A 230,686-nucleotide genomic window follows, 5' to 3' on the forward strand; every position below is an offset into this window, starting at 1 on the left:
ACCACAAAAGGCCTAGCCTCTGGGGCATCTAAATAGGTCATGCGGTGAAAAAAGTCCAACCTGAAGAATTTAAAGATGTTCTCGATCCAACTATCTAGCTCACAAGATAAATCTAGAAGACTAAAAACTTTTACCAAAACTTACTCCTGCCCAATAAGGATTAAAAGACCAATTTCCTCCTGTTCTTGGCGGTAAGTCAATAATTGGTGTATAACCCACTCTAAAAAAGAATCCCCCTTCCGGCTTTTGGTACCTGTATCCGACTCTAAGAGGAATGAAGGCGTTAATAACCACTTTATTGATTGTTTCAAATGTTTCCGAGTCAAAATCAAAGCTTGTGTTTAAATAAGAAGTGAATCCCATACCCAATTCCAGATGATGATTTGACTTGCCAACCAATGCAGATATCTCCAATGGCAAAGCAGGGAGCCAACTAGTCTTCGAGTCTATATTTCTATTAGGCCACATAGAAAAACCAGCACTGGCATTCAATTTTAGCTTCCCTTTTTGATGAAAAATCTTGCTGTAGTTGATTGCATATCTTCCAGAACTTCCGCCAACTTCAAGGTAAACAGCATTTTTTGCAGTATAGGTTTCGGATTTGGTTTGAGCTTTTGCACAAATGGAAATAGAAAGGGTAAGGACTAAAACTGTAACAAAAATTTTTTCAAAAGAATTATTCATTCCATGGAATTTAAAAATGATACAAACTTAGAATGCCATCCAGTTTAGAAAGAATTTAGATTGCAATAAGTCGTCAAAACTAATAGTTTTTTTTTTAAAAAGAAGATTTATCACAAAATAATCTGCGCACTTACTTTCACCACAAAAGGCCTAGCCTCTGGCGCATCCAAATAGGTCATGCGATGGAAAAAGTCAACCCGGAAGAATTTAAAGATATTTTCAATTCCATATCCTAACTCCAAATAAGGCTTAGTAGGATCTAATCTTCCAAAACTTTCTAAAGGATTTCCTGCAGGATCTAAGCTCGGAACATTCAATACATTTTCATTTCTAACTGATCCAAAAAGTAAATTTCCATTGGCTACTGCTCTCCATTTTAGTTTTTTCATCAATGGAATTCTGTTCAATAAAAATCCCTCAAAAGAATGTCTATATCTTAAGCTGACATATTGATCTGAGGCAAACTCATTGAAATTCATGGTATTGAAAGCAGCTGTAGTGTAAAAAAGCGTTTCGTTGCCTAAGTGGTTTTTCAATATCGGATAAGGAACTTCTCCAAAGACTTTGCCTGCATCCACTTCATATCTGGAAACCCCAAAAAGTCCCATGTTTAGCCTTTGGTACAGATAAAAACTCAACTTATGATAATCTATGTCTCCACCTAGCCACTGAAGACCTTTTGCATAGTTCACTTCAAAAATTGGCCATTTAGAAGGTCCAAATGAAACCCGCTCATTGTCATTGATAATGATTATTTCGTCCCTTCCATAGCGAAGTCCAACTCTAGCTTCTGTAGTCTCAAACCTACTTCTTAACTCTCTATTCTGCTGCTCCAAAAAGTAAAAGTTAAACAATGGATCAAACGCTGCAATCTGAAGACCCCCTTTCAGCAAAAAGCCTTTGAAAAATTCCCGCTGGAAATTTAGCTGCTGTGTTGTGCTGATAAAAGGCCTCCTCAATGTCCCAAATCTACTGGCAGCTAAGAAAATACTATTTCCAGCTAAGGACTCCATTTCCAAACCCACTTGATCGATTTCTTTCGTGGATTTGAATTGAAGGGTAGTCCAATGTTGCCTATCCAATATCCGGGTTACAAATGCTGAATATTTAAAGCGTTCATCTTTAAACCCATACGCTAAGTAGGCTTGAATCAACCATTTATTGCTGAATGAATAATTGGTCCGCATCCCAAAGCCAGCCCGAAATCCTTCTACATTATTATAATTTCCAAATTCAGTCCAAGGGCCCAAATCCACTTTTCCTACTGGAAGAAACCCAGTTGCAAAAAACTTTAAACCTTCTGAATAAAATCGAATAATGGGGATCTTCTTCAGTGTATCCACCATCTGAAGAATGGCTATTTCCTCCGAACTCAAAGGGTCTACCCTATTTTTTTTCCAAAAATCTTCTCCGGCATTCCCGAAATCAGGTCTCAATTCAACAGCATTGTTGAAAAAGGAAGTGGGTAAAGGTTCTTGGAGAATAACTGAATCCGTAGCCGTGTAAAACTTTGCAAGAAGCCCGGCGGTATTGGGGCTTACTTGCCCAATTTTTATTTGAATTCTACTTTTAGATGGAATCAAGGGACCTTTGGAAGTAGGCTCTAATTCCTGCTGAATCTTGATTCTTTCAATAAAATTTAGGTTCGCGGACTTGGGAACAGTCAAATCAACTTGCTTAAGCGCATAGGTCTCCTTATTGATCCAGATGGTGCCACTAAAAGCCAAGTCTTGCTCTCTTCTGGGATAAACTTGCAACCTATAGCAGCTATCTTTTCCCACTAAGACCGAATCTAGCAAATCATAATCATAGAAAACTTTCCACCCATCAGCTATGGGTGAAATGAACTCTTTATCCAGAATGTTCAACCAATTTTTATAGAAGTTATATTCCTGAAAGACAGAGCCTGTAATTTGAGAAGTAGTAGAGCCATCCGTGATACCGACTCCGGTGACTTTGGACTTTTCGACGATCTCTTTCTTCAGTTCAGGATTATTTCGATAATAAAATTTGGAAATGGTCTCAGAGAAAAAAACAGGCAGGATTTTTTCTCCCTCATCGTTGGTCAATTGCCGTATGCTGTCCAAAACAGCAGTTACTTTCTGGACTGTTTTTCTCTGGGTAAACCTGTCCGAAACCTGATCAATATCAATCTCTATTTTTGTATAGTTCTTGGTTTCGTATGCCTCAAGACTTCTTTTATCAAATACTTTTCTTTTATCAACCGCCCTTCTGATGATCTCAAACGCCGGATTTTCACCAGCCTCAAATACAAAAGCTTCCAATTCAAAGTCAGATGGTCTGAGTTGGAAATTAATGGTTTGATTAGCTGAAGATCCAATTTTTTTGGTTTGGGTGATATATCCCAAATAGCTTACCCGAACGCTATCTGCCTTTCCCGAAAAGCTCAATTCATAATTTCCTTCGAAATCAGTATTCATTCCCTTTCCTGTTCCCAGTACCAAAACTGAAGCAAATGGAATAGGATCACCTGTTTCTGCATCAGTCACTTTGCCCTTGATTGACACTTGGGCGTAAGAAAAACTCAGGGAAAAGAATAAAAATGTGAGAGAAAACAGTCGCTTCATTTAGAAATTCCGCATGGAAATATTAGCACAGTTGCAAATATAATTTCATTCCGCTGGCTTAAAGTCCAATCTGAGATAAAATTTCCGAATTGAATAAAGACTAGGCCAGCATCATTCAATTTTGATTCTTGATCTAATATATTTGGGCTTTCAAAGAATAATCTATGGTTTACGATATTGCGATTGTCGGAGGTGGAATTGTCGGATTGGCTACAGGGCTTAAACTTATCAAATCAAAGCCTGAGCTGAAAATCGTTATTCTCGAAAAAGAAGAGCAGCTAGCAAAGCATCAAACCGGAAATAATTCCGGAGTAATTCACTCTGGACTCTACTATAAACCAGGATCTTTAAAAGCCATCAACTGTATCAACGGATACCATGAATTGGTGAGCTTTTGCCAGGAGGAAAAAATCCCTTATGAAATAACCGGAAAAGTGGTTGTCGCTACCCGGGAGGAGCAAAAGCCATTATTGGAGAATCTTTGGAAAAGAGGTTTGGAAAATGGCTTGACCGGTACACGCAAAATCAGTTTGGATGAATTGAAAGAATACGAACCACATTGTGCCGGAGTGGCGGCTATTCATGTCCCGCAAACCGGAATAGTAGATTATTACCAGGTTGCTTTAGCTTATGGGAGAAAATTCATGCAGCTCGGGGGAAGTATTTTATTGAAACATAAAGTATTGAAAATAAGCACTTCAAATAACATCAATACAATTGAAACTTCAATAAAATCCATAGAATCTAAGTTGGTCATCAACTGTGCAGGCTTATATTCAGATAAAATTGCCAGAATGAATAACGATGAGGCAGATGATGTAAAAATCATTCCTTTCAGAGGTGAATATTACAAGCTAAAAAAAGAAAAGGAATACCTGGTCAAGAATTTAATTTACCCCGTTCCAGATCCAAACTTCCCATTTTTGGGGGTGCATTTTACTAGAATGATGAAAGGTGGCGTGGAAGCAGGTCCCAATGCAGTTTTGGCTTTTAAAAGAGAGGGCTATAAAAAGTCTCAGATTAATTTTTCAGAATTAGTGGAAACTTTAGCTTGGCCTGGATTCCAAAAAGTTGCTGCAAAATATTGGAAAACCGGTTTTGGAGAATTATACCGCTCATTTTCCAAAGCTGCCTTCACGAAAGCACTACAGGAATTGATACCGGAAATTCAGGAATCAGATTTGGTAGATGGCGGAGCAGGTGTGAGAGCTCAAGCTTGTGATCGAAGTGGTGGATTGTTGGATGATTTTGCTATCAGAGAGAGTGCAACAATCATCAATGTATTAAATGCCCCATCTCCAGCTGCCACCAGTTCCCTATCCATTGGAGGTACTGTAGCCTCTATGGCTCTCAAGCGCTTTGAATAATCAAACCTGAGTGTTGACAGTATCAGGGAAATATCTATTGGCTAGCTTTATCATTTCATCACCTTTGACCAAGTCATGAACACTCAGTTCAGAAGTATGATAGTGCCCTGAAGCTCCCAATAATTCCATTACAGCGTGAACTGTGTTTTTATGGAAATTGTAAACGCGCTCAGCTTTATCTGGAACCACCAAACCTTTTACCAAACCTCTCCTTTGAGTTGCCACTCCAGTTGGGCAATCGTTGGTATTACACCTTAAAGCTTGAATACAACCCAAGCTAAACATAAAACCTCTGGCTGAATTACATATATCGGCTCCCAAAGCAATATTTTTTAAAATCGAAAAAGCACTTAATGCTTTTCCTGATGCAATTATGGTAATCTTATCTCTGAGATTGAATTTTTCCAATGCAGCTCTCACAAAGATCAAAGCTGGCTCCAGCGGTAAACCTACACTGTCTGAAAATTCTAAAGGAGCAGCACCAGTTCCTCCTTCTGCTCCATCTATTGTGATAAAATCAGGTAAACATTCCTGACTGATCATCTCCTTGCAGATTTCTATAAATTCTTCTGTGCGACCAATGCAAAGTTTAATTCCGACCGGTTTACCGCCTGATAACTCTCTCAATTGTTGTACAAAAGCTATCATTCCTTTAGGACCGGAAAATGCCTTGTGAGATGGAGGGGATAATACAGTTGTACCCGGTTCAAGTCCTCTGATTTTAGCAATTTCAGGAGTGTTTTTAATGCCTGGCAATACACCTCCATGCCCGGGTTTTGCGCCTTGGGATATTTTCAACTCTATTAATTTCACTTCAGGTAACTGAGCTTTTTCTTTAAAGCTTTCAGGGTCAAAATTTCCATCCTTATCCCTGCATCCAAAGTAACCAGTTCCTATTTGCCAGCATAAATCTCCTCCTGACAAATGATAACTGGAAATCCCTCCTTCTCCCGTATTATGATAGAAATTACCTTTTTGAGCTCCTAGATTTAAAGCTTTGATAGCGTTGGAACTAAGAGAGCCAAAACTCATTGCTGAAATATTAAAAATCGAAGCTGAATATGGTTGAGCGCAAGAATGAGTACCGATCGTGACGCGAAGATCTTCCTCTTTGGGACTTACCGCGTATATACTGTGTCTTAAAGCTATATAGTCTTCTCCATGAATATCTTTTTGAGTTCCAAATGGATGTGTGTCATTGACTCCTTTGGCTCTTCTATAAGCCAAGGCTCTTAAATTTCTAGAAAATGGTCTTCCATCGGTATTGCTTTCAATGAAATATTGCTGGATTTCGGGGCTGATTGATTCTAAAATGTATCTAAAATGTCCGACAACGGGGAAATTCCGAAGGATCGCATGTTTCTTTTGAATAGAATCATAAATACCCAATGCAGTCAAAGAGCCCAAAACAATCAGGAAAAAATATCCGAAGCTAAATTCCCGAAGTTCAGAGAACCACATAAGAAATAAAGTGAGGAGAAAAATGAGGAGAATAGATAAAAAGAAAAGCTTCCGCATTCCAAAGGTGGGTTTGATGGAATACTAATATAGTAAAGCTAAATCAGTTTCCTTTAAGCGAGCAAAAATTCTAAAAATCGATATTCTGCCCAAGTAAATTCGTCGCCTTTTAGGGTAAATCCTGTGTGCCCACCCCTCTTAGGCATTTCTAAAATAATCTCTTTCTTCTTCCTTGCTAACTCTATCGGGTAACAAGCCTGACCCAACAAAGGATCATTGAGAGCATTGATAATCAATGTAGGAATATGAATATCCTGCATCCAATTATCAGCACTGACTGATTGATAAAAGTCTTCTGCATTTTTAAACCCATGCAATTTGGCCGTAAAATGGGTGTCAAAGGTGTCAAAGTCTTTGACTTTACCCAAGAGCTCCAAGTCGATCAATTCCGGATACTGGGTTGCCTTAAGCATCATCTTTTTTTTGAGTTTACCCAAAAACCGATTTTTGTAAAAACTATTAGAAGGGTATTTTAAAGTGGCTGCACTTGATGGCAAATTACAGGGCGTGGAATATACCGCAGCTTTTACAATTTCTGATGGGATATGTTTACCTTTTTCGCCTAGGTATTTTAAGGTTTGAGCCCCTCCCATACTGATTCCACAGAGATATATTTCCTTATAATTTTCTGTATTTCTAGTATGTTCGATTACCGTATCCAAATCATAGCTCGCTCCATGATGATAAAGGATAGGTTGCAGATTCATTTCTCCACCACAGCTTCTATTGTTCCAGGCTAGAACATCCACATGATGTTGATTAAATAATTTTGCCAAACCCATTGCATAATGCCTATAGGAATCTCCTTCCAAGCCATGAGAAATAATCAAAAGCTTATCACTTCCAACCTTCGACCAATCAAGATTTAAAAAATCATCATCAGGAGTATGAATCTTTTCTCTTTCATAGGTTAGCTCTTTGATTTTTCGAAATAAACTCGGGACTATAGTTTCGAAATGACCATTGATTAAATAACTGGGACCCTGGTAGGAAGAGGAATCAATAATTGGCATATCCTAAAAATGGAGAATGGGATTGAATTTTAAATACAGCAGAGTGTTGAAACCCTCTGAACAGAAATCAATTTCAAAAAAAATACTTTTTGATCAATTATTTAAGAGTTTGGCTGTTTCTTCGATAGCTGTATCCAGTTTTTCCTGAAGTAAATGGAAATGTCCTCCGAATGCCTGATTAAAGCCCTCGGATTCTAAAATATCTTTTCCTTCTTGCAGGATAATTGATAAATCTTCAAACTCAAACATACCTAAGGTAGGTTTGACCTTATGTCTGATTTGTTGGATTTTAACTTCGTCTTTTTCATGAAAACCTTCAGCATATTTGGTTTTCAACTCAAGGAGTCCTGCATGGATAGCAGTGGTTAATTCCATTCTAAATTCCTCATCACCTTCGGCCATTTCTAGGATCCGTTGGTTCAGTTCAGGATAAGCTAAACTCATATCGCGCTATTGATAATAGTTTTTCCTGCCAGAAAACCCGTCGACCATGCAGCCTGAAAATTAAAACCTCCAGTAATACCGTCCACGTTAAGTACTTCTCCAGCAAAGTATAAATTTGGGTGAAACTTACTTGCCATTGTTTCAGGATCCACCTCATTCAATTGAACACCTCCTGCAGTTACGAATTCTTCCTTGAAAGTGGTTTTACCTTTGACAGACAAAATATAGCAAAAAAGATGCTGAACCAATTTATTAATTTGCTTTTTGCCCAAGTTTCCGTAGATCTGTTCCTCTTCAATAAGGGATTTTTCAAGAATATGCTCCCATAATCTGCCTGGAATGTCAAAAAGTGGGTAATTTTTAACTTTTCTGGATGAATGCGCTTGGATATAATTTCTTATCTGATTTTGATAATCCTCTTCACCAAAATCCTGATTCCAGTTAATTATCGCTTTTGCCTGATATTCTTTTTCATGAAGCCAAGCTGCTCCAAAGGCTGAAAGCTTTAAAACTGCCGGACCACTCACTCCCCAATGAGTGATCAAAACCGGACCTTGATAGGAAAGTTTGGTACCCTCCAACCTCACATAGGCATTCGGTAATGATAAACCCATTAATTCACGAATGGATTCTTGTGGAGTATTGAAAGTGAAAAGGGAAGGTATAGGTGATGCAATAGTGTGCTTAAGACCCTTTAAAAATTGATAACCTTCAGTTTTAGGATGACCTCCACTACAAATTACCACTTTATCAAATTGCCGGGAGCCGGAATCAAAATGAAGAGTCCAGGTATTCCCATTGGCCTCCATACGCTTTAGATTCATTCCAGTTTCGATTCGAATATTTTTCGCTTTGGCTTCTTTCAGTAAAGCTTCAATTATAGAAGAAGATTGATCACTAACAGGAAAAACCCTACCATCTGATTCAATTTTTAACTGAACACCTCGGGACTCAAACCACTGAAAAGTATCTTCCTGCTTGAAATGCCTAAAAACCTTTTTTAAGAACTTTTCTCCTCTTGGGTAATTCTTTACCAACTTGGCTATTTCCATAGGACGGTGAGTGACATTGCATCTTCCTCCACCGGATATTTTTACTTTGGAAAGTAGCTTTGGAGTTTTCTCAAAAATGAATACTTCATTGTGAGGTGAAGCAGCATGAATCGCAGCAAAGAACCCGGCTGCCCCTCCCCCAATAATTGCAGTTTTCACTTTAATTTATTGATTTGTAGAAAGTTAAATACTTTATCTTTTACGGGTAAATGAACCTAAAATACCACGCGTCAATTCTCGGAAAATAGTTCTTCCCAATTGCCTAACCATGGTATTTTTACTCAACTCCTCGATTAGAGATTCGTCTTCTTTGGTACGACTTGCTGTTTTGGATCTTGAAGATGGACCAGGCAAAACAGCTTTTTCCTGTTCTTTTTCAATTTGGTTCATCTTCTTTTCCAGCAACTCAAATGCACTTTCTCTGTCTATATCTTCATTGTATTTTGAGGTCAAAGAAGATTTATTAACCAAATCATCTATTTCTGAATTGGTTAAAATGTCCATTCTTGAAATTGGCGCTCTGACAAGGGTATGAGCCAAAGGTGTAGGAATACCTTTTTCATTCAAAGCAGTAATTAAGGCTTCTCCTATCCCCATGGAGGTCAATACTTTGGAAGTATCATAAAACGGAGAGTCAGGGTAATTTTCAGCAGTTTTAGTGATGGCTTTCCTGTCCTTTGCTGTAAAGGCTCTTAAAGCATGCTGGACCTTTAAACCTAATTGTCCTAGGACAGAATCTGGAACGTCTGTAGGGGTTTGCGTACAAAAATACACCCCAACACCTTTTGAACGAATCAACTTGATAATTGCTTCAATCTTCTCTAAAAGATCTTTGGAAGCAGTAGAAAAAACTAAGTGTGCTTCGTCTATAAACAAACAAAGCTTAGGTTGATCAGCATCTCCTTGCTCTGGAAAGGTTTCATAAATCTCAGAAAGAATGCTGAGCATGAAGGTAGAAAAGAGTTTGGGCGTAGATTGGATATCAGTCAATCGAATCACAGAAATGACACCTTTTCCATTTTTAGTTCTTACGAAGTCTTCCACGTCAAAGGATTTCTCTCCGAAAAACCTTTCAGCACCCTGTTGCTCAAGTTCTATAATCTTTCGCATGATGGTATTCACCGATGCTGAGGATACACTTCCAAATTCCTTTGTGATAGCTTCTTTGCCCTCATTAACGATAAACTGAAGCACCCTTTTCAGATCTTTCAAATCTACCAACGGAAGATGATGTGTATCACAATATCTAAATACCAAAGAGATAACTCCTCCCTGCGTATCATTCAAATCCAAAATTTGAGAAATCAGGATGGGACCAAATTCAGAAACTGTAGCCTTTAATTTGACACCTTTCTCCTTAGAGATAGACATTAATTCTACGGGTAAGCCCATCGGCTCATAGTCTACCCCTATTTTTTGAGATCTTTTTAAGATGAAGTCTGAAGCTTCTCCAGGTTGAGCCAAGCCAGATAAATCTCCCTTCAAATCCATCAAAACCGATGGAACACCTTTTAATGAGAGCTGTTCTGCAATTACCTGAAGAGTTTTGGTTTTACCTGTTCCTGTGGCACCTGCTATCAAGCCGTGTCTGTTCATGGTTTTAAGAGGCACCTTGATTTGGGCTCCTGAAACTGCCTCTCCATTTAGGATACCAGTTCCCATGATGATATAGTCTTTTTTATAAACCTGACCTTCAGCCAGATGGGAGATAAACTTTTCTTCTTGACTCATCTTCTTTACTGATTTGAATGACAAACTACAAAAAAAACCTTGATGCAGGTCGCAAAAAGGTTTTTTTGAAATTAGATAAAAGGGAAACTTAATGAGTTACAACAGGATCCAATGCTTTTGCTTGGGCTACAAAATCCTCTACTCTGGATAATGCAGGAATAGCTCTTGTGAGTTTCTTTTCAGCATTGGTTTTTACCAAAGCAGCATGAAGATTTTCTGCATTACGATTTCTTAATTCTTTTACAGTATCAACTCCGGCTGCTTTGAGTAATTCTGCAAATTGACTGGCAATGCCATTGATTCTGAAAAGATCTGCCATATTGACCCAATCCAAAATTTTTCCTTCATCTATACCCGAAGCATCTGCAATTTTCTTTCTTCCAGATTTAGAAGCTCCATGTTGTAGCAAGCCTTCTACTGTTTTTACTCCAGCTTTTGCTAGTTTTTCCTTGAATACAGGTCCGATACCTTCAATAGCATCAATTGATTTTGCCATGTTATTAGTGTTTAGGTTAAAATGTTTCTTGACTCTAGCTTTTTAATCAGGTGATTAAACAAAACTATTATCCTAAAATAAAGACAATTTTTATCTTCCAAAATCCATTTTAAAGAATGTTTTAAAAAAACTCCATTTACAAACATTAACTTTCGTCTTCAAAAGCAAGTTTGTAACCTTGAAATTAAAATTGATTCAACCCGTGTTTTCAAAATATCTGCCACTATTCATCGGTATTTTCTTCCTAATTTCTTTTGCCTCTATAGCTCAGGGAGTTCCCAATCTTGGTCAGACTGACCGTTGGATGAAAGGTGCCCTAGCTGCCATGGAAAGACAGGATTATACCACTGCCAATTCCATATTCAGAAACCTGATCGACTCAGGATTACCCTTACCGGAAGAAATGCCCTATTATTTTGCAGAGACACTTTATCAGTTAGGTCAATATGATAATAGCTCCAACTTTTTGAATAAATATTTAGAAATTAATGGTTTCAGGGGAGCTAATTATCAAGGAGCACAAGAATTACAGAAAAAGCTGGAAGGGCCGCTCAAAGATATCATTCAATGTCAGCTCTGTGATAGAAAGGGCTATAGACTTGAACCCTGTTCAAACTGTGGAGGAAAGCAGAAATTAGAACAAAGTTGTACCTATTGTCGAGGCAAAGGTATTGTAGGATGCAGTAAGTGTGCAGCTACTGGAATGATTACAAAAAGGAATATTTTCAATATAGTTGAATACTTCGAATGCGACCGATGCGGAGGTGATGGAAGGTTGACTTGTCCCAACTGTCAAGGAAGCCTCAAAGAAATCAGTGAATGTAAAGTATGTGGAGGCACAGGAAGTTTGTCTACTGAACTCATTTGCAATCATCAAAAAATCGAGCATAAACATTAAAAAAAATCCCGCACGAAGCGGGATTTTTTAATTACAGTACTTTTCTAAAGCTTCTTTAGCTCCTGGATATTCCAAGCCATTTGCTAGCTGAAAATCTTCACAGCCTCCTCTTTTTTTATTGGTAGCTACTTTAAGCATTCCTCTATTAAAATAAGCCTGTGCAAAATCTTTGTCAAGCTTAATCGCATTATTATAGGCCTTCATCGCGTCTAGGGTATTTCCCAACTGATGAAGAGCTCTACCCTTCATAAAAGAAGCTGCTGCAGGAGCTCCTGAGATTTCTTCTGCCCTATTTGCAAAAAGCAAGGACTTAGAATACTCTTTGTTGAGATAATGGATATTGGCAATGCTTAAAAGAATCTGAAAGTTGTTAGGATCGATTTGCATCGCTTTTTCAAAATCATTCAATGCAGAATCATATTGGCCCTGCTCTTCAAATGCCCTTCCCCTGTTATAAAGGGAAGTAACATCATTAGGATTAAATTTCAGGGTTTCTGAATATTCGCCTACAGCTTCTTCATATTTACCCTTGTTGAAATAAGCATCCCCTTTGTTTTGCTTTGAATTAGAACAAGCCAGAAATGTTGCACTTAATAGTACAACACACCCGGCTCGGAGTAACATTTTCATAATAGTTGGTTTAGACTGCTACGTTATTTTCTCTCAATGCATCATTCAGTGAGGTTTTCAAATCCGTAGAAGCTTTTCTTTGACCGATGATCAATGCACAAGGAACTTGGAAAGTACCAGCACTGAATTCTTTGCTGATTGATCCTGGAATAACCACCGAACGAGGTGGAACATAACCTTTATATTCTTTAGGCTCAGAACCCGTCACATCAATGATTTTTGAGCTGGCTGTCAAAGTCACACCGGCACCGATTACCGCTTCTTTTCCTATTCTCACTCCTTCTACGATGATCGCTCTAGAGCCAACAAAAGCTCCATCCTCTACAATTACCGGAGCTGCCTGAACAGGTTCTAGCACACCTCCGATACCTACACCGCCACTTAAATGAACATTTTTGCCGATTTGAGCACAAGAACCGACAGTTGCCCAGGTATCAACCATCGTGCCACTGTCCACAAAGGCACCGATATTAACATAACTTGGCATCATGACCACTCCGCTTGCTAGATGTGCACCATATCGAGCTACAGCATGAGGAACTACACGAACACCTTGCTTGGCATAATTGGTCTTAAGCGCCATTTTATCATGAAATTCAAAAGGCCCAACTTCAATAGTTTGCATTTTCTGAATTGGAAAATACAGGATTACTGCCTTCTTCACCCAGTCATTTACCTTCCATGAACCATCTTCCTGTGGTTCAGCTACACGAATTTGACCCGCGTCCAAATCGGCGATGATAGTTTTGATGGCGATTTCGGTATCTTTTTCCTTAAGATATTCTCTTTTTTCCCAAGCTCTTTCGATGATTTCTCTGAGTTCCATTAAATTGTTTAGTTTCGTTTATGCATGTTGAATCGGCCTATAAGACTCCTGTACTGATCGCTTCAAGCTTAAAACCTATACAGGATACAAGAGCTTTTGCGAAGCTTGGCCTTTCGCTGCGTGAAACAAATAAATACAGGCTAAACTTCATAGGCTTTTCCTCTAAAAGACCTTTAAAATCCAGTGATGTTAGATATTTTTATTCTATCAGCGATATAAAATCTTTTTGGCAGAGAGCCTTTTTGCCGATCCGATTTCTATACCTAACCATCAAAACAAGGCCAAAAGTTCTCATTTGTTGTACTTGGGAATATTTATTGCCCGCTACACTCCTCAAATTTTTCCTGAGATATAGCTTGATTTATGATGTTCAGGAAAATTATCTAGCCAATCAAAATCTTCCTAATTCAAGAAGTTCTTTGGCTAAAAGCCTCTCAAAAACAGTCATTTTTTTATCAGAAAGATTGGCCTCCGTCGATTATTATCTCTTGGCTGAATCTTGCTATGCTATAGAAATGCCGAAAAAGAAACCAGCGCTAATACTCCCTAATTTATTTCAGGGAAAGATCAGAAAAACAAAGCCATTTAAGGTCGATGAAAAACCAGAGATCCATCTCTTAGTTACTGGTACCCTTAGCCCTGCATTTGGTACCTTAGACGCCTTAAAATGGGTTGATATACTTATCCAAGACTTCCCACAAATTAAGCTTCATGTTATCGGGCATTGCACAATTGAGAAATTCGGGGAAGAGCTGACTGATTTTGTTATAAACAAATCCTACATCAATCTTGAAATTTCCAGGCAACCTATAGCTCATGAGCAAATCATTGAAGCTATGGAACTGGCCGACTTTGTACTCTTACCTTATAAACAAAGCCCTGAAATAGCTCCCAAAATGCCGACTAAACTGTATGAATGTGCCGGTTTAGGGAAAGCAGTTTTACATAGTCCTAATCCCAATTGGGAGAACTTTTTGTCTCAATTTGGAGGAGGTAAATCAATTGACTTTTTAGACTTATTAAATGCTAGATCTTCTTTCAAGGTAGCATTATCCAATTATTACTTTCAAGGAGAAATCCCATCAGAAATCCATTGGGATACGGTTAAGCCTGATTTCCAGAGATTAATCCAATCTCTCTCTTAGTACAATTCCCTACCCCGGGGATAAGTGGAAAACTTATCCACCAATCAACTCCTTTTTACACTCGATTTTCATAAATGGAAACTCATTTCCAAAGTACCCTATTGAGGTTATTTTATGAAATGTATATTTTTAAAATATTGATATAAAGCATTTTAACCCATTTTTTAGATAGTATTAATTTATATTTTAGCCTAGACTAAAATCCAAATCACAATAAAAATGAGCTTATCCACAGGCGATTTAGACGGTTTCAAATTATATTTTAGCTATATCTAAAAATATTTTTATCTTTGTCTTATTAAATTCCAGACGATGAACTTGACCACAGCTGAAGAGAATTATTTAAAAGCCATTTACCATCTCTCCGATGGTGGAAAAAAATCTGTATCAACCAATGATGTTGCTGGTGAAATGAATACCAAGCCGGCCTCTGTCTCTGATATGCTCCGTAAGCTTGGAGAGAAAGAAGTGATTGAGTACCGAAAATATTACGGGGTCAATATTACCGATGAAGGAAAAAAGAGAGCCTTACAAACTATCCGGAAACACAGACTGTGGGAAGTTTTTTTGGTTGAGAAACTCAACTTTGCTTGGGATGAAGTTCATGAGGTCGCAGAAGAACTTGAACACATACAGTCTCCCCTACTGATCCAAAGGCTGGATGCATTTCTTAATTATCCGAAATTTGATCCTCACGGTGATCCAATACCGGATGAATTTGGGGATGTCAGAGCAAGACCTAGAATTCCATTGAATGAAATGGAGCTCAATCAATCCGGTCAAATCGTGGCGGTGAAAGATAGTTCTGCTGCCTTCTTAAGATATCTTGATAAGGTTGGCGCTTACATCGGGGCCAGAATCAAAGTCCTGGACAAGGTTGAGTTTGATGGTTCTTTGGAAATATTGGTAGATCAAAAGAAAAATATCTTTATGTCCAAGGATGTGGCTGGTAACATTTTGGTCCTTCAGTCATGATCAGATTTTATTCGATTCTAATTTGTGTTCTTTTACTTTCATCTTGCAAGTTTCGTGAAAGTGAGGAAAATGGATTACCGGTGATTGTAACCACCACTTCCATTTTAGCAGATGGGATTAAAAATCTTGTTGGGAAAAATGCTCAGGTAATCGCTTTAATGCCGGCCGGAGTTGACCCACATTTGTATAAAGCCTCAGTGAGAGACTTGGATCTTTTGCAGGATGCAGATTTAGTCATTTACCATGGATTGTATTTGGAAGGTAAAATGACGGAGATATTTGAGAAACTAGCCTTCAGCAAAAACTTGATCAATGTCTCAGAAAAGGTTCCAGATGAATTATTGATTAGATCAGGGCCTGAAGCTCATAGTGTAGATCCACATATTTGGTTCGATGTTTCCCTTTGGAAAATGGCTATGCAATTCGCTTCTGAAGAAATTATCGTATGGAAACCGGAATGGAAAAGCACCATTGAATCAAATTCAAAACAGTATTTTCAGGAATTAGATCAGCTACATCAAGAAGTCATAGATAAAGCCCAACTCTTGAATCAGAGTCAGCAAGCATTAATTACAGCACATGATGCATTTGCCTATTTCGGAAAAGCTTATTCAATTGAAGTAAAAGGTTTGCAGGGACTATCCACCTTAAGCGAACCGGGTCTTAGAGATCTAACTGGGCTCGTTCAATTTATTGTAGATAGAAATATCAAAGCAGTATTTGCAGAGCAAACCATTTCTCCAAAGGCTATTAAAGCTGTAGTGGCGGGATGTGAAAATGCAGGCCATCCTATCCAATTAGCCGGACCATTATACACTGACAGTCTGGATGGTCCTGAAACTCCGGCCGGAACTTACATAGGTATGTTTCGCTCCAATATTGAAACCATATTCAAAAGCCTATTGCCATGATCCAACAAGTAGAAAACCCCATTTTGGAAATTCATGATCTCACGGTGAGTTATGATCAATCGCCTGTATTATGGAACGTGGATTTAAGCTTGCCTGAAGGAAAGTTGATTGGAATCTTAGGGCCTAATGGAGCTGGTAAATCAACCTTGATCAAGGCTATTATGGGTTTGGTTCAGGCTAGTGGAGGCTATGTTAAAATTTTCAATAAGGATTTAGAGCAAGTAAGAAACCGGATCAGCTATGTGCCCCAACGGGAATCTGTAGATTGGAATTTCCCGGCTTCTGTTTTGGATGTAGTGCTGATGGGTACTTATGGGAAATTGGGGCTATTCAAAAGGCCTGGAAAAAAAGAAAAAGAGCTTGCTCATAGTTGTCTAGAAAAGGTAGGAATGAGTGCCTTCGCCTCTCGTCAAATTTCCGAACTATCAGGAGGACAACAGCAAAGAGTCTTTATTGCAAGAGCTTTAGCACAGGAAGCTGATTTGTATTTGATGGATGAGCCTTTTGCAGGAGTCGATATGGCGACTGAAACAGCGATTTTCCAGTTACTGCAGGAAATGAGCAAGGAAGGAAAAACAATCGTGGTGGTGCATCATGATATACATTCGGCAATGAGTTACTTCGAATGGATCATCATGCTCAACCTACACTTAGTAGCCTCTGGCCCGAAGCAAGAGGTAGTTAGTGAGGAACTACTTAGAAAAACATACGGAGGAAAGTTAAACCTTCTCACCAAAGTAACTGACCTCATTCGTAAGAAAGAATTCAATCCACTTAAAAACTGATATGGAGGATTTTCTCTATTTCTTTTCATTCCAAGACTCTTCCATCCTATTTATAGTGATGGGGATTACCTTATTGGGTATAGGGTCTGCCTATGTGGGTACTTTCAGTTTTTTGGATAATAAGGCCCTTCTCGGGGATGCCATCTCTCATGCAGTATTGCCAGGTATTTGTTTGGGATTCATTTTAGCAGGTGAAAAAAATCCTTTTTACATAGTTGGAGGAGCCATTTTCTCCGGAGCACTTGCTACATTTTTGAGTTCATGGCTAAAGGAAAACACCAAACTGAGTGAGGATTCTATCATAGCTGTAATCTTATCTGTTTTTTTCGGTTTTGGCATTGTGCTTTTGACCATGATCCAAAAGACAGGAAATCCAGAAATGGCCGGATTAAATCAGTTTATTTTCGGTAACGCCATTGGAATATTGGAAGAAGACCTTTGGGTTTATGGCTCACTTTCTTTGTTGATTATTCTAACGCTCAGTTTACTGCTAAAAGAATTCAGTCTTCTGGTTTTCAATGCTGAATATGGAAAAGCAATCGGCTTTCCAATGAAGGGAATTCGTGTTGTCTTCAACATTTTAATGATCCTTTCAGTGGTCATCGGCATTCAGGCGATTGGAGTTGTCTTAATGGCAGCCTTATTGATCACCCCTGGAGCAGCAGCTAGGTTTTGGACAGATAGGCTCGGAACGCTTTTGATTTTGGCGGCTCTCTTTGCAATCATATCTGGAATAGTCGGAACCTACATTTCGTTTATCATCCCCCAAATGCCAACCGGTCCTTGGGTTGTGGTCAGCTTATCAACCCTAGCTTTGATTTCTTTTCTTTTCGCTCCAAAAAAGGGAGTTCTATTCCGTTTCATTTCCCGCCAATCTTATTTAAAAAAGACGCATAAGGAGCATGTGCTTAAGAGTCTTTATAAGGCAATGGAAGAACAAAAATCCGGGCTTCAAATCCAAGAACTTCTTTCAATGTATCCAGTACATAAAACTGAAACTTTGAAATCAATTAAAACTCTATATAAAACCAATCAAATAACTGTTAAAGAAGGTTTTATAGAATTAAATGAAAGCGGAAAGAAAGAAGCAAAAAGGATTGTAAGACTACATAGATTATGGGAATTGTATTTGAACGAATACATGAATATCGCCCCTGATCACGTACATGATTCTGCTGAAAAATTAGAACATTTGATCACTCCTGAATTAGAGGAGCTTTTAGATAACAGATTGAATTATCCTATGCTAGATCCTCATCAGGAAAATATCCCAAGAGACCATGATGACCATTGATACAAATGCTTTTCTGATCATTTTCACAGCATCTTTGATTGCGATTTCATGTGGACTTTTGGGAGTGTTTATGATGCTTCGCAAAATGTCTATGACAGGAGATGCTATTTCACATGCGGTATTGCCTGGAATTGTCATTGGCTTTTTTATTTCTGGTACGCAAAGGGGCATAGAAGTCATTATAGGTGCAGGTTTGTTGGGGATATTAGCTACCCTCATCATTGATTGGTTGAGAAAAAAAGCCAAAGTTCAATTGGACGCTTCTATTGGTATCACCTTCACCTTATTATTCGCTATAGGAATAATCCTAATCAATATGCTTGCCTACAAGGTAGATTTGGATCAGGAATGTGTGCTTTATGGTGAAATCGCCTATTTGCCAATTGATCTGTGGATTACCAAATCTGGTTTTAGCATGGGACCTAGAATTACATGGCTCGCTATCTTAAACCTACTGCTGGTAATCACTTTTATCTGGCTTTTATTCAAAGAGTTAAAGCTTACAAGTTTTGATGAAAGCTTCGGGATCGTTTTAGGAATTCCTGCAGGTGCCATCAATTTAGCTTTAATGTCCATGGTTTCGTATACAACAGTTAGCAGCTTTGAGGCAGTTGGTGCGATTTTGGTAGTAGCTTTACTTGTAGTGCCTCCAGCCACTGCTTTCCTTTGGACCAAGCAAATCAAGTCATTGATCAAATTGACGATAGGTATTGGAATCGGAATTTCAGTGATCGGATATTACCTCGCCTTTTGGTTGGATTCTTCGATTGCTGGTATGATGGTTAGCGTTGCAGGTTTCGTTTTCTTGACTTCAGCTGTTTTAACAAGCAAAAAGTCTAAATTTAAATTCGGAACTCAATCTAAGGAGGAGGCGTTTAGTTCCTGAATTGCAGCTTATGAAAAAATTATTTCTTCTTTTCTTCCTTTTCACTTTCACTCATTTGGTTTTTGCCCAGCAAGAAATCCAGTGGATGAAATTTGAGGATGCCATCGCGGCCAATGAGAAAAACCCCAAGATGCTACTGGTAGATGTCTACACAGATTGGTGTGGCTGGTGCAAGAAAATGGATAAGGAAACCTTTAAAGACCCTAAAGTGGTAGAATATATCAACGCGAAATTTTATGCCGTAAAATTAAATGCCGAGGATACGAAGAGGACCTTTACTTTTGGAGGCAGAGAATTCAATGAAGCAGAAATGGCTGCAGCGATGAGGGTTCGCTCCTATCCTAATTTTGTGATAATAGAACCGACTTTACAAAATATAGCCCAACTTCCAGGTTATAGACAGCCGGAACAATTTTTAGCGGGCCTGAATGAATTAATAGAAAAAGCCTTTAGACCTAAACCATGAGCTTTTCACTCTCCGAGCGAAATGACACTATTATTGCTTTGGCCACATCTCAGGGTGTCGGTGCCATTGCAGTTATCCGACTTTCAGGACCAGATTCTATCAGATTAGTGAATGAGGTTTTTCAGGGAAAAAATCTTGAAAAGCAAGAATCACATACCATCCATTTTGGAACAATCCGTGATGGTGACAAGATCATAGATGAAGTTCTCGTATCGCTTTTTATAGCTCCCAAATCATTTACTAAGGAAAATGTGGTTGAAATATCAACTCACGGTTCCTCCTATATCATCAATCAGGTAATCCGCCTTTTCATGAAAAAAGGTGTTCGCCCGGCAAAGCCTGGAGAATTCACTCAAAGAGCTTTTCTGAATGGGCAATTTGACTTGGCTCAAGCAGAAGCCGTTGCGGATTTGATACACTCTGACTCTGAAGCTTCCCATCAGGCTGCATTGAATCAAATGAGAGGTGGATTTTCTTCTGAGATTCAGGAATTGAGATCCAAACTCATTCACTTTGCTTCTATGATTGAGTTGGAGCTTGATTTTACCGAGGAAGACGTAGAATTTGCCAGCAGAGATGACTTGAGAGACTTAGTAGAGAAGTTATTGAGAGTGGTAGAAGAGCTAATTCTCAGCTTTGACCTCGGGAATGTTATCAAAAACGGGGTTCCAACCGTCATAGCAGGAAAACCTAATGCAGGAAAGTCTACCCTACTTAATGCCTTGCTCAATGAGGAAAAAGCAATTGTATCAGATATTGCCGGAACTACTAGGGATTTTATCGAAGATGAAATAAATATTGGCGGGGTAATCTTTCGATTCATAGATACAGCTGGCTTAAGAGAAACCACAGACACGATTGAAGCAATTGGTGTAAGCCGAACTCAGGAGAAAATGAAAACGGCTTCTATGATTTTATACCTTTTTGATTTGGGTGATACAGACTTAGTAGAGATCAATCGGGATGTCAATAAGCTGGAAAATCTGGGAGTTCCTTTCGTGAAAGTAGCCAATAAGGTAGATAAGGCTAATAATCAATTGATCAGTGAATTAAAAGAAAAGCATCCGGACAGCATTTTTATCTCAGCGGGTCAAAAAGAAAATTTAGAAGGCCTTAAGGCTAAAATTTTGGAGTTGGTCAATTTGGATAAATTCAAAACCGGAAATACCGTGGTGACCAATATTCGGCATTATGATTCATTGACTAAAACCAGGGAATCGCTGTTAGATGTTCTAAGAGGCTTGGATCAGGAAGTGACCAATGACTTTTTGGCAATGGACATCAGGAGGTCCCTGCATTATCTTGGAGAAATCACCGGTGAGATCACAACCGATGATTTATTGGCGAATATCTTCTCCAAATTCTGTATCGGTAAATAAATTTTAAAAGATGATTTATGGCGAACCTGCCTGTCGGACAGACAGGTATCTTTTCCAAATTTTGTATCGGTAAATAAATTATCTTAGACACCAATAGGCATACATTTTTTTCAAAAATAATTACCCTTGCATTTTTAGTCAAAAATTATGCATCTTGTAAGTAGTTTTTTCAAGATGATAGTTGAATGCCTGAACAAATACTTAAACCCAAGCAATCTCTTAATAAGGCCTTTTTAAAAGTAAAACCCAATCGATCTGCGATTGAGAGTTTTAAAACTAACCTTCTTCAATTGGTCGACCGAATCAATGAATCCGAATCAGAAGAGTTTCATAAGAACTTGGTCATTGATTTCTTAAAGAAAACCTATTACGATCCTTCCCACTACATCAATACCAAAGGGCGAAATGACCTAGTTATCCACACAGGAGAAAAAGCTAAATCGAGTGTTGGTGTAATCATCGAAACAAAAAAACCGACGAATAAATCGGAAATGTTGAGCAGAGAAAATATCAACAGTAAAGCACTTCAGGAGCTGGTTTTATATTACCTCAGAGAACGGATCACTCAAAAAAATCTTGAAGTCAAACATCTTTTGGTAACAAATATTCATGAATGGTTTATTTTCGATGCGCAGATTTTTGATAGACATTTTGCTCAAAACAAAGGGTTAGTCAAGCAATTTGAGGATTTTGAATCAGGAAGACTCGCTGAAATCAAAACCGACTTTTTTTATAAAAACATCGCTGAACCGGCTATTGAAAAAGTAAAGGATCAAATTACCTTCACCCATTTTGATATCCGAGATTATAACAAGCCACTGCGCAATCAGGACAAAAAAGATGACTCGAAATTAATCGCATTATTTAAGCTGCTTTCTCCGGAACACTTGCTTAAACTACCTTTTGCTAATGACAGCAACAGTCTAGACAAGCGCTTCTATTCAGAATTGCTACATATCATTGGACTTACAGAAACGAAGCAAGGAGGCAAAAAACTGATCGAGCGAAGTGCAAAGGGAAAGCGTAACTCAGGCAGTATCCTAGAGGATGCCATCATTCAATTAGATTCCCTCGATAAAATTAGTCAGCTGGATAAGCCTAGTCACTATGGTAATTCCTTAGAAGAACGCTTATTCAATGTAGGCTTGGAATTAAGCATCACTTGGATCAATCGGATTCTTTTTCTGAAACTATTAGAAGCCCAACTCATCAGCTACAATAAGGGAGATAAATCCTTTGCTTTCCTTAATAAAAAGAATATCCATGATTGGGATGATCTCAATTCGCTTTTCTTTCAGGTTCTTGCTAAAAAAACTGAAGATAGAAATGAAGATGTGAAGGAAATTTTTGCCAAGGTCCCCTACCTGAATTCTTCCCTATTCGAACCAACTTTTTTGGAGCAAAAGACCATCATGGTCAATTTTCTAAAGAATGAAAAAACCATTCCGGTGATTTCATCTACAGTTCTGAAGGATGTTCATGGAAAAAAGCTGAATGGCGAACTCACGACTTTGGAATACTTATTCCGCTTTCTGGATGCTTATGATTTTGCCAGTGAAGGTTCAGAAGAAATTCAGGAGGATAATAAAACCCTGATCAATGCTTCTGTTTTAGGCTTGATATTCGAGAAAATCAATGGTTATAAAGACGGATCTTTCTTTACTCCTGGCTTTATCACCATGTATATGTGCCGGGAAACGATCCGAAAGGCAGTCATTCAGAAGTTTAAGGAAGCCAAGGGATGGGAAGTGGAAAATCTGGAGCAACTCTATGACAAAATCGACGATAGAAATGAGGCAAACGAACTCGTCAACTCTCTAAAAATATGTGATCCTGCAGTAGGATCCGGTCACTTTTTGGTTTCAGCACTCAATGAAATCATTGCGGTCAAAAATGACCTTAAAATCTTGCAGGATAGATCTGGCAAAAGACTTAAAGAATATCAGGTAGAAGTAGTCAATGATGAACTGATCGTCACCGATGAAGATGGAGAACTTTTTGAATACCACCCCAACAACAAAGAATCCCAGCGAATTCAGGAAACACTATTTCACGAAAAGCAGACAATAATTGAGAACTGTCTTTTTGGGGTAGATATCAATCCCAACTCGGTTAAAATCTGCCGACTACGACTTTGGATTGAATTGTTAAAAAGTGCCTATTATAAAGATCCAATTACCCTAACTGGCAATAGCTCTCCTGTCTGTTATGCTGATTCTGATGAAGTGCGTGATGAATACAGAGACCTTCGAGGTTCTGAAAACCTCAAAGGACAGCGGGAACTGGAAACTTTACCCAATATCGATATCAATATCAAATGCGGAAATTCATTGGTTTCAAGATTTGGATTAGAGGAAGATCTCAGTCAGGCATTGAAGAAAAGTAAATTTTCTATCGATGCATATCGAATCGCAGTGGATCGCTATCGAAATGCAGAGAGCAAGGAAGAGAAGCGGGAGATGGAAAACCTGATCAATGCGATCAAATCCGATTTCCGATCTGAAATAGCCAATAACGATCCTAAGGTTAAGCGGAAAGCCAAACTGGGCGGTGAACTCTATAACCTGACCATGCAGACAGGGCTTTTCGAAGAGTCAGCCAAAGAGAAAAAAGCTCGCCTCGCTAAAATCGATAAAGTCAGCAAGGAACTGGAAAAACTGGAAACAGAAATCGAAGAAATCAAAGCCAACCAGATTTTTGAAAATGCTTTTGAATGGCGATTTGAATTTCCTGAAGTACTAAATGTTGAAGGGGATTTTGTGGGTTTTGATGTGGTAATCGGGAATCCGCCTTATATCCGGCAGGAAGAATTTTCTAGCCTTAAACCGTATTTGCAGGGAAGATATCAAACTTATGCGGGGACAGCAGATCTCTATGTCTATTTTGTGGAATTGAGCATGAACTTGCTCAAGGACACAGGCAATTTTGTCTTTATCATTCCTAATAAATGGATGCGGGCTGGTTACGGTAAAGCCATGCGAAACTATGTCAAAGGCTTTTCAATTCAGGAAATTTTGGATTTTGGTGATTTACAGGTTTTTGAAGAAGCGACTACTTACCCACTTATAATTGGACTTGAAAAAAACATTCCTATTGACAAGTTTACCGCTGTAAATCTGGAAACATTGGATTTTCCCCTAGGAATGGAAAGTTACCTAGCTGAAAACAGAATAGAAGTTTTAGAGGAAGGGCTTGCTGATGACGGATGGACACTGACAGATAGTAAGGCTCAAAAACTTATATCGAAACTTAAATCACAGGGAGTACCGCTTTCTGAGTATGTAGATGGAAAGATTTTTCGAGGAGTACTTACAGGCCTAAATGAAGCCTTTGTGATAGATCAAGAAACCAAAGACCGTCTGATGGCGGAGGATCCCAAAAGTGAAGAAATCATTAAGCCATTCTTGGCGGGAAGGGATATCAAGCGGTATCAGCAGCCGAAAAGTGATAAGTTTTTGATTTTCACGAGACGTGGAATTGAAATTGAAAACTATCCTGCCATCCTCTCCTATCTCGAAGGCTTCCGCAAAAGCTTGGAGCCCAAACCAAAAGATTTCAAGGGAACCAACTGGCCAGGCCGAAAACCCGGAAGCTACAAATGGTATGAAATTCAGGATGCTGTGGATTACTATGAAGAGTTTGAGAAGGAGAAGATCATTTATCCAAATATTTGTAAACGTCCAGAATTTGCATTTGATGATTCATCAAAATATACGAATCAGAAATGCTTTATTATTTCCCACTTTGATTTTGGCTTCTTAGGAATCTTAAATAGCAAAATTACCTATTTCTTGTTTGAACAGATCCTGCCAAAATTGAGAGGAGGCTTTTTGGAGCCTAGTTATTTGTACTTCAAAGATTTCCCCATACTTAAAGATGAAACTGGAAGAATAGATTTACTAGTAGAACAAATCCTTGAAGCAAAAAAGCAAAATCCAACATCTGACACCTCGACTCTCGAAGCTGAAATTGACCAATTGGTTTATGAGCTTTATGGGTTGAGTGAGGATGAGATTGGGATAGTGGAAGGGAGGAAAGTATGACGTTACAGGAAATTCACGATAGATTCTCAGATTATATTTTTAAAGTAGAAAAAGAGGGTCATGTTATGGTAACAAACCATGACTACACTTTATTTGAAGAAAATCAATTTGGTAAAAAGGAATTTAAATTCAAAGTTGCAACTGCATTCAATATATTTAAATTATACAAACAAGTAGCTATAATATTTAATGATTTTGGCGAAAGAGAACTTTTTCAAATACCAGAGATATTAACAAGGTATTTGAATAAAGAAGAATATAAAAATATGATAATAGAAGTAAAAGACCCAATTGATCCTTCAAGATCATATAGTGGAAAAAACTTGCTTTTTACTGGACGGATATACATAGAATGTAATAGAATAACATCTAAACGTGAAATATTATACAAACATATTGACAACTTAAATTTCACTTATAACAATACTCCCTTATATTTTTCAATTAGAACTACTGAAGATTATGAAAAAATGGATAAAACAAGTTTAAAGAACATATTTCTTTGTCATGATTTCAATGATAAAGAAATTGTTTCAAAAGTAAACGCAGAATTATCGAGAAGGATGTTCAATGTTTGGTTTGATAAATTTTCCATTAAACCTGGTGATTCGATATATGAAAAAATATCAGAAGGTTTAAATCAATGCGATAACGGATTACTTTTTATAAGTAAATCATTTCTGAAAAACGAAGGCTGGGTCAGATTCGAGCTTCAATCACTTGTTAACAAACAAGTTTACGAAAAAAAGAAAGTAATTATTCCAATTTGGTTAGATATAGACTTGGATGATTTAAAAGAATACCCTTGGCTTAGAGATAAACTTGCTATTAAATATTCTGAAAATGTAAAAGAATTTGTAATGGAAATTGAAAAAGGATTAATATAGAAATCATGAAAAAATTTAAAAATAAACAAACTCAAGACAAATTCTTAAAATGGATTAAAAATTATCCAGAAAGTTATCATGGTTTTGATATGGATCGATTTTATGACTTTGTTTTATCTTTAAAACTAAATGGAGAATGGATTACTGAAGATGAACTTCATTCTGCTTTCAAAGAGGAAAAGAAATGGGAAGAAGATTTTAGAAATAAAATAGTTAGTGATTATTACCACAAGCTACTCGATTTAGGAAACTTTATTGATTTCATTATAGAAAAAAACTTAATTAAGAAAAGTCTATAAAATTATTTAATGAAAGCCAACGAACTCCAAATAGTCAAATTTTTAAAATCTCCTGATGTACAATTTGTTATTCCCATCTACCAAAGGAATTACGATTGGACCATTACGGAATGTCGGGAATTGCTCAAAGATATAATCCAGGTTGCCGATGAAGGTCGGGTCTCACACTTTATCGGTAGCATCGTCTTTATCCATGACGGCGTTTACAGTACAAGCAATGAAGTAAAAGAATTGGTGATCATCGATGGGCAACAGCGATTGACTACTATCAATATATTGATTGCAGCTCTATATCGCTTTGCCAAAGAGAATCTGCCATCCCAAGAATCGGAGCGACTTTACAATATGTTTTTGGTCAATCAATATGTCCAAAAAGAAGCTTACAAGCTTAAACTGAAACAAACAGATCGAAATGCGATTGCTTTCAAAGCCATTCTACTTGGTAATGAAAAGTCAATCACTGAGTACACCAATGTCAAAGAGAATTATACCTTTTTCCGATCTGAGATTAACGCCGAAACTTTCCCAGTCATTCTAGAGGGGTTGAACCGATTGATATTTGTGGAAATTTCACTGGAAAGAGGCAAAGACGATCCACAGCGGATCTTTGAAAGCTTGAACTCTACAGGGCTAGATCTTTCTCAGTCTGATCTGATTCGAAATTTCATTTTGATGGATCTTCCTCCTGCTGATCAAGACAAAATCTTTGAAACCATTTGGAGCCCGATTGAGGAAAACGCTAAGGACCTCTCTAAAAGAACCTCTTTGGTTTCCGATTTTATTCGAGATTACCTGACGCTGCGAAACAAGAAAATTCCAAATAAGAACAAGGTTTATCAAGAATTCAAGATTCTCTTTCAGGAGAAGGATGAAGCGGGTTTTAATCAGGAATTGGAGGATATCAAGTCACTTTCTTTTCACTACAAAAAACTTGTCAATCCCACAACAGTCAAAGATAAACAGGTTCGGAAAGAACTGGAATATATCAATCGACTGGAAATCAACGTGGCCTACCCTTTCCTTCTGCAGGTATTTGAAGATTTGGAAAATGGATTAATCGAAACCTCAGATTTGGTTTCGATACTTAAACTAATACAAAGCTTTGCCTGGAGAAGATTTATTGTAGGCTTACCAACCAATTCCCTGAATAAAGTCTTTATGACTTTGTATTCTGAAATCGACACCGAAGAATATGTGGAGTCAATTGAAAAGGCGTTGATGAAAAAAGGAGGAAACTCCAAATTCCCGACCAACGAGGAAATCAGGTTAGCTTTGAAGGATAAGGATCTCTACAATATCCAACCTAAAAACCGATCCTACTTTTTTGAATTGCTGGAAAACCATAATAACAAAGAATATGTCGATACCTCGAATGAGGCAATTACCATAGAGCATATTTTTCCAAAAACGCCTACGGAAGAATGGAAAAAACAACTTTCCAGAGAACAGTTTTCTGAATTCAAAGACAAGTATTTGAATACCATTGCCAACCTTACGCTTTCCGGAAATAACGGAGCACTTAGCAACCGATCCTTTCTTGAAAAGAAAACTATGAATCAAGATGGCAACGAGCAAGGATATATCCACAGCAGACTTTGGCTAAACTCTTACCTTCAAAAAATCGAAGAATGGACGATTCCACACCTCGAGGAGCGGTTTGAAATTATTTACGATCGGTTTCTTAAAATCTGGAAGCTCCCGGAAGTTTTGGTCTTTGAGGAACAAGATGATAAGGAACTGAATATTTTTGACGCAGAAAAGCCTACTTTCAAAAAGCTGGAATATTTCATTTTTGAGAATAATAAAGTCGAGGAAGAAGCAATCGCACAGATGTACTTTTATGTTTTGCGCGCTCTTTTCAGAAAAAATTCTGAAGTAATGGTCAGTGGACAAACCATTTTGAAAATCAGCAGAAATCAATCTGATTTCAGAGAGGCGAAAGAACTGGAAAATGGTTGGTATTTCGAATCAAACATTGACAGCAATTCCAAATTCAGTATTCTTAAAAAACTGCTCTCGCTTTATGAAATGGAGGAAGAGTTGATAATAAAGTACCAAACTGGTCCAGTTAACAATGGTGAACCAAGTAAAGCCAATTTACATCGTAAGTTTTGGCAACAGCTTTTACCACTTCTCCAGGAGAAAAAGATTTTTGAAAACATAAGTTCATCAAAAGATCAATGGCTAAGCTGCGGAACTGGAATCCCTGGACTACAATACACTTTAGCAAATACACGAACTTGCTGCCGAATTGAATTAGGAATAGTAACATCGAGTAAGGATTTGAATAAATCTTATTTCAAGAAACTCTTTTCTAACAAAGAAGCTATTGAGAATGCATTTGGTAACACAATCGAATGGCAGGAGCTAGTAGATAAAAAGATGTGCAGAATAAAAGCTGAGCTAGAATGTGTTGATTTTAACAGCCAAGACGACTGGAACACTAGGAATGAATATTTTGTAGAAATACTGCCCAATTTCAAAAATGCTTTTGATCCATTTTTGAAGGAACTGAAATAAGAATGCCCCGCATGCTCCCAATCTCCTTAATCATCCTCGGCGGAATTTTATTGATTTCCGGAATTGTACTTTTGGTTAAATCAAAGTCAATAAAGAACGAGTCGCTGACTCAAGCCATTGCCGCGGTGAAAGCAGACGGTATTTTGACTCCAAAGGAAGAAAAGTTAATTCTTGAGATCGCTAAAATTGAAGGAAAAGATGGAAATGCTACTATCGCTAAGATCCGTAGAGATTTGGAAGAATCGGAAGAGGATTCTGAGACGGAATTAATTGATGTCAACCAAAAAGCAGGATTGGATTTCGAGAAGTTTGTGGTTCAGAAGTTTGACAAGAAATATTTCAAAATCCGAAATTGGGCAGGTGACAAGTTTGTGGACGGCCGATATGCTGATACCACCACTCAGCCAGATATCCAACTATCGCTGATTCTTCGTGGTCAGTCCTACCCTCTTGCTGTAGAATGCAAATGGAGATCTGAACCCAATGGTAACTTCATCCGGTTTGCCAAAGATGGACAATTGGAGCGATATAAAGCATTTGCCCAACAAGAAAACTACCCGGTTTTTATTGCTTTGGGAATAGGCGGTAAGCCATCCAGTCCAGCGGAATTGTATATTTTACCCATTCAAGAGCTGAAAAAGCCTATTCTACACAAGGCAGGATTAGGAAAGTATCGGAAAAAAATTGATTCTGATTTCTTTTTTGACCAAGAGTCAAATAATTTGAGATAGGTAAACTTTGGATTTGGAAGAGTATATAAATCAAAATAATGAACTAAAATGTAAACCTGTAGGTTGACACTATGAAGATTGTTAGTATATTTGAGCGTTCAAAGGACTGTCTTTATGCTGTAAAGTATGATGAGAGTGAGTTGGACGCATTAGAATTACTTCAAAGGTTCTGGGATGATCCAGAAGAATTACGAAAGTTTTTCAAAAAATTTCAGAAGGATTATGAAAACTATTATGGGAAAGCAAAAATCAGTTCCATCGTTGAGAAAGCAATTGAGGATGCAGACACATTATTTGAAACCTTATTCGAATTGGCTGAAGATGAATCAGGAAAACATCTGAGCGAATTTTTTAAACCTTTACACAATAAAGAAGCTGGAAAATCTTACGAACTACAACTGCTAAAAGCTTATGGAACGCTCAGTAATTCATTTTTGCGCGTTTACGCTATACGGTATGGCACATCTTATGTAATTACAGGTGGGGCAATCAAGTTGACTGATCAGATGAAGGATCGGAAGCACACGAAAGTTGAGCTGTATAAACTCAATTTGGTAAGAGATTATCTCAAAGAGAATGGTGAAGATGGGGAGTTCGTTTACTTAGACATTTAAGACAATGAGCATTACGGAAGAGAAAATAAAAAAATTAGCATCAGAAAATCCAACTTCCAATTGGAAGGAAAAAGTTGCCTTTAGAAAAGAAAACAAGGCTTGGCTCAAAAAGTCCTCAAGAATAGCTTTGCGAGTTTTGGATGCTTTGGATGAAAAGCGCTGGAACCAAACTGACTTGGCAAAAGAACTAGGGGTAACTCGACAGCAGGTAAGCAAATTGGTAAAGGGACAGAATGATTTCAAGCTTTCAACCATAACTCAGTTAGAAAAAGCATTGGGAATTCAGTTACAAGCAATCTTGGCTGATGGTGAATTTGTAATGTCAGAAGAAATGATTCAGGAAAGAGTGAATCAAGGTGTTACTGATTATCATAGAAAATGGATGATGACTCAGCAATATTTTGCATTAAAAAATCAAAAATCAGATCCTCAAACTGTGATGGCTGTTGAGTCTACCACCGAGGATGAATATGCTTTAGCAGGATGAAAGCAAAATTTTCACCATTACAATTATTGGATTTCAAGCTTTTGGAATCACATTATGAATTTATCATTCCTAAGGATGATGAGTTAGATCCCAAAGAGTTATTTGGTGCTTACCATGTCGAAATAGATTTTGATATGAGCCCAATAGATGAAAATGGAGAAGTTCAGCTGGTTACCTTGATAGAGGTTAATTTAGGAGGAGAAAGTATAGATGCTGGCTATAAGATTATGGTAGAAGGTGGCGGAACATTCAAACTCAATGAAACAGAAGAAATTGCTGAAGGCTTAAAAAACAACCTCTTGAAGTTTTCGACTTTGAATATGATGATCAATAACCTTCGTAATATCATCTATCAAATAACAAATCTCGGCCCTATGGGCGGGTATCTCCTACCTCCGATTGACATCACTAAACTGCTAAATGATAAGGCTGAAGAACAGGAGTCAGAATAAACCTTTTTTAATTAAAAATTAAATTTCTTAAAAACTGTCAAGAAATTCTTGACAGTTCAGTCAATTGGCCATCGAAATTTACCCAATTTGAAAAAGCTCAAGCAAAGAAAATATGGTAAGTGTCAAGTTTGCGGATATTCAGATTATATTTTTATCAATTAGATACACTTTCTATATCGGAAAGTAAGTCATCCACGTAAAATCACATTTACTCACCTTTTTTGGTCGTGTATTTCAAAATACAATATTTGGACTTAGTATTCTGAAATATGCTTTGTGCATTGTAAATCGATTTTTTTCGAAATAAAATTTTGATAATCCTTTTCAATATCCTAGTTTTCAATGTTTTATGTGAGTTTTTGGAAGAAGATAATTCTTCCTTTCACCCACGGTTTCTTTCATAAAACTGACAAACTCTATGAAAATTGGAATACTAGGCGGCACCTCGCTAGCCAAAACTTTAGGAAAAAAATACATTGAAGCAGGTATCAATGTTGTATTTGGAGTCCGCTCCGATTTTGAGGTTGAAGATGAGGAATGGAAGGTCCTCAATAAATTCCATCACAGAATTTGCCCTTATGAATCAGCTATTATACAGGCAGAAATCATTTTGATCTGCTCTGAAAACGGATACCTTCCAGAAATTTGGTGTGCATTAAAAAATTCAGATACTGAGGATAAAATCATCATTGATTGTACAAATGCCTCCTTTATCAAGAAACTCTCCAATTCTCATACATCTCTTTTAAAGAAAGCAGCTCCCAAGGCTCACTTATTCAAAGCCTTTAACAATCTTGGCGTGGAGTACCCTTTAAATGATGAAATGGGAATAGTCAAAGAAACCTATTACTGTGGAGATGATGTTCCGGAAAAAATCAGAGTTAAAAGACTGATAGAACTCATTGGTTTTAAAGCAATTGATGCAGGAAAAATGTCCAATGCATTTCTTTTGGAAGCCTTTTATCACCTATCCAAAGAAATCACCTGGAATAAAAATGAAAGAAATAACTACCATTTTAAACTAGTCTCCTTTTAGATGTCACCTATTTACTAAAATCTTCTATTTTCCGATTTTTCTAATATTTAAGGCAATTAGCGACACGCTTTTTGCCTTAAATTTTATAGTTTCGAATCAACATCTTTAAAAACCCAATTTTGATAAACCCCTTTGGTGGTTTTGCTTACCGAATGAAAAAATTCAACAAGAAAATCCTCGTAATCGATATAGGTGGTTCCAATGTGAAAATTCTAGCAACGGGACAGCCTGAACGTATCAAAATTCCATCTGGAGCAGAGTTTACTCCTGAACAAATGATTCCCTTAGTCAGAGAACATGCCGCAAATTGGAAATATGATGTAATAACGATAGGTTTTCCCGGAGTAGTAAAGCATAATAAAATTGTCAATGAACCTGTAAATATGGGTTCGGGTTGGGCTGGTTTTGACTTTCAAGAGGCTTTCGGCTGTCCATTGAAAATAATCAATGACGCAGCAATGCAAGCATTGGGAAGTTTCGAAGGAAAGAAACTCCTCTTCTTGGGCCTTGGAACGGGACTCGGCACGGCTATGGTTTTAAACAAAACTATCATCCCTATCGAAGGCGGCCATTTGCCTTATAAAAAGACCACTTTTGAAAGTTATATAGGCAAGCCATATCTCTTCAAGAATGGACAAAAAAGATGGGAAAAACACGTTCACAAGGCTGTTGAAATCTTCTCAGATGCCTTCCAACCAGAGGACATTGTATTGGGGGGAGGAAATTCCAAGCTTCTCAATGAAGTCCCTGAAGGTTGTCGCCTAGGAACTAACCAAAATGCCTTTAAGGGAGGCTTTAGAATCTGGGAGGAAGATTTCTTTATTTAATATTTCGAAGAGGCTGTCTCATTATTAGCTCTAGTGTCTGCCTGAGTCTTAAATATTCTTCGAACATACAAAAAAGATGATGACAGGTTCGTCCAAAATGGATTCGTTTCTCGTCCTTTCGCAAATGATATCTATTCCTTTTAGAAAAAATTTTTTTAGTTAGGGCGCGGTGGGCTGACGCAGCAGCGGGCCAGCGTCCGGCCAAGTGCGGTTGGAGCTTTGCTGCGTCTTGAATTTTTGGTTCTTTTGCTTCAAGGCAAAAGAACGATGAGAAAAAAGAAAATGCATAATAGAAGAAAAAGGATTTTAAGTTAGCTAAAGCTTACTTTCCATAACAAAGGATTAAATTCCGAAATAAGTGAAATTTCGGAATTTAATTTTAACTGTCATTGGGAGCAGAGTCGAAGACCGTATTTACCGTTGTGGCCTACATTTCGATCCCGTTCAATTGTCGGGACTCTCAATTTGACAATTTGCACTTTTGAGACAGCCTCTTCTTTATTTTTCTAATTCCTCCAGCTCCTTGGCTTTTCTTTTCTCTAATCGCTTAAAATAACCCCGCAACAGAAAGTTATGCTTCAGAGCTTCCATATTCTGGTTAAAGCTTTCAGTGCTACTTTCTATATTTTGAATTGTATTCAATAGAGATTCCCTTACCAAGGTATCATTCAACAAAGCTCCAGCAGCTCCTTTTCCTTCTTGAATTTCATTCAAAATAGTTCTTGCCTCCAAAAGTACCCTTTCGGCTTCTTCCCCGGTTTTTAATATTTGATCGATTGATTTTGAAAAATTTGCGCTTAAAACTGTATCAGTGAACACTTGATCGACTAGGCCCTCGCCTTCTTCTAATGTTCTCAGTAGCCTGTTTCCTGCTTGGGCCATCTCAGTGGCTTTTCTACCAGCTAAGCGGAATTCATCTACTGCCAAATTGATATTTTCCACCAACATTGTATCCCTCAACAGGCTCCAAATAGCCTGACTTTTATTCAATTTGTTAGTAATATCCGCAAGATTGACAAGGGTCTTTTGAAGGTAATCTCCACTCATATCAAGCTTTTTAAGCATATCTTCAGTGCCTACCTGTTCCATGGCAAAAAGTACATCTCCTTCTTCAATTGGGCCTGCTTCCCCATCTTGTGGAACAATGTGCAGAATTTTATTCCCCATCAATCCATCGGTAGAAATGATGGTAGCCGCATTTTTCTTAATGTGCTCCTGCATTTTTCTTTTAATCAAAAGGCTAACTTCTATGGTTGAATCGTTAGCCATATCGATTGATTTGACTGTGCCTACATCCATACCCTGAAACCTCACATTATTTCCAGGAACTAAGCCATTGACATTTTCCACCACTGTCAACAAGGTGATTGAAGTGCCGAAAATATTTTGGTTTTTGCCTATCATATAGAGCGCAAAAACCAAGAATAGCACTCCTGCAATGACTAGCGCGCCTAATTTGGTGTGTTCTATTTTCTTTTTTCTTTTCATAATCAGTCAAAGAATTCCTTGATCTTTGGATCTTCGGATTTCCTTAAATTTTCGTAAGTATCCTCTGCGTACCTTGTTCCCTCGATGAGCATAATTACTCGATTGGAAGTCATTTTGATACAATTCAAATCATGAGAAATGATCAGGGCCGCAGATTTATATTTTTTCTGAACACTCAGCATCAAATTACTGATTTCACGAGAAGTAATCGGGTCTAGCCCGGTTGTAGGTTCATCGTACATAATTACCTTGGGTCTGAGAATTAAAGCCCTAGCCAGAGCAATTCGCTTTCTCATTCCACCTGAAAGTTCGGCTGGCATCATATCTATGGTATGAGATAACCCAACATCTTCCAATGCCTCTTTTACAGCAGCATCAGCACCTTTTTTTCTTTCTTCTTTACTCCAATGTCTCCTTAGAGGAAATTCCAGGTTTTCCCTGATTGTCATGGAATCATACAATGCATTGCTTTGGAAAAGAAATCCTACCTCAGCCCGAAGACTGTCTAATTCATCCGAATTTAACAGCTGAATATCCTTTCCTAGCACTATCATTTCCCCTGAATCAACTTCCATGAGGCTGATGATGCACTTAATTAAAACTGACTTTCCGGAACCTGATTTTCCAAGAATTGCGAGATTTTCTCCGGCGTTGATAGCCATGTTGAAATTGCGGAGAACATGACTATCACCGAATGATTTATTGAGATCTTTTATTTGAATCACTGGTTCCATCTTGTTAACTGAATTAAGTAAGTCCCAACAAATCAGTGACTTGAACAGCAATCAAATCCAAAACAAATACAACCAAAGAAGCTACAATCACTGCAGTTGTAGCAGATTGGCCTACCCCTTCGGTTCCCTTTTTAGAATTATATCCTTTGTAACAGCCTATGATTCCAATGGCAAATCCAAAGAAAAAGGTCTTGATCAAGGATGGAATTAGATCCCCAAAACTCAAAGCTTCGAAGGCCTGATGCCAAAATAAATTCCAGCTTATATGTCCTCTAATGTTAACCCCAAGATATCCTCCACAAAGCCCAATGGCTATTCCAACACTGGAAAGAATAGGTACCATCACTGTGGAAGCAAGTACTCTGGTTACCACGAGATATTTAAAGGGATTTGTCCCGGAAACTTCCATGGCATCAATCTGCTCCGTAACTCGCATGGAACCCAGTTCAGCGCCCATTCCAGAGCCAATTTTCCCAGCGCAAATCAAGGCCGTAATGACAGGTGAAATTTCGCGAACAAGAGATACAGAGACCATGGAAGGTAAAAGAGTTTCAGCTCCAAACTCTACCAAAGTAGGCCTAGATTGAATCGTGAGCACCAAACCCATGATAAACGCGGTAATTCCAACCAGGGTCAATGTTTTATAACCAACCCAAAAACATTGGTTTATAAACTCCTCCCATTCTTGTTTGGGCTTGGTTACAGTTTGAAAAAAGCGTGCCGTGAACTGGGCAATTTCACCCACTTCCCTAAAAAATGCATTATCAATTTGCTTCAGTAGTTTCACAGTTCCCACCTTCAGTCCTTCTCCAATTTGGCGAAAATCTGACTAAGATCAATACAATGATCTCAAGTGAAAGCATGATCTTTATCATATTTGCAAATAAAACCCTAAACACGGAAGTCTCTGATTTTGAGAGTTTATTGAGCAAGAAAATCTATTGAACTCAATTCAATAACCGTCTCAGGTATTGCCCGTAGCCGCTTTTTCCCAATTTATCAGCAGCTTTTAAAAGCTCTTCTTTGCCGATAAACCCTTGTCTATAGGCAATCTCTTCAATACATCCGATTTTTAATCCCTGACGTTCTTCAATAACTTCCACAAATTGCGCAGCTTGAAGTAGAGATTGATGGGTCCCTGTATCCAACCAGGCCGTTCCCCTATTCAAGATGGCTACTTGAAGAGCTCCCATTTTGAGGTATTCATTATTGATATCAGTGATCTCCAACTCCCCTCTTGGGCTAGGTTTGATGTTTTTGGCAATTTCAACCACTTTGTTATCATAAAAGTATAGGCCAGGTACCGCAAATTTCGATTTAGGCTTTGCTGGTTTTTCTTCTATACTGATGGCTTTGTTATTTTCATCAAATTCCACCACTCCATATCTTTCCGGATCATTGACATGATAGGCAAAAACAACACCTCCATCAGGATTGGTATTTTCCTGTAAAGTTTTATGCAAGCCCGAGCCATAAAATATATTATCCCCCAGAATCAAGGCCACTTTTTCATTTCCAATAAACACCTCACCAATGATAAATGCCTGCGCTAATCCATCTGGAGAAGGCTGAACTGCATATTCAAATCGGCAACCTACCTGAGAACCATCACCCAATAATTTTTGGAAAGCCTCGGAATCATCAGGAGTGGTGATAATTAAGATTTCCCGGATACCGGCCATCATCAGAACTGACAAAGGATAGTAGATCATGGGTTTATCATAAACAGGCATCAGCTGCTTACTCACAGAGATTGTCAAAGGATAAAGTCGAGTTCCTGACCCACCGGCCAAAATAATTCCTTTCATAGCTACAAATTATTTTCAAATAGGTTGAAATCAAGCTTTTGGAAAAAGAGCACTTCAATTTGATTTTCCTCGAAACAGATTTCAGTTTATGAATTATGACAAATAAAAAACCTTCTGATCAAGAAGGATTATTGGAAATACAAACTAGATTGAGGCATAAAGCTACAATTAGCTGTTCTGATAATAAAATTATCAATGAAAATCCTGCTGATTTCTTTAGGTACTCGAGGCGATATTGAACCATTTCTCGCTTTAGCTGAGGTTTTCTCGAAAAGAAATATCGAGGTTACCTGCCTTTTTCCAGAGCAGTTCAAATCAGAGGTTCAAGAACTTGGTTATAAATTTTTAGCATTTGATCGAAGGTTTCTTGAACTAATCGAAAGCCCAACTGGCAAAGACTTAATGGGCGGTGGAAAATCTGCTTGGTCTCAGCTAAAAAACTACTTTAAGCTTGCCAAAGAATCCATCTCGCTCCAAAAAACATTATTGAATCAACAGAAAACCAGTCTAGCCCAAGTAGCTCCAGATCTGGTTTTTTTCCATCCCAAAGCACTCTATTATTATCTCATAGCGCGCTTAGATCCTAAAAAATATATCTTGGTCTCTCCTATTCCATGTATTGTTCATCCCTCAGATGAATATCCTCATATGGGTTTAGCAAAATGGAATATCCCTAAACGATTTATTAGAAAATCATACAATTGGGTTAATCAAGCCAGGTTTTTTGTCATGAAGCTCACCATGAAAAATGAGCTGAAAGAATTGGGATTATCAAAATTGACTACGGGTCAGCTTCGCGAATTTGAGCTCAAGGAGTTAAAAACATTTTATGCTTTATCTCCAACCTTATTTCCAAGACCCGATGATTGGCCAGATTCTGCTCAAATAGTTGGCTATTTCAAAAGAAATCAAAAATCCGTTTATCAAGCAGATTCAAGGTTGTTGGAATGGCTAGCAAAATACCCAAAACCAGTTTTTCTGACATTTGGCTCAATGACCAACCCTAAACCTGAATTTTTTACTCAACAATTTATAGAAGCTCTTGTCAAACTTAAAATTCCAGCAATCATCAATTGTTCATGGGGAGGTTTGACCGAGCTTACAGATACACCGGATTCCATATTTTTTGTCAACCATATTCCTTATGATTGGATCTTTCCAAAAATGTATGGGGTCATTCATCATGGTGGATCAGGTACTACCCACCAATCCGCCATCAATGCTTGTGTACAATTGATCATCCCGCACATCATGGATCAATTTTTTTGGAACAAGGTCATTCAAAGCAAAGGATTAGGGCCTTTAGGAATCTCAATTCATCAATTTTCTCAACAAAAACTGGAAGAAAGGCTCTTGGATTTCTACCAAAATCAAAATTACAAGTTGAATGCTAAGCATGTTGCTGAAAAAATGAAAAATGAGGCAAATGAGAATAATTTGATAGATTTGGCCTTTCCAAAATGACTTTTCTAAATGAAAATCCATCCCTTAATCCCGAGTATTCTCTTGGCAGTCAGTATACAATCTTGCGACTTCAGTGCTCCCATTACATTTGAGCCTTCCAGCTTGTCACAATATGAGCCTGAATATCATTTTATTCCTCCATTTGGATGGATGAATGATCCCAATGGCATGGTATATCAAAATGGTACCTATCATCTATTTTATCAATATTATCCAGATAGTACTGTTTGGGGTCCTATGCACTGGGGACATGCGACTTCAGCTGATCTGCTCTCTTGGAAGGACGAGGGAATAGCTCTCTATCCTGATAGTTTGGGATATATTTTCTCAGGTAGTGCGATGTTAGACGAATCAAACAGCTCAGGATTTGGAACTGAGTCAAACCCTCCCTTGGTAGCAATCTTTACCTACCATGATATGGAAAAAGAAAAAGCGGGGGAATTAGAGTATCAGTCTCAAGGGATTGCCTACTCTTTGGACAATGGAAAAACTTGGACTAAATACCAAGGAAATCCTGTGCTTCCTAATCAGGGAATTAAGGATTTTAGAGACCCAAAAGTTAGTAGAATTCAAGATTCAGCAGGCAATTGGAAGTGGTTGATGACTTTGGCTGTTTTGGACAGAATCCAATTTTTTGAGTCAAGTGATTTGAAATCCTGGACGCTTTTAAGTGAATTTGGTCAAAGCCTAGGAGCACATGGAGGAGTTTGGGAATGCCCGGATTTAATCCCTATGAAAACCCCCTCAGGTGAAAAAAAGTACGTGCTTTTGGTGAGTATCAATCCTGGCGGGCCACAACAGGGTTCTGCAACTCAATATTTTATCGGAGATTTCAAAAATGGAGAATTCATTCCAGATGATGAATTGATTCGTTGGCTGGATTATGGGCCTGACAATTATGCCGGGGTTACCTGGTCAAATGTCCCTTCAGAAAGAAAAGATCCTTTATTTATAGGTTGGATGAGTAATTGGCTATATGCTCAGGTCGTTCCAACAGAAAAATGGAGATCCTCTATGACTATCCCCCGAGAGTTGAATTTATTTCAGGTTGGAGACAAGCTTTTGGTTCAATCACAACCGGCAAAAGAACTAGAGTCCTTAAGGAAAAAAACTTACTCTATTTCCTCCTCGGAATCTGCCCTTCCTTCAGTAGCAACAGAGATAACAGCTGAGATCGAAAATCCTGAATCATTCAGCCTAACCTTAAGCAATGAATTAGGAGAAAAAGTAGTGATAAACCAAGAAATGGGGTTGATTAATATAGATCGCAGTAATTCAGGAAAAGTGAATTTCCATCCGGATTTTGCAAAGACTTTTTCGGCGCCAATGAGTTGGGAAGCCAAGTCAATTAGGATTTTTATAGATGCGCATTCTATTGAGCTATTTATCAATAATGGGGAAATTGCAATGACTACCTTGGTATTTCCTAACTCTCCTTGGAAAAATGTGGAAGGCATCCAAGGGTTGGAAAATGTTAAAATATATGATTTGAAAAAATAAGTTGGCTTAGCTATTGCAGATGCGATATTTATTGTTGAACATTTGCGAAGTATTCTAAGATATATGAACAAAAGGCTTGCAGCGTCTATGATTTTCCTGAGTTGGATTTTCGGGCTGTTAGCCTTTTTTCAGTTCCAACCAGTACAAGCTGAATCCTCTAATTCAAAGCAAGAGATTTATGCTTATCCCCTTTCGGATTCCAATTTCGATAACTCTTTAGCTCAATCAGTTCAAGTTGAAGTGCCTAGCTTCAAAGTTGACTGGAAGCTTTATGGAAAATTGAATGCTTCAGGAGTTTATATTCAAGTCAAATCCCTGCTTTCTTCTCCGTCCGAGAAAGGACTTCCAGAAAAAAGCAGCCCCCTATTTGACGTCAAAAAAACCTTTCTGCATTTTTTCTACACTTGGTAGTAGATTCTGAATAATCGCCCTTTTTACAAATTCAGAATTTACAAAACCAAAAAAATCATGATCGACATAGATCCAGTGACACTTATTGTGTCCGCAATTTGCATGGGTGCATTTATAGCTCCTCTTGCCTACCAAAATTTTAAAGTGAAGTCATCAGAAAGTCTTCTTCAAAAGAGCTTTCTTGAGATGGCTCAGCAAAACGGAATCCAGCCTGAAATTCAGGAAAGATGGAGAAATCATTACCAATTAGGCTTGGACCCTAAATCCAAAAAACTCATTTATCATAGATACGGCGCCTATCCAAGCCAAAGTATCATTGACTTATCTGGGATTTCAAAAGTCACCTTGGATGAAAAAAACCACATGGTTCAGGTGAAAAAGGAAAAGCGGGTTATCATCGATTACCTAGCACTTCAATTTCACTATAAGGATCCCAATCATCCAACAAAATCCTTGGAAATCTACGATGGGGAGTTGTTTTCAGACTTGGCTGGCGAAAGAGTATTAGCTGGTAACTGGAAAACCCTATTGGAAAAAACAATTCATTCATAATTCAATTCGGGAGGGGGATTCCCCTCCCTATTTTACGATTAATGGCTAAAGCAATTGATTCTTGGGGGTCCAGAACCGGACTGATACTTGCCATGGCAGGAAATGCAGTAGGTTTGGGTAATTTCCTGCGATTTCCCGTTCAGGCAGTACAAAATGGAGGCGGTGCCTTTATTATTCCTTACTTGGTTTGTTTTTTCCTGATGGGTATTCCACTCCTGTTCGTGGAATGGTCTATAGGAAGATTTGGGGGAAAATCCGGTAATCACAGTACACCCTACATCTTGGACTCCATGAGTTCCAAACCAATATGGAAGTACATTGGAGTTTTTGGAATCTTCACCAATATCGCTGTTGTAGCCTATTACACCTACATAGAATCCTGGACCTTTATGTATGTAATCCATACAGTTATTGGTTCATTTACTGATTTGACCAAAGAACAAATCAATGATTTCTTTCTGCTGTATGTCAATTTGGAAGGTTCTGATTTCGGAATTCCCCTGCTCCCACTGTGGATTTACCTTTTAGTATTGGGAATCAACGTGTATATTCTTTCAACTGGTTTGGGTGGGATTGAGAAGGTGGCTAAGATAGGAATGCCTCTTTTAATTGCATTTGGGGCTATACTAGCATTTAAAGGTTGGACCATGGGAAGTAACTATGCAAGTGATGCCTTTCCGGATGCCAATGCATGGGATGGAATCAATTTCTTGTGGACACCTCAATACGGCAGCCTTTTGGATCCAAAGGTTTGGATGGCAGCAGCTGGTCAGATATTCTTCACATTATCGGTCGGAATGGGGTCCATTCAGTGCTACGCTTCTTACCTGAAAGCAAATGAAGATATCGCTCTTAACTCGGTTACTGCTGGGTTTACCAATGAATTTGTCGAAGTAGTTTTAGGAAGTGCTATCGTAATTCCTATTGCAGCAGGTTTCTTAGGTTTGGATTGGGTTTTGGAAAATGCAGGCTTTGGCATGGCATTTCAAACTATGCCTTACTTATTTCAGCAATGGGGTGAATTATTTGGAGTTTTAGCTGGGCTTTGTTGGTTTGGCTTATTGTTCTTTGCAGGAATTACCTCTTCCCTAGCCATGGGTACACCTTGGATGGGCTTTATGCAAGATGAGTTTGGATGGAGTAAGGTAAAAGGAGCTTTATCTTTTGGAATCATGGTCATGATAATGGGAATTCCTACCGTACTATTTTATAAATATGGTTATTTCGACGAATTCGATTACTGGGCCGGAACAGTCAGTTTGGTAGTATTTGCCTTACTGGAAACCATTTTGTTTGTATGGGTCTTTGGAATGGATAAGGGATGGAAAGAACTAACCACAGGTGCGGATATCAAAATTCCGACTGTCTACAAGTTTATCATGAAGTTTATTACTCCTGCTTTACTTTTGATTGTGTTTGTAGGGGCCTTATTTACACCGGAAAACAATGATTGGTCTACCGCACTTCAAAATCTTTTTTCAGGAAATTCATGGAATCTTGATCCTAGCTCAATTATCAGTAAGCTTTCTCATGAAAACTTGGATATAGAACTACAAGCTCATCCTGAAAACCAAGCAGAAATTGAAAAAATCAAGCTATTCTCTAATACAGCGAGAATGCAGTTAGTTCTTTTATTCTTAACAATCATTGGATTTGTCTATGTTTCTCACCGTAAAAGATTAAAAAAATGAATACTGAAGCACTAATTCTAGCCATTCTGACCCAGGGAAGTATTCTTTTTGTGACAGGATTTTGCTTTTATCTGATACTAAAAAAACCTAATAGTAAATAAGTCAAATTCAAAATTTACTTTGGTTGCTAGCTGAATTTTCAGTTCTTTTTGGTAATATGATATTCGTATTACCAAATTGATTTTTCCATGTCTGAGAAGCAACTCAAAAAGGAATATTCCAATGGAGAGGTAACCATCACTTGGGAGCCCCATAAATGTATCCATTCTGCCAACTGTGTGAATGGCTTACCTTCAGTTTTTGACAATACCAAAAAACCCTGGATAGATCCCGAAGGATCTAGTACAGAAAAAATTGTGGAACAAGTTCAAAAGTGTCCCTCGGGTGCTCTGGGTTACTATTTTGAAAATGAATCTTCCAAAGAAAATGTGGAAGTAGACAAAGAGCAAATTGTCGAAGTCATGAGAGACGGTCCACTGATGGTGTATGGAAATATGACCGTCAAAATGGCGGATGGGACCACCAAAAAACAACATAAAGTCTCGGCTTTTTGCAGGTGTGGCGGAAGTCAGAATAAACCATTTTGTGACGGAACGCATAAGAAAATTGATTTCAAAGGCTGAGGAAATCCATGCGAAAGGTATTAATTATTTTTGCTCATCCTAAATTTGAACACTCAGATGTTAACTTTCAGTTAATCAATGCAGTAAAGGATCTTGAAAATGTCACAATCAGGGATTTGTACGAGTTATATCCTGACTTTAACATCAACATTCAAGAAGAGCAAGAAATACTGTTTGAAAATGAAGTGGTAATCTTCCAACACCCTTTTTATTGGTATTCCTGCCCTCCCTTGTTGAAGCAATGGATTGACCTTGTATTAGAGTTTGGATGGGCTTATGGACCAGGTGGTGTTTATTTGAAAAATAAATATTTACTGAACGCCATCACATCCGGAGGATCTCAGGAAGTGTATAGTCATGAGGGTAGAAACAGGTTTACGCTAGAGGAGTTTTTGAGACCATTTGAGCAAACTGCCTATTTATGTTGGATGCGATATTTGCCCCCTTTCCACATAGGAGGTACACATCAAATCCAAGTCGATGAATTGCAGAGGAAGGCAAGAGCCTATAGAGAGCTTGTGCTACAATTAAGAGATGAGAAAGAAATAAGCATTCCTTATTTACAAAAAACCTAGGCTATGAATGGATTTTTGATCAATGCTATCATTTTTATCGTAGCTGCCATAATCTGCGTTCCTATTGCTAAAAGATTGGGAATGGGCTCAGTCTTGGGCTATCTGATCGCAGGGATTTTAATTGGCCCCTACTTATTGGGCTTTATTGAAGATGGAAATCAAGGTCAGGACATCATGCATACCACCGAGTTTGGGGTAGTGATGATGCTATTTTTGATTGGGTTAGAGTTGGAACCCAAAAACCTATGGAAAATGAAAGACCTGATTCTAAAAGTCGGTCTTTCACAAGTATTAATCACTGCGGCCCTAATTTTTGGAATCTCGATCCTGATTGGCGTCAATTGGCGTGTTGGTTTGGCAGTTGGACTTTCTATGGCACTTTCATCCACTGCTATTGTTTTGCAGTCTTTGAAAGAAAAACATCAAATGGACAGTAATTCTGGGAGGATGTCTTTTGGTGTTTTGCTCATGCAAGACATTGCAGTTATCCCAATTTTAGCCGTATTGCCCTTATTGGTAGTGGCAGGAGCCGAAAAGAGCGCAGACTCGGGGCATGGAGGATTCTTGGAACATCAACCGGGCTGGGTTCAAACCTTGATGATTTTTGCCGCTATAGGTTTAGTGATTCTGATGGGAAGATATGGCTTTGGCCCTATTCTAAACTGGGTATCCAAAACCAAGCTTCGGGAATTATTTACAGCATCTGCATTGCTCATTGTTGTGGGAATTGCATTTTTGATGGAGTTAGTAGGGCTTTCTCCTGCACTCGGAACATTCCTGGCAGGTGTAATCTTAGCCAATTCACCTTATAAACATGCATTAGAATCTGATTTAGACCCTTTTAAAGGATTACTATTGGGATTATTCTTTATGGCTGTGGGAGCAACTATCAATTTTGAATTGATTTCAAGTAATGCCTCAGTCATTATTTCCTTGACTTTGGGTGTGATGCTGTTGAAAGCTTTAGTGCTTTTGGTCATTGGAAAAGTGAGAGGTTTGAGTATTCCTGAAAATCTCAGCTTTGCGTTTGGATTGGCTCAAGTTTCCGAGTTTTCTTTCGTAACCTATGCATTTGCCTTGCAATTGGGGATTTTTGCAGCTTCTACATCTGATTTTTTGATAGCGGTTACAGCATTGACCATGACCCTGACGCCCATTGTGATGTTAGTGATTGATAAATTAATCATTCCTAAGCTTCGGGAAAAAGAAAGTAAAAATGAACGGGAAGCCGATACCTTCTCTGAAAAAAATAAGGTCATCCTTGTAGGATTTGCTCATTTCGGATCAACACTCGGAAGATTTCTTAGGGCAAATGGCATAGAAGCCACTGTTTTGGATTTTAATCCTGATCAAGTGGACTTGTTGAGAAAAATGGGCTTTAAGGTATTTTATGGAGATGCTACAAGACTAGATCTTCTTCATTCAGCAGGTGCAGAAGAAGCGCAAATTCTGATTTCAGCGATTAATTCCAGTGAAACCAACAGGAAGTTGGTGGAGCTTTGTCAGGAACATTTTCCTCATTTGGAAGTCATGATTCGGGCTAAAAACAGAAATGATGCTTATGAAATGATGGAAATGGGCGTTGAACATATCTATAGAGAGCATTTGGATACTTCCATTCGAATGGGTGAAGATGTCTTAAAAAAGCTAGGGTTTAGAGCTCATACCATACATCGCTTGGCAAGCCAATTCCGAAAATACGATGAAGATGCCTTGAAAGTATTATTCCAGTATAAAAATGACCGGGAAGAATACATATCCAAAGTAAAAAAGCAAATCGAGCAACAGGAACTTTTATTATCAGGCGAATTGAGCAAAAAATTCTCCTTGAATGATCAGGCCTGGGATAGCGAACCGATGAAAAATAGATGATAAAAATAAATTAAATCATTTTCTAGATTAAAGTTACTAATTAATTGATTTTTAATCTTTTATAAATATATAACGATCGAATCATAGTATTTATCTATCGTCTGATAAGGAAGCATTTTTTTTTGTCCTTTTCTTAAAAAAATTTAAAGCTTTGAATTTAAAGTAAACTATTTCTAGTCGAAATTGATTTATTACAATGATCTAATAATAAGATTATTGAGTTTTCACCGTTCGAAGTAGCATATGAATAAGTTGCTACGTCATGTGTGAAAATCGCCTGACGATCATTTCTTAGATTTTTCAGATCTACATATAAGAACTAATGAACCAACAATTTAAAATTCTAAAAAAAGCTGCGGAGGTATTTCATTCTTATGGCATCAGTCTCCATGGCCCTAGAAAGAATGATCATTTCATTCAAAAGCTAAACATGGACCCCATTTTTATTAATGGGTTGATTTTTGAATTGGAATATCAGCTTCAAGTTTACATTCAGGAAGAAAAACTGAGAACTGCATGTACTCCTAAAGAATTGATTCGGCTATTTTTGGAAATACCACAAGAAAACTAAAAGGCTTCGGCCTGTTTTTTTATTTCAATTTATACTAAATCCACTTTTTAATCGTGAATAAATCAGCCCTGATAAGTATTCTGATTCATGCCTAAATATTTTCTTCTCTCCTGTTGCTTTTACCTTTCCTTGATTTCTACTTTCGCTCAAAGCTGGTCCTCAGCAGATTACTCAAAATTTGATTGGAAATCATTTTACAAACTATCAACCGCTCATCAAGAGCTAAATCTTTCCGATATAGATTACCCTTTATTACATGCAGCTATTTTTTATGTGAGCAATGAATTTAGGGAGAGAAATCGCTTGAAGCCTTTTATTTACTCAGATAGAATAGAAAGACTTTCTGCCGATCATGCAGCGGATATGGTGAAGTATAATTTCTATGGCCATTTTAGTAAAATAAGAAATAAGCGGACATTGAGGGACAGATTTCAGATTGTTGGATTAAATCCATCAGGAATTGCAGAGAATATCAGTAGCACGGCTGCTATCCAATATGAATATGGAAGAAAAGTAAATCGGCCACAAAGTCCCGGAATCTTCACATATATGTCCAACAAAAGAGAAGTAATTCCCAATCATACTTACCTGAGTTATGCCAAAGCTATTGTGCAACTTTGGATGGACTCTCCCGGACATCGAGCTAATATTTTAAATCCAGGATTTATATACATGGCAGCAGGATCAGCGGTTTATCCCGAAAGGAGTTTTTACAATATGCCTTACTTCATGAACGTGCAATGCTTTAGCGGGCGCTAGGCATAGATACGCCAAATGTCGTATGGCGTTTATATTAGGAAAGAATGAGCTTTGAATACACATTTAAACTTTCAAGCTATGAAATTCAAAGCCTTATCTTTTATCATCCTAGTAGCAGGATTATCGTTTTTTTCTTCCTGCGACGGAGACTCAGAAAATCCATTAGAACAACAGCAAAGCAATCCTGTACCTCAACCGGGTGATGCGGACGGAGTAATGGCAGCTATCAAAGCAAAATCCAATACCCCTTCAGGCACTCCCTCTGTTCCTGGTATGCCTGATATTTTATTGGATGTTGCATCCGCTAACTTTTACAGTACTTCGGGAGGCAGCTCTTTGGTGAATGTTGGCGAGGTCATGTTGAACGATTTCAAACTTCAAAATATCAGCGGAAATACTTATATCAATAATTTCACAGATATCACTTTGGGAATAAATTCAGGCCAAGCCAATGGCTGGAAAGTGGCTGGAGCAAATGGTTTTGATGGCTTTACTCACACGACCGCCAAGGTAATGCCGGGGGTGGTAAAGTTTGCGAGTAATCAAAGCGAAACAATTAGTATCTCTAGCTCAGTCACACTTTCCATCCAATCAGTTCCTTCAGGAGTTGACAACATACTTTGGGTGATTTCAGATGGCAGTAAGGTTGTTACCAAAGAAAGCAGGGCTACTTCAATTACCTTTTCCACTTCAGAATTATCAGGCATGAAAACCACCGGCCAAGGAATCATTCAAGTAGCTGCTTATAATAGTGAAAGCAGAACCATAGGAGGTAAAAAAATCTACTTCATCAACGAAACTGTTGACAGCAAGTTTGTTACCTTAAATTAAGTACTCAAAAGACCTGTCGGGGCAATAAGTCCCGGCAGGTCTTTAAACAGCCACTTTTTTCCAATTCCCCTTTTTAAATAAAAACCATGAAACCACAGCATGGAAGGAATGCGCGAATGCAATGGCAATAAAAATCCCCAAATATTCTAATCCCATCGGGAAAGCCAAGAACCAGGCTAAGGGAATTTCCAAAAACCAGAGCACTCCAATATTGATATATGCGGGAGTTTTGGTGTCACCAGCTCCATTGAAAGCTTGAGTTAATACCATCCCAACTGCAAAAAACACATAACCCAGAACAATCACCCATAAGCCTTGTGCTGCTATGCTTTGAACTTCCGGTATATCCGTAAAAAGGCCTGCCAGTTCCTTTGAAAAAATTAAATAGATTCCAGTCACTGAGGCCATAAATATTACGCAATATCGAGTTGTCAACCATACTGCTTGTTCAGCTCTTCCAATTTCTTTGGCACCTAAATTTTGACCTACTAAAGTAGCTGCTGCTCCGGAAAGTCCCCATGCAGGTAAGATGGTAAAAATCAATACTCTCATGGCTATGGTATACCCTGCCAAGGCCGTTGACCCAAATTCAGCATTCATCCTGGTCAAAGCCAACCAAGATACTGAGTCAATCAAAAATTGACCCATCCCTCCTGCTGCGATATCCAGAATTTTTCGAATAGTCTTCCATTTGATTTTAATATTTCTGGAAAGAATGTGTAGCCTGTGTTTCCCGTTGAAGAGGTGATATAATTGGTAAAGCACGCCAAAACTTCTTCCCATAGTGGTCGCTATTGCAGCTCCTTCAAGTCCTAACCCATCCCATGAACCAATTCCAAAAATAAATAAGGGATCCAGGATGATATTAAAACCATTGGCAATCCACAAAGATCTCATGGCATGGTGAGCTTGTCCAGCACCACGAAAAGCTCCATTGATCAAGAATAAAAGCATGATGGCACTATTTCCGATAAAAATTATTCGGGCATAATTGGCTCCAGTCCGAATGACTTCTTCTTCAGCTCCCATGAGCATCAGTACTTCTTTGGCAAAGATCCAGCCCAGAATCCCCAAAATCAAAGAAATCATGACTCCAACAACCAGTAATTGAAACGCTGCGTCCCCTGCTTTTTCATACTCCTTCTCTCCAAATCTCCGTGAAATAAGTGCTGTGGCAGCCATGCTGATTCCAAACCCAACAGCATAAACCAAAACGATAACAGACTCAGTCAATCCAACTGTTGCAATGGCACTTTCACCGAGTTTGGCCACAAAAAAGATATCCACTACCGCAAACAAGGACTCCATCATCATTTCCAATATCATCGGAATAGCTAGAACCATTATTGCGGTTTTGAGAGGCAAAACGGTAAAATCTTGCTCTTTACCCAAAATTGCGTCTTTGATCAACTGAAAATTCATGGAAATTTGCCTCGAGAAATTGAAAGAAAAGCAAAAATAGAGGATTCAATTCAAAGCAGATTCATGTTAGGACATCTTCAATTGAATTTTCAAAAATTTAGACTTCACTTCTTTATGGAGAAAACAAAGTATTTTTGTTTGAAAATGAACTGAACATTCAATGCATCAGTTTATTTGTCACTTGTAATCGAATGGACCTTGAATCCATTAATTGATGCAGCTATGAATAAAAAACCAAGAGTAGTCGTCGGCTTATCCGGAGGTGTGGATAGTTCAGTGGCGGCCTACCTGCTGCTAGAGCAGGGTTATGAAGTCATCGGCATGTTTATGAAAAACTGGCACGATGAATCAGTCACCATCTCCAATGAATGTCCTTGGATGGAAGATTCCACAGACGCAATGCTTGTTGCTGAAAAGTTAGGAATCCCATTTCAAGCCATTGACCTCAGCGAAGAATATCGGGAAAGAATTGTGGATTACATGTTTGCCGAATACGAAGCAGGCCGAACTCCCAATCCGGACATCCTTTGTAACCGAGAGATCAAGTTTGACATTTTCTTAAAAGCAGCTCAAAAACTGAAAGCAGACTTCGTTGCTACTGGACATTATTGTCAAAAAGGAAGTGTTGAAGTTGATGGAAAACCTGTTTATCAACTATTGGCAGGTGCAGATCCCAATAAAGATCAAAGTTATTTTCTTTGTCAGCTTTCTCAGGAGCAGTTAGCAAAGGCATTATTCCCGATAGGACATCTTCAAAAGTCAGAAGTTAGGGCCATCGCTAAAAATTTGGATCTTATCACAGCCGAAAAGAAAGACTCTCAAGGCTTATGCTTTATCGGTAAAGTGAGACTTCCTGAATTTCTTCAGCAACAATTGAAACCCAAAAAAGGAAAAATCATTCAAATCCCTGATAATCTAGCGGTATTCAATCGTTTAAAAATTCCTGCAGGAGTAACATTGGAGGATTTAGATACTGATGAATTGGATGCTTTAGCCCTTCCTGTTCACTATCAGGCTAACCAGGGAAAAGTCTTGGGAGAGCATAATGGAGCTCATTATTTCACTGTTGGGCAAAGAAAAGGCTTGCAAGTAGGCGGAACCGGCAAACCCTTATTTGTAATCGCCACAGATACTAAAGAGAATAATATCTATACAGGATTAGGCGATGATCATCCAGGATTATTGAGAAATGCACTTTTCGTTAAAGAAAAGGATATTCACTGGATTAGGGAAGATCTTGTATTGACCCCGGGTCAATCAGCAAAATATCAAGCAAGGATCAGGTACAGACAGCCTTTGACAGAAGCAACCTTGATAAGAAGAGAGAAAGGACTTTATGTCATTTTTGATCAAGCTCAGAAAGGGATAGCTTCAGGACAATTTGTTGCCTGGTACAATGCGGATGAATGTATTGGTTCAGGTACAATTTTCTAACTTCACGGCCGGTTTTATAGCCGGTTTTTTTTATGCATTTAGAAATAATTTTAGAGGACGATGACATCATCGCAATCAATAAACTATCTGGGCTTTTGGTTCATAGAACGGCATTAGCCGCGTCCGAGAAAAAAGAATTTGCAGTACAAATCTTAAGAGATCAAATCGGTCAAAGAGTTTATCCGGCCCATAGACTGGACCGACCTACCAGCGGCATCTTATTATTTTCAAAAAAAGAAGAAGTATTGCCTTTGCTAAAAAAGCAATTTGAAAATAAGACAGTTCATAAATCTTACCTCGCTATAGTTAGAGGTATTCCGGCTGAAAAGACTTTTACGGTTGATCAAGGCTTGAAAAACGAAAGATCAGGCAAGATTCAGGATGCTGTAACCCATTTTCAAGTCTTAGATAGCTCGGAAATTCCTTATGACACTACTGGACGATATCCAACCAGTAGATATTCTTTACTTTTAGCCAAACCAGAAACAGGTAGAACCCATCAGATACGAAGGCACCTAGCCCATAAAAGGCATTATATTTTAGGAGATAAAAAGCATGGAAACAATAAACAAAACAGCTTTTTTGAAAAGCAGTTTGGGCTTCAAAATTTATTGCTTCATGCACACAAGCTTGAGTTCAATCACCCAATCAGCAATGAAAAAATTACTCTGAAAGCTGAAATACCTGTACACTTTCGAACTATTTTGAAAGATTTGAATCTGAGTGATCAAGTATTGTAGCATTCTCAGATATCTTTTCTCCGATTTCCCTTATTTTGGAAGAATAAAATTACACCCTATGAATAAAAAACTCTTGGGATTTGGTTTAGCATTACTGCTGGCCAATCCTCTTTTTTCCCAAAAAGTAGCTATTGAAAAAGCATTTAATAATCAATCTGCATTAGAGGATTTCAGGTATTTAGCTTCAGATGAGTTAATGGGGCGAGATCCTGTAAGGCCGGAGATTGAACTTGCCTATAACTACATTGCTTCAGAACTTAAAAAAGCAGGAGCAAAAATGATCCCTGGGGCTAATGGCTATTTCCAGAATATTCCATTTAGAATGTCTTCTCCTCCAAGTACCGGACAGATCAAATTGGGCAAGAATACATTTGAACAAGGTAAAGATTTATTGGTCCTAGACGGGAAGTCCATTTCTGGATCCTATGAATTGGTTGATGTCGGTTTTGGTCTTGAAGAGGATTTTCAAGGAAAAGATTTAAAAGGAAAAATAGCAGTTTCCAATGTTGGCGCGCCTGATAGATTAGGTCCTGCTGATTTATTCGCCTTGGGTAGAGAAAAAACTGCCAGAGCTCAAGAAAGTGGTGCAATTGCCTTAATTGAGAGATTTAATGTACCGAGCGTACCATGGCAACTGGTTTCCAATTTCCTAAATAGACCAACTCTGGGAGTAGATCAAGGCGAAAGCTCTGAGCTCACCTATATCTGGATAAAAGACATGGACAATGGAGTTCGTTCAGCTATGGCAGATCAGAGCATCTCTAAAGCTGACTTGATGATATCTGGTAAAACCAATAAAAATATTGACGGGAAAAATGTTGTAGCTTGGATTGAAGGTACAGATCCTCAATTAAAAAATGAATATGTATTGCTTTCCGCACATTATGACCATGTGGGTGTAGGAAGACCTGATGCTGAAGGTGATTCAATTTATAATGGAGCAAGAGACAATGCTGTTGGAACCGTAGCAGTAATGAATGCCGCAAGATTCTTTGCAAAAAATCCTCCAAAACGGTCCATTCTCCTAGCCCTTTGGACAGCTGAGGAAAAAGGCCTGCTCGGTTCTGCTTATTTTGCAGAAAATCCATTAATCCCACTTAATCAGGTGATTTTCAATCTGAATATTGACAACGGAGGTTATAATGATACTTCAGTCATCACTGTAATTGGTCTAGGGAGAACTACAGGAGATGATCAAATTTCAAAAGCAGTCAGTGAATTTGGATTAAAAGCAATACCTGATCCTGCTCCAGAGCAAGGACTTTATGACCGTTCCGATAATGTGAACTTTGCCAGAAAGGGTATCCCCGCTCCTACCTTCTCTTTGGGTTTTCAAGCCTTTGATGATGAAATTCAAAAGTACTATCACAAGCCTGGAGATCATGTGGAGAATTTTGATTTGGATTATGCCATCAAGTATTGGAAGTCCTACATTTTGGCGGCACAGCTAATTGCCAATGATTCTTCTAAGCCAGTTTGGGTGGCTGGTGATAAATATGAAAAAGCGGGAAAAGATCTTTACGGAAATTGATTCTAATGATATTGATTTAAAAACTGATTCATAAAAAAGCCCGAATTCAAATTGAATTCGGGCTTTTTCTTGTCCCCGTACGAAGTAGTCTTTTTAACCCGAAATATGCAGTAGACTTCTTATTACGAGTCCAAACCGCTTCAAAATCAATCGCTTTGCTGTATTTAGCTCAATCACCGTAGCAGTGCTATGCTTCATTCGCTAAATACTTGATTTTATTGCGGTTTGACCTCTCACTACAGATTCTAATGCATAATCCGGGTTTAATTTTAAAATAACATGCCTGCGATTGTGGCAGTCATCAAACATGCAAGTGAAGCTGCCATTAGAGATTTCAACCCTAACCGGCTTAAATTTCCTTGCTGGTTTGGAGCAATGATAGAAATACCTCCCAATTGAATGGCTATTGAACTAAAGTTGGAAAAGCCACAAAGGGCATAAGTAGCAATGACAATTGATTTAGAGGAAAGAGAACCCATTTCCTTCATTTCTGAGAGAGAAAGATAAGCCACGAATTCATTGATCACTGTTTTTTGTCCAAGCAAACTTCCCACCTGCAAGGTATCAGACCATTCCACACCTATCACCCAAGCAAAAACCCGGAAGATCTGGCCAAAGATATATTCCAGAGAAAACCCTTGAAACTGTCCACCAGTTGAGCTTGCCACGAAGGAATTCAGACCTGTATATTCTCCAAGTAATCCAGTCAGTAAATAGTTGACTGCTGCAATCACGGCAATAAAAGCCAATAGCATGGCACCTACATTCAGAGCGAGTTTTAATCCCTCCGATGCTCCAATAGACATGGCATCTATCAAATTGACTCCCATACTTTCCTCATTCACTTCCAATTTATCTTGAACCAACTCCTTTTCTGTTTCAGGAATAAAGATCTTGGATAACACTATGGCTGCAGGCGCATTCATGATACTTGCTCCTAAAAGATAAGCAGCAAACTTACTTTGCTCTTCTAAGCTATCTCCTCCTAAGAAGGCTACATAACCTGCCAAAACCCCTCCGGCAATAGTTGCCATACCTCCTGTCATCAAGCACATTAGCTCAGATTTACTCATATGAGGAATAAAAGGTCTGACTAGTAATGGAGCCTCTGTTTGTCCCAGGAAAATATTTCCGGCAGCTGACAGACTCTCGGGACCCGAAAGCCTCATAGTGCGGGCCATCACCCAAGCAATGCCGAATACAATTTTTTGGAGAATTCCTAAATAATAAAGCCCTGCTGATACAGTAGAAAAGAATATGATGGTAGGAAGTACTTTGAATGCAAAAATAAACCCGAAGCTATCTCCTGCTAGATCACCGAAAATGAATCTTGCCCCATCTTCCGAGAAACTAAGAAACTTTACGAAACCTTCCGAAAGCAAGGCAAAGCCACTAGCAACGATTGGTACTTTGGTAATCAAAAAACCAAAAATCAACTGCAGGATGATACCTATACCGACTAACCTCCAGTCTATTTTCTTCTTATTATTTGAAAAAATAAAGGCCACCAATACAATGACCAATAGTCCGAAGACTCCTCTGATGTAATCCATGCGATCTAATTATCAAATCAAGGGCTAAAAATAGGTAAGTCAGAGGCAAGAAAAAAGTCCTGATTTCTCAGGACTTTCAATTTGCTTAATTTCTTTTATTTATTTCATCCCTGATTCTGGCTGCTTTTTCATAATCTTCATTATTAATAGCTTTTTCTAGCATCTGATTCAACTTATCCAAACTAAAATCCTTCAACGAAGGCTCTTTTTTGGAGGTGAATTTTTGGGTTGGTTTTTTTTGCGGAGAACTGCTTTCCTTTTCCTCAACTTCAAAATGCTCCACTGCGCCTTCAGACATGGCCTTTTCACTACAGTAAATAGGGCTTCCAAATCGAATAGCAATAGCAATGGCATCTGATGGTCGGGCATCAATTTCGGCGTCTATCAAGTCACTTTTACACTGAATTTTGGCATAAAATACGCCTTCCTTCATGTCTGTTATGACTATTCTATCAATGTCAAAATTAAAACCATGAGCAAAAGACTTGAAAAGATCATGAGTCATTGGCCTGTTGGGAATGATTTTTTCAATTTCCAAGGCTATGGCCTGAGCTTCAAACATACCAATCACGATAGGAAGCCTTCTTATACCACCTACCTCTCCCAAGACCAGGGTAAAGGAGCCTGATTGGGAATGATTGGACGAAAGGCCCAAAATCTCAAGTTCTATGAGTTTCTCCACAAAAATTTAAAGTTCTGCTTTAAGTGCTTCGTTTAATTTAGGAACGACCTCAAATGCATCTCCAACTATCCCATAATCCGCAGCTTTAAAGAAAGGAGCTTCTGGATCTTTATTGATAACTACAATACACTTGGAGGAATTTACTCCTGCAAGATGTTGAATCGCTCCTGAAATTCCTATTGCAACGTATAAAGAAGGTGCAACTTTTACTCCTGTTTGCCCTACGTGCTCATGGTGAGGTCTCCAACCAATATCAGAAACTGGCTTAGAACATCCTGTAGCAGCACCAAGCGTTTTAGCTAAATCTTCAATCATACCCCAGTTTTCAGGACCTTTCATTCCTCTTCCACCGGAAACTACGATGTCAGCTTCAGGAAGTAATACCTCACCTGTAGCTCTTTCAGTAGCAGTAATCTTGGAACCAAAATCAGAATCCGGAATATTCACTTCCAAAGATTCAACAGCCGCATCTGCTCCATCAATTTTAAGGTCAATGGCATTTTTCTTAATAGCTAAAATTTTGTTTGCAGTAGTTAAGCTAGTTTCAGCAAATGCCTTACCTGTATAAATACTTCTTTTAACTATATAACCGGAATCTGTATTTGGCAATTCTACTACATTAGAAACTAATCCTGCATTGACCTTAATGGCCAATCTGGCAGCAACAGCGTCTCCTAATGATGATTTCGCCAAAACCACGGTTTTAGACCCTGTTTTCTCAAATGCCTGGGCCACAGCAGTAGCATGAGCCTGAATCACCCCTGCATCCAATCTGCTATCCGATGCATGAAGTACTTTGGTTGCACCTGCTTTCCCCACTGAAGCCAATTCAGCCTGATCGACTGAACCTAATGCCACAGCGATTACTTCCCCTTCTCCTGTTTTAGCAGCTAAGGCACTTGCAAATGAAACAGCCTCAAGACTAGTTTTTTTGATTTTACCTTCTGCCTGCTCTATATATACTAATACTGACATAATTTACTGATTTAATGTAAGTTAAAAATAATTACTTAAAGTACCTTGGCATCGTTTTTCAACAATTTCACCAACTCGGCTACATTGTCTTTGTCAACCAATTTTACAGCACCTTTAGCAGGTGGTAATTGATACTTTTGAGTTTCGGCCTGAGTTTCTTCAGTCACTGGATCCACCACATTCAATGGTTTTGTTCTCGCTGACATGATTCCTCTCATATTAGGGATTTTCCATTCTGCAATTGGCTCCTGACATCCTGCAATGAGTGGCAATTGAGCTTCAAGCATTTCTTTCCCACCCTCAATTTCTCTAGCCATTTTTACAGTGGTTCCTTCCACATCTAATTTCATGACAGGAGAGAAAGAAGGCATTCCCAAAAGCTCTCCTACCATACCGTGAACCATTCCACCATTGAAATCGATTGATTCTCTACCCATCAAAATCAGGTCATATCCACCTTCTTTTGCATAATGAGCGATTTGTTTGGCTACAAAAAAGGAGTCTTTTGGATTTGAATTGACACGAATGGCATCATCGGCACCAATTGCCAAAGCCTTTCTCAAAGTTGGCTCAGTTTCAGCCTCCCCTACATTCAATACTGTTAACTTACCTCCGGTTTGATCTCTTAATTCAACCGCTCGCGCTAAAGCATAGTCATCATAGGGTCCGATGATGAACTGAACTCCTGTGGTGTCAAACTTGGTATTATCGGCAGTAAACTGAATCTTTGAAGTCGTATCCGGCACATGAGTGATACAAACAAGAATCTTCATTGGTTTAGGATTAGATTATTTTAGATTTATTTGCCGTGAAAATAACAGTCAGACCTTAATTAAAAAAACAATTCATGCCCTATTTAGACAGGAAAAGCCTTTTAAAACAATATATTTCCGAAGAACCTAAAAATCCCTTCAATTGGTATGCATTGGCCTTGGAGATTCAGGAAAATGAGCCAGAAGAAGCAAAATTGATTTTTGAAAAATTATTGCAAGAATTTCCAGACTATTTACCTACCTATTACCAAGCAGCTTTTCTTTTCGATTCGCTTGGTATGCTAGATCAGGCTAAAAAAACTTTTGAAGGAGGTATAAATTTGGCAACAAGCCTCCAGGATCAAAAGGCTATCAAAGAGCTAAAAAATGCTTACCAAAATTTCTTGTTCGAAAATGATTTGGATGAGGAGATTTAAAAAATTTGAAGCAGGGAAAGATTTTTTAAAATTTAAAAAAACATACCAACACTGACTAAAATCATATTTCCAAATTTGTATTAATAACTTATCAATCAGATATTTATGCAAAGCAATCTGATGGTACAATGGCTGTTTCTCATGAGAAAATATACGACTACTTTTTTCCCTTCTTGAAAGAGTCAGGAAAAAAATATCGAAAGACAAGTTTGGTCAAAGCCAAATTAGCCGAACCAGGTCAAGAAGTAATTACAAAGACTTCAGATGGAGTTGAAATTAAATGCAAAGCAACTAAAGGAGATTTATTGATTGAAAATCAAACAAGCACCGGAGAAGTTTACTTGATGAAAGGGGATAAATTTGAGAAGCGTTATCAAATGAAACAAGCCCTAGATAAGGGCTGGGCTGTATACCAGTCCAATTTTCCAATAGAGGCTATCCAACTCGAAACCAAGCATTTAACTGATTTAGGGATAGATTCTGAATTTGAATTTGAAACTCCATGGCAAGACACTATGAAAGCCCTCATAGGTGATTTCATAGTTCTCTCCAGTGATGATTCTGGCTTTTATAGAATTGCTCAAAAGGAGTTCTTGGAGACCTACAAGGAGGTTTAAGGCTTTAACACAATTTTTCCCATTTGCTTACCGGCCTTCATCCGATCAAAAGCTTCGACTGCTTTTTCAAAAGAGAAAACTTGGTCTACAATTGGTTCAATGGATTTTTCATTTACAAATGCCAACATTTGCTCAAAATCCTGATCTGAACCCATGGTACTACCCATGATTTTCAGTTGATTCCAAAAAATCCTTCTGGCTTCCAGTTTTCCGGGATTTCCCAAAGTCGCACCATAAAAAACTATTCTCCCTCCAGGATTAGCCACTTTAATCAGATCATTCAAACTATCGCCAGCGGCACCATCAATGATTAAATCAAATCCACCAGCCTGTTCTAAGGCCTGATCAGTCCAGTTTTCATTTTTGTAATTGAAACCTGCCTTTACGCCTAAACCCAAAGCTTTTTGAATCTTATCCTCACTGCTACTACTCACATGAACCTCTGCTTGAAGACCTATTGCAAACTGTGCCGCAAACTGTGCTACGCCTCCTCCAAAACCAGTAATCAACACTTTTTCACCAGGTTGGCAGTTCCCTTGATAAGTCAATGCCCTAAAGGCTGTTAATCCTGCCAAAGGCAAGGCCGCAGCTGACTCAAAAGTCAAGTGAGAAGGCTTTAGATGTACTCTATCTGCCGGTACGAGCAATTCTTCGGCAAGTGCTCCATTCCCGGGCATTCCCAAAATTTGAAAGTCTTTGGATTGAACTTTTTGATTTTGACCCCAGTTCAATGCGGGATTAATGATCACCTCCTGCCCTACTTCAAGACCCGAAACACCAGCTCCCAATTCCGAAATAACTCCGGCTCCGTCAGAACCTAAGACTACTCCGTTTTTTAAATTAGGATAAAGTCCTTGTCTGCACCATTCATCCCGATGATTCAAAGCAGCTGCCTTAATCTGGATTTTTACCTCTCCTGGTCTAGGACTAAGGGAATTAAGACTTTTTAATTCAATTTTATTCTCTAATTCTCTATTGAGTACAATTCCTTTCATTATTAAAAATCAGTGGGTTTAGAATCCTTATTCAGCAAATCGTCAATATCATCATTTGCTTTACTCTGAAGCTTGATGGTTCTACCCGAATCAAATTCTCCCGCTCCTGTTGATTGAGAAGAGAATTTATTACCATACATCGGTTCTGCCGGCATATGCCCAGGATCAAAATTTCCAAAATTCTCTAAGTCTGTGAACTTGGTGTATTTACCGATGAATCTGAGTTTCACTGTATCCAAAGAACCATTTCTGTGCTTGGCAATAATTACCTCGCCTACTCCTTGGGTTGACATTCCTTCATCTTCAGTGATGCCATAATATTCCGGTCGGTAAAGGAACATAACCATATCCGCATCCTGCTCGATAGCTCCAGATTCCCTCAAATCTGATAGTTGAGGGCGTTTATCTCCTCCTCGTGTTTCCACGGCTCTTGACAACTGAGAAAGGGCAATTACCGGAATAGCGAGCTCTTTAGCGATCTTCTTCAAGGCTCGGGAAATACTCGCAATTTCCTGTTCACGGTTTCCGCCATTTCCGCCTCCTTTGGAGTCACCTGACATCAATTGCAAATAATCGATTACAATCATTTGAATGTCATGTTGCGCTTTCAGCTTTCGGCATTTTGCTCTTAATTCCAAGATGGAAAGAGCCGGAGTGTCGTCAACAAATAAGGGAGCTTTCGAGAGCTTGGCCGTTTTATGAACCAACTGAGCCCATTCATGCTCTGCTAAGGATCCTTTTTTGATTTTTTCAGAGTCCAATTCAGCTTCTGAAGATATCAGACGATTTACTAATTGAACAGATGACATTTCCAGAGAGAAAATGGCTACCGGACGACTATGGTCTACTGCAGCATTTCTTAGAACAGATAGAACGAAAGCCGTTTTACCCATTGCAGGACGAGCTGCGATAATTACCAAATCAGATTTTTGCCATCCTGAAGTAACTCTGTCTAATGCTGTAAATCCGGAGGGAACCCCCGTCAAACCATCTTTTTGATGTTTCTTAGACTCCATTTCAGCGATTGCTTCCCGCATGATAGACTTCATATCCGAATAGTTTTTTCGGATATTTTTCTCAGAAATTTCGAAAAGCGATTGCTCCATTTTATCCAGCAATTCAAAGACGTCGGTGGTATCTTCGAAAGCATCTTTTTGGATCTCTGAAGCTATACTGATCAGTTCACGCTTGATAGCCTGCTCAGTAATAATCCTCGCATGGTATTCAATATTGGCAGCTGAGGCTACTTTTGAGGTTAATTCTGTCACATAAAATGCACCTCCTGCTATTTCCAGAGCACCATTTTTTCTCAATTGAGACGTGACAGTCAATAAATCGATCGGCTGAGAATCGGTGAATAGGTCCAAAATCGCCTGAAAAATAACCTTATGAGCATCCTTGTAAAAAGATTCAACTTTCAGGATGTCAATCACATTGGTTAAGGCATCCTTTTCCAACATCAAGGCTCCCAAAACAGCTTCTTCCAAATCCACAGCCTGAGGAGGTACTTTTCCCAGGTTATTTGGATTATCGAAACTTGGCTTTTTTCGGGTGATTCTAGGGTTATTCGGCTTTTCGGTCATAGAACAAATGTATTCGCTTTAGTTCAAGAGTTTTGAACAAGTTTTCCAATACTTATCAACAAAAATCAATCCGTTTGAAAATCAGCGCTCTTTAAAATGAACACCATTTCTATATCCCCGGAACATACTGCAGAGCAAGGCCCAGGAAAAATGCCAAAGCATTTCGGAAAGTGGGATATTAAAGATTCGAAAACCTAAAATAGGTTCATTCAGCATCCCATAAGTATCCCAGAAATGAGGAAATAATAATTTGAAATTGATCAAATAAATCAAAAATGAAATCCCCAAAGTGGCAAAAGCGGAAATGATGGATATCCTTATCAAATCTGGTCTTTGAGTCCAAATATATACGGATAGACAAAAGAAGGTCAGAAAGGTCACATAGCCTGAATGAATTCCAAGTCCAATGCTGAAAAAGGTTAAACTGGAGCAACCGAGAACAAAAAGGATAAATAAGTCCCGGTTTTTAGGTGGGCTAAATTTTTCCGTATCTACTTCTCTCTTGGTAAAGGCTGAATGTATATAACCTCCAACTCCAAATAGGGCAAAACCAATGATGAAGTCTTCTATGCTCGCTATCCCTTCACCCATGAGTGTTGGAGGTCTCCAATAATCCCTGAAATACCAAACTTCAGCGATCACCCCCATGATTCCGCCGATAAACCCAACTTGAACCATCCCTCTTTTCCAGGGACTTTTCCAATAAACGAATGCCCATGCAAGCATAAATAGCAATGACATTGACAAATAGGCAAATCGGTCCTCGAGCATTTTCACAATCTTATTGAGGCGCGAAATTAACCAAAAACTTAATAGCTCAAAAAAATCATTGATGCATTAACTTTATAAAGCTTTTCCCTTCAAAATCCTTTAAGTTTGAATTTTTAACACTAAACCAACAGCATGAAGAACTATCATTTTATAGCCATTGGAGGAGCTGTAATGCACAATTTGGCTTTAGCTCTTGTAAAGAAGGGATACCAAGTAACGGGTTCAGATGATGAAATTTATGAGCCTTCCAAAAGCAGATTGGCGAAGGCCGGGATATTACCCCAAAAATATGGTTGGTTCCCTGAAAAAATTCATTCTGGCCTAGATGGAATCATTCTAGGAATGCATGCCAGAATAGATAACCCTGAATTGGTTAAGGCGAAAGAATTGGGCATTCCAGTTTTTTCTTTCCCTGAGTTTATATACAATCAGAGCAAAGATAAAAAACGGGTAGTGATCGCTGGGTCTCACGGCAAAACCTCTATCACTTCCATCATCTTGCATGTTCTCAAGGATCAGGGAGTAGAATTTGATTATTTGGTCGGCGCACAAATTGAGGGTTTCGACCTAATGGTTCAACTCTCTAATGCTCCAATAATCATCATTGAAGGCGATGAATATCTTACCTCACCTTTGGATAGAAGACCAAAGTTTTTCCATTACAAGCATGACATCGCCTTGCTTTCTGGTATTGCTTGGGATCATTTCAATGTCTTCCCAGATTTTGAAGAATATAAAGACCAGTTTAAACAACTCATTAATCTCACTCCGGCAGATGGTGAATTGATCTATTGTATTGCTGATCCATTGGTCAATGAAGCAGTAGAAAGCAGTTCAATTCTGGGAAAGAAAACTCCATACGCTGCGCATCCAGCTAAAATTGAGCTGGGAAAAACCTATTTAGAGACCTTGGGAGGACCTGTTCCTGTTCAGATTTTCGGTGAGCACAATCTTCAAAATCTCCATGGTGCAAAAAAGGTATGCGAGTCATTAGGAATCAGTGAGCTGCAGTTTTATCAATCCATTCCTCTCTTCAAAGGAGCAGCAAAAAGAATGGAATTAGTCAAAGAGAAAGAAGACAGAGCCATGTACAGAGATTTTGCTCATGCTCCATCCAAATTAAAAGCAACTGCCAGCGCAGTAAAGAATCAATTTCCTGATAGAAAATTAGTTGCTGTTCAGGAATTACACACCTATTCTTCTTTAAATCAGGACTTTTTACCGAATTATGCTCATACAATGGATACAGCTGATGAGGCAATTATCTATTTAAATCCACATGCGGTAGCCCTCAAAAAGCTGAAGTTGATGGATGAAGAAACCCTGAGAAATGGATTTAAAAGGCAGGATTTACGATTATTTACCGATAGTCAGGAGTTAAAATCGTACCTTTTGAGTCTTGATTATAAGAATACCAACCTGCTTTTGATGAGTTCGGGAAATTATGACAACATGGACTTGGAAGGAATCAAGGCAAAATTTGATTAAAATGAATTTAAACTTAAAAAACTCAATTGCTTTTTTTGATCTGGAAGCTACGGGAACCAATGTAGGAACCGATCGCATCGTTGAAATCTCAATTGTAAAAGTACACCCCAACGGTGGCCAGGATATTTACACTAAAATTGTTAATCCAGGAATTCCAATTCCTCTAGAATCTTCTCTCATTCATGGGATTTATGACAAAGATGTCAAAGGGGAACCTTCTTTTAAGGAATTAGCCAAAGACATACATCAGTTTATAGGACATTCAGACTTAGCCGGCTTTAACGTTCTAAAGTATGACATTCCTTTATTGGTGGAAGAGTTTCTAAGAGCAGGTATAGATTTCGATTTGGATAAAAGAAATCTATTGGATGCGCAGAAGATTTTTCACCTGATGGAAAAGCGTAACCTGACTGCTGCTTATAAATTCTATTGTGGAAGAAAGCTGGAAAATGCGCATAGTGCGGAGGCAGATACACTTGCTACCCTAGACGTATTCCGAGCTCAAGTAGAGAGATATGCCGGTGAAGAAGTAGAAGATTTACAGGGAAATAAACTGGGAGTCTTTGAAAACGACATGAAAAAAATTCACGACTTAGTGAATGAAAAAATGGTAGATCTGGCTGGAAGATTTATTTTTAATTCGGAAGGTGTTGAAATATTCAATTTCGGAAAGCACAAAGGCAAAACGATTGAGCAAGTGTTAAAAGAAGAGCCTGGCTATTATGATTGGATGATGCGAGGAGATTTTCCATTAGATACCAAGCGAAAACTTACTCAGGTGAAATTGAGGGGTTTTGGTGCAAAATAAGAATCAAAAAAGGTAGTGAGTTCCAAAGATGAAAACTCACTACCTTTTTTTATCTATTTATTATAGTACTCCAAGGCTTTAGGCATATTCGCGTTTAATCGCTCTATTCTCCTATCTGGCCCAGGGTGAGTAGATAGAAATTCTGGTGGAGCTTCTCCCCCTGCAGCTGCCATTCTTTCCCAGAATACCGGAGCCTCTCTTGGATCATATCCCGCCATTGCCATGAATATCAAGCCCAATTCATCTGCTTCCAATTCATGCTTTCTGGAGAATTTCAGCATTCCCAATTGACTTCCTATACCTACTGATTGTAGAAAAATCTGTTGCATCAAAGTAGGGTTCTGTCCCATGGCAGCAGAAAACACACTTAATCCCAAATTGGCAACCATCGCATTGGACATACGCTCCCGAGCATGAGAAGCTACAGCATGAGCCACTTCATGGCCCATTACTACGGCAATTCCCAATTCGTCTTGAGTGATTGGTAAAATCCCTGTGTAGTAAGCTACTTTTCCACCAGGCATACACCAAGCATTCACTTGATCAGATTCGATCAGATTGAATTCCCATTCAAAATCATTAACCAATTCTTGATATCCTTCTTGAATCAAAAAGGCCTCTACAGCTTTAGCGACTCTATTTCCAACCTTCACTATCAACTGACCATCCTTGGTATTTGTAAGGAGCTTGCTCTCCTTTTTAACTTGTTCGTATTGTTCATTAACCAAAGGCATAATTTCTTCATGAGAAACCGCAGCCAATTGCCTTCTGCCCGTAATTGGTACTTTGGCACAGGAGTAGACAAAGAACCCTAAAAGAAAAATGACTAGTAGTTTTTTCATAAGTATTAGTTTAAGCTTTACAATAAAATTCAAAAAGGATACCAAGGTTTAAATCAATGGTAAAAATTAGTACTTTAAGTGAAAATTTACATCATGGAAACTGTGAGTACTGCTGCTAATCTACACAAAGAGGCTTTGGAATACCAAAGAAAAATGACCAACCCGATCATCTTTTGGTTTGCAATGTTGGTCAAACTGCCTTCAGCTGTTTTTTGGAGATTAAAAATCAAGACATTGACAGTTGAAAAATGTGAAGTTACTATTCCTTTTTTCTGGAGAAGTCAGAATCCTTTTCGATCCATTTATTTTGCAGCCTTGGCTGGAGCAGCTGAACTAAGTACAGGTGCATTATGTCAATTAGCCCTTGCTGGGAAAGGTAAATTCAGCATGCTGGTAGTGGATTTTCGAGCTGAATACAGTAAAAAAGCAGATACCAAGATCACTTTTTCCTGTGATCAGGGATTGGAGTTGTTTGATTTGATTGAAAAAATGACTGTAGGCGATACCAATCAACTCACCATGATCTCCAAAGGTAAAAACAAAAATGGAAATGAGGTTGCTAGGTTTTATGTCACTTGGTCTTTCAAGCGAAAAGCCTAATAAGAAAGCATAGACTCCAACTCAAAAAATTCAAAAAGGCTTCTTTGCACCCGATCTTTGGACCAATCCAAAAATTCATGTGCTTGATGAAATTGATTGAATTTGATAATCATTTGATCCCATGAAGCCGAATCCAAATCATACTTGATTTTCAATTCCTGCTTAATTGAATCAGATTCAATAATCTCATAATACCCTGCCCTTCTAGCATGCCATATTTTTTTTCGCTCATATTCCCTAGCCAAACGCGCCTTTTTGGTAAAATATGAAATTGGTCCACTGATGGTAATTCCACCATTTGGATCATCGCTTTTCGTTCCCACGAGAACCTCACCTTTTCTAGATGGCAATTCTTCTTCATTTTCATCTCTCAATACCAATCTCCCATCTTTGAAGCGATAGGAATAAGGCTTCTCCCTTACTTCAAAAGTCGGCAGAAAACGGGCTTTATCCTGTAACTCAATCAAGAAATAGCGCTCAGCCGAAAGCACCTTTTTTTGACTGATAAATCCGGGAAAACTTATTAATATAGAATCACCTGGAAATGCCTTTACTGAGAAGTAACCTCTTGAATTTGACAGTGAGTTATCGTCTTTACCGATGAGCTCAACTTTCACTCCCTCTAAATAGGCCTTATCATTGCTATCCAGAATATTTCCAGAATAGGTGATTTGAGCGCTTGCTGAAAAGCTTAGCAACAGAAAGACAAGAAGGGATAAAATTCTCACCTTGAAAAGTAAATAGGTCCTCTCGATTTCTGAAAAATTGAGGGTTAAAAGTCCTTAATCCTTACTTAATTTCCAATAACATGTCTGTTCCTAAAAACTCCGGGGTTTCCGTTCTGTACCAAGATCTGTTGGTTGGAATTTTCAAGCCATTGTGTTCAGTAAGTCCTTCCAAATAAATGATTTCCCCTTTTTTTGTTGTCTCATCCTGATAGAATTTATAAGCTTCCATGGCATAAGTTTGAGGGTCTAGGTAGAAATACCAAACGTCCTTTTCATAAGGAACCCTCACTACCAGATAAGATTTACCATTCAATTCTTCTTGCGTAACCTTATCATCGATTTGTTTTCCAGGGTCTTGCAATTTCATAGGTAATCCCCATAGATAAGTATAATAGTTTCTCATACGGAAAGCTCTTTCAGCTTCAATTTCTCCTTCAAATACCTGAATTGAATCATTCCAAACCAAATAATGAAGCCCTTCTATTCGGTAAACCATTTTGGATAAGTTATTCTCGAAGGATACTTCATAAAACCTGGAGTCTCTTCCTGCAGGAAGGCTATCCTGAATCACTAAAGTGCTCTTAAAATTTTTCCATTGATCCTTCGGATCATGAAACTCAATACTTTTCTTAATCAATTCATTTCCAGTTAATTCCATATTACTCTTTGTGCTACAAGAAAAAATAGAAATGATAAATATGAATGAGAATAAAAACCGCATGACCTTTTTTTTACTAATCTACTTATTTTGGTGAGATGAATCAGCTTTTGACCAGAATAGCACCAACTCCAAGTGGGTATTTGCATTTAGGAAATGCCTATTCTTTTTTAGTCACGAAGGCAATCGCTGAGAAATTTGGAGCAAAAATCCTCTTGAGAATTGATGACTTGGATAGAGATCGATTCAGAGAAGAATACGTTCAGGATATTTTTGATTGCTTGGACTTTCTGGGAATCAATATTGATCAAGGGCCTAGGAACTTGCAAGATTTTCATCAAGAATGGTCACAAATTCACCGATTTGGGCTTTATGAGCAAGCATTGGAAAAATTGAGAGTGGACAAAAAGGTCTTTGCATGCACTTGTTCCAGAAAGAAAATCAGCCAATTAGATTCCTCCGGTTATTATTTGGGACATTGCCTGGATCGAAAAATACCTTTACAAAGACCTGAAGTAGCCTGGCGACTGGATACTTTAGACGCTGATCTGATCAAATTAAAAGACATTCATGATCGCATGCATTTCGAGGTGATTCCAGAAGATGTAGCCTTCTTTGTTGTTAGAAAAAAAGACCGACTTCCCTCCTACCAATTAACTTCTTTAATTGATGACATCCATTTTGGAGTTAATCTGATTGTTAGGGGAAAAGACTTGTATTCGTCCAGTATCGCTCAAACTTATCTAGCAGAGCAGTTGAATCTAGCCGCTTTTCAAGAGAGTCGATTTTTTCATCATGAGTTAATGAAAGGACCCAAAAAGAAAAAGCTTTCTAAAACCGATGGGGCTACATCTATCAAACAGCTTAGAAAGGATGGAAAGTCACTCAATCAGGTAATAGAAATGATTGGGGACTATCTGGGTAAACCTTTTCAAAATTACGATGACATCAAAAAAACAATCTCCTGAACGTCATCAACATCCAGGAGATTGAATTCTTAGAAGCCAAAAAAAGACTTTAGGATATCCCGATTAGATCAATCATGTAAGTAATATTCCTTTGATGAAGCGAGGCCAATGCACCTGAACTTATTGGTGGAAACTTACACTTTTTCGATTTTCACTTATCCTTCAGCCTTTTTTCAATTATTTATATTTGGCAGGCATATTTGGGGCTACCATAGATTTTTGAATGAATTGGCGGATATCTTCATTGGAAGTAGCCAAATCCTCAGCTCTCAAGTACATCATATGTCCAGATCTATAGCCTTTAAAGGAGAGTCTATCTGACATCTTGCCATTAGGGTCTATATGCCAAAGGCTATATTTTGCATTAAAGAAATCAGTACCGCCATCAAAATATCCGGATTGAACCATCACGTGCAAATAAGGATTTTGACGCATTGCCTGGCCTAGATCATAGCCCGTATTTTCATTAGATCTGTCCCAAGGGTGAACAGGCCCGAAAAGATTATAAGTAAGGTCTGATTTGAAACCCAATACGTTTCTTGCATAAATATTAAATGCAGGTGCAAAAGCATGATTCCAGCTAGTCAAGGCAGGATCAAAATCGTAGCGATCCCCAGCTTCCATTCTGTCAAAACCCTTATATCTACTGTCTAATCTACCAACAGTCATTCCTTCTTCTCTCAATAGTTCTTTCCAGAAGAAGCTGGTTGGAACCATCAAATTATGGTCAAGAATTACTTCTTTATTCAAACCTGAATAACGGGACATTTGTGTGGCAATTGCATCTCTTTCTTGTGCAGAAAGACTTCCTCCTTTCACCATAGCAGGAAGTACTTTTTCAATGGTGTATTTTTCTACTTCCGGTAAAATCTCATCTAAATCCTTGCTCTGAAGATCAGCAGGAAGCTGACCATGATACCAAGCGGTTGCTGCATAATAAGGCAGATAGTTAGCCATTTTCACTGGCCCTCCTCTGTCAATCCCCATATCAGTAGGTGAAACAAGGATCACCCCATTAAAATACATCCAATGAGCATTTTGTAATTGAGAAACCAAGCCAGCTACACGTGTGGTACCATAGCTCTCTCCTATTAAATACTTGGGAGAAGCCCATCTATTTTGTCTAGTCACAAAAGTATTTACCCAATCAGCTAAATACTTGATGTCAGAGTTGATTCCAAAAAAGGTAGATCTTGGAGTCTCAGAGTTCAAAATACGGGAATATCCTGTATTAACCGGGTCTACATAGACTATGTCGGCTACATCCAAGATCGAATGAGGATTGGATCTTGTACCATAAGGTTGCACTGGATAACCCTCATCATCAATATTCAATAATACAGGCCCTGTATAAGCCAAATGCATCCAAATAGAAGCTGAGCCTGGACCACCGTTGAAAGAGATCACCAAAGGGCGGGTTGCTTTGTTGGTGACATCAGTTCGCTCGTAATAGGTGTAAAACAAGGAAGCTATAGGCTCTCCATTATCGTCCCATACAGGCTGAGTACCCGCAGTGGATTTATATGGCACCCTTTTTCCTTTGATGGTGACTTCATGTGTTTTTTCTACAGAGGTTTCAACAGGCAGTTTGCGTGACTCCTGAGCCATCGTCAGGGAATAGCAAAGCATGAATGCCAATGAAAGGTAAATTTTTCTCATGAGTTTAGTGATTTAGATAGAAATCTAAGAGGAATGATAAAATATAGCAGATGCTTTTACACCAGTGGGCTATCCTTTACTTTCACTTACCAATTTAGCGATAACTACAGCTGGATATAAAATCCCAACTGTGCTCAAAAACACAGAAAGCATTTTAGACATGATATTCACAGGATACAAATCTCCAAACCCCACTGTGGTGAGGGATACCAAACTGAAATAAATATACTGAGCATAATCATCATCCAACCCTTGCAGATCCAGTTCACCTGAAATACTATTCCCTACTGTCAGATGGATAATTTCAAAAACAAAAGCCCCTAGTAAGGCCACACACAAATACACATTAATTGCACCAATGACTCTATAAACATTAATCTCCCTATCCCTAAATAAGAGCCTGATGTTCAGAAATATAAATATGGACATATTCAGTATACCTACAATTCTTTCTGTAAGGTAAAACTGAACTGGCAGGTCCGAAAACCTGAGAATCCTAAGTGTTAGTTGTGTGAAGAATAATAAGGCCGTAAAAATTATGAGGTATCTTTGAGTGGATGACCAAATCCCGGTAAAGAATAAAAAAAGAAATACCAAGTTCACGAATATCATCTCCACATGACCATATTCAATTAATATAGGGAGAATGAAAATGGTAAACAGTAGAATCAGCAAAAGCAAGCCAAAACTACCGTCAGTCAACCAATATTCGGTAAAATTGGTAAATACTCTTCTAAGTGTCCTTTTTTTAAAATCTTTTACTTCCTGAAAACTTTCTTTCATTACACTTCAATAAATCCCTGAAGAACAGCGACTGCTTTTCCTCTTAATATTACTCGATCATCGTGTTTTTCCAAAAATAATTTTCCACCTCTTTTACTAGCCTGATATGCTTTCAACTGCATCTTACCAGTTTTTTGATACCAAAAATCCATCAAAGCGCAGTGTGCAAAGCCAGTGACAGGATCCTCAGGTACTCCCACGTTGGGTCCAAAAAACCTGGAAACAATGTCAAAGTCTTCATTCCCTGCGGCGGTAATGATAAAGCCTTCTTCGCTGTGAGCTGCAATTTCCATAAAATCAGGCTTAAGTCTTTTTACAGCCTCTGCTGACTCCAGTTCAAAAATCCAATTCTTTCTTAATTGTGCAGCGGATATGATCTTTTCTCCAAATAATTCACTTTTAAAATGTGGATGCAGATCTTCAAAAGTTGGGATCAAAGGAAAATTCATTTCCAATCCATCCTCATTTCCTATTACTCTCAATTCACCACTTAAAGTGTGAAAATGAATCGTTTCTCCTGCCTCGGCCCAACCTTTTTGAAGCATCCAAAATGAAGATGCCAATGTAGCGTGCCCACATAGATCAATTTCCAAAGTAGGAGTAAACCAGCGTAGGGAAAAATGATTGGGGTTATCTGTTCGCTGCACGAAGGCAGTTTCACTCAGATTCATCTCCATCGCTATGGACTGCATCAACTCTTTTTCTAATGGTTCATCCAGCAAGCATACACCCGCTGGATTGCCTGAAAAAGCCTTTTCAGTAAATGCGTCTACAACAGCTATCTCTAATCTCATCAGTATCTTTCTTTTAGAATATTCAAATGGTGAATGAAATGTCCAGGAATAATCCAAAACAAGGCTCTCGGAGTGATGGTGTTTCCATTCGCTTCGCCTCTAAAATCCAAGACATCTTCACGAAGTGTTTGAACCAAAGTCATCAAGGCTCTTCTTTGAGCTTCAAAGTCTTTGATTAGTAAGTCAGCTTGAACCGAACCAAAGCGGGCATTCAATACATAAGGATCCTGATCAAAACCCGGTAAAGCTGATTTTTCACCTCTCGCAAAACACAATGCCCGAAAAGTCATAATTCTTTCTGTATCTATAACATGACCCAGGACTTCTTTGGGTGACCATTTTCCACTTTGGTAAGGATGGTCAGACCAATTTTCACGTTTGGATGCAAATAAGCTTTTCAAGTCCTCAATTTGACTTTCCACCAACTCGCAAAAAGGAGTTTCGGGAACCAAGTCAATATAAGTCGAATAATAAGCAGGGTATTCGCCTTTGTTAGGAAGTAAGAAGGTGTTCATGTAAAATTATGCTGTTATTTTAAAGTCTGAGGGTAAATTTAGGCTTAAGCAATTAATCAACCTTACCATGCGTAAAATTTTATACACCCTACTGTTGGGGATTTTTTCCCAGCAGATCATTGCACAAACATTAATCATCCGAAATCCTGAAATAGACCAAATGGTACAGGAAATTTCTGCGGATACTTTGGAGTCCTATGTGAGAAAACTAGCTTCATTTAACTCCAGACACACATTAAATACCGATGCTGTAAATGGAATGCCTGCTGCTCAGAACTGGGTACTTTCTAAATTTAATCAATTTGCCAAAAACTCATCAGGTAGAATGAGTGCAGAAATCGAGCGTTTTACAATTCCTGCTGATGGAAGAAGAATAGAAAAGGACTCCCCTGCTGCTAATGTGGTGGCTACAATAAAAGGCACAGATCCAAACGATAACAGGATATTTATCATCTCCGCCCATATGGATTCACGAAATAAAAATGTGATGGATCCCGATAATCAGGCTCCTGGAGCCAATGATGATGGAAGCGGTACTGCGGCTGTGATTGAATTGGCAAGAATCATGGCTTCACATTCTTTTCCTACCACCATCAAATTTGTGGCATTTACAGGGGAAGAGCAAGGTCTTAAGGGTGCAACCTACATGTCGGATAAAGCCAAAGAAGAAGGTTGGAATATCGCTGCAGTACTCAATAATGATATTGTAGGGAATAGTGAATCATCCGGAACATTGATCAAAGACAATCTCAAAATGAGAGTTTTTTCAGAAACTATTCCGGTGGCTGAAACTGAAAGAGAAGCTTCCATCAGAAGATATACTGGTTCGGATAATGACTCTGACTCCAGACTTCTAGCAAGATATATCAAGGAGCTTGGTGAAAGATATGTGGACCAATTTGAAGTTAAATTGATTTACAGAGCCGATAGATTCTTAAGAGGTGGAGATCAGACAGCTTTTGCCAGAAACGGTTTTACCGCTGTTAGAATGTCGGAAATGAATGAAAACTTCTACTATCAGCATGAAAATGTCCGTGTTGAAGATGGTATACAATATGGTGATTTGCCTGAGTTTATGGATTTTGAATATTTAAGAAAGGTTTCAGGAGTTAATTTAGCGTCCTTAGCAACCTTGGCCCATTCAGCCGGAAAACCAGAAAATGTGAGAATTGATGTGAGAGGATTGAGTAACCATTCCATCTTATTATGGGAAGCTCCGAAAGTTGGAAAAGTTAAGGGTTACTATGTCTTGATGCGTGAAACCTCCTCCCCCGTTTGGGAAAAGAAATTTTTCACTACAGACACAAATTTAACCTTACCATACTCCAAGGATAATTATTTCTTCGCTGTACAGTCTGTTTCCGAATACGGTGCTGAAGGATTACCTGTATTTCCATCTCCTTTGACCAGATAAAGGGGAAATTGAAATGCGATATAGAACCTATTTAATTAAATCAATTCTAAATTTCTTGTAAAAAAGCAATTTTGGAACCTTGGTTCCTAGAAATGGTTAATTTGGTATAAATAACATCGCTATGAAACAAAAGGAAATAGTCACATTGCAGCGTTCCTTGCTGCACGACACAGAAGCATTACTGAACAAGCAGATTGAGATGGAGGGTAAATCCTCTGCCTACTATCTATCAATGGCATCTTGGTGTCATATGATGGGTTACGAGAATGCTGCAAAGTATCTTTATACCCATGCTGATGAAGAAAGATTGCACATGATGAAAATCTTTCAATATGTGAATGAGGCAGGAGGACATGCTATCCAACCCGAGATTACTGGAATCAGAAATCATTTCAATTCCTTGAGAGAAATCTTCGAATTGATTTTGGAACATGAAATCAAAGTGACCAAATCTATCAATTCGATTGTAGATCATGCCTTTTCTGCTAAAGACTTCGCCACTTTCAGCTTTATGCAATGGTACGTAACTGAGCAAAGAGAAGAAGAAACCATGTCCAGAAGAGCATTAGAGCTATTCGATATTATTGGAGAGGAAGGAATTGGTTTGTGGACCATTGATCAAGAACTGGGAAAACTTCACGCAGCAGCGCATGCGGGTGAGTAATTAATCACTGATAAAAAGATAAAAGCGACCCAATGGTCGCTTTTTTTTTATTAAGCAAGGCATATTTAAAAGCCATATTTAATTTTAAATAAATACATAAGACTAATAAACCCCTAGTAAAACATTGTTTCTTCGCTTTTTAAGCCAATATTTTTAATAAAATTCATTTTTTTAGAAGGTTCAAAATATAGCTCTAGTAAAAACAAATAATCTTAAATATCAACTTTAGAACCATTTGCATTTTTTGCCAAAATAGCCAGTCATTGTACTTAATTTCTGTTTCACGAAGGACTAAATGAGAGATAATTTTCATAAAAAAAATTATGAATACTTATCTCAAAGCTCCCAAAGCAATATCCATAGGCCCATGCCTTATCATTGGATTTTTGATTGTCTTTTCAATTTCAGGTATTGGTTTCTTGTTATCGGAAAACCAATTTTTAAGCAATAGTCTCTTATTTTCTTCAGGTTGGTTTTTCTGGACTTTTTTTGAATACTCAGTTCACAGATTCTTTATGCACGAATTGATTGTTCCGCAAGCAAAAAAGGATATCATCAATCACCGCTATCATCATAGAAATCCTCAGGATATCAAAATCAATCTAAAGCACAGACTTTTCATACTCCTAATTATTTCAATAGTAGCATTTTTCGCTTTTCAAATAGGTGGATTTATGATGAATCTACTGGGATTCCTAGTTGGACTATCTAATTACACTTTTCTGCACTACCTACTACACAGGCCAATTGGAGGTGTACTATTACCTAGAGTTCAAAGAAATCACATACTCCACCATTCTATTCGTCCAAATCACGGCTTTAGTTTTAGTACTGTCCTATGGGATTGGCTCTTCAACACTTTACCTCCCAAATCTGACATAGTCACAAAAAAAATGATGGAATTCTACTTCCAAGATTTACAAACCATAAAACAAAACCCATAATCCTATGAAAACTCTAAATCAAATCTCAAAAAAATTATTTGCAGCTGTCAGCTTGCCACTAATTTCAATCTCATGTGTACCTGTATTTTCCGATCTTCAGAGTGCAAGAACTTTAGGAAAAGGACAAGTAGAAGCGACTCCGTATTACACCATAACAGGATTAAATAATGAAGATAAAGGAGCTTCTCATTTTGGTGGAAATATCGGAGTGGGTCTAAGTGATAAAATAGATATCAGAGCGAAATATGAATCAAATTGGTTGAATGAAGAAGAAAATACCGCCGTCACAATTTTGGGAATCGGCCCTAAATTTTCCCTAATCCCTGATAGATTGGCATTTTTCCTTCCAGCAGGTGCCATGCTTCAAGAAGGTGAACTGGATTTTTGGCAAATTCATCCAACAGTTTTTTTCACTCAACCTATTGTAAAGGATCGTTTAGAATTTACCGTTGCGCCCAAATATCTGTTAAACATTTGCGAGGACTGTTCTGGAAATTTTGCCACAAACTTTGGTTTGTCAGCTAGTAAAGATTTCAAAAAATATGCTTGGCGGGCAGAGTATGGTAGAATCATTAGTAATGGTTCAGTTGGACAGTTCTCTTTAGGGTTTTCATTCTTTTTAATCCCAAAAAACCAAATTCCATGATGTACAGATAATCCTCCATTTTTCAATAAATGGAGGATCTTTTTTAAAAAGCTCTTTGCAGAATATTATTTTATTTTTAGCTAAATTCATAAAATCTAAATAATCTATCATGATTATTTAAAAAGATTATTTCAATGAATGATCCAAATCAACCTAATTTCACTCAAGTTTTATTTTTTCAAAACTTGAAGAACTCAATCCCCTCCTATTCCTCTTTGGTGGATGAAGTGGCGGAAGTTCTAAATGTCAGCATTGATAGTGCTTACAGAAGAATTAGAGGTGAAAAACTGCTGGACTTTGAAGAGATATACTTACTGTGTAAAAAATACAATGTCTCTATTGATAAACTGATCAGCTCTCAATCCAATACAATCGTATTCCAGGGTAAGCAAAATAATTTTGGAGAAGAAAATTTCCATTCCTGGATGGTAGATGTGTTGGCGCAATTAGAGATGGTGAATTCATTCAAAGAAAAGCATATTTACTTTTTACTTAAGGATATGCCTCCTTGGTACCATTACTATCATTCCGAATTGGCTTCATTCAAGTTTTTCTTCTGGCAAAAGTCCATCCTTTTTAATGAGAATTTTAAAAATCAACAGTTTTCTCTGGATCGAATTGATAACACGGAATATTCTGATTTGACTCAGAGAATACTAAAAACATATAATAAAATCCCTACTACTGAAATATGGAATTTAGAGGGAATTAATACTACTTTAAGACAGATAGATTTGTATCATGATATGGGAGTAATTCCCTCTTCAAAGGACACTTTGAAGCTTTATCAGTGCGTGCTTGAAGTAATAGATCATTTATCTAAAATGGCAGAATATGGGAAGAAATTCCTGCCAGGACAGCTACCCAGTTCTGAGAATTCTGATTACAACTTTTTAGTCAATGAATTTGTATTAGGCGACAATACGTTTTTTGTCCAACTCGACGATATAAAAATTACCTATCTGAATTACAGCGTTATATTTTTTATTGGAACTTCTGATCCATTATTTAATGAAGGTATGTTCAGAAACCTTGAAAACCTGATTAAAAAATCCACTCAAATAAGCCAAGTTGGGGAAAAGGAAAGGCACCAATTTTTCAATAAACTCCGAAAAAAAGTCACAAATAGAATGGATCAATTAAATGTCAAGTGAAAATAAAAATCATTTGTTTTACCACTTGCTTAATTCTCATTATTTTACACGTCCAATCAAACACACGATTATATTCTTTTCAATCATTTGAATGAATGTACTCCAAGAAGCTTTACTTTATCAAAGCAATACGATTTGGAGTTGATATCTATTTGAAATAGGCCTTCTTCTACTTTCACAATCCTCGGAATAATTGCTGCTTTAAAAGTGGATTAAAATTCAAGTTTTTGAAAAAGTGATAATTAAAAAGAAATTCAATTCTCTAGAATTATGAAGATTTATAAAGCACTATCTAGTGTTTTCCTAATTAAACTCATTCTTTTAAGTAATTCTTGCTCGACGAGAAATACTGAAATAAGCGGTATAGATCAAGAAACAATCTTAAACCAATCTGTAGCACCCGAAAACACACCAGATGGAATGGTTTGGGTTCCTGGCGGAAAATTCACCATGGGTACCAATGATGCAGATGCTTATGATGCTGAAAAACCAGCAGTTCAAATCGAAGTACAAAGTTTTTGGATGGATGAGCACGAAGTCACTAATCAGGAATTTCAGAAGTTTACAAATGAAACTGGCTACCTAACTGTAGCCGAAAGACCAATTGATTGGGAGGAGCTGAAAAAGCAACTTCCCCCAGGAACCCCAAAACCGGATGACTCTGTCTTAGTGCCCGGTTCAATGGTTTTCACCCCTCCTCCCTTTCCTGTACCGCTTCAAGATATTTCCCTTTGGTGGAGCTGGGTCAATGGAGCCAACTGGCAACATCCGGAAGGGCCAGATAGCAATCTTGAAGGCAGAGAAAATCATCCTGTAGTTCATATCGCATATGAAGATGCAGTAGCTTTTGCTGAATGGGCTGGAAAAAGACTACCTACAGAAGTGGAATGGGAATTTGCGGCTAGAGGAGGAATCAATGGGAAGCGATTCGCTTGGGGTGATGAATTAATGCCCAATGGGCAATATTTAGCCAATACATTCCAAGGAAGCTTCCCCAATGAAAATTTAGGAAAGGACGGTTTCATAGGCACTTCACCTGTAAAATCCTTTGCTCCAAATGGCTTTGGCCTTTACGATATGATCGGGAATGTGTGGGAACTAACCAGTGACTGGTATGATGCACTCAAGTTTGCCAGAATTGCAGGAAAAGCACCCAAACTAGATGCCGGAATGAACCCGTGTTATAATCCAGACAATCCCTTTGCACAAGAAAGAGTGATTAAAGGGGGCTCTTTTTTATGTGCAGAAAATTATTGTGTCAACTACAGGCCCTCAGCAAGACAAGGTCAGGCTTTTGATTCAGGCACATCCAATGTTGGATTTAGATTGGTCAAAGATGTGGATACTAAAACTCTTAGTATGAATTAAACTTACATTCCAAAAATTAATAAAAGCTCCTTATTTTAGAGGAGCTTTCTTTTTTATGAAAAAACTATCCATAAGCCTGATTTTAACGGTTTTGTTCGCATCCCAAGCCTTTGCTCAATTAAAACCTGGTTTTGAAGCTGAAGAATACTTGCAAATTCTGGGTGTTTTTACCCATGGGCTACCAGACAGCACGAAAGTAGGTATACCTTCCCCAAAGGATTTTGAAAAATTATATGATTCACCCGTGGTAGGACTCGAAAACAAATGGAGTCTTTGGATCCAAGAGTCTGAGAAAATTGCTGTAATAGCTATTAGAGGAACAGTTCAGAGTCCTACGAGTTGGCTGGCAAACTTCTACGCTGCAATGATCCCTGCATCTGGATCCATGAAAATACGAGATGATTACACCTTCAAATATGATTTTGCGAAAAATCCCAAAGCCGCGGTTCATGTAGGTTGGACTTTTGCAACTGCAGCTTTGTCCGAAACAATGACACCCAAAATAGATTCACTGATTGCCAATGGATATCAAGACTTTATAATAGCAGGCCATTCTCAAGGTGGTGCCATAGCATATTTGGTTAGCGCAATGCTCAATGTTAAAAACCAATCAGGGAGTTGGCCCTCAAAAATTAGAGTTAAAACTTACTGCTCTGCCGCCCCTAAACCGGGTAATTTATACTTCGCCTATGATTATGAGTACATGAATCAAGGCGGTTGGGCCTTTAATGTTGTCAATGCTTCAGACTGGGTGCCTGAAGTTCCTTTTTCAGTCCAGACAGTTGATGATTTCAACAGCACAAATCCCTTCTCCGATGTTTCAGGAATCATCAAGGCCCAGAAATTTCCAAGAAACCTAATTTTCAAGAAGGTTTACAAGAAACTGGATAAGCCAACCAAAAAATCCACGAAAAATTTCCAAAAATTTCTTGGGAAGTATGCAGGAAAGCAGGTATTGAAACTATTCCCTGATTATGAATCTCCCGCTTTTTTCCCAAGCAATCACTTCGTGCGAGTAGGTAATTTCATTGTGCTTTTACCTGATGAGGAGTACAAAATTAAGTACCCTGATGAAGAAGGGAGAATTTTTAAACATCATATGTTTAACCCATATTATTTTCTTTTCAAAAAACAGTATTTGGATTAAGGATTCGGATATCCCCTTAAGATTCTTTGAATGTATTTGCCAACAATGTCAAATTCCAAATTGACAAAATCCCCTATTTCTAATTGATGGAAATTTGTGTGCTCGTAGGTATAAGGGATAATTGCAACTGAAAATCTTCCTGGTCCTGAATTAAAGCATGTCAGACTAGTTCCATTGATAGTGATGGATCCTTTTTCAACAGTCACATTGCCCGTTGCAGGGTCAAATTCTAAATCAAAAACCCAAGAACCATCTTGATCTTTGATATTTTTCACTACTCCGGTTTGATCCACATGACCTTGAACTATATGCCCATCAAACCTTCCATTAGCCGGCATACATCTTTCTAAATTCACCTTTTTACCCACCTTCCAAGCAGCTAGATTGGTTTTTTGAATAGTTTCATCAATCGCCGTTACCCTGTAAGCTTTGGGGTCTGTTCTTACTACAGTTAAACATACCCCATCATGAGCGACCGATTGATCAATTTTTAATTCAGAACAAATTTCTGACTCTAAGTCAAAATGAACATTTGAACCTTCTTTGGTAATATTTTGAATGACTCCGAATGATTCGATGATTCCTGTAAACATATATTTTCTTTGAACTGGCTTTCAGTGAATAAGCAATTTTTGCCTCTTGAGGTTTCAAATTAAGCCAAAATATCCTTTAACTTCGACTGAAACTCCATATTCAATGCCACTGCTTAAATTAGAAGATACTTACCTCCACAAAGGAAAAAGAAAAGCACTTGTAGCTGAACTCAAAAAGAAAGGAATACAAAGTCAACGTGTTTTGGAAGCAATCAACACCTTACCTCGGCATTTTTTCTTTGACTCTGCCTTGATATCTCATGCCTATGAAGACAAAGCTTTTCCAATTGGTGAAGGTCAAACAATCTCACAACCTTATACAGTAGCCTTTCAAACAGAACTGTTGGATATTCAGCAAGGCGATAAAGTTTTAGAAATAGGTACTGGTTCGGGTTACCAAGCAAGCATCCTGCATCTTTTAGGGGCAGAAGTTTATACTATTGAGTATCAAAAAAAGCTTTTTGAGGGCACCCAGAAATTTTTGAAAAGACTTGGAATAGAAATGAACCTGTTTTATGGAGATGGTACAGGAGGTCTTCCTCAATTCGCCCCTTACGATAAGATTATCGTGACTGCTGGAGCACCGGTAGTACCTGAAGCTCTAACCCAACAATTGAAGGTTGGAGGAGTTTTAGTCATTCCTGTTGGGGATAGAAGTAAACAAGCTATGGTAAAAATCACCAAGAAGGCAGGAGGAAAATTAGAAAGGGAAGAATTTGATTACTTCGCTTTTGTACCCTTATTGGGAAAAGATGGATGGAAATAGAATTACGGAGTTTTTCAGAATAATATTTTGAAAATATAATTTCATATCATGCTTTAAAAAATTTAATTTTTATTTTTGTTGAAATTAAAGATTATGGCTAAGAAAAAATTTGCAAGGGAATCAGCTACCATTATGACAGAAATGGTGCTACCTAATGACACAAATACACTGAATAATCTCATGGGGGGAAGACTGATGCATTGGATGGATGTGGTTGCAGCCATCGCTGCTCAGAAGCATTCCAACCGAATCGTAGTCACAGCTTCAGCTGATAGCATTTCATTCAAGCAGCCCATTAAACTTGGCAATGTGGTCACATTGGAATCCAAAGTAACCCGGGCTTTCAATTCCTCAATGGAGGTTTATATTGAAGTGACTGCCGAAGATATCCCAGCTAGCACAAAAATAACTACGCATAGAGCTTTCTTTACATTTGTTGCGGTAGACCAAAACGGGAAACCCATAGAAGTGCCTGAGGTAGTACCTGAGACAGCAGAAGAAGAGGAACTTTTCGAAGGAGCATTGAGGAGAAGACAATTGAGATTGGTATTGGCAAAAAGAATGAAACCTGAAGATGCAGTGGAGTTGAAATCCATATTCAATCTAGACATAACAAAATAATGATCAGGGAAGGCACAAAGTCTTCCCTTTTTTTGGCTTAAGGGGATTTTTTGAGCAATTTTCAGACATGGAAAATTTATCACTGGGTGAATTAAAATACATACTTCAAGAACCGATTTATCTTTTCGAGGAAGATCAATCTGAATTGAAAAATCAGGTTTCAGAGAATAAATCAGAGCTTGTCAAGAAAAATGAGGTATCCCCTACTCCTCATGAAGAACCAATCAAATCTGATGAATTAAAGCCTGAGACTGAAGAGATTGAAATAGAACCTATTAAAGTTCGTGGCAAGTTTGAAAAAGGGATTCTGATTTTACATGAGGAGGCAGCGCTCAGTGATGCTGTGATGGATATGCTTGTGAAAATGATACAGGCAGTAGGGCATAGTATGAGCGAAGTTGGATTAGTAAGTTCAGAAGAACTTCATGGAAAAAGTCTAGAAGAATTTCAGGCTATCAATGCGCATATTGTGCTAAAGTTTGGCAAAATCAAATACCCAATCAATGCGCTTCCAATCCACGACTATCAAATTCACACAGAGGAGGAAACAGAGTATTTGTTCGCAGACTCTCTCACAGCCATTTCAGAAGATAAAAATTTAAAAGTTAAGACCTGGAATGCTTTGAAACTTCTCTTTAATATTTCCAAATGAAAAAATTAACTCCAGAGCAAAGCCTGTGGGCCAAACGATTTAAATGGATCAGTTTGATTGAAGGAATATCTTTTTTGGTGCTCTTATTTATTGCTATGCCATTGAAATACATGATGGATATGCCTCAGGCCGTAACAGTCGTAGGCTGGATTCATGGACTTCTTTTCATTATTTATATCTACACCGTTTTCCCTACAGCTTCAAAGCTAAAATGGAATTTCAGCCGAACTCTATTTGCCTTGATAGCTTCTGTATTACCATTTGGCCCATTTATATTTGACAGAAATCTGAAGAAAAGCCAACAAGTTGATTTTTGAAATGGCATTGATCAGCAAGAAGAAAAAAGTATACAAAATCAGCTCCGAGTTGAGGAGCTACCTCTTGGAATATTCAAGAGAGGTGGATATTCCTATTCATTATCATGAGCTATTGAGATATACTGATTCGATTGCTTTATACGATTCAAAGGAACAGGACACATTTTGGGAGACAGTATTTTATGATCAATCAGATCGAGAATAGATCCATTTAAATGTCAAAAAGATCTATGCTATCCTGAAAGCCGGAGGAGATATGTCTGTGATGGATCACCTGTATGTAGACAGAATTGATCTCTGTATCTATGGAAACACGCAGCCATTTCGGGTAAGGATAGTGAATCGGATCAATGATAATTTTGACTATTTCTATATCAAAAATGCAGACGCCTCCAGAGTATATGGATTGGAACTAGAGCATTTACTTTCTCCCAATAGAATCAGTTACCTTGTTCATCAAAACACCTTAATTGAAGAACATATAGCAGGTATTCCAGGGGATAAATTTATGCGTCTGCATATGGCAGATCCACATCTGAACCCTATTCGACTCGCCAAAGAGTTCGTCAAATTCAATGAACGTTGCTTTGTAAGACTTTTAGGAGATATGCACTCCTCTAATTTTGTCATTGATGTCACACCTGATTTCGAAGAGACGCATTATAGAATCAGAGCGATTGATTTCGATCAGCAAACCTATGAAGGTAAAAAGTCCATCTATTTGCCTCAATATTTCAAGGAAAACAATGTCTTAATTCAATTGGGAATGAAATACATCACTCCTGAATCCATGAGACAGTATCAACGAGAAGAAAGAGCCTTGATCGCCACAAGATTGAAGTCTTCCTATCATGAAATCGAAGGAATTTTAAACGCTATGGAAAAGGATCATATTGCTCCTTTGCAGAATGTGGATAGCCTTAGAAAAGAATTGGCAAGACATTATAAGAACCAAAAGTTCATGTCTTGCCAAAATATGGGACAAATACTTAAAGTAAGTCTAGAGCAGTTACTCAAATAGCATTACCACTTTTTCAATTGCTCATAAACCAAGTGCAAGGGAAATCCCATTACATTGAAGTAAGACCCTTCAATACTTGCTACTCCTATAAATCCAATCCATTCCTGGATTCCATAAGCTCCCGCTTTGTCGAAAGGCTTATATTCTCGGATATAATGCCAAATCTCTTCTTCTTCCAAAAATCGAAAGGTAACTTTTGTTTCATCTTCAAGAGTAATCCTCTTGTTTTTATCCTTGATTGTAACAGCTGTCATCACAGTATGCGTAGCACCGGATAAACTTTTGATCATGTCGAAAGCCTGTTGTTCTGAATTGGGTTTGCCTAGAACATGGCCCTTTTCGATGACAACAGTATCAGAAGTGATGAGGATTTCATTTTCTTTAAGTTCCTCAGGATAAGATTCTGATTTCAACCTAGAGAGATAAGCCGCCACGTATTCCGCAGGAATATCTGCAGGGATGGTCTCATCCACAGGGTTGACTTTAATCTCAAATTCCAACTCTAACCCTTTAAGAAGCTCTTGTCTTCTCGGAGAGTTAGATGCTAAGATGAGCTTTTTGTCCTTCAGTTTTTTCAAAAAAGGCGTCATATTCATAGTCAAATTCGTCTTGATCAATACTCGCAAAAATCAATCCTCCGAGAGCTTTAGGATAAAAATAAGTAGATTTCTGCGGCATCATTTCTCCGGATTTACAAACCTCCAATACTTGCTCCATCTCTAATTCTCTGGTAATTAGAGCGAAGGTTGCTTTTCCGGATCTTACTTCTCTGATACAACGCGCAAAATTTCTTTCGTAGGCAATTTTGGGTGATTTTCTTTGTTCTTCTGAAGGGATTCCTAAAATCTGGTTAAACAGGACTTCGTGCAAAGCTACTAGGTCCAAGTTTTTCAAAGCAGGCGCTAAGTTCAAATTTAAATTTTCAAACTTCTCTTCCTTTAACTCCAAAAAGTAGGACTCCTCTCCTATGACCAAACCATAAGTATGGGATTTATGAAAAGCATAATTACCTAATTCATCCGGATCTGGGAATTTTTTGACTAGAAACCAATCCTCCAACTTATTCATTAATGTGGATTGTTCGATTTCCATATCATAAAAAAGCCGATGAGTGGGAAGAATTTTCAGATCATTTGCTAATGCATTGGTTAAATACATCAAATGATAATCATGAGCCTTCCACTTCTTATCCTGAAATTCACCATTCATCGAATTGCGATAAGAAATAGCTCCTTCTAAGCGATGGTGGCCATCTGCTAATATGATTTGCTTTTTTTGAATCAGATTCAAAAACTTTTGAATGACTTCTGCATCGTGGATTACAGCTAAAACTTCCCTTACTCCCTGATAATCTTCCAATTCATACAATGGGGACTCAATAGCTGCATCCATGTATTTCTCCAATTGGAATTCCTCGTCCTCATACAATCCATGAGTGGGACTTGCCTGGATTTTAGATGCCTTCAAAAGATCTACTCTATCATTTACTGCAGAGACTATCGTGTTCTCATGCCTTAGAATTTGTTTTTCATCCCAATTATAGGCTTTAATCTGAGCTATAAACCCTTTTCTACATCGCTCATCATGCTCTCTCGGGAGCCTGAAATATTGATAATAGACATAAATTCCGGGAAGCATGTCCTGTGAGATAATCCCCTCCTTTTTCCATTCTAGAACAGTATTCTTCACTCTTTCTATAGGCTCGGGACCTTTCGGTACAGAAAGGTGTATACTATTTAAAGGATTTTGGTAAAGTTGTTCTCTCTGCTTTTCAGAAACCACATCAAAAAGTGGGGCAGTAAGTTCTTCCAACTTGGAGCTAAACTTCTCAGCATACCTCCAAGCTCTTAATGGTAGTATTTCAGCCATATTATTTTAATCTATTCCTCCACATGCTAGTTGATTGGGAAGGGTTAGACTCGGTAGTTTTGTTTGTTGATTTTGATTTTTGAGCATTGAAAAATTCGACTGCCAAAGCAGCCAACATTTCTTCTTCTACAGGAGAGAGCTTCTGATCCAAAACTTCAGGAGTAAAGTACCTTTCCACGAATTTGGTATCGAAATTTCCACTGACGAAGGCCTCATGCTCTAAAGCAAAACGACAAAAATCCAATGTGGTTTGAATTCCAGTGATCTCATAATCCTTAATTGCCCTCAACATTCTGTCTATTGCAGCCTCTCTAGATTCTGCATACGTGATTAGTTTGGCAATCATTGGATCATAATAAATTGGAATATCCATACCTTCTTCAAACCCATCATCCACACGAATTCCAGGTCCTTGAGGTCTTCTATAGGTAATTAATTTTCCAATATCCGGTAAAAAGTTGTTTCTCGGATCTTCGGCATAAACACGAACCTCCAGTGAATGTCCGTTGATTTTTAAATCCTCTTGAACAAAGTTCAATTTTTTCCCTTCAGCCACCCAGATTTGCTCTTTTACCAAATCCTTTCCTGTAATCATCTCTGTCACAGGATGCTCTACCTGAAGGCGGGTATTCATCTCAAGGAAATAAAAGTTCAATTTATCGTCCACAATGAATTCCACTGTTCCGGCACCATAATAATTACATGCCTTAGCTACTCCCACAGCTGCCTCTCCCATGGCTTTTCTCATTTCTGGAGTCACTACGGCTGAAGGCGCTTCTTCAATTACTTTTTGGTGTCTTCTCTGAATAGAACACTCTCTTTCAAATAGATAAACAATATTTCCATGCTGATCGCCCAAAATTTGAATTTCTATATGTCGTGGAGAAGTGATGAATTTTTCAATAAATACAGCCCCATCTCCAAAAGCAGATTGTGCCTCAGAAACAGCCCTTTGCATCTGCTCCTCAAATTCCGCTTCAGATTCTACAATCCGCATTCCCTTTCCTCCTCCTCCTGCGCTCGCCTTGATCAGGATTGGATATCCGATTTCTTGAGCCTTCGATTTAGCAGCCGCAATATCTGAAATGGCCTCTTCTGTCCCCGGAACCAATGGAATATCATACTTAGAAACCGCCTGCTTAGCTGCCAATTTACTTCCCATAACCTCAATAGATTCAGGGGAAGGCCCTACAAAAATGATCCCTGCATCACTGACTTTTTGGGAAAAACCCGCATTTTCTGATAAAAACCCATATCCAGGATGAATGGCATCTACTCCTAATTCTTTACATGCTTCAATTATTTTATCTGCCAATAAATAAGACTGATTAGAAGGTGGCGGTCCTAAGCAAATAGCCTCATCAGCAAATTTGACATGGGGGGATAATCTATCGGCTTCTGAATAAACTGCAACGGTTTTAATTCCCATTTCCTTTGCTGAGCGCATAATTCTAAGGGCAATTTCCCCTCTATTGGCTACCAGCAATTTTTTAATACTTGACATGATCTCTAATCTAATTTGGGTATTGTACAAAGTCAAAAGCGAATTAAGGAAATTATTTTGAGGAATGTTAAGAAAGCAGCAGTATGACAAGGGATTTTTGCTTGGTAGGCATTTAAGTTTTATCTTTGGCGGATTTTGAATGAATAAATCATTGCAAAATCTTTATCACTTAAATTCAATAAGCTTTGGATCTATTTGCAAAACTACACACCAATCTGGGCCCGCTGGGCAAACACTCTCAGTTTTCAGATGGCTATTACATGTTCCCTAAATTAGAGGGCGAGATTGCTCCCCGTATGAAATTTCAGGGAAGAGAAGTATTGACTTGGTCTCTGAATAATTATTTGGGTCTGGCCAATCATCTTGAAGTAAGGAAAACTGATGCTGATGCAGCAGCCAAATGGGGTGCAGCATACCCAATGGGAGCTAGAATGATGTCAGGCCAAACCTCACTGCATGAAAAATTAGAGGATGAATTGGCTGAATTCGTAGGCAAAGAGAAAGCCTACTTACTGAATTATGGCTATCAAGGCATCATGTCTGTAATTGATGCTCTATTGGACAGAAAAGATGTTGTCGTATACGACTCGGAATGTCACGCTTGTATTATTGATGCATTGAGAATGCACATGGGAAAAAGATATGTTTTCCCTCATAATGATATTGAAAACTGCGAAAAGCAGTTGGAAAGAGCGACCAAACTTGCCGCTGAAACAGGTGGAGGTATCCTTGTGATTACGGAAGGTGTATTCGGTATGACAGGTGATCAGGGAAAACTCAAAGAAATCTGCGAACTCAAAAAGAAATTTGAATTCCGTTTATTGGTTGACGATGCTCATGGTTTCGGAACTATGGGACAAACCGGTGCCGGAACTCATGAAGAGCAGGGAGTCATCGAAGAGGTAGACCTTTATTTCTCCACATTCGCAAAATCTATGGCATCTATTGGTGCTTTCATTGCAGGAGAAGAAAAAGTAATTCACTATTTGAGGTTCAATATGAGATCTCAAATCTTTGCAAAGTCTTTGCCTATGCTTTTGGTAGAAGGTGCTTTGAAGCGTTTGGAGCTTCTTAAAACCCAACCAGAATTGAAGGCAAATCTTTGGAAAGTAGTCAATGCATTGAGAAGTGGGCTACATGAAAACGGTTTTAGCACAGGAAAATCAAATTCTCCAGTTACCCCAGTGGTCTTGAACGGAACAGTAGGAGAAGCTGCAGCTCTTTCTTATGACCTGAGAGAAAATTATAACATCTTCTGTTCAGTAGTGATTTATCCAGTAGTACCTAAAGGCATGATTATCTTGCGTTTAATCCCTACTGCTGTTCACACTTTGGATGATGTAAAAGAGACTGTTCAGGCCTTTGCAGCTGTAAAGGACAAGCTTACTAGCGGTCAATACAGAAATTCTGAGATAGCAGTTTCCTTCGGAGAATAAAAAAAAATTCAAAAAAAATGCCCTCAGGATTGAAATAGCAAGTATTTGGGCTATATTGGATTCAAATAAACTTATCATCAACCTAAAAAACACACTTTTACTATGAGCAGATTTAGTGAAGTTAAAGATCTTGTAATGGGCCTTGAAGGCGATTTCGAAAAATTCTACGAGAAAGGTAATCAAGCAGCCGGAACCCGAGTAAGAAAAGGGATGCAAGATTTGAAAAACTTGGCACAGGACATCCGTAAGGAAGTTCAAGACAAGAAAAACGCCGGTTGATCCGTAAAAAATAAAAGGTGGCCCAAAAGCCACCTTTTTTTAACTGGATTATAATAAAGTGGAGCCTTAAAACTCCACTTTATTGTTTTCAGGCATTACATCAGCCATTCTTTTACTTGGATCAATCTCAATGGATTGAATATCCTCCAATTTTCTATCCAATACGATAGTCTTTTCTAAATTGACCCAAGGCCAATCTTCTGTATACACTCTGGTTGGCATGCCTTCTTCATTAGCTTTTTCACCTCTCATGATCACCAAAGGCATATAAATTTGCTCCTGAGCACCATCCTTATATGTAACCACTATATCAAGAGGCATTGGCATTAAACCAATTCTTTGGAAAGTAACTGCAGTTTGATCTCCTCTGGCTTCTACAGGACCTACAGCATAGTCGATGGTCTTTGTCGTGTAAACAAAATATTCCTTATACCAATCCAATTCGATACCGCTTTCCTTCTCCATAATTCTGATCAAATCATTGGCATTGGGATGCTTGAATTTCCAAGTATTGAAATATCTCAACAAACCTCGATCTCTTACTTCTTTACCAATTACATAACCTAATTGCTCCATAAATACTGCACCTTTCGAATAAGCCGCAGAACCGTATGCCCTATTGGTATGATAATGGTCTGAATGCGTAGACATGGGCTCTTCCAAGCCTGATTTCGCTAAACTGATGTAGCCACGATAACTTCCTGCATGAACATTCCCTACTCCTTCTCTAAAAATTTCACCCATAGTCAGATTGGTGGCATAACTCGTGAACCCTTCGTCCATCCAAGGATACAAAGATTCATTGCTTGCCAGAACTCCATGATACCAGCTATGAGCCAATTCGTGAACCATCACGCCTACCAAGCTGCCTAAGCTTCTTTCTCCGGTAATTAAAGTAGACATGGCATATTCCATTCCACCATCTCCTCCTTGTACCACTGAAAATTGCTTATAAGGATATTGCCCAAAATTCTTGGACATATATTCTATAGCCTTAGGAGTATATTCTTTCAATTTTTCCCAGTTCTCAGACGTATTCTCTCCTGGAATAAAGAAATGGTGAACTGTTATTCCATTGTCCATTTGAACCTTATCGTGCTGGTACTTCGGATCAGCTCCCCACATAAAATCGTGAACCATCGGAGCTTTAAAATGCCAAGTCAAAGTATTCCCTTTTGGCTGAGGAACTTTCACTCCGGCATCTTCATAACCATGGCCAATTTCATTTGGATTCTGCAGGTAACCTGTTCCCCCAATAGTGTAGGTTTTATCAATGGTAATTTTAACATCAAAATCACCCCAGATTCCATAAAACTCACGACCTATGTAAGGATTTGCATGCCAACCTTGTTCATCATAATTGGCCATCTTAGGATACCATTGGGACATGGAGTAGCGAACACCCTCTTCTGAGTCCCTTCCCGATCTCCTGATTTGTACAGGTACTTGACCTTCAAATGCCATTTCAAAGGTTGCCTTAGAATTAGGCAAAATCGGCTGATCCAAATCCACAACCAAGATTGTTTCTTCTTCATTGAATTTTACAGCCTTTCCGTCTTTAGTCAAGGATTTTACATGCAGATAGCCGATTTCTTCCGGAGTCAGTAAAGAGATTCTGTCTCCTACTCTTCTATCCGGATCAGCAATGGTACGAGACCTTACATCCATCATGCTTCCTGGCTGGAATGCATTATAATACAAATGATAAAAAACCCTATTGAGGGTATCCGGTGAATTGTTGGTGTATGTGAGAACTTGAGTACCGGTATATCGATTGGTTTTCACATCCATGGATACTTCCATTTGGTAATCCACCGCTTGCTGGAATCTACCTGTTTGTGCAAAAACACCAATACCCGATATCAAGCAAAGAAAAAGCCCTGCTAAAGGCTTCATGTACTTAGTGAGCATAGATTTAATTTTTTTTCTAAAGAAAATCAAAATGAATAGGCTGGGCAAACCAACTATCAAATTTTACTTAGAAGAGTAAGTTTGATGCTCAAATAGCTATCTACTCCATTGAAATAATTTTCGAAAAAGGTTTGAATCATTTCCTTTAGTTTCAGAAAAAATTACCAATCCAACACCCTTGCGAAATCGAGCTGACGGACTTAAATACTTTTGGGTATTTATATCTAAATGAACGATTCCATGTGAATAGTGAGAAAACAAATTTAAAACACATGAAAAAACTCTACATTTTGATTTTAGTGGCCATGATGGGATTCAACCTTCAGGCCCAACAGGTCAATATGGATTTATTTAAATCCATGAAAACAAGAAATGTGGGACCGGCAGGTATGAGTGGTCGAATTACTGCTATTGATGCAGTAGACGATGATCCCACCATTATTTATGCTGGTTCTGCATCTGGTGGACTTTGGAAATCCACTTCAGGAGGCATCCATTGGGAGCCTATTTTTGATGACCAAAAAGTTCATTCTATCGGAGCTATTTCCATTTACCAAAAAAATCCTTCCGTAATCTGGGTAGGTACAGGGGAAGGAAATCCAAGAAACTCTCTAAACCTAGGTTATGGAGTATACCGCTCCCTTGATGCAGGTAAGACCTGGGAAATGATGGGCTTGGAAAAAACGAGAGCTATCCACAGAATCATCGTTCACCCTGAAGACCCTAATACAGTTTACGTAGGAGCAATAGGCTCTCCATGGGGAGAACAAGAAGAAAGAGGTGTCTACAGAACTACCGATGGAGGAAAAACCTGGAAAAAAATCTTGTATGTAGATACAAAAACTGGTGTGGGTGAAATGATCATGGATCCAAATAACCCAAACAAGATCTTTGTCAACATGTGGCAACACAGAAGATATCCATGGTTTTTTGAATCTGGAGGAGCATCTAGTGGCTTGTATGTAACTTATGATGGAGGAGACAATTGGACAAAGCTGGGTGATAAAAACGGATTACCAAAAGGAGACTTAGGACGTATGGGACTAGCTATTTCTGCTGCAAATAGTAATAAGGTTTATGCTTTGGTTGAGTCAAAGAAAAATGCACTTTATGTATCTGAAGATGGAGGTTCCAATTTTAGCATGATCAACAGTGGTGATGATATTGGAGATAGACCTTTCTATTATTTTGAAATCCATGCAGATCCTAAGAATGAAAACAGGATTTACACTTTGTATTCCAGGGTTGGAATGAGTGAAGATGGTGGTAAATCTTTCAAGCAAATCTTACAATATGCAGGAGTTCACCCGGACCATCACGCGTGGTATATCAACCCAAATGATCCAAAACTTCTTATTGATGGAAATGACGGTGGCTTGAATATTTCTCGTGACGGAGGTAAAACTTGGTATTTCGCAGAAAAGTTACCTGTAGGTCAATTCTATCATGTCAATGTGGATAATGAGCTTCCATATAATATCTATGGAGGCATGCAAGACAATGGCTCCTGGGTAGGCCCAGCCTATATCTGGAGAAGAGATGGAATTAGAAATACGTATTGGCAAGAAGTATCATTTGGTGATGGATTTGACGTTGTTCCCCATCCAGCAGATTCAAGATATGGGTATACCATGTCTCAGGGTGGGAATGTGACCCGCTTTGATAAATTGACAGGTCACAACCGATTCATCAAGCCTACACATCCAGATAAAGACGTGTTCTTGAGATTCAACTGGAATGCTGCAATTGCTCAAGATCCGCATGATGATAATACCGTGTATTACGGTTCGCAGTTTTTGCATAAGTCAACTGATAGCGGGGAAACTTGGGAAATTATTTCTCCGGATTTGACAACCAATGATTCAACAAAGCAAAGACAACAACAAACAGGAGGTTTGACCTTTGATATCACAGGAGCAGAAAATCATACTACGATTATTGCTATAGCTCCGAGTCCAGTTGATCCTAATGTTATTTGGGTGGGTACGGATGACGGCAACTTGCAAGTAACCCAAGATGGTGGAAAAACCTGGAACAATGTGGCTTCTAAGTTAACGGGACTTCCAAAAGCAAGCTGGATTCCTCAAGTTCAAGCTTCTACCTACGAAGCAGGAGAAGTGTGGGTCATTGCTAATAATTATAGAAACAATGACTTTTCAGCTTATGCCTACCATAGCAAAGACTTTGGAAAAACATTTACCAGAATAGCAGATGATTCCAAGGTTTGGGGATATGCCTTATCCATTAAGCAAGATGTAGAGCAGCCTAATCTAGTTTTCCTAGGAACTGAGTATGGATTGTACGTTTCGTTCGATAAGGCAAAAACCTGGAACAAATGGGAACATGGCTATCCGAAAGCTGTCTCGACATACGATATGACTATTCAGGAAAGAGAGGCTGACTTGGTAATAGGCACCTTCGGAAGATCCATGTGGGTCTTGGATGATATTAGACCTTTAAGAATTTTTGCAGCCAATGGAGGAAAAGCTCCGGCAGCAAAAATAACGGCTGTTCCAGCTCCTGATGCTTATCAAGTAGAAATTCAACAGCCACATGGTGAGCGATTCCCGGCTGATGGAAAATATGCTGGAGAAAATAGAGAAACAGGAGGAAGACTAAGCTTTATCATCAATGATGACAAAGAAAAACTGGATACAGTCACTGTGAATATTTATAATCAAGCAGGAGAACAAATCAGAACCTTGAAAACTGCACCTCAAAAAGGGGTAAATAGAGTTAACTGGGGTCTAGACAGAAAATCTACAGCAGAAAATGCCGGCGGAAACCGTGGACGAAGAAATGGATTCTACGAACCTAGCGGTGGAGATGCACTTCCTGGAACTTACAAAGTAGAGTTTGTATATGGTGAGGAAAAAGCTGAAACTTCTATTAATGTGTATGCAGATCCAAGAATCGAGATTCAGCTAGCAAACCTAAAAGCCAGAGAAGACTTCACTAAGAAGTTGGAAGCTTTGCAAACAGAAATGAGCACAGCAACCAATCAAATGAGTGAAGCGGAAAAAGCTATAAAGAAGGTAGAAGACATGACCAAGGACCTGGATTCAGAAGAGGCAAAAGAATTGGCAAAAGCAGCCAAGGAAATCAAGAAAAAACTGGAAACAGTTAAAGAAGCCTTTAATGGACCAACCCGAGAAGGTCAGGGAATCGTGAGAAACCTCTACCCTACTACTATGACTATGCAGTTTGCACCTAGAAGGTATGTAGGCTCATCCTACGGAGCGCCGGGAGAAACTGAAGAAAGACTCTACCAACATGCAAAAGAGTCCGCAGAAGAGGCCTTTAAAGTACTGGAAGAGTTTATGAGTGGAGAGTGGAAAGCTTTCGAAGAGAAAGTGAAAAACACTCCTGTAAACCTTTTTGAAGGTGTGAAAGAAAAATAAATTCAAACCTAGAAAAAATGAAAGGCTGGCTATTTTTAGTCAGCCTTTCTTTATTCTAAGAGGCACAAATTTCAGCACAATATTTATATTCAGATTCTTAAACCTATTAGCCAACATTCCTTCATGTTCTCTTCGAATTTTAGTCAAAAAGCCATTCAAGAATTCCAAAATAGATACCAAAAGAAGCCTAGAATTTTTCGTTCTCCCGGAAGAATCAATTTAATTGGAGAGCATATAGATTACAATAACGGCTGGGTAATGCCAGCAGGGATTGACAAAGAAGTCACCTTTTGTATTTCAAAAAATGAAACTGACACCTTTCGGATTTTCTCATTAAACCAACAAGAGGAGGTTTCTTTTACCCGGTCTACTTACAATTCCATCCCATCAGGCTGGGCAAAATATGTAATTGGAGTTATAGATGAATTGATAAAAGTCGGAAAAAAAATCCCTGCATTTGACGCTACAATAGACGGAAACATTCCCTTCGGATCGGGACTATCCTCATCTGCTGCTTTGGAATGTGCCACTGCATTTGCAATCAATGAGTATTTTGAATTAAATCTTTCTAGAAAAGAGATTGCGCTAATTTCTCAAGCAGCCGAAAATAATTTTGTGGGAGTGAATTGCGGTATTATGGATCAATTTGCCTCAGTGTTTTCCAAAGAAAACCAGGTGATCAGGCTGGATTGCGACACATTGGAATATGAATATTTCCCCTGTGAACTTGGAGAGTACACCTTGATTCTCGCCAATACATTAGTGAAACACAGCTTGGGTGATTCAGAATATAATACCCGAAGAAGGGAATGTGAAACCGCCCTCCAAGTTTTATCCGATGCTAAAGGAGTTGAAAAAAGCTTTAGAAATTTGACGATTGAAGATCTCGATACCTATTCTTCATTGGTCATTGAGACACAAGTTAAAAGAGTCAGCTTTGTACTGGGAGAAATAAACAGAGTTCAGCTTGCGAGTAAAGCACTGAAAAATAAAGATTTTCATGAGCTGGGAAAATTGCTTTACGAATCACACCAAGGATTGCAACATCTATATGAAGTGAGCTGTGAAGAATTGGATTTTATGGTAAATTTTTCAAAAGGCTTTGAAGGTCTTTTAGGATCTAGGATGATGGGAGGTGGATTTGGAGGATGTACCATCAATCTCATTGAGCGGAAATCTGCCCAATCTTTTCAAATTGAGCTTACAGAAGCATATTTCAAACAATTTGGCATCGAACCTGAATTCTATCAGGTCAATATTGGAGAAGGAAGCTCAGAAGTGATCCTATAATTAAAATGAAAAATGCCAGATACAGCTAAAATTTCCTGGAAAACCGCCGCGGGCCTGGTGATGGCCAATATGATCGGAACTGGGGTATTTACAAGTCTTGGCTTTCAACTCCTTCAGGTTCAAAATACCTGGTCAATCATTCTTTTGTGGGTAATTGGAGGTATCATGGCCTTAATCGGCGCTTTGATATATGCTGAGTTGGGAACTCATTTTAAGAAAAGTGGAGGTGACTATATTTTTTTATCGGAAACCCTGCATCCTTCCATCGGCTATTTATATGCTTGGGTTTCTTTAACTGTAGGATTTTCTGCTCCTATCGCTATAGCTGCCATGGCAATGAATAACTATTTAAACCCTATCATTCGAGCAGGAATCTATCCAGGATTGGCATTTTTACTTTTTATTCCGCTTACACATATTTTCTCTATCAAGCGCTCTTCACAGTTTCAAAATCTCTTCACCCTAATCAAGATTCTATTTATTCTGGGATTAATTGGAATAGGTTTAAGTCTTTCAAATCAAATTTCCACATCTGCTTTGGATTTCTCAGGAACTTGGAAAAATGAAGTGGTTCTGCCAGGATTTGCAGTTTCTCTGGTTTATGTATTTTATGCCTACACAGGCTGGAATTCAGCTGCTTACATTGTAGAAGAAATAGATAACCCAAGGAAGAACCTTCCCAAAGCACTATTGGCTGCAACAAGCTTGGTATTAGTTCTATATGTTTTAATGCAATTGGTTTTTCTCAAACATGCTAACCAAGAGCAATTGCTGGGTCAAGTTGAAGTGGCTGAGATTTCTTTTAAAAATATCTTTGGTGAACCTGGAGCCATTTGGGTAAGCATCTTAATAGGGATTCAATTAATAGCCACCATATCTGGATATGCTTGGGTTGGACCAAGAGTTACGTATGCCATGGCCAAAGATTTTAAAATCTGGAAGCCTTTATCCAAAACAAACTCAAAGGGAATTCCCGTTAGAGCTATTTTAATCAATACACTTTTCAGTCTAATCCTTTTCTTAAGCGGTTCTTTTGAGCAGGTAATGATCTACGCTGGATTTATTCTACAAATTATGGGAACCATCACAGTTTACTCTTCTTTGAAGGTTTCTAAATCCAAGGGTTTTCGCTCTCCTTTCAAACCCGTTCTTCAGTATTGCTATATTGTCTTTAGTTTGTTTGTTTCAGGATATATTTTTTGGGAGAAACCAAAAGAAAGTCTTGCCGGGTTGATCCTAATTCTAGCAGGTTTAATTCTGTTTAAAGTCGATAAAAAAACCGGCACTAGGCCGGTTGTAGATCAATGATAATGTTGTTGGTAGTAATCTTGGTAAGCTCCCGAGGTCACATGGTCTAGCCATTCCTCATTGGCCAAGTACCAATCAATGGTGATATCTATTCCCTCATCAAACTGCAAACTTGGCTCCCAACCTAGCTCGTTTTTGATTTTGGATGAGTCAATGGCATACCTCAAATCATGACCAGCTCTATCTTTCACAAATGTGATCAGCTTCTCAGAAGTACCTTCTTCCCTACCTAGCTTTTCATCCATTTTCTTGCAAAGCAGACGAACGATATCAATATTTTTCCACTCGTTGAATCCACCGATATTGTACGTTTCCCCTGCTTTTCCTTGGTGAAATACTGTGTCAATTGCTCGAGCATGATCCTTCACAAACAGCCAATCTCTGACATTTTCCCCTTTTCCATAAACTGGAAGCGGTTTCATATTCTTGATATTGTTGATGCAAAGTGGGATCAACTTCTCAGGAAAATGATTTGGTCCATAATTGTTAGAACAATTTGAAACAACCGTTTTCATTTTGTAGGTATTTGCATAGGCCCTCACAAAATGATCAGAAGCTGCTTTGGAAGCCGAATAAGGAGATTGAGGATCGTAAGGTGTGGTTTCTACAAAATACCCTCCATCATGCAGTGATCCATAAACTTCATCTGTGGAAACATGGTAAAATAAGTGCTGATCCAATTCGCCTTCCCAGGCTTTTTTAGCAGCATTCAATAGATTAACTGTTCCAAAAACATTGGTTTTCACAAATGCCAAAGGATCAGATATTGACCTATCTACATGAGATTCTGCTGCAAGGTGGATTACATCGGTAATGGCGTGTTTTTCAAATACTTTTTCCAATTCCAAAGCATCCTGAATATCAACCTTCTCAAAGTAATAATTGGAAGCATTTTCTACAGCCTTTAGATTTTCAAGATTGCCGGCATAGGTAAGGGCATCCAAATTCACAATCTTATAAGAAGGATATTTCTCTACAAAAAGTTGTACCACATGGGAACCAATAAATCCAGCTCCGCCAGTAATTAAAATTGATTTACTCATTTATAGTTTTTTTATAATAATCTAGGTACCAATCAGTAAATGCCTGAACTCCATCTTCAATTCTTGTATCAGGTTTATATCCGGTATCTCTGATCAAGTCAGAAACTTCTGCGTGTGAAGCAGGAACATCACCAGGCTGTAAAGGTAGAAGTTCCATTTTCGCCTTTTTGCCTAGTCCCTTCTCGATTGCCTTGATATAATCCATCAACAATACAGGGGAGGAATTACCAATATTATACACTTTATACGGGGCCCTCCCACTTCCTGGATCTGGGTTTTGAGGGTCAAAATCAGGGTTGGGTCTTGCAGGTCTATCAGCTACTTTAAGAATACCTTCCACTATATCATCAATATAGGTGAAGTCCCTTTTCATCTCTCCGTGATTAAAGACTTTGATGGGCTCCCCTTTCAAAATTGCCTCGGTAAAAAGAAATAAAGCCATATCTGGTCTACCCCATGGACCGTAAACGGTGAAGAAGCGTAAGCCAGTAGTAGGTATGCCAAATAAGTGACTGTATGTATGAGCCATCAATTCGTTGGATTTCTTTGAGGCTGCATACAAAGAGATAGGATGATCCACCGAATCAGAGGTTGAAAAAGGTAATTTTTCATTTGCACCATACACTGAACTGGAAGATGCATAAACCAAGTGTTTGACTGGATAATAGCGACAACATTCCAAAACATTTAGGAATGCAATAATATTACTTTGAATATAAACTTCTGGATTACTTAAAGAATACCTTACACCTGCCTGTGCCGCAAGATGGATTACAACATCAAATTTTTCAGCTTTAAAAAGTTCAGACAACTTCTCTTTCTCCGTTAAATCAAGCTGTATAAATGAATATTCTGGATACTTATTAGACTGAAGTACTTTTCCATAGTTAAGCTTTTCCTTTTCAATGCCCATATGCTCCAAACGAGCGTATTTTAGATTGATATCATAGTAGTCGTTGATCGAATCCAAGCCTACTACCTGTTCTCCCTTTTCAATCAGTTTTTTTGCAACATGGAATCCAATAAAACCGGCTGTACCGGTGACCAAATACTTCATAGGGAAAAATAACTATTCATTATTAATTCAAATATATACTATTCACTTTTCTCAACCTCTTCAATCAAGCGTTGATAATTAGAAAATATTTCTTGATGAAGCTTCGTTCTCTCATATTTTTCACTGATTTCTTTAAAAAGGTTTGCGGCCAGTAATTGCATTTTATCTCTTTTTACGAATGCAAATTCCAGTGCTTCTCTTAAAACCTCTTCATTTTTTACAGGAAAAATTAGCCCATTTTTTTGCTGGCTAATGATATCTGAATTACCAATTATATCAGAGCAAATCACAGGCAGCTGCATCGCTCCTGCTTCCAACAAAACATTGGGAAAGCCTTCTCTATGGGAGGCATGAACCAAGACATCTGCCAAAGCCATGTAATGAGCTACATGATCAGACCAGTCTATTTGAACTATCCTTGGATGATCTTGGATGGTCTGAATTATTTCCGGGGAGAGTGGATTTAAATCTTGTTCAAAACTGCCTAACAAAACCAATTTTGAACTGGACACTATCTTTGAAGCCAAAAAAGCCCGAACCAACTCCTCAATACCTTTGTCTTTGACAAGCCTTCCTACAGCTAAGATTAAGAAATCATCTTCTCCTGGTAAGATTCTCATCGTTGCGGCAACTAAGTGATTTTCCTTTAGCGCAGACCGATTGTATTTAGCTAAATCCACTCCATTAGAGGAGCCACTTCCAATTACTTTTAATTTACGCTCAGAGCAGAGCTCCTTTTCAATAACGAAATTTTTTAGGCCATGAGAATTAGGCCATACCTCAGTAGCATTTGAATAGGTCCATTTTTCAGCACTTTCTAAAAGTCCTTTTTTTTGACCCTCGGCAGCCATGGCAGGAATGCCCGCTAAAGTATGAATCCGAATTTTGACACCCGCTAAATTTGCTGCTATCATTCCAAGCAAACCTGCCTTGGGTGTATGTGTGTGAACTATATCAGGTTTCTCAGTTCGGAAAAGTTGGTACAATTTCCAAACGCATTTTAAATCCTGAAATGGGGTGATTTTTCTTGTAAAAGGGATGGTTATGTGCTTAACCCCTTCTCTTTTTTCGACTTGTGGAATTTCTTTACCATCAGAACTGACCGCAATTACCTCCCAACCCTTGTCTTTCATATATTTCATTTGCCCTGAAAGCAAAAGATTTAAAGAAAGAGGAACTGTTGTAATACGAATTAATTTCGGCATCAGTAGCTATTATAAAAACGCAAAGGCAGGTTTTGAAACAAACCTACCCGCTTTTGTGCAATTGCAAGGCCAAAAATAGTCATGTTAATGGAATATTCTACCATTAAAGCAGTGGATTCAATCTTAAAGCTTAATTAACTTTTACCAAGCTTGTAAAAAAAGTAATTGATATCATTTTCAGCTTTCTCTTAAGTATCTATTAATAAATAGCGCATTTAATTACCTTTAATGAAGATTATTTGCTAAAAATTGAAAAATTCATGATCACGGATAAAAAAATAGCAATCATAGGCTGTGGGAATTTAGGAACTTCTATCGCCAATGGCTTATTGGAAACCCAAGGCTTCGTTGCAAAGAATCTAACTTTGACGAAGAGGTCAATCGGTAGTCTATCTTCCTATTCCCGATTGGGAGTCACTATCAGCTCTGACAATATTACTGCTGCTCAGGAGGCTGATTTGGTGATTTTAGGGGTGAAACCCTACAATGTCACTCCTATATTAAATGAAATCAATGAGGTTCTGAACCCCAGAAAACAAATCATTATTTCCTTGGCAACTGGAATAAGCCTTGAGGAAATGTATAAAACGCTGGACTCTCAGACAGTATGTTTCCGTGCTATGCCCAATATTGCAGCAGATATTCAAGAATCGATAACCTGTATTTGTCAAAAAAATGCAAATCCAGAACAAATTGAATTGATTGAAAAGCTCTTTAATTCGATTGGATTTACTCAAACCATCGATGAAAATTTAATGGAAGCAGCAACAGTCTTGGGTGCATGTGGAATTGCTTATGTTTTACGCTTTATGAGAGCTATGATTCAAGGAGGTATTCAAATTGGATTTGATTCTGTAACTGCCAGTAAAATTGTCAATCAAACTGTGAAGGGTGCTGCCGAACTGATGATACAGAAGAACATGCATCCTGAAGCAGCAATAGATAAAGTGACCACTCCCAAAGGATGCACTATCGTAGGACTGAATGAAATGGAACATCAAGGCTTCAGTTCAGCAATGGTCAGGGGGGTAATTGCCAGCTACGAAAAGATTGAAAAACACTAAAAAATCACGCTTTAAAAAGAAACCGAAGAAAATCTTCGGTTTTTTTTATGTCAATTTTTGTCAAACAGAAATTAATCAAAAAATAACCAAAAAAATAAAAATGCCGTTTGGAGGGCATCAGCCATACTTCTTGTATTAAAAAACAATCATTTCTATGAATATTTATATTTATTGAAAAAGAAAGAATTTTTGATGTGTTTTTCTTTTGAATATTTTTATTAGATTTGTCTCGGGTGATAAACAACTTTTGCTATTCCTTTTTAAAAGAACCAATTTTTAAAGGAAGGACTGTTTGGTACTTTTTCCTCCTTCCTTTTATGAAATAGAATTTCTGCTCTGAAAACCTTCGCTATAACGAAGGTTTTTTTCATAAAAAAACCCTGTCATTTTTGGTGACAGGGTTCTTCATTTTTGGTCAGAAATATTAATCAAAAATCTCTGCAAGCTTATTTTCAAGACTAGGTCCGCGTAAATCTTTGGCAATGATTTTACCATCAGGATCCAACATGTAAGTGGCTGGAATGGCATTGATTTGATAGGTCTCTGCAGCTTTGGAATTAAAATACTGAAGATCTGAAACATGAGTCCAGGTCAGACCATCGTCTTCAATGGCTTTCAACCAGTCTTCTTTGGTTCTGTCTAAAGAGACTCCAAATACTTCAAAACCTTTATCTTTATAAAGATTGTACATTCTTACAAGGTTAGGATTTTCCTGACGACAAGGCTTACACCAAGCAGCCCAAAAATCAATCAGTACATACTTTCCTTTCATATCAGAAAGCTTTACCATTTCTCCTTGAGGATTAGGCAATTCAATTTCAGGAGCAGGCTGCCCTACAGATAACTTTCTCATTTCATCCAGCTGTTGCTTCAGCTGAAGTATTGATTTGGTATTAGGATAATTTTCATTAAGATCAGACACAAGATTGTCTAAAAATTGAAAATCATTTTTCGGATTAAGTAATCCCACAGCTGCAAGAGAGGCAAAGCTATCTCCCATACTTTCTATAGTCGCTTTTACTTTTTCAGATTGCTGAGCTTCCAATTCCATTGCCTGCTCTTGGATACTTCGGATAGCATCTGAGTTATTACTACTCATGGCTTCATAATAAGCTTCGTTTAGCTTATTCACTTCAGCTTGATAATCATTCATCAGCTTTTCCAGTTTGAGCATCTCCTGAGAGTCTTGAGAACCCTCGATTTTAATTTCCTCTGGTTTGGAGAAATCATAGTAAACCTGCACGTTTTCATCCAAAAGAGCTAGCCTTACTGAGCGTTGACCATAAAGATTCAATTCATAAAAGGTAGGAGAATCAACAGCTACCTCATATTCAAATTCCCCTTTTGAATTAACCTCCAAGGTATCTAAAACCTTTGGTCTTGATTCCGTAAACTGAGAAAGAACCACCACTCCTGCCGGAGCATTTTCAACTTTCCCCGAAACAAGGACTTTTCCATCCGTATTAGACTGTCTGCTTCCACAGGAAACCAATATTGTGAAAACAGCCAGAAAACTTAAGCTGAGTATTTTTTTCATATTAATTGTCTAGAATTTTTGTCAATAATTTAGTGGCGACTTTTGGATCTGCTTTTCCTTGAGACTTTTTCATTACCTGTCCCATAAACATCCCCATCAATCCCTTTTTACCTGATTTATACTCCTTTACCTTAGAAGCATTTTCACTGATCACACTTTCGACTATAGGCAACAAAGAATCTTCATCGCTTTCCTGGATCAAATTTAACCGCTGAGCAATTTGAAGAGGACTTTCTTCAGATTGATTAAGCATTTCAGGATAAATCTTTTGCTGAGCAGCTGTGAAGCTAACATGCCCCTCATCAATCATCTCAATCAATTCTCCCAACTTGGTAGCCGGAATCGGAAAATCTGAAATTGAGACTCCGCTTTCATTCAAATAGGACTTAATCGGTCCCATCATCCAGTTGGATGCCGCTTTATAATTGGAAGTGATTTTACAAAGATTATCAAACCATAAGGCAATGGATCTTGATTCTGTTAAGAAACTTGCATCATAATCCGGAAGCCCATAGTCTTTGACAAACCTGGCTTGCAGTTCACGAGGAAGCTCTGGCATCTGTTCTTGAATGGAGCTCAACCATTCTTCAGAAATCACCACCGGACTCAAGTCAGGCTCAGGAAAATACCTGTAATCATTTAAATCTTCCTTGGTACGCATGCTGGCAGTTGTACCCGAATTGGCATCAAAAGTTCTTGTTTCAGAGACAATTTCCTTGCCTTCTTCCAACAGCCCGATTATTCTTTCATGCTCGTGCTCAATAGCCCGAAAGACATTTCTGAAAGAATTCATGTTCTTCACTTCGACTTTTTTCCCAAGTTCTTTGGCGCCCTTGAGCATGACAGATACGTTGGCATCGCATCGAAGAGATCCCTCTTCCATGTTTCCATCACATATTTCTAAATATTCAACGAGCTTTTTAATCTCTGTCAAAAAAGCATAAGCCTCTTCCGGGCTATGCATATCCGGTTCAGAAACGATTTCAATTAATGGAGTTCCAGCTCGGTTAAAATCCACCAAAGTATCTGTTTCACCTGCCAAGTGAATTGATTTACCGGCGTCCTCTTCCATATGTACCCGATTGAGTCGGATATCTCTTTTGGTTCCGTCTGAAAGCTGAATAGGTACTGTTCCACCCACGCAAATAGGCCCTTTATCTTGGGTAATTTGATAGCCCTTAGGCAAGTCTGGATAGAAATAATTTTTTCGGGAGAAAATATTAAATCGCGTGATTTCAGAATTACAGGCTAACCCCATTTTCACTGCATACTCCACCACCTTTTTATTGATCTTTGGTAATGTGCCTGGATGCCCTAGGGTAATTACAGATATTTGAGTATTAGGAAGATTACCGTATTCAGTAGAATCGGCTGAAAATATTTTACTCACAGTCTGCAATTGGGCATGAACCTCCAGCCCAATTACCAACTGATATTTATTTCTTAAATCTTCGCTAATCATATTTACTTATTCAGCGCTTATAAAAACATTTGCTTTGCCTTGCTAATCACGTCTGGAAGGCCTTCCAATTTTTTGCCACCTGCTGTAGCAAAGAAAGGTTGACCTCCTCCTCCACCCTGAATCTCCTTGGCTAATTCACGGACAATTTGACCTGCATTCAAGTTTTTAGATGATATCAAATTTTCGTCCAAAATAACTGCTATTTGCGGTTTTCCTTCGATTTCTGCTGCAAGAATTACAAATGCATCAGCTACTTCATTTTTCAATTCATAAGCCAATTTCTTCAAGGAGTCTGCATTCGGAAGGCTAATTTGGGCCAAAAGAATTTTTGCTCCATCCTTTTCTACAAATTGCTTCAAAAGATCTGCTTTAATTCCTGAGGCTTTCTCTTGATATAATTTATCCAGCTCGCTCTTCAATTCAGCTTTTTCCTGCAACAAAGATTCCACTGCTTTTTTCAAGTCTTTAGGATTTTTTAACAGGTCCTGAAGTTCTTTCACAAGATTTTCATGAGCTTTCAGATATTTCTCTGCTTCCAAAGAAGTAATAGCCTCGATCCTTCGAACCCCTGAAGCTACAGATCCCTCTGAAAGAATCTTGAATAGCCCAATTTGTGCTGTGGAAGGAACATGAGTACCACCACAAAGTTCGACTGAGAAGTTTGGATCAAAGGTGATTACTCTCACATAATCCCCATATTTTTCACCAAACAAAGCAGTTGCGCCCATTTGCTTAGCTTCTTCAATAGGGACATTTCTTTTTTCCAAAAGCGGGATATTTTCTCGAATCTTGGAATTAACAATGTCTTCAACCTGAGAGATTTCTTCTTCAGTCATCTTAGCAAAGTGGGAGAAATCAAATCTCAGGATTTGATCATTCACTAAGGAACCTCTTTGCTGCACATGATCTCCTAGCACCTGTTTAAGAGCAGATTGCAACAAATGAGTAGCAGTATGATTATTCATAGTTAAGGACCGCTTGCCCTTATCCACCTCAGCTGAAAACCTCAAACTTGGGTCCGTCGGCAGTTTTTCAACGAAATGAACAATCAGATCATTTTCCTTTTTGGTGTCTACTACTCTTATTTTTTCCGATTCAGATATCAAATAACCGGTATCCCCTACCTGACCGCCACTTTCTGCATAAAATGGAGTTTTGTCCAGCACCAACTGATACTTATCTCCTTTTTTATCCTTTACTACCCTGTATTTGATGATGTGGGAATAAGCCTCAGTAAAATCATAACCTATAAAGTCCACACCTTCATCATCATGCACTGAAACCCAATCTCCGGTTTCGGACTCTGAAGCTGCTCTAGATCGATTTTTTTGTTTTTCCATCTCAAAGGCAAAGCCTTTTTCATCCAGTGAAAAACCCCCTTCTCTTGCAATTAAAGAAGTTAAGTCCAGTGGAAAACCATAGGTATCATATAATTCAAAGGCAGTTTTTCCTGAAATCACGGTTTCATTTTGAGCTCTCAAGTCCGCCTTGATTTGATCCAGCATCTTTAAGCCTTTATCCAAGGTTCTCAGAAAAGATGTTTCCTCTTCCTGAATCACTTTTGCAATAAACTCCTGCTGTTGCTTTACCTCTGGAAAAATCTCCCCAAAGTTGGTTGAGATCAATGGGCTCAATTCATATAAAAATGGCTCCTGGAAATCCAAGAAAGTATATCCATACCTCACAGCTCTTCTGAGAATTCTTCTGATCACATAGCCAGCCTTATTATTGGATGGCAATTGTCCATCTGCTATGGTAAAAGAAATTGCTCTGATATGGTCGACGATAACCCTAAATGCAATATCAGTTTGCTCATCTTGCCCATACTTTTTCCCAGATTTACCTTCCAAAAAAGAAATGAAAGGCATAAACAAATCCGTGTCATAATTGGACGACTTATGCTGTATTGCTCTTACAAGTCGCTCGAAGCCCATTCCAGTATCAACATGCTTGGCAGGCAATTCCTTTAGACTTCCATCAGAAAGTCTGTTGTACTGCATAAACACCAAGTTCCATATTTCAATGACTTGAGGGTGATCATTATTTACCAGATCCTTACCGGCAACTTGCTTTCTTTCTTCCTCAGAGCGCAAATCAATGTGGATTTCTGAACAAGGACCACAAGGACCTGTATCTCCCATTTCCCAAAAATTATCCTTTTTGGTGCCCATGATGATTCTATCTTCTGGAACAATTTTTTTCCAGAAATCATAGGCCTCTTGATCCATTTGTAAATTGTCATCCTGGTCACCTTCAAAAACAGAAACATATAATCTGTCTTTTGGTAATTGATACACCTCAGTCAGTAATTCCCAAGCCCATTCAATAGCTTCTTTTTTGAAATAATCTCCAAAGGACCAATTGCCCAGCATTTCAAACATGGTGTGGTGGTAAGTGTCCACTCCGACTTCTTCCAAATCGTTGTGCTTTCCACTTACACGAAGACATTTTTGTGAATTGGCTACTCGGGCGTATTTAGCTTGCTCATTCCCTAAAAAAGCATCTTTAAATTGATTCATCCCTGCGTTTGTAAACATCAGGGTAGGATCATTTTTAACAACTATTGGAGAAGAAGGAACAAACTGATGCTGTTTAGACTGGAAAAACTCAATGAATGTACTTCGGATTTTTTTTGCTTCCATGAAGTTTAGACTGCGCTTAAGGTGTTGAATATTGGATACAAGTCCGCTAAAATCGGCCTTTTATTTTGGGACACAAAATTAGTACAATTGGCGGGCTATCGCTAAGGGTGCGGACAAATTCTACAATTGTTTCAAAATAGGAGGCTAAAATTCCAAAATCAAACTCAGAAAAATGAAATAAACAGGATACTAGTTTTGTTCAATCCTTCCGAAGTACAAAATCAAGAAAGAAATAGTCAAAATCAGTATTTCAATCAATCTCTAATTTTAATCTTCAAAGCTTATCGGATAGCGGTAATTCATGAATTATTCATTTCTAAGCTCAAAAATCTTTTTTACTTTCAGGTAAATTTTAATGCTATCAAACCACAATGACCTACCTATCAAAAATCACTTCCCCTACTCTGTTGATCGATGAGAAAAAATGCCGGGCAAATATCAAACGAATGGCAGATAAAGCTGCTCGGCATGAAATGAAACTTGCTCCACATTGGAAGACTGCTCAATCTAGAGTTATTGGGACTTGGGCAAAGGATTTTGGAATCAAGGAAATAACAGCTTCCTCAATCAAGATGGCTGCTTATTTATGTGGTCAAGGATGGGAAAATATCCATATAGCTTTTCCTTTTAATCCATTGGAGATAAAAAAGCTGAATGAATTAGCCAAAAATCAAAGCCTTTCTGTTCAATTGGTAAACCCAATCACTACTCAAAAATTAGTAGACCAATTGTTTGAAAAAGTAGGTTTCTTCATAGAAATAGATGCCGGATATGGCAGAACAGGCGTCAAAGTTTCAGATTTTGGCCTGATAGAAGAAATCTTGAGAACAGCTAAGAAGTCCGATAAGCTATATTTCAAAGGTTTTTACATCCACGCAGGCCATTCCTATTATAAGCCAGACATTCCAGAACTATATGAGGAAACCAGAAATGCATTAGGCATGCTGAAGGCCAAGTATCGATCTGAATATCCCCAACTAGTTACTCGAACAGGAGACACTCCCGGTTGTGCAGTGATGGAAGATTTCGGAGATATCGATGAAATGGGACCTGGAAATTTTGTCTTTTTTGACCTAATGCAGGCCAATCTCGGAGGTTGTTCAAAAGAAGAGATAGCTGTTGCTCTAGCAGTTCCAGTAGTTGATATTAATAAAGAGAGAAAAGAAGTGCTTGTTCATGGTGGAGGGGTACATTTGGCCAAAGATGTGTTGAAAGAGCCTGATGGCACAAATAACTTCGGCGAAGTGGTACATTTGGAAGAATCTGGTTGGAAAATTTCTGAATCAAGCGAAAGGTCTTATTTGAAAAGTATTTCTCAGGAGCATGGTATTATCAAGGCTTCAGAAAGCTTTCTTCAAAAGGTGAAAATTGGAGATGTGATAGGAATTCTTCCTGTTCATTCCTGTATGACAGCAGACGCTATGGCTTCTTATTTGAGCTTGGATGGTCAGACAATAGATCATGCTGAGGGAGACTGTTAATGCAGTTATTTGATGATCAAATGACCTAAAAAATCAATCAAAACCAATTTTACGATTATTAGTTATCATTTTGATTGAATTGTGAATGAAGACTGTTGGGTCAACTTCCTCCTTCCTAATTCCTTAATTCTCTACATGATAGCCTAATAATAAAGGCTAAAAATAAAAATGTATTAATGAGCAGCATTTCACCTCTCTTTGAAGAATTTTCCTCTTCAAAAAACATCCTCAACCTGATTGAAACTGAATTATGCGATGGGATATTACAACTCACACAAAATTCGAATTGGGAGGAAAAAAGCAATATATCGCTTAAAAATCTTTTAGGCTTTCCTATTGGAAAGAATTATCCCGGTTTTTTTAATCTCGTTCAGCCTTCAGATCTCACGGCATTTTTGGATGCAGTAGGAAAAATTTCTTCTGAAAGAGGAGGGAAAATAAATTTTATACTCCGAGCCAAACATGCAAATGGCAAACGTCTTCATCTCCAACTTATTGGACAGAGATTAAACGCAGACTCTCCGGATTTGTTATTTTTCATTAAAGACCAAACTGCGAAAATTGAGCAGGAGGACTTGACTTTTCAATGCAACTTAGCTTCAAAAATCGGATACTGGAACATTGATTTAGAAACCCAAAAGCCCTATTGGAGCCGAGTAACCAGATTGATACATGAAGTACCTGATGATTTTCAACCTGACCTGAAAACTGCGATAGATTTTTATAAAGATGGGCATAGTAAAGAATTAATCCAACGAGTTGTAAAAAATGCTCTTGAAAAGGGAGAACCTTATGATGTAGAACTCATCCTTTTAACATACAATAAAGAGGAAAAGTGGGTCCGGGCCATTGGACTTCCAGAATTTGCAGATGGAAAATGCATTAGGTTATACGGGACTTTTCAAGACATCCACCAACGTAAAATCAATAGACTTAAACTCCAAGCTGAGCAGGCAAAGTTTAAAAACGCTATTGAGGGTACCAATCTCGGAACCTGGGAATGGAATGTTCAAACTGGCGAGACGGTATTTAATGAAAGATGGGCTGAAATAACAGGATACACACTTGCCGAATTAGCCCCAATTTCCATAGAGACATGGACTAAATTGGCTCATCCTGAAGATTTAGAAGTTTCCTCTAAAAAACTTCAAGACTGTTTTGAGAAAAAAACAGATTTTTATGAATGTGAGGCCAGAATGAAGCATAAAAACGGGCATTGGGTTTGGGTGTATGATAGAGGAAAGGTGTTTTCATGGACTGAGGATGGCAAGCCTTTGATGATGTTCGGAACTCATCAGGATATAACTGAAACCAAAAATGAAATTGAGCATCAAGCCATTTTTATTCAGCAGGCACCGACATCTATTGCGATGTTTAACAAAGAAATGAACTACCTCTCCGCTTCTTCTAAATGGATTCGAGACTATGGATTAAATGGTAAAAAAATCATCGGAAATTCCTTTTTTAATACTTTCCCAAAGTCGACTCAAAACTGGCAGGAAATTTTTGAGGATAGCTTAAAAGGCAATTCCCGAAAAAAAGACGAAGAAAAGTTAGTTTATGAAAATGGGGAAATTCAATGGATTAAATGGGAGTGTAAACCTTGGTATAATAAACAGGGGAATATTGGTGGTGCATTGATGTACACCCAGGATATCACTAAGGTCAAAGAAACAGCTGAGCAACTGAAAATTTCCATGTCTGCTTTTCAAAGAAATTTTGAGAATGCGGGGATTGGGATGGCTATTGTGTCTATCGAAGGACATTGGAAAAACGTCAACGACAGACTATGTGAAATGATAGGATACAGTCGTGAAGAACTTTTGAAGCTTACTTTTCAGGATATCACCCATCCCGAAGATCTCAATGCTGATTTAGAATTATTGTATGAAACCATAAGAGGAGAGCGACAAACATATCAGATTGAAAAAAGATATTTTCATAAAAACGGAGAAGAAATCCATGCACTGCTTTCCGTATCAGCTGTAAGAGATACAGAGGATAAATTACTTTATTTCATTTCTCAGATTATCGATATTACCGATTTGAAACATGCCCAAGCTCAAATAGAAAAATTATTACAGACCAGTGAAGATCAAAACGAGCGTTTAAAGAATTTTGCCCATATCGTATCCCATAATCTTCGTTCCCACAGTGGTGGAATGGTTCAACTTTTGGAGTTCTTAGAAATAGAAAGTCCGGAATATTTTCAAAATGAATTGGTCAAATTGCTCAAACAAGCATCCGACAACCTTAAAGAGACTATTGAGCATTTAACACAAATAGTCAATGTTAATCTCCAATCCTCCTATCCCAAAAAAGCAATTATTTTGTATGATGTGGTTGAAAAAACCCTTCAAAGCTTACAAATGACAAGTCAAAAATCAGACGTGAAGCTGATTAATGAAGTAGATCCCGCTTTGAAAGTAATGGCAATTCCTGCATATTTGGATAGTATAGTGCTGAATTTTCTTACCAACGGCATAAAATACCAAGATCCTGACAAGAATAGTTTCGTAAAAGTTAAAACAATTATCCACCCTGATACCATAGAAATTCAGTTTGAAGACAATGGACTGGGTATAGATTTGGAAAGATATTCAAACTCATTATTTGGAATGTACAAGACTTTTCATAAACATGATGATTCGAGGGGCGTAGGACTTTATATAACCAAAAACCAAATCGAAGCTATGGGTGGAAAAATTGAAGTAGAGAGTAAAGTAAGAGTAGGAACAATTTTTAAAGTTTTTTTAACCAAAAATTAAATCATGATTGACCTAGCTTGTTTAATTGAGGATGATCCTATTCATGTCTTTCTTACAGAAAAATTTTTAGGCGCCAGTGGAAAAGTGAAGGAACTCATCCGCTATGCTAATGGAGAGGAAGCTTATTTTGCACTCAAAGAAAAATTCGAGAAAAAAACACCTTTACCTGAATTAATCCTATTGGATCTAAATATGCCAATTTGGGATGGATGGCAATTTTTAGAAGAGTTTACGAAGTTAGCTATTGAAAAAAAGATTTACATTTTCATTCTGACAAGCTCAATTGACAGTCAGGATGAACTTAAAGCTCAAAAGTATGGGATGCAGGATTATTTTAGAATTAAACCAATCACTGCGAATATGGTGACAGAAATATTTGACATGATGGATTAAGAGATCTGTCAATTGATAAAATAAACTATCCCAAGCTTTACTGTCCAAGTACTTCTCTGACCAAACTGCCTTTGAATCTCAGGATTCAAACCCAATTGATCGAGTAATTTCCATTGGAGTCCGGTACCCACATTGAATGTATGGAGATTTACAGGTGGATTCTCACTCAACTCAAATACTCTCTTATAATACCCGTATCCTGAAGAAGCGTACCATTGATATTTTTTTTCCGTCAAATAATACCGTGCATCTAAATTTACCCCAGTCGCTTTTCCTGTTGCAGGTAAATACACAGATACACTGGGACTAACAGATAAATAATGAACAGGAAAATATTCCCCCGATATATTCATTGCGAAAAACCCGGGTTGAAATCTAAAATCATAGCCCTGAGATATCCTCCACTGCTTTTGATACTGAGCATGAACGCTCAAGGAAATTGTAATTGCGATCAGCAAGAAGCCAAATTTCTTCATGATTTTTAACCTTAAAATTGGAAGTCTCTGGTCAATGGTTTTCGGTTACCTCTAAAATCAAAAGTGTACATAATATTCAAGCGAATAATATGTCTGTTCCGGTAAATACCCAAAGTGGATGTCGGACCATAAGTCCACATATGTCCTCCGAAAAACATGAGGTTGTTGTAGGTATAACCAATTGCCGTGTATAAACGATTTTCTTCAAAAATATTCAGCTTAGTTTTGCCGGTTTCAAAGAATATCTCATTGGACGGTGCAATAAAAAATGTCTTATTCTCCATTTTCGGCTTATTCAATGGAACATAAGCCGTGATTTTATAGCGATACCTATTGGTAAAATCATAGTCATCACCTACGTTATTTAAACGCTTGAATCTATGCTCAAATCTAAATTGATGAAGTACTTTTACCCTACCAACTCCCTGCGTAAGCAACCATTGATGCCAAATCCTTGGTTCCAAGACAGAGGTCTCAAATTCAGGATTTCCCGGTTCGGGTGTGTAATTCCAAACTAAGGTCGGACCGAAAGTAACCTCAAAATTGTCTGTAAATAAATAGGTCATTCCGAAACGGTTATAAACCTGCCCCATTCTACCCACAAAATCACTTCTGTTGTCTATACTACTTCTCCTTCGATAGTGATTTTCCTGATACCACCACCACTTTTCTGAGAGCCTCAATTTGAGATACAATCCATTCCAGAGCTCAGTTGTAGCGGGTAAACCTTGAGGCTCTGTAACAGGAGAACTTTGAGCCAAAGCCAAACCAAAAGAGGTTATAAAGAATATCAGGATCAGACTTAACTGAAGGATCCTATTGATCAATCTTTTCATTTTATTGAAGCCCTAGTAATTGTTCTAATTTTGAAATGGTAGCTCTTTTATTGATGCTTCTTTCTATGCTTTTGGTATCTTGATCCACTAAGGACACCATCTTAGAGGAGAGCGTTTGAATTTTCTGAATCCAAACTGAAAGTTGTTTAGAATTCCTTTCCTGCATCAATTGGGTTTGGTAATATTCCAACAGACGTTCGTAAGCATCGTATAACTTGGGCTTAATTCTTTGATTGTAGCGGCTATAAGTAAATGGATTAAATACCTCTTCTTGATAAAGCTCGTCAACCTGCTGGGAGTAGCTATCCAACTCCAATAATTCAGGATAATTAGAAATAAGGATAGAAAGCAAATCCAGTATGTTTTGACCTATCGCCTTCTTCTTATCAAATTCCTGCTCCTTCGCAAAATCACCCGTCAGCTTTTGTAATGTTTGGGTATATAATTGCTCATATACTGCTTTGATATATTCATTAGCAAAGTCCTCCTGATAGAGATTTCTTGTTGCCTCAGACTTTTGAGCAATTTGCTTTTCCAGATCAAGCAATTCAGAATCCTGCCTAATCACGAATAATGATTCATCTACCAAATCCTGCTGCTGATCAATCAATTCTGATATCTGTGTCAACCAGGAATCCAATCCTCTAAAGAAGCCTTTTGAAAATTCCTCTTTAGAAAAAGACAAGGATCTGCTTACACTTTCTCCACCATAAGTGAAATTGATTGGGATCTCTTTTTGAAACTTATTTTCCAGAGATTTTTCCAACAATGACACATCATGATATTGAATATCCTTTGTTTCCAGAAGTTTGACCAACTCTTCCAAACCTTTCAGTCTATTTTCAAGATCGCTGTGAATTTGATAAGCATAAGCCATAGACTCTGAGGAGTTTTTATTCAGCACAAAGGAATCATCACCGAGATAGGTTTCAATTTTGGAGATGAGACTTTTATAGCTTCCCGGAATAGTCTCTATCAGCCTCTGCTGAGTGCGGTTAAATTCATACACCATCCTTCTGGTATGCATTGGGTAATCAATCAATTGCCCTGCTGCATTCACATAGGAGGATTCAAACTTTAAAAGTTTACTCAGAAATTCTTTTATAAATTGATTCCCTGCATTTTGAGATATTGCCTCTTCTGAGTCACTTAAAAATCCATCTCGGTAATCCAGATTAAAAACCCTATCTGCAACTCTAAATCCGGTATTTTTCCCTTGATCCAATAAATTAAGCTTATCTATGGTTTCAAAATAAACCTTGTCCATGATCAATTGGTCAGTCTTCAAGTCCCTCTTGACCATCCCGATTAAAAAGCCGTTTAAGTAATTCCGGACTTCTGAAATGAGCTTATCCCCTTCTTTATAAACTATTACCCACTCTCCATCCATCACTCCGTTTTCAAGCAGTTTACCTCTTATAAACTCGGCTCTGCCATTGTTTCTAAATTGAATTTCAAGTTTTTCAGAAAGGTCTCCTTTTTTAAAAAGTAATTGATCAGAAAATGCCCTTCTTACCTTTCTTGGGCCATCTACTGAATATTCCTCATATACCCAATTCCCTGAGGGCACTCCTTCTTCGTAATTAGCTCTTAATTCAATCAGAGTTCCACTTAAATCAGCAACTAGCTCAAGGTCCTTTACATCCCTTATTGTGACTTTATAATCTTCTGTGAGGTAATTCCATTTCTGGGCTTTCTTATTCCTATCATAGGCACCTTCTACCAAAACCTTTAAGAGCTCATCCTTTTGAGGCAACTTTTTAGATTGAAATTTAAAATCTCCATCTAAAACCACAGAATCTTTATCGAAAGAATAAAATTCAAAGTCAGCTTTTCCCTCAAATCCTCTCCATGAGTAAGCACCACTATAAATCTTTTTTTCCTGTCCCCAAATGTCATTACTGTATAAAAGGGCTAAAACAAGAAAGCATCTTGAAAACTTCATAGGCCAATTGAATCAAGAATATCACCAGAAACTAAGTTTTAAAAAACCTCAGCAAACTCAATTAGTTCCTGCATATTAATTTTTCTGTGTTCCTTTAAAAAAGGGTTATATAATTCCCCCGGTATATCTAAACTGCAAATTTATTATCGGAGAAGCACTTTTTAAATAATCTTAAATTATTGAAAGCAAAAAACTACACCTTTAATGGTTTGATAACCAAAAAAAGGAGAAAATCTACAAACTGTAGACTTTCTCCTCAATTTATCACTTCTCAACTGGGGAATAGCCCAGTGTTTTGAGCATACTTTCCTCAGTTTGATCCTTCGCAAATAATTTATGAACAATGCTACCGGTTTCATCCCTGTCTATCAACACATGCTTGGGAGCCGGAATCAAGCAATGTTGGATTCCTCCATACCCTCCCAAAGATTCCTGATAAGCACCTGTGTGGAAAAAGCCGATGTATTGTTTTTTGCCTTGTTCTATTTTAGGCAAGTAAATATTGAACTGGTGCGCTTCAGAGTTATAATAATCCATACTGTCACAGGTCAAACCTCCTAAAGAAATATTGTGATATTCCTCATCCCAGTTATTCACAGCTAGCATGATGTATTTCTGATTCAAGCCCCAGCTATCCGGTAACTGAGTAATGAAAGATCCATCAATCATATACCAAAGCTCCTTATCATTTTGGAGTTTCTCATCCAAAATGCTGTAAAGAACAGCACCGCTCTCTCCTACTGTGTAACTTCCAAATTCAGTAAAAATATTCGGCTCATCTGTATGATTTTTAGCACACATCCATTTGATATTTTTGACAATTTGATCCGCCATATATTGGTAGTCGTAGTCAAAAAATACGTTTGTTTTGATAGGCCATCCCCCTCCAATATCCATGGTGTCCAAACTTGGAGCTACCTTTTTCAGGTCCACATACTTTTGGATAAAGCGAGTCAACTCAGACCAGTAATAGGCAGTATCCTTAATTCCTGAATTGATAAAGAAATGGAGCATTTTCAAGCTTACTTGAGGATTATCCTTGATTTTTTCCTCATACAAGCTGATAATATCATTATAACGTACTCCCAGTCTAGATGTATAAAATCCAAACTTTGGTTCTTCATCAGCAGCGATACGAATACCCACTTGGAATGGAACTTTCACATGCTCCAAGTAGTAATCAATCTCACTTAAATTATCTAGAATAGGAACACAGTTTTTAAACCCGTCATTTAGCAATTCGGAAATGTATTGCTTGTACAACTCTCTTTTGAACCCATTGCAAATAATAAAGGTATCCTTGGTTATTTTTCCTTCTGCATAAAGACTTCTCACCAAAGGAATATCGAAGGTTGAGGAAGTCTCTATATGGATGTCGTTTTTCAAGGCTTCATTCAATACGAAGCTGAAATGAGAAGATTTTGTACAATAGCAGTAGGTATATTTTCCTTTATAGTTATGCGTTTGAATCGCATTGTTGAAGTAGGTTTTGGCATTCTGAATACTTTCAGAAATTTTGGGCAAATAGGTTAATTTTAAAGGTGTGCCGTAAGTTTGGATGATCTCCATCAAGTTCACACCATTAAAAAATAACTCATTATTTTCAACATGGAATTCTTTGGTTGGAAAGTCAAAAGTCTGTTGGATCAGATCAGTATATCGATTCATTTGCCTAAGTTGAATGTTTTATAATACGCTTACAAAATTGGACAATAAATATGGAATTCAAATTAAAAGCCCATAAATCCCGGAAAAAGCTCTAGGACTTCATCTTTATAAAGGAGTTCAAATTTTCTCTTCACATATATTTAAAACCACCTGTTTAGGCTACTTGTTTTCATCCAAATAAATAATAAAACCATCCTTATTTCCGAAAACCACTTTATCCCTGAATTAAATGGATTAAATCGGGGGTATTAAGTAGCTTTGCCGGCATAAACCCGATAAATTTTTGAGAAAATGAGAAATATCAAACTAGTAGAAGTTCGTTCTGAAATTGCAGCCGGCACCCGGGGTGCAAGTTTGGGAATAGATGCTCTCAAAATCGCTTCTTTGGATAAAAAATCAGATTTTTTTACCCAATTCGAGCCCATTAATGTGGCTGATGCTAATAATTACCTTTGGAAAGGAAATAAGTTCCCTCACGCCAAATACATTGATGGGGTGTATCAGGTCCTCAAAAATGTTTACAGCTCAATAGAATCTCTTCGCCTGGAAAAAAAATTCCCAATTGTATTGGCAGGAGACCACTCTACTGCAGCCGGAACTATCATGGGCATCAAAGCTGCCAATCCTGAGTTAAGATTAGGAGTGGTTTGGATTGATGCTCATGCAGATCTTCATACTCCCTACACCACACCTTCAGGAAACATGCACGGGATGCCTTTGGCCATGGTTTCTCAATTAGACAATAAAGAATGTCAGGTCAATCATCCAGATGATGACACTTTGATGTATTGGGAAAGAATCAAAAAAATCGGTGGCGATCAGCCTAAAATTAACCCAAAAGATATTGTCTTCATCTCGGTAAGAGATACAGAATCCCCGGAGGATTTCCTGATCAAAAAGCATGAAATCCGAAACTTCAAAACCAGTGAGGTCAGAGAAAAAGGCATAAGTCAAATTGCCAACGAAACCTTAGAGATTCTCAAAGATTGCGATCAAATCTACATTTCATTTGATGTGGATAGTTTGGATAGCTCCATTTCTGTAGGCACAGGTACTCCAGTTCCAGACGGTCTAACTGTCGAAGAAGCCATTCAGCTAAACGCAGAATTAATCAAGGACAAAAGAGTGTGTTGCTGGGAAATTGTAGAGGTCAACCCTACACTTGATACGGAAAATACCATGGCAGAAAACGCCTTTGAAGTACTCGAAGTTACCACCAAATCTCTGGTTGAAAACTTTTAAATGAGTTGAACCACTAGGGAAGAAGAGTAAAACTAGTAGGAATAATAAATGGCTAAAATCGATTATGCCAAATCGTCATTTTGATGCCTTTATTTTCAATCTTCAAATCATTAGATGCTCAGTTGATTTCGGATAGCATTTAATTTAAAGTTTGCTGTTTGGCATTTGCTATAGCTTAACATACGTTCTAAAAAAAATCTTTGCGTACCTTCGCGTTCTTTGTTGTAAGGTTAACAAAATCATGAATATTCAAGAAAATATCCTCTCAGGCATACAACAAGCCTTTCAAAATATCTTCAATCACGATCTAACAGTAGATCAACTGAGTTTGGCACCCACCAGAAAGGAATTTGAAGGAACTTACACATTTGTGGTTTTCCCATTTCTGAAAATCAGCCAAACGACTCCTGAAAACACAGCCAACCAAATTGGTGAATATCTTAAGGCAAATGTCAGTGAGGTTGCTGATTTCAATGTAGTCAAAGGATTTCTGAATTTAGTTTTGAATGAAAATTCATGGCTGGATATTTTTCAAAAAATTTATTCCAATCCAAACTTGGGACAGCTTCCTGCCAATGGGCAGAAAGTAATGGTGGAGTACTCCTCTCCCAACACCAATAAACCACTTCATTTGGGCCATCTTAGAAATAACTTTTTGGGCTTTTCGGTAGCGGAAATCCTCAAAGCAAATGGCTACGAGGTGATCAAAGCCAACTTGGTAAATGATCGGGGAATTCATATTTGTAAGTCCATGGTGGCTTACCTGCATTTTGGAAATGGAGAGAGTCCTGATACCTCAGGCTTAAAGGGAGATCATTTGGCTGGGAAATACTATGTGTTTTTCGATAAGGAATACAAATCCCAGATCAAAACCTTGATAGAACAAGGTCAAAGTGAAGAAGAGGCAAAGAAAAACGCCCCTATCTTTCTGGAAGCTCAGGAAATGCTCAGAAAGTGGGAAGCTAATGATCCAGATGTTGTTGGGCTTTGGAAGCAAATGAATGCTTGGGTATATGCAGGATTTGACGCAACATATACCAAGATGGGCGTTGACTTTGATAAATTCTACTATGAATCCGACACCTATTTATTAGGGAAAGATATTGTCGAAGAAGGACTAAAAAAGGGTGTGTTCTTCAAAAAAGAAAATGGCTCTGTTTGGGTAGATTTGACTGATGAAGGCTTGGATGAAAAGCTTGTTTTGAGAGGTGACGGAACTTCCGTTTATATCACTCAAGACATGGGTACAGCAGACTTGAAGTACAATGATTTTCAAATAGATAAATCGGTATATGTGGTTGGAAATGAGCAAGATTATCACTTTGATGTCTTGTTCAAAATCATGCGTAAACTGGGCAGACCTTATGGGCCCGGCCTTTATCACCTTTCCTATGGGATGGTAGATCTGCCTACAGGTAAAATGAAATCTCGAGAAGGTACTGTAGTGGATGCCGATGACTTGATGCAGGAAATGATTGACACTGCAGAATCTCATACCAAGGAATTAGGGAAAATTGAAGGGTTTACGAGCGAGCAAGCAGCTGAACTGTATGAGATATTGGGACTAGGCGCTTTGAAATATTTTCTATTAAAAGTGGACCCTAAAAAACGAATGCTCTTCAACCCTCAAGAGTCAATCGAATTTCAGGGAAATACTGGCCCATTCATTCAATATTCACATGCAAGAATTGCATCTATTTTAAGAAAAGCAGATCAGCTGGAAGTAAATTATCAAAACCCTGATTTTAGTGGTGTGAGCAAGATTGAAGAATCGGAATCTTCTTTGATATTCTTATTGAATGATTTTGAAAAGAAAATCAAGCAGGCTGGTGAAGATTATGCTCCATCCATTTTGGCCCAATACCTTTTTGATTTGGCCAAGGAGTATAACCGATTTTATGCAGATCTTCCTATTTTTAATGAGGATGACGCAAACATTCTTACGTTTAGAGTAGCCCTTTCTTCGCTAACTGCTCAAACAATCAAAAAAGGAATGAGTTTGCTAGGCATAGCAGTACCGGATCGAATGTAACATGAAAAGCATCTTCTACCTTCTCTTAGCTTTAGTCCTACTTTCCTGTGGGAAAACATTAGAAAGACCTGAGCATTTGAAAGCAGGAATGATGACACTAAACAATACCTCTATGGAAAATTCATTCTATGGTTTTAAACTCAAAAATATTGACGGAAAAGAGGTTGACTTCAGTCAATACAAGGGCAAAAAAGTATTGATTGTCAATGTGGCTTCTAAATGCGGCTATACTCCTCAGTATGAGTCATTGCAGGAATTACACGAAAAATTCGGAGATAAAATCGCAATTCTGGCTTTTCCGGCTAATAATTTTGGTGGACAAGAACCTGGATCTAATGAGGAAATCAAGGAGTTTTGTACAACCAATTATGGAGTCAGTTTCCCTGTTTTTGAAAAAATATCTGTAAAAGGTTTCGATAAACACCCTTTGTACAGATGGCTTTCTGACGAAAAACTAAACGGATGGAATAATCAGGAACCGACATGGAATTTCTGTAAATACTACATCAATGAGCAGGGAGAATTAATGAAGTTTTTTCCATCTTCCGTGAATCCTTTAGATGAAGAAATCATTTCATTGGTAGAAGCATAATCTAGATTGGTGAAAAGAGAAATTAACACAAAAAAAGAAGCCTGGCTGCATGCAGTCAGGCTTCGTACTTTACCCTTAGCGCTTGCGAGCATTTTCGCAGGTTCTTTTATTGCCGCATGGCAAAACTCATTTCGTTGGGAAATACTAGTCTTAGCTTCCTTAACCACCGTATTTCTCCAAATCCTATCTAACCTCTCCAATGATTACGGAGATTCTGTGCATGGCGCAGACTCGATCGACCGTCAAGGACCGGTTAGAGCGGTCCAATCTGGGCTAATCACCCTGCCTGAAATGAAAAAAGCAATGTATCTATTTGGAGCTTTATCATTGATTTCAGGCCTTTCCCTTCTGTATTTGGCCGTTCAGGATTTGCAGATTTTCTTGCTTTTCCTGGGTTTGGGTTTGGCAGCAATTTGGGCGTCCATCACTTATACTTCCGGTAAAAACCCATATGGCTATGCTGGTCTGGGAGATCTTTCAGTATTTATATTTTTTGGCTTATTAGGGGTACTCGGGACGTATTTTCTCCATACCTATAGTAGCAATAATTTAGCTGTATTGATTGCGGTAGCCTTGGGTTTTTTCAGTACAGCAGTTTTGAATATTAATAATATCAGGGATATAGATTCCGATAAGCTTGCGGGTAAAAAATCAATTCCTGTCAGAATCGGGAGAAGCAATGCAGTTAAGTACAATTGGTCTTTGATCATATTAGGGAATCTTGCTCTTCTTTGGTTTGTAATTTATTCCAGTGAATGGTTTTCACTCATCGCACTTTTAGCAAGTATCTTAATGATCAAGGTAGCCCGAGGAGTTCAAGTAGCTCAATCAGCTCAGGAAACTGACCCTTATCTCAAAAAAATGGCAATTAGTACCCTATTTTGGGTAGTTCTTTTTGGGATTGGGCTACTTTTTTAGGAAAAGCTGACAAAAGTCCTTTTATGGTCTCGATTTTATGCTAATTTGGCATAACACAATAACTCTTTTTGACCATGACTAAAGTACTTGTACCCTACGACTTCTCAGAACAAGCCCAATATGCACTGGATTTCACCACTAATCTTGCCTCAAAATTGGACAATATTACTGTGGAAGTGCTTCACGTTCTCGAAATCCCAACCAACACCAGCCTTGGTACAATGGGTGGAGGTGAAATGATGCCTGAAATTGAAAACCAGATTTTCTTCGTGGAATTGACGGAACGAAGGAAAAAACAAATGAAAGAACTGGAAGAGAAATTCAAATCCCAAAAATTTGAATTCAAAACCAAGTTAAAACTTGGAAATGCCTTTCAGGCAATCAGTGAATCCATCAATGAAGAAAAACCAGATCTAGTTGTGATGGGGTCAAAAGGCTCTTCCGGCTTGGAGGAGGTCTTGGTGGGATCGAATACCGAAAAAGTGGTAAGAAATGCCAAATGCCCTGTAGTCACCATCAAATCTCCAGTTGATCCTAAGGATTTGAAAAAAATTGTTTTTGCTAGTGATTTCAGAGAAAATTCAGATGAAGTAGCAGCTAGAATCAAAAGGCTACAAAAATTGTTTGGAGCTGAACTTTACTTGGTCAATGTGAATACACCTGGCAGCTTTGAAACTACCAGAGAATCAATCGCTAGAATCAAGCATTACGTAAAGAAATATGATTTCGAAAACGTCAAAGCTGAGATCTACAACTCTTCATCTGAGGAGTCAGGAATCATTGAGTTTGCCGAAGACATCGATGCGGATTTGATTGCAATGGCAACTCATGGAAGAACAGGTTTCTTGCATTTAATCACCGGAAGCATAGCAGAAGACGTGGTCAATCACGCTAAAAGACCAGTTTGGACATTTCGAGCTGAGTAAAAAAACAAGTAAATTGCCTGCATAAAAGCAGGCTTTTTTATTGAATTATGGGAAGAAAAAACAACGATTGGAAAAAAAGAGATGGGGTAGTATACTCCACCAGCGACAACTTTGATTACAATTATGAGGAAGATGAAGCACTGGAAACGCTCCCTCCTGCTCAACAAAACCTGAAGGTAATGTTGGATAAAAAAGCACGTGGAGGAAAACAGGTTACTCTGATTGAAGGGTTTATTGGAACTGAGGATGATCTAAAGGATTTAGGGAAAATGCTCAAGACCAAATGTGGTGTCGGGGGCTCTGCAAAAGATGGAGAAATCTTAATCCAAGGTGACCACAGAGACAAAGTTGTACAAGTTTTACAAAGTGCCGGATACAAAGCAAAAAGATCCGGTGGCTGATTATTGAATTTAACATCTTATAAAATAACTGAGCAAAAAACTCAGACCTACATATACCTCACTACCTACCTAGCAATAACCCAAATCATGAAAACATCCCTTTCTCCCCTAGTTATCATCCTTCTTCTTTTATCTTTCTGTAGTCCCAAAGAAGAAACGAAAATAGAATTCTGGGTTGACCAGACCGTCAAAAATCGAATTGACTCTACGCTCAATAGCTTTGTGGAGTCTGGAAATGTAGCAGGAATTTCAGCTTTGGTTTATGAAAAAGGCGAGGAAGTCTATTTCAACGCATTTGGGTATGCCGATAGAGAGGCAGGTGTTCCTATGGACAGAAACACCATCGTGAAGATATATTCTATGACCAAGCCTGTCACTGGAGTAGCTTTAATGTCTCTGTATGAAGAAGGAAAATTTCAGTTGGATGATCCGCTTGAAATGTATTTACCGGAATTTTCAGATATGAAGGTTTATCAAGGGGTTGATAAAGATGGAAAAATGATCTTGGTGGATGCGGAAAGACCTATCAGCATCAGGGATATCACCCGTCATACTGCAGGCTTTCCTAATAGAAATGATATCCCAGGTCTAAGTGAGGTCATGGCTGAAAAAGATGCGAGAAGTTTTAATAATACCCTGGCCAGTATGGCTCAAAAAATGGGTAGCACACCTTTATGGTTTCACCCTGGAACCCAATGGGAATACGGTCTATCTGTGGATGTGCAGGCATATTTGGTGGAAAAAATAGCAGGAGTTCCATACAAGGAATATGTTCAACAAACTATTCTGGATCCTCTGGGAATGAATGAAACACAATATTACGTCCCTGAAAATCTCAGAAATAGAGTGGCCGCAATGTATAATCGAACTGGAGAAGGGCAATTGGAACGAGTACCAGATTCTACAGCCCATGAGTTTAATTTTAAACAATGGCCGCTTACTCCAGGAGGGTTTGGATTGACCAGCACATTGGATGACTACATGAAATTTGCTCAGATGCTGGTAAATAACGGAAGCTATAAAGGGGTGCAAATTCTGAAACCAGAGACGATCAAATTGATGAGTACTGACCACTTACCAGATTCAATTACTGAGAAATCTTGGCTTCCAAGCAAAGGAAATGTAGGGTTTGGGATTGATTTTGCAGTAAGAAAAGCACCACCTTCCGATGAAAAGGAAAATAATGGCGTGGTAGGAGAATTCTTTTGGGACGGAGCTGCAAGTACCCTGTTTTGGGTAGATCCTGTCAATGAAATAACCGCAGTCCTATTTGTGCAACTTTTCCCGTATGATGGAATAGGTTTACATAAAAAGTTCAGAGATGCAGTTTATGGGCCATACAAAGCCCCGAATTAATTCAAAAAAACGAAAACTATCTTCAGGTTTGGATGTTTTAATTCCGTGCTTAACTTTGCCATCAGAAATGATCATCCAAACCACATATTGTACTTTTAGAGCAGCAGGCCATATGAGCCATTTGTTGCATCATTTCCATCATTCCTCTTGAGAGGAATTATTTTACACACCCACCCGGTGACGCCGATGACAGGGATTCGGCCTTTCACCAAAATTTATTACAAGCCTTTTATTTCTTAGCGTAACTTGCTACCATGGAAAAAATTATCCGTATTGCCGTTCAAAAAAGCGGTAGACTTTCAGACGATTCATTAAGCCTCATCAAAGAATGTGGCATCAAATTTTACAATGGAACGGGGAAACTCAAGTCCACATCCACCAACTTTCCGATCGAATTCCTCTTTTTAAGAGATGACGATATTCCAGGCTATGTATCCGATGGAGTGGCTGATTTGGGAATCGTCGGGGAAAACGAATTAGTAGAAAAAGACAAAGACGTCACTACCCTAAAAAAATTAGGATTCTCAAAGTGTAGACTTTCCCTGGCCATCCCAAAAGGTCAGGAGTATTCCGGAATAGAATATTTTCAGGGGAAAAATATTGCTACCTCCTACCCGAAAATTCTTGGAGATTACCTTGAATCCAAAAAAATACAGGCATCTATCCATGAAATTTCCGGTTCAGTGGAAATTGCTCCAAGTATAGGTTTGGCAGAAGGAATTTGTGATATCGTCAGTTCAGGTTCCACCTTGATGATGAACGGTCTGAAAGAAGTGGAAGAAATATTCAGATCAGAGGCAGTTTTGATTGCCAATAAAGATTTGGAAGAATCCAAAAAGCAAATCGTAGACAAATTGCTTTTCAGGATGAACGCTGTTCAAAAAGGAAAAAGCAATAAATATGTACTTCTGAATGCTCCAAACGAGTCTTTGGAAAAAATTGTCAGCTTAATCCCAGGTATGAGAAGTCCTACCATTCTTCCTTTAGCTCAAGAAGGCTGGTCATCTGTTCACTCGGTATTGAATGAGGATCAATTTTGGGAAAATATCGAGGAATTACGTGCCGCTGGTGCAGAGGGAATCTTAGTAGTGCCAATTGAAAAAATGGTGATTTAAATTGCTCTTAACGCGAATAACATGAAAATATTGGTCAATCCTGGTCCATCTTCTTGGAAAAAAGAACTTGCCAGACCGGTTTTTAAAACCAAAGAAATCAATAAAATCGTCAAGCCTATCCTAAGAAAGGTAAAACGTAGTGGAGACAAATCTCTCTATAAGTTCGCACATGAATACGATCATGTTGATCTGGATTCTTTATTGGTAGATGATACAGAAATAAAAGCAGCTGCTGCTGCCTTGGCGCCAGAGCTCAGAGAGGCTATACAAACCGCAAAAGCCAATATTGAACGCTTTCATGCGGCCCAATTCAGCCCTGAGTTAGTAGAGGAAGTAATGCCAGGCGTGATTTGTAAAAGAAAAAGCGTACCTATTCAAAAAGTTGGCCTATATATCCCGGGAGGAACAGCCCCCCTTTTTAGTACAGTTCTCATGCTGGGAGTACCTGCTAAATTAGCTGGCTGTAAAGAAATAGTATTATGTACCCCTCCTAATCGAGAAGGAAAAGTGCATCCAGCTATACTCTTTACCGCCGAACTGATAGGTATTGATAAAATTGTAAAGGTAGGCGGAGCTCAAGCGATTGCTGCCTTAACTTTTGGTACAGAATCAGTACCGGCTGTTGATAAAATATTTGGTCCAGGAAATCAATTTGTTACCGCAGCCAAACAATTGGCTACCAAATACGGAGTTGCCATAGATATGCCTGCCGGCCCTTCTGAAGTATTGGTTTATGCTGACGAATCGGCTATCCCAGCCTTTGTTGCAGCTGATTTACTATCTCAGGCTGAGCACGGCGTAGATTCTCAGGTAGTTTTGGTAACTCATTCCGAGAAGTTTGCCAAAAAAGTCTTGAAGGAAGTTGACTCTCAGTTGCGAGACTTGTCCCGAAAAGATATTGCTAAAAAAGCTCTCAATAATTCGGTTGCAGTAGTCTTAGAAGATCAGGAAAGTGCATTGGCCTTAATTAATGCCTACGCTCCTGAGCATTTGATCATTGCTGTAGAAAATGAAGAAGAAGTAGTTGCAGGAATTATCAATGCAGGATCTGTATTTATTGGGAATTACACACCAGAATCCGCAGGTGATTATGCCAGTGGCACCAACCACACACTGCCTACCTATGGCTATGCCAAAAACTACAGCGGTGTCTCCTTAGATAGTTTTGTGAAAAAAATAACCTATCAAAAGATTACCGAAGAAGGATTAAAAAACCTTGGGCCTACAGTAGAGATTATGGCTGCTAATGAGTTGCTTGATGCTCACAAAAATGCCGTAACTATTCGTCTTAACTATTTGAAAAAGAATAAACTATGAGTTTTGACTTAAACTCACTTTTAAGGCCGCATATTGTAAATTTACAGCCTTACACTTCGGCTCGTGACGAGTATACAGGCAAGGAAGGAGTCTTTTTGGATGCGAATGAAAATCCTTACGGGTCTATAACGGATCAGGATTTCAATCGATATCCAGACCCCTACCAATCTGAACTGAAAGAGAAGATAGCTGCTATTAAAGATGTAAAACCAAGTCAGATTTTCTTGGGAAATGGGTCAGATGAAGCTATTGATTTGCTTTTTAGGGCCTTTTGTAATCCCGGAGTGGACAATGTAATACTTTTGCCCCCTACCTATGGAATGTATGAAGTTAGCGCTTCAATTAATGATGTAGCAGTTAAAAAAGTACCCCTAACGGCTGACTTCCAGTTGCAGACTGATTTGATTTTCGAAGCTATCAATAATAAAACGAAAATAATTTTTGTCTGTAGCCCGAATAATCCAAGTGGTAATAAGGTAAAAAGGTCAGATGTACTGCTGCTTCTTAAGCACTTCAAGGGCTTGGTTGTAGTGGACGAGGCTTATATTGACTTCAATGATGAACCGAGTTTTACCAATCATTTGAAGGATTTCCCGAACCTCCTGGTCATGCAGACATTTTCCAAGGCATGGGGTTTAGCCTCTTTAAGACTTGGAATGGCATTCGCTTCTGAGGAACTCATCAAAATCCTAAACAGAATAAAGCCTCCTTATAATATTTCAGGACTGACTCAGGAAACTGTCCTTGCAGCAATTGATAAGCAGGAGAAGGTAGAATCCATGATCCAAAAAATATTAGATGAAAGGGACTTTCTTGAAAAGCACTTATTGGAAATTGATGCAGTTCAAAAAATCCATCCCTCTCAAGCAAACTTCCTTCTTGTAAAAGTGCCTGCAGCCAATCAGGTGTACGAGCAATTGATCGAAAATAAAATAATTGTGAGGAATCGCGCAAAGGTTCAACTTTGTGAGAATTGCCTACGGATTTCAGTTGGAACCAGGGATGAAAACCAAGCCTTTATCAAGGCCTTGAAAGCCATATTAGATTAATTTACTTATGAAAAAGAAAGTATTGTTTATAGATCGTGATGGAACCATCATCAAGGAGCCACCTACTGATTTTCAGGTAGATAGTTTAGAGAAATTAGAATTTATTCCCAAAGCGATCTCAAACTTAAGAAAAATAGCAGAGGAGACTGATTACGAATTGGTTATGGTTACCAATCAAGATGGATTGGGTACCGATTCATTTCCTGAAAAGGACTTTTGGCCAGCTCAATTTAAAATGTTGAAGACTTTAGAGCAGGAAAATATTTTCTTCAAGGCCATTCATATTGACAAGACATTTGAGCATGAGAATGCACCAACTAGAAAGCCTAGAACAGGCCTATTAACCGAATATTTTTCTGAGGAATACGATCTGGCTAACTCCTATGTAATTGGGGATCGATTTACTGATGTTCAATTGGCGGAAAACCTAGGAGCTAGAGCCATTTTCATTGGAAAGGAGCAGGAAAAAGCAGCCTTAAGCACTGAAAATTGGGATGAAATCTATGAGTTTCTAAAAATGCCATCTAGGTCCGCTGAAGTAAAAAGGAAGACTTCAGAAACAGATATTTTGATTCGCCTGAATTTAGATGGAAGCGGAAAATGCGACATCTCCACTGGCCTTCACTTCTTTGATCACATGCTGGAGCAACTCGGAAAACATGGATCCACGGACTTGGAAATCAAGGTGAAAGGAGATCTTCACATCGATGAACATCATACCATTGAAGATACTGCTTTAGCTTTAGGCGAGGCTTATTTAAAGGCTTTGGGCGATAAAAAAGGCATTTATCGATATGGCTTTCTTTTACCTATGGATGATGCTTTGGCTCAGGTGGCCATTGATTTTGGTGGAAGACCTTGGATAGTTTGGGATGCGGAATTCAAAAGAGAAAAGGTCGGAGACATGCCGACAGAGCTCTTTTATCATTTCTTCAAATCATTTTCAGATACCTCTAAGTGTAATCTGAACATCAAGGTTGAAGGAGATAATGAGCACCATAAAATTGAGGCAATTTTCAAAGGATTGGCCCGAGCTATCAAAATGGCGGTGACAAGAGATCCTAGAAATATCAATCAATTACCAAGTACTAAAGGGGTTTTGTAGGCTTACAAGCTCAACATTTTCAAAGGGTTGAAAAATAATTTTTATTGAATTGTTTTTTAACCCTTTATTTTTTTGTTTATTTAGGTATGCTACGAAAAATACATAAACCAACTGTTCTATTTTTGCTCCTGATTCTTTCATCTTGTTCCTCAGATCTTTTTCAGGCAGAGCAGCTGTTTTACAAAAAACAATATGAGGAAGCCATATCAGAGCTGAATAAATATCTTTTCTTGCATATCACTGATATTAAAGCTTTGCACCTGAGGGCTAGGTCCTATGAGGAGTTGGACAAGACAGATGAAGCGATTCAAGACTATGAACGAATAATATCTATCAAACCTGATTATGCTCAAGCTTTTGCAGGAATTGGGAAAATTTTATTTGAACAGGAAAAGTATAAGGATGCAGAATTAGCACTTTTAAAAGCAGCTAAGCTGGATCCGGTTGATTACGAAATCCTTTATTTGGTGGGCAGGGCTCTAATGATGACCGAAGATTACAAAACAGCCAATAAATTCTTTGACAGAGCAAAAGAAATCAATCCAAAGGATGCCAAGCTCTATTTTTATCAAGGAATGGCCCGAGCCTATATAGGTGACCCATTAGGCTGTGCGGCTTCCTTTAATACTTACGTTCAAAAAGAACCGAACAACGCCGTGGCTGTGTACAACAGAGGTTTTGCATACCTCCATTTAGGTTACTTGGAATATGCCCTAGAGGACTTTGAACAAGTTTTAAAGTTTAATCCTAACCACACAGAAGCCCTCGCAAAAAAGGGAATCTGTATGGCTAAAATGGGTAATTCTGATGGATGTATTTATATACAGCAAGCAGCCAGAAAAGGCTCAGATTATGCCCAAAGTAATTTAGATATTTGTTCTTAAAGCAACCTTTCGCTCAAGGCTTGAATGTAATTTGGTATGGCTTGAGGTGTAAGAGCTAAGAATAAATAAGGCTCGATAAGCTCTAACTCCATCAGGTGAAATTTACCTTCTACCATCACACCATCTACTCGGGCGTAAAGTGAATTCGAAGCAAATTCTCTTACAAATGATTTGCCCGATTCCAACATCTCGGGACTCGGCTCTATTACTTGAATTGTTCCCCCGAAATAATGCTGTACACGGAAATCTTCTTTTGCTGGAGTTTTCAAAACAGCATGAGACAATTTTCCATTGAAAAATATCATGGAATACTCTCCCACTTCAGCCACTTCCTTGATAAATGGTTGAACCAAAAAAGACTCATTTTCAAGTAAGTGATCTACTTTTTCACTGTAATTCTCCCAATCTTTCAGGGGAATTTTCAAGGTGTTTTTCGCACCACCACTGATCAATGGTTTAACGACTACAATATCCGAAGACATTGCTTTTTGAATTTCAGTTAATGAAGCTTTACTCCCTTTCTCCAGTAGCTTTCCCGCAATTACCGGAAAGCCTCTTTCTTCGATTTCCAGCAAATAGGCCTTATTACTGTTCCATCGAATGGTATCCAAATCGTTTAAAACAGGAATTCCCAATTCCTTAATTTTTTCAATCCAATTGAGAAATTCAGGATAATAGTCAAAATAGTCCCAAACAGATTTAATCAGTAGGAATGAAAAATCTTCCCAGTTTACACTTGGATCAGACCAGGCAACTATCCGATTGGGAACCCCCAAATCATTTAATATTCCAGACAAAATCTCGTCTTCATTGACGGTATTTGTATCGTAAGCTCCGGTGGAAAAATAACTGACTATAGCAACAGACTGATTCATATCTTATTTTTTGGCAAAAGTAGTCTTTTAGGAAAATTTGTAAATACCATTCTTCAAAAACCGTTAGTAAACCTTACTTTTGATTTTCGGAAAAAATGAAGCACCAAAAATTAGTCATCATCCCCACCTACAATGAAATCGAAAACATTCCTGCAATGATTTCGAAGGTCATGGATTTGGAGGGAGATTTTGAACTTTTAATCATAGACGATCAATCACCTGACGGAACAGCTGAGGCAGTGAAAAGTCTTCAGGCCTCATTTCCAGAAAGACTACATTTGATTGAACGAAAAGGAAAGCTGGGATTAGGCACAGCCTATATCACTGGATTCAAATGGGCTTTGAAAAATGGCTACGACTACATTTTTGAAATGGATGCAGATTTTTCTCACAATCCCAAAGATTTGATTCGACTTTATGAAGCTTGCGCGGTACAAGGATTCGACCTGTGTATAGGTTCTCGATATATCACAGGTGTGAATGTAGTCAACTGGCCAATCGGAAGAGTATTGATGTCTTATTTTGCTTCAGTTTATGTGAAATTCATCACTGGGTTACCTATCAAAGATGCCACTGCAGGCTTTAAATGTTATCATAGGTCCGTTCTAGCAGGAATCAATTTGGATGAAATCAGATTTATTGGTTATGCATTCCAAATTGAAATGAAATTCACTGCCTGGAAGCTAGGATTTAAGATTAAGGAGGTTCCGATCATATTTACTGACAGAACTAAAGGCACTTCAAAAATGAGCTCTGGAATATTCCAGGAAGCCGTTTTTGGAGTAATTTGGATGAAAATCAAAAGTATTTTTTCTCCTTACCGCCTTAATCAAAACGTATTGACTGGATTGGATTTACCCGAGAAATCACAATAACAGGAATCCATAAAACTGCAGCTGTCAAAATAGTAATGCCCAAATTGATGGCTATAAAAACAGGCCAATTCCAGTCAATAGGCACATAACTCATATAATAACTTTCCGCATCTAAAGGAATCAAGTTGAAAGTGGATTGAAGAAAACCTACACCCAAGCCAACCGCATTTCCGATCAGTAGGCCTCTTCCCAAAATGCGAATTCCATTCCAGAAAAATATTCTTCTAATCTGCGCATTTTTAGCACCCAGGGCTTTCAGCAAACCAATCATCTGAGTTCTTTCCATAATGAGAATAAAGAGAATGGCTCCCATATTGAAAACAGCTACAAAACCAATTAAAGTGATAAAGACATATACATTGGTATCCAGTAACTTAAGCCAGTCAAAAATCTCTAGGTACTTATCTTGAGAATTGATCAATTTTAAATCCAAATCCAGGATATTTTCCATCTCAGATACTTGTTGAGAATTGGGTTGCTCTTTAACAAATACTTCCAAACCACCAACCTGCTCAGGCTTCCAGCCATTCAAATTTCTAATCGTCTGAAGCTCACCGATTACAATTTTTTCATCAAAATTTTCCAGAAAAGTCTCATAAATTCCAACTACCTCTACCCTTCTATATCGTGGTGGATCTTGCACAAAATAGAGGATGATTTTATCGCCTACATTTAAAAGCAATCTATTGGCAATCAGACGGCTAAGCATTACTTCATTGGAAGTTCCTTCTTCAGGAATTTTGATAAGCCTTCCAGATACCAAATACTTTTTAAAAGTGAGTGTATCAAAGTCTTGTCCCACTCCTTTCATCAAAATCCCTTCTACTTCCTGATCGCCTTTAATGAGTGCTGCCTTATGAGCAAAGGACTGAATTCTCTCTACGAAGTCCAGATTATGATAATTCTTTGCAAAATCACTTTCCAGTGAAAAAGGAGCCTCCTCAAAAGCATTGCTCATGGTAAAACGTTGTACCTGATAATGGCCTGTAAAGCCATAAACCTTATCAGCGACAGTTTTTTGGAACCCTCCCAAAACCATAAAGGCAAGGATGGAAACAGCCACCCCCAATGCCAAACTTCCCACTGCTATCCCATGAATGGTAGCAGAGAAGCCGCCTGCACGGCGAAAACTGATTCTTTTAGCAATGAAATAGGAAAGGTTCAATGGAGTGATTTAATTTGTCTAAACACAGCGCAAAATAGCATGAAGCACACGAAAAACTTATTTCTCATACTTTTTTTGACAAGTATTTGTTTCCTTTTCCCTTTTTCACCCAACCAATCTTTTGGACAGATTTTGATGGGCTCCGAAAGGCCAGACCTATATCTCACTCATCTTCAGGGGAAAAAAGTAGGGATTGTGGCCAATCAGACTTCTATCATGCCTCAATCCTCCAATCAACATATCGTAGATTACCTTTTGAGTCAAAACGTGAATCTGAAGAAAGTTTTTGTCCCTGAACATGGATTTAGAGGTACTGCAGATGCAGGGGAGAAAGTAGACAATAGTGTGGACCAAAAAACAGGGCTCCCAATTATTTCTCTTTATGGAAACAATAAAAAGCCTTCAGCTGATCAAATTAAAGATCTGGATGTAATCATTTTTGATTTGCAGGATGTTGGAGTCAGGTTTTATACCTATATCTCTACTATGCATTACATCATGGAGGCAGCGGCTGAGAATGGTAAAGAAGTTATCATATTTGACAGGCCTAACCCAAATGGAAATTATGTAGCCGGCCCAGTTTTGAAAAAAGGCTTTGAAAGCTTTGTGGGAATGCATCCGATTCCTGTTGTTCATGGGCTTACTGTAGGAGAATTAGCACAGATGATCAATGGGGAAAAATGGTTGAAAGGTGGTTTAACCTGTCAAATCAAGGTTATCCCAATGAATGGTTGGAGCCATTCTAGCATTTACAGTTTACCGGTAAAGCCCTCTCCCAACCTTCCCAACGACCTGTCTGTAAAATTATATCCTAGCACCTGTTTCTTTGAAGGTACAGTGGTCTCATTGGGCCGAGGGACTTATTTTCCATTTCAGGTTTATGGATATCCTGATCCAAAATTCGGAGAATTTACCTTTACGCCAGTGAGTATTGATGGAATGTCCAAAACCCCTCCCCATCAGGATAAGTTATGCTATGGTAGAGACTTGCGAAAAGAATCTTTGGACCATCGATTTACCTTGGAATATCTCGTTGAAGCATACCAAAAGTCTAGAATGAAGGAAAAATTCTTCAATAACTATTTCAATACTTTAGCAGGTACAGATCAAATCAAAAAAATGATTCTAGCCGGTAAATCAGCATCTGAAATAGAGGCCTCTTGGCAATCAGAGCTGGATAGTTTCAACAAACTTAAGCTTAACTACTTACTGTATAAGTGATCCCATAATTTAGAATGTACAAACCAACTTCATGAGTAATAAAAATCTTAGAATAGTATACATGGGCACTCCTGAATTTGCGGTGCCAGCATTGGAAAAATTAGTAGAAGCAGGTTGGAATGTCGTAGGTGTAATTACAGCTCCTGATAAGCCTCAAGGACGTGGGCAAAAGCTGGTAGGCTCACCTGTTAAGCAAGCTGCAGAAAAACTTGGCTTGAATATACTACAACCAAAAAATCTCAAAAGTGAGGAGTTTCAGGAAGAACTAAAAAGCTTGAAAGCTGACCTTCAAATTGTGGTGGCTTTTAGAATGTTGCCTGAATCAGTTTGGAGTATGCCCCCCTTAGGCACTTTTAACCTTCATGCCTCATTACTTCCAAATTATCGTGGGGCTGCTCCTATCAACTGGGCTATTATCAACGGAGAAACCGAAACGGGAGTCACTACTTTTTTTCTCAAACACGAGATCGATACCGGGAGCATCATTTATCAAGAAAAGGTCCCAATTCTTCCAGAAGAAAACTTGGGAGATGTGTACGAAAAGTTGATGAATATAGGCTCTGACTTAGTTCTAAAAACTGTCGAAGATATTGCCAAAGATGAAGTGAAAGCTCTACCACAAGATGAAAGTAAAGCCATTCATCATGCTCCGAAAATTTTCAAGGAAACCTGCAAAATAAAATGGGAAAATACGGCGGAAGACATTCACAACCTGGTAAGGGGACTCTCTCCCTACCCTGCAGCTTGGACAGAGTTAGATGGTAAATTTTGCAAAATCTATCAAACGGAGTTGCTGTTCTCTTCAAGTAATTCTGAACCTGGGAAGCTTTATACCGACGGAAAAACTTATTTGAGAATAGGAACTTCAAAAGGACAACTGGGCATACTGGAGCTACAAATTGAAGGAAAAAAACGAATGAAAGTCGAGGACTTTCTAAGAGGATATAAATTTGAATAGGAGTCAATAAGGCTAAAACGTTTTAAATCGGTCAAGTAATCTTTTATGGAATTAATATTAATAGCCGCAATAGGGAAAAATAGAGTTTTGGGCAAAGACAATGAATTGCTTTGGAGACTCCCTGCTGATTTTAAAAGGTTCAAAGCCATCACCACTGGCAATTACCTTTTGATGGGGCGCAAAACCTTTGAGTCATTGGGAAAGCCATTGCCCAATAGAACACATCTAGTAATTACCCGTGATCCAAACTATCAAGTTCCTGAAGGACATTACCAGTTCACCAGCTTTGAGAAAGCATTTACATTCTGCAAGAAACTGGATTTAGATAAGCTCTTTGTCATTGGAGGTGGAGAGATTTATACACAGACACTAAAAATGGCTGATAAGATGCTTTTGACTGAGGTAGAAGTCTCACCTGAAGGAGATACTTTTTTCCCTGAATTCGATAAGAGTAACTGGAAGGAAACTTTCAGAGAATTCCATCCGGCAGATGAAAAGCATGCTTATGCTTTTTCCTTTGTAGATTACGAAAAAAAGAGTCACTATGAGTGAAAACAAAGTGATTTGGATAACCGGTGCATCCTCAGGAATCGGCGAGGCCTGCTGTAAAAAATTCAATCAAGAAGGATATAGAGTAATCCTATCTGCCAGAAATAAAAAAGAGTTGACCAGAGTTCAAAGCTCTCTTAACTACCCGGAAAACAGTCAAATACTTCCTCTAGATCTTGCTGAACTAGGAAATGTGGATGAATTGGTACAAAAGGCAATTGGACTTTTTGGTCATGTTGATGTGCTTTTACATAATGGAGGAATCAGTCAGCGCTCTCTTATTCACGAGACAGCTTTAGATGTAGACCGTCGCTTGATGGAAGTAAATTATTTTGGGACCATCACTTTGACCAAAGCCCTTTTACCCCATTTTATCCACCGAAAAAAGGGGCATTTTGGGGTTGTGACTAGTTTGGTAGGGAAATTTGGCACCCCATTTAGATCATCTTATGCCGCCTCTAAACACGCTCTACATGGTTTTTTCGATACATTGAGAGCAGAGCATCATCAGGATCAAATTCAAGTTACCTTGATCTGTCCAGGCTTTATCAAAACCCAGGTTTCTGTCAATGCTTTAACTTCGGATGGAAGTCCCTTAAACTTAATGGATGATGCACAGGCAAACGGAATGAGTCCAGATGAGTGTGCTAATCAAATTTTTCAAGCTATAACCAAACAAAAACGGGAAGTATTGATTGGAGGAAAAGAAACAATGGGAGTTTACCTGAAAAGATTCTTCCCAGGCATATTTGCCAAATTCCTAACAAAAGCCAAAGTCAGATAAGTAAATGAAGCTAGTAAAAGCAGAAATCATAGCCATAGGAGACGAATTGCTATATGGACAAATCATGGACACCAATAGTCACTGGATTTCCCAGCAATTAGACCTAAAAGGTGTAAAGGTGGTAAGAAAAACTACCGTCGGTGATAATAGAGATGATATTTTAAAGGCTTTTTCAGAGGCTGAAAAAAGGGCGGATTTAGTGCTTATTACAGGTGGGCTTGGCCCAACTCAGGATGACTTGACCAAGCCCTTATTGGCTGAGTATTTCAATTGCCCTGTAATTGAAGTTCCGGATGCTGTTAAAGCTATTACAGAGTTTTTCAAAAGAAGAGGCCGAGAAATGACCCCTTTGAATGTCTTACAGGGACATTTACCTTCCTGTTGTGAATACGTTCCAAATCCAGTGGGAACTGCGCCGGGCATGTGGTTTGATCAGAATGAAACTTATTGGATGTCCATGCCAGGTGTACCTCATGAGATGAAGAGGCTCATGAATGACTTTGTTTTACCCAAATTACCAAGCCTGTTTGAGCTGCCAGTAATCTATCACAAGGTTATAAAAACCGCCGGTATTGGCGAAAGCTGGTTGGCTGATTTGATAGCTGATTGGGAAAATGCGTTGCCTGAGCATATCAGATTAGCTTACCTTCCTTCGCTGGGACATGTGAAACTGAGGTTAACAGGTTTTGGCAAGGATTTGATTCAAATCCAGAAAGAAGTGGAAAATCAAATCCAGCTAGTATTACCTAAAATTGAAAAGTACGTATACGGGTTTAATGAAGAAACTCTGGAAACTGCTATCGGCAAGCTTTTGAAGAAAGCCGGGAAAACCCTAGCTTTGGCTGAGAGCTGTTCGGGAGGATATATTTCCCATTTGGTAACAAGCATCCCTGGATGTAGTGATTATTTTCAAGGTTCTTTGGTTCCTTATCACAACCAATACAAAATAGATATCCTAGGAGTAAAAGAGGATACTTTAGCGAATTTTGGAGCTGTGAGCGAAGAAACTGTCCATGAAATGGCAAAAGGAATAAGAAGTTTATTTCATGCCGACTTCGGTTTAGCCTCTAGTGGGATAGCCGGACCTGATGGTGGAACAGATGAAAAACCAGTTGGAACTGTTTGGATAGCTTGTGCCGGAGATGGCTTTTCAGAAGCAAAAAAATTACAATTGACCCAAGACAGATTATTAAATATTCAATTAACTGGGGTTGCTGTTTTGAATTTATTAAGAGTTTGTATCTCTCAATACAACAAATAAAATTTTATACTAAAGGTTTGTTTCAAATGTTTTTAAAATTTAATTTTAAAAGTTGAATGTAAACCCAATTAAATACCGAAAATAGTATGGCGAGTGTAGAAATGCTGATGCCTAAAATGGGCGAAAGTATCATAGAAGGCACCATCCTTACCTGGTTAAAAAAAGAAGGCGACCCTATTGAGCAGGATGAATCTGTCCTGGAGGTTGCCACTGATAAGGTGGATACAGAAGTACCTGCAACCCATGCTGGTGTTTTGAAAAAAATATTGGCTAAAGAGGGAGAGGTAATAGCTGTAGGTGCTCCAATTGCCATCATTGAAACTGCCGGTGAAGAAGCCGCCCCAGCTAATGCTTCTAAGCCTAAGGAAGAGGCTAAAGACGAACTAGTAGCCGCTGCTCCGGAGAAAACTGAGACCTTGATCTCAAGCCCAGAGCCAGTAGTAGCGGATGGAGATGATAGATTCTATTCTCCTCTTGTCAAAAGCATTGCAAAAGAGGAAGGAATTGACGCTTCTGAACTATCCAAAATACCTGGTACCGGCAAAGAAGGCCGAGTAACTAAGCAGGACATGTTGGAATATGTAAAAAACAGAAAAGCTGCACCAAGTGCTTCCTCTCCAAGCCCATCCATAGCTGAACCTAAAGTTCAAGTGAGCGTTTCGGCCAATGATGAAATTATCGAGATGGATAGAATGCGCAAGATGATTGCGCAGCGTATGGTGGATTCCAAGAGAATTTCTCCGCACGTAACATCTTTTGTTGAGGCTGATATGACTAACATCGTATTATGGAGGGAGAAAAATAAAGAAGCCTACAAAAAGAAATACGGAGAATCTATTACCTATACTCCATTCTTCATTGAAGCCATCGCCAAAGCAATCAGAGATTTCCCAATGATCAATATCTCCGTGGATGGAGATAGAATTATCAAGAAGAAGGATATCAACGTAGGAATGGCTGTAGCATTACCGTCTGGAAACCTGATTGTTCCAATCATTAAAAATGCGGATCAGTTAAACTTGGTGGGTATTTCCAAAAAAGTAAACGATCTAGCCAATAGAGCAAGAAATAACAAATTGACTGCCGATGACCTTTCGGGAGGCACATATACCGTATCCAATGTTGGCTCATTCGGGAATGTCATGGGTACTCCTATCATTCCTCAGCCTCAAGTTGCGATTATGGCCGTTGGTGCAATCGTCAAAAAACCTGCGGTGGTAGAAACACCTACTGGAGACGTGATTGCCATTCGACATAAAATGTTCTTATCCCATTCCTATGACCATAGAGTTGTTGACGGATCTTTGGGAGGAATGTTTGTCAGAAAAGTAGCAGATTATTTAGAGGAGTTTGATATGAATTCTTCCTTTTAATATTGACCCCGGCTTGAGTCGGGGTTTATTTTTTCCTCTTTTCTATAATTTTTTTATAATAATGTTCCAATCTTTCAGCCAATACAGCTAATCGTATTGGCTTTGTTAGATAATCATCCATCCCAGACTCTATTGCTTTCATTTGGTCTTCATCAAAAACGTTTGCTGAAAGTCCTATAATCACAAGATCCCTTTTCTTAGGGAGCTTTCTAATCTCATCGGTAGCTTCAAGACCATTCATTATAGGCATCTGTACATCCATCAGGACTATATCAAAATCCTGCTCTTTTACTTTTTCCACAGCTTCCTCTCCATTTCTGGCAACCTCGTATTGAAAACCCAATTGATTTAGCATTAACTTCATCAATTGTAGGTTCAAGTCATTATCTTCAGTCAAAAGAATTTTCAGAGGGTGTGTCTCACCCATTTCTTTGACCTCAGCCCAAGACAATTCCTTCTTGTCAATTTTCAGACTATCCTTCTCTACTTTTTTGACCAAAACAGAAAATTCAAATACAGAACCTATACCCTTTTCACTACTGATAACTAAATCTCCTCCTAAGAGCTCTATAAGCTTTTTCGCTATAGCTAGTCCCAAGCCGGTTCCTTGATAGTTTCGGGTTGCAGAGCTGTCTATCTGATAAAATGGTTCGCTTAACTTCTCTAAATGCTCATCGGATATGCCTATTCCAGTATCGATAATTTTACAATTGATAAAATAAGCATCACCGCTTATTTGCTCCAATCCTACGCTGACGTCTACTTTCCCTTTTTCAGGCGTAAACTTGATCGCATTTCCCACGAGGTTCAAGAAAATCTGATTGATTTTCACTTTATCTCCTTGTGCTAAAAAGTCCTGTTTGCTATCTGATTGAAAATTGAATGCTATGTCTTTTTTATTTGCCAGTCCTGAAAGTATCTGTGCCTGATTCTCAAGCTCCTGCATAGGATCAAATACCTCATTGAAAATTTCAACTTTTCCGGCTTCAATTTTAGAGTAGTCCAAAATATCCTTGATTATACCAAGGAGCATATTTCCGGAATTTTTGATGATATCAACATATTGCTGTTGAATCGTATTCAACTTGGTTTGCTCCAAGAGGTCTATAATTCCCAATAATCCATTCATCGGGGTTCTGATCTCATGACTCATATTGGCAAGAAAGTCTGACTTCGCTTTGCTTGCCTGATCAGCAGCATTCATAGCATCCACCAATCCTTTTTCCCAAATCTTCTGAGTAGTAATATCTTTTGAAATAGACATCATTTTCTCAGCATCTAAGGGAAAGAATCTCATTTCAAAATGCCTCTCCCCTTTCGGACCTTCCCATTTCACATTAATAGTTTGAATGGATCGTTTTTCTCTAGCCTTGTAAAAAGCTTCTAAAACCATTTCGGTTTGACCATGAGGCACAAATTCATGCAAGCTTTTCCCTAAAGTTTGACGGGAGGGTTCTTCCAATTCTTCTTTGTCCTGAACATGGAAATCAATAACTCTACTGTCATTATCATACAGAAAAATATTATCCGGAATATTGCCAATTAGAGTTCTTAGCCTATTCTCACTTTCTATCAACTTGATTCTTGATTGATAGGTATCGGTGATGTCAGTACAGATTCCCATACCTCCGTTGAAATGACCGGCATCATCAAAAATCAATTTTTCAAAAACTTTGAGTCGGATCCTTTTTCCATCCGGCATGATGAAGTCATACTCAAAGTCCACCAAATCCCTTTTTTCATCCAGGGCCTGAAAAATAATGGATCGGAGATTCTGAACCTCCGCATTTTCTGATTCTTCTTTGAAAGCAGATCTAAACTCATGAGGTTCCATGCCTAAAATATCTCGAACCTCATCACTAATACGAGTTATCTGCCCTTTGGCGTCGTGGAAATAAACAAAACCTTTAAGCTCTTGAAGTAATAAATTCTGTTGATCAAATAGCTCGCTGATCTCTTGAATATTAGCTTCTTGAGTTCTTTGAAACTCTAAATTATTCTTTAAAGAAACTACAAAAAATCCCACAGTAAATATCAACAAGGCAACAAAACCTAGAAAAAGGAAAAAATACGTTTGGTAAATCCCCGAAGTCAAACTTTCTGCAGGAACGGCAAAGACCATCGCTCCAGATTCACTGGAAAGCACAAAACTAAATGGATACTGGGCAATAATTCCACTTGTCTCCTCATCGTTCCTTTGCCAAGAAGCTTCATAAAAGCCTTTCAAGCCTAAAGCCAAATCATTCTCTAAATCTGCAATTTTGCTTGCTTGAATCTGAATAGAATTATTGTTTAAAGGAATTAGCCGATCATCATAAATCAAGAATTTACCACCGCCTGGATTTAGATAATAATTCATCACATACTCCTTTGCAAAGGAGACTAAATCCAGTGAATAAAGGACACGAAAGCCCTTTTTCCCTAATATCAAGTTGGAAAATCTCTTTTCATCAGTCGAAGGAAAACCTGTGTCAGACTGGGTTCGAAAAAATTCCGTTCTATCATTTTTATTGAAAACTAAAACCGAATCCATCATATCCACCCAGACTGTATCTACTAATTGGGGGAAAGAATTAAACAATCTTCTAACCGCATAGGTGAATTCTTCATCATAGTCATCCAGCTCGTGATTGGGATCCTCCAGATAATTGATTAATTCCTTGGACTCTTCTTCAAATCTTCTAATCTCAAGTTCAATTCCACGGGACGCTAGCTCAGTTTGTTTATTTAAAAATTCCTTTCTGGAATTTAACTGAGCATTAAAAATTGCCATGAAAAAACTTAATCCCAAGGTGATTACCAAAAGGACTAAAAGTGATCCAATGACTAAGGTTAGCCAAAAATCAATACGGTAAGGCTTATTAGTTTCCATTAGCTTTTGATATTGATTTTAATGGCATACCACTCTATCTCTTTGAAGGCCCTGCAAACTGCATCAGATAGATAACTTTCCTCTTTAAATTCAAATTGATCTTTAGATTCCAAAAGGAAAGCCTGACCCATTTTTCGAACTTCCCTACTTTTACTATTGAATAGATTAAAATCAGAAATTCTGAAATTATCCGACCGGATAGTTTCCCTATAAACATGGTTTTTCAGTGGAGGCATGCTCAAGGCCTCGATGGCAGTAGACTTTCCCGCTACTATGTCCCCTTTTTTGTTTACAATTAGATAGTCCCCATTAGTGTCTTCCAAAAATCTTTGGATCAGATGGTCTACTGTGATATCAATACCCAAAACAGCAAATAATTCATCTTGATCATACACCGGCTTGATTAGTGACAAAATCCATCCTTGCCCAGCCGGATCGATATATGGTTCGGGTATCCATACATATTCCCTACTAGGATTATTTTCTTGATCTGCTTTGTAATAAAAATTAAAGTCCTTGACATTAATATTTGGGTCTACTATTCCCACAGCATCATAAAAGGGATAAACTCTCGAAACTTGATTTTCTGAATTGGAATAGATCTGCGCTATGATATCATAACGCTTATAAATCTTAGAAAAAATTTCATCCAAACCATTGGTAAATTTCACTTCCTGCCTCGCTTTGGCATAATCTTCCGTTGAATTCAAGATGATAATGGAACTGTAATTTTCCTCTTTCACATACAGACCTTCAGAGAATGGCCCATTCATCTTGTACTTATACCCCTCTAAGTCTCTAAGAATTTTGTCTTTGTTCCTGATCAAAGAATCATAAAAAGTTGAGACCGAGTCAATCTCTTTTTCAAGTGCATTTGCGTGGCTTTCAAAGGAAGATACTAATTCCTGTAAACTTGCTTTATCAGCCTTCTTTTTCTTTTCCCGAAGGTCAGAACATGCCGAAAAAAGAAGTAGAATAGAAACTAAAAATAGTATTGGGGCTCTCATGTATCATATGCTTTGCGGGAAATTAAAGATTTTCCAACTGAGCACGAAATGATTTTCCCATTTCATGAAATCTTTCAACTATTTGCTTAAAAAAATCTCCTTCCAGAAAGCTTTCCAAGTCTGCTTCTTCCAAAACATCCATCTCGTTTAACTTGAAAGTCTGCTCCATGGGACCAAACTCAAATTTCAAGATGTACTTATTATTCCAGGAGAAAATACTAATTCGTATTTCCTCCCGGATTAATTCCTTGACTACTCTCATCCTGGTCTCTTTACCTCAGAACTATACGTTAATCTGGACTTTAAAGAAGAAGCAACTGAACAATATTTGTCAACGGATAGCGCAACCACTTTTTCAAACTCCTCCTCTGTTGCATTGGGGGAAATTAAAATGAATTTTAAGTGGATATCGGTATAAAATGCAGGTACTCCGTCATTTCGAATTCCTTCCACTTCCACCGAAAAATCGACTATCTCTCTTCTTTTTTTCTTCATCATCAAAACTGCATCCACAGAAGCACAGCCACCCACTGCCGATAATAGCAAATCCATGGGAGATTGTGCTTTTTTGGTAGGGGCATCGTACATATCGATCTGAACTACATTTCCCTGGGGATTTACAGCTTCGTATTCATAGTCCGCTTTCATTCGGACAGTTACATTTCTTTTTGACATAGCACTTAATCTTTATTCTATTTGAAAGGCTTACCCTTACATGTTTCTTCTATATTGACCACCAACCTCATAAAGCGCTCTCGTAATTTGTCCCAAAGAACAATACTTAGATGCTTCCATTAATCGCTCAAATACATTCTCGTTTTGAATAGCAGCTTTCTTCAAGGACATCAATTGCTCTTCTTCTTTGCCTTCATAAGCTTGATGTAAGCTTTTCAAAGTCTGAATCTGAGCTTCTTTTTCCTCTTGAGTAGCTCGAATCACTTCCCCAGGAGTTACAGTTGGAGAACCTTCACTGGATAGGAATGTATTCACACCAATAATCGGATACTCTCCAGTATGCTTCAGCATTTCATAATGCATGCTCTCTTCCTGAATTTTTCCTCTTTGGTACATGGTCTCCATAGCTCCCAGTACTCCCCCTCTTTCTGTGATTCTATCAAACTCTACGTAAACCGCTTCTTCCACCAAATCAGTCAATTCTTCAATAATGAAAGCGCCCTGCAATGGGTTTTCATTTTTAGCTAATCCTAATTCTTTATTGATGATCAACTGAATCGCCATTGCTCTCCTTACTGATGCTTCAGTTGGAGTTGTAATCGCTTCATCATACGCATTGGTATGTAGGGAATTACAGTTATCATAAATCGCATACAATGCCTGTAGCGTCGTTCTGATATCATTGAAATCAATCTCTTGTGCATGTAGAGACCTTCCAGAGGTCTGAATATGATACTTCAGCATTTGCGAGCGTTCATTCGCCCCATACTTCAGCTTCATCGCTTTGGCCCAGATTCTTCTAGCCACTCGTCCAATTACCGCATACTCCGGATCAATTCCATTGGAAAAGAAGAACGATAGATTTGGGGCAAAATCATTGACATCCATTCCTCTGGAAACATAGTATTCCACATACGTGAACCCATTGGAAAGCGTTAATGCCAATTGCGTGATAGGATTAGCTCCAGCTTCAGCAATATGATATCCAGAAATAGAAACTGAATAAAAGTTTCTGACTTTGTTTTGAATGAAATATTGCTGCACATCACCCATGAGCCTCAGAGAAAACTCCGTGGAGAAAATACAGGTATTTTGTGCCTGATCTTCTTTGAGAATATCTGCCTGAACAGTCCCCCTTACTTTAGAAATGGTATCTGCTTTGATTTTTTCATATACCTCTTTCGGCAAAACCTGATCTCCGGTCACACCCAAAAGCATCAAGCCCAAGCCATCATTGCCTTCAGGAATCTCGGCATTGTAAGTTGGTCTTTTCAGCCCTTTCTTTTGGTAAATGGCATCAATTTTCTGATTGATTTCATCTTCCAAACCATTGGCTTTAATATAAACCTCACATTGCTGATCAATAGCTGCATTCATGAAAAATGCAGTCATGGTAGCTGCGGGGCCATTGATAGTCATCGAGACTGAAGTCAAAGGGTCTACCAGATTAAATCCTGAATAGAGCTTCTTAGCATCATCCAAGCAGCAAACATTTACTCCAGAATTACCAATTTTGCCATAAATATCCGGTCTATAATCAGGATCCTCACCATAAAGAGTCACGGAGTCAAAAGCCGTGGACAATCGCTTGGCCGGCATATCCTTCGAAACATAGTGGAATCGCTTGTTGGTACGCTCAGGCCCACCTTCACCCGCAAACATTCTAGTAGGATCTTCACCTTCTCTTTTGAAAGGGAAAACTCCAGCAGTGTAAGGGAATTTTCCAGGTACGTTTTCTCTAAGTCCCCATTTTAATAACTCACCCCAAGCTTCATACTTAGGAAGTGAAACCTTCGGAATTCTTGAATCCGCAAGTGATTTATGGAAAGTTTTTACCTTGATCTCCTTATCCCTTACTTTGAAAACATAGAAATCCTCCTGATATCTAGCGGCTTCTTCTGGCCACTCTTCCAGCCATTTCTTATTTTTTGGATCTAAATTCAGCTCGACTTGAGTATAGACTTCTTCTAATTCTTTTTTCAATCTGTCTTTGTCCTCTACACCGGATTCTTCAATAGTGTCAATTGATTTCCGAATCGAATAAAGCTTTTGAGCAATCTCTTTTTGCTCTTCTACCCACTTGTCGTAGTTCCTGTTGTTCTCAGTAATCTCGCTTAGATATCGGGTCCTTGCAGGTGGAATAATATAGATCTTTTCAGAACTACCGGATGTCAATTCGGAACTGCTTTCAAAAGACTCAAACTTCTCATTGACTTTGGAAATGATTGCCTTATAAAGCTGATTCATTCCCGGATCGTTGAATTGAGAAGCAATGGTACCGAAAACAGGTAAATCTTCGTCTTTCGCTTCCCATAGATTGTGATTGCGTTTGAATTGCTTTTTCACATCCCGAATAGCATCTAGAGCCCCTCTTTTATCAAACTTGTTCAGTGCAATGATATCTGCAAAATCCAGCATATCGATCTTCTCCAATTGAGATGCGGCACCATATTCCGGAGTCATCACGTAGAGGGATAAATCTGAATGCTCGATAATTTCTGTATCTGACTGACCAATACCTGATGTTTCTAAAATCACCAAGTCAAATCCAGCCGCTTTCACAGTATCTACAGCATCTTGGACATATCGAGATAGAGCTAAGTTTGATTGTCTGGTGGCCAGAGACCTCATAAACACTCTGGGATGATGAATTGCATTCATGCGGATTCTATCTCCCAAAAGAGCTCCTCCAGTTTTTCTTTTGGAAGGGTCTACGGATATGATTGCGAGAGTTTTGTCTTCAAAATCCAAAACAAATCTCCTGACCAATTCATCAACCAAGGAAGATTTTCCAGCCCCTCCAGTTCCTGTAATTCCCAAAACCGGGGTTTTTGACGCCTTGCTTTTTGATCTTACTTCTTCCAACAATTTTTTGGATTGATCAGGGAAGTTTTCAAAAGCAGAGATCAGTCTGGCTACATGATTTTTTTTATCTCTTTCCAGAGCAAATTCTTCCGGCAACTCATCTCCAATTGGAAAGTCGCATTGCTTTACTAAGTCATTGATCATTCCCTGAAGACCCATTGCTCTTCCATCGTCAGGAGCATAGATTCTGGAAATACCATATTCATGCAATTCCTTGATCTCTTCAGGAAGGATTGTTCCACCTCCCCCTCCGAAAAGTTTGATATGCCCCGCTCCTTTTTCATGAAGCAAATCATACATGTATTTAAAAAATTCTACGTGCCCTCCCTGATAGGAAGTAATGGCAATAGCTTGGACATCTTCCTGAATCGCACAATCGACAATCTCCTGAACCGAGCGATTGTGTCCTAAATGAATCACTTCACAACCAGTGGATTGAATGATTCTTCTCATAATATTGATCGCTGCATCATGCCCATCAAAAAGTGAGGCTGCAGTGACAATACGAATGTGATTTTTTGGCTTATAAATCTCCGCTTGGGTAGTCATACTTATGGGTTTATGTACTCTATTTTTTGGGCTTTGAAACGACATTCAAGCCGATCTTTTCAGTCTGCGAATATAACAAATTTAAGGCTGCCTTAGGTTTAAAACATGTGATCAAACAAAATATTATTTGGTAGGCAAACAGATAAATCAAGCGGTTAGCTGACAATTGTCATCTTTTTTTATCATCTTAATTTAAACCTTTGGGGAATAAAAAAATTGAAAATGATCAACTATACCACAGCAGCTGATGCGGTTCAGCTAGTTCAAAGCCATCAACGCGTATTTATTCACGGAAGTGCAGCAACCCCCACCACTCTTTTGTATGCATTGGCAGACAGAAAAAAAGAATTGAAAAATGTCGAAATCGTAGCAATCACTACGCTAGGTCCTATGCCTTTGGTAGAACCCGATTGTAAAGGGAGTTTCTTTATGAATTCTCTTTTCGTTTCAACTAATATCAGAACTGCCGTCAATACAGATCAGGGGGGCTATGTCCCTATTTTCTTGAGTGAAATCGGACACCTTTTTAGGAATAAAATTTTGGAAATTGATGTAGCAATGATTCAGGTTTCAGAGCCTGATGCACACGGGTTTTGTTCGTTGGGAACCTCAGTAGATATTGCCAAACCTGCAGTTGAAACCGCCAAATTGATTATTGCGCAAGTCAATAAGCAAATGCCTCGAACACATGGAGATGGACATATTCATATTTCAAAATTTGATAAAGCTATCTATGTAGACGAACCACTACCTGAAGTAAACTATCTCGGAAAAATTACGGAAAAGGAAATTCAGATTGGCAATCATATAGCTTCTATTATAGAGGACAGATCAACCCTTCAAATGGGCATTGGTGCAATTCCTGATGCAGTTTTAAATAGCCTTCATCATCATAAAGATTTGGGAGTACATACAGAAATGTTTTCCAACGGCATCCTGAACTTGATGAAATCGGGGGCTGTCACCAATGCCTATAAGAAAAAACATCCCGGCAAAGTAGTTTCCGCTTTTACTGCAGGTTCAGCAGAATTATACCGGGAAATCCACGATAACCCTGAATTCTCCTTTCATGAGGCAGCCTATGTTAATGATACTTCTGTAATCAGGAAAAACCCGAAAGTAGTATCGATCAACTCCTGTGTTGAACTTGATTTGACAGGACAAGTCTGTGCCGATTCGATAGGAAGCTATCATTATTCGGGAGTTGGTGGACAGATGGATTTTATGAGAGGAGCTTCACTGTCCGTTGGAGGAAAACCCATTATGGCATTAACAGCCTGCACAAAATCAGGAGAATCAAAAATTGTCCCTTTCCTAAAACCAGGAGCTGGAGTAGTTACGACAAGAGCGCATGTTCAATATGTAGTGACAGAGTTTGGAGTCGTCAATTTGTACGGAAAGAATCTGAGACAGAGATCATACGAATTGATGAGAATCGCTCATCCAGATCATAGAGATAGTCTGGAAAGAGCTATTGTAGAAAGATTTGGTAGCTATATCTATCCATTTCGTTGATTTGGCAATTTCATAAATGGGGTTTTGAATTATGCCGCTTCTACTTAGATTAGCGAATGATAAACCCCATTTCTTTTTATGTCTTCTAATAAATATGTCTTTTTCATTTCCATCACAGCCGCTCTTGGCGGCTTTTTATTTGGATTTGATACAGCTGTAATTTCAGGTGCGGAAAGAGCGATACAAGAAGTATGGCAATTAAGTGACTGGATGCATGGATTAGCCATAGCATCAGCTTTGTATGGAACTGTAATAGGTGCCTTGCTAGGCGGAATACCTGCAGACAAGTTTGGAAGAAAGAAAAGCTTACTCTGGATAGGTATATTTTATTTAGTTTCCGCTGTGGGTTCAGGAATGGCGTGGGACGTCACCTCTTTTACTATTTTTAGATTTATTGGTGGCTTAGGTGTAGGTGCATCCTCTGTAGTTGCACCTATGTATATCTCTGAAATCGCTCCTGCAAAAAACCGGGGACTCTTGGTAGCCCTGTATCAGTTTAATATTGTATTTGGGATTGTAATCGCCTATGTCTCCAATTATCTGATTGGAACTGCTGGCTTGCCAGAAGAGTGGCGATGGATGCTGATTGTTGAAGGAATACCAGCTTTGATATACAGTGCAATGATTTTCAGAATACCTGAAAGTCCAAGATGGCTGATCGCCAAATTTAATGCTCAAAGCCAAGCTAGAACTATTTTAACTCGGACAGATCCTGAAGGCGCCGAAGAGGCAATTAGACTTGCCATTGAAGAAGAAAAGAGGCAAAAGTCCAAAGCAAGCATTTCAACTCTTTTCAATTCAAAATACCTTTCCAGTACTCTTCTAGCGGTTATGATTGCCTTTTTTAATCAGGTATCAGGAATTAATGCCATCATCTACTTTGCTCCCAGAGTATTTGAAATGGCGGGGATTTCCACGGAAAACGCTTTAATATCAACTATAGGAATTGGAATAGTCAACTTGCTGGGCACATTTCTAGGACTTTATTTAATAGATCGGTTGGGAAGAAAAAAGTTAATGTATATAGGTTCCGCAGGTTATATTATCTCATTATCCTTGATGGCATATAACTTTTTGGGGCCTGGAATTCCATCTTTCTGGCTCCCTATTTTTGTTTTCGGATTTATTGTTTCTCACGCAGTAGGACAAGGTTCGGTGATTTGGGTATTCATTTCAGAAATGTTTCCTAATGAACTTAGAGCATATGGCCAATCGCTTGGCTCTTTTACCCACTGGATTTTAGCCGCTGTAATTGCCAATGTCTTTCCTTTCTTTGCCAATGCATTCGGACCAGGCTATATCTTTGCTTTCTTTGCATTGATGATGGTTTGGCAACTCCTTTGGGTGAAATTTAAAATGCCGGAAACCAAAGGAAGAACTCTAGAAGAAATTCAAAAAGATTTACATCAAGACTATGCCTCATAAAGTTTTTATTTTCGGTGAAATGCTATGGGATTGCTTACCTAGCGGTTCGAAAGCAGGTGGTGCCCCATTGAACGTGGCCCTGAATCTTCACCAATTAGGACTGAATTCCAATTTTATCTCCGCAATAGGAAATGATTTAGATGGAGAAAAATTAGTGGAATACATAAAGAGTTATGGGATCTCGGATAAGTTTATTCAAAGAAAAGACGCTTATCAGACCTCAAAAGTCCTGGTTGACAATTCTGATCCTGAAAATATCAAGTATACCATTTTACCCAATGTGGCTTGGGATCATATCTCTATTACAGATGAATTGATTCAGGCTAGCCAGAACTGTGATGCTTTTATTTTTGGAACATTGGGAGTTAGAAGCAATGAAAGTCTCAAAACTCTTCTAGCATTACTCCCGAAGCAAAAATTGAGGATTTTTGATGCCAACTTGAGAAGTCCATTTTACGATTTCGAAGTGATTGAAACTCTCCTTGGGTACACCGAAATTCTAAAAATCAACGAAGATGAATTAGAAATTTTCGCAGATTACTTCAATACAGAAGCAACAGTGGAAAGTCTATGTGAATTTTTGGATCATAATTTTCCCATTGAAATCATCTGCATCACTTTGGGATCCAAGGGCGCTATGATTTATCAAAATGGACAAATCACACAGCACCCTGGGTATAAAATTAAAGTGAAAGACTCCATAGGAGCTGGAGATGCTTTCTTGAGCGGATTTGTCAAAACATACCTAGACGGCAAAAATTCAGAGGAGATTTTGGATTTTGCCTGTAAAATCGGAGCATTTGTAGCAACTCAGGAAGGGGGCACACCCAAGTATCAAGTAAGCGACATTAATCAAATACATTGAAATTTGGCTGTTTTTTGAAATAATTGAGCATTTTTCTTCCTCAGGGATAAAAACCACTTATCCCTTTTTGCAACTTTGTTTCACTTTTTCTGGTATAAAGCTACAAAGCACTTTATTTTTGTGGCGTGAAGAAACTGATACCCTACATTACTGTATTTCTGACAACCCTAATTCTGGCTTTTCCTTCTAAAGCCCAGAACTGCAACCTGTCTATTCGGGGTAAGGTGATTCATTTAGAAAATAACCAACCCATCCCGGGAGCTTACGTGTGGCTGGAAGAAACCAAGCAAGGTGTGGTGACTGATCTAGACGGCAACTTTCTCATAAGAAATCTTTGTCAGGGTGCATTCAATTTGAAAATCCAGTTTTTGGGTCATAAGGAAATTCAGGAAAAAATAGACTTGGCATCCAATTCATTCAATAAAACATTTCGAATGGAAGAAGAGTCCTTCGCTCTTTCTGGGGTTGAAATTCATGGACATAGAGATGCCGTTCAAACGACTACAGCGGTAACTGCTCTATATGGTGAGCAATTATTAGAATCCAGAGGAGAAAACTTAGGAGAAAGCCTCAAAAGAGTTGCTGGTGTCACTACTTTTTCCACGGGAAATAGCATAGCAAAGCCAGTGATTCATGGTCTGCACTCCAATAGAATCATGATTCTGAATAATGGAATCCGACTTGAAGGACAACAATGGGGAGCTGAGCATGCCCCTGAGATTGATCCTTTTTTGGCAGATGAAATTACAGTAATAAAAGGTGCTGAGACAGTTCGCTTTGGGCCGGAGGCTATGGGTGGAGTGATTTTAGTAAGCCCTGCTGAAATCCCTACCAAAAGTGAAAGCAAGACAGATCTATATGTTTTAGGCGCAAGTAATGGTAGAATGGGGAATATTTCTGTTACTCACCAAGATGGATTCAAAAGCATCAAAGGCCTGGGCTACAGAGTTCAAGGATCGGTAAAAAGGGCAGGTAATATTCAAAGTCCGGATTACTATCAGGCAAATACCGGGCTGAATGAAATCAACTTTTCTGGTGCACTTGGATATACTAGTCCAAAATTAGGAGCAGAGATTTATTATAGTTTTTTCAATACCGAATTGGGGATTTTGAGAGATTCCCATACTGGAAATTTGACTGATTTACAGGAAATTATTGCCAATGGAAGGCCTTTTTCCAATGTGGGTTTCACCTATGATATTCTAAATCCAAAGCAAAAAGTTGCCCATCATTTAGGTAAAATCAAGTCTCATTATCATATCAACTCCAACTGGAAAGCAAATCTTCAATATGGTTTTCAGCTCAACCAAAGACAGGAATTTGATAGAAGAAGAGGAGATTTAAATGAACGAGCCAGTTTGGATTTGGAGCTATTCACCAATACTCTTGACTTATTCGTAGACCATACCCACCCAAATGAGTTTAGCGGTACTTGGGGGTTGAATATTATTCAACAGGCAAACAGCAACATTCCAGGAACTGGAGTAACTCCCCTAATTCCGAATTATCAAATGCTTAACATGGGTTTCTATGGAATTGAAAAATATTCCAAAGGACCTTTGGAAATTGAAGGCGGTATTAGGTTTGATTTTAGAGATGTCTCTACAGCACGATTCGTCAATAATGAGCTGGAGGAAGTGGACCTGAACTACAGCAATTTCACAGCTTTTCTAGGTGCTTATTACCAATTATCCCCAAGCCTTACTTTTTCTACCAATTTGGGCTCTGCTTGGAGACCACCGAATATCAACGAGTTATTTTCCCAAGGCTTGCACCATGGGGCAGCTGCTGTGGAAATAGGTGATCAAGAATTAAACTCAGAAAAATCCCTTAAATGGGTAAACTCACTTGAGTTTACTTCCAATAAATCAACCTTTGAATTGACCGCCTACGCTAACAGGATTTCAAATTACATTTACCTCAATCCCACAGGAGATACTTTTGTGAGTTTGAGAGGTACTTTCAATGTTTATGAGTACCTGCAGGCAAATGCGCTGTTTTATGGATTTGATTTTTCTGGAAGCTATGAATTCACCTCCAATTTCAATGCTTACGTCAAAGGTTCCATCATTAGAGCAAAAAATACAGACGAAAACAATTTCTTTCCATTTATTCCTTCGGACAGAATGGATTGGGGACTTTCATATAAGCTAGGTCAGGAAAAAAAGACACACAAATTCACTATCAGTAATCAGTTGGTTGCGCGACAAAATCGAGAGCCTGATTTTGATTTGGCTCCTGCTCCTGATGCTTATGCTCTATTCAACTTTGGATATTTAAGACAATTGCCAATTGGACAAAACAAATTGAATCTTGGGCTACAGGTTCAAAATATCTTCAATACCAGCTATAAAGAGTACATGAACAGATTTCGATACTTCACTGATGATATCGGAAGAAACATCCTTTTGAAAATCAATTACCAATTTTAATTTATATAAACACAATGAAAACTATCCAAAAACTTCCTTTTTACGCACTGATCGTAAGTTTATTCGTATTCACAGCCTGTGAACCTGAAGAGCCGGTTGTAGAGAATGACGGAGAAGTAATCACTGATGTAACTTTAAACTTTACAGAGCTTGATGCTTCTGGTAATCCTGTTGGTACAACAATCAGTTTCACAGCTTCTGACCCAGAAGGAATTGAAGTAGGAGCTTCTCCTGTAGTGCAGACTGTAAGCCTTATGAAAGGTAAAACCTACCGTTTAGACATTGAAGTATTCAATGCTATCGAAAACGAGGATATTACAGAAGAGATTTTAGAGGAAGCTGATGAGCATCAGTTTTATTTCTTGGGATCAGCTTTCGTGGGATCTTCCGCACCACTCACTTATGTCTATGATGATGAGAGCGGAGAACTAATCGGTGTAAGAGGTATCGTTACAGTAGCATCTTCTCCAGGTTTCAACAATGCTCAAATGAGAATTGTCTTGAGACACGATTTGGATAAAAACTATCCAGGAGCTAATAATCCAAACTTTGAAAATTTTGTGATGGCAGGTGGAGAAACCGATTTAGACATCACTTTCCCACTAGTATTAAATTAAAAAAAATTAGGCCTGATGAAAAATTAGGCCTTTTTTTATTCTAATAATCCTTCCCGCAGATCACCATTTGAGACGGATCAAAATTGGAAGCATTCGCAGCTTTTCCAATATTTCCAGCAACCAAAATCGTATTGTAATCAGGTCCATCGGCAGCTAGATGAACTTTGATATGCCCTTCAAATCCTAATAGTTCATTGAACAGTAATCGATTTCCGTTGGTCATTTGCTCCAATACAGTCACTGATTTTAGGGATGCTGCATTTACCGGCTTGAGCATAAATGCTATTGTGGCTTGTGGGGTATTGATATTCCCAAAATGCAGATGAGCCGGGTAACTCACACTTGCATCACCTCTGGAGCCTTCCAGATCAATACTCATCTCCAAATTCCCTCCGATCAATTCCCTGACGGTCGCAGTTCCTGAAAAATCAAAATCTGAGGCTTTGAATAAAGAATATTCAACCTGCTTGCCGGTGTATTTATTTGATTCAAATGAGTCAGTGCAGGATATGAAAATTAACCCGGAAAGTAGCGCAAAAATTAACTTTTTCATGAATAGCTTGTTTTCAAATTGGTAAACGGCAAGAAGTCCATTAAGTTAAGATTTCAATTTAAATACTCTTACTCATTATCCATTTGAATGAAAAACTTTGCAGAGCTAATCACTAAGTTGGATCAAACCAACAAAACCAAAGATAAGCTGGAGGCTTTGCAACATTTTTTTGAAACATCTTCCTCAAAAGATAAAGTCTGGGCAATCGCCCTTTTCACTCATAGAAGACCGAAAAGGCAAGTGAATACCCGACAATTACGAGAGTGGTGTATGGAGATGGCAGAAATTCCAGAATGGCTCTTTGAAGAATCATATCACACAGTAGGAGATTTGGCAGAAACCATTTCTCTCTTGCTACCTCTACCCACTTCCAAGTCGAGCTATCAACTCAGTGATTGGATCAATCAGTTGATAGCTTTAAAGGAAAAATCCGACGAACAAAAGAAAGATTTCATTCTGAATGCATGGAGCGAACTGGACCGAATGGAGCGCTTTGTATTCAATAAAATTATCACAGGAGGATTCAGAATTGGTGTCAGCCAAAATTTAATCACTCAGGCCCTTGCTAATTTTCTAAAACGGGAAAAAGCAGACATTGCCTATGCATTGATGGGAAATTGGGATCCTGAAACTTTAACCTTTGATCAGCTTTTTGACCAAACAGAAGCAGAAAAAGACTTAAGCAAACCTTACCCTTTTTTCTTAGCCCATCCTTTAGAAAAGATACCAGAAGAGCTAGGGCATACAGAAGAATGGCAAGTTGAATGGAAATGGGATGGAATTAGAGGACAATTGATAAGGAGAAACCAAGAAACCTTCATCTGGAGCAGAGGAGAAGAACTTGTCAATGAAAAGTTCCCTGAGCTTATTGACTTAGGAAGTTCCTTGCCTGACGGTTTGGTATTGGATGGAGAGATTTTGGCTTTCGATGAAGGAAAGCCCCTACCCTTTGGTATTTTGCAAACAAGGATTGGAAGAAAATCCATTAGTAAAAAAATACTGAAAGATGCCCCTGTGAGCCTATTGGCATATGATTTATTGGAGTTTGAAGGTGAGGATTTCAGAGACTATCCTTTGAAAAAAAGGAGACAAATTTTGGAAGAAGTCGTCCGGAAGACTAAACATCCAAGATTGGAAATATCCAGTCCACTTCTAGCTGAAAATTGGGATGAATATGCCAAAATCAGAGAAAATTCTAGAGCTAATTTAGCAGAAGGCCTGATGCTGAAACATAAAGATTCTCCCTATGAGACAGGTAGAAAACGGGGGAATTGGTGGAAATGGAAAATCGATCCTTTGACGATTGATGGAGTCATGATTTATGCCCAAAAGGGACACGGAAGGCGGGCTGACTTATACAGTGATTATACCTTTGCGGTTTGGGAAGGAGAAAATCTAGTTCCTTTTGCAAAAGCATACTCTGGACTTACCGATTCCGAAATGCGGGAAGTAGATCAATTTGTCAAAAAAAACACTCGAGAAAGGTTTGGTCCTGTAAGAACAGTGAAAGCAGAACTTGTATTTGAAATTGCATTTGAAGGAATTCAGTCAAGCCCAAGACACAAAAGCGGTATAGCCTTGAGATTTCCCCGTATCTTAAGATGGAGAAAAGATAAGCCTAAAGAAGAGGCAAATACACTTCAAGACTTGAAAGATCTTTTAAAACTGTATGGAGGATAAGCGTTTTCAGGTTGCCTTAAATTACTTCAAGTCTAAAGGTTGGACAGCCTTTCCTTTTCAGCTTCATGCTTGGAAAGACTATTTAGATGGAAAATCAGGTCTATTAAATGCCCCAACGGGATCAGGAAAAACTTTTGCTTTATGGTTTCCGGTAATTCTGGAATTTATCCAACAGCATCCCAACGATTGGCAGAACAGCAAAAAAAATGGACTTCAACTTATCTGGGTCACTCCCCTTAGAGCCTTGGCGAAAGACATACAAAAGGCTATGGAAGAGGTTTGCGAGGCTATTGGTTTACCTTGGCAAGTGGCAGTCAGAAATGGAGATACTGATGCCAAAACCAGAGCTGCATTGAAAAGAAGGCCTCCCGAAGTCTTAATCACAACTCCTGAAACACTCCATATATTAATCGCCCAAAAAGATCATCATAAACTCTTTCAAACGGTGCAAACTGTAGTGGTTGATGAATGGCATGAGTTGGTTGGAAATAAGCGAGGGGTTCAGGTTCAGCTTGCTTTAGAGTACATACAGGCAATCTGCCCGAACATTTTCAAAAGATGGGCTATATCTGCTACCATTGGTAATTTGGAGGAAGCTGCCAAAGCGCTTTTAGGAAAAGACCTTCCCATAAATATTGTCAAAGCTGAGGTAATAAAAGAAATCCGACTAGAATCAGTTTTTCCAGATGAAATCGAAAAATATCCTTGGTCTGGACATTTGGGAATTAGGATGCTGGACAAAATAATTCCAATCATAGAATCAGGAAAATCCCTCTTACTTTTTACCAATACACGATCTCAGACGGAAATTTGGTATCAAAAAATTTTGGAAGCCAAACCTGAATGGGCAGGCTGGATCGCCATGCATCATGGCTCTTTGGACATGTCTGTCCGATCTTGGGTAGAAGAAGCTTTGCACGAAGGAAAATTAAAACTAGTGGTCTGCACCTCAAGTTTGGACCTCGGAGTAGATTTTAGACCAGTTGACAAAGTCATCCAAATAGGAAGTCCTAAAGGTGTTGCGCGCTTTATGCAAAGAGCCGGAAGAGCTGGACATCAACCGGGTGTTCCCTCTGAAGTTTATTTCGTCCCTACCAATTCTCTAGAGTTAATTGAAGCAGCAGCTTTAAGGGATGCCATGGAAAATGAAGCCATAGAGTCTCAATTTGCTCCTATCCTACCCTATGATGTCCTCATTCAATTTTTGGTCACACTGGCAGTAGGCGAAGGATTTGCACCGGAAAAAATCTATCCTATCGTTAAACGGACCTACTCTTTTTCCAATTTAAGCAAAGAGGAAATGGACTGGGCTATGGATTTCATCACAAAGGGAGGAAATTCTCTGGGAAGCTATGAGGATTTTCTCAAAGTCAGTCAAGATGAGGGTGGGCTATACAAAGTCAAAAACAAACGAATAGCAATGAAACATAGGCTTTCTATGGGAACCATTGTTTCGGAAGCAATGATGAAAGTGAAGTTCAAAAATGGAACCTACTTGGGCACAGTGGAAGAGTACTTCATTTCAAAGATGAAAATTGGGGATAGATTCTTTTTTGCAGGTCGATCATTAGAGCTTCTTCAAATTCGAGACCTAAGTGCCATAGTCAAAGTCAGTGAGAAAAAAACCAATAACGTGGTAAGCTGGATGGGTGCAAGAATGTCACTTTCTTCCATGCTGTCAGATAAAATTCTCCAAATACTTTCAGAGTATAATAATGGCATTCATAAGTCAGAAGAAGTCAAGCAGGTTTTACCAATTTTGGATCTTCAGAGCAAGCTTTCCATTGTACCGGATCAAAGCACCTTCTTGATAGAGTCTCATCAAAGCAAGCAGGGATATCACATTTTTTTCTACCCTTTTGAAGGTAGAATGATGCATGAATTGATGAGTGCTTTGATTGCCTATAGAGTTTCAGCAAGCTATCCAGTCACTTTCAATATGGCGATGAATGATTATGGCTTTGAGCTTCTTTCAGACATGCCAATTCCTATTGAAGAAATTTTGGAAGAAGATGTATTCAGCCTAAAAAATATCAAAGAGGATATTCTCCACTGTGTGAATGAAAGTGAAATGTCCCGGAGAAAATTCAGAGAAATTGCCAGTATTGCAGGATTGGTTTTTCAAGGATACCCCGGGAAACCCACCACATTCAAGCACATTCAGGCCAATTCCAGCTTACTTTTTCAGGTTTTTGAGCAATATGATCCAGACAACCTATTGTTGAAGCAAGCACATGAAGAAGCTATCAATCAGCAGATGGATAGGGATAAGTTGATTAATGCATTAAAAAAGATCAATCGATTGAAGATCGTGGTCAAACACCCAGTTCAATTTACCCCATTCGCTTTTCCTATCATGGTGGATAGATTGAGCAGAACAACCATTTCTTCAGAAAGTCTGGAAGATAGAATTGCCAAAATACAAGCTCAGTTTACTGTTTTTGATTAGTTCGCTCTCCAGAAGAATGGAGTGAATAAGATCAGAATGGTGAATAATTCCAATCTTCCCAGAAGCATGATAAAGGAAAGGAATATTTTAGCGGATCCGCTGAAAAAAGCGAAGTTGTCAACAGGTCCTACTTCTCCAATGGCTGGGCCAACATTACCCAAACAGGTAGCCACGGCACCCAGAGAAGTTGGTAAATCATAGCCCATCAGAGAGAGTACCAATGCCCCAATGACAAAAGTCAAAAGGTAAATCAAAAGGAAGTTCATAATATGGGTAATGATCCTTCCAGTTACCCGGTCACCATTGATCATCAATGGTACGATCGCCCTTGGATGAACCAGCCTTTTAAACTCCAACCAGGAATTTTTAATAAAAGTCAGGTGACGTACGAACTTGATCCCACCGGCTGTTGATCCTGCTGAACCCCCCAAAAACAGAAGCATGAAGAAAATAAAGCTCATTCCCTGTCCGTATTGGGTATAGTCGTCAGTGACATATCCAGTTGTAGTTACCAGAGAGACCACTTGGAAAAGGGATTTTCTAAAAGCCAATTCATAGTCTACCCCTCCTTTTGCGAAAATCGGGTAGAATAATATCACAGATATCCCCAGCAAAGCAAAAGCGTAAGTTTTAAACTCATCGCTTCTTAATACTCTTCTGAATTTACCTATCAATCCAAAATAAATGATGGTAAAGTTGGTTCCGGCCAAAAACATGAAGACAATAGCTACATATTGAATAAAAGCCGAATCATAATAAGCCATTGAGGCATTTTTGGTAGAGAATCCACCCGTAGCCAAGGTCGTCAAGGCATGGTTGATGGCATCATAAAAAGTCATTCCACCGACCCAATAAAGAAGGGTTGCTAATAATGTCAATCCCACGTAGACATACCATAATCTCTTGGCAGTTTCGGAAATCCTAGGATGCACTTTATCAGAAGTTGGCCCCGGTGACTCGGCAACAAAGAGTTCAATCCCACCAATTCCCAAAAGTGGGAAAATTGCAACCGTCAAGACAATAATTCCCAAACCACCAATCCATTGCGTCATACTTCTCCAGAAAAGAAGACCTTTAGGCATTGCCTCTATATCTGTCAAAATACTGGCACCTGTTGTGGTAAGACCCGACATGGTCTCAAATAGAGCATCGTGAAAAGAGGTGATTTCGGCGCTTAAAATAAAGGGCAACATTCCAAACAGCGTCATAAAAACCCAAGAAAGAGCCACAATCAAATAGCCCTCTCTTTTTCGGATATTTTGATCCTGCTTGGAAAAGGAAGAAAAGAAAAATGCGCCAAAAAGGGCTGAAATACACATTGCAACCAAAATTGGCCAAGGGTCTTCTCCAAAATAAATTGACCACCCCGCTGCAGGAAGCATCAAAATCGAGATGAGCACCAAGAGGGCTCCCATGATTTTTGCTATTTCCTTAAAATGAATCATAGATTAATGGAAAAGTTTGTCCAAGGAACCTTTGGCTTGTGGAAGTGCCAATACAATAGCCTTGTCATTTAACTGAAGCTGGAAATCTCCATCAGGAATAAAAACTTCCTCTCCACGGATAACCCCGGCTACGATAGCAGTATCAGGAAAGTGAAGATCTTTCAGGGCATTTTTAGTCAGGCGATTATTTTTGCAGACAGAGTATTGAATAAATTCCGCGTCTACACCATAGATTCCGGATACAGCTTCTACAGTTCCTTTTTTCAAATACCTGGAAATTTCATTGGCCGCAACCAATTTTTTATTGATTAAGGAATCCACCCCAATACTATGTGAAATATGAATATACTCCCTTGTATCCACGTGTGCGATGGTTTTATACACACCGTGATTCTTAGCTGACAAACTGGTAATAATATTCGTCTCTGAAGATTCAGTAAGTGCCAAAAAAGCATCCATCTGCTCTAAACCCTCTTCAATTAAAAGCTCTATATTCTTGTAATCACCATTGATAATCAATGTGTTAGGAAGGTTTTCTGCAAGCCACTTACATCTCTCCTTATCTTTATTGACCAAGGTTACCCTGAAATGATTTTCAAGCTTGAGGGCAGTAGTTAGAGCCATGTCATCGCCTCCGATGATCATGATATTTTTCACCTCTCTTTTCTCCTGACCGATCAATTCCAAAATACTCTCAGTGTGCTTTTTATTAGAAATAAAGAACACGTGATCACTATTTCGGATAATTGTGGATCCTCTTGGAATTATAGTCTTTTGGTCTCTTAAAATCGCAATGATGCGAATATCCTCAAAGATTGGGTTGGTCTTCATATCCATAATCCTTTGATTGACCAAAGGATTAAATTGATCCAAGGTAACCCCAACGATATTTAATTTTCCTCCTCCAAAGTCAAAAACTTCGGTGAAAGAAGAATTTTGAATCATATTGAAAATCTCTCTACTACAGAGCATAGTCGGAGAGATCAGGTTATCGATTCCTAGATTTTGAAAATAATTGACATTTTCAGGATTGAGGTAAGAGTGATTTCTTACCCTGGCCATCACACGCTTGGCTCCTAGCTGTTTTGCAAGAACAGCCGCAACAATATTGGTTTTTTCAGAAGTAGTAACTGCCAATACCATGCTGGCATTGGTCACATTCGCCCTCTGTAAAATCTCAATTGAAGTGGCGTCTCCCAATACGGTTAGGACGTCCAATTTGGATGAAACATAATCCAAGACTTCTCGCTCAGTATCGATTAGCGTGATGTCTTTGTTGTCATAACTTAATTGCTCAGCCAGGTGATAACCCATATCCCCCGCACCGGCAATTACAATGTGCATCCCCATAGAAATTGTTCTGGTGATAAAAACAGGCACAAAAGTAATACCTTTCTTAATGGTTATCAGTATTTAAACCAATTCTTTTGTGCTAATAGGCTAAGGTAACAAAGCAGGTAGTTAAAAATTCATTTTTTTTCAATTTTAACTACTCATCCAAGAGCTTTTCACTCTCTGCACTTGGAAGTTCCTGTACATCTTTCAATTTTCTCTGAATAGCTCTTGTTCTGACTCCCACCAACTTATCTAATTCAGAGTTTGCTTCATTCAGCTTTTTCTGTGTTTTCTCTATCAGCTCGCCGAATTTTCCGAATTCAGTTTTAATTGCTCCCAATATCTGCCAAACCTCAGAGCTCCTTTTTTGAATAGCTAAAGTTCTGAAGCCCATCTGTAAACTATTCAAGATAGCTGAAAGTGTGGTTGGGCCAGTTACCAGTACCTTATATTCCAGTTGAATTGCTTGCGCTAGACCTGGTTCCCGGAGAATTTCCGCATACAAGCTTTCTACGGGAAGAAATAAAATCGCGAAATCTGTGGTGTAGGGAGGATGAATATATTTTATCTGAATATCTGAAGCTGCTTTTTTTACTGCTTTAATCAACTCAGCTCGATTGATATCAATCTCTGTTTTGTTAACTGTATCATAAGCATCCACCAATCTCAAGTAGGATTCTTGTGGGAATTTAGAATCTATTGGTAATAATACCGGATGATCCTGACCAGGCATTTTGACGGCAAATTCCACCCTTTCTCGCGTTCCTTTTCCAACTTCGGCATTGCTTAAGTATTGATCAGGTGCCAATTGATTTTCTAAAATGGCCTGTAATTGATATTCACCCAAAACTCCACGGCTTTTAACATTGCTTAAAACCCGCTTGAGATCTCCTACTCCATTGGCTAGACTTTGCATCTCTCCTAGGCCTTTTTGAACAGCCTGTAGCTGCCTACTGACCATTTCAAAAGATTGACCAAGCCTAGCCTCTAGGGTCTTTTGCAGTTTCTCGTCTACCGTTTCCCGAATCTTTTCCAATCTCAATTCGGTAGATTTCATCAATTCATCCTGTCTTCTATTCAATTCACCAAACTTCTCCCTTTGAACTGAATTAAAATCCTGAACATTTTGCCTAAATAATTCTCCAAAGGTTTTGAGCTCCCCTTTTTGATCCTGAGCATGATTTCTTAGCGAAGTGAAAACCAGCTGAAATTGGGACTGTAAATTCTCTCTACTTTCTTTTCTGGCTAAAGCCAAACCATTATCGAGCTCATTTCTAAGTTCAGAAATTTGGGATTGAAGTAACTCTGAATTAAGATTTTTCCTTTTGTCCAATAGATAAAGAATCAGAAAAATCAGTTGTACAAAAAATATGAGTCCTAAAATAAATTCAATTTGCATAAGTCATCAATTTGGGACCATCAAGATAATCCTTCCTGATCTCGACCCCTAGAAAGGCAAGGTATTTTGCGACAGATTCTGTCGGTATCTCTTCCATGGGCACATGGCCCACTCCTTCGAAAACTATGACTTTACTTCCTGGTATTGCTTTTTCCAAGGAATATGCCTGAGAAATAGGAATCCAAGAATCTCTGTCTCCCCACATTATGAGAGTGGGCATAGTCAACCTATTGAAATCAATAGAGGATTGTTTGGGCCCAGAAAGTCTATCCAAGGTTGCCTGTCTATTCCCATCTCTTAGCATCAATTCAAAATAACGATCTACCGTGCCTGACTTGATTTTTTCCTGATCACCATAGACCTCTCTCATGTTCATTGAAAAGAGAAATTTCGGAGTACATTTTAGAAGCACTTTTGAAAAAAGAGGATTTTCCAACAGTTGAAAAACCCAAGCTCCACCTCCTCTAGCACTAGATTCTGAGGAGGATTCCAAACTCCTTTTTACAGGTTTTGGAGCACCTGAAGAGTCAATTAAATTTAAAGAGAGAACTTGATCCGGCCGAGTGCTTGCAACTTGTAAAGCCACTGCTCCACCCATGGAATTTCCCGCTAGGTGAAAGCGGTTGATAGAAAGCTTCTCAGCCAACCTCAATATAAACTGACCATAATCTTCAATTGAATAACGTTGGAGTTCATCAGGCCCAGTCAAACCATGTCCCGGTAAATCCACCGAAATGGTCATAAAATAAGGGCTCATTTCTCTTTGCCAATCATCCCAAGTATGTAAGGAAGAAAAACTCCCGTGAATCAAAAATACCGGATCTCCTTTTCCCATAAATCTAACATGCAGATTAACCCCATCTACTTCGATAAAATGAGATTCAGGATAGCTATATTTGTTGATGATCTTTTCTTCTGATATATCGTTGCGAAAAAGAAGCAATAGGAAAAACACCAAGGAAAGAAGTATTCCCAGCAAAATTTTAAAGACACGTCGCATCCAGATCATAAGAATTTCTTTAAGCCAAAAGAATAACCATAATTCTAACAAAAAGTCTTCCCAAAAAGCTATTTTGGCAAAAAAAGAAGTCAGTTGAGTCTAAAAAAACTACTTAGCGGCATTGGCCCCGGTCCCATCATCGCAGCGGCATTTATTGGCCCCGGAACGGTCACTGTTTGCACTTTGGCTGGATACAATTTTGGGTTTTCCCTCATCTGGGCAATGGGCCTTTCCGTTTTAGCAACAGTTATTTTACAAGAAATGAGCGGAAGGATAGGCTTAGTATCTGGTAAGGATCTAAGTCAAATCATCAGATCCCAAAAGGGCTCTGCTCTATTCAAAATAGTACAAATCATTCTTGTTCTAACAGCTATAGTTATTGGAAATATCGCCTATGAATCGGGTAATATTACGGGCGCAAATCTTGGTCTTGGAGCATTTTGGAAAGCTCCAATATTCTCTTTTGGTCCATTTTCTCTTGACTCCGGTAACTTTCTTTTAGGATCAATCGCTCTTTTGATACTCTGGTCAGGAAATTCTAAAACCTTAGAAAAGACTTTAATCGCTCTAGTGGTATTGATGTCTTTGGCATTTATCAGCACCGCAATATTAGTAAAACCGGATTGGTCGGAAGTTCTTGCAGGATTCTGGCCATCTTTGAAGAATGAAGAAGTCCCAAGCTTGGTTGCCTTAATCGGAACTACCGTGGTTCCCTACAACCTGTTCCTTTATGCAAGTTTGGCCAAAGCAAAATGGAAAAATCCAAGCGGAATCAAGCTTATGCGAAGGGATATTATTCTATCCGTTTTATTGGGAGGATTGGTTTCTATGGCGATTTTGATAGTAGGCACATTCAATACGAGCGAGTCTATTAATTCGGCTCAGGACGTAGCTTCCGGTTTAGAAACAGTTTTCGGAAAATCAGGCACTTATTTGATGGGATTTGGATTGTTGGCCGCTGGTCTGACTTCTTCGATTACGGCTCCGCTCGCAGGTGCTTTGGTGATTTGCGGAATTATGAATTGGAGTCAGGAAAATAAATCACAAAGTATGAGAGTATCTTTTCTGATAATTGTAGGAGCAGGATTGGTATTTTCGTCATTTGGAATTAGACCTGTGGCATTAATTTCTCTGGCACAAATTGCAAATGGAGTTCTCTTGCCATTAATCAGTGCCTGGCTAATATGGATTGCAAATCAACAAGTTTGGATGAAAGAATATAAAAACTCAAAGTGGATCAATTCACTGGCAATTTTTATATGGATCATTACCTTGATTTTGGGCTTGAAAAGCCTGGATTCTGTATTGGGATTTCAAATATTTTAAAATTTTGAAAGAAAGAAATAAACCTTGCCCATCATTTCAGGTCTAACCAAGCAGCAATGCAAATTAGTGATCAAGAAATTCTGAATCTAATTCAAAACCCTCATAGCAAGGAGATGGGGTTCAGACAATTGATCCAAGTCTACCAAAAAAGGGTATACCATGTCATTAGAAGATTGGTTATCATCCATGAGGATGCCGATGATCTCACCCAAAATACCTTTATCAAAGCTTATCATCATATCCATAAATTCGAGTCGAAATCAGGTTTGTTTACTTGGTTGTATCGAATTGCGACCAATGAAGCCTTGAGTTTTTTGGAGAAGAAAAAGAAACGCTATTTATTTTCGCTGGATGATCATCAAGAAAAAATGGAGTCTTATCTGGATCATTCTTCTGGCTTAAACGGTGATGAGATTCAACTCAAGCTCCAAAAAACATTGCTAAAATTACCTGAAAAGCAGCGTCTTGTTTTTCATTTGAAATACCAAGAAGACCTCAGTTATGATGAAATTTCGGCCATTACAGGTACCAGTGTGGGTGCTTTAAAGGCCAGTTATCATCATGCAGTCAAAAAAATTGAAGAAATTATCAGTAATCAATAAACCTGAAGCACTAAATTAAGTCTAACCAACGATATGTCAGTTATCCCTCCTATTCAGCCATTTAAAGAGCCAAAAGGCTACTTTGAAGACTTGCCTGATCAAATCATGGCACGTGTGCAATCCAAAACTGATTATTCATGGATCAAATGGGCTGCAGTTGCTATTATAGCATTGTCAGTCGGGATTTACACCTTTCTTCCCCAATCCAAAACCGATGAATATCTAGTTTTGGACAATCAAGTCAATCTGTACATTGACGCAAATTACTGGACTGCGGAAGACATTTTATCCATGAGTGATAATCCTGATGAATTATTGGAAGGAATCATCGAGGAGGAATTCCCTGTTGTGGATGAACTGTGGGATACTGAAGATCAAAATTTATATGAATTATGAGAAAAACCCTATGGATAGGCATTTACCTCTTTCTCTTTTCTTTGCAGGCATATGCTCAAAGGCCGGGTCAGCAATTTGACAGACAAAAATTAGAGGATGCCAAAATCGCCTTTATTTCTACAAGATTAGACCTAAGTCCGGAACAAGCCCAAAAATTCTGGCCTTTATACAATCAATATTCAAATCAAAGAGAGGCAAACCTTCGAAAACTTGCAGAGCTAAATCCTCGAAGAGAAGCGAATTCTATTTCAGATTCTCAGGCTAAAGAAATGATTGCCAAAAGATTTGCGATACAAAGGCAAATGATTGATGATGAAGAAAGGTTTGTGAAGGAAGTAGCCTCAGTCATTAGCTATGAACAAATTCTCAAGTTGAATGGAATTTCAAGAGATTTTACCAGAATGCTTTATCAGAGGCAAAGAGGTAGAATCCAACAATAAAAAAACGGCTCCCAAAAATGAGAGCCGTTTGATTTTTACTGTTTCTTAAGCAAATCCCGAATTTCTTCCAAAAGAACTTCGGATTTTGGTGGCGCTGGAGGTGGAGCAGCTTCTTCTTTTTTCTCCTTTTTCTTTTTCATGTTGTTCATGCCTTTGATAGCAAGAAAAATCACGAAAGCGATGATTACGAAATCCACTACGTTTTGGATAAACATCCCGTAGTTTAAAGTAACAGCTGCAACTGCAACTTCTCCGGCGGCATCCATTTCAGCTTCTTTCAGCACTACAGCGAGATCCTTAAAATCTACGCCTCCTAAAAGTAGCCCCAATGGAGGCATGATTATGTCATTCACAAAAGAAGACACAATTTTGCCAAAAGCTCCTCCAATTATTACCGCTACGGCCAAATCGACAACATTGCCCTTGACAGCGAATTCTTTAAATTCTTTTAACATTCCCATAGGTGAAAGGTTGATGGTTGATTAATACTTCCATGAATATTTTAATAAATATTGAATGAAACAATAGCTCATCACATTTTTGTGATTTTTTATACCTAAAAAAATGCATTTAATTTCAAAATCAGGTCCTCCTCAAGCCTTTTTAGTAAACTTGCAGCCTAAATCGAAATTTGATGAAATCACCGAAAGCCCATAAGAAGCCCGAAATTTTAGAAGCGCACGGACACAGAAGGATTGATAATTATTACTGGATGAGAGATCGGGAAAACCCGGAAGTCATTCAATACCTAAAAGATGAAAATGCCTATCTGAAAGAGGTTATGAAAGATACTGAAGAGTTTCAGAAGGATCTTTTTGATGAAATGAAAGGCAGGATTAAGGAAGATGATGAAAGTGTACCCTATTTCAAATCTGGGTTTTATTGGTATGTAAGATATCGTCAAGGAGGTGAATATCCGATTTATTGTAGAAAAAAAGATAGCCTTGAAAATCAGGAAGAAATCATCCTAGATGTCAATGAACTGGCTGAAGGCAAAACCTATTTCCATGTAGCCGGTATCGCAGTCAGTTCTGATCAAAAAATGTTGGCCTTTCCGGTAGATGAGGTTGGAAGAAGGATCTATACCATTCATTTCAAAAATCTTGAAACCGGAGAAATCCTAGCCGAAAAAATCGAACAAATAACAGGAAACATGGCCTGGGCAACAGACCATTACACTTTATTTTATGCCAAACAGGATCCTGATACGCTGAGGTCTAATCAAATATATCGTTATGAACTTGGTACTAAGCCTGAGAACTCTGAGTTAGTTTTTGAAGAATTAGATGAAGAATTTACTTGTCATATTCACAAGTCAAAGTCCCAATACTATCTATTCATTCATTCTGAAAGCACCATTTCTTCGGAAATCAGGTATTTAGAAGCAAAAAATCCAAACGGAAAATGGAACTTGATCCAAAGTAGAGTTCCTCATTTGGAGTATGCAGTCGATCATTATGAAGAGCATTTTTGGATTAGAACCAATCATCAAGCTCAAAACTTTAAAGTGGTCAAAGCTCCAATTTCAAACCCTTCTTTGGAACATTGGGAAGACTTCATTCCCCATCGGGACCAGGTATTAATAGAAGACTTTGATTTATTTGAAAGCTTCTTTGTCTCCCAGGAAAGAAGTAATGGGTTGACCAGAATATTCATCAAACCCTGGGATGGAAGTGCTGGTCATGAACTGGAATTTGAAGAAGAAACCTACACAGCTTGGATAGGAAATAATCCCGAATTCAAAACAGAGATTCTTCGGTTTGGATATAATTCTTTGGTTTCTCCAGCTTCAACTTTTGAATACCACATGGTCACGAGGAAAAGAACCTTATTAAAGCAACAAGAGGTTGTCGGAGGCTATCAGGAGAGTGACTATCAATCCGCTAAGATTTGGGCAAAAGCCGAAGATGGAGTAATGATCCCAATTTCTCTGGTTTACAAGAAGTCTCTATTTAAACCTGATGGAAATAACCCTCTCCTTTTATATGCCTATGGCTCTTATGGTTTTAGCATGGATGCTTATTTTTCAAGCAGCAGATTGAGCTTATTAGATAGAGGCTTTGTCTATGCTATCGCCCATATTAGAGGGGGAGAAGATTTAGGAAGACATTGGTACGAGGATGGGAAATTGCTAAAGAAGAAGAACACATTTCTAGACTTTATTGCCTGCGCCAATCATCTAATCAAAGAAAAATATACCAGCTCAGCCCATCTTTACGCAATGGGAGGAAGTGCAGGAGGACTTTTGATGGGTGCAGTAATCAATATGAGTCCAGAGCTTTTCAATGGAGCAATTGCAGCTGTTCCATTTGTAGATGTGGTGACTACAATGCTGGATGAAACTATTCCATTGACAACAGGTGAATTTAAAGAATGGGGAAATCCGAAAGAGAAAGATTATTATGATTACATGCTTTCGTATTCTCCTTATGATAATGTAGAAACTAAATCCTATCCAAATCTCTTGGTAACTTCAGGCTTGCATGATTCTCAGGTTCAATATTGGGAGCCGACCAAATGGGTAGCAAAACTCAGGGAACTAAAATCAGATCAAAACCTTTTGCTCTTACACACCAATATGGAAGCGGGACATGGAGGAGCTTCCGGGCGATTTAATGCTTTGAAAGAAATCGCCTTGGAATATGCCTTCCTTTTCAAACTGGAAAATATGATTCCTAAGAAAGGTTGATTAGTTCCAAATTATCTTCTGCTTATTGAAAAATAAACCTGAAATCAAACCATCAAAAGCTTAAAAAAAGGATTTTTTCCTAACTTTGGCACCAACCTATTAAACCAGATTTCATGAAAATTGCATTGATTGCCCATGATGGAAAAAAAGCCGACATGGTTCATTTTTTAAGCGGCTTTAAGAATAACCTACAAAGAGTAGATGTTCAGCTTGTTGCAACAGGCACAACTGGGTCGCATATCGAGAAAGCTGGTTTTGAGGTTCAGAAATTATTATCCGGCCCAATTGGAGGTGATGCACAAATTGCCGCTATGGCTGCACAGAAAGAGCTTGACATGGTTGTGTTTTTCAGAGATCCTTTGGACAAACACCCCCATGAGCCGGATGTGCAAATGCTGATGAGAATCTGTGATGTTCACAATATCCCACTAGCTACCAATCCAGCATCTGCCGAATTAATGTTTAAAGCCTTAACTCAAACCTTATAATGGAACCTAAAACTATCCGTAAAATCGGTGTACTTACTTCCGGAGGGGATTCTCCTGGTATGAATGCTGCTATCAGAGCAGCCGTCCGGGCAGGATTTTACTATAATCTGGAAATGTATGGTATCTATCGAGGCTATGAAGGCCTCATCCAAAATGATATCAAAAAATTAGATTCAAAAAACATCGCTCACGTTCTTGAAAGAGGCGGTACATTTCTAAAATCTGCAAGAAGTGAAGAATTTAGAACACCTGAAGGAAGAAAAAAAGCCTATGATAACCTTAAAAGTCATGGCATTGATGCTTTGGTAGTGATTGGTGGTGATGGTTCACTTACAGGAGCCCATTTGTTTTATAAAGAGTTTGGAATTCCTGCCGTAGGTTTACCAGGAACTATCGATAATGACCTATCTGGAACTGATGTCACGATTGGGTTTGATACTGCCTGCAATACTGCCATCGAAGCGATTGATAAAATCAGGGATACCGCTACTTCCCATGACAGACTTTTCTTTGTGGAAGTGATGGGTAGAGATGCAGGTTTTATTGCAATCAATGCGGGAATTGGTTCTGCAGCGGCAGCAATTCTGATCCCTGAAAAGAAAATGCCAATTGAGGATTTGGTAGAAAAACTTAAAATTAGAACTAAAGCAAAAAAATCATCCAACATTGTCATTGTAGCAGAAGGCGGAAAAAGTGGTGGTGCTGCTGAAATAGCTGAAAAGGTAAAGAAACATCTTCCTTATTACGATATCAAAGTAACTATCCTTGGCCATTTGCAGCGAGGCGGAGCTCCAAGTTCTTATGATAGATTATTGGCATCTAAACTAGGAGTAGCTGCTGTAGAGGGTCTATTACAAGGTAAATATGATGTGATGGCAGGGCTAATCAATCATAAAGTTGTATACACTCCTATTAAAAAGGCGATCGTAGATGACAAATCAGTGGATGAAGATGATTTCAGGGTTGCAAAAATCCTTTCTACATAAAAACCAAAAGCTGTTGAAAATTCAACAGCTTTTTTTCTTTCTCTTTCGTATAGAATTTTTTAAGACTAACTTAACCGCTGTACATGAAAGCAATCAACTTACTTATTTTTACGATCTTTTTGACAATCTTGAGTTTTTCAAGTTATGCTCAATCCAAAGATTTTTTACTCTTGAAAAGAGGCAGTAATACCAAAACCCAAATCCGATTTTATATAGGTGAACCGATCACCTACAAAAGTGCGAAGCTAGGATATTACATCACAGATGTGATCAAAGATCTCAATGACAATTATATCTATTTGAGTGAGAATATACTTTCTCCTGATGATATCTTGGAAATTGATATCAGAAGAAAAGATCCCAGAAACTCTACCCTAAGAAACATGAATGCCCTAGTTTTAGGATCAGGTGTAATCTTACTGGGGGTCGAGAGTATAAATTCCATTTACCAAACTGGGGAGTTTTCCATTGATAGGGGCGTCGGAGTGATTGGAGGTATTTTAACTGGAACAGGTTTAGCACTTTTACCTATTCGGTACAAAACATTCAAAAATCAAGGGCGAAATCGAATTCAGATTATCCAAATGAGATTACCGGATTGATTTTGTTTTTACTTAGTAAAAACGGATTTTTTTTCAGACTTTTGCAGCTCAATTTTCAACTTTAAAATCATGACTTCGGACCAACTGAAAGACTTGAAAGCTCGCACCTCGGCTTTAAGGAGGTATCTTTGACTACGATCGGAAGAAAGCAGAAATAGAAGATTTAGAGGCAGTATCTGCCCAGCCTGATTTTTGGAATAATCCGGAAGAGGCTGAAAAAACGATGAAACAAATCCAGGTTAGAAAAGGCTGGACTTCATCATTTGAAGATCTGGAGCAGATTATTCAGGACTTGGAGGTATTGTATGAATTCTATTCAGCTGATGAAGTCAGCGAAGAAGAAATCAAAACTGAATACCAAAAAGCCAAAACAGCTGTAGAAGATCTTGAACTCAAAAAGATGCTCTCCTCAGAGGAAGATCAGCTGAATGCAGTGCTGGAAATCAACCCTGGAGCGGGAGGAACTGAAAGTAATGACTGGGCTTCCATCCTAATGAGAATGTACATCATGTGGGGTGAAAAGAATGGCTACAAGGTAAAAGAGGTAGACGTTCAGCCAGGTGAAGTTGCAGGTATCAAATCTGCCACTTTGGAGTTCGAGGGTCCTTTAGCATATGGATTCCTGAAATCTGAAACAGGTGTTCACCGACTGGTAAGGATATCCCCTTTTGACTCAGGAGGAAGAAGACATACTTCATTTGCCTCAGTTTATGCCTATCCTGAAGTGGATGATAGCATTGAAATCGATATCAACCCTGCCGATATTGAACTCCATACTTCCCGATCCGGAGGTGCAGGTGGTCAAAATGTGAACAAGGTGGAAACCAAAGTCCAATTGACACACAAGCCAACCGGAATTGTTGTGGTATGCCAGGTGGAAAGATCACAGCTTGCCAACCGGGAAAAAGCCATGCAGATGTTGAAATCCAGGCTTTATCAAATGGAGCTGGAAAAACGGAATGCTGAGATCGCGAAGATAGAATCTTCCAAACTTCGGGTAGATTTTGGTTCCCAAATCCGAAACTATGTCCTGCATCCATATAAACTAGTAAAGGACAATCGGACAGGTTTTGAAACCTCTGATACCCAGCATGTATTGGACGGGGGCTTGAATGAATTTATGAAAGCCTTTCTACTCGCTCAAAGCGAAGAAGAAGCAAACAAAGAATAATTACAGGGCCGATTTTATTTTCGGCCCTGTTCCTTTTCAATCCAAACTTCATGAAAATCTTCCCATCCTTTTTCAGTCTGGATTTTTTCCTGCTCTGCCTGAGCTCCTTTTTGTTTTTTTCTTCTTTCAATATGATTATTCCTGAGCTTCCCTCCTACCTAAGTTCATTGGGAGGTGAGGATTACAAAGGTTTGATCATCTCATTATTCACCTTATCTGCTGGTCTTTCCAGACCTTTTTCCGGTAAGCTTGCAGATAAAATCGGAAGAATACCTGTGATGATTTTTGGTGCTTCAGTATGCTTTATTGTGGGCTTATTGTATCCAATTTTAAGTTTTGTCGGCGGGTTTTTATTCCTGCGATTTGCACATGGATTCTCAGCTGGATTTACTCCCACCGGCACTTCTGCCTATGTAGCCGATATTGTTCCTTTCCAAAAACGTGGAGAAGCAATGGGAATTCAATCCCTTTTTGGTTCTTTGGGCATGGCTGCAGGCCCGGCCATAGGTGGTTGGATTGCAAGTATTTGGGAGTTGGAAATTCTTTTCTATGCTTCTGCCTTTACTGCAATCTTTTCCATTCTAATTCTATTAAAGCTGAAAGAAACGCTTCCAAACAAAGAGCCTCTCAAATTGAATTTATTCAAACTTAAAAAAGACGAAATCATAGAAAAGCGGGTATTGATGCCGTCAGCGATACTTTTCTTGTCTGTTTTTTCTTTTGGAGTGGTGCTTACCATAATTCCAGATCTCTCGGAGCATTTAGGAATCAAAAACAAAGGACTTTTCTTTGCTGTATTTACACTCTCCTCTTTAGGGATAAGATTGATAGCTGGAAGAAACTCAGACCGATATGGAAGAATTCCTGTTCTAAGAGTAGCCAGTATTTTTATGATTATGGCAATGATGACAATTGCATTTGCAGAAACGAAAGCCATGCTGATGATTGCGGGGGTATTGTTTGGGTCTGCAGTTGGGATGTATAGTCCTACCACGGCTGCCTGGGTGGTGGATCTTTCCTTGGATGCTTATCGAGGTAGGGCTTTAGCGACCATGTATATATTTTTGGAAGCAGGAATCGGTATTGGAGCGATCGTTTCAGGCTTTTTGTATGCCAATAAGGCAGAAAACTTTCAACTCGTATTCCTCAGCAGTGCGGGCATGGCCTTTTTGGCTTTCTTAGTCTTGGTTAGTATTAGAAAAAGAAAGTATCAAACATAAAAAGAGGCTGTCTCAAGGGTGAATCTTGTCACATTGAGCGTACTTACAATTTTACGGGATCGAAACATCCTTTAAAACAATAGAAATGGCCTTCGACTCCCTGCCTACCGTCAGGCAGGCGCTACCAATGACAGTTTAAATTAAATTCCGAAATTTCACTTATTTCGGAATTCAATTCTTTGTTATGGAAAGTAAGCTTTAGCTAACTTAAAATCCTTCTGCTTCTATTGAGCATTTTCTTTTTTCTCTTCGTTCTTTTGCCTTGAAGCAAAAGAACCCAAAATTCAAGACGCAGCAAAGCTCCAACCGCACTAGGCCGGACGCTGGCCCGCTGCTGCGTCAGCCCACCGCGCCCTAACTAAAAAATAGTTTTTTCTAAAAGAAATGGATATCATTTGCGAAAGGACTACAGACGAATCCATTTTGGATGACCCTGCCATATCATTTTTTATATGTTCAAAGAATATTTAAGACTCAGGCTGACATTAATTCGAATTATAAGACAGCATCTTCTCTCATGATCAATCTCAATTCCCCAAATAATTACTCATACGTGGGATGGATAGAATCTTTTTCTGTCTTCCATTATAATAAGTCACTTTTTCACCATCGAAAAACGCTCCTTCTTCCAGCATGATTCTCACATCTTTTTTCCATTCCTCGACATAAACCACGGCATTCAATTCAATGGCATATCCAGTATTGGCATGAAGCGGAAAATCTCCAGCACCTGGAGTATCCCCTTGATTATCCCACATTCCGATGGTTGGTCCGGCTGAATGTCCATAAAATCCCAATGGATGCGTATAAATACTTCCTCTAATTTCCTCTGATTCCATTTTCTGTCTGGATGCCCTAAGAATTTCATTTCCTGTACGGCCAGCTACATAGTTTTCCGTTAGAATATCCTGTAGTCTATTTCCTACTTCGAATGCTTGCTGAAGGAAGACTGGAACTTCTGTTTCCCCTGGCTTAAGGACATAGGCCAATTCCTGAGTGTCAGTATTTAACCTGAGGTAAGTTATTCCAAAGTCAATATGAAGTAAATCTCCCGGCATAATGGTCATCTCAGAGGGCCGAACTGCAAAAGACCTGTTTGCTTCATTGGAAGAAGGGTCAGGACGCTGAATATCTACAGTTGGATGAAACCATGTATCCAACTTCATTTCTTTAATCTTTTCTCTATACCACCATACAACGTCTTCAGTTGTTGTCTTTCCGGGAGTGATCACTTTTTCAGATAATCCTTCCTGGATTATATCATGAGCCAATTGCTGCACATGTCTATAGGTAGACATTTCTTGTTCAGTTCGGGTTTCCAACCATCTTACTGCCAATGTTTGGGCAGATACAACTTTTGATTTCAAAGCATTGGGTAATTGATTGACGAAAGCCTGATGTTCTGAATAAGTCAAGCCATCAGCATGACCATAATCTTTCGCATAATTCAAACCAATTTTTTGAGGGTTCTTACTTGCTACCAAGTTAATTAATGCTTTCCACTGATCTGGCTGCTGTTCAGGATTCCAAGCTCTTTTGAATGCCTTTCCCACATCATATCTGGCAATTGCGTAAGTTTCCACTGGAGAATTTGGCTTAGGCTGATACATAACCAATATAGTTCGTCTTCTAGCGGCCATCCAGGTGGCAGGAAGCATAGTTCGTATAACCGGGTCCTCATTGTACTCTCTGGAGATCACGATCCACATATCCACCCCAGTCTCTGTCATCAATTGAGGCAATAGGGAGTTGATCCTGACATCCAACCAAGAGTCAATCAATTCGGCCTGTTCGCGTTGAGTTAAAACAGCAAGTTTCTGAGAAAAGGTGAACTGACTAAACAAGAAAAGTAATAGGGTAAGGGAATGTATTTTTTTCATCAGTAGAATATTAATTAAGTCCTGAATATAAAGTTTCCTTTATTGATTCAGAAACCCTTTAAAAAAGACTTTTTGATCAAGGGTTAATTCCTTTTTCCAAAATTGCTTTCCTAGATAATTTATGGAATCGGTAAAAAAGAACTATTGCCGTTATACTCAAGCCGATCAGCAAGCCATACCAAATCCCTTTTTCTGCCAGTCCCATTTCGAAAGCAAGAAAATACCCCAATGGGAGACCTAGAACCCAATAGGCAATTAAGGTGATAATTGTGGGAAATTTCACATCCTCCATACCTCGGAGAACACCTAAGCCCGCAACCTGTACACCATCCGATAATTGAAACATTCCAGCTATGATTAACAAAGTAGCTGAAGTAGCTATAACCTCAGGATCATCTATATAGAAAGTAGGCAGGAAGTTTCTGCCAGCAATAAAAATAACTGCCGTAACGGCCATAAAAATCAGCACCATGGCAAACACTACCATACCTGCTTCTCGCATTGCTTTGAAATTATTCTTACCAATCTGATTACTTACACGGATCATCCCAGCAGTGCTTAATCCAGCAGCCATCATGTAACTGATCGAAGCTAAGTTTAAAGCTATTTGATGTCCTGCAAGGGCGTTTACGCCTATCCAACCCATCATAATTGCTGCAGATCCAAAGGCACTAACTTCAAAAATATATTGAAAACCAGTGGGTATCCCTATTTTCAATATTCTGTTGATCATGGGAAAACTCATTTTTGTCAATCCTAGAGTCAACTGAAAATTTTTATACCTAGAAGACTTCATCACATACCAACCTATCATTATCGGCATCAAAATTCTGGAAATCAAGGTAGCCAACCCAGCTCCGATCAAGCCCATTTCCGGAGCTCCCAGTTTACCAAAAATGAGAACCCAGTTTAAAAACACATTGACCAAGTTGCAAAAAATGGTCACGTACATAGCCTGTCTCGTTTGAGAAAGACCCTCGGCAAACTGCTTGAAGGTCTGAAAAATCATAAATGGAAAAAGAGAAGCAGTGATGATAAAAAGGTAAGGTATTGCCTCTTTAACCACAATTTCAGGTTGATTGAGATGGGAAAGCCCTTGTGAGAGACCCAATATAATGATGGTTAAAACCAATGCTGTAGAAAGATTGATCCACAATCCATGCTGAAATAAACGTCCGATACGAATTGATTTCCCTTTACCCTCTGCAATAGAAACCAAAGGGGTAATTCCCATGGATACTCCCATTCCAAACATGAGTAATACGAAAAATATAGAATTCGCCAGGGAGGCAGCAGCCAAAGGTACGGCACCCAATTGCCCCACCATCATACTGTCTGCCACTCCAACCATCACTTGCCCTAATTGACTCAAGACAACTGGATAAGCTAATTTGGAAGTGATTTTAAAATGATCTTTGATTGTCATATCACAAACCCAAAACTCGGGCAGCTTTTAGAATTCCGGCAATACTGATTGCATCAGTAATTTCCCCATTCATAACCATAGTAACGGCTTCCTGAAGTGGAAGCTTTTTGATTTGTAATACTTCAGTCTCTTCGAACTCCGTATCAAGTTGAGTTAAATCTTCAGCCAGATAAACAAAGCCCTCCTCGTCTGTAACTGAATTGGAAGTATGTATTCTGAGAAGCTCAGTCCATTTTTCGGCAACTAAGCCAGTTTCTTCTTTTAATTCGCGCTTGGCAGATTCCAAAAGGTCCTGACCAATAGGACCCCCGCCCATGGGAATTTCCCAGGAATATTCCTTCAAAGTATACCGGTATTGCCCCACCAGCCAAGTGTTACCATTTTTATCTACCGGTATAATACCCATAGCTTTATTTTTAAAATGCACTTTACCGTAGATCCCCTCCTTTCCTGCGGGATTTAAGACATCGTGTTCTTCGAGTCTTATCCAAGGATTGTTGTAAATGGGTTTAATTTTTAGGGTTTTCCAAGGATTATGTTCCATAGCTTCAAAAAAAAAGGGTGGCAATTGCCACCCTAAATTCTATTCTATTCTAATAATTAGGCAGGGATAGGCAATACCTTTGAGTCTTTAAATGTGGACAAAATTACCATGGATTGCATGGAGTCCACTTCTTTAATTTCAGAAACTTTTTCCAACATCAACTTCTGATAAGCAGTGATATCTTTTGCAATGATTTTAAGAATAAAATCACCTGTACCTGTAATGTGGTGACATTCAATTACCTCAGGAATTCCGTTGATTTCCTTCATGAATGCATCGATATTACCTTTGTTGTGACCAATAAGAGATACCAAAACAAATGTACTTACCCCAAGGCCAATTTTTTCTGGGTCTAATTTCGCATGGTAACTTTTAATGATACCAGACTGCTCAAGTTTTTTCACTCGCTCCAAGGTTGGAGCAGGAGAAAGTCCGATATCTTTTGAAAGTTGAGCGTTAGTGATCTTTGCGTTTCCCTGAAGGATTTCTAGAATCCTGCGATCAATTTTATCGAATTTTATTCTTACGCTATTATCCATGATTTCTTGTTTTTACAAAATTTTATGCTGTGCAAATTTATAATAATTAAGGAAAATTTTAAAACTATTATCCGTTTTTATATCGACCTAATTCGAAATTTTCTTTAGGATAGTGGGGATTTTAGCAAAGATTCCTTCTAAAAATCCTCCTTCTCTTGGAAAAATTCAAATTATCTCTTGCAGTAAGTGCTAAAAACGCAAACTTTTTGATTAAAGTTTATTCTTTTTGATAAAATCCCTTGCAGCCTGATGAGCGGGGTGTTTTCGCTTTGCGTATTTCTTTACTTTTTTGAAATATTCTTTTGCAAGTGCTTTGTTTTTCTCTACCAGTGCAATTTTCCCCAACTCTACCAAAGAGTGTAAATAATACCCACTTTCCTGGGATTCTGACTCCTCACCATAAGAAAGAGTTTTGAGATAATATTTTTTGGCTTCCGGTCTATTCTCGATTCTATCATAGTACTGAGCTATATAGAAAGCTGCATAGCGACCACTATTTGATTCATACCCCGTTTGCTTCGCATCAATTCTTCTCAGAATCTCTTCTGACTCTCTCAATGACTCAGTCCACCTTCCAACGGTATATAAATGCCTTGCATAGGATCTATGGAAATATGGGTTGTTTGGGAATTTTTCATTAAGATATTCTGAAATTCTGAGGGCCTCATAAGGTTTCTTTTCTTCAGAAGCATAGAGCCTAAATAAAAAATACATAGCCTCAATTCTGGTGTAAAAGGCATTCTCAGCCACTTGTTCCAGCTGCTTCAAGCCAAGCTGCTTGTTGCCTTTAGGAAATAAGGCTAAAATTGGTTTCAAAAGCGGATAATTTTCCGGAATCCAAACAGAGAAGTAATTAAAAAGAGCATCCCCCAGAAGAAGCTCAGGATTAAACTCTTCCTCTCCTCTGCTTAATTCCATGTATTTCAATGCATTTCTTCCCGCCCAAGCTGCACGCGTCCAGCTTTTTCTTTCTGATAAAAGCCTTCCTTGGAATCCATATCCTGCAGCTAAGAAAAATGCCGCTTCCTTGTTGGTTTTATCTTCGTCATAGAGCTTTTCAGCCTTCTCATTTGCCCGATCAATGTAGGCCAAAAATATCTTATCGTATTTTTCATTGGTCACATCTACTTCTATCCTCCACCAGTAACTCAATGCCATCAAAAAATCAGGTAATGGATGATCAGGGTATTGATAAGCAATTACTTTGAAGTCTCTTTCAGCCACATCAAAATCAAAATTATACATGCTGTTGATTGACTTGGTAATCCTGTATTGTAAACCACGATCCAGCAATAGATAAGGAGAGGCTTTAACAAATAAGCTATCCGAAGGCGCAGATTGAGCCTTCACCATGCTTCCTGCTAAGCAGCAAAAAATGAATGTAAAACTTAAAATAAACTTCTTTAACATAGATTTTTCTCCTTCAGCGCGCAAAATTAGGTCTTATCTCAGACAATCAATTAGATTTAAGCAAACTTAACCTCGAAATATGCCTAAAGAACGCTCTCCATTAGCACAACGTCTTTCTGACTATTTAGATTTTGATAAAAGGCTTTATTTTTTTCTTTTGGTTTTACTCTTTATTCTCATCCGATACCTTTCTAACACCATTATATTGGAAGCAATTCCCGATTCGGAGAATTTAGACGCGAGAGGTGATTTTATGATATTTCATATTTTCAATACGTTGGAATATGTTTGGACACCATTTGCCCTTCTATGGAAGTTTACGGTAATAGCCTTTCTTTTTTGGTTGGGCGCTTTTTTTCTGGGTTATAAAATCCCTTACAAAGAACTCTGGAAATTTGCTTTGGTGACAGAGGGGATATTTTTATTTCCAGAGTTGATAAGGTTCCTGGTTTATATCAACCCGCATTCAGCGAGCACTTACCAGGAAATCCTGGAATACAGGCCCCTTTCCCTCTTATCATTTATCGGTTTTGATAATTTAAATCCAAGGTGGTATTATCCCCTTGGTACTCTCAACTTATTCGAATTAGGATATGGAGTTCTTTGGGTCATGGGATTTCATATGATCAGCAATAGAAGTATCAAAGAATCTATTTTAGCTGTTGTGGTGTCCTATTTTGTTCCTTTGACTATTTGGCTTACCTGGTTTGTAATGGTTTACCGAGATTAATGCCTGCTTTTTTTAGCATCTCCAGAACATCGTTTAGAGCAATATTTGACTTCTTCCCAGTTCTTTTCCCATTTCTTTCTCCAAGAAAAGGGTCTTTGGCAAACCGGACATATTTTGGAAGGTAAATGCTGTTTTTTCATGCCCATCTGTTTGGTAAAGTATGTTGCTCCACTATTCGTTCTGATTCCTTGAGGACCGCTGGATCTTTTTGCGCTGCCCATATTCTCTTTCTGGCCTCTGCTCCTGCTTTTTCGGGATCCACTATTGGAAATAAATAGTCTTTTCCCAAGTGAAAGTCTAAATCTTCCTGCTCTAAAGGACTGATTTTCCATGGTTCATGGACCAAAGCAGATGGAATTTGGCTTAATTCCGGTACCCATTTTTTAATAAACTCCCCTTCAGGATCATGATCTTTGGATTGTTTGATAGGATTATAGATTCTCACTGTATTGATTCCTGTCACTCCCGCCTGCATCTGTAGCTGAGGATAATGTATACCAGGCTCAAAGTCTAAAAACTGTCTCCCCAAATGATCTGAGCCATCTTTCCAATTTTGCCCTAAATGATGGGTAAGAAATGAAACCAGCATAGCTCTCATTCTAAAATTCAAATAACCTGTTTGAATCAAACATCTCATACAGGCATCTATCAATGGAATGCCGGTATTTCCTTCCTTCCAAGCCTGAATAAAGGCTGGATTTTTTTTGTATTCAACTTTTAAAAACCCCCTATTAATAGGTTCAGACTCCATTCGGCATTCCATCTCAAATTTTTGGATAAAATGACAATGCCATCTTAGTCGGGATTGAAAATTGGTGAAGTTTCTAACCTGAAATTTTTCCTTCTTTTTAATTTCCGAAGCCTGAAAAACTTGCCGGATCGATAAGCATCCCCAAGCTAAATAAGGCGAAACTCTTCCACAGCTCCTTCTACTTCTTTCAGGCTTTGAAATATTCCTGCTGTAATTGGAAACTCTATCTTCTACAAAGCTTTTTAGGTATTTGTGCCCAATAGTCTCCCCTCCTTTCTGCATCAATGGATTAGGTTTTTTCCAATCCTCAGGAATATTCAAATTACTTTTTAGAATTTGTTCTATTTCCGTGTTAGAGAGAAATCTTGCTTGATTTAATTTCGGGTCTACTTGTGTGGCTGCCACATAGGAAAACCATTCCTTTCTCCAATTAGCTCTTGATTTTCTACCCCTTCTAACTCCTTGTTGAAGGAACTCATACCAAGGTATATTTCTAGATTGAAGCCAGGATTTTATTTGTAAATCTCTCTGAAAAGTTATCTGAATTCCTGTTTCCTGATGAGAGAATACGGCAGCGATTTCAAACCCTAACTCCAATTGGCTGAAAATTTCATTTACTTCTTGATGAAAAATAGCAACCTCAGTTTGATAAGGTTGAAGCTGCCGATTCAGATCTTCTAGAGATTCCCATACAAACCTCCAATGACGAAGATCACTTTGAGAAGCTTGAATCAAAGAAGGCTCAAAAACATAGGCTAATAGAATGGGATGCCCCAGATTAATGGCAGCATCCAAAGCTGGATGGTCCTTTAATCTTAAATCTCGTTTTAGCCAGACAACAGAAATTTTCTCCACCTTCTAAAAACCTTAATGGACTCAAAGGGTTTGAAGAATATGAAGAAATTACAGAATTTAAGTGAAAGAGATATTGATCGTATCATTGAAATGGCATGGGAGGACAGGACCCCATTCGATGCAATTGAATCCCAATTTGGCGTAAAAGAGGCCGAGGTTATTCAATTAATGAGAAGAGAAATGAAGCGAAGCAGTTTCAAAATGTGGAGAGCCAGAGTTCAAGGCAGAAAAACAAAGCACGCTCAAAAAAGTCCAGAAGATATGGATCGCTTCAAATCAAACTTACAACGATCCATCAGCATGAATAAAATCTCAAAAAAATAAGTGGGTTACCCCACTTATCTAAACCAATTCAAAAGGCCACCTCATAATTCCCCCGCTGAGGTTTTTAAGTTTTTTAAAGCCCATTTCAGCCATTATCTCACATGCTTGGGCGCTTCTGTTTCCACTTCTACAGTACACCAAGTATGTTTTGTCTTTGGGCAGCTCATTTATTTTCAATTTAAAATCCCGAGACATGATGTCCAGATTTTTTGAATTTCTAATTTTCCCTGATTGATTTTCGCCGGAAGTCCTTACATCCAATATTACAGTTGAAGGATTCAACATCAATTCGTGAAATACACCTGAAGGTATATCCTCGTAGTTTTTAGGTTTTGTTTTAAAGAAATCAAACATAGCTTGTTTTTTTCTCAAAATTAGACCTACCCTAGCTCTCCTTCAGTACCAGAAGTCACAGTCCTCTGATAAATGTCCCTAACTTTTAAAACAAATAGTCTTCCCAATAAAAGCCAGGGAAAACCATGCAATACCAAATCTCCCCAATCCATCAATTTCATGCCATCTGCCCCACCTAATACCCACTTGATCTTTCCCCAAACATGTGGTTCAGGGGTAAAAGGTGCCAATCCCAAGACCAAGCACAGCAAAATAATTGTAGCCCAACTATTTAATGGGTTTAAGCTTTTTTGTTTTTCTTTCGAAGCCATGGGTATGTTATTTGTGTCCAAAATGTATGAGGAAACTCCTCCACTTTATCAAAGCCCAATGGTTCATTTTCTCCATCATTGGGGATATATGCTGTTCCAAACAAATAATCCCATAGACTTAGAGAAATCCCGTAATTCACTCCATGGCTTCCTTTAGGAAGATGCTTAGCATGATGCCAGGTATGCATCACGGGATTGTTGAAAATATATTTGAGTGGACCATAGGATATTTTGACATTCGCATGATTTAAATGCCCTATTGCAATAGTGAAAATATGCAAGACAAAGAAATCTGCCAGCCCAAAACCTATCATCGCCAATGGGATATACTGCATTGATTTATAGACAATTGTCTCCATCCAGTGATATCTTAAGTGCGCGGCAAAGCCCATTTGCTCGACTGAGTGGTGAACCTTATGAAACTCCCACAACCATGGAACCCGATGAAGCATTCGGTGTACATTCCATTGAATAAAATCAGCTACTACAAATAAGAGTAAGAACTGACCCCAAACTGGCCAGGAATTGACCTCAATAGCTACCAAATTCGTGATTCCAAAAAGCCCTAAGAAATCATTAAATGCTTCTACAAATACATTGGAAAGGGAATTGTAGAGAATCAATGAAAACAGGAAGAAATTGAAGAACATGTAAAATGCATCCAACCAAAAGTCTTTGCGGAAAAAGGGACGACCTTTTCTCCATGGAAAAATTACTTCGAGCATCCACACTAATAAGGACAAGCCTATCAGCCAATAAAAATAGTTGTGCCAAGATGGATACAATATTTCTGATTGAAGGTAGTTCCAGTACCCATAATAACCATCCAGAAAGATTTTGAAATACTTTTCCAACTTAAATCCCTGCTAATTCTTTCCCAATAATATAAATACCCATGATCAAGACAAACCAGCCAAATCCTTTTTTAAGTGCTTTTTCATTGATTTTCTTTGAAAGTGCACTACCTATGAAAATACCCACCACTGATAGTCCAGAGAAAATCAAGAGCATATTCCAATCGATTGTTTGATTTCCCAAATCACCCAAAAATCCAATTAATGATTTTGCTGCTATAATTAACAAAGAAGTACCGACTGCAAGTTTCATGGGAAGTTTGGCTAATAAGACTAAAGCTGGAATGATCAAAAATCCTCCGCCTGCTCCCACTATTCCCGTAATGACTCCTACCACTGAACCTTCCACCGCTATCAAAGGAATGTTAAACTTAACTTCCCCTTCCTCGCTAACATCCTCTGAGTGATTGTTCTTAATCATGGAATATGAAGCCGCCAGCATAATTATTGCGAAGAAAACCATAATGCCTACACTTTTTGTGATCGCCAATTCTCCTATAGAAAACAGAGGATCAGGAAGCCAGGGCACCAAAAATTTTCGGGTAAGAAATACTGCGATAAATGAAGGTATGGCAAATACAATGGCAGTTTTATAATCAACTAGTCCATGTTTCATATAATTGCCTGCTCCAACTAAAGATGTAGCTCCCACAACAAATAATGAATATGCTGTAGCCAGAACCGGATCTACATTTAAAATATAAACCAGTACAGGAACTGTTAAAATTGATCCTCCTCCACCTATCAAACCCAAGCTTACACCAATAATTATTGCAGCTGCATATCCTAAAAGGACTATCAAATCCATAGTTTTTTTGATTTTAAATAACCTGTACAAAAGTACATGTGTGTGATAGGCTTAAGCAGTGACAAATGTTACATCCAAAATTACATAAATACCAAGGGAGCCCAGCAAGATATTATACCAGTGTAGTTAAATCTGAATTCAGATTGATTTTTATCATAGTATAAGCTGAATCTTAAGGTTAAATTAGAGAAGTTTAATTCAAATCGGCATGAAAATCCTTATTCCTTTAGATTTCTCAGACAACTCGGTGAAGGCTTTAGAATTCGCCAAAGGCTTGTGCAAAAAAGGCGAAAATGAGATCATTCTACTTCATGTGGTAGAAGTCGTCTATGATTTTGCCTCCCAAGCAGCTATAGCTTTGGACAATATGCATAAAGATGCGCGCGAAATGATTTCCAAGCTTAAAAAGAATCATGAGCTTGATTCAATCAATTATCGGTCAATCATTAAGGAAGGAACTGCTTCCATTAGTATTGCTCGGATTGCTGAAGAAGAAGATGTTGATATGATCATAATGGGAACCCATGGTGTCTCAGGAATCAAAAAAGTATTGGTGGGTTCAACAGCTGTAGAGGTAATTAAAGAAGCTAGGACACCTGTATTGTTAATCCCTTCAGAAGGAAAAACCTCTTCAATTACAAAAATTACTTTGGCCTTGGAAATCTCCAATCATGAAGAAGAATATATTCATAAGGTAGTTGGACTTGCAAAAAAATGGGAATTATCTCTTGAAATCCTACATTTTGAGAAAAGTGATGATTTTCGGGAAAAACTAGCCGAAAAGGGCTTACAGGTATTTTTAAAAGAAGAATTTCCAGATTTAAAGTCTACACTAATCACCATTAAAAGCAAAGAATTAATCAAAGGATTAGACCAATATTTTGATGATAAGACTGATTCAATTTTAGCCATGTGCCATCAACATAAAAGCCTTTGGGAGCAAGTTACCGGAAAAAGTAGATCATTGGAAATGGCTTATCATACGCATGTGCCGCTTCTGGTTATGCTTTGATCATTTGGAAATCAATTCTTCGAAATCATCTCGAATATAAATCATATTTCTACCCAATTCTATCCATTTTTTCTTTTCCAATTGTTTTAAAAGTCTGGAAATCACTTCTCGGGAAGTGCCTAATTCTGTGGCAATATCCTGATGGGTAGTTTGAAGCTCATTGGTTTTATATTGTTTCATTTTGGTGACAATATATCGCATCAAACGCTCATCCATTCTTTTAAAAGCTACTGCATCTAATGCTATTAACATTTCCTGAAACCTACTTTGATAAGTGGATGAGACAAAATCCTTCCATTGCTTAAATTCATCAGAAAGCTGTTCATGAACTGTAATTGGAATCCCTATAATGGTTGTAGGCTCTTCCACTACTGCTTTGATCTCACTAGGTTTGGAGGCGGAGCAGCAAGTCAAGGACAAAGCACAAGTCTCCCCTGCATCCAAGTAGTATAAAAACAATTCTTTCCCATCTTCATCCATCCTGGAAACCTTAATGGATCCATTCAAGACAATCGGGACCATTTTGATAAATTTCCCTGGCTCCATCAAAACCTTTCCCGGCTCAAGACGCATGATTTGACCTTTGTCCAAAAGGATTTCTAAAAGCCTTGGATCTGTGAAATTTGGAAGTGCTGATTTGAGTTCTTCTACTGTCATAATTATAAAAAAACGAAACTAGTCTTGACTGAAATGGAAGTTAGTGATAATTGTCACAATGCAGTAATCGTACTTTTAAAATAATACTGAATCAGAAAGGTGATATATCTCATCTTTCCCAGCAAAGGTGATGAAAGTCACTAAAATGCCTTTTGATTTTAAATACCTTTCTATCAGTCAAACAACCGAATCATGAAACATTATCAAATAGTAATCATCGGTGGAGGTACCGCCGGAATTACAGTTGCTGCCCAGTTAAAACGTAAGGATAAAAATCTGGCAATAGCCATCATTGAACCTTCCGAAAAACACTATTACCAGCCAGCTTGGACACTTGTAGGCGCTGGTACTTTTGATTTTAAAGATACCGAAAGAGAGGAGGTCGACTACATCCCCAAAGGAGTGGAATGGATTAAAGACAAGGCCTCAGCCATAGATCCTAAACAGAATAAGGTTTCAACTGAAAAATCAGGGGATGTTTCTTATGATTATTTGGTAGTAGCTCCGGGTTTGGTAATGGCACCGGAATTATTGCCTGGGCTAAGCGAAGCAATGGATAAAAAGGTTGTTTGTAGCAATTACACAGATCCCGAACATACCTGGGAAGTATTAAAGAATTTCAAGGGAGGCAATGCTGTTTTCACCCAACCTACAACACCAATCAAGTGCGGAGGAGCGCCTCAAAAGATTATGTATTTGGCTGAAGAATTTTTTAGAAAAGCTGGAGTCAGAGAAAAAACCAACGTGATTTTTGCTACCCCCGGAACCGTGATATTTGGGGTCCCGGATTTTGCAAAAACACTCAACAAAATCATCAAGGATAGAGATATAATATTCAAGCCCTTTTATGCTCCAGTAAGAATAGATGCTGAAAATCAGGATATTTATTTTAAATACATTAAACCTGATTCTGTCCATTCTTTTGATGAATCAGGTATGAAAATAGGAGAAGAACAGCTTGGTAATAATGAGATCAAAATTCACTTTGATATGCTTCACCTAGCACCACCGCAGGCTGCTCCCAAGTTCATTCAAGAAAGTGACATATCCCTTAAAGAAGGGCCTGGAAAAGGATAGGTGGACGTAGACATCCATACCCTACAGCACCTGCGTTTCCCAAATATTTTTGCTTTGGGAGACGTCGCACATCTTCCTACTGCAAAGACCGGTGCTGCAATCAGAAAACAAGCTCCCGTACTAGTGGGAAATTTACTGCAATTGATTCGGGAAAATAAAGTTGGAGAAGAGGCTTATTCTGGATATTCTTCCTGTCCATTGGTCACAGGATATAGTAAAATGGTTTTGGCTGAATTCAAATATGATAATGTAAGAGACAGTGATCCATTAATCTCAAAATTTGTGGATACATCGAAGGAACAGTATAGTATGTGGCTTTTGAAAAAATATGGACTGCCTTTAATGTATTGGAACTTGATGCTGAGAGGAAAAGCCTAAAATCAACCACCAACAAGCCTAAAGCCTATATTTTCTGGATATGGGCTTTTTTATTCCTAACTTTTCATGGATACTTGAGTTTAAAGATCATAGCACCTCTCAAAAAATGAAAAACGCCGGTAAAGTTACTTTACTCACTTTTTTAATTTTCTCCTCATTGGCAATTTTACCTATGAGTTGTACCAATTTCTGTAATGACTCTTGCGGCTGCGGACCGGTTTTTGCCATCAAGGATTTTAGGATTTTATCCTTTGAAACCCTCTCCCTCACCACAGATGGCCAGCAGGTAAGCCCCAGTACCGTGCTTCCATATTCAACCATTACGAAATCATTCCGAATAAAAGAAACACAGACACTTGCATACTTGGAGTCCAATCCCTCCTACTTTACTTTAGGGACGGCAATGGCCTGTAGCCCACCTTTACCAAAATCTGCCGAGAAAATGATTGGAGTTCAGATCATCAATACCAGAGAAGTCATCTTGGGAAACGGTGAAGTCATCAAAGTTGGACAAGACATCAGTAATTACTTTCAAATGAATTATTTTTTCAACAACACAACACGACCTATCAATCAGTTTCTGGAAAACGGTTTAACAGTTTTTCGGGATGATTTATTCAAACTAATTTGGATTAAAGACCCTGGTAAAGAAATCCAACTTGAATTCAGTCTAAGAATTATGATGGAAGGTGGCCTGGAATTTAACTTACCAAATGAAATCCTAAGTATTCGTTCATGACCATCTATCTAAAAACTGGCAAAAATCTTCTCCCTTTTTCTTTAGATTCATTCCAAATAAGTTATTTTTGCAACTCTTTACAAAGGACTCCGACATTTAGTACATGACAGCTGACCAACTACCCGTTTCCAAAAGTGCCGTTATCAAGGATGTTTTAGACTCCCCTTTGAAAATCAACTTAATGGAACTGGGCTTTCTTCCAGGAAAAAAAATCACCTTGCAACACGTTGCTCCTTTGAATGGCCCTATGGCATTCAGACTGGAAGAATCCACTTTAGCACTTCGAAAAGCCGAAGCTGCATTGCTGGATATTCAATTACTATAATCCCACATGCCTGAACAGACTCAATCACCTTTAGTCAAGCCACTCAAGATTGCCATCATAGGAAACCCCAATGTTGGTAAGTCGACCATATTCAACCAACTCACCGGTCTAAGCCAGAAAATAGGTAATTACCCGGGGGTAACTGTGGATAAGAAAATTGGTATGATGAATTACCAAGGGTCAACTTATGAAATTATAGATCTTCCTGGGACTTATTCCCTCTATCCAAACTCCGAAGATGAAATCATAGCCCACAGAGTATTAAATCAGTTGAGTGAAGTTGAGCGACCTGATTATGTGTTGATGGTTATTGATTCTCTTCAGCTATCAAGAGGGATGTTTTTAGCATCGCAGTTGATTGACCTTGGATTGAATCTGGCTTTGGTGCTGAACATGTCAGATTTAGCTGAAAAGCACGATCTGGAAATAAAAGGCTTCGAATTATTCAAAGCTTTAGGAGTACCAATTTTAAACACGGATGCAAGAGGTTCCAAAGGATTGGAGCAAATCCGGGAATTGATCCATCAGAAGAATTTTTCCAAAAAAAGTCAATTCCTTCAGGTAGACGATTTCATAGACTCTTCTCTTCTACAAGACATAAAAGAAAAGTTCGACCTATCCAATGACTATCAGGCTTATCAAATTTTAAGGTTTGGATTGAAAGATAAAGGGCTTCCTCTGGAAAAAAGGCAATGGGTTAAAAATAAGATAGACAGCTTGAATATCAATTTGGAATCAGCCCAACTTGAGGAAACCAAGCTCAGGTATAGAAAAATCACCGGTATAATAGAAAAAGTACTGGTGAAAAAAGAGGATAGAAAAGAGTCCTCAAACACCATAGACAAAATAATTTTACATCCTGTTTTCGGATATCTCGTTTTCGCCTCCATCTTATTGGTCATTTTTCAGGCAATTTTTGCCTGGGCCACAGTTCCGATGGACTTGATAGACGGGGTTTTTGCTGATTTGGGAACTTGGGTGAGTACAGTTTTACCAGAAGGAGTATTGACCAGTCTCTTAGCCGAAGGTATTATCCCAGGTATAGGAGGTATAGTCATTTTTATTCCTCAAATCGCCTTGCTTTTTGGATTTTTAGCCATTCTGGAGGACACAGGGTATATGTCCAGAGTTGTCTTTTTGATGGACAGATGGATGCGCCCCTTTGGTCTTCACGGTAAAAGTATAGTGCCTTTGGTTTCAGGAGTAGCATGTGCTATTCCAGGAGTTATGGCTGCCAGAAATATCGGTAACTGGAAAGAGAAAATCATAACCATCATGGTGACTCCGCTAATGAGTTGCTCAGCAAGGCTGCCGGTATACATCATTCTAATTGGCTTGGTAGTTCCAAATGAGACCGTTTTAGGGTTTATTAATCTTCAAGCTGTCGCCTTATTGTCTCTTTATCTTTTGGGAGTGATTGGTGTTTTATTTACAGCTTTTGGACTTAAAAGCATCCTCAAAACCGATGAAAAGAGCTTTTTGATGGTAGAACTTCCATCTTATCGTACCCCAAGATGGAAAGACGTGATCATTACCATGTACAATAAGTCCAAGACATTTGTGACAGAGGCAGGAAAGGTGATTTTAGCTATTTCAATCATTCTATGGGTATTGGGCACCTATGGCCCTCCTGAAAAAATGGAGGAAATCAGAGCAGAAAGAGACCAAAAAATAGAATTGGCGTCTTCTGAAGTGGAAATAGAAGAAATCAGAGCAGAAGCCTCATCAGACTTATTGGAAAATTCCTTCATAGGAATCATGGGAAGAGCTATTGAGCCAGCTATTCGACCCTTAGGTTATGACTGGAAAATTGGAATAGCATTGATCACATCCTTTGCGGCTAGAGAAGTATTCGTATCCACCATTGCGACTATTTATAGCATAGGGGGTGATCCGGAAGACGATTCCACCATTCGGGAAAAGTTGAATGCTCAAATTAACCCGGTGACGGGCGATAAAGTATTCAACAAAGCCACCGCATTCTCTTTGATGGTATTTTATGTTTTCGCTATGCAGTGTATGAGTACCCTGGCGATTGTGTACAGGGAAACTAAAGGATGGAAATGGCCGTTAATCCAAACAGTATACATGACCGCTTTGGCTTATGTATCAGCATTGATTACTTATCAAATTTTATCCTAAAATGTGGCAAGAAATAATCGTAGGAATCATCGTGTTGGGAGCTGTAGTCTATTTGGGTAGAAGGTTTTTCTATAAACCTAAAACCGAACCGGGCTGTGATAAATGTGCTAAACCTTGATTTGAAGAAAAAAAGGTAGCATTTCCAATTTTTTGATAATTTCACCCTATGGGCAAAGTTGCCAGTCAAAGTATTCAAACCACACTTTTTTCCTACTTAGGTGTAGTCATTGGCTATTTTAATGTCCTTTGGCTATATCCTTATGCTTTAGAAGCTGCTCAGTTAGGTACTTTTCGCACAATTCAAGATCTAGCTTTACTGTTTGTTCCCTTTGCTCAATTAGGATTGGGACATGGAATTACCCGGTATTTCCCCAAATTAAAAGCAGGTCATTCTGCTTTTTTGAGTTTTAGTTTGCTTCTCGCCACTGCAGGCTTTGTTTTAGTGAGTTTCCTATTTTTCGTATTCAAAGAAGAAATTATTGGTTTATTTTCCTCTAATTCTCCCGAGCTGATCAATTATTTATGGATCGTTTTATTGATCACATTTTTGGCTTTGGCCAATTCCATTTTAGATGCCTATAGCAGATCTTTTCTCAAAGTAGCTATTCCTACCTTCTTCCGGGAGGTTTTGCTTAGATTACTGACAGGCCTTTGGGTCATTTGTTTTTTGATGAAATGGATCAATTTTGATTGGATGATGGCAGGGCTCATAGCAGTATATGGGATACCGCTTTTGGGGATTCTGGTTTATTTGTCATGGTTGAAAGTTTTGAAAGTTGATCTGAATTGGAGGTCATTTCCAAAAGGATTCAGAAGCTCATTTTTAAAATTCAGTCTTATAACCTTTCTAGCCACTGCTGCCTCTACCCTCATCATGAAAATTGACAGCATCATGGTCAGTTCTATGGTCAGTTTGGAGGCAAATGCAATTTATACCATTGCATTTAGCATGGCATTGGTCATAGAAATGCCAAGAAGAGCTATTTCTCAAGTTGTGATGCCCGTAGTTGCCGATCATTTTTCAAAAAACAATCTAGTAGAAATTAACCGGCTATATAAGGAAGTTTCCACAAGGCAATTCTACATCTGTATCCTATTATTTCTGGGAATCTGGGCTAATATTGATTCCATCTACCATTTTATCCCCAATAGGGAAATTTATGAAAGCGGGAAATGGATTGTATTCTTTATTGGATTGGGAAAACTTTTTGATGTGGCCTTTTCAATCAATTCTGAGATCTTGGTCTTCTCCAAGTATTACAGGTTTAACCTGATAGCAACTATAGCCATGAGTATCCTGATTATTCTGATGAACTTTTGGTTGATTCCTATTTATGGAATAGAGGGGGCTGCAATCGCTTCAGCATTAGTCATGTTGGCCTTTAATACAGTAAAATTCCTCTTTCTAAAAATCAGATTGGACTTCAACCCTTTTTCATTGGACACGGTAAAAATCATAGGCTTAGGTCTTTTTGCTCTGATTATGACTTCCATTTTACCAATGATGGAAAATCCATTGATCGATATAACAATTAGATCAATCTTGATTCTAGGAATATTTTGGTTAATTGCGGTGAGTGGTTTTTATGGAAAAACTGAACTCAACTGGATAAAGGAAAAAATTAAAAAGTCCGGGTCTTAGAGTGTTACAAACCTCCGTATAGACAAGATTTGAGCTGCCTTTAATCCGCAAACTTCCACTGTTATCCTGCTTTTTTGGGCGAGGCCCCGATTAGTCCGATAACATCGGGATCGAGGTGAGGCCTGTTTTTGGAAAGGGCTTCACTCGGTAATTATGTTAATTGTGAAGTTTGAACATGTCGGCGACCCGGACTTGTGCAAATATACGATATTATGAGAGAGGGGTTAAGTAAATAGAGGATAATTCCAGAAATATTCGGAGAAAACAATATGTCAAATCGATTAAAATGAAATATAATTCTGATTATTGAGGTATTTTTCTTTAAAAATTAGAACCAAATCAAAAATTTAGCGTTCGCAACAAAATATTATACCGTTTCTATATTTAAACATTTCATTTAGCCTTAACTTTGTAATTCCAAAACCCGGAGAACTATGTACTTGATTAAAAAAATGATCGTTTGCCTGGACCAAACTTCTTTGGATAAGACCCTGATTCAATATGCGGCATTTATTGCCAAAGTGAATCAAACCAAGAAGATTTACTTTGTCAATGTGATCAAAAATCTATCTGTACCTAAGGAGGTTTTGGAAGAGTTTCCAAATTTGGTGGAGAGCATGATCAATGAACGACAAGCGGCCATGGAAACGGTTGTCTCTGAAAACTTCCCTGATCAAAAAGGTATCTCCTTAAACTATATTGTAAAAGAGGGTTCTTTATCTAAAAAGGTACTCAAATTAGCTGAGGAAAAATCTGCTGATATGATTATTGTAGGCAGAAAAATTCATCTCCCAGGCACTGGTGTAGTATCTTTGAGGCTGGCAAGACGGGCATCTTGTTCCTTATTAATCGTTCCTGAAAACTCCCAACCTAAAGTTCAAAAAATTCTGGTTCCATCGGATTTTTCTGATTATTCCAAAGATGCGCTAGAAGAAGCGATTATGATCGCTGAAAAACATGGAAATGTGGAAATCGTATGCCAGAATGTATTCTCTATCCCTTCCGGTTATCATTTCACAGGAAAAAGCTACGAAGAGTTTACTCAAATCATGCAGATGCATGCTGAGATAGCTTACAAAAAATTCATTCGAAAAATAAATACCAAAGGAATCAAAATCACTCCTGTCTATACCAAAGACGAGGATGATGATCCCGTTCAGGAAATTGTCAACAAGGCCTTGGAAATCAATGCTGATGGCATCATTATCGGGGCTAAAGGACGAACAGCTGCTACCGCACTTTTTATAGGTAGTATGGCTGAAAGGCTAATTCAATTCAATGACAGCCTTCCTCTTTTAGTCACAAGGCCTAAAGGCAAAAACGCAGGTATTCTTGATTATATTCTGGAAATCTAAGTCTTATAGTGATTTGGCGCTGAAGGTATCGCCTTGGCTCAAATCCCCTGTATCAAATCCTTTTTTGAACCAGCGCATTCTTTGAGCAGATGTGCCATGGGTAAAAGAATCAGGTACTACCCTACCCCCTGCCTGTTTTTGAAGCCTGTCATCTCCAATAGCATTAGCAGCATTCAGTGCTTCTTCCAAATCCCCCCTTTCCATCATCCCGCTGCTCTTTTGGCTGTGATGAGCCCAAACTCCCGCAAGGAAATCCGCCTGAAGCTCCAGTCTGACAGAATATTGATTATACTCTTGATCGCTAATCTGACCTCTCAGGGAATGAACCTCATCAGTAATTCCCATGATTTTTTGGATATGATGTCCTACTTCATGGGCAATAACATAGGCTTGAGCAAAATCTCCCGGCGCATTTAATTTCCTTTCCATATCCTCAAAAAAGCTTAAATCTATATACAGTTTTTCATCAGCCGGACAATAAAAAGGACCTGTTGCCGCGCTGGCATTACCACAAGCCGAAGAAACTGATCCAGTAAAAAGAACTAAAGTGGGTTCCCGATAATTTGAAATCAATTGATTCCATACCTGCTCTGTATCCCCCAATATGACTGCACTGAATTCAGCCAATTCATCTTCCTCAGCAGTTGGCTGGTAATTGGATTCCGTCGTAAATCCTTGCCCTCCACCTTGCAAAAATCCACCTAAAAAGCTTAATGGGTTGGTGCCCGTAATAATGGAAAATGCAATTAATATCCCTACTATAATGAGTCCCGTTTTGGAAAAGAGGATTTTGAGCAATGAACCTATCAATAATGGATTCATTCCTCCTCCAGAAGAACTTCTTCCTCTTCTATCATCGATATTGCTGCTTTTTTTGCGGCCTTGCCATTTCATAGTATTCCTTTTGATGTTAAAGTGCCTTTTATTCTCTTCATGAAAAAGATAAACAAGGCCTAGCATAGAAAATAATTTAAAGAAAGGGAGATTACTTCGCATTCTCCGTGTAAAATTTATTTCCTACATCATTAAAATTAACCAAATTGACCAAAAAGCAATCAATAGCTTTTTAATAAATCAAACCCAAAACCTATGAAAAACACAAAAACCTCCATCCTATGCCTTTCATCGGCATTCTTTTATTTCCTTTTCTTAAGCTGTGAAAGCACTGCACAAGTCGGAGTGGGTGTCAAACCTATTGAAGGAGCAGAACTCATGTTAGATGGTACCAAGTCTATGTTGCTTGAAAAATGGGAGTATTGGGAAGGACCTAGATTTTCTGCTGAGGCACCTATCAAATGGCCTGAAGTTCAAGATCCTGTGACAGGAGGCAAAGCAATCAGTTCCAATGACCCAGCAGGAGCAGGAGGGAAATATGGAGCTGCAGATATCGTTACCAAAAAGAAATACAAGGACTTCAGGGCTCATGTGGAGTTTTTGATAAAAAATGAGGGAGGAAATAGCGGGGTTTATCTTCAGAATCGATACGAAATTCAAATCCTGGATGGAGACTATGGACTTCATGGATTGGCTGCAGTGATCAATGAACATCTCCCAAAAGAACAGGCCTATAATGGTCTTGGGAAATGGAATGCCTATGACATAGTATTCAAAGCAGCTCGCTTTGAAAATGGAATATTAAAAGAAAAAGCCAGGGTCACAGTTTATTTTAATGGTAAAAAAATCCACGAAGATGTGGTAATCCAACAGGTATGGGGCGGTCCAAATTCTGGTCTAGACGGTGGAAATGACGGTGGTAAAGGTATTACAGACAGACCTGGAGGTTTGAAACTTCAGGCTGAAGGACACGATGTCCTTTACAAAAATGTCTGGATTAAGGAATTGGATTTGGATGGAAAGACAACTGATTTCTAATAAAAAAAGGCTGTCTTTTTAGTAGATTGTCAGACTGAGCGCCTGATTAACGTCAGGCAGGTAGTCAACGGCCATTTTATTCTTTCTGGCCCACATTTCGATCCCTAACAATTGTTGGGACGCTCAATGTGACAAACTTCACTTTTGAGACAGCCTCTTTTTCTATCCCAATTTGAATCGAATTGGAAGTCTCATTCTTGTCCTGACAATACTCCCATTCATTTCACCTGGAGACCATTTGCCAGAGCCTTTGACTACTCTCAAGGCTTCCTCATCGCATCCTCCACCAATCCCTCTCATCAACTCAATATCGCTAAGTGAGCCGTCTTTTTCTACAATAAAAGAAACAATGACAGTGCCTTCTATTTCTTTGGATTGGGCCTTTTCAGGATATTTTAAACTATTGATAAGATATTGCGTCCATCCCTGAAATCCACCGGGAGGCTGAGGAGCAACATCTAATTTTTCTATCTGTTCCTCAACTGTTTCGCCAGTTTGAGCTTTCAACTCCACCCCGATTAAAAATAGGAAAAGGGGAATAAATACTAGGGTTAATTTATCGTTTTTCATGATTTTGAATTTTAAAGGAAAAAACTCTCCAATAGCTTGGAGAGCTTTTCAGGTTACTTAACACGATTATTTGCTTAACTCAACTTGAACCGAATTGGTAATCTCATTCGAGTTCTTACTTTCCGACCTCTTTGTTCGCCAGCTTTCCATTCAGGGGAATTTTGAACCACTCTTAGTGCCTCTTCATCCAAACCAGAACCCACTCCTCTCAAAATTTCCACATCCTGAACTGAACCATCAGTATTAATTACAAAAACGACAATTACAGTACCTTCAACTCCCTCTCCCCTTGCGGCTTCCGGGTATTTAAGATTCGCGCTCAAGTAATTATTCCATCCAGACATTCCCCCCGGTGGTTGAGGCTGAGTTTCCACCACGTCAAATATTTCTTCCGCAGCTATGTCAACCATTTTTCCATTCACCATACCTTTAAGTTCGACAGTTCCATCAGCTTTCATAACATCCACTATCTGTTCTGGCTTGAGTGGTTCATCTGATAAGTTTTGCTCGCAGGCGAATACAAAAACCATTAGTGAAAAAAGAGGGAGAACTAACAAAAATCTGCTCTTTTGCAGTTCAGTTGATTTAGTTTTGTTCATCATTACAATGCGTTTTTTTGTTTGAAATTGATTAAAGCTATTCATAAACTGCCAGCCTTGGTCTTTAGCCAAAAGTCTAACAAGCAATCTTGAATAATCGAATTGAGAAAAAGATTTGGTCACCCCTTGGTCAGCCTGAAACTCATGCACTTCCCGAAGAGATTTTTCTAAAGCATAAATGAATGGGTTAAACCAAAAAATAGCCTTGGTAAACTGAATCAGAATCAAGTCCCAAGTGTGTTTTTTTGCCACGTGAATTGACTCATGAAGTAAAATCTGTTTTTGATCTGGATCCTCTGGGTCAAATTTTGGCAATAAAATATAATTGAAGAAAGATGCTGGTTCAAAGCTAGGATGGATGGCTAATTTCATTCCCTGATAATTCCTCTTTTCGACCAACTGTAGCTGAAAAATAGGTTTAGCCAAACCCAAACAGAACTTACCTAATGAAAAAACCAATCCAATGGCATATATCACCAAGATCATATCCTGCCAAGTATAGGTTTCTACTTGCTCAGTAGTATTTCCAAAATCAAAAATAGGAAGTGTGTATTCCGCAAGAGGTGCTGCCGCTTGAGTCATCTCAAATGACAAAAGGGGCACAAAAAGAACCAGCAGCATCAAAACCAGAAGAGTTACTCTATTCCAGTCAAAGAAGGTCAGTTTTTCTAATACTACCTTATAAAAAACCCATCCGCCTACAAGGCAAATGCTTCCTTCTAAAAGATAATTTAAAACATTATTCATTGTTTATCCTTTTTTTCGTAGTCATCAATCATCTTCTGCAAATCATCAATTTCATCCTTGCTGATTTTTTTCTCTTTCACCATGAAGGATAAGAAATTACCTACAGACCCTTCAAAGAAATGCTTTACCATATGATTGATACTTTTCTTAGAATAGTCTTCCTGGCTGATTGTCGGGATATACATGTGAACTGTCCCGTAAACCTTGTGAGTCAAATACCCCTTTTTCTCCAGTAACCTGATTGTTGAGGCCAAAGTGGTGTAAGGTGGCTTAGGTTCTGGAAATTCGTCCAAAACGTCACGAATGAGACCTTGTCCCATCTTCCATAGTATGCGCATGATGCGCTCTTCCTGTTCTGATAATTCTTTCATGACTTTAATTTAAAATGAATTTTTTAAATAACCTATTAAAAATTAGTAGATCTATTGAAAAATAATTTCTGGCTTACTAAATATAGGTTATTCGCGAATAAAAATGGATTCCGATAATAAAGGCGAAACCAGGAAACATCCCAATACCTCACCCTCTCCCTGAATGACCCGAATATTGGTTTCTGGATTTTGAGGAGGAGGACTGAAGAGTCCACCATCATTAAATAACAAACCTACCAACTGGGTAAAATAATTATAAACATCTCGATTCATACGAAAAAGCTCCAGTCTAACTCTATCTCCAGGCTGAAATGCATAATTTAACTCCAAACCTCTTTCGAAAAAACTTAATCCAAAGGTGTCATCAAATAGTAAATAATCCTCCCTATTGTTTTTCAAGGTATCATTTTCAATGACTCTAATCCGATAATAGTTATCTCTGGTGAATGGAATTTTGCCATAGGCTTTAATATAGTATCCCTCGTCAGAGAATAGTCTTTTCTCTTTGAACTCATAGGTCAAACTATCAATTTTTGGAGCCTCTAACATCAGTCCCGAAGCTTGATAAATATTACCCCCCCATTTGACGGAAAGATTATATCGCTCTCCTACTTTTGCCACCTTTCTCCTATCCTTCGGCCTATAGCTCCTTGTACTGGAATTGTAGACAAATGGGATCAAAACTTCAGTCCCTGGAATACTGATTACCACCTCAGCATCAGAAATCACTATTCTAGTGGATTCATCAAAATAATTCTTAGCAAGGCTAATAGTCACCTCATTATAAAAGTCCTTATCGGTCCATGTACCTTCTATTACGGGGATCTCCCCTTCTATAGTAGCCAAGGGAAGATCCACTTCTTCCTGACAGGAAAAAAACAGCACATTCAACAGAGGAATAAGCAATCGTCTCATCAGAACTGAAAATTATAAGTAATTGAAGGAAGAAATGTAAACAAATAGGTCATGACGATTCCTTGCCGACTTGATTCAATAGGACCATCCCCCGCACTAAATCTAAAATCATCATTGTATATCTGACGGAACTCATAGGCAAAAGGATTCTTTCTTCCATATAGATTGTAAACACTGAAGTTCCAGCTTCCTCTCAATTTTCTCCCTTTATTGGGGTTTTTCCACGTGACTGAGGCATCCATGCGATGATAATCCGGGAATCTATCCTGATTTCTGAATTTGGAAAAAAGTGGTAATTGCTGGTTGTCTACTGGATAAGTTCCGATTGGAAATGTAACTGCCTGTCCTGTGGTATAAACGAAGGTTAAACCAGCAGACCAGGAAGGAGAAAACTCATGATTCAAGACCAAAGTCACATCATGAGGTCTATCAAATCTTGGGTTATACTTTCGGTTTTCACTAATTCCTTCAATCAACCTCCAAGTCCTAGACCAAGTATATGCTAGCCAGCCTGTAGTTTTTCCGGTATTTTTTCGAAGTAAAAACTCCACTCCATAAGCCCAGCCTTTTCCGGTAATTATTTCTGTTTCCACCTGGTCTGTAAACAGAACTTGGGCTCCATTTCTCAAATCAATGATATTTCTCAGGTCTTTATAATAAGATTCAACTGAAAACTCCCATTTGTTATTTTGGAAGTTTTTGAACATTCCTATTGAAATTTGATCAGATCGAATTGGAGGCACATAAGTGCCAGCCAAAATCCATCTATCAATTGGCAATCCTGCAGAACTATTAGAAGCAATCTGCACGTATTGAAAATTTCTGTTGTAGGCGGCTTTCAAGGAAAACTCTTCATTAATCAAATATCTGAAAGCCAACCTTGGCTCCAAGCCTTGATAAAACTTGATGTTTTCGAAGGAATTGAATTGAACAGAATCAATCACTTCCACATCCGGTCCCGGAATACCTCCCGCATATCTATAGTCCACACCTCTACCCAGCTGATTGAAAAAACCCCATCGGAGCCCAGCCTCAGCACTCAATTTTGAAGAGAATTGATGAGACAGTCCAGCGAATAAATTATTCAAAACTCCATTTTTTGGATTGGTATTGATTGGGTCCAGATTACTGTTCGGAAGAGGTTCTAAATTGATGGGTGAAAAATTATAAAACTGGGAATGAAAGCCCCAGTAAGTCTGTGTTTTTGAATTATTATTTAAGGACCAGTTTCCCTTAATTCCTGATTCAGAAAGGTTATTATTCCAAATAAACCCATTATCCGGATCATTGATTTCGATTTTATAATTGTAAAAAGAGTGATAAGCATCTAAGTCAAAAAACAAGTCATCAGAAATATTTCTAGACCATTTCAATGAACTCACCCAATTACTCCAACCCAACCCGAACTCTCTATTTATTCCCAAGAAATCTCTCCCTTGATAGGTAGAGAAAGTGATCTTATCCTTGTCCGAGATTTTAAACGCCAGCTTCCCGCTTAAATCATAAAAATTAAGCCTATTATCTCTTAGATCTGGATCATTAGCCAGTTTCAAAAAAACATCTGCATAGGTTCTTCTCGCCGAAAATACAAAAGAGGATTTTTCGGAAAATAATGGACCATCTATAGTAAACCTGGAAGAAATTGTTCCAATTCCACCCTCTCCATGAATTTGATCATAATTTCCTTCTCTCAAACTAACATCAATTAGAGAAGACAACCTTCCTCCATAGGAAGCGGGCATGTTTCCCTTATATAATTCCACCTGATCTAATGCATCTGGATTAAAGACCGAAAAGAATCCAAAGAAATGGGAAGGATTGTAAACAGGAGCTCCATCCAGTTGTACTAAATTTTGATCGGCAGAGCCTCCTCTAACAAATAAACCAGTAGTGCCCTCCCCTGCAGTTTGAACTCCAGGTAGTAGCTGCAAACTTCTAAGCAAATCGACTTCTCCAAATAAAGCGGGAATATTCTTAATAGTCTCGATAGGAACCCTTGCTTTTCCAGTCTCCAGATTTCTAACATTTTCATCCGGACGCCTTTCCTGAATAATCACTTCCTCAAGAGATAACTCCTCAGGATTCAAAAAAAATCTCTGAAATTTGGATAAATCTTTTTCAGTAAGAACTCTGATTGATTTTTCATAGCCTATAAAAGAGACAATCAATCTGGCTGGAAGTTTAGTGGGCTGGATTTCAAAATTCCCATCTAAATCACTAACTACTCCAGATTTTAAATCATTTTCCCAAAAAATATTTGCTCCCGTCAATGGTGATGAATCTTTCACATCCAAAACCTGTCCACTGATTTTCGTACTTTCCTGAGCACTTAGGATAAACGGAAATAGACTTAAAGCTAAGACTATCAGCAAACAAAAATTGACTTTGGATAAATTCATTGACCAAAAATATTGAACCCATTCAAATTACTTGGATGGATTTGGAATTTAATAATTGTTAATATTTACAAACATTGAATTTATAACCGACCACTTGCATGAAAGTTCCTTTCAAAGTAAGCTTTATTTTATAATTTCAGGCCATGATTTGGGCATATCCTGACATCAAGCTTATTGCACTACTAGCAGGAATTTTTATTCTGCTCTATCTGGTATACTTATCAAGATATTGGGCCATCAATAGAAGGCTGCAAGTTGAAAAGCGAAGACTTTTCACCAAACTGGTTATCCGAACCCTTTATTTTATATTATTTCTAATCGCTTTGGCAGGACCATCCATAGGTACCTCTACCAAAGAAGTCAAAGAAGAAGGAAAGGATATTTTCATTGCAATAGATTTATCCCAATCTATGAATGCAACGGATATTGGACCAAGTCGTTTACAGAGAATCAAGTTTGAGTTGAAAAATTTGATTAAAAGTTTTCCATCTGACAGAATTGGTTTGATAATTTTCTCCTCTGAGGCTTTTATGCAGTGTCCTTTGACATTTGATCAAAGTGTGCTCCAGCTTTATTTAGATGGATTGAATACCGGTTTGGTCCCGAATTCAGGCACGGACCTGACAGGTCCTTTAAAAATGGCCTTGGAAAGATTCAACAATGATGAAAGCATGGAAGTAAAATCCAAGTCCATAGTCTTGATCTCCGACGGAGAGAATTTCGGGGATGATTTGGACGACGTGGGCGACAGACTAAGCGATGCTGGGATCAAGGTTTACTCCTTGGGTATTGGAACAGAAAAAGGAAGCTCTATTCCACGAGGAAATGGAGTAATCATCAATCCTGAGACCGGGAAACCTGCTGAAACGAAATTAGATAGAGGATCATTAAAATACATTGCCTCAGAAACGGGAGGTCAATATTTTGAAATTTCAGATGAAGCCCAGGAGCTGGGTGATCTCACTGCAGCATTGGAGAGATTAGAAGGAGGAACTGTAGGTACCAGAAAAATAGAAACCTCCTCCAATAAGTATTTCTATTTTCTTTTGGCAGGACTGGTTCTGTCTCTCATTGACATGATTTTACCTATCAAAACAATTAGATTATAATGAGCTGGGGCAAAGTCATCATAGCAATTTTCCTAATAATCCCTGCATCATGGACCCGGGACTCCAGGTTGAATGCAGCGATAGATGTTGCTGCTGAAAGCTATGCCAAAGCAGACTATGAGCAGTCTATTAAAGACCACTTATTTATATTAGAACAGTTTCAGCTCCAGTCCTACGCATTGGATTTCAACTTGGGTCTCAGCTATCATTATGCAGAAAATCCCGATGAAGCCAGTACTTATTTTGACAAAGCATCCACTAGCCCGGATAAGTTACTTTCATCTTTTGCTTACAATCAGGGTGGAGTGATTCTGGGAAATAAGAAGGAATATGAAGTAGCTCTTAATAAATTTAAATCTGCTTTAATTCAAGACCCATTCAATGAGGTGGCAAGGCATAATTACGAACTTCTTGCCCGCTGGATGCAAAGAGATGAGGAAAGGAAAAATGAGGAGCAGAATAAGCCTGAGCCATCCGAATTTGCCAAGCGTAAAAAAGCAGAGGCTGATCGCCTTGTTGAACAATTTAGGTTCCAGAATGCGTTACAGGTAATGACTGATGCTCTGCAACAGGACGAGACGGTTGCAGCTTATCAGGACTTTATCAACAGTCTCCAAGAAATAACAGAAATAGAGAAAAAATGAAATACCTATTAAGCATCATTTTCTTGCTTTTCGCTTTGAGCATTCAAGCTCAAACTGCTGGGGATTTCTTTAACCGAGCTGCTAGATCCTATGTCAAAACTGAAAAAGAGGATGCTCTTAAAACAGTTAATCAGGGATTAAGTAAATATCCTGAGGACCAAAAATTAAAAGCTTTGAAAGAGAAGCTGGAGCAGGATCAAGAAAAGGAACAAAATCAAAATCAGCAGCAGCAGAACCAACAAAATCAGGAACAGCAGCAGCAAAATCAGCAAAGTCAAGGGGAAGAAGGCCAACAGCAGGAGTCCAAAGATCAAGGGGAGAAGACAGATCAGGATAAAGCTAAGGAATCTCAGTCCGGAAATCCTACAGATAAGAGCAATGACCCTACAAGCCAAAATGCCAATGATCAAATGGATGCCAATTTAGCTGACAGACAGAAAGCCATGGAGGAATTCAAGGAAAAGCTTAAGGCTATGAACTTGACCCCAGAGCAAGCTGCTCAGATTTTAGAGAGTATGAATGCAGCTGAATTGCGGTATATCCAACAGAATAAAAAGAAACCAACTCAAAGACCTAAAAGGGGAATTCCTGATTGGTAAAATTTTCTAATTAAGCTTTTAATTAAACCCAAATAAACATGTCTAAAGAAGTATATATTGTTTCAGCAGTTCGTACACCACTCGGAAGTTTTGGAGGAAAGCTTTCAGGACTTACTGCCATTGAGTTAGGGAGCACTGCGATCAAAGGTGCCTTGGAAAAATCCGGCGTCAAAGCGGATGACGTACAGGAGGTTTTCATGGGAAATGTAATATCGGCCAATCTAGGTCAAGCCCCTGCAAGACAAGCTGCAATTGGAGCAGGAATTGGTTACCAAGTCCCTTGTACTACTATTAATAAGGTATGTGCTTCTGGAATGAAAGCAGTAATGTTTGCCGCTCAGTCCATCATGCTTGGAATCAATGATGTGGTCGTTGCCGGTGGAATGGAAAGTATGTCAAATGTTCCATTCTATGTTCCTAAAGCCAGATTTGGATACAAGTATGGAAATGCAGAGTTCGTGGACGGTCTAGTAAAAGACGGCTTATTCGAAGTTTACTACAAATTCCCTATGGGAAATTGTGCAGATAATACTGCCAAAGAGATGAAAATCAGCAGGGAAGAGCAGGATGCTTATGCCATACAGTCTTACCAAAGATCTGCTGATGCTTGGGCAAAAGGATATTTTAAGGATGAGGTTATTCCTGTGGAACTAAAAGGAAGAAAAGGGGAAACAATTCTCATTGACGAGGATGAAGAATATAAGAACGTCATGTTTGATAAAATCCCGTCCCTTCGTCCTGTATTTGATAAAGAAGGAACAGTAACAGCAGCCAATGCTTCCACCATGAATGATGGTGCATCTGCTTTAGTTTTAGTCAGCAAAGAAAAAGCGGAAGAATTGGGATTAAAGCCTTTGGCGAAAATCAGAGGATTTGCAGATGCAGCCACTGACCCACTATGGTTTACTACTGCTCCAGCACTTGCGATTCCTAAAGCTATCAAGCATGCAGGTTTGACTGCAGATGATGTGGATTTTTATGAAATCAATGAAGCCTTCTCTGCGGTGGCATTAGCCAATCAAAAACAACTGAATTTGAATCCAGACAAACTGAATGTATTCGGAGGTGCAGTCTCCCTTGGTCATCCACTTGGGGCTTCAGGAGCTAGAATCATCGCTACTTTAAATTCAGTCTTGCATCAAAAATCCGGACAGATCGGAGTTGCCGGTATCTGTAACGGAGGCGGCGGTGCTTCTGCTTTAGTATTAGAAAAAGTCTAAAAAAGCAATTAATTTGATCCTTGGTGAATTAACCTCACCAAGGATTATTTTTATGAAAAAAGCCCTTTCAATTCTACTCTTTCTTTCCTTTTGTTTGATCGCAAAAGCTCAGGATACAATTCGAACTTATTACGATGAGGATCAGGAGCTACTGAAGGAAATTTATGTCCGAATCAACGGCAAAGCTCAGGGCCAAATCAAAAGATATAGTGAAGATGGACAATTGATCCAAATCGGTTTTTTAAAAGACGACCAAAGACATGGATTATTTGTGGATTTAGATCCGGCTACTGGAGATACTATTAGAATTGTCCCCTTTTTGGAAAATCAAAGAAATGGCCTGAGCAAAAGCTTTTATCCATCAGGACAAGTTCAGCAGGAACTTAATTTCAGTAATAACCAAATTCAGGGAAAGGTTACCACCTATTATCCCGACGGAAGTCTACAGGACCTGACTGAGTTCAAAAATGACAGGCCAAATGGGTTGAGTGAATCTTTTTATGAAAATGGGGAAATCCAAAGCCGGCGCAATTTCTCCATGGGGCAATTTGATGGCTTGGTAGAGGAGTTTGATGAAAGTGGACAAAAATTAAGAATTGCGACCTACTCTAAAGGAGTTTTGGATGGAAAAGAAGAGCAGTATTATGAAAATGGTAAAATTCAGTCATCCATCGATTACAAAAAAGGCCTCTTGAATGGGGCATATATTTTAAATTTTGAAGATGGAAGCCCTCAAAGAAGGGGAACTTACAAAAACGGGATAGCTGAAGGTGATTTGCTGGAATATTTCCCCGATGGAAGTTTAAGATCTCAGATAAGCTATAAAAAAGGAATCCCTACCACTTCCCTTTTGGTTTATCATGCAAATGGAAAAATTGCTATCGAAAGAAAGTTTGTTCCTAATTCAGATTTGGTACTTAGTGAAAGCTTTTATTTTCCAAATGGACAGCTTCAGATGAAAAATACCTATCTCAATGGTTTATTGGAGGGAGAAGTTAAAATATTTAGGGAAGATGGGAGTTTAAAAGAAATCAAGAATTTCAAAAAAGATAAACTGGATGGTAAAAGGGAGTTCTATGATGAAAATGGAGAACTTATAAGAGTAGAAATTTACAAAGCAGGTAAAATCGAAGAGAAATAATCCCTAAACCCAAAGTATAAAGGCAAAGCTTTTCCTATTTTTGCCAAAAATCAAAAGCATGAGTCAAGCGATCAAAGAAACCAATTTTCAATTCCCCGGCCAACAGGGCTTTTATAAAGGAAAGGTAAGAGATGTGTATATCTTCGAAAAAGAATTGGTTGTAGTAGCCTCTGACAGGATTTCTGCTTTTGACGTGGTTTTACCCAAACCCATCCCATTCAAGGGACAAGTTCTAAATCAAATTGCAGCGAAATTTCTTGCTGCCACAGCTGATATAGTTCCAAACTGGGTAGCAGCAACCCCTGACCCAAATGTGACCATAGGAAAAAGATGTGAGCCATTTAAGGTTGAAATGGTAATCAGAGGCTATTTATCCGGTCATGCTGCACGTGAATACAAGGCAGGGAAAAGAATGATTTGTGGAGTACCTATGCCTGAGGGCATGAAAGAAAATGATCGCTTTCCAACTCCTATTATCACTCCTACCACCAAAGCTTCAGAAGGTCATGATGAAGATATTTCCAAAGAGGATATTTTGGCAAAAGGAATCGTAAGTACGGAAGACTATGCTGTTTTGGAAAAATATACGCGTGCGCTTTTTCAAAGAGGGCAAGAAATGGCCGCAGAAAAAGGATTGATTCTGGTAGATACGAAATATGAATTCGGGAAATACGGAGATCAAATATTTCTGATCGATGAGATCCACACACCAGACTCATCCAGATACTTCTACGCAGAAGGTTACGAGGAAAATCAAGAAAAAAACTTGCCACAAAAACAGCTTTCCAAAGAATTTGTTAGACAATGGTTGATTGCTAATGGTTTCCAGGGGAAAGAGGGACAGCAAGTGCCTGAAATGACCGATGAAATTGTAGATAGCATCTCGGATCGTTATATTGAACTTTTCGAGAAGATCACCGGTGAAAAGTTTCAGAAAGCAGAGACAAACCAACTTGAAAATAGGATTGAAAAAGCGATAAACGCTTATCTTTCCAAATAAATCTAAATTTATAAGGTCAGTCAATAACAAGAAAATCTAGAAGTGAATTGACAAGATCTCAACCGATTAAATTCGGGATTACCACTTAAATACAATCGTCTAAATATGAAATACAGCATCGATAAAAAAGAACAATATGTGGTTTTCACTCCAATGGAGGAAAAACTGGATTCTATTCTTGCACCAGCCCTAAAATCTGAGCTATTGACAGTTCATGCTGAAGGCTATGAAAACTTGGTTTTGGACATGAGCCAGGTAAAATATGTAGATTCCAGCGGACTAAGTGCTCTTTTAGTTGGAGATCGTGAATTCAACAAAAACGGTGGAATTTTTATCATCTCCGGAGTTCAGGATCACGTGATGAAGCTATTGAAAATCTCCATGCTTGATAAGAAATTGAATCTAGTCAACTCATTGGAGGAAGCCAGTGAGGCTATTTTCATTCATGAAATCGAAAGCGGAGAGGAAGAAGAAGAGGAAGAAGATTGATCAAGGATTTTGAGGTAACGATTCTTGGAAACACCTCCTCTATTCCTGTACATGGTAGGAATCATACATCACAGGTGGTCCAAATTGGTCGGGAGTTAATTTTACTCGACTGCGGAGAAGGCACGCAGTTACAACTGAGAAGGTATAAGGTCAAAACCTCAAAAATCTCACACATATTTATTTCTCATTTGCATGGGGATCATTACCTTGGATTGATTGGATTGCTGTCCAGTTACAATTTATCCAAGCGTCTTGATCCCATTTTTCTTTTTGGCCCCAAAGGTCTGGATGAAATCATAACCACTCATTTCAGGTATAGTAATACTCAGCTTTCCTATCCTCTTCATTTTAAAGAGACTAATCCAGACAAAGGATTCAGTTTATTGACAGATCAAGCTAACTATCAGGTTTACAGCTTTCCACTCAAACATAGACTTCCGACTACAGGCTTTTTGATTCGGGAAAAAGCTGGATTTAGAAATCTGATCAAAGAAAAGCTGCAAAAGGAACATCTTCCCCTGGAAGCTATTCATTCTTTGAGAAAAGGTTTGGACTACATTGGAAGTGATGGGGCCTTTTACTCCGTCAGGGAATACTGTTATCCCCTAGCACCTTTGCGTTCATATGCCTTTTGCTCCGATACAATTTACAATCCCGATATCATCGAGTTTATCAAAGGAGTGAATCTATTATATCATGAATCAACTTTCATGGAGTCAGACGCAGCCAGAGCTGAAAAAACTTTCCACAGTACAGCAAAGCAAGCTGCAGAGATAGCAAAAGCTGCTCAAGTGAAACAGCTCTTATTAGGACACTTTTCTTCCAGATATGTAGACTTGGAACCCATGTTGGAAGAAGCCAAAACAGTATTTGAAAACTCCGTGTTAAGCTTGGAAGGTCAAACCTATACTTTATGAACAAAGCCAATAATTCCCGGAAGACTAACTTGTTTATGATTCTTGGCGGGATATTTCTCACCAATGCTATTCTTGCAGAGATTATTGGAGTTAAAATCTTTTCCGCTGAAAAGACCTTGGGTTTTTCTCCGGTTAATCTCAATATTTTTGGGGAGTATTTATTGGATTTTAATTTGACTGCGGGGGCGGTAATCTGGCCAGTGGTATTTATTACCACGGATATTATCAATGAGTATTTTGGCAAAAAGGGAGTAAAAAAGATCAGCTTTCTGACTGCAGGGTTAATTGCTTATTCATTTTTAGTAATTGGCTTGGTGACCATGCTGACTCCGGCAGATTTCTGGCTGGAAGTAAATGCAACAGATCCGGAGGGAAATGCTTTCAACATCAGTTATGCCTTCAACACCATTTTCAGACAAGGTCTTGGGATTATTGTTGGGTCCCTGACTGCCTTTTTATTGGGACAGCTGATTGATGTTTTTGTCTTCCAGAAGTTAAGGGCGATCACAGGGGCAAAAATGATATGGTTGAGAGCAACTGGATCTACCTTAGTGTCACAATTCATTGACTCTTTCGTGGTTTTGGGAATTGCTTTTTATGTATTTGGAAATTGGGACTTGTCCCAAGTGGCTGCTGTTGGCATTATCAATTACATCTATAAATTCACTGTAGCTGTGATTTTGACACCTCTACTTTACCTAGCCCACGGATTGATTGACAATTATTTGGGAGAAGAACTTTCACAGGAAATGATGAAAGAGGCATCTTCAGACAGGTCCTTTTTATAGTCTGGATAGCACTATGAAGCCAAACTTGCCAAATATTTTACTCCAAAATCATGTTAATTTTTAAGAATATTCTAAAAAGACTGAGAGTCCGTTAGGTTTACAAAATAATTACTATTACTTTTGCACCGTCAATAAGACATAGAACATTTTTCTGAGCCGTGAAATCCTTACTGTCGCTTGTCGTGGGATAATCACAAGGAGTACATGGCAAGAAAAGTAAGGAAACATCATGGAAAACAACACAAAATTCTCAGACCTGGGGATTTCAGCAGAAATCTTACGGGCAGTGGAAGAAATGGGCTATACCCAACCTTCCGAAATCCAAACTCAAGCCATTCCTTTCGTATTAGAAGGTCGTGACGTAATTGGTCAGGCTCAAACTGGTACTGGAAAAACCGCAGCTTTTGCTATTCCTATCATCGATTTGGTTGATCCGGAATACAACAGACCGCAGGCTATTATCCTTTGCCCTACCCGTGAACTTGCTGTTCAGGTTGAAGGCGAAATTCAAAAACTTGCCAAATTTCACAAAAGAATAAACTCTGTAGCCATCTACGGTGGTGAATCTATCGACAAGCAGATTCGCGTACTGAAAAAAGGCGTTCAGATTGTAGTAGGTACTCCAGGTAGAGTTCAAGATCACATCAACAGAGGCACATTGAAGCTGGAAGATGCTGGAATCATCGTTTTGGATGAGGCAGATGAAATGCTAGACATGGGCTTTAGGGATGATATCGAGGCGATCTTGCAGGAGATGCCAGAACAAAGACAGACTGTCTTCTTCTCAGCTACTATGGCTAAGCCTATTATGGACTTAACCAGAAAATATCAAACAGATCCACAAATCATCAAGGTCGCCAAAAAAGAACTGACCGTCGATAGAATCGAGCAGGTTTTTTATGAGGTGAAGCCTTCTTTGAAAATGGAATTGATGACTCGTCTAATGACAGTCAACAACTATGCACTTTCTGTGGTATTCTGTAATACTAAAAGAATGACCGATGAGGTTACTGAGTCTTTGGGTTCAAGAGGAATTCTAGCTGAAGCACTTCACGGAGATCTATCTCAAGCTCAGCGTGACAAAGTAATGGGCAAGTTCAGAAAAGGACTTTGTACTGTATTGGTTGCGACTGACGTAGCAGCAAGAGGTATTGATGTAGACAATGTTGAGGCAGTGTTCAACTTCGATCTTCCACTGGATGAGGAATACTACGTACACAGAATCGGAAGAACCGGTAGAGCTGGAAAATCAGGAACTGCTATCAACTTTGTAACTGGCAGAAGAGATTTCATGAAAATTCGTGACTTGGAGAAATTCACCAAGGCCACAATCGCAAAAATGGATCCTCCTTCAGTTTCTGACTTGATTGAGTTGAAAAAAGCTCAATTGGTGAAGGATGTTTACAGACATTTAAGCAAAGAAGAGGATAATCAAATTTTCGAAGCGACTATTGGCCAATTATTGGCTGAAGGTTTAAGCATGGACCAAATTGCTTTAGGATTACTAAAGATGACCATGGGAGATGCTGTGAAAGAAATGAGAGACCAAGACTTCGCGCTTCCTTCATTCAATGAAAGAAGAAGAGAAGGTGGACGTGACGGAGGTCGTGAAAGAGGAGAAAGAGGCGGAAGATTTGAAAGAGGTGGAAGTGACCGATTCGGACGTGGAGAAAGAGGCGAAGGCAGAAGAGAAAGACGTGAAGGTGGAAGAGACAGCAGAGATGGTGGAAGAAGACCTGAGCGAGTTCGTGATGCCAACATGGCCCGTCTATTCTTAAACCTAGGTAAAAAAGACAGAATCCGTCCTAATGATATCGTGGGAGCAATTGCAGGTGAAGCCGGCATCCCAGGCAGAAGCATTGGAGGAATTGACATATTTGACAACTTCTCTTTTGTGGACGTTCCACAGAAAGATGCTGATCATGTAATCCGCACTATGAAACACAACACTATCAAAGGGAAGTCCGTTAATATGGAAATCTCTAAAGGTTGAGTTTTTAGGTTATAAGGTTAATTGGTTAAAAGCACAATTTCTTCGGGAATTGTGTTTTTTTTGTAGGCAGATATGCAACTCTTTTTTCAACAAAATATAGCCCCTCCTACTATTTATCTGGAGTCTGAAGAATCAAAGCACCTCACCAAGGTTCTGAGAAAAAGAGTCGGTGATCAGGTTTTTGTCACCGATGGTGAAGGGAATTTATTTGAATGTACCATCACGGAGGCCAACCCTAAAAAAACCATTCTGCAGGTACTCCATCAGGAAACAATAGCAGAGGATGAGTTTCATATCCATTTGGTCATAGCGCCAACGAAAAGTCCTGACCGAATGGAATGGATGGTGGAAAAAATCACTGAGCTGGGTTTTCATGAATTGACTCTAATCAAGACGATGAATTCTGAAAGAAGCTTTCTGAAAACTGAAAGGCTGGAGAAAAAAATCATTGCTGCTTGTAAGCAAAGTCTAAAATTTAGGATTCCGAAACTCAACCCTTCCTGCTCTTTGGAGGATTTCTTTGCTGATCATATCCACAAAGACCATGAGAATTTCATTGCATATATAGACGAGGATCATGACAGGCATCTTTTTGATGCAGCCAGTAAAGGAAAGAGTTATTGCATCCTAATTGGACCGGAAGGAGATTTTGACCCTAAAGAAATAAAAAAGGCATTTGAATTCGGCTTCCAACCTGTATCGCTAGGAAAAAGCAGATTGAGAACAGAAACAGCCGGACTTGCAGCTGTCCAAATGCTTCAAATACTGAATCGATAATTTTTTCGTTTGAAAATCAATTAGCTCAAGTTTTACTTGAAGAGAAATCTATATTTTCACTAATTTAGAGTTTAAACCATTTTTGCTGTGCCGTACAAAGAGCGAGAAATAGAAAAGAAATATCATTCCATTGGTGAAGTTGCTCAGATGTTCAAAGTAGCTCCCTCATTGATCCGTTACTGGGAAGGAGAATTTGATATTATCCGCCCTAAAAAGGATAAAAAGGGAAACCGTCGCTACACCAAGGATGACATTCAGAAAATTCGCTACATTTTTCATTTAGTAAAAGAAAAAGGCTACACACTAGATGGTGCTCGTGAGGTTATAGCACAAGGAAAAGACAAAGGCTTCGACAAGGTAGAGGCCGTTCAGAAACTTCAGGAAATCAAAAACTTTTTAATCAATCTGAAAAATGAACTTCAAGGAAAAAACGACACCTGAGGAGTATAGGTATTTTTTAGCCTTATCATTGGCGCCAAAAATAGGACCGGGAGTATTCAAAGCAATTTTGGCTTATGCAGGATCTGCTCAGAATTTTTTCCAAATCCCTAAAGGAAAAGCAGCTAAAATTCCAAAAGTAGGCCCTAAGCTACTTGAATTACGCGAGCAAAAGGACACTTTACTCAGAGCAGCTGATCAACTCATTCAGAATTCTGAGAAGAAAAATATCCGGATTCTTACCCATTTGGATCCTGAGTTCCCACAAAGATTAAAAGCGCAAGAAGATGGACCCGTTGTACTATTCATCAAGGGAAACAGTACCCTGAATTTTGAGAGAACAGTAGGAATAGTCGGCACCAGAAATGCCACCGATTATGGGAAAAGTGTTACTCGAAAAATTATTGAGGATTTAGCTGTATATCAACCTGTTATAATATCTGGTTTAGCTTATGGCATTGATATAGAAGCTCATAGACTGAGCCTCAAAACAGACCTTCCCACCATTGGAGTATTAGGTTCTCCAATCGACCAGATTTATCCCGCTGTGCATAAAAGTACTGCCGAGCAAATGCTGGAAAAGGGAGCTTTGATCAGCGAGTACCCCTCAGGATCCAAAATGGCGCCGGGAAATTTCCCAGCGAGAAACCGGATTATTGCAGGACTCTCCGATGCCCTTATTGTGGTGGAAGCAGCAGAAAAAGGCGGAGCCTTGATCACCGCTGAAATAGCTTACAGCTATGATAAAGAAGTTTTTGCGGTACCGGGCAATTTGCAATCATCCTTCAGCGAAGGATGCAATCAATTAATTAAAAAGATGAAAGCATCCATTTATACAGGTCCGAATGATATTGCTGAAGCCTTATTTTGGACCAAACCAGGGGAGCAAAAAGTCAGCAAACCAAGTTTAGATTTGAGTTCCAGAAATGGTGAGGAGAAACTGATTTTAGAATTATTGCTGGACAAAAAGGAACTGGAAATAGACATGATATCCTATCAAACCGGTATACCTTTGGGATTATTATCATCCAAATTGCTGGAATTGGAATTTGAGGGAATCATTAAATCCTTACCTGGGAAAAAGTATAAAATTCAATACTAATCCTAACTTTTCAACCTTCTAATCAACTTTGGGTAATACCAAAGATAAAACCCGCTGATTGCCAGCAAAATCAATCCTAAAGAAACCAATGTTGAATAGGTCAACTTGGCTCCTTCATCTCCTGAAGTATAAAAGTCTATAATACTTCCGTCGTGAACTTTCTCTATCCAATCCGAATGTCGGATGTCTACTGATAATATTTCTCCCGAAAATCCATCGACCTGCACTTCTTTAAAGTGATTTTTGAAAGTCACTTTAGCTATGCCTTTATCTGGCCGAATATCTATTCTGTCTACTTCCTTGGACTCTCCTAGCCTTTCCATTTCTAGCTCGGCAATGGTAATCATCATTGCTGGAGAAATCCACTCTCCCTGATCTAAAAATTCACTTTTCTGTGTTGGAGGTAAAAGGTCTACCTTCTTTTTCCAGGCCAAGAGAATGGAGGTAATTCCAATTATGAAAAAGAAAATAATCAATGGAACACCCATCCATTTATGAAGCACCCTCAGCCATCTCAGGGCTTTGACTTTACTTTGAATTAATGGAGTACTCATTACTTAGGACTGGAAAACATAATTAGCCAACTTCATGGATTCTCCCAACTCGGCTTTATTGAGGTTCAAGGAGTGCCCCTCTCCTTCCAGAGTTTCTATCATGACTTCGGTAGCCATATTTCCAACCAAGTCATCATTTGCCATAGGACAGCCGCCAAATCCCTTTAACGCCCCATCGAATCGCTTGCATCCTCCTGCCAATCCAGCAATTACCTTTTCAGCTATACTTTCTCTTCTACTGTGCAAATGAGCACCGAATTCTATATGGGGAAAGGCTTGAATTTGCACTTCAAATAGATTTTTAATCAATTCATTATCAGCTACTCCTACTGTATCACTTAAAGATATTATTTTGACTTCAAGGTCATCTAGTTTTTGAACAAACTCCGCCACTAATTCCGGAGAATAAGGATCACCGTAGGGATTCCCAAAACCCATACTCAAGTAGACTACCAATTCTTTCCCCTTGGTTTGACAAAGGTTTTGAACGGTTTCTACTGTTTCTAAAGCCTTAGAAATGGATGCATTGGTATTTCGCTGTTGAAAGGTTTCAGAAAGAGAAAGAGGAAATCCCAAGTAATCAATTTCAGGAAAATGAAAGGCATCTTCTGCTCCTCTAACATTTGCTATGATAGCTAAAAGTTTGGATTGGGATTTATGCAGATCCAACAAACTCAATACTTCCGCAGTATCCCTCATTTGGGGTATTGCTTTGGGACTTACAAAACTTCCAAAATCCACTGTATCAAAGCCTACTTCCAATAGCTGGTTGATGTAAGCCGCCTTGATTGCTGTATCCACAAAATCGGGCAGTCCCTGCATGGCATCCCGAGGACATTCGATCAATTTAATCATGCCCGAAGATAGGGAGAAATGAGAAAAAGAGGGAAAATTTGGGAAGAATGGTCAATTCTAACAGTCCTATTGGACACTAAGGAAATTAAAACACCTCCTTTGAAATCTTAATAAATTGTGTTTACTAATCGGGAATTAAAAGATATTATGGCATAACTACTACCAACTATTGTCAAAGATTACACCGAGCGCAAATGCTTCGTTCAAACAAGAAGCAGTATTCCAACTAGACAATCGCCCATTCATACAAAAAAATAATCAGGCGGGATCTTTTTCTACCCTATACCGAATCGCTTCAGCAACGAAGTTGTTCAATGAAGTCTTGGCCTCCATGGCCAATAATGCAGCCTTTTGATGTAATTTAGCCGGTATTCTTACATTGAAACTCCCTTTGAACGGCTTCTCAGGCGATATCCCCTTTTCCTTACAATGAGCCAGATAAGTATCAACCGCCTCTTTAAAATCCTCTTCCAGGTGTTTACCGGTTTCTCCTTCGTAAGAGATCAGACCCTTAATCCCCAACACTTTTCCATAGAGAAGACTATCCTGAGGACTGTATTCAATGCTGCCTGTATAACCTTTATATTCCAGATATTTCATAACTCCAATAGTTCTTTGATCTGTTTCATTTGATATTGCTTCATGATCCCGCTTGGATGTGGTTTATGGAGCATGATAGGAGCCCCACCCTCGTTCTCGAATTTAACCCTAGAACCAGGTTTTTCCTTTCTTTACTTCACTAAAACCGAAGTATCCAAGGAGTTTCACCATTTCATTATAATGGAAGTCAGATGGCATGCCCAAAAACCTAGCAATCAGTTTTTCCTTCTTAGACATAAACTCAAAGTAACTGTATTCAGTTGCAATTTACAAATTTTTAACTCAACTCTAACTAGTTAAACTCAGGGTTAAATAAGCATTGATTCCTCGAAGGGCCAACAGCTACTACAATAAAAAACTTGGATGAAGCAGAATAAGTTAAGTCTTCAAAAAATTGAAAGCATAACCTGTATTAACTCAACTTAAATCGAATTGGAATTTTCATTTCTGAAGGAACTGGAATCCCATTGATTTTTTTTGGATTCCAGTTTTCTGGATAAATAAGAAGTATCCTCAAGGCTTCTGCAGCCAAGGCTGGATGAACCTGTTCTGGATTTGCAACCTGTGGATTAACAATAGCTCCTTCCTCATCCAAATCAAAGGCTAAAATAACCGTACCTTCAGCCCGTTCAGACCTTGCTTCTACCGGGTATTGCAAGTTCGCTACCAAAAAATTATTCCAGCTTTTCTTTCCTCCTTTTGGTTCAGGGTCTTCAATTAAGGGTTTGTCAATGACCACTCCATCCACACCATAATAGGTTTCTGATAAGATTTCCATCGAGGAACTAATTATTTCACTTTTAAGGCTACCATCTTCATAATAGTTGGTCTCTTTAAACTCGTCCTTCGCGTAATCAATACGCTTATTGAATTTCATTTCTCCATTGGGATAATATCCCAAAATTCGTTCACTGATTTTTTCTCCATTCTCGTCAGTCAAAACTGTAGAATGCTCAACCTTTACTGTATCCAAATTATATGTAAAGCTTTGAATCACCCCGTTTTTTTGGGTAGTGACTTTAATAAATTCAGCTGGATAGGCGTTGAGATCCACTATAGGATACCCAAAACTATTTAGGTATACAACTTCCTGCCCTAAGCAAATTATACATTGGGATAAAAAGAGAAATAAAAATCGAGACATCATAATTGGTTTTCCACTAAAAAAATAAAAGCTATTAGAAATACAAAATCTAATAGCCTTTTTTGTCAGAAATGGTCTTAAAACACCTCCTTCGCAATCTTATAAGTCGCATCTGCCTTACTCATAGTATAAAAGTGGAGACTCGGCACATCCGCTGCTACCAGTTCCTTGCATTGCTGAATGGCCCACTCTATACCCACTTCTTTCACTTCTCCATTGGTCTTGCACTTTTCCAATTCGTCCATCAAAGCATCTGGTAAGTCCAAGAAGAAAGTTCGAGGAAGCATGGTAATCTGGCCTATGGTCGTGATGGGCTTGATTCCCGGAATGATGGGAACTGTTATCCCCGCCGCTCTTACGTCTTCCACAAATTTGAAATACTTCTCATTGTCAAAGAACATCTGAGTCACGATGTATTCAGCACCTTTCTCGACTTTTTCTTTCAGATACTTCAAATCAAATTTCATGGAAGGCGCCTCAAAATGCTTTTCAGGATAGCCTGCAACTCCTACACAGAAATCAGTATGGAAACTGGTTTCTGTTTCTTCATGCAAATATTTCCCCTGATTCATTCGGATAATCTGCTCTACCAACTCACTGGCAAAATGATGGCCGTCATTTTCTGGAACAAATCTTCCTTCAGTTTTGGGTGCATCGCCTCTTAAAGCCAATACATTTTCCACCCCGATGAAATTGAGGTCTATCAGTGCATTTTCAGTTTCTTCTCGGGTAAAACCTCCACAGAGCAAGTGAGGAACAGCATCTACCTGAAATCTATTCATAATTGCTGCACAGATTCCAACCGTTCCCGGCCGCTTTTTGGTACTGATCTTTTCCAACAGGCCGTTGGGATGCTTTTTATAAATAAACTCCTCACGATGATAAGTCACATCAACAAAGGGGGGCTTAAAGTCCATCAAAGGAGCGATTCCTTCCAACAATTCTTTCAAACTTTGTCCCTTCAATGGCGGTAAAATCTCAAAAGAAAACAGCGTAGATTTCGCGTTTTTCAGGTGTTCGGTAATCTTCATACAGTCTGATTCACAAGTAATTTAGCAGGCGTATAGGCCAAATTGGGTGATAATAATCTTTCGGCATCTTCTAGGCTGATGCCTTTTCTCTTCGCATAACTCTCCACTTGATCTTGGGCGATTTTTCCTAAGCCGAAATACTTCGCATCTGGATGGGCAAAATAAAACCCTGAAACAGAACTAGTCGGATACATGGCATAACTTGAAGTCAAAGTGATTCCAATGGCTTTTTCCATTTCCAATAGGCTGGCGATAGTTTCCTTTTCAGAATGCTCTGGACAGGCTGGATAGCCGGGTGCAGGTCGGATTCCTGTATATTCTTCTCGGATCAAGGAATCGTTTTCCAAATTCTCCTCAGGCGCATAGCCCCAATAGTTTTTTCGGACTTGCTCATGTAAATACTCGGCTGCTGCTTCTGCCAATCTATCCGCTAAGGCCTTAAACAAAATATCATTGTAATCATCCCCGGCTTTTTGAAATTCTGCCAATTTAGACTCCATTCCCAATCCAGAAGTTACTGCAAAACAACCCATGTAATCCACCTTTTCGGGATGCAGGTAATCAGCTAAAGAACGGTTTGGAACCCCTTTTCCTTTTTTACCTTGCTGTCTCAAAAAGTGAAATTGACCCAGAGTCAAACCTTTCTTTTCAGGACTGAATACAACCGCATCATCTCCTTTTCTCTGAACAGGAAACAGTCCAAAAACACCTTTTGCAGTCAACCATTTTTCATCAATCAACTGATCCAACATTCTTTGGGCATCATTGAAAAGCTTTTTTGCTTCGCTACCCACGACTGGATCTTCAAGAATTTTAGGATACTTCCCGCTTAACATCCATGTACTGAAGAATGGGGTCCAGTCAATATATTTTCGGATTTCATTTAAATCCAAATCATCCAAAATTTGGGTTCCCAAAACCTTCGGTTCAATAGGTTCAAAAGCAGTCCAATCAATTTCCACAGGATTTTCCATAGCCTCTGAATAGGAAATCAATTGTTTGGCGGATTGTTTGGCCTCATGCTCTTCTCTCAATCGCTTGTAAGTTTCCTTGATATCTAGATGATATTGATCCCTAGTCTCCTCAGAAATGGATTCACCCGCAATAGGCACAGACTTACTTGCATCAGTTACATGGATCACCGTTCCGGAATACACAGGATCAATTTTTACAGCAGTATGAATTCTGGAAGTAGTGGCCCCACCTATCAGCAAAGGAATTTTCAATCCCTGGCGCTCCATTTCTGATGCCACATTGACCATTTCATCCAAAGAAGGAGTAATCAATCCACTCAATCCTATAATATCAACTTTATTTTTAATCGCTTCATCAATTATCTTTTGGGCATCTACCATCACTCCCAAATCAATGATTTGATAGCTATTACAAGCCAACACGACTCCTACGATATTTTTACCGATATCATGCACATCCCCTTTAACTGTTGCCAGCAAAATTTTCTTCAGGGAACTGTCCTCTTGACCTTCTTCCGGCAGTGGCATGAATGGCTCAAGATAGGCTACAGCCTTTTTCATCACTCTGGCAGACTTCACCACCTGGGGCAAAAACATCTTGCCTTCCCCAAAAAGATCTCCAACCACATTCATCCCGTCCATTAATGGGCCTTCAATGACTTTCAATGGGTTTTGAAGTAGCTGTCTGGCTTCCTCCGTATCTTCAATAATAAAATCGAGAATACCTTTTACCAAGGCATGCTCAATTCGCTTTGCCACAGGATCAGAACGCCAAGCTTCATTCACTACCTCTTTTTTGCCAGAAGATTTGACAGTGTCTGCAAACTCCAAGAGCCTTTCGGTAGCATCTTCTTTTCTATCAAAAAAGACATCCTCAACCCGCTCCAATAAGTCTTTAGGAATATCATCATAGACTTCCAGCATGGTAGGGTTGACGATACCCATATCCATTCCATGATGAATCGCATGATAAAGAAAAGCTGCATGCATAGCTTCTCTCACTCGGTCATTTCCTCTAAATGAAAAAGATACATTACTAACCCCGCCACTTACTTTTGCTCCGGGCAGATTTTCTTTGATCCATTTGGTAGCAAGGAAAAAGTCCAGGGCATTTTTTCTATGCTCTTCCATCCCTGTTGCAACCGGGAATATATTGGGATCAAAAATGATGTCCTGAGGATTAAATCGTACCCTATCCACCAAAATCCTATAACTCCGCTCACAAATCTGAATTCTCCTCTCATAGGTATCCGCCTGACCTTTTTCGTCGAATGCCATTACTACTACCGCGGCTCCAAATTTCTTGATGGTTTTGGCTTGATGGATGAATTCTTCCTCCCCGTTTTTGAGAGATATCGAATTTACAATTCCTTTGCCCTGAACGCACTTCAAACCAGCCAAAATGATACTCCACTTGGAACTGTCAATCATTATAGGAATTCGGCTGATTTCGGGTTCTGAAGCGATTAGGTTCAAAAACTTAACCATTGCCGCTTCTCCATCCAGCATTCCTTCATCCATACAAACGTCCAGAACCTGAGCTCCTCCACGTACCTGATCTAATGCTACCTCCAAGGCCTCATCATAATTCCCATTCAAAATCAAACGGGCAAATTTCTTGGAGCCTGTCACATTGGTTCTTTCTCCAATGTTGACAAAATTCAGGTTGGGTGTAAATACTAAAGGCTCAAGGCCTGATAATTTCAAATAGTCATTCATTGCCTGCTCCTCAATCTTCATTTTCCGCTAATTCCTTTTTTCCGATTTTTCTTGGCTCAAAACCATCCGCTAGTTTTGCCAATTCCCGGATATGGTCTGGGGTGGTTCCGCAGCAACCTCCCAAAATATTCAACATGCCTTCCTGCAAAAACTCTTTGACTTGTGCGGCCATCTCCTGTGCATTTTGATCATACGCACCAAATTCATTAGGCAAGCCCGCATTGGGATAGGCTGATACAAAAAATGGGGCTTTGTTTGCCAAAACTTTCAAATAAGGTCTTAACTCTTTGGCACCTAAAGCGCAGTTTAATCCTACTGAAAGTAGAGGAACATGCGATACGGAAATCAGAAAAGCCTCTGTAGTTTGCCCTGAAAGAGTTCTTCCTGAGGCATCGGTGATAGTTCCAGAGATCATGATAGGAATACCTCCCTCAAGCGGGTCTAATGGTATATTTCTTTCTTCAAACACCTCTTGAATTGCATACAGCGCTGCTTTTGCATTCAAAGTATCGAATATTGTTTCCACTAATAAAATATCTGAACCTCCGTCCAGTAATCCTCTCACTTGCTCGGCATAAGCTTCCGCCAGTTGATCAAAATTTATTGCCCTATATCCCGGATCATTCACGTCCGGAGAAATGGATGCGGTTCTATTGGTGGGGCCCATGGCTCCTGCTACAAATCTTGGTTTTTGAGGATTTTGAGAAGTAAATTCTTCAGCAACTTCTCTGGCTAATTTTGCAGATTGAAAATTGATCTCATATGCTAAATGGGATAAATCATAATCAGCCTGAGCTATACTGGTGCCTGAGAAAGTATTGGTCTCAATGATATCCGCTCCAACCCCAAGATATTCAGCATGAATTGCCTTGATAATATCTGGTCTACTAAGAGAAAGTAAATCATTATTTCCCTTTAGAGATTTTGGGTGGTTTTTGAGACTTTCGGTGCGGAAATCCTCTTCTGTTAACTGGTATCTTTGAATCATGGTACCCATAGCTCCATCAAGGATTAAGATCCTATCTTGAATTGCCTGAAGCAGGGTTTCCGTTCTATTTTGCATCATTCTATTAAGTTTAAAAAGCTAATCGAGCAAAACCACGGAGCAAAGTAAAAATACTTTTCCGCTCATCTTTTTCCGGCATTTCCGGAACGGGAGTTAGCACCTTGATTACAGGTTGCTAAGACGTCGTAGGGCCCTTCCCTCGGTCTTTCTCGATAAGCAACTCAAATGTACTAGCTATTTGGCAATAAAACACCGCTATCGTTGGATTTTTAAAACTTTTCGCCCTCTTTTTTTAAGATTCGGCAAGTGAAAATGCGATTACTCTAAAATTTAAGGTCTTACCCCTATTCCAAAAGTCAAATAAGGGGCTGACATGTAAGAAGCCATATCCAACTCACCTAGTCTATAATTTGCCAATGCAAGTTCATATCCGGCAGATGCGGTAAACACAAGGTCAACCAACTTCCTTTTGGTCATTGGAATTCCATACTCTAAAAACACTTCGGGTTTACCCATCAAACCAGAATTTCTCAAATACCCGTCAAACTTTCTCCGCTCAAATAATTCTGGAAAGTCCGGCTTATTTCTCTGCGCTAAGGTGTATCGTATATTTCCAAAGCCCAATCCGGCCAAAGCTCCAAATCCAAAATTTTTGTATTGAATAACTTTATATCCCAAATTTCCATACACTCTCAAACTGTTGAGAGAATGAGATTGTGTCTCGCTTGCACTACCATTCATGGCTAAGTTATAAACGTCTACTCCATAAAGCATGCGTTCGGATTCACCTTTAATCTTAATCCCCAAATTGGAAGGCCTGCCATCTAAGGGATCATAGCCAGCTTCTTCCAAAACCTCATTAAAAGTATCTGGACTTGTGAAATGAACCCCAGAAATCAGGTGAAGCCCAATTGAGGCATCTTTATAAAAGAAGTTTCTATCTGGAATGGAAATACCTGCTCCTAGTCTAAGAAATGCACCACTTTGAGCATTATCGAAAGACATCCCATTTAGCTCCCATTTTCCTTCAAATGGGCTAAATGCGTATCCTGCTTTCGCAATGATGGAAAGTGCTTCTCTCCTGCCGGGAAGATCAAAGTCGTAGGTCATATGGAAGCCTATTTCTGTTAAAAAGTTCCCATAGTATTTTGATCCTTTTTGGATATCATTTTCACGAATAATAAATCCCTGCTTTGGGTCAGCCAGAAACTCTTCCAAACTGGAAGGCCTTTCGGATGGAAGCATTTGAAAATTCAAATAACCCATACCCAAAGACATGTAGTGTATTAGCTGAAATTTGGATTCCTCGGTAAAAGCATATCCCACATTGAGTAAAACTCTGGAAGTCCGGTATCCCAATTTAAAGCCATCCAAATCACTGTTTGCACCACGATTGTGATAAAGCTCAAGTCCAATCACGAAATCATTTATTCTGCTTTGATAGCCTAATCCTAAGGTTCTATATCTATTTCTCAAGCCTGTTAAACCTCTATCTTCCAGCATTTGGTCAAATTGATTCAATTTGGCTCCACTGGTACCTACCACGGTATACATTGTGGTTCGCTTGGATAGAAGTTGCTGAGAAAAAGCATAGCCAGAACCAAAGAAGAAAACTATTGCAAAGCTTATTCTAAAAAAAAGGGACATGAGTAAGGAAAATTTCGGCTGTAAATAAATAACCCACAGCCTTTAGGCAAAATTAATGCTAAAGATGTCTTAGACCCTTTCTTTGGGACGAAGAAATTTCAACAATTTCTCGTAGAGATTTTCCGGAGTAAATGGTTTGGCCACATAGTCGTTTACACCTACTTCCAATAACTGTTCTTTTACTTCATGCAAAGATGTGGCAGTCAATGCAAGCATAGGAACTTTACTTTTTACCGGATCTGCCATAGACCTTATTTTCTTGGCAACTGTAAAGCCGTCATAAATTGGCATTTGCAAATCCAATAAAATTAAATCAAAATGTTCCTTCTCAAAAAATTCCAGAGCCTCTTGCCCATCAGAAGCCACAACCACATTTCCGGTATTCCATTTTTTCAAAAATTTCTGGATCAAAATCTGGTTGACCATGTTGTCTTCCGCAACTAGTATAGAAGCCCCCATCAGAGATTTGATTTGAGGCTTATCCTCAGCTGAACCATTGTTCGCCCTCTCTTCAAAAGGCTTCAAGTGAATCACAAATTCAAAGACACTTCCACCACCTAGATTTGGAGAATAGGTAATATCCCCTTGATATAATTCCACCAGGCGTTTTACAATAGCCAATCCCAAGCCTGTGCCTCCATACTTTCTAGTAGTCTCTGAAGAGGCCTGTGTAAATGCTTCGAAAATAGTGGAGACCTTTTCTTCTGGAATTCCAATTCCAGTATCCTCAAATCTAAATTTGACTATGGCTTTTCCTTCTATATCGATTCCCTCGGATTTGAGAATTATTTTTACACCTCCTTTTTCGGTGAATTTAATCGCATTGGAAACTAGGTTATTTACAATTTGACCCAATCGGACAGAATCAGCTAAGATACTTTTAGGAAGTGCTTCATCAATTTCGGAAATCACATACAGAGATTTTTCTGTAGCCTGAAAGCTATGAGAATGTACTATTCGCTGAATGAAATTCTTCAAATCAAAAGGCATTTCCTCCAACTCTACTTTCCCTGAATCAATCTTATTATAATCCAGAATATCATTGATCAAGGCCATCAAACTTTCTGCAGAAAACTGCAGTGTTTTAAGGTTTTCCAACTGATCAGGTTTAGGATCATCTTCCAAAAGAAAATGTGCCAAACCAATGACTGCGTTCATTGGAGTCCTGATTTCATGGCTCATCACAGAAAGAAACTGGGATTTGATTAAGGATGCCTGCTCCGCTTTTTCTTTAGCTTTGAGCAATTCTCTTTGAGCCTCTTTAAGTTTGGATATGTCCCTTGCAATACCTGTGTAGAGTCTCTTTCCATCTTTATCCAGAATAACTTTACCATTGGAATTGAACACTCGGTATTCTCCATTTTTATGGCGCAATTTGAACTCCAAAAATTGGTTTTGCGAGAAGAAATCCTTGGTCTCTTCCAAAAGTACCTGGAAAACATCCAGATCTTCCGGGTCCAAAAATTCAAATACGCTTTTACCGATAACCTCATCCATCTCATAGCCCATAAATTGCTTGACGTTGGGTGAGATATAATCCACAATAAATGACTCCGATAAGGAAAATATGATCTCAGTTGACTCTTCTACCAAGGTTCTATATTTTTCCTCTGACTGTCTTAAATCTTCTTTGGCTTTGTGCTCTTCAGTAATATCTCTAACGATACTTAGCGCATATTCTACTCTGCCATATTCCAATATAGGCCTGATTACTCTGTGGTATCGCCTTCCCCGTAAAAAAAATTCGGTCTCAACAATCTCACGCTTTTCATAAACCCTATCCAATAATTTGGATACTTCCTCAGAATCAGTCAGTGCGATATCTGTTAGGTGATTCCCTTCAAAATCAGAAGGACTCAGTCCCCAATTTTCAAAGTTGGTACCTTCTGCCAAAATGTATTTTCGGCTTTTATCCAAAAGGAAAATATTCGTTCCGGGAATATTGGAAGCCAAGACTCGATATTGTTTTTCTTTTTCCTCTTTGAACTCTTCAAAATTCTTTCTTTCAGTAATATCCTGAAATAGACCCTGATGTAGAATAATATCGCCCACTTCGTTTCTCACGTCTGACGTTTTATCCTCAACCCAGATAAATGTTCCATCAGTTTTTTTGATCCTATATTCCCCAGAAAAGGAAACTACTCCTGACTTACCCCTTGATTTGCTATTGATCTTTTTGATGATTTTGGCGTCATCAGGATGTACAATATCCAAGAATGGAACCCTATTTTCCATCAATTCCTTAGACTGATAGCCAAATTGGTTGATATTTTCCGAGATGTAATAGATTCTGTAGTCATCATTAGGATCCACCTGAAATAATACAGCTGGACTATTCTCTACAATCATGCTGGCTCTCATAGCCAAGCGTTCATTTTCGTATTTCTCAGAAAGGTCCCGGAGGATCAAAGAGTAGCCTATTTTCTCCTTTCCATCTGCATGGATTGCCTGCATAGAAATTTCAAAAGGAGCCTTAGGCTGAACCCCTGTTTCTATAAATAACTCTTGTTTCTTTACATCCCCTATTTCCAGTTTCCTACCGATTTTTTCAAATCTGCTTCCATCTGGAAAATTAAATTTGATGACAGAATCTATGTGTTCATTATAGGCATTCTCCTTCACCATCCCACATAATTCCACAGCCGCTTTATTCAGATATATGATCTGATATTCGAGATTAGTCACCAAAATGGGGTCATTAACCTGAGCTAGAATTTGAGATTGAAGCCTTAGATACTCCTCACTTGCCCGTTTGTGCGTGATATCGGTACAAAATCCATTTACCTCAATTCCTTGGGTAAAAAAGTCCTGCTTGGTTTCAATTTCATAAGAAATGTAAATAGTTTTTCCTTCCTCATTACGAATTGTAAACTCTCCGGAAGCATGACTTTTTTCCTGAATGCTTTTTTTCAAATTTTTAACAAAATCCTCTCTGTAGCTCTTATCAATCCGAAGAATCAAGGAAGAAAATTCAGCTGTTACAGGCTGAATCCCCAAGTCAAAAATTCTTGCTAAACCACCTGAGATATAAAATAGATTTCTTGTCGTACTGTATCTCCAAGAACCGGATTTAGATAGCCTTTCCGTAGTAGCAAGAAGATTCTCGTTTCTTTCGATTCGTCGAGTCATCAAACTACCGATATATGCTCCTGCGAGTATATCTCCCAGTTGTCGGAAAATCTGCAACTCCTTCTCAGTAAACTCCAAGTCTTCCTGATCTATTTCAAAATAGATGACACCCAAAATCTTGGAGGCAGATATCATTGGAATCAAAATAAGCCTTGAAGTAGATTCAAAGCCCTCCGACTCTAAGTCAATCAGTTTTACTATGCCTGCCTCCAACCTTTTTTTACGGGAATCAATGATCTCTTTGAAATCAATTTCGGACTCGCTTTTCCAGCTGGATAAACTCCAAGTGTTGATAATATCAAGCTCTTGAGTTTCCTGATTGAATATGCTGATTACACCACGATGAGCCCTCAAAAAATGACTGAATTTTCTTAAAAACTCCTGAAAGTCTTCTTCCAGATTACTCAGCCTTCTATTAATCAAACGGGAGGAAACTTGATTAATCAGGTTTTCTATTTCATATCTTTTCTGAAGAGACCTGTCTGTTTCAATAAAATCAGTGATATCTCTACTTGAAAATAAAACGCCATTGATCTCAGGATGATAAATTAAGTTTTTGGCAAAACTTTCAAGATAGATTCGTTTGCCCTTTGATCTATTAATCCAGAAATCAACTGCAACCTCCTCTGTAGAGTCCAGAACCTCCTCGAAACTCCCTTTCACCAACTCAATGATCCCTTCATCAATGAAGTCACGGAAATTTTTCCCAACTATATAATCTACCGGAAAACCAATCTTTTGGACCACCGAATCGGAAATGAATTTATAATTTCCCTGCTCATCCAAAATGGCAATTAAATCATGACTATGATGAAGAATACTTTGGATATAACTCAGTTCCCCTACTGTCTGCTCATGCTTATCCAAAATTGAATTCTCAACCGCTTTATTACCCAAAAACTTGATGGGATTGGCCTTAACTATCAAAAATCTACTGCTATAACTGGAAGGTAGATTTACAAAAGCCCATTCAAAACGCTGAAATTCACCACATTTCTTCTCTAAGGACTTGAAATAAGTGATTTGGGGCAGAATCCCTTCTTTGAAAAATAAAAGTAGTTTTTGTTCTAGCTCCTCGTTTGAAATCCAAGCCTTCCAATCCTCAGGAAGGTTCTTGAAATTTTCAATTGCCGTATTGTTCCAAAAGATGATTTCTTCAGAATCCATCAGAAACAGGGGTTCGTTGATTTCATTGAAGAAATCCGAAATATCAAACTGATGGAATTGACTCATTTAATTAACTACTTACTTTTTAGGGTTTATATCAAATCGGAAAATATTGAAAAAAGATGATCTAAAAAACAAGATTAGAGAAACAAATTCATTTTATAACTTATCACAGTTAAATAAATCACCTAAATTCAATTTAAATGATTTATTCAAATTTGCACCTTAAATTAAACGTGCATAAAATATGTTTCACCTAATCAAAATTCTATGATTATCTCAACTACCAACCAACTAGAAGGCTACAAAATCGATGAATATCTGGGCATTGTTTCTGGAGAAACCATCATAGGTGCCAATGTTTTCAAAGACTTCTTTGCCAGTATTACTGATATTGTAGGAGGCAGATCCGGCTCATACGAGCGCGTTCTAAGAGAAGCCAAAGCTACTGCTATGGCAGAAATGGAAATGCAAGCTAGAACCTTCGGAGCGAATGCCATTGTAGGAATTGACTTGGATTACGAAACGATTCGAGATGGAATGCTGATGGTGACTGCCAGCGGTACTGCTGTCAAAACTACCAAACTTTAACCTTAGCCCTGATCTTTCAGGGCTTTTTTCATTTGATCCAATATTTTTTCTGTACTGGTTTTTTTTAAAAAATGATCTTCGACTATCGCAACCGGAGCAGACTTACACATGTCCAAACATTTGGTTTGGATCAGTTTGCAGCAACCTTTCCAAGGGTTTTGTTTGCTTGCAATTTTCAGATCCTTCTTGATCAGCTTGGAACCTGCTTTTTTGCAATCTGAACCTGTACATATAAAAACTAACTGTCTGCTATGTTTCATTATCCAATAGAAATGGCCTGCATCATTAAACCGCATAAGTAGGCCCCATAAGTTCCCACAGCATAGCCTAATACCGCCAAAAGAACTCCAACCGGTGCCAAAGAAGCATCAAATGCCGATGCCACAATTGGAGCAGATGCAGCTCCTCCCACATTTGCCTGAGAACCAACTGCCACGTAGAAAAATGGTGCTTTGATCAACCAAGCTACCAAAAGCATAATTAAAATATGGAAGAACATCCATAAGATACCGATCAGAAACAAAATTGGATTATCCAATACAGCTCCCAAATCCATCTGCATTCCGATGGTAGCTACCAAGACATATAAGAAGGCGCTACCCAATCTTGATGCACCTGCACCTTCCAAGTTTCTTGCTTTAGTAAAAGAAAGTGCAAGACCTGCAGTAGTGGCTATCACCACGATCCAAAAGAACGTTGAGTCCAAGGAGTATTGCTTCAATGCAGGATAATCACTGGAAATAATCGGAGCTATCCAGTCAGCTATCAAATGCGAAACCCCGGTAATTCCAAACCCAACTCCCAGTATGGTCATGGTCTGGGCCAAACTTGGAATCGTCATGATCTTAGATCTAAAATCCGCTATTTTGTCTCGCAACTCATAGATTGCTGTAGAATCAGCTTTGAATAATTTATCGATTTTTTCTGGTTTGGCAGCCCAGTACAGCAAGAAAGCCATCCAAAGATTAGCCACTAAAACATCTACTGCTATCATTTGGGCGAAAAGGCTGGAACTTGCTCCAAATACCTCCAACATGGCAGTTTGATTGGCTCCCCCTCCTATCCAGGATCCGGCAATGGTAGCCAAACCTCTCCAGATCGCATCCGGACCAGTGCCTCCTAAGAGTTCGGGCTGAATAAAGCCAACTGTCATCAGCGCCAATGGACCTCCTAACATGATTCCCAAAGTACCTGCCAGAAACATCGTCAATGCCTTAGGCCCTAATTTGAGAATACCCTTTATATCAATGCTGATTGTAAATAAAACCAAAGAAGCAGGCAATAAATACCTGGAAGCAACAAAGTACAGGTTGGAATCTTCACCTGAAATAATTCCCAAGGAGTTAAAAACCGCAGGAATAAAATAGCAGAGTAGCACTGCCGGAACAACCTTATAAAATTTTTGAAAAATACGATTTTGGCTTGCTGAGGTGCTGAAAATTACTGCTAGAGTGGCTACTAGTAAGCCAAAAACCACAGCATCATTGGTGATCAAAGGAGCTTGTTCTTCCATAGTTTTACTTAAAGGTTACAACAATACCAACAAATGCCCATATGCCCAAAAATGAGCTTATTTTCCCTTTTCCAAAAGTTCTATAAACTCTCCCAAAATCATGGCAGTGGCACCCCAAACCATTTCTTTCTCTACTTCAAAATAAGGAGTGTCAAGTTTGATTTGATTTCCTATTTCCAAAATGGTTTTTTTCTGGATTTCAGGGGATATGATATCGGCAACTCTTGCTGAAATGATTCTTTGAACTTCCCTTTCCTCAGGAACGAATTCAGGAATATGATCTACATAACCGATTACAGGACTTACTAAAAAATTGCTGGCAGGAATAAATAAATCAGACATTCTTCCCAAAACTTCGACTTTACTGGCATTTACTGCCACTTCCTCCTCAGCTTCCCGAAGGGCTGTAAAAACTTCGTTTTCGTCTCCTTCGTCCATTTTTCCTCCTGGAAAAGCTATCTGCCCACTATGTACTCCAATGTATTCAGGTCTTTTGATCAATGGAAAAAAAGCCTGCTTTTCCTGTGGATAGATTAAAATCAGAACTGCACCTTTTCTGTAATTAGAAGGTAATTTTGTATCAAACCTTCTCATATCCACCGGCTGAGGTGACATCCTCATCTGCGCCTCTTTACCCGGAAGTTGCCTTGAAAGCGAGTTTTTCAGTCTTTGGATGACTTCTTCAAAATCCATTTTAAATCAATTCAACCTTCTTGATTTTCTTATTTAGGTAAGATTCTATCTTATAATCAGAGGTGACTTTTTTCATTCTAAATTGATATACGAGATTTTCATTTGGTCTGATCAACCAAACTAAGGGTCTAAACCCCTCTACTTCCTGAAAAAAGCCCAATACTATAAACTCTTCCTCGCTCAGCCATAAGCCCTCTTCAAATGCTCCGGAAGGCCCCATAAATAGAAGGCGCTCTTTCATTCCATCTGCTTTATACCATACCACCTCAGAGTCAGGATTCAAAAAAGGAGAATCCAATTCATCTTGAGCTTCAATTTTGTAAGAATAGATATCCATTACTCCGTTTCCTCCTGGATGTGGAAATTGATATGGAAATAAAGGGTCACTAGGAAGGATAGGATTTTTCTCAGGCATCTCAAAGCCCTCCAAAGTATCGGAAAGCATTAATTCAAAATCATCCGCCTCGAACCTTCCTAATTTCTGAGCCCAATGCTCGTACCATTCAGATTTCTGTGCAAAAACTAAGTCAAGTTTGGTGGGAAAATCATCCAACAATTCGGAAGAATCCACCATCACTTCAGTCTCATTTTTCTCCGAAGTTGATTCACATGCAAAAGCTATCCCGATAAGGCAAATGAGGAAAAGAATTTTTATCGATTTATCCATAAGAAAAAGATGAATGCATGAAGCTAAACCAGGACGATCAAAAAACAAAAAAGGCCGGACTACTAATCCGACCTTTTCCTGCTCTCAAACCTATTAAACCTATTGTAGATATTCAATTCATGAATACTGTCGAAAAGTAGAAAATGTTTTTATATACTCCAAACAATCGATTGCGAAAGATTTTCAAAATTTTATTCTTCAAGTAATTTTCGCCCTAAACACTTCAAAATCAAGCTTATTTATTTTCATTTTTTTACAGAATTTTTTTGGTAGGATTTTGAGATCAATTAGGAAATTTCAATGCAATCGTGTGCATAAATTCCTGTTGCACTATCTTTTCATAAGAAAAATAAATAGGAATCATACCACGAGCTTCAGAGGTATTAACTTTTTATACTATTTTCAATCATGCCACACAGAGCCATACCTCTTGCAGAAAAAATTTTTCATGGATTCGAAAGTTACATTCGCTCCTTCAATACTTACACGGAGCTAGCTCCTCTTTATTTCAAGGAAAGAAACTGGGCTGCCACCCAATTGAATCATAAACAAAGGCTACGCTTATATAAAGACTTATTGTTTCAATTAGTGGAAGAATTCCGGAAAATGCTCGGTGATGATGCCGATAAAAGGGAAATATGGACATTGATAAGGCAGCATTATCAGGAATTGATTGCTGAAAGACCTGATATAGAACTTGCAGAAACTTTTTTCAATTCAGTCATTAGAAAGGCATATCCAGGTATGTCCAGCGACGAAGAATTGATGTACCTCATGGAAGGTCATAGTTCCTGTGAGATTTTTTCTACGGCAGAGTTGCTCAATTCCTATCCCAGCTCAATGGGATTGGACCCCATTATTCGAAAAATATTGGATGATTATGATTTTGGGGCTCCTTTTATGGATAAAGAAGCTGATATCCAATTCCTGATTCAAAGTGTAAAAGAGGTCATTCTTACACGATATAATCCCGGACCTGAAACAACCACGCAGATTTTAAAATCGGTTTTTTATAGAAATAAGGCGGCATACTTGATCGGCCGAACTTATTTGGGACATAAATGGATGCCTTTTATCATCCCAATTCTTCATGGACCCAAAGGTGTTTTTGTAGATACTCTGATTTTTGATCCTAATATTATGAGCTCACTTTTTAGTTTCACCAGATCGTATTTTATGGTGCGTGCAGAAATCCCTTCCCAAGTTGTAGCCTTTCTGAGTTCGGTTATTCCTCATAAAAAAACACATGAGCTATACAATGCGATCGGATTCAATAAACACGGCAAAACACTATTTTACAGGGACTTCTTATTGCACTTGGCACAGTCTAAAGATCAATTTGTAATCGCTCCCGGCATCAAGGGAATGGTCATGACAGTATTTACTCTTCCTTCCTTTAATGTGGTATTCAAACTCATCAAAGATCATTTTGAGCCTCCAAAAAATATGACCAGGCAGGAGGTTCGGGAAAAATATAAGTTGGTTTCCTTACATGACAGGGTAGGCAGAATGGCTGATACTCATGAATTTGAATACTTTAAAATTCCCTTGGATAGACTGAGCCCTGAACTGCTTCAGGAACTAAAAAACACCACTAATTCCCTTTTAAAGTCAGAGGGTAAGCATTTAATTATCAAACACCTATATTCTGAAAGAAGAATGACTCCTTTGAACTTATATCTGGAAAACTGCAGTACAGAGGAGGGAAATCAAGTGGCAGAGGATTATGGAAGAGCTATTTTACAATTGGCTCAGGCTAATATTTTCCCGGGAGATATGATGACAAAGAATTTTGGGTTAACTAGACAAAAAAGGGTGATATTTTACGATTATGACGAAATCGAGTTTCTAACGGATATGAACTTTAGAGCAAAACCCAAAGCCGAAACTTATGCGCAAATCTATGCCTCTG

General features: G+C 38.6%; 208 protein-coding genes, 4 pseudogenes and 1 riboswitch (1 of these 213 only partly in view). Of the genes and pseudogenes, 123 read left to right on the forward strand and 89 right to left on the reverse strand.

Annotated features, from left to right (window positions below; translation table 11 throughout):
• Positions 1-120 precede the first annotated feature (120 nt).
• Both B2906_RS04910 and B2906_RS04915 read right to left on the reverse strand, forming a co-directional pair.
• Positions 121-684: a hypothetical protein gene (locus tag B2906_RS04910; RefSeq protein ID WP_219958916.1), complete on the reverse strand. Its 564-nt coding sequence runs from the start codon at positions 682-684 to the stop codon at positions 121-123.
• 110 nt (positions 685-794) lie between these two features.
• Positions 795-3,272 carry a DUF5686 and carboxypeptidase-like regulatory domain-containing protein gene (locus tag B2906_RS04915; protein ID WP_219958917.1) on the reverse strand — a complete coding sequence of 826 codons (2,478 nt, stop codon included), beginning with the start codon at positions 3,270-3,272 and terminating at the stop codon, positions 795-797.
• A 164-nt stretch (positions 3,273-3,436) separates the two neighbouring features.
• Here B2906_RS04915 and lhgO point away from each other — a divergent pair, with 164 nt between their 5' ends.
• Complete coding sequence (gene lhgO / locus B2906_RS04920; protein WP_286935802.1) at positions 3,437-4,639, forward strand: L-2-hydroxyglutarate oxidase; 1,203 nt, start codon at positions 3,437-3,439, stop codon at positions 4,637-4,639.
• On the opposite strand, the gene B2906_RS04925 is transcribed toward lhgO, so the two are convergent.
• The 6 genes from B2906_RS04925 to B2906_RS04950 all read right to left on the reverse strand — a co-directional run bounded on the left by B2906_RS04925 (position 4,640) and on the right by B2906_RS04950 (position 10,893).
• Positions 4,640-6,100, reverse strand: coding sequence for an FMN-binding glutamate synthase family protein (locus tag B2906_RS04925; protein ID WP_255590611.1), 1,461 nt, complete (start codon positions 6,098-6,100; stop codon positions 4,640-4,642).
• 110 nt (positions 6,101-6,210) lie between these two features.
• Complete coding sequence (locus B2906_RS04930; RefSeq protein ID WP_219958920.1) at positions 6,211-7,170, reverse strand: YheT family hydrolase; 960 nt, start codon at positions 7,168-7,170, stop codon at positions 6,211-6,213.
• A 93-nt stretch (positions 7,171-7,263) separates the two neighbouring features.
• Positions 7,264-7,614, reverse strand: a complete 351-nt coding sequence (locus B2906_RS04935; protein WP_091650652.1) for a hypothetical protein — start codon at positions 7,612-7,614, stop codon at positions 7,264-7,266.
• Entirely contained in the window at positions 7,611-8,825 is a 1,215-nt protein-coding gene (locus tag B2906_RS04940; RefSeq protein WP_219958921.1) for an NAD(P)/FAD-dependent oxidoreductase, read from the reverse strand. The genes B2906_RS04935 and B2906_RS04940 overlap by 4 nt, the downstream gene beginning before the upstream one ends.
• Before the next feature lie 33 nt (positions 8,826-8,858).
• Positions 8,859-10,397: a helicase HerA-like domain-containing protein gene (locus B2906_RS04945; RefSeq protein ID WP_144605768.1), complete on the reverse strand. Its 1,539-nt coding sequence runs from the start codon at positions 10,395-10,397 to the stop codon at positions 8,859-8,861.
• Positions 10,398-10,485: 88 nt separating this feature from the next.
• On the reverse strand, positions 10,486-10,893 hold the full coding sequence (locus B2906_RS04950) for a DUF4332 domain-containing protein (RefSeq protein WP_091650644.1): 408 nt from the start codon (positions 10,891-10,893) through the stop codon (positions 10,486-10,488).
• Positions 10,894-11,095: 202 nt separating this feature from the next.
• On the opposite strand from B2906_RS04950, the gene B2906_RS04955 reads away from it, so the two are divergent.
• Positions 11,096-11,791 (forward strand): molecular chaperone DnaJ, encoded by a 696-nt coding sequence (locus B2906_RS04955; protein WP_144605767.1) that lies wholly within the window; start codon positions 11,096-11,098, stop codon positions 11,789-11,791.
• Between the two features lie 27 nt (positions 11,792-11,818).
• On the opposite strand, the gene B2906_RS04960 is transcribed toward B2906_RS04955, so the two are convergent.
• Complete coding sequence (locus B2906_RS04960) at positions 11,819-12,421, reverse strand: tetratricopeptide repeat protein (RefSeq protein ID WP_144605766.1); 603 nt, start codon at positions 12,419-12,421, stop codon at positions 11,819-11,821.
• 10 nt (positions 12,422-12,431) lie between these two features.
• Positions 12,432-13,247 (reverse strand): 2,3,4,5-tetrahydropyridine-2,6-dicarboxylate N-succinyltransferase, encoded by an 816-nt coding sequence (locus tag B2906_RS04965; RefSeq protein WP_144605765.1) that lies wholly within the window; start codon positions 13,245-13,247, stop codon positions 12,432-12,434.
• Between the two features lie 20 nt (positions 13,248-13,267).
• Between B2906_RS04965 and B2906_RS04970 the strand changes: the two genes are divergently transcribed.
• The 18 genes from B2906_RS04970 (at position 13,268) to B2906_RS05055 (ending at position 32,984) form a co-directional block, all read left to right on the forward strand.
• Entirely contained in the window at positions 13,268-14,392 is a 1,125-nt protein-coding gene (locus tag B2906_RS04970) for a glycosyltransferase family 4 protein (protein WP_144605764.1), read from the forward strand.
• A 312-nt stretch (positions 14,393-14,704) separates the two neighbouring features.
• The gene (locus B2906_RS04975; RefSeq protein ID WP_091650635.1) at positions 14,705-15,367 is read left to right on the forward strand and encodes a metal-dependent transcriptional regulator; all 663 of its coding nucleotides are present in this window, start codon (positions 14,705-14,707) and stop codon (positions 15,365-15,367) included.
• Complete coding sequence (locus tag B2906_RS04980; RefSeq protein ID WP_286935805.1) at positions 15,364-16,278, forward strand: metal ABC transporter solute-binding protein, Zn/Mn family; 915 nt, start codon at positions 15,364-15,366, stop codon at positions 16,276-16,278. The genes B2906_RS04975 and B2906_RS04980 overlap by 4 nt, the downstream gene beginning before the upstream one ends.
• Positions 16,275-17,063 carry a metal ABC transporter ATP-binding protein gene (locus B2906_RS04985; protein ID WP_286935806.1) on the forward strand — a complete coding sequence of 263 codons (789 nt, stop codon included), beginning with the start codon at positions 16,275-16,277 and terminating at the stop codon, positions 17,061-17,063. Before B2906_RS04980 ends, B2906_RS04985 begins: the two co-directional genes overlap by 4 nt.
• A 1-nt stretch (position 17,064) precedes the next feature.
• Complete coding sequence (locus B2906_RS04990) at positions 17,065-18,357, forward strand: iron chelate uptake ABC transporter family permease subunit (RefSeq protein WP_286935807.1); 1,293 nt, start codon at positions 17,065-17,067, stop codon at positions 18,355-18,357.
• Positions 18,344-19,243: a metal ABC transporter permease gene (locus B2906_RS04995; protein ID WP_339815733.1), complete on the forward strand. Its 900-nt coding sequence runs from the start codon at positions 18,344-18,346 to the stop codon at positions 19,241-19,243. The genes B2906_RS04990 and B2906_RS04995 overlap by 14 nt, the downstream gene beginning before the upstream one ends.
• Before the next feature lie 10 nt (positions 19,244-19,253).
• Entirely contained in the window at positions 19,254-19,709 is a 456-nt protein-coding gene (locus tag B2906_RS05000) for a thioredoxin family protein (RefSeq protein WP_286935808.1), read from the forward strand.
• Entirely contained in the window at positions 19,706-21,088 is a 1,383-nt protein-coding gene (gene mnmE, locus B2906_RS05005) for a tRNA uridine-5-carboxymethylaminomethyl(34) synthesis GTPase MnmE (protein WP_219958926.1), read from the forward strand. The genes B2906_RS05000 and mnmE overlap by 4 nt, the downstream gene beginning before the upstream one ends.
• A 185-nt stretch (positions 21,089-21,273) precedes the next feature.
• On the forward strand, positions 21,274-25,131 hold the full coding sequence (locus B2906_RS05010) for a class I SAM-dependent DNA methyltransferase (RefSeq protein WP_219958927.1): 3,858 nt from the start codon (positions 21,274-21,276) through the stop codon (positions 25,129-25,131).
• On the forward strand, positions 25,128-26,018 hold the full coding sequence (locus tag B2906_RS05015) for a toll/interleukin-1 receptor domain-containing protein (protein WP_219958928.1): 891 nt from the start codon (positions 25,128-25,130) through the stop codon (positions 26,016-26,018). Before B2906_RS05010 ends, B2906_RS05015 begins: the two co-directional genes overlap by 4 nt.
• A 5-nt stretch (positions 26,019-26,023) precedes the next feature.
• On the forward strand, positions 26,024-26,317 hold the full coding sequence (locus tag B2906_RS05020) for a hypothetical protein (protein WP_219958929.1): 294 nt from the start codon (positions 26,024-26,026) through the stop codon (positions 26,315-26,317).
• Between the two features lie 9 nt (positions 26,318-26,326).
• A complete protein-coding gene (locus B2906_RS05025; RefSeq protein WP_219958930.1) occupies positions 26,327-28,837 on the forward strand; it encodes a DUF4268 domain-containing protein in 2,511 nt (836 codons plus the stop codon).
• A gap of 11 nt (positions 28,838-28,848) precedes the next feature.
• Positions 28,849-29,568: a hypothetical protein gene (locus tag B2906_RS05030; RefSeq protein WP_219958931.1), complete on the forward strand. Its 720-nt coding sequence runs from the start codon at positions 28,849-28,851 to the stop codon at positions 29,566-29,568.
• Between the two features lie 71 nt (positions 29,569-29,639).
• On the forward strand, positions 29,640-30,182 hold the full coding sequence (locus B2906_RS05035) for a hypothetical protein (RefSeq protein WP_219958932.1): 543 nt from the start codon (positions 29,640-29,642) through the stop codon (positions 30,180-30,182).
• A gap of 4 nt (positions 30,183-30,186) precedes the next feature.
• Positions 30,187-30,669: a helix-turn-helix domain-containing protein gene (locus B2906_RS05040; RefSeq protein ID WP_219958933.1), complete on the forward strand. Its 483-nt coding sequence runs from the start codon at positions 30,187-30,189 to the stop codon at positions 30,667-30,669.
• Positions 30,666-31,121 (forward strand): preprotein translocase subunit SecB, encoded by a 456-nt coding sequence (locus B2906_RS05045; protein ID WP_219958934.1) that lies wholly within the window; start codon positions 30,666-30,668, stop codon positions 31,119-31,121. The genes B2906_RS05040 and B2906_RS05045 overlap by 4 nt, the downstream gene beginning before the upstream one ends.
• Before the next feature lie 418 nt (positions 31,122-31,539).
• Positions 31,540-32,157, forward strand: a complete 618-nt coding sequence (locus B2906_RS05050) for an NADPH-dependent F420 reductase (protein WP_091650619.1) — start codon at positions 31,540-31,542, stop codon at positions 32,155-32,157.
• Between the two features lie 119 nt (positions 32,158-32,276).
• A complete protein-coding gene (locus B2906_RS05055; RefSeq protein WP_348718402.1) occupies positions 32,277-32,984 on the forward strand; it encodes an ROK family protein in 708 nt (235 codons plus the stop codon).
• Between the two features lie 498 nt (positions 32,985-33,482).
• On the opposite strand, the gene B2906_RS05060 is transcribed toward B2906_RS05055, so the two are convergent.
• The 4 genes from B2906_RS05060 to rfbA form a co-directional block, all read right to left on the reverse strand.
• Positions 33,483-34,472, reverse strand: a complete 990-nt coding sequence (locus B2906_RS05060; protein ID WP_219958936.1) for an MlaD family protein — start codon at positions 34,470-34,472, stop codon at positions 33,483-33,485.
• 2 nt (positions 34,473-34,474) lie between these two features.
• Positions 34,475-35,206, reverse strand: a complete 732-nt coding sequence (locus B2906_RS05065) for an ABC transporter ATP-binding protein (protein WP_219958937.1) — start codon at positions 35,204-35,206, stop codon at positions 34,475-34,477.
• 13 nt (positions 35,207-35,219) lie between these two features.
• Positions 35,220-35,993: an MlaE family ABC transporter permease gene (locus B2906_RS05070; protein WP_219958938.1), complete on the reverse strand. Its 774-nt coding sequence runs from the start codon at positions 35,991-35,993 to the stop codon at positions 35,220-35,222.
• 160 nt (positions 35,994-36,153) lie between these two features.
• On the reverse strand, positions 36,154-37,014 hold the full coding sequence (rfbA, locus tag B2906_RS05075) for a glucose-1-phosphate thymidylyltransferase RfbA (RefSeq protein ID WP_219958939.1): 861 nt from the start codon (positions 37,012-37,014) through the stop codon (positions 36,154-36,156).
• A 195-nt stretch (positions 37,015-37,209) separates the two neighbouring features.
• Here rfbA and B2906_RS05080 point away from each other — a divergent pair, with 195 nt between their 5' ends.
• From B2906_RS05080 to B2906_RS05130, 11 genes are all read left to right on the forward strand, one after another.
• Complete coding sequence (locus B2906_RS05080) at positions 37,210-38,478, forward strand: glycosyltransferase (protein ID WP_286935809.1); 1,269 nt, start codon at positions 37,210-37,212, stop codon at positions 38,476-38,478.
• Positions 38,479-38,487: 9 nt separating this feature from the next.
• Positions 38,488-39,978: a glycoside hydrolase family 32 protein gene (locus B2906_RS05085; RefSeq protein ID WP_286935810.1), complete on the forward strand. Its 1,491-nt coding sequence runs from the start codon at positions 38,488-38,490 to the stop codon at positions 39,976-39,978.
• 63 nt (positions 39,979-40,041) lie between these two features.
• On the forward strand, positions 40,042-40,389 hold the full coding sequence (locus tag B2906_RS05090; protein WP_286935811.1) for a hypothetical protein: 348 nt from the start codon (positions 40,042-40,044) through the stop codon (positions 40,387-40,389).
• Between the two features lie 57 nt (positions 40,390-40,446).
• Positions 40,447-40,941: a hypothetical protein gene (locus B2906_RS05095; protein ID WP_219958943.1), complete on the forward strand. Its 495-nt coding sequence runs from the start codon at positions 40,447-40,449 to the stop codon at positions 40,939-40,941.
• Between the two features lie 41 nt (positions 40,942-40,982).
• Positions 40,983-42,632 (forward strand): sodium:calcium symporter, encoded by a 1,650-nt coding sequence (locus tag B2906_RS05100; protein WP_286935812.1) that lies wholly within the window; start codon positions 40,983-40,985, stop codon positions 42,630-42,632.
• Between the two features lie 188 nt (positions 42,633-42,820).
• Entirely contained in the window at positions 42,821-43,255 is a 435-nt protein-coding gene (locus tag B2906_RS05105) for a (4Fe-4S)-binding protein (RefSeq protein ID WP_286935813.1), read from the forward strand.
• 8 nt (positions 43,256-43,263) lie between these two features.
• Positions 43,264-43,830, forward strand: coding sequence for an NAD(P)H-dependent oxidoreductase (locus B2906_RS05110; RefSeq protein WP_286935814.1), 567 nt, complete (start codon positions 43,264-43,266; stop codon positions 43,828-43,830).
• Between the two features lie 3 nt (positions 43,831-43,833).
• A complete protein-coding gene (locus tag B2906_RS05115) occupies positions 43,834-45,702 on the forward strand; it encodes a monovalent cation:proton antiporter-2 (CPA2) family protein (RefSeq protein ID WP_219958947.1) in 1,869 nt (622 codons plus the stop codon).
• A gap of 322 nt (positions 45,703-46,024) precedes the next feature.
• Positions 46,025-46,273 (forward strand): acyl carrier protein, encoded by a 249-nt coding sequence (locus B2906_RS05120; protein ID WP_144605737.1) that lies wholly within the window; start codon positions 46,025-46,027, stop codon positions 46,271-46,273.
• A gap of 87 nt (positions 46,274-46,360) precedes the next feature.
• A complete protein-coding gene (locus B2906_RS05125) occupies positions 46,361-47,032 on the forward strand; it encodes a CAP domain-containing protein (RefSeq protein ID WP_286935815.1) in 672 nt (223 codons plus the stop codon).
• Between the two features lie 78 nt (positions 47,033-47,110).
• Positions 47,111-47,863: a hypothetical protein gene (locus B2906_RS05130; RefSeq protein ID WP_144605735.1), complete on the forward strand. Its 753-nt coding sequence runs from the start codon at positions 47,111-47,113 to the stop codon at positions 47,861-47,863.
• A 42-nt stretch (positions 47,864-47,905) separates the two neighbouring features.
• Here B2906_RS05130 and B2906_RS05135 read toward each other — a convergent pair whose 3' ends face one another.
• Positions 47,906-49,285, reverse strand: coding sequence for an MATE family efflux transporter (locus tag B2906_RS05135; RefSeq protein WP_219958949.1), 1,380 nt, complete (start codon positions 49,283-49,285; stop codon positions 47,906-47,908).
• A gap of 222 nt (positions 49,286-49,507) precedes the next feature.
• Here B2906_RS05135 and mnmA point away from each other — a divergent pair, with 222 nt between their 5' ends.
• The 3 genes from mnmA to B2906_RS05150 are packed head-to-tail and all read left to right on the forward strand — an operon-like array spanning position 49,508 to position 52,990.
• Positions 49,508-50,719: a tRNA 2-thiouridine(34) synthase MnmA gene (gene mnmA / locus B2906_RS05140; RefSeq protein ID WP_219958950.1), complete on the forward strand. Its 1,212-nt coding sequence runs from the start codon at positions 49,508-49,510 to the stop codon at positions 50,717-50,719.
• Between the two features lie 32 nt (positions 50,720-50,751).
• Positions 50,752-51,459, forward strand: coding sequence for a pseudouridine synthase (locus B2906_RS05145; RefSeq protein ID WP_219958951.1), 708 nt, complete (start codon positions 50,752-50,754; stop codon positions 51,457-51,459).
• Between the two features lie 58 nt (positions 51,460-51,517).
• Positions 51,518-52,990: a M28 family peptidase gene (locus B2906_RS05150; RefSeq protein WP_219958952.1), complete on the forward strand. Its 1,473-nt coding sequence runs from the start codon at positions 51,518-51,520 to the stop codon at positions 52,988-52,990.
• A gap of 269 nt (positions 52,991-53,259) precedes the next feature.
• On the opposite strand, the gene B2906_RS05155 is transcribed toward B2906_RS05150, so the two are convergent.
• The 4 genes from B2906_RS05155 to B2906_RS05170 form a co-directional block, all read right to left on the reverse strand.
• Entirely contained in the window at positions 53,260-54,543 is a 1,284-nt protein-coding gene (locus tag B2906_RS05155; protein WP_091650557.1) for a NupC/NupG family nucleoside CNT transporter, read from the reverse strand.
• An 85-nt stretch (positions 54,544-54,628) separates the two neighbouring features.
• On the reverse strand, positions 54,629-55,225 hold the full coding sequence (locus tag B2906_RS05160; RefSeq protein ID WP_091650554.1) for a bifunctional nuclease family protein: 597 nt from the start codon (positions 55,223-55,225) through the stop codon (positions 54,629-54,631).
• Between the two features lie 6 nt (positions 55,226-55,231).
• Positions 55,232-56,200 carry an electron transfer flavoprotein subunit alpha/FixB family protein gene (locus B2906_RS05165; RefSeq protein ID WP_219958953.1) on the reverse strand — a complete coding sequence of 323 codons (969 nt, stop codon included), beginning with the start codon at positions 56,198-56,200 and terminating at the stop codon, positions 55,232-55,234.
• Positions 56,201-56,235: 35 nt separating this feature from the next.
• The gene (locus B2906_RS05170; RefSeq protein ID WP_144602324.1) at positions 56,236-56,973 is read right to left on the reverse strand and encodes an electron transfer flavoprotein subunit beta/FixA family protein; all 738 of its coding nucleotides are present in this window, start codon (positions 56,971-56,973) and stop codon (positions 56,236-56,238) included.
• 74 nt (positions 56,974-57,047) lie between these two features.
• Between B2906_RS05170 and B2906_RS05175 the strand changes: the two genes are divergently transcribed.
• Both B2906_RS05175 and B2906_RS05180 read left to right on the forward strand, forming a co-directional pair.
• Positions 57,048-57,389, forward strand: coding sequence for a tetratricopeptide repeat protein (locus B2906_RS05175; RefSeq protein WP_144602326.1), 342 nt, complete (start codon positions 57,048-57,050; stop codon positions 57,387-57,389).
• A 128-nt stretch (positions 57,390-57,517) separates the two neighbouring features.
• The gene (locus B2906_RS05180) at positions 57,518-58,006 is read left to right on the forward strand and encodes a hypothetical protein (protein WP_286935816.1); all 489 of its coding nucleotides are present in this window, start codon (positions 57,518-57,520) and stop codon (positions 58,004-58,006) included.
• Here B2906_RS05180 and B2906_RS05185 read toward each other — a convergent pair.
• The 3 genes from B2906_RS05185 to B2906_RS05195 form a co-directional block, all read right to left on the reverse strand.
• Positions 58,003-59,001: a quinone oxidoreductase family protein gene (locus B2906_RS05185; RefSeq protein WP_286935817.1), complete on the reverse strand. Its 999-nt coding sequence runs from the start codon at positions 58,999-59,001 to the stop codon at positions 58,003-58,005. The genes B2906_RS05180 and B2906_RS05185 overlap by 4 nt on opposite strands.
• A 2-nt stretch (positions 59,002-59,003) precedes the next feature.
• On the reverse strand, positions 59,004-60,584 hold the full coding sequence (gene dnaB, locus B2906_RS05190; protein ID WP_286935818.1) for a replicative DNA helicase: 1,581 nt from the start codon (positions 60,582-60,584) through the stop codon (positions 59,004-59,006).
• 81 nt (positions 60,585-60,665) lie between these two features.
• Positions 60,666-61,355, reverse strand: a complete 690-nt coding sequence (locus B2906_RS05195) for a lycopene cyclase domain-containing protein (RefSeq protein ID WP_286935819.1) — start codon at positions 61,353-61,355, stop codon at positions 60,666-60,668.
• A gap of 132 nt (positions 61,356-61,487) precedes the next feature.
• On the opposite strand from B2906_RS05195, the gene B2906_RS05200 reads away from it, so the two are divergent.
• Complete coding sequence (locus tag B2906_RS05200; protein ID WP_286935820.1) at positions 61,488-62,843, forward strand: UDP-N-acetylmuramate--L-alanine ligase; 1,356 nt, start codon at positions 61,488-61,490, stop codon at positions 62,841-62,843.
• Position 62,844: 1 nt separating this feature from the next.
• On the forward strand, positions 62,845-63,651 hold the full coding sequence (locus tag B2906_RS05205; RefSeq protein ID WP_091650943.1) for a 3'-5' exonuclease: 807 nt from the start codon (positions 62,845-62,847) through the stop codon (positions 63,649-63,651).
• Positions 63,652-63,704: 53 nt separating this feature from the next.
• Here B2906_RS05205 and B2906_RS05210 read toward each other — a convergent pair whose 3' ends face one another.
• Positions 63,705-64,493 carry a M48 family metallopeptidase gene (locus B2906_RS05210; protein WP_219958959.1) on the reverse strand — a complete coding sequence of 263 codons (789 nt, stop codon included), beginning with the start codon at positions 64,491-64,493 and terminating at the stop codon, positions 63,705-63,707.
• A gap of 93 nt (positions 64,494-64,586) precedes the next feature.
• On the opposite strand from B2906_RS05210, the gene B2906_RS05215 reads away from it, so the two are divergent.
• Entirely contained in the window at positions 64,587-65,093 is a 507-nt protein-coding gene (locus B2906_RS05215; RefSeq protein ID WP_286935821.1) for a DUF4442 domain-containing protein, read from the forward strand.
• On the opposite strand, the gene B2906_RS05220 is transcribed toward B2906_RS05215, so the two are convergent.
• Complete coding sequence (locus B2906_RS05220) at positions 65,090-65,821, reverse strand: hypothetical protein (protein ID WP_286935822.1); 732 nt, start codon at positions 65,819-65,821, stop codon at positions 65,090-65,092. The genes B2906_RS05215 and B2906_RS05220 overlap by 4 nt on opposite strands.
• Before the next feature lie 61 nt (positions 65,822-65,882).
• Positions 65,883-66,479 carry a DUF6503 family protein gene (locus B2906_RS05225; protein ID WP_339815758.1) on the reverse strand — a complete coding sequence of 199 codons (597 nt, stop codon included), beginning with the start codon at positions 66,477-66,479 and terminating at the stop codon, positions 65,883-65,885.
• Between the two features lie 98 nt (positions 66,480-66,577).
• Between B2906_RS05225 and B2906_RS05230 the strand changes: the two genes are divergently transcribed.
• The gene (locus B2906_RS05230; protein WP_286935824.1) at positions 66,578-67,447 is read left to right on the forward strand and encodes a glutamate--tRNA ligase family protein; all 870 of its coding nucleotides are present in this window, start codon (positions 66,578-66,580) and stop codon (positions 67,445-67,447) included.
• Between the two features lie 177 nt (positions 67,448-67,624).
• Here the strand turns inward: B2906_RS05230 and B2906_RS05235 are convergent, their stop codons facing one another.
• From B2906_RS05235 to B2906_RS05250, 4 genes are all read right to left on the reverse strand, one after another.
• Complete coding sequence (locus B2906_RS05235; RefSeq protein WP_286935825.1) at positions 67,625-69,106, reverse strand: S10 family peptidase; 1,482 nt, start codon at positions 69,104-69,106, stop codon at positions 67,625-67,627.
• 69 nt (positions 69,107-69,175) lie between these two features.
• Positions 69,176-69,889 (reverse strand): potassium channel family protein, encoded by a 714-nt coding sequence (locus B2906_RS05240; protein ID WP_286935826.1) that lies wholly within the window; start codon positions 69,887-69,889, stop codon positions 69,176-69,178.
• Positions 69,889-70,683 carry a PhzF family phenazine biosynthesis protein gene (locus B2906_RS05245; RefSeq protein WP_286935827.1) on the reverse strand — a complete coding sequence of 265 codons (795 nt, stop codon included), beginning with the start codon at positions 70,681-70,683 and terminating at the stop codon, positions 69,889-69,891. Before B2906_RS05245 ends, B2906_RS05240 begins: the two co-directional genes overlap by 1 nt.
• Positions 70,683-71,198: a DinB family protein gene (locus B2906_RS05250; RefSeq protein WP_286935828.1), complete on the reverse strand. Its 516-nt coding sequence runs from the start codon at positions 71,196-71,198 to the stop codon at positions 70,683-70,685. The genes B2906_RS05245 and B2906_RS05250 overlap by 1 nt, the downstream gene beginning before the upstream one ends.
• A 67-nt stretch (positions 71,199-71,265) precedes the next feature.
• Between B2906_RS05250 and B2906_RS05255 the strand changes: the two genes are divergently transcribed.
• From B2906_RS05255 to B2906_RS05285, 7 genes are all read left to right on the forward strand, one after another.
• Positions 71,266-72,612 carry a M28 family metallopeptidase gene (locus B2906_RS05255; protein ID WP_286935829.1) on the forward strand — a complete coding sequence of 449 codons (1,347 nt, stop codon included), beginning with the start codon at positions 71,266-71,268 and terminating at the stop codon, positions 72,610-72,612.
• A 121-nt stretch (positions 72,613-72,733) separates the two neighbouring features.
• The gene (locus B2906_RS05260) at positions 72,734-73,276 is read left to right on the forward strand and encodes a ferritin (RefSeq protein WP_091650506.1); all 543 of its coding nucleotides are present in this window, start codon (positions 72,734-72,736) and stop codon (positions 73,274-73,276) included.
• Between the two features lie 323 nt (positions 73,277-73,599).
• Complete coding sequence (locus B2906_RS05265) at positions 73,600-74,220, forward strand: sterol desaturase family protein (RefSeq protein ID WP_219958968.1); 621 nt, start codon at positions 73,600-73,602, stop codon at positions 74,218-74,220.
• A gap of 4 nt (positions 74,221-74,224) precedes the next feature.
• Positions 74,225-74,866 carry a hypothetical protein gene (locus tag B2906_RS05270; protein WP_219958969.1) on the forward strand — a complete coding sequence of 214 codons (642 nt, stop codon included), beginning with the start codon at positions 74,225-74,227 and terminating at the stop codon, positions 74,864-74,866.
• Positions 74,867-75,000: 134 nt separating this feature from the next.
• Positions 75,001-76,020 (forward strand): helix-turn-helix domain-containing protein, encoded by a 1,020-nt coding sequence (locus B2906_RS05275; RefSeq protein WP_219958970.1) that lies wholly within the window; start codon positions 75,001-75,003, stop codon positions 76,018-76,020.
• A gap of 270 nt (positions 76,021-76,290) precedes the next feature.
• Positions 76,291-77,388, forward strand: a complete 1,098-nt coding sequence (locus tag B2906_RS05280; RefSeq protein ID WP_219958971.1) for a formylglycine-generating enzyme family protein — start codon at positions 76,291-76,293, stop codon at positions 77,386-77,388.
• A 55-nt stretch (positions 77,389-77,443) separates the two neighbouring features.
• A complete protein-coding gene (locus tag B2906_RS05285; protein ID WP_219958972.1) occupies positions 77,444-78,535 on the forward strand; it encodes a lipase family protein in 1,092 nt (363 codons plus the stop codon).
• Here the strand turns inward: B2906_RS05285 and B2906_RS05290 are convergent.
• Entirely contained in the window at positions 78,532-79,128 is a 597-nt protein-coding gene (locus B2906_RS05290; RefSeq protein WP_219958973.1) for a riboflavin synthase, read from the reverse strand. The two genes, B2906_RS05285 and B2906_RS05290, sit on opposite strands and share 4 nt — an antisense overlap.
• A gap of 109 nt (positions 79,129-79,237) precedes the next feature.
• On the opposite strand from B2906_RS05290, the gene B2906_RS05295 reads away from it, so the two are divergent.
• The 5 genes and pseudogenes from B2906_RS05295 to B2906_RS05315 all read left to right on the forward strand — a co-directional run bounded on the left by B2906_RS05295 (position 79,238) and on the right by B2906_RS05315 (position 82,505).
• The gene (locus tag B2906_RS05295; protein ID WP_219959426.1) at positions 79,238-79,894 is read left to right on the forward strand and encodes a protein-L-isoaspartate(D-aspartate) O-methyltransferase; all 657 of its coding nucleotides are present in this window, start codon (positions 79,238-79,240) and stop codon (positions 79,892-79,894) included.
• A 93-nt stretch (positions 79,895-79,987) separates the two neighbouring features.
• Positions 79,988-80,515, forward strand: a complete 528-nt coding sequence (locus tag B2906_RS05300) for an acyl-CoA thioesterase (RefSeq protein WP_091650494.1) — start codon at positions 79,988-79,990, stop codon at positions 80,513-80,515.
• Between the two features lie 67 nt (positions 80,516-80,582).
• Complete coding sequence (locus B2906_RS05305) at positions 80,583-81,167, forward strand: hypothetical protein (protein ID WP_219958974.1); 585 nt, start codon at positions 80,583-80,585, stop codon at positions 81,165-81,167.
• On the forward strand, positions 81,164-81,484 hold the full coding sequence (locus B2906_RS05310; protein ID WP_091650489.1) for a DUF3817 domain-containing protein: 321 nt from the start codon (positions 81,164-81,166) through the stop codon (positions 81,482-81,484). The genes B2906_RS05305 and B2906_RS05310 overlap by 4 nt, the downstream gene beginning before the upstream one ends.
• A gap of 1 nt (position 81,485) precedes the next feature.
• A pseudogene (locus tag B2906_RS05315) lies at positions 81,486-82,505 on the forward strand (hypothetical protein).
• A gap of 2 nt (positions 82,506-82,507) precedes the next feature.
• Here B2906_RS05315 and B2906_RS05320 read toward each other — a convergent pair.
• Genes B2906_RS05320 through accC form a run of 3 tightly spaced genes read right to left on the reverse strand, consistent with a single transcriptional unit; the run spans position 82,508 to position 85,878 of the window.
• Positions 82,508-83,083, reverse strand: coding sequence for a Maf family nucleotide pyrophosphatase (locus B2906_RS05320; RefSeq protein WP_255590618.1), 576 nt, complete (start codon positions 83,081-83,083; stop codon positions 82,508-82,510).
• Positions 83,043-84,374 (reverse strand): DUF1015 domain-containing protein, encoded by a 1,332-nt coding sequence (locus B2906_RS05325; RefSeq protein WP_286935830.1) that lies wholly within the window; start codon positions 84,372-84,374, stop codon positions 83,043-83,045. Before B2906_RS05325 ends, B2906_RS05320 begins: the two co-directional genes overlap by 41 nt.
• Position 84,375: 1 nt before the next feature.
• A complete protein-coding gene (gene accC / locus B2906_RS05330) occupies positions 84,376-85,878 on the reverse strand; it encodes an acetyl-CoA carboxylase biotin carboxylase subunit (protein ID WP_219958976.1) in 1,503 nt (500 codons plus the stop codon).
• Between the two features lie 185 nt (positions 85,879-86,063).
• On the opposite strand from accC, the gene B2906_RS05335 reads away from it, so the two are divergent.
• On the forward strand, positions 86,064-87,314 hold the full coding sequence (locus B2906_RS05335) for an aminotransferase class I/II-fold pyridoxal phosphate-dependent enzyme (protein ID WP_286935831.1): 1,251 nt from the start codon (positions 86,064-86,066) through the stop codon (positions 87,312-87,314).
• 102 nt (positions 87,315-87,416) lie between these two features.
• Complete coding sequence (locus B2906_RS05340; RefSeq protein WP_091650478.1) at positions 87,417-87,593, forward strand: histone H1; 177 nt, start codon at positions 87,417-87,419, stop codon at positions 87,591-87,593.
• 66 nt (positions 87,594-87,659) lie between these two features.
• On the opposite strand, the gene B2906_RS05345 is transcribed toward B2906_RS05340, so the two are convergent.
• Positions 87,660-89,504: a M1 family metallopeptidase gene (locus B2906_RS05345; RefSeq protein WP_286935832.1), complete on the reverse strand. Its 1,845-nt coding sequence runs from the start codon at positions 89,502-89,504 to the stop codon at positions 87,660-87,662.
• 272 nt (positions 89,505-89,776) lie between these two features.
• Here B2906_RS05345 and B2906_RS05350 point away from each other — a divergent pair, with 272 nt between their 5' ends.
• From B2906_RS05350 to B2906_RS05360, 3 genes are all read left to right on the forward strand, one after another.
• Complete coding sequence (locus B2906_RS05350; protein WP_286935833.1) at positions 89,777-92,905, forward strand: VPS10 domain-containing protein; 3,129 nt, start codon at positions 89,777-89,779, stop codon at positions 92,903-92,905.
• A gap of 123 nt (positions 92,906-93,028) precedes the next feature.
• Positions 93,029-94,195, forward strand: a complete 1,167-nt coding sequence (galK, locus tag B2906_RS05355) for a galactokinase (protein WP_286935834.1) — start codon at positions 93,029-93,031, stop codon at positions 94,193-94,195.
• Between the two features lie 12 nt (positions 94,196-94,207).
• A complete protein-coding gene (locus B2906_RS05360; protein WP_286935835.1) occupies positions 94,208-95,503 on the forward strand; it encodes an APC family permease in 1,296 nt (431 codons plus the stop codon).
• On the opposite strand, the gene rfbB is transcribed toward B2906_RS05360, so the two are convergent.
• Genes rfbB through B2906_RS05375 form a run of 3 tightly spaced genes read right to left on the reverse strand, consistent with a single transcriptional unit; the run spans position 95,497 to position 98,808 of the window.
• Positions 95,497-96,546: a dTDP-glucose 4,6-dehydratase gene (gene rfbB / locus B2906_RS05365; RefSeq protein WP_286935836.1), complete on the reverse strand. Its 1,050-nt coding sequence runs from the start codon at positions 96,544-96,546 to the stop codon at positions 95,497-95,499. The two genes, B2906_RS05360 and rfbB, sit on opposite strands and share 7 nt — an antisense overlap.
• Complete coding sequence (locus B2906_RS05370) at positions 96,539-97,603, reverse strand: NAD-dependent epimerase (RefSeq protein WP_286935837.1); 1,065 nt, start codon at positions 97,601-97,603, stop codon at positions 96,539-96,541. The genes rfbB and B2906_RS05370 overlap by 8 nt, the downstream gene beginning before the upstream one ends.
• A 38-nt stretch (positions 97,604-97,641) precedes the next feature.
• Positions 97,642-98,808 carry a glycosyltransferase family 4 protein gene (locus B2906_RS05375; RefSeq protein WP_286935838.1) on the reverse strand — a complete coding sequence of 389 codons (1,167 nt, stop codon included), beginning with the start codon at positions 98,806-98,808 and terminating at the stop codon, positions 97,642-97,644.
• Positions 98,809-99,068: 260 nt separating this feature from the next.
• Between B2906_RS05375 and proC the strand changes: the two genes are divergently transcribed.
• The gene (gene proC / locus B2906_RS05380; protein WP_286935839.1) at positions 99,069-99,872 is read left to right on the forward strand and encodes a pyrroline-5-carboxylate reductase; all 804 of its coding nucleotides are present in this window, start codon (positions 99,069-99,071) and stop codon (positions 99,870-99,872) included.
• A gap of 424 nt (positions 99,873-100,296) precedes the next feature.
• Here the strand turns inward: proC and B2906_RS05385 are convergent, their stop codons facing one another.
• From B2906_RS05385 to alaS, 3 genes are read right to left on the reverse strand one after another with little or no spacing between them, the layout of a single operon-like run.
• Complete coding sequence (locus B2906_RS05385; protein WP_286935840.1) at positions 100,297-101,409, reverse strand: TlpA disulfide reductase family protein; 1,113 nt, start codon at positions 101,407-101,409, stop codon at positions 100,297-100,299.
• 1 nt (position 101,410) lies between these two features.
• The gene (gatB, locus tag B2906_RS05390; RefSeq protein ID WP_286935841.1) at positions 101,411-102,871 is read right to left on the reverse strand and encodes an Asp-tRNA(Asn)/Glu-tRNA(Gln) amidotransferase subunit GatB; all 1,461 of its coding nucleotides are present in this window, start codon (positions 102,869-102,871) and stop codon (positions 101,411-101,413) included.
• A gap of 17 nt (positions 102,872-102,888) precedes the next feature.
• The gene (gene alaS / locus B2906_RS05395; protein ID WP_286935842.1) at positions 102,889-105,513 is read right to left on the reverse strand and encodes an alanine--tRNA ligase; all 2,625 of its coding nucleotides are present in this window, start codon (positions 105,511-105,513) and stop codon (positions 102,889-102,891) included.
• 371 nt (positions 105,514-105,884) lie between these two features.
• Between alaS and B2906_RS05400 the strand changes: the two genes are divergently transcribed.
• The 3 genes from B2906_RS05400 (at position 105,885) to B2906_RS05410 (ending at position 110,155) form a co-directional block, all read left to right on the forward strand.
• Positions 105,885-106,994, forward strand: a complete 1,110-nt coding sequence (locus B2906_RS05400; protein WP_286935843.1) for an alanine racemase — start codon at positions 105,885-105,887, stop codon at positions 106,992-106,994.
• A 176-nt stretch (positions 106,995-107,170) separates the two neighbouring features.
• Complete coding sequence (locus tag B2906_RS05405; protein ID WP_286935844.1) at positions 107,171-109,762, forward strand: PAS domain S-box protein; 2,592 nt, start codon at positions 107,171-107,173, stop codon at positions 109,760-109,762.
• Positions 109,763-109,765: 3 nt separating this feature from the next.
• Positions 109,766-110,155, forward strand: coding sequence for a response regulator (locus B2906_RS05410; protein WP_286935845.1), 390 nt, complete (start codon positions 109,766-109,768; stop codon positions 110,153-110,155).
• Positions 110,156-110,163: 8 nt separating this feature from the next.
• Here the strand turns inward: B2906_RS05410 and B2906_RS05415 are convergent, their stop codons facing one another.
• The 4 genes from B2906_RS05415 to B2906_RS05430 all read right to left on the reverse strand — a co-directional run bounded on the left by B2906_RS05415 (position 110,164) and on the right by B2906_RS05430 (position 115,080).
• Positions 110,164-110,631 carry a hypothetical protein gene (locus B2906_RS05415; protein ID WP_286935846.1) on the reverse strand — a complete coding sequence of 156 codons (468 nt, stop codon included), beginning with the start codon at positions 110,629-110,631 and terminating at the stop codon, positions 110,164-110,166.
• A gap of 11 nt (positions 110,632-110,642) precedes the next feature.
• A complete protein-coding gene (locus tag B2906_RS05420) occupies positions 110,643-111,467 on the reverse strand; it encodes a DUF2490 domain-containing protein (RefSeq protein ID WP_286935847.1) in 825 nt (274 codons plus the stop codon).
• A 1-nt stretch (position 111,468) separates the two neighbouring features.
• A complete protein-coding gene (locus B2906_RS05425; RefSeq protein WP_286935848.1) occupies positions 111,469-113,412 on the reverse strand; it encodes a hypothetical protein in 1,944 nt (647 codons plus the stop codon).
• A gap of 264 nt (positions 113,413-113,676) precedes the next feature.
• Positions 113,677-115,080, reverse strand: a complete 1,404-nt coding sequence (locus B2906_RS05430; protein WP_286935849.1) for an arginine decarboxylase — start codon at positions 115,078-115,080, stop codon at positions 113,677-113,679.
• 291 nt (positions 115,081-115,371) lie between these two features.
• On the opposite strand from B2906_RS05430, the gene rocF reads away from it, so the two are divergent.
• The 12 genes from rocF to B2906_RS05490 all read left to right on the forward strand — a co-directional run bounded on the left by rocF (position 115,372) and on the right by B2906_RS05490 (position 128,017).
• Positions 115,372-116,322: an arginase gene (gene rocF / locus B2906_RS05435; RefSeq protein WP_219958994.1), complete on the forward strand. Its 951-nt coding sequence runs from the start codon at positions 115,372-115,374 to the stop codon at positions 116,320-116,322.
• Positions 116,323-116,563: 241 nt separating this feature from the next.
• Entirely contained in the window at positions 116,564-118,354 is a 1,791-nt protein-coding gene (gene argS, locus B2906_RS05440) for an arginine--tRNA ligase (RefSeq protein ID WP_286935850.1), read from the forward strand.
• A 1-nt stretch (position 118,355) separates the two neighbouring features.
• Positions 118,356-118,946: a glutathione peroxidase gene (locus B2906_RS05445; RefSeq protein WP_219958996.1), complete on the forward strand. Its 591-nt coding sequence runs from the start codon at positions 118,356-118,358 to the stop codon at positions 118,944-118,946.
• A gap of 9 nt (positions 118,947-118,955) precedes the next feature.
• Positions 118,956-119,864, forward strand: coding sequence for a 1,4-dihydroxy-2-naphthoate polyprenyltransferase (locus B2906_RS05450; RefSeq protein WP_219958997.1), 909 nt, complete (start codon positions 118,956-118,958; stop codon positions 119,862-119,864).
• Between the two features lie 74 nt (positions 119,865-119,938).
• The gene (locus B2906_RS05455) at positions 119,939-120,790 is read left to right on the forward strand and encodes a universal stress protein (RefSeq protein WP_091650395.1); all 852 of its coding nucleotides are present in this window, start codon (positions 119,939-119,941) and stop codon (positions 120,788-120,790) included.
• 47 nt (positions 120,791-120,837) lie between these two features.
• Positions 120,838-121,191 (forward strand): translation initiation factor, encoded by a 354-nt coding sequence (locus B2906_RS05460; protein ID WP_091650394.1) that lies wholly within the window; start codon positions 120,838-120,840, stop codon positions 121,189-121,191.
• 87 nt (positions 121,192-121,278) lie between these two features.
• On the forward strand, positions 121,279-122,547 hold the full coding sequence (locus B2906_RS05465; RefSeq protein WP_219958998.1) for a serine hydrolase domain-containing protein: 1,269 nt from the start codon (positions 121,279-121,281) through the stop codon (positions 122,545-122,547).
• Positions 122,548-122,801: 254 nt separating this feature from the next.
• On the forward strand, positions 122,802-123,662 hold the full coding sequence (gene hisG / locus B2906_RS05470) for an ATP phosphoribosyltransferase (protein WP_219958999.1): 861 nt from the start codon (positions 122,802-122,804) through the stop codon (positions 123,660-123,662).
• Positions 123,663-123,683: 21 nt separating this feature from the next.
• Entirely contained in the window at positions 123,684-124,979 is a 1,296-nt protein-coding gene (gene hisD / locus B2906_RS05475) for a histidinol dehydrogenase (protein ID WP_219959000.1), read from the forward strand.
• Complete coding sequence (hisC, locus tag B2906_RS05480) at positions 124,976-126,028, forward strand: histidinol-phosphate transaminase (protein WP_219959001.1); 1,053 nt, start codon at positions 124,976-124,978, stop codon at positions 126,026-126,028. Before hisD ends, hisC begins: the two co-directional genes overlap by 4 nt.
• Positions 126,029-126,035: 7 nt before the next feature.
• A complete protein-coding gene (hisB, locus tag B2906_RS05485) occupies positions 126,036-127,133 on the forward strand; it encodes a bifunctional histidinol-phosphatase/imidazoleglycerol-phosphate dehydratase HisB (RefSeq protein WP_286935851.1) in 1,098 nt (365 codons plus the stop codon).
• 86 nt (positions 127,134-127,219) lie between these two features.
• On the forward strand, positions 127,220-128,017 hold the full coding sequence (locus tag B2906_RS05490) for a tetratricopeptide repeat protein (protein WP_091650379.1): 798 nt from the start codon (positions 127,220-127,222) through the stop codon (positions 128,015-128,017).
• Here B2906_RS05490 and B2906_RS05495 read toward each other — a convergent pair.
• Positions 128,014-128,892: an ATP-grasp domain-containing protein gene (locus tag B2906_RS05495; RefSeq protein WP_219959003.1), complete on the reverse strand. Its 879-nt coding sequence runs from the start codon at positions 128,890-128,892 to the stop codon at positions 128,014-128,016. The two genes, B2906_RS05490 and B2906_RS05495, sit on opposite strands and share 4 nt — an antisense overlap.
• Positions 128,893-128,987: 95 nt before the next feature.
• On the opposite strand from B2906_RS05495, the gene B2906_RS05500 reads away from it, so the two are divergent.
• Positions 128,988-129,767: a polyprenol monophosphomannose synthase gene (locus tag B2906_RS05500; protein WP_219959004.1), complete on the forward strand. Its 780-nt coding sequence runs from the start codon at positions 128,988-128,990 to the stop codon at positions 129,765-129,767.
• Here the strand turns inward: B2906_RS05500 and B2906_RS05505 are convergent.
• Complete coding sequence (locus tag B2906_RS05505; RefSeq protein WP_219959005.1) at positions 129,718-130,932, reverse strand: ABC transporter permease; 1,215 nt, start codon at positions 130,930-130,932, stop codon at positions 129,718-129,720. The two genes, B2906_RS05500 and B2906_RS05505, sit on opposite strands and share 50 nt — an antisense overlap.
• A 39-nt stretch (positions 130,933-130,971) precedes the next feature.
• Here B2906_RS05505 and B2906_RS05510 point away from each other — a divergent pair, with 39 nt between their 5' ends.
• The 6 genes from B2906_RS05510 to B2906_RS05535 all read left to right on the forward strand — a co-directional run bounded on the left by B2906_RS05510 (position 130,972) and on the right by B2906_RS05535 (position 137,078).
• On the forward strand, positions 130,972-132,153 hold the full coding sequence (locus tag B2906_RS05510; RefSeq protein WP_286935852.1) for an exo-beta-N-acetylmuramidase NamZ family protein: 1,182 nt from the start codon (positions 130,972-130,974) through the stop codon (positions 132,151-132,153).
• Between the two features lie 31 nt (positions 132,154-132,184).
• Complete coding sequence (gene fmt / locus B2906_RS05515) at positions 132,185-133,111, forward strand: methionyl-tRNA formyltransferase (RefSeq protein ID WP_286935853.1); 927 nt, start codon at positions 132,185-132,187, stop codon at positions 133,109-133,111.
• A 45-nt stretch (positions 133,112-133,156) separates the two neighbouring features.
• Positions 133,157-133,663: a dihydrofolate reductase gene (locus tag B2906_RS05520; RefSeq protein ID WP_286935854.1), complete on the forward strand. Its 507-nt coding sequence runs from the start codon at positions 133,157-133,159 to the stop codon at positions 133,661-133,663.
• Positions 133,656-134,444 (forward strand): SDR family oxidoreductase, encoded by a 789-nt coding sequence (locus tag B2906_RS05525; RefSeq protein ID WP_286935855.1) that lies wholly within the window; start codon positions 133,656-133,658, stop codon positions 134,442-134,444. Before B2906_RS05520 ends, B2906_RS05525 begins: the two co-directional genes overlap by 8 nt.
• Positions 134,445-134,448: 4 nt before the next feature.
• Positions 134,449-135,705, forward strand: a complete 1,257-nt coding sequence (locus B2906_RS05530) for a competence/damage-inducible protein A (protein WP_286935856.1) — start codon at positions 134,449-134,451, stop codon at positions 135,703-135,705.
• An 86-nt stretch (positions 135,706-135,791) separates the two neighbouring features.
• Positions 135,792-137,078: a dihydrolipoamide acetyltransferase family protein gene (locus B2906_RS05535; protein ID WP_219959009.1), complete on the forward strand. Its 1,287-nt coding sequence runs from the start codon at positions 135,792-135,794 to the stop codon at positions 137,076-137,078.
• Between the two features lie 25 nt (positions 137,079-137,103).
• Here the strand turns inward: B2906_RS05535 and B2906_RS05540 are convergent, their stop codons facing one another.
• From B2906_RS05540 to B2906_RS05560, 5 genes are read right to left on the reverse strand one after another with little or no spacing between them, the layout of a single operon-like run.
• A complete protein-coding gene (locus B2906_RS05540; protein WP_286935857.1) occupies positions 137,104-139,950 on the reverse strand; it encodes a PAS domain-containing hybrid sensor histidine kinase/response regulator in 2,847 nt (948 codons plus the stop codon).
• Positions 139,950-140,957, reverse strand: a complete 1,008-nt coding sequence (locus B2906_RS05545) for a hypothetical protein (protein ID WP_286935858.1) — start codon at positions 140,955-140,957, stop codon at positions 139,950-139,952. Before B2906_RS05545 ends, B2906_RS05540 begins: the two co-directional genes overlap by 1 nt.
• Before the next feature lie 22 nt (positions 140,958-140,979).
• Positions 140,980-141,219, reverse strand: a complete 240-nt coding sequence (locus B2906_RS05550; RefSeq protein WP_091650345.1) for a hypothetical protein — start codon at positions 141,217-141,219, stop codon at positions 140,980-140,982.
• A complete protein-coding gene (locus B2906_RS05555; protein ID WP_219959011.1) occupies positions 141,216-141,632 on the reverse strand; it encodes an OsmC family protein in 417 nt (138 codons plus the stop codon). The genes B2906_RS05550 and B2906_RS05555 overlap by 4 nt, the downstream gene beginning before the upstream one ends.
• A 36-nt stretch (positions 141,633-141,668) precedes the next feature.
• On the reverse strand, positions 141,669-145,046 hold the full coding sequence (locus tag B2906_RS05560; RefSeq protein ID WP_219959012.1) for a methylmalonyl-CoA mutase family protein: 3,378 nt from the start codon (positions 145,044-145,046) through the stop codon (positions 141,669-141,671).
• Positions 145,047-145,268: 222 nt separating this feature from the next.
• Here B2906_RS05560 and B2906_RS05565 point away from each other — a divergent pair, with 222 nt between their 5' ends.
• From B2906_RS05565 to B2906_RS05585, 5 genes are all read left to right on the forward strand, one after another.
• Positions 145,269-146,561, forward strand: a complete 1,293-nt coding sequence (locus B2906_RS05565; RefSeq protein ID WP_219959013.1) for an acetyl-CoA hydrolase/transferase family protein — start codon at positions 145,269-145,271, stop codon at positions 146,559-146,561.
• Between the two features lie 78 nt (positions 146,562-146,639).
• Complete coding sequence (locus tag B2906_RS05570; protein WP_219959014.1) at positions 146,640-147,986, forward strand: sugar porter family MFS transporter; 1,347 nt, start codon at positions 146,640-146,642, stop codon at positions 147,984-147,986.
• Positions 147,976-148,851, forward strand: a complete 876-nt coding sequence (locus tag B2906_RS05575; RefSeq protein ID WP_219959015.1) for a carbohydrate kinase family protein — start codon at positions 147,976-147,978, stop codon at positions 148,849-148,851. Before B2906_RS05570 ends, B2906_RS05575 begins: the two co-directional genes overlap by 11 nt.
• Before the next feature lie 125 nt (positions 148,852-148,976).
• A complete protein-coding gene (locus tag B2906_RS05580) occupies positions 148,977-151,283 on the forward strand; it encodes a TonB-dependent receptor (protein WP_255590624.1) in 2,307 nt (768 codons plus the stop codon).
• Between the two features lie 14 nt (positions 151,284-151,297).
• The gene (locus B2906_RS05585) at positions 151,298-151,900 is read left to right on the forward strand and encodes a hypothetical protein (protein ID WP_219959016.1); all 603 of its coding nucleotides are present in this window, start codon (positions 151,298-151,300) and stop codon (positions 151,898-151,900) included.
• Between the two features lie 40 nt (positions 151,901-151,940).
• Here B2906_RS05585 and B2906_RS05590 read toward each other — a convergent pair whose 3' ends face one another.
• Positions 151,941-152,453 (reverse strand): hypothetical protein, encoded by a 513-nt coding sequence (locus B2906_RS05590; RefSeq protein WP_219959017.1) that lies wholly within the window; start codon positions 152,451-152,453, stop codon positions 151,941-151,943.
• Between the two features lie 87 nt (positions 152,454-152,540).
• Here B2906_RS05590 and B2906_RS05595 point away from each other — a divergent pair, with 87 nt between their 5' ends.
• The gene (locus B2906_RS05595; RefSeq protein ID WP_286935859.1) at positions 152,541-154,133 is read left to right on the forward strand and encodes an ATP-dependent DNA ligase; all 1,593 of its coding nucleotides are present in this window, start codon (positions 152,541-152,543) and stop codon (positions 154,131-154,133) included.
• Positions 154,123-156,582, forward strand: coding sequence for a ligase-associated DNA damage response DEXH box helicase (locus B2906_RS05600; protein ID WP_286935860.1), 2,460 nt, complete (start codon positions 154,123-154,125; stop codon positions 156,580-156,582). The genes B2906_RS05595 and B2906_RS05600 overlap by 11 nt, the downstream gene beginning before the upstream one ends.
• Here the strand turns inward: B2906_RS05600 and B2906_RS05605 are convergent.
• From B2906_RS05605 to B2906_RS05620, 4 genes are all read right to left on the reverse strand, one after another.
• Positions 156,579-158,027, reverse strand: a complete 1,449-nt coding sequence (locus B2906_RS05605) for a TrkH family potassium uptake protein (protein ID WP_219959020.1) — start codon at positions 158,025-158,027, stop codon at positions 156,579-156,581. The two genes, B2906_RS05600 and B2906_RS05605, sit on opposite strands and share 4 nt — an antisense overlap.
• A gap of 3 nt (positions 158,028-158,030) precedes the next feature.
• Complete coding sequence (trkA, locus tag B2906_RS05610) at positions 158,031-159,377, reverse strand: Trk system potassium transporter TrkA (protein WP_091650315.1); 1,347 nt, start codon at positions 159,375-159,377, stop codon at positions 158,031-158,033.
• A 139-nt stretch (positions 159,378-159,516) separates the two neighbouring features.
• Positions 159,517-160,761, reverse strand: coding sequence for a DNA recombination protein RmuC (locus B2906_RS05615; RefSeq protein WP_219959021.1), 1,245 nt, complete (start codon positions 160,759-160,761; stop codon positions 159,517-159,519).
• The gene (locus B2906_RS05620; protein WP_286935861.1) at positions 160,751-161,761 is read right to left on the reverse strand and encodes an alpha/beta fold hydrolase; all 1,011 of its coding nucleotides are present in this window, start codon (positions 161,759-161,761) and stop codon (positions 160,751-160,753) included. The genes B2906_RS05615 and B2906_RS05620 overlap by 11 nt, the downstream gene beginning before the upstream one ends.
• Before the next feature lie 93 nt (positions 161,762-161,854).
• Between B2906_RS05620 and B2906_RS05625 the strand changes: the two genes are divergently transcribed.
• Genes B2906_RS05625 through B2906_RS05640 form a run of 4 tightly spaced genes read left to right on the forward strand, consistent with a single transcriptional unit; the run spans position 161,855 to position 164,525 of the window.
• A complete protein-coding gene (locus B2906_RS05625; RefSeq protein WP_219959022.1) occupies positions 161,855-163,087 on the forward strand; it encodes an Nramp family divalent metal transporter in 1,233 nt (410 codons plus the stop codon).
• A 56-nt stretch (positions 163,088-163,143) separates the two neighbouring features.
• A complete protein-coding gene (locus tag B2906_RS05630) occupies positions 163,144-163,689 on the forward strand; it encodes an RNA polymerase sigma factor (RefSeq protein WP_219959023.1) in 546 nt (181 codons plus the stop codon).
• A 33-nt stretch (positions 163,690-163,722) separates the two neighbouring features.
• Entirely contained in the window at positions 163,723-164,085 is a 363-nt protein-coding gene (locus B2906_RS05635) for a hypothetical protein (protein WP_219959024.1), read from the forward strand.
• A complete protein-coding gene (locus B2906_RS05640) occupies positions 164,082-164,525 on the forward strand; it encodes a Spy/CpxP family protein refolding chaperone (protein WP_219959025.1) in 444 nt (147 codons plus the stop codon). Before B2906_RS05635 ends, B2906_RS05640 begins: the two co-directional genes overlap by 4 nt.
• A 35-nt stretch (positions 164,526-164,560) precedes the next feature.
• Here the strand turns inward: B2906_RS05640 and mscL are convergent, their stop codons facing one another.
• On the reverse strand, positions 164,561-164,986 hold the full coding sequence (mscL, locus tag B2906_RS05645; protein ID WP_219959026.1) for a large-conductance mechanosensitive channel protein MscL: 426 nt from the start codon (positions 164,984-164,986) through the stop codon (positions 164,561-164,563).
• Positions 164,987-165,159: 173 nt separating this feature from the next.
• On the opposite strand from mscL, the gene B2906_RS05650 reads away from it, so the two are divergent.
• The 6 genes from B2906_RS05650 (at position 165,160) to B2906_RS05675 (ending at position 171,681) form a co-directional block, all read left to right on the forward strand.
• The gene (locus tag B2906_RS05650) at positions 165,160-167,214 is read left to right on the forward strand and encodes a S9 family peptidase (protein ID WP_219959027.1); all 2,055 of its coding nucleotides are present in this window, start codon (positions 165,160-165,162) and stop codon (positions 167,212-167,214) included.
• A gap of 113 nt (positions 167,215-167,327) precedes the next feature.
• A complete protein-coding gene (locus tag B2906_RS05655; RefSeq protein WP_091650278.1) occupies positions 167,328-167,702 on the forward strand; it encodes a methylglyoxal synthase in 375 nt (124 codons plus the stop codon).
• The gene (gene pfkA / locus B2906_RS05660) at positions 167,702-168,688 is read left to right on the forward strand and encodes a 6-phosphofructokinase (RefSeq protein WP_219959028.1); all 987 of its coding nucleotides are present in this window, start codon (positions 167,702-167,704) and stop codon (positions 168,686-168,688) included. Before B2906_RS05655 ends, pfkA begins: the two co-directional genes overlap by 1 nt.
• Positions 168,689-168,771: 83 nt before the next feature.
• Positions 168,772-169,290, forward strand: coding sequence for a hypothetical protein (locus B2906_RS05665; protein ID WP_219959029.1), 519 nt, complete (start codon positions 168,772-168,774; stop codon positions 169,288-169,290).
• A gap of 69 nt (positions 169,291-169,359) precedes the next feature.
• Positions 169,360-170,461, forward strand: a protein-coding gene (gene prfB, locus B2906_RS05670) for a peptide chain release factor 2 (RefSeq protein ID WP_139217432.1) whose coding sequence is annotated in 2 segments (ribosomal slippage) — positions 169,360-169,419 and positions 169,421-170,461 — 1,101 coding nt in all. Because the reading frame shifts where the segments join, the coding sequence is not laid out codon by codon here.
• 50 nt (positions 170,462-170,511) lie between these two features.
• Positions 170,512-171,681 (forward strand): MFS transporter, encoded by a 1,170-nt coding sequence (locus B2906_RS05675; RefSeq protein WP_219959030.1) that lies wholly within the window; start codon positions 170,512-170,514, stop codon positions 171,679-171,681.
• Between the two features lie 527 nt (positions 171,682-172,208).
• Here B2906_RS05675 and B2906_RS05680 read toward each other — a convergent pair.
• The 5 genes from B2906_RS05680 to B2906_RS05700 all read right to left on the reverse strand — a co-directional run bounded on the left by B2906_RS05680 (position 172,209) and on the right by B2906_RS05700 (position 177,423).
• Positions 172,209-173,561 carry a M24 family metallopeptidase gene (locus B2906_RS05680; RefSeq protein ID WP_219959031.1) on the reverse strand — a complete coding sequence of 451 codons (1,353 nt, stop codon included), beginning with the start codon at positions 173,559-173,561 and terminating at the stop codon, positions 172,209-172,211.
• A 76-nt stretch (positions 173,562-173,637) separates the two neighbouring features.
• Positions 173,638-174,987, reverse strand: a complete 1,350-nt coding sequence (locus tag B2906_RS05685; protein ID WP_091650256.1) for an MATE family efflux transporter — start codon at positions 174,985-174,987, stop codon at positions 173,638-173,640.
• 1 nt (position 174,988) lies between these two features.
• Positions 174,989-175,531 (reverse strand): NUDIX domain-containing protein, encoded by a 543-nt coding sequence (locus tag B2906_RS05690; protein WP_219959032.1) that lies wholly within the window; start codon positions 175,529-175,531, stop codon positions 174,989-174,991.
• Between the two features lie 56 nt (positions 175,532-175,587).
• Entirely contained in the window at positions 175,588-176,070 is a 483-nt protein-coding gene (locus tag B2906_RS05695; RefSeq protein ID WP_091650251.1) for an Lrp/AsnC family transcriptional regulator, read from the reverse strand.
• 210 nt (positions 176,071-176,280) lie between these two features.
• Positions 176,281-177,423: a tol-pal system protein YbgF gene (locus B2906_RS05700; RefSeq protein WP_255590683.1), complete on the reverse strand. Its 1,143-nt coding sequence runs from the start codon at positions 177,421-177,423 to the stop codon at positions 176,281-176,283.
• A gap of 136 nt (positions 177,424-177,559) precedes the next feature.
• On the opposite strand from B2906_RS05700, the gene B2906_RS05705 reads away from it, so the two are divergent.
• Entirely contained in the window at positions 177,560-178,210 is a 651-nt protein-coding gene (locus B2906_RS05705) for a sulfate ABC transporter permease (RefSeq protein ID WP_219959034.1), read from the forward strand.
• Here B2906_RS05705 and B2906_RS05710 read toward each other — a convergent pair.
• Together B2906_RS05710 and B2906_RS05715 are read right to left on the reverse strand one after the other, a co-directional pair.
• The gene (locus tag B2906_RS05710) at positions 178,207-178,350 is read right to left on the reverse strand and encodes a DUF2256 domain-containing protein (protein WP_091650245.1); all 144 of its coding nucleotides are present in this window, start codon (positions 178,348-178,350) and stop codon (positions 178,207-178,209) included. The genes B2906_RS05705 and B2906_RS05710 overlap by 4 nt on opposite strands.
• Positions 178,347-179,816 carry a cryptochrome/deoxyribodipyrimidine photo-lyase family protein gene (locus tag B2906_RS05715; RefSeq protein WP_219959035.1) on the reverse strand — a complete coding sequence of 490 codons (1,470 nt, stop codon included), beginning with the start codon at positions 179,814-179,816 and terminating at the stop codon, positions 178,347-178,349. Before B2906_RS05715 ends, B2906_RS05710 begins: the two co-directional genes overlap by 4 nt.
• 39 nt (positions 179,817-179,855) lie before the next feature.
• On the opposite strand from B2906_RS05715, the gene B2906_RS05720 reads away from it, so the two are divergent.
• Positions 179,856-180,140 (forward strand): TIGR03643 family protein, encoded by a 285-nt coding sequence (locus B2906_RS05720; RefSeq protein ID WP_219959036.1) that lies wholly within the window; start codon positions 179,856-179,858, stop codon positions 180,138-180,140.
• A gap of 18 nt (positions 180,141-180,158) precedes the next feature.
• On the opposite strand, the gene B2906_RS05725 is transcribed toward B2906_RS05720, so the two are convergent.
• The 4 genes from B2906_RS05725 to B2906_RS05740 are packed head-to-tail and all read right to left on the reverse strand — an operon-like array spanning position 180,159 to position 182,467.
• On the reverse strand, positions 180,159-180,494 hold the full coding sequence (locus tag B2906_RS05725) for a rhodanese-like domain-containing protein (RefSeq protein WP_219959037.1): 336 nt from the start codon (positions 180,492-180,494) through the stop codon (positions 180,159-180,161).
• 26 nt (positions 180,495-180,520) lie between these two features.
• Positions 180,521-180,805, reverse strand: a complete 285-nt coding sequence (locus tag B2906_RS05730) for a hypothetical protein (RefSeq protein WP_219959038.1) — start codon at positions 180,803-180,805, stop codon at positions 180,521-180,523.
• Positions 180,775-181,659, reverse strand: coding sequence for a sterol desaturase family protein (locus B2906_RS05735; protein WP_219959039.1), 885 nt, complete (start codon positions 181,657-181,659; stop codon positions 180,775-180,777). Before B2906_RS05735 ends, B2906_RS05730 begins: the two co-directional genes overlap by 31 nt.
• A 1-nt stretch (position 181,660) precedes the next feature.
• A complete protein-coding gene (locus B2906_RS05740; protein ID WP_219959040.1) occupies positions 181,661-182,467 on the reverse strand; it encodes a sulfite exporter TauE/SafE family protein in 807 nt (268 codons plus the stop codon).
• A 208-nt stretch (positions 182,468-182,675) separates the two neighbouring features.
• Here B2906_RS05740 and B2906_RS05745 point away from each other — a divergent pair, with 208 nt between their 5' ends.
• The gene (locus B2906_RS05745) at positions 182,676-183,479 is read left to right on the forward strand and encodes a universal stress protein (protein WP_219959041.1); all 804 of its coding nucleotides are present in this window, start codon (positions 182,676-182,678) and stop codon (positions 183,477-183,479) included.
• Here B2906_RS05745 and B2906_RS05750 read toward each other — a convergent pair whose 3' ends face one another.
• Positions 183,480-184,136, reverse strand: coding sequence for a Crp/Fnr family transcriptional regulator (locus B2906_RS05750; protein ID WP_091650226.1), 657 nt, complete (start codon positions 184,134-184,136; stop codon positions 183,480-183,482).
• A gap of 192 nt (positions 184,137-184,328) precedes the next feature.
• Here B2906_RS05750 and B2906_RS05755 point away from each other — a divergent pair.
• The 7 genes and pseudogenes from B2906_RS05755 (at position 184,329) to B2906_RS05785 (ending at position 191,794) form a co-directional block, all read left to right on the forward strand.
• Positions 184,329-185,591, forward strand: a pseudogene (locus tag B2906_RS05755) (FAD-dependent oxidoreductase).
• A gap of 106 nt (positions 185,592-185,697) precedes the next feature.
• On the forward strand, positions 185,698-186,330 hold the full coding sequence (locus tag B2906_RS05760) for a hypothetical protein (RefSeq protein ID WP_219959043.1): 633 nt from the start codon (positions 185,698-185,700) through the stop codon (positions 186,328-186,330).
• Positions 186,331-186,433: 103 nt separating this feature from the next.
• Positions 186,434-186,655 (forward strand): FeoA family protein, encoded by a 222-nt coding sequence (locus tag B2906_RS05765; protein ID WP_219959044.1) that lies wholly within the window; start codon positions 186,434-186,436, stop codon positions 186,653-186,655.
• A 6-nt stretch (positions 186,656-186,661) separates the two neighbouring features.
• Positions 186,662-188,797 carry a ferrous iron transport protein B gene (gene feoB / locus B2906_RS05770; RefSeq protein WP_219959045.1) on the forward strand — a complete coding sequence of 712 codons (2,136 nt, stop codon included), beginning with the start codon at positions 186,662-186,664 and terminating at the stop codon, positions 188,795-188,797.
• Position 188,798: 1 nt separating this feature from the next.
• Positions 188,799-188,915 (forward strand): FeoB-associated Cys-rich membrane protein, encoded by a 117-nt coding sequence (locus B2906_RS05775; protein ID WP_091650209.1) that lies wholly within the window; start codon positions 188,799-188,801, stop codon positions 188,913-188,915.
• A 48-nt stretch (positions 188,916-188,963) separates the two neighbouring features.
• On the forward strand, positions 188,964-190,439 hold the full coding sequence (locus tag B2906_RS05780) for a lipopolysaccharide biosynthesis protein (RefSeq protein WP_219959046.1): 1,476 nt from the start codon (positions 188,964-188,966) through the stop codon (positions 190,437-190,439).
• A gap of 434 nt (positions 190,440-190,873) precedes the next feature.
• Positions 190,874-191,794 carry a universal stress protein gene (locus B2906_RS05785; RefSeq protein ID WP_091650203.1) on the forward strand — a complete coding sequence of 307 codons (921 nt, stop codon included), beginning with the start codon at positions 190,874-190,876 and terminating at the stop codon, positions 191,792-191,794.
• A gap of 3 nt (positions 191,795-191,797) precedes the next feature.
• Here B2906_RS05785 and B2906_RS05790 read toward each other — a convergent pair whose 3' ends face one another.
• Positions 191,798-192,688 carry a KPN_02809 family neutral zinc metallopeptidase gene (locus tag B2906_RS05790; protein ID WP_144602543.1) on the reverse strand — a complete coding sequence of 297 codons (891 nt, stop codon included), beginning with the start codon at positions 192,686-192,688 and terminating at the stop codon, positions 191,798-191,800.
• Between the two features lie 195 nt (positions 192,689-192,883).
• Between B2906_RS05790 and B2906_RS05795 the strand changes: the two genes are divergently transcribed.
• Positions 192,884-193,666 (forward strand): 3-keto-disaccharide hydrolase, encoded by a 783-nt coding sequence (locus B2906_RS05795; protein ID WP_219959047.1) that lies wholly within the window; start codon positions 192,884-192,886, stop codon positions 193,664-193,666.
• A gap of 162 nt (positions 193,667-193,828) precedes the next feature.
• On the opposite strand, the gene B2906_RS05800 is transcribed toward B2906_RS05795, so the two are convergent.
• From B2906_RS05800 to B2906_RS05825, 6 genes and pseudogenes are all read right to left on the reverse strand, one after another.
• Positions 193,829-194,236, reverse strand: coding sequence for an energy transducer TonB (locus B2906_RS05800; protein WP_219959048.1), 408 nt, complete (start codon positions 194,234-194,236; stop codon positions 193,829-193,831).
• A 74-nt stretch (positions 194,237-194,310) separates the two neighbouring features.
• Positions 194,311-194,634: pseudogene (locus B2906_RS05805) on the reverse strand (energy transducer TonB); the annotation flags it as partial.
• Between the two features lie 213 nt (positions 194,635-194,847).
• A pseudogene (locus B2906_RS18935) lies at positions 194,848-195,582 on the reverse strand (M56 family metallopeptidase); the annotation flags it as partial.
• Positions 195,579-195,953 (reverse strand): BlaI/MecI/CopY family transcriptional regulator, encoded by a 375-nt coding sequence (locus B2906_RS05815; protein WP_219959049.1) that lies wholly within the window; start codon positions 195,951-195,953, stop codon positions 195,579-195,581. The pseudogene B2906_RS18935 and the gene B2906_RS05815, both read right to left, overlap by 4 nt.
• 87 nt (positions 195,954-196,040) lie before the next feature.
• Complete coding sequence (locus B2906_RS05820) at positions 196,041-196,868, reverse strand: DUF4249 family protein (RefSeq protein ID WP_219959050.1); 828 nt, start codon at positions 196,866-196,868, stop codon at positions 196,041-196,043.
• Positions 196,868-199,267: a TonB-dependent receptor gene (locus B2906_RS05825; RefSeq protein ID WP_219959051.1), complete on the reverse strand. Its 2,400-nt coding sequence runs from the start codon at positions 199,265-199,267 to the stop codon at positions 196,868-196,870. The genes B2906_RS05820 and B2906_RS05825 overlap by 1 nt, the downstream gene beginning before the upstream one ends.
• Before the next feature lie 143 nt (positions 199,268-199,410).
• Between B2906_RS05825 and B2906_RS05830 the strand changes: the two genes are divergently transcribed.
• The 13 genes from B2906_RS05830 (at position 199,411) to dprA (ending at position 211,484) form a co-directional block, all read left to right on the forward strand.
• Positions 199,411-200,376 carry a VWA domain-containing protein gene (locus tag B2906_RS05830; protein WP_219959052.1) on the forward strand — a complete coding sequence of 322 codons (966 nt, stop codon included), beginning with the start codon at positions 199,411-199,413 and terminating at the stop codon, positions 200,374-200,376.
• Complete coding sequence (locus B2906_RS05835) at positions 200,376-201,020, forward strand: hypothetical protein (protein ID WP_286935908.1); 645 nt, start codon at positions 200,376-200,378, stop codon at positions 201,018-201,020. Before B2906_RS05830 ends, B2906_RS05835 begins: the two co-directional genes overlap by 1 nt.
• Complete coding sequence (locus tag B2906_RS05840; RefSeq protein ID WP_286935910.1) at positions 201,017-201,619, forward strand: hypothetical protein; 603 nt, start codon at positions 201,017-201,019, stop codon at positions 201,617-201,619. The genes B2906_RS05835 and B2906_RS05840 overlap by 4 nt, the downstream gene beginning before the upstream one ends.
• Positions 201,620-201,657: 38 nt before the next feature.
• The gene (locus B2906_RS05845) at positions 201,658-202,839 is read left to right on the forward strand and encodes an acetyl-CoA C-acyltransferase (protein WP_286935915.1); all 1,182 of its coding nucleotides are present in this window, start codon (positions 201,658-201,660) and stop codon (positions 202,837-202,839) included.
• Between the two features lie 52 nt (positions 202,840-202,891).
• Entirely contained in the window at positions 202,892-203,980 is a 1,089-nt protein-coding gene (locus tag B2906_RS05850) for a toxin-antitoxin system YwqK family antitoxin (RefSeq protein ID WP_286935917.1), read from the forward strand.
• 58 nt (positions 203,981-204,038) lie between these two features.
• The gene (locus tag B2906_RS05855; protein ID WP_219959057.1) at positions 204,039-204,980 is read left to right on the forward strand and encodes a phosphoribosylaminoimidazolesuccinocarboxamide synthase; all 942 of its coding nucleotides are present in this window, start codon (positions 204,039-204,041) and stop codon (positions 204,978-204,980) included.
• 105 nt (positions 204,981-205,085) lie between these two features.
• On the forward strand, positions 205,086-205,469 hold the full coding sequence (locus B2906_RS05860) for an STAS domain-containing protein (protein ID WP_091650162.1): 384 nt from the start codon (positions 205,086-205,088) through the stop codon (positions 205,467-205,469).
• A complete protein-coding gene (locus B2906_RS05865; protein ID WP_219959058.1) occupies positions 205,466-206,386 on the forward strand; it encodes a ribonuclease Z in 921 nt (306 codons plus the stop codon). The genes B2906_RS05860 and B2906_RS05865 overlap by 4 nt, the downstream gene beginning before the upstream one ends.
• The gene (locus tag B2906_RS05870) at positions 206,383-207,174 is read left to right on the forward strand and encodes a queuosine precursor transporter (protein WP_219959059.1); all 792 of its coding nucleotides are present in this window, start codon (positions 206,383-206,385) and stop codon (positions 207,172-207,174) included. The genes B2906_RS05865 and B2906_RS05870 overlap by 4 nt, the downstream gene beginning before the upstream one ends.
• Positions 207,175-207,403: 229 nt before the next feature.
• Positions 207,404-209,167, forward strand: coding sequence for a DEAD/DEAH box helicase (locus B2906_RS05875; RefSeq protein ID WP_219959060.1), 1,764 nt, complete (start codon positions 207,404-207,406; stop codon positions 209,165-209,167).
• Between the two features lie 72 nt (positions 209,168-209,239).
• On the forward strand, positions 209,240-209,944 hold the full coding sequence (locus B2906_RS05880) for a 16S rRNA (uracil(1498)-N(3))-methyltransferase (protein ID WP_219959061.1): 705 nt from the start codon (positions 209,240-209,242) through the stop codon (positions 209,942-209,944).
• A gap of 87 nt (positions 209,945-210,031) precedes the next feature.
• Entirely contained in the window at positions 210,032-210,385 is a 354-nt protein-coding gene (locus tag B2906_RS05885; RefSeq protein ID WP_219959062.1) for a MerR family transcriptional regulator, read from the forward strand.
• The gene (gene dprA / locus B2906_RS05890) at positions 210,357-211,484 is read left to right on the forward strand and encodes a DNA-processing protein DprA (protein ID WP_219959063.1); all 1,128 of its coding nucleotides are present in this window, start codon (positions 210,357-210,359) and stop codon (positions 211,482-211,484) included. Before B2906_RS05885 ends, dprA begins: the two co-directional genes overlap by 29 nt.
• Before the next feature lie 2 nt (positions 211,485-211,486).
• On the opposite strand, the gene B2906_RS05895 is transcribed toward dprA, so the two are convergent.
• The 9 genes from B2906_RS05895 to B2906_RS05935 form a co-directional block, all read right to left on the reverse strand.
• Positions 211,487-212,038: a PepSY domain-containing protein gene (locus tag B2906_RS05895; protein WP_219959064.1), complete on the reverse strand. Its 552-nt coding sequence runs from the start codon at positions 212,036-212,038 to the stop codon at positions 211,487-211,489.
• A 3-nt stretch (positions 212,039-212,041) separates the two neighbouring features.
• Positions 212,042-212,893 carry a hydroxymethylglutaryl-CoA lyase gene (locus tag B2906_RS05900; RefSeq protein WP_091650139.1) on the reverse strand — a complete coding sequence of 284 codons (852 nt, stop codon included), beginning with the start codon at positions 212,891-212,893 and terminating at the stop codon, positions 212,042-212,044.
• A gap of 258 nt (positions 212,894-213,151) precedes the next feature.
• Positions 213,152-213,493 (reverse strand): type II toxin-antitoxin system HicB family antitoxin, encoded by a 342-nt coding sequence (locus tag B2906_RS05905; RefSeq protein ID WP_219959065.1) that lies wholly within the window; start codon positions 213,491-213,493, stop codon positions 213,152-213,154.
• Positions 213,494-213,905: 412 nt separating this feature from the next.
• Positions 213,906-214,637 (reverse strand): energy transducer TonB, encoded by a 732-nt coding sequence (locus tag B2906_RS05910; protein WP_286935924.1) that lies wholly within the window; start codon positions 214,635-214,637, stop codon positions 213,906-213,908.
• 77 nt (positions 214,638-214,714) lie between these two features.
• The gene (gene metF, locus B2906_RS05915) at positions 214,715-215,668 is read right to left on the reverse strand and encodes a methylenetetrahydrofolate reductase [NAD(P)H] (RefSeq protein ID WP_219959068.1); all 954 of its coding nucleotides are present in this window, start codon (positions 215,666-215,668) and stop codon (positions 214,715-214,717) included.
• The gene (gene metH, locus B2906_RS05920) at positions 215,665-218,382 is read right to left on the reverse strand and encodes a methionine synthase (RefSeq protein ID WP_219959069.1); all 2,718 of its coding nucleotides are present in this window, start codon (positions 218,380-218,382) and stop codon (positions 215,665-215,667) included. Before metH ends, metF begins: the two co-directional genes overlap by 4 nt.
• Entirely contained in the window at positions 218,372-219,424 is a 1,053-nt protein-coding gene (locus tag B2906_RS05925) for a homocysteine S-methyltransferase family protein (protein ID WP_219959431.1), read from the reverse strand. Before B2906_RS05925 ends, metH begins: the two co-directional genes overlap by 11 nt.
• A 62-nt stretch (positions 219,425-219,486) precedes the next feature.
• A riboswitch (SAM riboswitch) is annotated at positions 219,487-219,586 on the reverse strand.
• 111 nt (positions 219,587-219,697) lie between these two features.
• On the reverse strand, positions 219,698-221,014 hold the full coding sequence (locus B2906_RS05930; RefSeq protein WP_286935925.1) for a hypothetical protein: 1,317 nt from the start codon (positions 221,012-221,014) through the stop codon (positions 219,698-219,700).
• Positions 221,015-221,083: 69 nt separating this feature from the next.
• Positions 221,084-225,376, reverse strand: coding sequence for a PAS domain S-box protein (locus B2906_RS05935; RefSeq protein WP_286935926.1), 4,293 nt, complete (start codon positions 225,374-225,376; stop codon positions 221,084-221,086).
• 204 nt (positions 225,377-225,580) lie between these two features.
• On the opposite strand from B2906_RS05935, the gene B2906_RS05940 reads away from it, so the two are divergent.
• Positions 225,581-225,901 carry a YbjQ family protein gene (locus B2906_RS05940; protein ID WP_091650119.1) on the forward strand — a complete coding sequence of 107 codons (321 nt, stop codon included), beginning with the start codon at positions 225,581-225,583 and terminating at the stop codon, positions 225,899-225,901.
• A gap of 2 nt (positions 225,902-225,903) precedes the next feature.
• On the opposite strand, the gene B2906_RS05945 is transcribed toward B2906_RS05940, so the two are convergent.
• From B2906_RS05945 to B2906_RS05960, 4 genes are read right to left on the reverse strand one after another with little or no spacing between them, the layout of a single operon-like run.
• A complete protein-coding gene (locus B2906_RS05945; protein ID WP_091650115.1) occupies positions 225,904-226,161 on the reverse strand; it encodes a (2Fe-2S) ferredoxin domain-containing protein in 258 nt (85 codons plus the stop codon).
• Positions 226,161-227,414 carry a DUF819 domain-containing protein gene (locus B2906_RS05950; RefSeq protein WP_286935927.1) on the reverse strand — a complete coding sequence of 418 codons (1,254 nt, stop codon included), beginning with the start codon at positions 227,412-227,414 and terminating at the stop codon, positions 226,161-226,163. The genes B2906_RS05945 and B2906_RS05950 overlap by 1 nt, the downstream gene beginning before the upstream one ends.
• A gap of 57 nt (positions 227,415-227,471) precedes the next feature.
• Positions 227,472-228,107 (reverse strand): NUDIX hydrolase, encoded by a 636-nt coding sequence (locus tag B2906_RS05955; RefSeq protein ID WP_286935928.1) that lies wholly within the window; start codon positions 228,105-228,107, stop codon positions 227,472-227,474.
• 1 nt (position 228,108) lies between these two features.
• The gene (locus tag B2906_RS05960; RefSeq protein WP_286935929.1) at positions 228,109-228,774 is read right to left on the reverse strand and encodes a bifunctional isocitrate dehydrogenase kinase/phosphatase; all 666 of its coding nucleotides are present in this window, start codon (positions 228,772-228,774) and stop codon (positions 228,109-228,111) included.
• Between the two features lie 408 nt (positions 228,775-229,182).
• Between B2906_RS05960 and aceK the strand changes: the two genes are divergently transcribed.
• Positions 229,183-230,686, forward strand: partial view of a bifunctional isocitrate dehydrogenase kinase/phosphatase gene (gene aceK / locus B2906_RS05965; RefSeq protein WP_286935930.1) — the 5' portion only. Its footprint extends 221 nt past the window's final position; 1,504 of the gene's 1,725 nt are visible here — the first part of the coding sequence; it begins with the start codon at positions 229,183-229,185; its stop codon lies beyond the right edge, outside the window.

This window comes from Algoriphagus sp. UBA3586 (genome assembly GCF_002376385.1).
Classification (GTDB): Bacteria; Bacteroidota; Bacteroidia; order Cytophagales; family Cyclobacteriaceae; genus Algoriphagus; species Algoriphagus ornithinivorans.

What these genes read in the sequence shown, in the direction of transcription:
- B2906_RS04910 (WP_219958916.1), bottom strand. Translation starts at nt 684, where the DNA reads ATGAATAATTCTTTTGAAAAAATTTTTGTTACAGTTTTAGTCCTTACC.
- B2906_RS04915 (WP_219958917.1), bottom strand. Translation starts at nt 3,272, where the DNA reads ATGAAGCGACTGTTTTCTCTCACATTTTTATTCTTTTCCCTGAGTTTT.
- lhgO (WP_286935802.1), top strand. Translation starts at nt 3,437, where the DNA reads ATGGTTTACGATATTGCGATTGTCGGAGGTGGAATTGTCGGATTGGCT.
- B2906_RS04925 (WP_255590611.1), bottom strand. Translation starts at nt 6,100, where the DNA reads ATGTGGTTCTCTGAACTTCGGGAATTTAGCTTCGGATATTTTTTCCTG.
- B2906_RS04930 (WP_219958920.1), bottom strand. Translation starts at nt 7,170, where the DNA reads ATGCCAATTATTGATTCCTCTTCCTACCAGGGTCCCAGTTATTTAATC.
- B2906_RS04935 (WP_091650652.1), bottom strand. Translation starts at nt 7,614, where the DNA reads ATGAGTTTAGCTTATCCTGAACTGAACCAACGGATCCTAGAAATGGCC.
- B2906_RS04945 (WP_144605768.1), bottom strand. Translation starts at nt 10,397, where the DNA reads ATGAGTCAAGAAGAAAAGTTTATCTCCCATCTGGCTGAAGGTCAGGTT.
- B2906_RS04950 (WP_091650644.1), bottom strand. Translation starts at nt 10,893, where the DNA reads ATGGCAAAATCAATTGATGCTATTGAAGGTATCGGACCTGTATTCAAG.
- B2906_RS04960 (WP_144605766.1), bottom strand. Translation starts at nt 12,421, where the DNA reads ATGAAAATGTTACTCCGAGCCGGGTGTGTTGTACTATTAAGTGCAACA.
- B2906_RS04965 (WP_144605765.1), bottom strand. Translation starts at nt 13,247, where the DNA reads ATGGAACTCAGAGAAATCATCGAAAGAGCTTGGGAAAAAAGAGAATAT.
- B2906_RS04970 (WP_144605764.1), top strand. Translation starts at nt 13,268, where the DNA reads ATGCATGTTGAATCGGCCTATAAGACTCCTGTACTGATCGCTTCAAGC.
- B2906_RS04975 (WP_091650635.1), top strand. Translation starts at nt 14,705, where the DNA reads ATGAACTTGACCACAGCTGAAGAGAATTATTTAAAAGCCATTTACCAT.
- B2906_RS04980 (WP_286935805.1), top strand. Translation starts at nt 15,364, where the DNA reads ATGATCAGATTTTATTCGATTCTAATTTGTGTTCTTTTACTTTCATCT.
- B2906_RS04985 (WP_286935806.1), top strand. Translation starts at nt 16,275, where the DNA reads ATGATCCAACAAGTAGAAAACCCCATTTTGGAAATTCATGATCTCACG.
- B2906_RS04990 (WP_286935807.1), top strand. Translation starts at nt 17,065, where the DNA reads ATGGAGGATTTTCTCTATTTCTTTTCATTCCAAGACTCTTCCATCCTA.
- B2906_RS04995 (WP_339815733.1), top strand. Translation starts at nt 18,344, where the DNA reads ATGATGACCATTGATACAAATGCTTTTCTGATCATTTTCACAGCATCT.
- B2906_RS05000 (WP_286935808.1), top strand. Translation starts at nt 19,254, where the DNA reads ATGAAAAAATTATTTCTTCTTTTCTTCCTTTTCACTTTCACTCATTTG.
- mnmE (WP_219958926.1), top strand. Translation starts at nt 19,706, where the DNA reads ATGAGCTTTTCACTCTCCGAGCGAAATGACACTATTATTGCTTTGGCC.
- B2906_RS05010 (WP_219958927.1), top strand. Translation starts at nt 21,274, where the DNA reads ATGCCTGAACAAATACTTAAACCCAAGCAATCTCTTAATAAGGCCTTT.
- B2906_RS05015 (WP_219958928.1), top strand. Translation starts at nt 25,128, where the DNA reads ATGACGTTACAGGAAATTCACGATAGATTCTCAGATTATATTTTTAAA.
- B2906_RS05020 (WP_219958929.1), top strand. Translation starts at nt 26,024, where the DNA reads ATGAAAAAATTTAAAAATAAACAAACTCAAGACAAATTCTTAAAATGG.
- B2906_RS05025 (WP_219958930.1), top strand. Translation starts at nt 26,327, where the DNA reads ATGAAAGCCAACGAACTCCAAATAGTCAAATTTTTAAAATCTCCTGAT.
- B2906_RS05030 (WP_219958931.1), top strand. Translation starts at nt 28,849, where the DNA reads ATGCTCCCAATCTCCTTAATCATCCTCGGCGGAATTTTATTGATTTCC.
- B2906_RS05035 (WP_219958932.1), top strand. Translation starts at nt 29,640, where the DNA reads ATGAAGATTGTTAGTATATTTGAGCGTTCAAAGGACTGTCTTTATGCT.
- B2906_RS05040 (WP_219958933.1), top strand. Translation starts at nt 30,187, where the DNA reads ATGAGCATTACGGAAGAGAAAATAAAAAAATTAGCATCAGAAAATCCA.
- B2906_RS05045 (WP_219958934.1), top strand. Translation starts at nt 30,666, where the DNA reads ATGAAAGCAAAATTTTCACCATTACAATTATTGGATTTCAAGCTTTTG.
- B2906_RS05050 (WP_091650619.1), top strand. Translation starts at nt 31,540, where the DNA reads ATGAAAATTGGAATACTAGGCGGCACCTCGCTAGCCAAAACTTTAGGA.
- B2906_RS05060 (WP_219958936.1), bottom strand. Translation starts at nt 34,472, where the DNA reads ATGAAAAGAAAAAAGAAAATAGAACACACCAAATTAGGCGCGCTAGTC.
- B2906_RS05065 (WP_219958937.1), bottom strand. Translation starts at nt 35,206, where the DNA reads ATGGAACCAGTGATTCAAATAAAAGATCTCAATAAATCATTCGGTGAT.
- rfbA (WP_219958939.1), bottom strand. Translation starts at nt 37,014, where the DNA reads ATGAAAGGAATTATTTTGGCCGGTGGGTCAGGAACTCGACTTTATCCT.
- B2906_RS05080 (WP_286935809.1), top strand. Translation starts at nt 37,210, where the DNA reads ATGAAAATCCTGCTGATTTCTTTAGGTACTCGAGGCGATATTGAACCA.
- B2906_RS05085 (WP_286935810.1), top strand. Translation starts at nt 38,488, where the DNA reads ATGAAAATCCATCCCTTAATCCCGAGTATTCTCTTGGCAGTCAGTATA.
- B2906_RS05090 (WP_286935811.1), top strand. Translation starts at nt 40,042, where the DNA reads ATGAACAAAAGGCTTGCAGCGTCTATGATTTTCCTGAGTTGGATTTTC.
- B2906_RS05095 (WP_219958943.1), top strand. Translation starts at nt 40,447, where the DNA reads ATGATCGACATAGATCCAGTGACACTTATTGTGTCCGCAATTTGCATG.
- B2906_RS05100 (WP_286935812.1), top strand. Translation starts at nt 40,983, where the DNA reads ATGGCTAAAGCAATTGATTCTTGGGGGTCCAGAACCGGACTGATACTT.
- B2906_RS05105 (WP_286935813.1), top strand. Translation starts at nt 42,821, where the DNA reads ATGTCTGAGAAGCAACTCAAAAAGGAATATTCCAATGGAGAGGTAACC.
- B2906_RS05110 (WP_286935814.1), top strand. Translation starts at nt 43,264, where the DNA reads ATGCGAAAGGTATTAATTATTTTTGCTCATCCTAAATTTGAACACTCA.
- B2906_RS05115 (WP_219958947.1), top strand. Translation starts at nt 43,834, where the DNA reads ATGAATGGATTTTTGATCAATGCTATCATTTTTATCGTAGCTGCCATA.
- B2906_RS05120 (WP_144605737.1), top strand. Translation starts at nt 46,025, where the DNA reads ATGAACCAACAATTTAAAATTCTAAAAAAAGCTGCGGAGGTATTTCAT.
- B2906_RS05125 (WP_286935815.1), top strand. Translation starts at nt 46,361, where the DNA reads ATGCCTAAATATTTTCTTCTCTCCTGTTGCTTTTACCTTTCCTTGATT.
- B2906_RS05130 (WP_144605735.1), top strand. Translation starts at nt 47,111, where the DNA reads ATGAAATTCAAAGCCTTATCTTTTATCATCCTAGTAGCAGGATTATCG.
- B2906_RS05135 (WP_219958949.1), bottom strand. Translation starts at nt 49,285, where the DNA reads ATGAATTTTCAGTTGATCAAAGACGCAATTTTGGGTAAAGAGCAAGAT.
- mnmA (WP_219958950.1), top strand. Translation starts at nt 49,508, where the DNA reads ATGAATAAAAAACCAAGAGTAGTCGTCGGCTTATCCGGAGGTGTGGAT.
- B2906_RS05145 (WP_219958951.1), top strand. Translation starts at nt 50,752, where the DNA reads ATGCATTTAGAAATAATTTTAGAGGACGATGACATCATCGCAATCAAT.
- B2906_RS05150 (WP_219958952.1), top strand. Translation starts at nt 51,518, where the DNA reads ATGAATAAAAAACTCTTGGGATTTGGTTTAGCATTACTGCTGGCCAAT.
- B2906_RS05155 (WP_091650557.1), bottom strand. Translation starts at nt 54,543, where the DNA reads ATGGATTACATCAGAGGAGTCTTCGGACTATTGGTCATTGTATTGGTG.
- B2906_RS05165 (WP_219958953.1), bottom strand. Translation starts at nt 56,200, where the DNA reads ATGTCAGTATTAGTATATATAGAGCAGGCAGAAGGTAAAATCAAAAAA.
- B2906_RS05170 (WP_144602324.1), bottom strand. Translation starts at nt 56,973, where the DNA reads ATGAAGATTCTTGTTTGTATCACTCATGTGCCGGATACGACTTCAAAG.
- B2906_RS05175 (WP_144602326.1), top strand. Translation starts at nt 57,048, where the DNA reads ATGCCCTATTTAGACAGGAAAAGCCTTTTAAAACAATATATTTCCGAA.
- B2906_RS05180 (WP_286935816.1), top strand. Translation starts at nt 57,518, where the DNA reads ATGGCTGTTTCTCATGAGAAAATATACGACTACTTTTTTCCCTTCTTG.
- B2906_RS05185 (WP_286935817.1), bottom strand. Translation starts at nt 59,001, where the DNA reads ATGAAAGGAATTGTACTCAATAGAGAATTAGAGAATAAAATTGAATTA.
- dnaB (WP_286935818.1), bottom strand. Translation starts at nt 60,584, where the DNA reads ATGACCGAAAAGCCGAATAACCCTAGAATCACCCGAAAAAAGCCAAGT.
- B2906_RS05195 (WP_286935819.1), bottom strand. Translation starts at nt 61,355, where the DNA reads ATGCTCGAGGACCGATTTGCCTATTTGTCAATGTCATTGCTATTTATG.
- B2906_RS05200 (WP_286935820.1), top strand. Translation starts at nt 61,488, where the DNA reads ATGAAGAACTATCATTTTATAGCCATTGGAGGAGCTGTAATGCACAAT.
- B2906_RS05205 (WP_091650943.1), top strand. Translation starts at nt 62,845, where the DNA reads ATGAATTTAAACTTAAAAAACTCAATTGCTTTTTTTGATCTGGAAGCT.
- B2906_RS05210 (WP_219958959.1), bottom strand. Translation starts at nt 64,493, where the DNA reads ATGAAAAAACTACTAGTCATTTTTCTTTTAGGGTTCTTTGTCTACTCC.
- B2906_RS05215 (WP_286935821.1), top strand. Translation starts at nt 64,587, where the DNA reads ATGGAAACTGTGAGTACTGCTGCTAATCTACACAAAGAGGCTTTGGAA.
- B2906_RS05225 (WP_339815758.1), bottom strand. Translation starts at nt 66,479, where the DNA reads ATGGAATTAACTGGAAATGAATTGATTAAGAAAAGTATTGAGTTTCAT.
- B2906_RS05230 (WP_286935824.1), top strand. Translation starts at nt 66,578, where the DNA reads ATGAATCAGCTTTTGACCAGAATAGCACCAACTCCAAGTGGGTATTTG.
- B2906_RS05235 (WP_286935825.1), bottom strand. Translation starts at nt 69,106, where the DNA reads ATGAGAAAAATTTACCTTTCATTGGCATTCATGCTTTGCTATTCCCTG.
- B2906_RS05240 (WP_286935826.1), bottom strand. Translation starts at nt 69,889, where the DNA reads ATGAAAGAAAGTTTTCAGGAAGTAAAAGATTTTAAAAAAAGGACACTT.
- B2906_RS05245 (WP_286935827.1), bottom strand. Translation starts at nt 70,683, where the DNA reads ATGAGATTAGAGATAGCTGTTGTAGACGCATTTACTGAAAAGGCTTTT.
- B2906_RS05250 (WP_286935828.1), bottom strand. Translation starts at nt 71,198, where the DNA reads ATGAACACCTTCTTACTTCCTAACAAAGGCGAATACCCTGCTTATTAT.
- B2906_RS05255 (WP_286935829.1), top strand. Translation starts at nt 71,266, where the DNA reads ATGCGTAAAATTTTATACACCCTACTGTTGGGGATTTTTTCCCAGCAG.
- B2906_RS05260 (WP_091650506.1), top strand. Translation starts at nt 72,734, where the DNA reads ATGAAACAAAAGGAAATAGTCACATTGCAGCGTTCCTTGCTGCACGAC.
- B2906_RS05265 (WP_219958968.1), top strand. Translation starts at nt 73,600, where the DNA reads ATGAATACTTATCTCAAAGCTCCCAAAGCAATATCCATAGGCCCATGC.
- B2906_RS05270 (WP_219958969.1), top strand. Translation starts at nt 74,225, where the DNA reads ATGAAAACTCTAAATCAAATCTCAAAAAAATTATTTGCAGCTGTCAGC.
- B2906_RS05275 (WP_219958970.1), top strand. Translation starts at nt 75,001, where the DNA reads ATGAATGATCCAAATCAACCTAATTTCACTCAAGTTTTATTTTTTCAA.
- B2906_RS05280 (WP_219958971.1), top strand. Translation starts at nt 76,291, where the DNA reads ATGAAGATTTATAAAGCACTATCTAGTGTTTTCCTAATTAAACTCATT.
- B2906_RS05285 (WP_219958972.1), top strand. Translation starts at nt 77,444, where the DNA reads ATGAAAAAACTATCCATAAGCCTGATTTTAACGGTTTTGTTCGCATCC.
- B2906_RS05290 (WP_219958973.1), bottom strand. Translation starts at nt 79,128, where the DNA reads ATGTTTACAGGAATCATCGAATCATTCGGAGTCATTCAAAATATTACC.
- B2906_RS05300 (WP_091650494.1), top strand. Translation starts at nt 79,988, where the DNA reads ATGGCTAAGAAAAAATTTGCAAGGGAATCAGCTACCATTATGACAGAA.
- B2906_RS05305 (WP_219958974.1), top strand. Translation starts at nt 80,583, where the DNA reads ATGGAAAATTTATCACTGGGTGAATTAAAATACATACTTCAAGAACCG.
- B2906_RS05310 (WP_091650489.1), top strand. Translation starts at nt 81,164, where the DNA reads ATGAAAAAATTAACTCCAGAGCAAAGCCTGTGGGCCAAACGATTTAAA.
- B2906_RS05325 (WP_286935830.1), bottom strand. Translation starts at nt 84,374, where the DNA reads ATGGCTGAAATACTACCATTAAGAGCTTGGAGGTATGCTGAGAAGTTT.
- accC (WP_219958976.1), bottom strand. Translation starts at nt 85,878, where the DNA reads ATGTCAAGTATTAAAAAATTGCTGGTAGCCAATAGAGGGGAAATTGCC.
- B2906_RS05340 (WP_091650478.1), top strand. Translation starts at nt 87,417, where the DNA reads ATGAGCAGATTTAGTGAAGTTAAAGATCTTGTAATGGGCCTTGAAGGC.
- B2906_RS05345 (WP_286935832.1), bottom strand. Translation starts at nt 89,504, where the DNA reads ATGCTCACTAAGTACATGAAGCCTTTAGCAGGGCTTTTTCTTTGCTTG.
- B2906_RS05350 (WP_286935833.1), top strand. Translation starts at nt 89,777, where the DNA reads ATGAAAAAACTCTACATTTTGATTTTAGTGGCCATGATGGGATTCAAC.
- galK (WP_286935834.1), top strand. Translation starts at nt 93,029, where the DNA reads ATGTTCTCTTCGAATTTTAGTCAAAAAGCCATTCAAGAATTCCAAAAT.
- B2906_RS05360 (WP_286935835.1), top strand. Translation starts at nt 94,208, where the DNA reads ATGCCAGATACAGCTAAAATTTCCTGGAAAACCGCCGCGGGCCTGGTG.
- rfbB (WP_286935836.1), bottom strand. Translation starts at nt 96,546, where the DNA reads ATGAGTAAATCAATTTTAATTACTGGCGGAGCTGGATTTATTGGTTCC.
- B2906_RS05370 (WP_286935837.1), bottom strand. Translation starts at nt 97,603, where the DNA reads ATGAAGTATTTGGTCACCGGTACAGCCGGTTTTATTGGATTCCATGTT.
- B2906_RS05375 (WP_286935838.1), bottom strand. Translation starts at nt 98,808, where the DNA reads ATGCCGAAATTAATTCGTATTACAACAGTTCCTCTTTCTTTAAATCTT.
- proC (WP_286935839.1), top strand. Translation starts at nt 99,069, where the DNA reads ATGATCACGGATAAAAAAATAGCAATCATAGGCTGTGGGAATTTAGGA.
- B2906_RS05385 (WP_286935840.1), bottom strand. Translation starts at nt 101,409, where the DNA reads ATGAAAAAAATACTCAGCTTAAGTTTTCTGGCTGTTTTCACAATATTG.
- gatB (WP_286935841.1), bottom strand. Translation starts at nt 102,871, where the DNA reads ATGATTAGCGAAGATTTAAGAAATAAATATCAGTTGGTAATTGGGCTG.
- alaS (WP_286935842.1), bottom strand. Translation starts at nt 105,513, where the DNA reads ATGGAAGCAAAAAAAATCCGAAGTACATTCATTGAGTTTTTCCAGTCT.
- B2906_RS05400 (WP_286935843.1), top strand. Translation starts at nt 105,885, where the DNA reads ATGACCTACCTATCAAAAATCACTTCCCCTACTCTGTTGATCGATGAG.
- B2906_RS05405 (WP_286935844.1), top strand. Translation starts at nt 107,171, where the DNA reads ATGAGCAGCATTTCACCTCTCTTTGAAGAATTTTCCTCTTCAAAAAAC.
- B2906_RS05410 (WP_286935845.1), top strand. Translation starts at nt 109,766, where the DNA reads ATGATTGACCTAGCTTGTTTAATTGAGGATGATCCTATTCATGTCTTT.
- B2906_RS05415 (WP_286935846.1), bottom strand. Translation starts at nt 110,631, where the DNA reads ATGAAGAAATTTGGCTTCTTGCTGATCGCAATTACAATTTCCTTGAGC.
- B2906_RS05420 (WP_286935847.1), bottom strand. Translation starts at nt 111,467, where the DNA reads ATGAAAAGATTGATCAATAGGATCCTTCAGTTAAGTCTGATCCTGATA.
- B2906_RS05425 (WP_286935848.1), bottom strand. Translation starts at nt 113,412, where the DNA reads ATGAAGTTTTCAAGATGCTTTCTTGTTTTAGCCCTTTTATACAGTAAT.
- B2906_RS05430 (WP_286935849.1), bottom strand. Translation starts at nt 115,080, where the DNA reads ATGAATCGATATACTGATCTGATCCAACAGACTTTTGACTTTCCAACC.
- rocF (WP_219958994.1), top strand. Translation starts at nt 115,372, where the DNA reads ATGAGAAATATCAAACTAGTAGAAGTTCGTTCTGAAATTGCAGCCGGC.
- argS (WP_286935850.1), top strand. Translation starts at nt 116,564, where the DNA reads ATGAATATTCAAGAAAATATCCTCTCAGGCATACAACAAGCCTTTCAA.
- B2906_RS05445 (WP_219958996.1), top strand. Translation starts at nt 118,356, where the DNA reads ATGAAAAGCATCTTCTACCTTCTCTTAGCTTTAGTCCTACTTTCCTGT.
- B2906_RS05455 (WP_091650395.1), top strand. Translation starts at nt 119,939, where the DNA reads ATGACTAAAGTACTTGTACCCTACGACTTCTCAGAACAAGCCCAATAT.
- B2906_RS05460 (WP_091650394.1), top strand. Translation starts at nt 120,838, where the DNA reads ATGGGAAGAAAAAACAACGATTGGAAAAAAAGAGATGGGGTAGTATAC.
- B2906_RS05465 (WP_219958998.1), top strand. Translation starts at nt 121,279, where the DNA reads ATGAAAACATCCCTTTCTCCCCTAGTTATCATCCTTCTTCTTTTATCT.
- hisG (WP_219958999.1), top strand. Translation starts at nt 122,802, where the DNA reads ATGGAAAAAATTATCCGTATTGCCGTTCAAAAAAGCGGTAGACTTTCA.
- hisD (WP_219959000.1), top strand. Translation starts at nt 123,684, where the DNA reads ATGAAAATATTGGTCAATCCTGGTCCATCTTCTTGGAAAAAAGAACTT.
- hisC (WP_219959001.1), top strand. Translation starts at nt 124,976, where the DNA reads ATGAGTTTTGACTTAAACTCACTTTTAAGGCCGCATATTGTAAATTTA.
- hisB (WP_286935851.1), top strand. Translation starts at nt 126,036, where the DNA reads ATGAAAAAGAAAGTATTGTTTATAGATCGTGATGGAACCATCATCAAG.
- B2906_RS05490 (WP_091650379.1), top strand. Translation starts at nt 127,220, where the DNA reads ATGCTACGAAAAATACATAAACCAACTGTTCTATTTTTGCTCCTGATT.
- B2906_RS05495 (WP_219959003.1), bottom strand. Translation starts at nt 128,892, where the DNA reads ATGAATCAGTCTGTTGCTATAGTCAGTTATTTTTCCACCGGAGCTTAC.
- B2906_RS05500 (WP_219959004.1), top strand. Translation starts at nt 128,988, where the DNA reads ATGAAGCACCAAAAATTAGTCATCATCCCCACCTACAATGAAATCGAA.
- B2906_RS05510 (WP_286935852.1), top strand. Translation starts at nt 130,972, where the DNA reads ATGAAGCACACGAAAAACTTATTTCTCATACTTTTTTTGACAAGTATT.
- fmt (WP_286935853.1), top strand. Translation starts at nt 132,185, where the DNA reads ATGAGTAATAAAAATCTTAGAATAGTATACATGGGCACTCCTGAATTT.
- B2906_RS05520 (WP_286935854.1), top strand. Translation starts at nt 133,157, where the DNA reads ATGGAATTAATATTAATAGCCGCAATAGGGAAAAATAGAGTTTTGGGC.
- B2906_RS05525 (WP_286935855.1), top strand. Translation starts at nt 133,656, where the DNA reads ATGAGTGAAAACAAAGTGATTTGGATAACCGGTGCATCCTCAGGAATC.
- B2906_RS05530 (WP_286935856.1), top strand. Translation starts at nt 134,449, where the DNA reads ATGAAGCTAGTAAAAGCAGAAATCATAGCCATAGGAGACGAATTGCTA.
- B2906_RS05535 (WP_219959009.1), top strand. Translation starts at nt 135,792, where the DNA reads ATGGCGAGTGTAGAAATGCTGATGCCTAAAATGGGCGAAAGTATCATA.
- B2906_RS05540 (WP_286935857.1), bottom strand. Translation starts at nt 139,950, where the DNA reads ATGGAAACTAATAAGCCTTACCGTATTGATTTTTGGCTAACCTTAGTC.
- B2906_RS05545 (WP_286935858.1), bottom strand. Translation starts at nt 140,957, where the DNA reads ATGAGAGCCCCAATACTATTTTTAGTTTCTATTCTACTTCTTTTTTCG.
- B2906_RS05550 (WP_091650345.1), bottom strand. Translation starts at nt 141,219, where the DNA reads ATGAGAGTAGTCAAGGAATTAATCCGGGAGGAAATACGAATTAGTATT.
- B2906_RS05555 (WP_219959011.1), bottom strand. Translation starts at nt 141,632, where the DNA reads ATGTCAAAAAGAAATGTAACTGTCCGAATGAAAGCGGACTATGAATAC.
- B2906_RS05560 (WP_219959012.1), bottom strand. Translation starts at nt 145,046, where the DNA reads ATGACTACCCAAGCGGAGATTTATAAGCCAAAAAATCACATTCGTATT.
- B2906_RS05565 (WP_219959013.1), top strand. Translation starts at nt 145,269, where the DNA reads ATGATCAACTATACCACAGCAGCTGATGCGGTTCAGCTAGTTCAAAGC.
- B2906_RS05570 (WP_219959014.1), top strand. Translation starts at nt 146,640, where the DNA reads ATGTCTTCTAATAAATATGTCTTTTTCATTTCCATCACAGCCGCTCTT.
- B2906_RS05575 (WP_219959015.1), top strand. Translation starts at nt 147,976, where the DNA reads ATGCCTCATAAAGTTTTTATTTTCGGTGAAATGCTATGGGATTGCTTA.
- B2906_RS05585 (WP_219959016.1), top strand. Translation starts at nt 151,298, where the DNA reads ATGAAAACTATCCAAAAACTTCCTTTTTACGCACTGATCGTAAGTTTA.
- B2906_RS05590 (WP_219959017.1), bottom strand. Translation starts at nt 152,453, where the DNA reads ATGAAAAAGTTAATTTTTGCGCTACTTTCCGGGTTAATTTTCATATCC.
- B2906_RS05595 (WP_286935859.1), top strand. Translation starts at nt 152,541, where the DNA reads ATGAAAAACTTTGCAGAGCTAATCACTAAGTTGGATCAAACCAACAAA.
- B2906_RS05600 (WP_286935860.1), top strand. Translation starts at nt 154,123, where the DNA reads ATGGAGGATAAGCGTTTTCAGGTTGCCTTAAATTACTTCAAGTCTAAA.
- B2906_RS05605 (WP_219959020.1), bottom strand. Translation starts at nt 158,027, where the DNA reads ATGATTCATTTTAAGGAAATAGCAAAAATCATGGGAGCCCTCTTGGTG.
- trkA (WP_091650315.1), bottom strand. Translation starts at nt 159,377, where the DNA reads ATGGGGATGCACATTGTAATTGCCGGTGCGGGGGATATGGGTTATCAC.
- B2906_RS05615 (WP_219959021.1), bottom strand. Translation starts at nt 160,761, where the DNA reads ATGCAAATTGAATTTATTTTAGGACTCATATTTTTTGTACAACTGATT.
- B2906_RS05620 (WP_286935861.1), bottom strand. Translation starts at nt 161,761, where the DNA reads ATGCGACGTGTCTTTAAAATTTTGCTGGGAATACTTCTTTCCTTGGTG.
- B2906_RS05630 (WP_219959023.1), top strand. Translation starts at nt 163,144, where the DNA reads ATGCAAATTAGTGATCAAGAAATTCTGAATCTAATTCAAAACCCTCAT.
- B2906_RS05635 (WP_219959024.1), top strand. Translation starts at nt 163,723, where the DNA reads ATGTCAGTTATCCCTCCTATTCAGCCATTTAAAGAGCCAAAAGGCTAC.
- B2906_RS05640 (WP_219959025.1), top strand. Translation starts at nt 164,082, where the DNA reads ATGAGAAAAACCCTATGGATAGGCATTTACCTCTTTCTCTTTTCTTTG.
- mscL (WP_219959026.1), bottom strand. Translation starts at nt 164,986, where the DNA reads ATGGGAATGTTAAAAGAATTTAAAGAATTCGCTGTCAAGGGCAATGTT.
- B2906_RS05650 (WP_219959027.1), top strand. Translation starts at nt 165,160, where the DNA reads ATGAAATCACCGAAAGCCCATAAGAAGCCCGAAATTTTAGAAGCGCAC.
- B2906_RS05655 (WP_091650278.1), top strand. Translation starts at nt 167,328, where the DNA reads ATGAAAATTGCATTGATTGCCCATGATGGAAAAAAAGCCGACATGGTT.
- pfkA (WP_219959028.1), top strand. Translation starts at nt 167,702, where the DNA reads ATGGAACCTAAAACTATCCGTAAAATCGGTGTACTTACTTCCGGAGGG.
- B2906_RS05665 (WP_219959029.1), top strand. Translation starts at nt 168,772, where the DNA reads ATGAAAGCAATCAACTTACTTATTTTTACGATCTTTTTGACAATCTTG.
- B2906_RS05675 (WP_219959030.1), top strand. Translation starts at nt 170,512, where the DNA reads ATGAAAATCTTCCCATCCTTTTTCAGTCTGGATTTTTTCCTGCTCTGC.
- B2906_RS05680 (WP_219959031.1), bottom strand. Translation starts at nt 173,561, where the DNA reads ATGAAAAAAATACATTCCCTTACCCTATTACTTTTCTTGTTTAGTCAG.
- B2906_RS05685 (WP_091650256.1), bottom strand. Translation starts at nt 174,987, where the DNA reads ATGACAATCAAAGATCATTTTAAAATCACTTCCAAATTAGCTTATCCA.
- B2906_RS05690 (WP_219959032.1), bottom strand. Translation starts at nt 175,531, where the DNA reads ATGGAACATAATCCTTGGAAAACCCTAAAAATTAAACCCATTTACAAC.
- B2906_RS05695 (WP_091650251.1), bottom strand. Translation starts at nt 176,070, where the DNA reads ATGGATAATAGCGTAAGAATAAAATTCGATAAAATTGATCGCAGGATT.
- B2906_RS05700 (WP_255590683.1), bottom strand. Translation starts at nt 177,423, where the DNA reads ATGGTGAAGGCTCAATCTGCGCCTTCGGATAGCTTATTTGTTAAAGCC.
- B2906_RS05705 (WP_219959034.1), top strand. Translation starts at nt 177,560, where the DNA reads ATGCCTAAAGAACGCTCTCCATTAGCACAACGTCTTTCTGACTATTTA.
- B2906_RS05710 (WP_091650245.1), bottom strand. Translation starts at nt 178,350, where the DNA reads ATGAAAAAACAGCATTTACCTTCCAAAATATGTCCGGTTTGCCAAAGA.
- B2906_RS05720 (WP_219959036.1), top strand. Translation starts at nt 179,856, where the DNA reads ATGAAGAAATTACAGAATTTAAGTGAAAGAGATATTGATCGTATCATT.
- B2906_RS05725 (WP_219959037.1), bottom strand. Translation starts at nt 180,494, where the DNA reads ATGTTTGATTTCTTTAAAACAAAACCTAAAAACTACGAGGATATACCT.
- B2906_RS05730 (WP_219959038.1), bottom strand. Translation starts at nt 180,805, where the DNA reads ATGGCTTCGAAAGAAAAACAAAAAAGCTTAAACCCATTAAATAGTTGG.
- B2906_RS05740 (WP_219959040.1), bottom strand. Translation starts at nt 182,467, where the DNA reads ATGGATTTGATAGTCCTTTTAGGATATGCAGCTGCAATAATTATTGGT.
- B2906_RS05745 (WP_219959041.1), top strand. Translation starts at nt 182,676, where the DNA reads ATGAAAATCCTTATTCCTTTAGATTTCTCAGACAACTCGGTGAAGGCT.
- B2906_RS05750 (WP_091650226.1), bottom strand. Translation starts at nt 184,136, where the DNA reads ATGACAGTAGAAGAACTCAAATCAGCACTTCCAAATTTCACAGATCCA.
- B2906_RS05760 (WP_219959043.1), top strand. Translation starts at nt 185,698, where the DNA reads ATGAAAAACGCCGGTAAAGTTACTTTACTCACTTTTTTAATTTTCTCC.
- B2906_RS05765 (WP_219959044.1), top strand. Translation starts at nt 186,434, where the DNA reads ATGACAGCTGACCAACTACCCGTTTCCAAAAGTGCCGTTATCAAGGAT.
- feoB (WP_219959045.1), top strand. Translation starts at nt 186,662, where the DNA reads ATGCCTGAACAGACTCAATCACCTTTAGTCAAGCCACTCAAGATTGCC.
- B2906_RS05775 (WP_091650209.1), top strand. Translation starts at nt 188,799, where the DNA reads ATGTGGCAAGAAATAATCGTAGGAATCATCGTGTTGGGAGCTGTAGTC.
- B2906_RS05780 (WP_219959046.1), top strand. Translation starts at nt 188,964, where the DNA reads ATGGGCAAAGTTGCCAGTCAAAGTATTCAAACCACACTTTTTTCCTAC.
- B2906_RS05785 (WP_091650203.1), top strand. Translation starts at nt 190,874, where the DNA reads ATGTACTTGATTAAAAAAATGATCGTTTGCCTGGACCAAACTTCTTTG.
- B2906_RS05790 (WP_144602543.1), bottom strand. Translation starts at nt 192,688, where the DNA reads ATGAAATGGCAAGGCCGCAAAAAAAGCAGCAATATCGATGATAGAAGA.
- B2906_RS05795 (WP_219959047.1), top strand. Translation starts at nt 192,884, where the DNA reads ATGAAAAACACAAAAACCTCCATCCTATGCCTTTCATCGGCATTCTTT.
- B2906_RS05800 (WP_219959048.1), bottom strand. Translation starts at nt 194,236, where the DNA reads ATGAAAAACGATAAATTAACCCTAGTATTTATTCCCCTTTTCCTATTT.
- B2906_RS05815 (WP_219959049.1), bottom strand. Translation starts at nt 195,953, where the DNA reads ATGAAAGAATTATCAGAACAGGAAGAGCGCATCATGCGCATACTATGG.
- B2906_RS05820 (WP_219959050.1), bottom strand. Translation starts at nt 196,868, where the DNA reads ATGAGACGATTGCTTATTCCTCTGTTGAATGTGCTGTTTTTTTCCTGT.
- B2906_RS05825 (WP_219959051.1), bottom strand. Translation starts at nt 199,267, where the DNA reads ATGAATTTATCCAAAGTCAATTTTTGTTTGCTGATAGTCTTAGCTTTA.
- B2906_RS05830 (WP_219959052.1), top strand. Translation starts at nt 199,411, where the DNA reads ATGATTTGGGCATATCCTGACATCAAGCTTATTGCACTACTAGCAGGA.
- B2906_RS05835 (WP_286935908.1), top strand. Translation starts at nt 200,376, where the DNA reads ATGAGCTGGGGCAAAGTCATCATAGCAATTTTCCTAATAATCCCTGCA.
- B2906_RS05840 (WP_286935910.1), top strand. Translation starts at nt 201,017, where the DNA reads ATGAAATACCTATTAAGCATCATTTTCTTGCTTTTCGCTTTGAGCATT.
- B2906_RS05845 (WP_286935915.1), top strand. Translation starts at nt 201,658, where the DNA reads ATGTCTAAAGAAGTATATATTGTTTCAGCAGTTCGTACACCACTCGGA.
- B2906_RS05850 (WP_286935917.1), top strand. Translation starts at nt 202,892, where the DNA reads ATGAAAAAAGCCCTTTCAATTCTACTCTTTCTTTCCTTTTGTTTGATC.
- B2906_RS05855 (WP_219959057.1), top strand. Translation starts at nt 204,039, where the DNA reads ATGAGTCAAGCGATCAAAGAAACCAATTTTCAATTCCCCGGCCAACAG.
- B2906_RS05860 (WP_091650162.1), top strand. Translation starts at nt 205,086, where the DNA reads ATGAAATACAGCATCGATAAAAAAGAACAATATGTGGTTTTCACTCCA.
- B2906_RS05870 (WP_219959059.1), top strand. Translation starts at nt 206,383, where the DNA reads ATGAACAAAGCCAATAATTCCCGGAAGACTAACTTGTTTATGATTCTT.
- B2906_RS05875 (WP_219959060.1), top strand. Translation starts at nt 207,404, where the DNA reads ATGGAAAACAACACAAAATTCTCAGACCTGGGGATTTCAGCAGAAATC.
- B2906_RS05880 (WP_219959061.1), top strand. Translation starts at nt 209,240, where the DNA reads ATGCAACTCTTTTTTCAACAAAATATAGCCCCTCCTACTATTTATCTG.
- dprA (WP_219959063.1), top strand. Translation starts at nt 210,357, where the DNA reads ATGAACTTCAAGGAAAAAACGACACCTGAGGAGTATAGGTATTTTTTA.
- B2906_RS05895 (WP_219959064.1), bottom strand. Translation starts at nt 212,038, where the DNA reads ATGAGTACTCCATTAATTCAAAGTAAAGTCAAAGCCCTGAGATGGCTG.
- B2906_RS05900 (WP_091650139.1), bottom strand. Translation starts at nt 212,893, where the DNA reads ATGATTAAATTGATCGAATGTCCTCGGGATGCCATGCAGGGACTGCCC.
- B2906_RS05905 (WP_219959065.1), bottom strand. Translation starts at nt 213,493, where the DNA reads ATGAAATATCTGGAATATAAAGGTTATACAGGCAGCATTGAATACAGT.
- B2906_RS05910 (WP_286935924.1), bottom strand. Translation starts at nt 214,637, where the DNA reads ATGTCTCGATTTTTATTTCTCTTTTTATCCCAATGTATAATTTGCTTA.
- metF (WP_219959068.1), bottom strand. Translation starts at nt 215,668, where the DNA reads ATGAAGATTACCGAACACCTGAAAAACGCGAAATCTACGCTGTTTTCT.
- metH (WP_219959069.1), bottom strand. Translation starts at nt 218,382, where the DNA reads ATGAAGATTGAGGAGCAGGCAATGAATGACTATTTGAAATTATCAGGC.
- B2906_RS05925 (WP_219959431.1), bottom strand. Translation starts at nt 219,424, where the DNA reads ATGCAAAATAGAACGGAAACCCTGCTTCAGGCAATTCAAGATAGGATC.
- B2906_RS05930 (WP_286935925.1), bottom strand. Translation starts at nt 221,014, where the DNA reads ATGTCCCTTTTTTTTAGAATAAGCTTTGCAATAGTTTTCTTCTTTGGT.
- B2906_RS05935 (WP_286935926.1), bottom strand. Translation starts at nt 225,376, where the DNA reads ATGAGTCAATTCCATCAGTTTGATATTTCGGATTTCTTCAATGAAATC.
- B2906_RS05940 (WP_091650119.1), top strand. Translation starts at nt 225,581, where the DNA reads ATGATTATCTCAACTACCAACCAACTAGAAGGCTACAAAATCGATGAA.
- B2906_RS05945 (WP_091650115.1), bottom strand. Translation starts at nt 226,161, where the DNA reads ATGAAACATAGCAGACAGTTAGTTTTTATATGTACAGGTTCAGATTGC.
- B2906_RS05950 (WP_286935927.1), bottom strand. Translation starts at nt 227,414, where the DNA reads ATGGAAGAACAAGCTCCTTTGATCACCAATGATGCTGTGGTTTTTGGC.
- B2906_RS05955 (WP_286935928.1), bottom strand. Translation starts at nt 228,107, where the DNA reads ATGGATTTTGAAGAAGTCATCCAAAGACTGAAAAACTCGCTTTCAAGG.
- B2906_RS05960 (WP_286935929.1), bottom strand. Translation starts at nt 228,774, where the DNA reads ATGGATAAATCGATAAAAATTCTTTTCCTCATTTGCCTTATCGGGATA.